Below are 223,755 nucleotides of genomic sequence, written 5' to 3'. Positions count from 1 at the left end.
CGGCGCGTGGCCCGCTCTGCGACTACGACGCGCTCTATGAAAACCTGCTGAGCGGCCATCTCTCGGCGGCGATGCTGGAGACCTTCGCCGTGGAGCCGGTACCGGAGGATTGGCCGCTGCTGCAACTCCCCAATGTGACGCTGACGCCGCATATCGCCGGCGCCTCGGTGCGCACCGTGACCTTTGCCGCCGAAATGGCGGCCGAGGAAGTCCGCCGCTACATCGCCGGCCTGCCGCCGGTTCATCCCTGCTGAGGTGACAGTTATGAGCGAACGCGAACTGCGCCAGTCGATCGTCGACCATTGCCGCCACATGAACGCCATCGGGCTCAACCAGGGCACGTCGGGCAATATCAGTCTGCGCCACGGCGAGACCATGCTGGTGACGCCCTCGGGCATTCCCTATGACGAGATGACGGCCGAGATGATCGTCGCCATGCCGATCGAGGGCGAATACGGAAGCTGGTCAGGGCCGAAGAAGCCGTCGGTCGAATGGCCGTTTCACCTGGATATCCTGCGCGCTCGGCCGGAGGTCGGTGCCGTCGTCCACACCCATGCGATGTATTCGACCATTCTGGCGATCGCCCGCAAGCCGATCCCGGCCTGCCACTACATGATCGCGGCCTTCGGCGGCAGTGATGTGCGCGTCGCGGACTACGAGCGCTATGGCACCAAGGCGCTCTCCGACAGCGTCTTGCGCGCCCTCGAAGGCCGCAGTGCCTGCCTGATGGCGAACCACGGCATGATCGCGACCGGCGCGAGCCTGGAGAAGGCGATGTGGGCGGCGGTCGAGCTCGAGACGATCGCCAAGCAGTACTACCACACGCTGCTGATCGGCGGCCCGGTGCTCCTGTCGGAGGCCGAGATATCAGGCGTGATCGAGGGCTTCTCCACCTATGGCCTGCAGGACAAGACGAAGGCGGCGTGAGGCATGGCGGCGATGGCGACAGGAGTAACGACGGTGGGTTCCGAGACCAGAGTGTATGATCTGTTTGTCATCGGCGGCGGCGTCAATGGCGCGGGCATTGCGCGCGACGCCGCCGGGCGAGGGCTTTCGGTTCTCTTGTGCGAGAAGGACGATCTGGCGCAGGGCACGAGCTCGCGTTCGGGCAAGCTGGTGCATGGCGGTCTGCGCTATCTCGAATATTACGAGTTTCGTCTGGTGCGCGAGGCGCTGATCGAACGCGAGGTGCTGCTTCAGTCCGCGCCGCACATCATCTGGCCGATGCGTTTCGTGCTGCCGCACAACCCGGAGGATCGGCCGGCCTGGCTCGTGCGGCTCGGGCTCTTCCTCTATGACCATCTCGGCGGACGCAAACGGCTGCCGGGGACGCGGAGCCTCAATCTTTCGACCGCGCCGGAGGGCGCGCCGATCAAGCGCGAATACCGCAAGGCGTTCGAGTATTCCGACTGTTGGGTGGATGACGCCCGCCTCGTCGTCCTGAACGCGCTCGATGCCCGCTCCCGTGGCGCCCGGGTCTTGACGCGCACCGCCTGCAGCGCGATCCGCCGGCGCGACGGGCTCTGGTTTATCGAGATGACCGATACGCGAACCGGCGCCAAGACCGAGGCGAGGGCACGGTGTGTGGTCAACACGGCCGGCCCCTGGGTCAACGACGTGATCGGCCGGATCGGCGGGCTGAACTCCAGCCGCAGCGTGCGCCTCGTCAAGGGTAGCCACATCGTCGTGCCGAAGTTCTGGGAGGGGCGGCAGGCCTATCTGGTCCAGAACCCGGACAAGCGGGTGATCTTCATCAACCCCTATCAGAACGATCTGGCGCTGATCGGCACGACGGACATCCCCTATGAAGGCCGGCCGGAGGACGTATCGGCCGACGGCAACGAGATTAGCTATCTGCTGAAGTCGGTAAACCGCTACTTCAAGCAACAACTGACCTCTGACGATATCGTCTATAGCTTCTCCGGCGTGCGCCCGCTCTATGACGACAACGCCGAGAACCCCTCCGCCGTCACCCGCGACTATATTTTCGAGGTCGATGCGGCCGATGGCCAGGCGCCTCTGCTCTCGGTCTTCGGCGGCAAGATCACCACGTTCCGCAAGCTTTCCGAACATGCATTGGAACGGCTGAAACCCTTCTTCCCCAAGATGGGACCGGCCTGGACGGCACGCGCCCATCTGCCGGGCGGCGACATGGCGGATGCCGATTTCGAGCAGTTCCTGGGAGATCTCAAGGCACGCTACCGCTTTCTGCCCGCCGATCTCGCCAAGCATTATGCGCGGCTCTATGGCACCAGGACGCATGCGCTGCTTGCCGGTGCCACCGCGGTCGAGGATCTCGGGCCGGCCTTCGGCTCGCTCCTTCGCGAGCGCGAGGCGCGCTTCCTCATCGACAACGAATGGGCGCTGACGGCGGACGACATTCTTGACCGTCGGACCAAACACGGCCTGCACATGACACTGGCCGAGCGGCAGGCCTTCACCCATTGGCTGGAACGTCAGCAGGCGGCGGCTTGAAGGAGACCGAGATGCGAAGTCTGGAATTCGAAGCGCTTCTCGATCTTTCGGCCCGTATCGGGTCGGATCCGCTGCTGGTGCAGGGGGCGGGCGGCAACACCTCGATCAAGGAGGGTGGGGCGCTCTGGATCAAGGCCTCGGGGCTCTGGCTGGCGCATGCCCGCCAGCGCGACGTCATGGTGCCAGTGGCGCTCGATCCGTTGCTCGATGCGCTGGAGCGCAATGATCCGGCGACGGAGAAGGCCCAGGACTTCGTGATTGCCGAGCGCAACCCCTCTGGCCTGCGCCCTTCGATCGAAACGACGGTGCATGCGCTGATGCCGCAGAGGGTGGTGGTGCATGTGCATTGCGTCGAGACGATCGCGACGGCGGTGCAGACGATCGGTGCCGCGATCGCCGCCGAGCGGCTCGCCGGTTTCCCGCATGTCTTTGTGCCCTATGCCCGGCCGGGGTTGCCACTTGCCAGAGCTATAGCCGAACGGGTGCAGGACAACACCTCGGCGCTGGTTCTCGGCAACCATGGCCTTGTCGTCGCTGCCGAGAGCGTGGTCGATGCGACCATCCTGCTGACCGACATCACGCGCTGCCTGACCGGGCAGAGGCGGGAGGCGCCGACGGCGGATGTGGCGGCCCTTTCGCGGCTTGCCGTCGACAGCGACTACCGGCTGCCGGAGGATCCGTACCTGCACGCGGTGGCGGCCGACCTCGACAGCTGCCGGCTTGCCGCCGGCGGCAGCCTCTATCCCGACCACGTGATTTTCCTCGGCAAGGGCGTCGTAGTAGCCGCTCCCGGCGAGACCGCGCTTGCGATCGAGGCGAAGCGGCGTGCTGCCGGCGAGAGCCTGCCGCCGTTGCTGCTTTTCCCCGGCAAGGGCGTGCTGGTGCAGAAGGAGATGTCCGCCGGCGCCTTCGCCATGGCGCGGTGCCTCGCTGACGTGACGGCACGCATTCCGGCGGATGCTCGCCTGCGCTACCTGACGGAAGCGGAAAACGCGGAACTTCTCGGATGGGATGCTGAGAAATACCGCCAGCAGCTCAACCGCGCCGGACAGGTGCTGCAATGAGCGGTGACAAGCTGGTCCTCGGCATCGATATTGGCACCTCGGGCGCGCGGGCAGTGGCCATGGCCGCGGATGGCGTCGTCGTCGCATCGGGTGCGGCGAGACTCGCGTCCTTCTCCGGGGATCATCGCGATCCCATCGGCTGGTGGAAGGCGGTGCAGGCGGCGCTCGGCGAAACGCTCGGAAGTATCGACAGGCGACAGGTTACAGCGCTCGCGATCGACGGCACGTCCGGAACGATGCTGCCGGTCGATCAAAGCGGTGCGCCGCTGGCGACGCCGATGATGTACAACGATCCGGTTGCCGACCGGGCTCTTCTCGATGCGGTTTCCGCCCATGCGCCGCGGGAGAGTGCTGCCCATGGCGCCACATCCGGCCTTGCCAAGCTTCTCGCCTTCCAGTCGGTGCCGGATGTTTTCCGGGTGATCCATCAAGCCGATTGGCTCGCCGGGCACTTCACCGGGCTCTATGATGTCTCCGACGAAAACAATGCCCTCAAGACTGGCTACGACCCGGTATCACGCTCGTGGCCGGAGTGGATCGGAAGGACGGGGGCGCGTGTCGAGCTTTTGCCAGACGTGCTGCCAGCCGGCGCGCCGATCGCGACCATCGCGCCGGCGGCGGCCGAAGCCTTTGATCTACCGGCCGGCGTGGTGATCGTTGCCGGCACCACGGACGGGTGCGCCTCGTTCCTGGCAACGGGCGCCGATCAGCCGGGGGACGGCGTCAGCGCGCTTGGCACGACTTTGACGGTGAAGATGCTCTCCGAACGGCCGCTGTTTGCGCCGGAATATGGGCTCTACAGCCACCGCATCGGCGAGATGTGGCTTGCGGGTGGGGCATCCAATACCGGCGGGGTGGTGCTCGCCGAGCATTTCTCGCCGGAAAGGATCGCCGTGCTTTCTGAGGAGATCAACCCGGTCGTCGATACCGGGCTCGACTACTATCCGCTCGTCAAACCCGGCGAGCGTTTTCCGGTCGCCGATTCGGATTTTCTGCCGCGGATGAGCCCACGGCCGGCCGACGATGCGACCTTTCTGAAGGCAATCTTCGAAGGCATTGCCGGGGTCGAGAGCCTCGCCTACCAGCGGTTGGCCGCGCTCGGCGGGCCGACGCTTCGTTCGCTCCGCAGCGTTGGCGGCGGCGCGAAGAATGCGGCCTGGACCGCAATCCGCGCGCGCAAGTTCGGCGTGCCATTCCTGCCGGTTCTCTCGGAGGAGGCCGCCGCCGGCACGGCGCGGCTTGCGCTGGCCGGCGCCAGGAAGGCAGGTGTGCTGTGACGGTCGTGCAAACCATCGAGAGGCTGAGTGCGATTGCCGATCGCTACGATGCGTTCTTGATCGACCAGTTCGGCGTGCTGCGCGACGGGCGCGGATCCTACCCGGGGGCGGCCGAAACGTTGGTGCGGCTGAAGCAGGCCGGCAAGCGCATCGTCATCCTCTCTAATTCGGGCAAACGCTCCGCGGAAAACGACCGCCGTCTGGTCGATCTTGGTTTCGTTGCCGGCAGCTGGGACTGGTTCCTGACCTCGGGCGAGGTCGCCTGGCAGATCCTGAAACGGGAACGTGAAGGCGTAAGCGGCGGGGCGCGCAAATGCCTGCTCATCAGCCGCGACGGCGACGTCTCGCCAATGACGGGCCTCGATCTCGAGCGCAGCGAAAACGGCGCGGATGCCGATATCGTGCTTCTTGCGGGGAGCGAAGGCGACGTCTATCCGCTCTCTCACTATGAGGCGTTGCTGGCGCCGGCGGCCGCGCGTGGCGTTCCGTGCCTCTGCACCAATCCCGACAAGGTGATGCTGACGAAGACCGGAAATGCCTTCGCCGCTGGGCGTATCGCCGAGCTTTACGAAGAGCTCGGCGGTAGCGTGCGCTGGATCGGCAAGCCCTTTGCCGACATCTACGCCTCTGCGCTCGATTTCCTTGGGCATCCCGACCCGACGCGGGTCGCAGCCATCGGCGACAGCATCGAGCACGACATTGCGGGGGCAGCGAGTGCGGGGCTTCATTCTGTCTTGGTCACAACGGGGGTTCTGGAGCAGGCCTCCGACGAGGAACGCCGCCGGCTCTTTGCCGAACATGGCGCGTCCCCCGATTTCATCCTTCCGAAATTTCTCTGGTAGCCGGGAGTAAGGTCGTGGCCTTCACGCTGTCGCTCAACACCAATCCGCTAGTCAACCGTTTCGCCGAAGCCGACGACCTGATCGACACGATCGCCGAGAAGATCGGCATCGGCTACGTGCAGCTGACGCATGAATTCGTCAATCCGGGCTGGCCGGCGGCGACGATCGCCAAGACCGTCAGGCAGTTTCGCAAAGCGCTGGACCGCACCGGGGTGAAGATCACCTCGGGCATGACCGGCCCCTATGGCCGGCTCAACCATTTCGGCCATCCGGATCCGGATGTGAGGCGCTACTATGTCGACTGGTTCAAGACCTTTGCCGATATCTCCGCCGAGCTCGGCGCCTCCGGCATGGGCACGCAGTTCGCGATCTTCACGCTGAGGGATTACGACGATCCGGCGCGGCGCGAGGAGATGATGCGGATCGCCATCGAATGCTGGCGCGAAGTGGCAGAGCACGGCAAGGCGGCGGGGCTCTCCTACGTCTTCTGGGAGCCGATGTCGGTCGGCCGCGAATTCGGCCACACGATCGAGGAATGCCGATCGCTCGACCGGCGGCTGGCCGAGGCCGATCTGCCGATTCCAATGAAGATGATGGTCGACATCGACCATGGCGACGTCACCTCGGACAATCCCGATGATATCGATCCCTATGCCTGGGCCGGGGCGTTTCCCGAGCGTTCGCCGATCATCCACATCAAGCAGTCATCAATGAACAAGGGCGGCCATTGGCCGTTTACCGCTGCCTACAACCGGGACGGCCGCATCACGCCGGAGAAGCTGATCGGCGCGGTCAAGGCTGGCGGCGGCACCGACAACGAGATCTGTCTCGAGCTTTCCTTCCGCGAGCGCGAGCCGACCGACCACACCGTCGTGGAGATGATCCGGGAGTCGGTGGAGTTCTGGGAACCCCACATCGATACCGGTTTCAATCGCCCACAGAAATCACATTGAAAGATCACAAAATCACACCATAGAAATTGAAATATCACAAATAGGTGTTATCTTCTCACGGTGAGCGCGGCCATGGCTGCGCGTGATCGGGACCGAGATGATGAAGCCGGAAGACAGGCGACAGGCGATCATGGATGTGCTGATGGAGGCCGGAGCGGCGTCCGTCGAAGACCTGTCCTTGCGCTTCGGCGTCAGCAAGATGACGGTGCATCGCGACCTCGACGACCTCGAACAGGCGGGCCTGCTGCGCAAGGTGCATGGTGGCGCCTCGATCCAGTCGAGCCCACAATTCGAAAGCGACTTCCGTTACCGTGAGAAGATCGCCACCGCCGAAAAGCGGCGGATCGCCGAATATGCGGCGGGGCTGATCGAGCCCGGGCAGAGCATCCTGATCGACGACAGCTCGACGACGGGCGCGATCGCTGAGTGCATCCGCGACATCCGCCCGCTGACGGTCATCACCAACAATCTTGGCGTGATCACCAGCCTTTCGGGTACTGCCGGCATCAACGTCATCGCGCTCGGCGGCCAGTACAGCAAGAAGTTCAACGGCTTCTTCGGCATCGTCACCGACGAGGCGCTTCGGTCGCTGCGCGTCGACATCGCCTTTCTGTCGAGCTCGGCAATCGAAGGGACGACGGCCTTCCACCAGGACCAGGAGGTGGTGCAGGCCAAGCGCCTGATGGTGAAGGCGGCCAAGCGCAAATACCTGCTGGTGGACCACGACAAATTCGGGCGCTCGGCGCTCCATTTCCTGACCGGCCTCGATGCCTTCGATGCGGTGCTGACCGGCGCCGAAGTGGCTGCCGAGCATGCAGCACCACTCGAAGAGGCAGGCATTCGGCTGGTCAGGGTCGGCAATAGCAAGGCATCGGAGAAAGCATGAACAAGTCCGGGCTCTGGGTCGGCACCAGCTGGAAGATGAACAAGACGCTGGCCGAGGCGATGGTCTTTGCCGATGGCCTGGCCGCTACCGATGCGACGCGCGACGATCGTGTCCAGCGCTTCGTCATCCCGCCGTTCACGGCGGTGCGCGAGGTCAAGGCGCGGCTTGCCGCAACCAGTGTCAAGGTCGGCGCGCAGAACATGCATTGGGACGATGCCGGCGCCTGGACCGGCGAGGTGTCGCCGCTGATGCTTGCGGATTGCAACGTCGACGTGGTCGAGCTTGGCCACAGCGAGCGGCGCGAGCATTTCGGCGAGACCGACCGCACCGTCGGCCTGAAGACGGCAGCCGCCGTGCGCCATGGTCTGGTGCCGCTGATCTGCATCGGCGAGACGCTTTCCGAGCGTGAAGCGGGCGAGGCGGATCAGGTGCTGAGGCGTCAGGTCGAAGGCGCACTGGCGCTTCTCGAAGGCGAGGCGAAGCAGGCGACCATCCTGCTTGCCTACGAGCCGGTCTGGGCGATCGGCGTCAACGGCATTCCCGCGACATCGGACTATGCGGACGAGCGCCACAAGCGCATCGCCGACGTCGCCGAAGCGGCGCTCGGCCGGCGCGTGCCGGTGCTCTATGGCGGCAGCGTCAATCCCGGCAACTGCGAAGAATTGATCGCGCAGGTGCATATCGACGGCCTCTTCATCGGCCGCTCCGCCTGGGACGTCGCCGGCTATCTCGACATTCTGCAGCGTGTCGTAAAGGCGATCTGAGCCTTCGGCCGCGGCAGTTCCTGAAGAATGGAAAGGAACAATCATGAAGATTGCAATCGGGGCAGACAGCGCCGGCAAGCCCCTGCTGGACGTCATTGCCGCCCATCTCGCGGGCCGGGCCGACGTCGAGGTCGTAGACCTCAGCCAGTCCGGCTTTTACGCGGATCTCGCGCAGAAGCTGGCGCAGCAGGTCGTCGAGGGCAAGCACGACCGCGGCATCCTGTTCTGCGGCACGGGCATCGGCGTCTGCATCTCCGCCAACAAGGTGCCGGGCATCCGTGCAGCACTGACGCACGACACCTATTCGGCCGAGCGTGCGGCGAAGTCGAACAACGCCCAGATCATCACCATGGGTGCGCGGGTCATCGGGCCGGAGTTGGCGAAATCGATCGTCGATACCTGGCTTGCGTCCGAATTCGATCCGCAGGGCGCTTCGGCCGGCAACGTGCAAGCGATCGACCGTCTCGATGCTGCCAAGGCATAAAGAACATCGCGACGCCCGTTGATCCTCCCTCAGGCATCGTGACGAGACGCCCGGCAGAGATGCCGGGCGTTTTCGTATCTGGCGCGCACCACGCCTTGACGACGCTTCCGCAAATATTTGAATATGCTTGCAGATCGTCAGCAGGGACCTTACCGCATGAGCGAAGCAACCTCGACTGAACCGCATCCGAGCGCTCACCACCACGTGGCGCGCATGAGTGGACGTGATACGCACGAACATCACAGGACTGCGACGACACTCGAACTCCTGTTCGACCTCACTTTCGTCATCGCCTTCAGCCTGGCCGCCTCGCAGCTCGCGCATCTCTTCGCCGAGGGCCACTTCACCGCAGGGCTGATCGGCTTCGGCTTTGCCACCTTCGCCATCTGCTGGGCCTGGATCAACTTCAGCTGGTTCGCTTCGGCCTACGACACCGACGACTGGATCTTTCGCAGCGTCACCATGGTGCAGATGGTCGGCGTGCTGATCCTGGCGATCGGCCTGCCGCCGATGTTCGAATCGATCGACAAGGGCGAGCACCTCAACAACGGCGTCATGGTGCTCGGCTATGTCGTCATGCGCGTCGCGATGGTCTTCCAGTGGCTGCGCGCCAGCCGGCAGGATCCGGCGCGGCGGGAAGCCTGCATGGCCTATGTGAAGGCGATCAGCGTCGCCCAGCTTGGCTGGATCGTTTTGATCTTCTTCGACTTCTCGCTGGCGGTGACCTTTGCCATGGTCGTCGCGCTGACGGCGATCGAGATGCTCGGCCCCTACATTGCCGAGATGCACTATGGCGGCACGCCCTGGCATGCGCATCACATCGCCGAGCGTTACGGGCTGCTGGCGATCATCGCGCTCGGGGAAGGGGTGGTCGGAACGGTCGCCTCGATCTCTGCCGTGGTCGAGGGCGAGGGCTGGAACCTCGACGTTGCGCTCGTCTGCCTCGCCGGCACCGGGCTCACTTTCGGCATGTGGTGGATCTATTTCCTTTTGCCGAGCGCCGAGGTGCTGCACCACCACCGCCTCAAGCGGTCCTTCGTCTGGGGTTATGGCCACATACCGATCTTCGCCGCGATAGTCGCCACCGGCGCCGGGCTGCACGTGGCGGCCTATTATATCGAGCACAAGGCCCATATCAGCTCGGTCGCAACTGTGCTGACAGTCGCGGTTCCAGTCGGACTATACATCGGCCTGCTCTACGCGATGTACGCGTATCTGCTGCGGCAGACGAACCGGCTGCATCTCTGGCTGCTTTGCGGCACGGCGCTGGTGCTGATCGCGTCCGTCGTCGTGGCGATGCTTGGGCTCGATATGGCGATGTGCCTGATCATCCTGACGCTCGCGCCCGTCGTCACCATCGTCGGCTACGAGGCCGGCGGCCACCGCCACCGGATGGCGGCGCTGGAGCGCAGCCTGCAGGACGGCGAGGCGGCGCGGTAGGCGCGAATTTGAGAGTCGAGACAGGGGCTTATCGGCTGGGGCTGCCGGCTTGAATCAGGTGGCTCACAAGTGGATTCAACGGGAGTGCTTGTGGCGTTCCGGGGGGCTGCGAGTTCGGCATGATCTGAGAGCAATTCTGCCCCTCACCCTAACCCTCTCCCCGCAGGCGGGGAGAGGGGACGAGAGCTCTCGCTGGCGGGATGGCTCTGATTGACCTCAGGGGGGCCGGCCGTTCTCGAGAGAGGATGAGTTTGGGTGACAAGGAGCCACGCGTGTCCTTCTCCCCGCAAGCGGGGAGAAGGTGGCCGGCAGGCCGGATGAGGGGCAGCGCGCTTACGGCGCACCCGCCAGGCAGGCTCACTTCGGAGCCGCAGACGATCAGGCGTTGACAAGCGCCAGCTTGGCGCGGGCATCCAAAATCTGCGAGCAGGCGTTGGCCGCTTCCGTGCCCTTGGTGACGAAGTGCTCGCGGAAGAAGGCGATGAGCGGCTCGCTTTCCTGGAAATTGTGCGGCGTCAGCACGGCCGAAAGCACCGGCACGCCGGTGTCGAGCTGGACGCGCATCATGCCGTCGAGCACGGTGCCGGCGACGAAGTCGTGGCGGTAGATGCCGCCATCCACGACGAAGGCGGTGCCGAGGATCGCCGCATAGCGGCCGGTCTTGGCCAGCGTCTGCGCATGCAGCGGGATTTCGAGTGCGCCCGGCACGTCGAAGATCTCGACGTCGGCCGCCGAGCCGCCGAGCTTCGTCCACTGCGCGACGAAGGCGTCGACGCAGCGGTCGACGATGTCGGCGTGCCAGCGGGCACGAACGATCGCGATCTTGGCGGTGGGGTGGGAAAGAATAGTCATGGTCTCAAGCCTTCCAGGGTTTGGCGTTTCCAATGATCCCGTCGGGCGAACATGCATGCGCGTGAGGTCCCGTCGCGGGGCCCACGTTCCTGCTTGCTCTCTTCCATCCGGACTGTGACCGTCGGCTCCGGAATTCGACCGGATCTGCTGACCCCTGGAGCGTAAGCTCCCAGAGCGCTCGCGGGCTTCGAGGTTTCTCTCGCTACCGCCGGTGGGGAATTTCGCCCCGCCCTGAGAACACCGCGACTATATAGGCCGGGATTGCCCGGTCAAACGCACGCCGCGACGAAAAGAGCGGAAATCACGACAGATTTTTGCTTGTGGGGTGCTGGTGAGGACAAATTCGTTCCCGCCAGGACATTAATCCGGATGGTCAGGTTGCCATGCAGTCATGGCGGCAACATTCCGACCGCGTGGCACTTATCCGCGCAGATCGTCGTCTTCCGCGGTAACCGCGCGTCCGGCCCAGTGGAGGAGGGCGTCGCGATCGTCGAGGCAGTCGACAGGCGCTTCGTAGAAGCGATGCACGACCACGGTCTTGCCGCCCTTCTCATAGGTGAACGGCTGGCAACCCTCTGTGATAAGCGCGTCTTTCAGCGCCTGATCAACCCTGAAATAGAGGCGGTCCTTGATGCTGACGGCAAAGCGCTTGTCTGCGACGACGTAGGCCCAGCCGCCGAAGAAGCGGTCAATCTGAACAGGCCCGAGATCGGAGAGTTCATCCTGGATATGCCTGACGAAGGCACTTGGTTCAGCCTTGGCCATGATTGCAACCTCGCGGGTCTCCGGCAATGGTGCAACGAACCGCTGCATACTCGCTGGCGCCCTGCGCGCCAGCGTTCATCGGTCTTCTGCAAGGCCTACTCGCGAATAACGAGCAGGTCCTTGGCGGCGAAGCGCAGGGTGACGTTGTCGCCCGAGACCGGCGGGGTTACGCCCGGATTGTTGAACATGTCGAAGGAGATGACATCGTCGCCGACGCGAAGCCGCGTGCGGATGACCGAGCCGAGGAAGCTCGTCGAGACGACCTCGCCGGCAAGCGCCGTATCGCCTTGCGCCCCTTCGGCAATCGAGCCCGCTTCAGGGCGCAACGCCAGCGAGATGCTGTCGCCACCCTTCATGCCGGCAATCGGGTCTTTCAGAGCCACCTGCTGGTTGCCGATCGTTACGGCGCCCGAGGCCGGATCCGCGACCTTGCCCTCGATGATGTTCAGCGTGCCGACGAAGGAAGCGACGAAGCGCGTTGACGGCGTGTTGTAGATCTCGAAGGGGGTGCCGATCTGGTCGGCACGTCCGGCATTCATGACGACGATACGATCGGAGATCGACAGCGCCTCTTCCTGGTCGTGGGTGACGAAGACCGTGGTGATGCCGAGCTGCTGCTGGATCTGCCGGATTTCTTCGCGCAGCGACACGCGGATCTTGGCGTCGAGCGCCGAAAGCGGCTCGTCGAGCAGCAGCACCTGCGGCTTGACCGCAATGGCGCGGGCAAGCGCCACGCGCTGCTGCTGGCCGCCGGAGAGCTGGTAGGGGAAGCGGTCCGCCAGGTGCTCGAGCTTGATCAGCCCGAGCATCTGCTTCACCCGTGCGTCGATCTCCGACTTGTCAGTGCCTGCGACCTTGAGGCCGAAGGCAACGTTGTCATGCACGTTCATGTTCGGAAACAGCGCATAGGCCTGAAACACCATGCCGATGTTGCGCTGGTTGGGTTTCAACGACCCTTGGTCCTTGCCGTTGATCACGATAGAGCCGGCGGAGGGTGTCTCGAAGCCGGCGATCATGCGCAGGACGGTCGTCTTGCCGCAGCCGGACGGACCCAGGAAGGAGACGAATTCGCCCTTCTCGATGTCCATGTCGAAATCGTGCACGACGTGAACAGGGCCGAAGGACTTCTTGATGCTGGTGAGTGACAGAAAACTCATGGGTGCGGTCCTCAGGCCTTGGGAGGCGCGCTTTTTTGGAAGCGCGAGACGAGCTGGATGAGGCCGAGGCAGCCCCAGGTGATGCCGAATGCGATAACGGCGAGTGCGGCAGGCTCATAGGCGCGGTTGGCGCCCAAGAGCTGCATGTACGGGCCGAAGGCCGGGCGGTTCAGAAGTGCCGCCATGGTGAACTCGCCGATGACGATGGCAAAGGTCAGGAAGGCGCCTGAAAGCACCGCGACGAGCACGTTCGGCAGAATGATCTTGGCGAGGATCGTGGCCCATCCGGCGCCGAGGCTCTGGGCGGCTTCGGTCAGGGTGGCGACGTCGATGGTGCGAAGGCCGGTGTCGACCGCGCGGTACATGTAGGGCAGAGCGAGCGTCGCGTAGCCGAACATCAGGAGGATGTTGGTCCCCGTCAGCGAGCCCGTCAGCGGCAGCCAGCTCGAGGTGTTGTAGAGCCGGATATAGCCGAAGACGATGACGATCGCCGGGATAACGAGCGGCAGAAGCGTGATGAACTCGATATAGGGGCGCAGCCGCGGCAGCTTCAGCCGGACCCAATAGGCGGTAGGTACGACGAGCAGCACGCCGAAGACGATGGTGAACAGCGCCTGCAGCACCGAATAGCTGAAGGTTTCCTGGAAGCGCGGATCGGCGAAAACCTTCTGATAGGCGTCGAAGGAATATTCGCCGCGGCGCATCTTCAAGGAGAAGTTGGTCATGCCGATGAGCGGCAGGGTGAAATAGAGGAGGCCGAAAACGAGGGCCCCCCAGGCCCAGATCTTCTTCATTTCAGCCACCTTTCGCTGCGGCCGCGCAGCCAGATGTAGATCGCGTTGGCAATGCCGGTGACGACGATCATGCCGAAGGCGAGCGCATAGCCGAGATGCGGATTGCCGAGCACGTCGCCGCGGATCTGGGCGAACAGCAGGATCGGCACGATCGACAGCGACGAGCCGGTGAGCGCGATCGCGGTCGCAACGGCGCCGAAGGCATTGGCGAAGAGCAGCGCCAGCGTGCCGAGCAGCGAGGGAAGCAGGATCGGGAAGGCGACCATGCGCCAGTACTGCAGGCCGGTGGCACCGAGGATTTCGGCGGCCTCGCGCCATTCGCGCTTCAGGCCGTCGAGCGCCGGCGTGATGATGAGGATCATCAGCGGGATCTGGAAAAAGAGGTAGGTGACTGTCAGCCCCCAGAAGGACAGGAGATTGAAGCCGAGCATTCTGAGGTCGAGACCGAAGTTCGAGCGCAGGAACACCGTAACGATGCCGACCGGGCCGAGGGTAGCGAGAAAGGCGAAGGCGAGCGGCACGCCGGCAAAGTTGGAGGCAACGCCGGAAAAGGTCAGAAGCGGCCCGCGGATGCCCTTCGGCAAGCCGCCGAAGACAATGGCCGAGGCCATGGCAAAGCCAATCAGGCAGCCGAGGAGCGCCGAGGCTATGCTGATCTTGATCGAGATCCAGTAGGCCGCAAGGATCGAGGGCGTGAACAGGCCACGGATGTTCTCGAACGTGAAGCTGCCATCCGGTGTCTGAAAGGCGCCGACCACGATCTTTGCCGTCGGCAATATCAGAAACAGCGTCACAAAGGCGGCAAAGGGCAGAATGCCCAGCCAGTGAAGCGGTAGGCGACGCGCCGGCGGGCTGGCGTCGGGTTTAGCAGATGACATTCCGTTCGCGCCCCTGAAACCGCGTTATCGACGCGGGCGTTATTGATACTTGCAAGTTAGAGCGGGGTGCGGGCTGAAACCCGCGCACATTTTTCCTCATTCCGCTCCAAAGACTTGAATTCCTTACGAATAACTTATGTCGCCCCGGCCGGAAAACCGGCCGAGGCGACATGTCTGTGGAAAGACTTACTGAACGTTCGCGCCGACGACGGAATCCCAGCCGCCGGTGACGGCAGCCTTGTTGGCATCGACTTCTTCGAGCGTCGGGAAGTAGGCCTTTTCATAAGACGCTGCCGGCGGCAGGGCGTCGATCAGTGCCTGCGGAACCTTGCCGGCCTTGACCATCGCGTTGAAGCGGGTCGGGTGGCAGAAGCCCTTGAGCCAGCCGAGCTGACCTTCGTCGGAATAGAGGTGCTCCATCCACAGCTTCGCTGCGTTCGGGTGCGGCGCGTAGGCCGAGATGCCCTGAACGTAGACGCCGGCGAGAACTCCGCTGGCCGGAACGACGACTTCGGTCGGCGGGTTGCCGTTGAGGGTCTTGGCCCAGCCGAGCGCGTTGTAGTCCCAGGCAACGATGATCGGGGTCGAGCCCTGGGCGAGCGTACCGGACTTGCCGATGACCGGAACGAAGTTGCCGGCCTTGTTGAGTTCGGCGAAGTAGCCGAGGCCAGCTTCACCGGCTTCCTTGCCCGACTTCGCACCCTTGGCGAGACCGGCGGCGAGAACGCCGAGGATCGCCTGGTTCGACGCGCGCGGATCGCCGGCGAGAGCGACCTGACCGGCATATTCCGGCTTCAGGAGATCAGCCCAGTCCTTCGGAGCGGTCTGGACAAGGTCCTTGTTCACGAGGAACGACATCACGCCGTAATAGTCGCCGTACCAGTAGCCTTCGGCGTCCTTGACGCTGTCCGGGATCTCGTCCCAGGTGGAAACCTTGTAGGGCTGCAGCAGGCCTTCGGCCTTCATCTGCGGGCCGAAGGCGAGACCGACGTCGACGACGTCAGGGGCCTGCGGACCCTTGTTGTCCTTGTTGGCCTTGACGGCTTCGACTTCGTCAGCCGAGCCCGCGTCCGGGTTCAGTTCGTTGACCTGGATTTCCGGATACTTGGCCTTGAAGGAGGCGATGACGTCGCCATAGCCGCACCAGTCGTGGGGCAGGGCGACGGTGGTCAGCATGCCTTCCTTCTTGGCGGCTTCGATGAGTTCGGCGCTCGGCTCGGCGGCGGCGATTGCGGTCGTCGCCAGGAAAACGGCGGTGGAAAGCGAAAGCAGGCGATGGGTTCTTGAAATCACTGGTGTTCTCCTTATGGGTTTAGTCAAATTCGTGGGGTATTCAGTCGATTTCGGCTAGGCTGTTAAAGAGATGCCATGAAAGTAATGTGACAGCGGTTTATCCGTTCGCGCCGCCTATGTCGTTGGAAGAACATTTCTTTTTCTGGCGGGGTGGCTCACTGTCGCACAACTGTATGAAATTCCGTGAACGGGTCGGCGAGCACTCCTAGACGGGTTTGCGAAAGATGCGGGTGGAATCGAAAAGGCCTTCGAGCGTTTTCATTCGATCCCGGGTTTCCTCCCAGTTCGAACTTTGCACCGCCTCGATCAGAGCCTCGATCAAGAACAGGATCACCACCGAGCTGTCCCAGGCCGACGGTACTTCGATCTGCGAGCGGAACACGCGGGAGGCGGATTTGGCGACCGGCGAAGTCCAGCGATCGGTGAAGAGGATGATCTCGACGCCACGCTCGCGGGCGGATGTGGCGAGCGTCGCCATCTCCTGCTCGTAGCGGCGAATGTCGAACAGAATCAAGACGTCGCCCTGGCGCATATCGAGCACGTAGTGCGGCCAGGCGCTGGCGTTGGAGGCGATCTCGGTGACACCCGGACGAATGACCTGAAGATGGGTGAAGAGATAGTCGGCAAGCGCATGGGTGATGCGGCCTCCGAGCAGATAGATGCTGCGCTTGCGGTCGGCGATGAGGGCGGCGGCCTCGTCGAATTCCCGTGGATCGATCTGGGTCAGCGTCTCGCGCAGATTGCTGGTGATCGCGTCGGCGAAGCGGTTGAGCGTGTGGGTTCCCGGCGCATTGGCGGCCCAGCGGTCGTGCTTGGTGATCGGATTGGAGATCGTCGCTTCCAGTTCCTGGTGCAGCCGCGCCTGGAAATCCGGAAAGCCGCGGAAGCCGAGCTTCTGCACCATGCGCGCGACGGTCGGAGTCGATACGCCGGCGTTCTCGGCGACCGTGGTGATCGAGCCGAGTCCCGATACGGGATAATTGTCGAGAAGTGTCTCCGCCAGTTGCTTCTCCGCGCGGGTCAGCGCGGTGAAGTGGGCATTGATCACATCCGACACCGTCGTCGATGTCGCCTTGCTGCTCAAAATGTCTCCCCTGAACCGATCTAGAGCCGGTTTGTGACAGATTAAACATCGCTGTCACAATTGGAGTCAATCGCAATTTTGAAGAGATCGTTTCAGATTTTGATTGACACTCGCCAATCTCTGAAGAATTCTTTTCATTAACGAACGTCTAACGGGCAAAAGGGGATGCCGGTGTTGACGCGACTTTTGACCGAAGCAGATGGCGATCCGGTTGCGATCGAAAACGCCACAGGGAAGGGCGATATCGTGCTCGTCTGCGAGCACGCCTCGCGTCGGGTTCCGGAGCGCCTCGGTACGCTCGGCCTTACGGAGCAAGCGCTCGAAAGTCATATCGCCTGGGACCCGGGCGCGCTCGCCGTCGCCAAGCTTCTCGCCGCCAAGCTCGATGCGGCGTTGATCTACCAGCGCTTCTCGCGGCTTGCCTATGATTGCAACCGCCCGCCCGAGGCAGAGGCGGCGATGCCGGTTCTGAGCGAAGTTTACGAGATCCCGGGAAACCGGACGATGACCGACGACGAGCGGCAGGCGCGGGTCGAGGAGATCTATCGCCCGTTTCACGATTCGGTCGCGCGCTTCGTTTCCGCCCGCAAGGCCGCCGGCAGGCCGCCGATCCTGGTGACGATGCATAGCTTCACGCCCGTCTATTTCGGCAAGCCGCGGGCCGTCGAGGTCGGTATCCTGCACGATGCGGACAGCCGCCTTGCCGACCACATGCTGGCGGTCGCGACGAAGGGGCAGGTCGCCTACGACATCCGCCGCAACGAGCCCTATGGCCCGGCCGACGGCGTTACTCACAGTCTGATTGAATACGGCGTCCTCAACGGACTGCCGAATGTGATGATCGAGATCCGCAACGATCTCATTCGCAATGACATCGGCCAAAGGGTCATGGCCGACTATCTGGAAGGATTGCTCCGCAAAGGCGCAGTGGCACTTTCAGCACAATAAAAGACCCTGGGGAGCGGCTTGCCGCGGTCCTGTTCCGGCCAGCCGGGGCAGGTGGTTGATGGGACCCTGCCGCAATGGGGCGGTGTGGTCTGAATAAATCAGGGGAAGAAAAATGTCAGACTACAGCGATTTGGACAAAAAGCAGGACATGAGTGTCTTGCACTCGATGGGCTATGCCCAGGAGCTCGAGCGGCGCATGAGCCAGTTCTCGAACTTCGCGGTGTCGTTCTCGATCATCTGCATTCTCTCCGGCGGCATCAATTCGCTCGCCCAGGCGACAGCCGGCGCAGGGGGCGCCGCGATCGGCATCGGCTGGCCGCTTGGCTGCTTCATTTCCTTGGTCTTTGCGGTCGCCATGGCGCAGATCAGCTCGGCCTATCCGACGGCCGGCGGCCTCTACCACTGGGGTTCGATCCTTGGTAACCGCTTTACCGGCTGGGTGACCGCCTGGTTCAACCTGCTCGGTCTCGTCACCGTTCTCGGCGCGATCAACGTCGGCACCTATTACTTCTTCATGGGTTCCTTCGGCACGCCCTATTTCGCGCTGGAGGACACAACCACTACCCGCATCGTCTTCCTGGCGATCATCACCGGCGCACAGGCGCTCGTGAACCACATGGGCATCGGGCTCACCGCCAAGCTCACCGATTTCTCCGGCTACCTGATCTTCGCAACTGCGATCCTGCTTGCCGTCGTTTGCCTCGCGGCCGCCGACAGCTACGACATCGCAAGGCTCTTCACCTTCTCCAACTATTCCGGTGAAGCCGGCGGCAACGTCTGGCCGCAGACGTCGGGCACCTGGGTGTTCCTGCTCGGCCTTCTGCTGCCGATCTACACGATCACCGGCTACGACGCTTCTGCCCACACCTCGGAAGAAACCGTCAAGGCGGCGGAATCCGTGCCGCGCGGTATGGTTTCTTCCGTGCTCTGGTCGGCGCTCTTCGGCTACATCATGCTGTGCGCCTTCGTGCTGATGATCCCGAACATGGACGAAGCTGCCAAGCAGGGCTGGAACGTGTTCTTCTGGGCGATGGACGCCCAAGTCAACCCGGTCATAAAGGACATCCTCTATCTCGCCATCCTCGTCAGCCAGTGGCTGTGCGGCCTGGCGACGGTGACCTCGGTATCACGCATGATCTTCGCCTTCTCGCGTGACGGCGGTCTGCCGGCCTCCAGGGCGCTCGCCAAGGTCAGCCCGACCCACCGGTCGCCGGTTGCGGCGATCTGGACCGGCTCGATCCTCTCGGTCCTGTTCGTCTGGGGCTCGTCGCTCGTGTCGATCGGCGAAACGCCGGTTTATACGATCGTCGTCTCGTGCACGGTCATCTTCCTGTTCTTCTCCTTCGCGATCCCGATCACGCTCGGCCTTTTCGCCTGGGGAACCTCGAAGTGGGATAAAATGGGCCCGTGGAACCTGGGCGAGGCGATGTTCAAGCTCTTCGCGGTTCTGTCGATCATCGCCATGGTGCTGATCTTCGTTCTCGGTATCCAACCGCCGAACGACTGGGCGCTCTACATCACCGTGGGCTTCCTGGTGCTGACGGCTCTGATCTGGTTCGGCTTCGAAACCCGCCGCTTCCGCGGCCCGCCGATCGGCGACGAAGTGGCGCGCCGCCAGGCCGAGATTGCCGCTGCCGAAAAGGCCGTCGGCGAAGTCTGAACACCAACAAAATGGGCGGGAGCGCGACCGCGACTTCCGCCTTTTCTTTTCCGGAGCTTGTCCGGTTACTTGAACGGATCACGTCCACGCGGCCCAAAAATATCGTGACCCAAGGGAACGGCCGCGTGACCAAACATGGGATGGAAGTTGATGAGCTATACGTTTGATGAGTTGAAGGAAGACGTCGCCGCCGGGCGCATCGATACGGTTCTCGCCTGCCAGGTCGACATGCAGGGCCGGCTGATGGGCAAGCGCTTCCACGCGCAGTTCTTCGTCGACGGCGCCTGGAAGGAAACGCATAGCTGCAACTATCTGCTTGCGACCGACATGGAGATGGAGACCGTTCCCGGCTACAAGGCGACGAGCTGGGAGAAGGGCTACGGCGACTATACGATGAAGCCGGACCTTTCGACACTTCGCCGCATTCCCTGGCTCGAAGGCACGGCGCTCGTGCTTTGCGACATGCTCGACCATCACACCCACGAGGAAGTGCCGCACTCGCCGCGCGCGATCCTGAAGAAGCAGGTGGCGCGGCTCGAGAAGATGGGGCTCAAGGCCTACATGGCGAGCGAGCTCGAATTCTTCCTGTTCGACCAGTCCTACGACGATGCCCGCCAATCCGGCTATCGCGACCTGCAACTCGTCAGCGGCTACAACGAGGACTACCACATCTTCCAGACCACCAAGGAAGAAGATGTGATGCGGGCGATCCGCAACGGCCTGCAGGGCGCCGACATCCCGGTCGAGAATTCGAAGGGGGAGGCATCGGCCGGGCAGGAAGAGATCAACGTGCGTTATGCCGACGCGCTGACGATGGCCGACCGGCACGCGATCATCAAGAACGGCTGCAAGGAAATCGCCTGGTCGCGCGGCAAGGCGATCACCTTCCTCGCCAAATGGAATTATTCGGCCGCCGGCTCCTCCTCGCATATTCATCAGTCGCTCTGGAGCGCTGACGGAAAATCGTCGAAATTCTACGACGAGAGCGGCAAATACGGCATGTCGGAGATGATGCGCCACTATGTGGCGGGTCTGCTGACCCACGCGAGCGAGATCACCTATTTCCTTGCGCCCTACATCAACTCCTACAAGCGCTTCATGGCCGGCACCTTCGCGCCGACCAAGGCGGTCTGGAGCAAGGACAACCGCACCGCCGGCTATCGCCTGTGCGGCGAGGACACCAAGGCGATCCGCATCGAATGCCGCGTCGGCGGCTCCGATCTCAATCCCTATCTCGCCTTCGCGGCTTTGATCGCCGCCGGCATTTCCGGTATTGAAAACAAGATGGAACTGGAAGCGCCCTTCGTCGGCGACGCCTATGGCGGCAAGGACGTGCGCGAGATCCCGCGCACGCTCAGAGACGCGACGGCAGCGCTTGAGGAATCCAAGATGCTGCGCGCCGCCTTTGGCGATGAGGTCATCGAGCATTACGCGCGGGCCGGGCACTGGGAACAGGAAGAATATGACCGCCGCGTCACCGATTGGGAGGTCGCACGCGGTTTCGAGCGGGCCTGATCCTGGTCCCTATCTCTCACACGGTGGCCGATCCTGGCAGGGTCGGCCACCGCATCATTCGCAATGAAAGCAGGAAAACGATCATGAGCATGATCAAGTGCATTTCGCCCGTGAACGGCGAAGTCTACGCGGAACGCCCGGCGATGCCGCTGGAGCTGGCAAAACAGGTGGTTTCCCGCGCCCGCCAGGCGCAGAAGGCCTGGGCGCGCCGTCCGCTCGACGAGCGCGTCAACCTGGTGCTATCAGGTGTCGCCCGCCTCAATGAAATGGTCGACGAGGTGGTGCCGGAGCTTGCCTGGCAGATGGGCCGGCCGGTGCGCTACGGCGGCGAGTTCAAAGGCTTCAACGAGCGCTCGAACTATGTCGCGACGATCGCCGCCGATGCGCTGAAGCCGCTGGTGATCGAGGAAAGCGACCGCTTCGAGCGCCGCATCGCCCGCGAGCCGCATGGCGTCGTCTTCGTCGTCGCGCCGTGGAACTATCCTTACATGACCGCGATCAACACGGTCGCCCCGGCGCTGATGGCCGGCAATACCGTCATCATCAAACATGCGAGCCAGACGATCCTCGTCGGCGAGCGCATGGTGCGCGCCTTCGTCGAGGCCGGCGTTCCCGCCGACGTCTTCCAGAACATCTTCCTCGACCATGAGACATCAGCGGCGCTGATTGCTGCCAAGAGCTTCGATTTCGTCAACTTCACCGGCTCGGTCGAGGGCGGACGGTCGATCGAGCGCGCGGCTGCCGGCACCTTCACCGGTCTCGGCCTCGAACTCGGCGGCAAGGATCCGGGCTACGTCATGGAAGACGCCGACCTCGATGCGGCCGTCGACACGCTGATGGATGGCGCCACTTACAATTCCGGCCAGTGCTGCTGCGGCATCGAGCGCATCTACGTGCATGAAAAGCTCTATGACGCCTTCGTCGAGAAGTCGGTCGCCTGGGTTTCCAATTACAAGCTCGGCAATCCGCTCGATCCGGAAACGACGCTCGGGCCGATGGCAAACAAGCGCTTTGCCGCGACCGTGCGCGAGCAGATCGCCGATGCGGTTGCCAAGGGCGCCAAGGCTCTCATCGACCCGAAGCTGTTCCCGCAGGATGACGGTGGCGCCTATCTCGCGCCGCAGATCCTTACCAATGTCGATCACTCCATGGCCTTCATGCGCGAAGAGACCTTCGGTCCGGCCGTCGGCATCATGAAGGTGAAGAGCGACAGCCAGGCGATCGAGCTGATGAACGACTCGCAATATGGCCTCACCGCATCGCTCTGGACCAAGGATGCCGAGCGCGCCGCGCGCATCGGCGCCGACATCGAGACCGGCACGGTGTTCATGAACCGCGCCGACTATCTCGACCCGGCGCTTTGCTGGACCGGCGTCAAGGAAACGGGCCGTGGCGGCTCGCTCTCGGTCATCGGCTTCCAGAACCTTACCCGTCCGAAATCCTACCATCTGAAGAAAGTCACCGCATGACCATCACCGCCAACTGGAGCTATCCGACCGCCATCAAGTTTGGTGCCGGCCGGATCAAGGAGCTTGCCGACCATTGCAAGGCGGCGGGCATGAAGAAACCGCTGCTGATCACCGACCGGGGCCTCGCGCCGATGGCGATCACCCAGAACGCGCTCGATATCCTGAGCGCCGCCGGTCTCGGCCGGGCGATCTTCGCCGATGTCGATCCGAACCCGAATGACGTCAACCTTGAAGCCGGCGTCAAGGCCTTCAAGGATGGCGGTCATGATGGCGTCGTCGCCTTCGGCGGCGGCTCGGGCCTCGATCTCGGCAAGTGCGTCGCCTTCATGGCCGGGCAGAGCCGCCCGGTCTGGGACTTTGAGGACATCGGCGACTGGTGGACACGCGCGAGCGTCGAAGGCATTGCGCCGATCGTCGCCGTGCCGACCACGGCCGGCACCGGGTCGGAAGTCGGCCGCGCCAGCGTCATCACCAATTCGGCAAGCCACGTAAAGAAGGTGATCTTCCACCCGAAGTTCCTGCCGGCAGTGACAATCTGCGACCCGGAACTGACGGTCGGCATGCCGAAGGTGATCACCGCCGGCACCGGCATGGACGCCTTCGCCCATTGCCTGGAAGCCTATTCCTCGCCCTTCTACCATCCGATGTCGGCCGGCATCGCGCTCGAAGGCATGCGGTTGGTGAAAGAGTATCTGCCGCGCGCCTACAAGGACGGCACGGACATTGAGGCCCGCGCCAACATGATGAGTGCGGCTGCCATGGGTGCCGTCGCCTTCCAGAAGGGCCTCGGCGCCATTCACTCGCTGTCGCATCCGGTCGGCGCGATCTACAACACCCACCACGGCATGACCAATGCGGTGGTGATGCCGCCGGTGCTGCGCTTCAACCGCCCGGCGATTGAGGACAAGATCGTGCGCGCCGCCGCCTATCTCGGCATTTCCGGCGGTTTCGACGGTTTCTACGACTACGTGCTGAAGCTGCGCGAGGAACTCGGCGTTCCGGATAAGCTGTCGGCACTCGGCGTCGGTACGGACCGCATCGACGAGATGTCGGAGATGGCGATCGTCGACCCGACGGCGGGCGGCAACCCGGTCGAGCTCACGCTGGATGCCGCGAAGAAACTCTTCCGCGAGTGCATCTGACATAGTGTTGCTGGCGCCTCGCCCGGGTGAGGCGCCAGATCTCCCTTAGTTTAGAGGGGTCGAAAATACCACTTGCCATTGCAGCCGATTTGTCACCTAATTGTCACGGAACTGTCACGATTTGGTTCCCAGGAAGCGCGCCCTTTACAGTTCGTTTACCGCGATCTGAAACGCTTCCATTAGGGTGTGCGTATGTTTCGGCCCGGAACCAGAGGGCCGTGGGTGAGTTAGGGTCGAGCAATGGCGATTGTGTCCCTCGCGAATGCGAAGGGGGGAGCTGGCAAGACGACGGCGGCGTTGCTGCTCGCCAGCGAGCTTGCCCGGCGCGGCGACCGGGTTGCGGTTCTCGATTGCGACCAGCTCGCCTGCATGACCGACTGGTTTAGGCACGGTCGAAGCGACAGCAATCTCTCCGTCATCTCCGGTGTCACCACGACGACCCTTAGCGACCACCTCAGACGGCTGCGAGGTTGCGTCGAGCATGTGGTCATCGACCTCTCGGGAGCGGCCGACGTGCTGGTTGCGCTTGCGATCGGTCTTTCGGACCTGACGCTGATCCCGGTTCAGGGCTGCGTCATGGATGCGCGCGGTGCCACGCAGGTGCTCGAGCTGATCCGCTATATCGAGAACAATGTGCACGCCAATATCAACCATGCGGTACTGTTGACGCGGGTCAATGCCATCGTGACGACGCGGGCGATGCGCAAGGTCAAGCTGATGCTGGCCGAATGCAAGATTCGCCTCGTCGATACGCCGCTCGTAGAACGCACGGCTTTCCGCGAACTCTTCGAGCAGGGCGATACGCTCTATTCGCTCGATGCTGCCAGGGTCAGCAACCTGGCAAAGGCCCAGGCCAATGCCCGCGCCTTTGCCGATGACGTGCTGAGGCTGGTCAACCCGGCCGGAGAAGCGATGCGGCACGGTCCGTTCTCATCGATGTGCTACCGCTCGGAGCGGGCGGCGGACCCGGTCGCACTGCCGGCCTGAGAGCCGGAACCTCTGCTCTTTTTCATCTTCATTGCGGCGTACCGCCGGTCTTCCGGCCGCGTGACTGTCAGGTTTCACGTAGCCGCGTTACCAATTCGTTAACCATGATCTGAAAGGTTTCGTTAAGAGGCGAACCACCGGCCATGGCCGGGTTCAGCGCGGAACACGCACAGAATGAGGAATATCATGGCGGTCATCACTTTCGCCAATGCAAAGGGCGGCGCGGGCAAGACGACGGCGGCGCTGATCCTGTCGACGGAGTTGGCAAGGCAAGGACATCGTGTCGTGGTTCTCGATGCCGATCCGCAGCGCTGGATCACGAGCTGGGCCGAAGTTTCCGGCCACATCGCCAACCTCACGGTCATCTCGCATATCACGCCCGGCTCGCTCGAATGTCATATTCGCGAGATGAAGGATGAGGCGGATTACATCGTCATCGATCTCGCGGGCGCGAAAGACCAGATTGTCGCACTGGCACTGGCCATTTCCGATCAGGTGCTGATCCCGGTGCAGGGCTGCGCCATGGATGCGCGCGGCGCTGCGCAGATCCTCGAACTCATCCGCCAGATCGAGGATCGGTCCAAGCAACGCATCAACCATTCGGTCGTGCTCACCCGCGTCAATTCGCTTGTCACCACGCGCGCGCTGCAGACGATCAAGGCCATGCTCGCCGAGCGCGGCGTCTCGGTGCTCGACACGCCGATCGTCGAGCGCGCCGCCTATCGCGAGATTTTCGACTGCGGCGGCACGCTGCAGACGATGGATCCGGCCCGTGTCAGCAACCTCGACAAGGCGCGCGAAAACGCCTTCGCATTGGCAAAAGAAGTGCAGGCGCTGTTGCCGGTCAAGGCGCGCCGTTCCTGGGCCGCACGCATGCCGTCCTGGGCGTCGCGCAACGCCGCCTGATCTTTTCCTCGACTTGTTCCCTTTCAACCGGAATTGACGTTCGTCAGTTCCGGTTGAATCCTGTTTCAGCACTCGCGAAATAGCTGTCGCCCGTAAGGCTTCCTTTACCCTAGGCTTCTAACAGTGGCCAAGGACACAGCTTGCCCCTCGCGATATCAGCAAGCGGGCAATCGGCCGCCATGACTGCGGCCATGATCTCAGACGCCTACAGCGCCGCGCGTCTTATCAGACGCGCAAAGGTCGCTGTAGCACTTTGAAGTGCTGCATGTTTTTGTCCTTTAATCGAATACGATTAAAGGAAACATGCAGTGCGCCGTCGATCCTGTCTCCATGATCCACAACAGCGCCGCGCCCAACCAAAGGTGCCAAGGTCGTTGTATCACTTCGAACTGCTGCGTGTTTTCGTCCCCAGATCGAAAAAACATGCGGCAGAGCATGCAGGGAAGTTCGCGCATGAAAACGGAACACACCGCTGCCGGCACGCAGGATGTTGCCGGTCGTCTGAATTTCATGGCGCTCGACGATGCCGCCAGAACGAGCCTCAAGGCGCTGAAGCCGATCCTCGAAAAGGAGCTGAAGCCGGCGCTCGACAAGTTCTATGGCAAGGTGAAGGCGACGCCTGAGACGAAGCGCTTCTTTTCGTCCGACAGCCATATTGATCGTGCCAAGGGCGCGCAGGTCGGCCACTGGGCAAACATCGCCGACGCCAACTTCAATGAAGACTACAGCGCCAAGGTCCGCACCATCGGCCAGGTCCACGCGCGCATCGGCCTCGAGCCCCGTTGGTACATCGGCGGCTATGCGCTGATCGCCGAACATCTGATTACCGAAATCGTTAGGGCGTACTGGCCGAAGGCCGGTCTGTTTTCGCGCCAGACCACCTCGGCCGAAGACATGGGCGCGATGCTGTCGAGCCTCGTCAAGGGCGTCTTCCTCGATATGGATCTGTCGATCTCCGTCTACATGGATGCGTCCGATGTCACCAAGCAGCGCGCCGTCCAGGAAGAAGTGCTGGCGGCCGAGCGCGCGCTGATCAGCAAGACATTCGGCGCCGCCTTGAAGAAGATCGCCGACGGCGATCTGACAGCGCGCATCGGCGCCGATCTGCCGGTCGCCTATCAGGAGCTTGGCGAAAACTTCAACCACGCGATCGGCGAACTCTCTCGTGCCATCGGCGGCATCGAGGCCGGCGCCAGCCAGATCCATACGAGTGCCAAGGAAATCGCCGCGGCCGCCGACGATCTGGCCAAGCGCACGGAGCGGCAGGCCGCCAATCTCGAGGAGACGGCGGCAGCCGTCGAGCAGGTGACGCGCACCGTCAAGCAGACGGCCGAAGGCGCCAACCAGGCGAACTCGACCGTCATTGCCGCGCGCGCCAATGCCGAACAGAGCGGCGAGATCGTCAGCCACGCGATCGAGGTGATGCAGGAGATCCAGACGTCGTCGGCCAGCATCGCCCGGATCGTCGACGTGATCGACGAGATCGCCTTCCAGACCAACCTCCTGGCGCTGAATGCCGGCATTGAGGCGGCGCGGGCCGGCGAGGCGGGCAGGGGCTTTGCCGTTGTCGCGTCCGAAGTCCGCGCGCTTGCTCAGCGTTGCGCTGACGCTGCGAAGGATATTCAGGGACTGATCGCCAAGTCGCGCGACCAAGTGGATGACGGGGTGAACTCGGTCAACCAGGTGGCCCAGTCACTGCAGCAGATCGTGGCGCAGGTGGTGGAAGTCAGCTCCGTCTTCGGCGCGATCCGCGCCAGCACCGCCGAACAGGCAACCGGCCTGCAGGAGGTCAACACTGCGATCACCCAGATGGACCAGATCACCCAGCAGAATGCCGCCATGGTCGAGCAGGCCAATGCCGCAAGCCAGGCGCTGACGGGCGAGGCCGAGCACATCGCCATGCGCCTGCGCGCCTTCCGGACCTCTGGGCAGGTACAGGTCAGTGCCGGTTCGGGCTACCGCGCGGCGGCGTGATCGTATTGAGAGACGACGCCTCGGGTCAGGGATGATCCGGGGCGTTTTGGTTTGTCGGACTGGCAGACTAGCAAATTAAGCAGGAACGTAGGTCAACCTCACCACGTCCTCGCCAATCCGATCATGAGACACCAGACGGAGCGGCGGTCGGGGGCCGGCGAAATAGGGGTTGCCGTGACCCAGCACGACCGGGTGCAGGTAGATCCGGTATTCGTCGATCAGGCCAAGTTCGGTGAGGCTGTGCGCCAAGACCGGGCCAGCCACTTCGATCTCGCCGTCGTGCTCAGCCTTCAACGTGCGGATTGCGCCTTCGAGATCACCCTCGACAAGCCGGGCATTGGAGCCGACAGCCTTCAGCGAACGCGAAACGACATATTTCGGCTGCTTCCGCCACGCCGCCGCGAAAGCACGCTCGTCCGCACCCCATTCCGAATGCTCGTCGTCCCAGTAACGCATGATCTCATAGATGCGGCGACCGTACAGGCTGCCCGCCTGCTGTTCGGCCTCCTCGATGAAGTGGCGGAAGAGCGTGGGGCTTGGCGCAAACGCCATGTGATCGACGTAGCCGTCCAGGGACTGGTTCATTCCGAACACGAGTTTTGCCATAGCCGCTTCCTTTCCCTAGATGGCATCCGCGCAGGTCTGATTGTGATATGCAATCGGTGTAGGATAGGTCGACTGCTTTTATAACGCAATCGGTTTTTGGGGGGCGCATGAAGGTGCGGTTAGCCGCAACCATTCTGGCCGGCCGGCTGGTGGCCCGGAGAAGGCCGGTCTGCCGGGACCGACCCAGAATGGTCGCGGAGCTTTCTTTCGGGATGACAGAGAAAGAAAGCTGTCATCGAGGTAACGGACCGGCACGACCGGTCCGGTGCATCCTCTGGGAGCTGCTCAGAAGCGCCGATCGATGAAGTGCTTGGCCTGGGCGCCGGCGTGGTAGAAGGCCGACTTTACGCCGCGCCAGGTGTCCGGGGTTACCGGTGTTTCAGCAAGCGGGATCGCCGAGGTCTCGCCGGTGACGTGGTTCGCCAGAGCCCGGCCGAAGACGGTGCCCGGCGCAATGCCGCGGCCGTTGTAGCCGCTGACGGAAACCACGTTGGGGGCGAGCGTGTGCATGGCCGGCAGGTTGTTGGTGGTCATGCCGATGCGGCCGTCCCACCAGTATTCAAAGCGGAAGTCGCCGATGAAGGGGAAGAGCTTGCGCAGCGAGCGGGCGGCAAAGGCGCGGTGCGTGCCTTCGGCGATCGCGTCGAGCCTGCCGATCGAGCCGAAGATCAGCCGGTCCTGCTGGTCCATGCGGAACGACGTCATGACGAGGCCGGTGTCCCAGGTGCCCTGGCGCTCCGGCAGGATACGGCTTGCAACCGCATCGGGCAGCGGATTGGTGGCGAATTGGAAATAGGGCAGGATCGTCAGTTCCTGCGTATGCGCCTGCCACGGGCTTTCGGCGAAGAGGCCGCCATAGGCGTTGGTAGCAAGGATCACCTGCTTGGCGCGGATGACGCTGTTGCCGGCTTTCAGCACCCAGGTCTCGCCCTGGCGTTCGGCGCCTGTCAGCGGCGTGTCGGTGTAGATCTCGGCACCGGCAGCAAGGGCTGCGCGTGCCAGGCCGCGGGCATAGGCGAGCGGCTGGATCGTGCCGGCGCGGCGATCGAGCAGGGCGCCGGAAAAGCCTTCGGCGCCGGTGAGCGCATGCGCCCGCTCGGCCGAAAGTGCCTCGACCGGGGCGCCGCGCTTCTGCCATTGCGCTTCGCGGTCTTTGATTTCCGTGACACCGTCGCTACCGACGGCCATGTGCAGCGTGCCGTTGCGCACCGCCTCGCAGGCGATGCCGTATTTTTCGACCAGAGCATAGACCATCGACGGGCCGTCACCGAGTTCGGTGAGCAGGCGGTTGCCGGCGGCCGGGCCGAGGGTCGAGATGAGATCGTCGGGCTTGACCCACATGCCGGCATTGACGAGGCCAACATTGCGGCCGGAGCCGCCGAAGCCGATCATCTTCGCCTCGATCACCGTTGCCTTGATCCCTTTTTCGGCGAGGTGCAGGGCTGCCGATAGGCCGGTGAAGCCGCCGCCGATGATCGCGACATCGGTCGTCAGGTCGCGGCTGAGCGGCCTGGTTTCGGGCGCGGCCGGTGCCGTCGCATGCCAGAGGTTGGGCAGGGTGCGCTCCGTCGCCATCGCGGCAATCCTTCAAGTGCTGCCGGACGTCCGGCTATAGGTCAGGGTTCTCTCGGTGATAGCCGATTGCGGGGAAAATTCTCATGACAATGTTTCATGAAGTCATGATGCAAGGCCGGCCGGAGGCATCGGGGCGCTGCGCGGTGGGGCAATGGAGAAAAACCGCAGCTGGGTCGTCGGCAGCTGCGGTCTTGTAAATGTATACGTCTGAAAAATCTTTGCCGAAACGTCGTCAAGCTTCGGCGATACATCTTTAAAAACGTGCCTGTCGTGGATGGTCAATCAGGCAATGCCATCTTCTATGCCGTTTGGCCGAAGTCACTCACCCAATTGGGGGAAATGGTGCAAAAAAGCTTTCGGCAACGCAATGGCGTCAATCGACGAACTCGACGGTCACGCCGGGGCTGACCATCTTGGCGAGCTCGGTCGCATCCCAATTGGTCAGGCGCACGCAGCCGTGGCTCTGGGTCTTGCCGATCTTGGAGGGTTCCGGCGTGCCGTGAATGCCGTAGGTCGGCTTCGAGAGCGCGATCCAGACGGTGCCGACCGGGCCGTTCGGGCCGGGCTGCAACGTGAGGATCTTGTCGTTGTTGCCCTGCCTGAAGTTGATCTTCGGGTTGTAGGTGTAGCCCGGATTGAGCGCGATGCGCTCGACATTGACGGTGCCCGAAGGCGATGGTGTGTCGGACGAGCCGATCGTTGCCGGATAGGCGGCGATCAGCTTGCCGGTGTCGTCATAGGCGAGCACCTGCTTGCGCGCCTTGTCGGCGAGAATGCGGGCAACCTTGCCGGCCTTGTTCGCACCCGGATTGATCACCTTGATGATGGTGCCCGGGATGGTGAAGTCGACGCCCGGGTTCAGCTCGCGCAGATAGGCTTCGTCCATGTGGAACTTTTCGCCGAGCATTTCCGTGGTGGAGGTGAAGGACATATGCGGCAGCATCGCCTTGTGCGCGTAGTCCTCCGGGATCGACGCGACATAGGGGCCGGCAGCGTCGGCAGCCGTGATCGTATAGCTGGTGATCGGCATGCCGCCGCTCATGCGCAGCCGCTCGAGGATGTCCTCGGTGTTGTTGGGGTCGAGCGTCTCGCCGGTCGACTGCTGCCAGGCCTCGATCGCCTTGGTCACGTTCGAGCCCATCTTGCCGTCGATCACGCCGGGCGAAAAACCTTCTCGGTCGAGGAAGACCTGCAGTGCGGTGATCTCGGCGCGCGACTTGCTCTTGACCGTCATTGCCGGCGGCATCGACTGGCGCATGGGCTGGCTGTCGTTCGGATCGATCGCGGCCTCTTCAGTGCCGTCGATCAGGCCCGGAAGGCTGTTCGGCAGCTCGTTGCCATCGGTGGATGGCGGCACCACGTCGCGGTAGTCGGGGATGGAACCGGTGACTTCGCCAGGCTCGGAATAGCCGTAGCCGCGCTCGGTGTCGCGGTTGCGGCGGTTCGAATAGATGTCGACGTCGCCCTCGCGGCGATAGCCGCCATAGCCATCCTGGCGGCCGCGATTGGGCACGACGGTCGCCACCACATTGCCCCAGCTATCGATCAGCAGCGTGCGCCCGCGGCTGTCGCGCATGGTCTGCACCTCATCGGCGCGCGGCACGTAGTCGAGTATTTCGCCATCGGGCGTGACCAGCATGACGTCGTCGCCATAGCGATTTCTGCCGCGATAGTCCTGCGCGAAAGCGGCCGTCAAATCCACGGCGAGAAAGCCGGCTGCGGCGAGAAGCGAGAGGCCGATGCGGGTCGCTGACGTCACGTGAGAACCTGTCTTCATTGTAGCGAATGTGGCGCGGTACATTTGGATTTCGACGTTAATGTGAAAAAAATGAATTCATCATGAACAAGCGGTTAAATTCTATCTAGGCGGAGCAGACTTCGGCTTCAACCAATGAAATGTGGCTCTCCTCAGATATCATCGCTTTGTGATTGCAGTGATTCTACGGCCGATTTGAGGAAGAGGACATGCTGAGAACGCTCGAAGAACCTGCGGACGGCCAAGAGAATCATGTGCTGTTCGATCGTCTTTCCGCGCTCGACATCGCCGCCTTCGTCGTCGATGGCGTCGACCTGTCGCCGGGTGCCGCGATCCCCTCTGACGGCGATATCAGGATCGACCGGGCGCTTGCCGGATTTCTCTTCACCTGCGGCCCCGAGCATATCCGCCATCCTGAGCCGATCGAGGGCGGCGCGGACGGCGCGCGCTACCCGCTGCATGGGTCGCTTGCCGGGACTGCGGTCAGCCACACGCAGATGGCGAGCGATGGAGCCGAGTGCACGGCGACGATCGAGGTGGCGCTAGCCGATGGCGGGCAGGCGCGGATCGAGCGGCGATGGCGGATCGATGCGGGGCGGCACGAAGTTGTGCTCGAGGATCGCGTCGTCAACGTGGGGACCTCGGCCTTTCCGCCGATGATGATGTATCACGTCAACATCGCTGGCAGGCTGCTCGGGCCGGTCACCCGTATCCTCAGCGCTTCGCTTGCAGGCGGGGAGAGCGCCTGGCGCTTCGGCAATGGCGAGAGCGCGCATTTTTGCCTGCCAGCGGCCATCGGTTCCGACGGCTGGTCGGACGTCACGCTTGTGGGCCTTGCCGGACTCGGTGGGCGCAATCTCCAGGTGCGGTTCCGCATCGACACGCTGCCCTTCCTGCAGATGTGGCGCTGTCAGCGCGGCGAGGCGGATGTGATCAGCATCGAGCCGGTATCGCACCGGATTGCCAAGCGGCCGGAGCTGGCGGCCGCCGGTGAACTGACGCCACTCCTGCCGGGCGAGGCGCGGAGCTATGCGATTGCCTTTGCCGTCGTCTGATCTGGCATCTGGAACACGCGGCTTTTGAATTGACGCGGGGAAGGGCTGCGCCTACATCAGAGGCCACCACATTTCCTGAGGAAGACGACCATGGACATCCGCCAGATCAACGACGAATACTCGGTCTCCGGCCAGATCACCGTCGAGGATCTCGACCAGATCAAGGCGCTCGGCTTCAAGTCCATCGTCTGCCACCGCCCGGATTTCGAGGCGCCGGATCAGCCGACCTTCGATTCGATCGCTGCCCGCGCCGAAGAGCTCGGCATCGAAACCAAGCACATCCCCGTCGGCCCGATGGGCGTGACGGCAGACGCGGTAACGAGCATGGTCGACGCGCTCGACGAGTTCCAGCGCCCGATGCTCGGCTATTGCCGCTCCGGCGCGCGCTCGACGGCCGTCTACCAGCAGACCCAGCATATCCGCGGCTGAGCCAGGCTCCAGTTTTGTAGATCGCGCTCGGCCGCGTTCGTGTGATCGAACGACGGAGGATCGGCATGGCCGAAGCGCATCTGATTTCGCGTGAGCAATGGGCGGATGAGCCCGAGGTCTGGAAGGGCGAGTTTGAAGGCGGGGCCTTTGGCGCTGGACTCTCGGTGATCTTCGTTTCCACGGACGAGATCGGCTACGGGCCGAAGCTGCACCGCCATCCCTATCCGGAAACCTTCATCGTGCGCGTCGGCCGCGCCCGCTTTACCGTCGGCAATCGCACGATCGACGCCGAAGCCGGCCAGATCGTCGTGGCGCCAGCCAACGTGCCGCACAAGTTCGAGAATCTCGGACCCGGCCGGCTGGAGACGACCGACCTGCATGCGGCCGGCGCGTTTTCGACGGAGTGGCTGGAAGAATAGGCGACAATCGCTTGCGACCGCCGCAGTTCGCAGCGGTCGCCATCACTTCCCAATCGATCAGCCGTTCCTGATATCCGTCAACGTGCGCGTCGGCGTGATCGCTTCGGGATCGAGCTTGATCTCGATGATCGACGGCTTGCCGCTGGCGCGCGCCCTGAGGAACGCGTCGGCAAATTCTTCCGTCTTCTCGACCGTTTCGCCGTGGCCGCCATAGGCGCGGGCGAGCGCCGCAAAATCCGGATTGGTGAGGTCGGTGGCGCTGACGCGGCCGGGATATTCACGCTCCTGGTGCATGCGGATCGTGCCGTAGATGCCGTTGTTGACGACGACGGTGATGATCGGCAGGCGGTAGCGAACGGCGGTCGCGAATTCCTGGCCGTGCATCAGGAAGCAGCCATCGCCGGCAAAGCAGATGACTTCGCGATCCGGATGCAGCTGCTTGGCGGCAACGGCGGCCGGCAGGCCGTAACCCATCGAGCCGGAGGCAGGTGCGGCCTGCGTCGCAAAGCGGCGGAAGCGGTGGAAGCGATGCACCCAGGTGGCATAGTTGCCGGCACCGTTGGTGAAGACCGTATCCTGAGGCACGTTCGCCTCGATCCAGTTCATGATCGGGCCCATCTGCACCGCACCTGGACCGGTCTCCGGCGGAGTCGACCATTTGAGATAGGCCGCGTGCATGATTTCCGTGCGCTCGGACCAGACGGGTTCGCCTGCGGGCGCAAGGCCCTCGAGGGCGGCGACGAAGTCGTTCGGGCTTGCGGCGATCGCCAGCTCCGGCCGGTAGACGCGGCCGAGCTCGGAACTATCGGGATACACATGCACCAGCGTCTGGCGCGGGTAGGGGCTATCCATGAGCGTGTAGCCGGAGGACGGCATTTCCGAGAAGCGGCCGCCGAGAAGCAGCACGAGATCGGCCTCCTTGATCTCCTTGGCGAGTGCCGGGTTGATGCCGATGCCGACATCGCCGGCATACATTGGATGCAGGTGATCGAAGAGCATCTGGCGGCGGAAGGAGCAACCGACGGGCAGCTTCCAGCGCTCGGCGAAGCGCTGGAAATCCGCGACGCTTTCCGCGGTCCAGCGGGTGCCGCCGATAATGGCGATCGGCCGCTTGGCGGCGGCAAGCATTTCGCCGAGCCGCTTTACCTGCGCCGGGCCCGGATGGCCTTCGACCGGCTGGTAGGCCTTGGCGGCCGGCGCCTCGGCGCTGCGGGTCAGCATGTCTTCGGGCAGCGTCAGCACGACCGGGCCGGGGCGGCCGGACGTGGCGACGGCGAAGGCGCGGGTGACGAATTCCGGAATGCGGGCAGGATCGTCGATCTCGCCGACCCACTTGGCCACTTCGGTGAAGGCGCGGCGGTATTCGATCTCCTGGAAGGCTTCGCGCTCGCGGGCCTCGCTCTGCACCTGGCCGATGAAGAGGATCATCGGGATCGAGTCCTGCCGTGCGACATGGAGACCCGCCGACGCGTTGGTCGCGCCGGGGCCGCGGGTCACCATGCAGATGCCGGGCTCACCCGTCAGCCGGCCCCAGGCATCCGCCATCATTGCGGCGCCGCCTTCCTGGCGGCAGACGAGCACGTCGATGTCGGTGTCGTAAAGCGCGTCCAGCACAGCCAGGTAGCTCTCCCCCGGCACGCAAGCGATGCGTTTCACGCCATTGGCGACGAGTGCGTCGACGACGAGCTGGCCTCCAGTTTTCATGATCTTCCTCCCGATGGTCTTTCTTTTGTAGTCTGATTGTTGTTGTCAGATGGCTGGCGACACCGGAGCGACGCTCGTGTCCTTGTGTATGCGGCGCTCGCGCCAGATGATGTAGAGGCCGGAGCCGATGATGATGGCGATGCCGAGCCACTTCAGTGCATCAGGCAGATCGCCGAAGACGAGCCAGCCGAAGATCGTCGCCGAGACGATTTCCAGATATTGCAGCGGTGCCAGCACCGACGCCGGGGCCGCACGATAGGCGTAGACGCCGAGCACGCCGGAGATGGTGGCGGTGACGCCGACGCCGAGCAGATAGTACCAGGTGTAGCCCTGCGGCCAGACCGGATCGAAGATGCCGGAACCGGTGCCTTCGCCGAAATAGAGAAGCACGAGGCAGAAGAGCCCGCCCCAGATGCCGGCATGAAATTGCATCGACCAGGGGTCCTCGTTCTGCGCGACCATGCGGGTGACGAGCAGGAACACGGCAAGGCCGAAGGCGGCGACAACAGGCAGAAGCGCGATCCAACCGACCTCCTGCATGCTCGGCTGGATGACGAGCAGCGCGCCGAAGAAGCCGACGCCGCAGGCGGTGTAACGCCGCCAGCCGATGGTCTCTTTCAGGAAGATGCTGCCGAGGATCGTCAGGATGATCGGCTCGACGAAGAAGATCGCAATTGCGTCGGCAACCTCCATCACCTTCAGCGTGGTGATGAAGGAGAGCATCGTCACGACCAGGAGGCCGCCGCGCAACGCATGGAGCCCGGTCTTGCGCCAGGTGAGATCAAAGAGGCTGCCGCGGAAGAGCACGATCGGCAGGATGAAGACGACCTGAAGCAGGAACCGGACGGCGGTGATTTCGGCCGAGGGGACGGTCGCGATCGCCAGCTTGGCGAAGATGTCGATCAGCGGCGACAGGAGCACCGAGATCACCATCAGCGTCAGCCCGAAGGAGATGCGGTTGTGGTCCGTGGCGATCTTTTGAAGAGACATGTCGGCCATGATATTTCCGGTCAGCGCCTGCCTGCGATGGCGCCCAAGCACCAGGCGGCGAAGTCCGCCGTCGCCTGTTCCCGGCCGAGTTCGTTGAGGGTCTCGTGGCGCATGCCGTCATAAACGGTGACGGTGACGTTGGTCAGACCGGCCGCTTTCATCTTGGCGCCGAGCCAGCGAATGGCATTGCCCATCTCGGTTGACGGGTCGGCGCTGCCGCCGACGAGATGAATGGGCAGGTCCTTGCGGAGCCGCGTCAGCCGGTCGGGCCGGGCGCCGCCGAAGGATAGCCGGAAAAGGTCGAGCCAGAGCGAGACGGTCGCATCGAAACCGCAGAGCGGGTCGGCCGCGTATTTCGCGACCTCGGCATCGTCGCGCGAGAGCCAGTCGAGATCGGTCTTGCGATCCTTGATCGCGCCGCCCCACATGCCGAAGGTAAGCTTGGTCAGGAGCGGGCTCGGCACATCCGAACCCTTCAGCGCCTTCTCGATTTTCAGGATCATCTGGCCGCCGCGGCCGGCGAGGCCGGGACGGAAATTGGAGTTCCAGACGGCGAGCGCATCATAGAGGCCGGGATCAGCCTCGGCTGCGTTCAGCGCAATCAGCCCGCCCATGGAATGGCCGAAGAGGATGACGGGAAGACCCGGATGGGCGGCGGTCGCGATTTCGCGCACAGCCCGGATATCGGCGAAGATCTTGTCGAGGCCGTCGCGGCTCGAAAACATGCCGAGCGGGGCGTCGGGCGCGCGCGTCTCGCCATGGCCGCGATGGTCGTGGGCATAGACCTGGAAGCCATGCGCGGCCATCGCTTCGGCAAAGCGGGCGTAGCGGCCGGAATGTTCGGCAAGGCCGTGGCTGATGAGGAGGATGCCGCGCGCATGAGCGGTCGCGGGGAAATGGCGCCAGCTCAAGGTGGCTCCGGTCGGGCTCTGATGTGTCTTCACCTGCCCGAACACGATTTCCCCCGGCAACAACGACAGACCAATTCGATATCAAATCGATTTGCAAGGCAAAGGCAATCGCCGCTTGTTGCTCGTTGCGCATGAGGTCACACGCGAATGTGCGCTCATCTTAATTAAGAGTCGCAATTTTCCCGTTTTGAGCGATATTCGTTCCTGTTTTGTTTCCGCAGGAGGATATCATGGTTAGTTTCTGTAAGGCGATATCGGGTCCGATGGCAGGACTGCTGGCGGCGTTGGCGCTGTTCCTTGCGCCGGCCGCCTTTGCTGCCGGCGAGGAAATGTCGGATCAAGGGGGTTCCGAAGGCGCGACCAGCCGCACGGAATATGTGCTGGCGGTGAGCTGGCAGCCGGGCTTCTGCGAAACGCGGCCGCAACGCAAGGAATGCGAAAGCCAGACCGCAGAGCGTTTCGACGCCACCAATCTCTCGCTGCATGGCCTCTGGCCCCTGCGCAAAAGCTATTGCGGGGTAACGGCCGAGGTGCGCGCGAAGGATCGCAAGGGCAGCTGGCTTGAACTGCCGAAACTCGCCATGGCAGACGACACGGCGGCGCGGCTGCTGATCGCCATGCCCGGCGTGCAATCCGGCCTCGACCGGCACCAGTGGCTGCGCAGCGGCACCTGCCAGAGCGACTCGGTCGACGACTATTTCTCGGCGCAGCTGCGCATGCTGGAGGAGCTCAACCGCTCGGCGGTCGGCGCGCTGTTCCGTCAGCGCATCGGCTCCGAACTCGACGAGGCGACGATCAAGCAAGCCTTCGACCAGAGTTTTGGCACTGGCGCCGGCGACCGGGTGCGCATGCGATGCCAGACGGTTCAGGGGCGCAGCATCATCACCGGGCTGACGATCGGGCTGACCGGCGACGTCATGAAGGCGTCCAGCCTCGCGCCGCTGATCCAGGCGGCCGGGCCGACCGAGTTCAAATGCGCCAAGGGTATTGCCGATACGGCCGGGCGAAGCTGAGCCGCTTCGCAGGCACTGTTCTTCGGCAGCGAATGTGCTGGAGGCGCAGGGTTGCCGCATGGGATAGGTGGGGGGACAAGCCGAGGCGAATGCCTTTGCTCATTGCCCCCTTCCTATAATTCGCCTACATAGCGGGCAAATTTCCTTTCCCTGCGGAGCATTCCCTTATGGCACGTCAGTTTATCTATCATATGGCCGGACTTAATAAGTCCTACGGCGCGAAGAAGGTTCTCGAGAACGTTCATCTGTCGTTCTACCCGGACGCCAAGATCGGTATCCTCGGCCCGAACGGCGCCGGTAAGTCGACGGTTCTGCGCATCATGGCCGGCCTCGACAAGGAATTCACCGGCGAAGCCTGGGTAGCCGAGGGTGCCACCGTCGGCTATCTGCCGCAGGAGCCGCAGCTTGATCCGACGAAGACGGTGCTTGAGAACGCAATGGAAGGCGTTGCCAAGAAGACCGCGATCGTCGAGCGCTACAACGAACTGATGATGAACTATTCCGACGAGACGGCGGAAGAGGGCGCCAAGCTCCAGGACATCATCGACAGCCAGAACCTCTGGGATCTCGAAAGCCAGGTCGAGATGGCCATGGAAGCGCTGCGCTGCCCGCCGGGTGATGCCGACGTCACCAGCCTTTCCGGCGGTGAAAAGCGCCGTGTGGCTCTCTGCAAGCTGCTGCTCTCGCAGCCGGACCTCTTGCTGCTCGACGAACCGACCAACCATCTCGACGCCGAGACCATCGCCTGGCTCGAAAAGCACCTGCGCGAATATCCCGGCGCCGTGCTGATGATCACCCACGACCGCTACTTCCTCGACAACGTCACCGGCTGGATCCTCGAGCTCGACCGTGGCCGCAGCATTCCCTACGAAGGCAACTACTCGGCCTACCTCGTCGCCAAGGCCAAGCGCATGCAGCAGGAAGGCCGTGAAGAGGCCTCCCGCCAGAAGGCGATCGCCCGCGAACAGGAGTGGATCGCATCGAGCCCCAAGGCCCGCCAGGCCAAGTCCAAGGCGCGTATCCGCTCCTATGACGAACTGGTCAACGCGGCGGAAAACCAGCGTCCGGGCGACGCGCAGATCATCATCCCGGTCGGCGAACGTCTCGGCCAGGTGGTCATCGAGATGGAGGGCGTCACCAAGGGCTACGGCGATCGCCTGCTGATCGACGGCCTGTCGCTCAAGCTGCCGCCGGGCGGCATCGTCGGCATCATCGGCGCGAACGGCGCCGGCAAGACGACGCTCTTCCGCATGATCACCGGCCAGGAGCAGGTCGACAGCGGCTCGATCCGCATCGGCGACACCGTGCATCTCGGTTATGTCGACCAGAGCCGCGATGCGCTCGACGGCAACAAGACCGTGTGGGAAGAAATCTCCGGCGGTGCCGAAGTCATCAAGCTCGGCAAGTACGAGATGAACTCGCGCGCCTATTGCTCGACCTTCAACTTCAAGGGCGGCGACCAGCAGCAGAAGGTCGGCAACCTCTCGGGTGGTCAGCGCAACCGCGTTCACCTCGCCAAGATGCTGAAGGCCGGCGGCAACGTGCTGCTGCTCGACGAACCGACCAACGACCTCGATACCGAGACGCTCGCAGCACTCGAAGTCGCGCTCGAAAACTTCGCCGGCTGCGCCGTTATCATCAGCCACGACCGCATGTTCCTCGACCGCCTGGCAACGCACATCCTCGCCTTTGAAGGCGACAGCCAGGTCGAATGGTTCGAAGGCAACTTCGAAGACTACGAGAAGGACAAGATCCGCCGCCTCGGCCCGGACTCGGTCAACCCGAAGCGCGTCACCTACAAGCGCCTGACGCGCTGATCAGAGCCAAGGCGCCGCATTTCCTTGCGGCGCCCAGTGCATCGCGGCAGCGCCGCGAACGCTGGAACTGAAAGTCTATTGTACGGGAACGGGCGAAGCGCAGGCTCCGCCCGTTTTCCTTTGCATGCCCTGTTCCGCAAGCGTCATTGTTTGGCCTCTCCGCGCAAATCCGCTTGCACCGACCTCGCAAATCACATAAACATATCTTTATGTGTTGATGGGGATCGCGATGGCTGTTCAGAAAGAACTGGGTCTGGATGCGCTGGTGGACGTGCTGAAGGCGGCAGGAGAGCCGACCCGCATGCGTCTCGTCGCCTTGCTTGCCGCCGGCGACCTCACCGTTACCGATCTTACCGAAATTCTCGGGCAATCGCAGCCGCGTATTTCGCGGCACCTGAAGCTGCTTGCCGAAGTCGAGCTCATCGACCGTTATCAGGAAGGCGCCTGGGCCTATTTCCGTCTCAGGCAGGAGGGTGCCCGTGTTGGGCTCGTGCGGGCCATGCTGGCGTCGGCGTCCGCTGACGACGCGGTGCTTTCGCGCGATGCGGCGCGGCTGACCACCCTGAAGAAGGCGAGGGCCGAGAAGGCGCAGGCCTATTTCAGCCGCAACGCCGCCGGCTGGGACGAGCTTCGCCGCCTGCATGTCAGCGAGCGCGATGTCGAGGCGAAGCTGCGCGAGATGGTCGGCGACGAACCGGTCGAGAGCCTGCTCGATCTCGGAACCGGCACCGGGCGCATCCTGCAGCTCTTCGAAGGGCTCTATCGTCGCGGCGTCGGCGTTGATGCCAGCCGCGACATGCTGGCCGTGGCGCGCTCCAATCTCGAACGCGCCGGCATTACCAAGGCGTCAATCCGCCACGGCGATATCTTCAACCTGCCGCTCGACGGGCACGCCTTCGATCTCGTCACCATTCACCAGGTGCTGCATTTCCTCGACGAGCCGGAGGCGGCGATTGCGGAAGCTGCACGCATGCTGATGCCGGGCGGTCGTCTTGTCATCATCGACTTTGCGCCGCACGGGCTCGAGCATCTGCGCGACGAACACGCCCATGCGCGCCTTGGCTTCTCGCATCAGGTAATCTCCGATTGGCTCGCCAAGGCCGGCCTGGTGCTCGAAAAGACCACGGACCTTTCGCCGGAAGGGGCCGAGGAAGAAAAGCTGACGGTGACGATCTGGCTGGCGCGCGACCGGCGCGCCGTGAATGAGAATGAAACGCCGCGGCCGCGCGTCCATGCAGGGGGAGTTTGAGAATGACGGCACAGACGCTTTATCCGGCCGAGCGTGGCAATCTGAGGCTCTCCTTCGAGTACTTCCCCCCCAAGACCGACGAAATGGAAGTGCAACTCTTCCAGACGGCGGGAGATCTTTCCATCTTCGGTCCTGCCTTCGTGACGGTTACCTACGGCGCAGGCGGCTCGACCAAGGCGCGCTCGCTGACGACCGTGCGGCGGATGGTCGAGGAGAAGGGCTTTGCCAATACGGCCGCGCACCTGACCTGCGTCGGCGCACCGAAGGCGGAAGTCGATGCGGTCATCGATGAGTACATCGATTATGGCGTCCGCCATTTCGTGGCGCTGCGCGGCGACCCGCAGGGCGGCATCGGCAGCGCCTATCAGCCGCATCCGGACGGCTATGCGAGCAGCACCGACCTGGTGCGGGCGATCCGCGCGCGGGGCGACGATATCGAGATTTCCGTCTCCTCCTATCCGGAGAAGCATCCGGAGAGCCCTGACGTGGCCGCCGATATCGACATGCTGAAGCGCAAGGTCGATGCCGGAGCCAACCGGGCACTGACCCAGTTCTTTTTCGACAACAACGATTTCGAGCGCTATCTCGAACGGGTGCGCCGCGCCGGTATCAACATTCCGATCGTGCCGGGCATCCTGCCGATCAACAATCTGGCGCAGGTGCAGAAGTTTGCCGGCCTCTGTGGCGCGAGCGTGCCGGAGGCGATCGTCACCCGGCTCGTGCATCTGGAAGACCAGCCGGTCGAGCGTTTCAAGGAGGCGACCCATATCGCTGCCGAGCAGATCGTCGATCTCGCCCGACGCGGTGTTCGCGACTTCCACCTCTACACAATGAACCGTTCGCCGCTGGTGACCGCGGTCCTGGATCTCGTCGGTTTCGAGCAGGTGGCGCTCGAGGCGAACAATGCTCTCGACGAAGCGCCACGGACGAGGGCGGCGGGCGCCGCCGCCTGAACCCAGGATCCAAACCCGATTTCCCGGGCGGAAATACCATCAAAAAGAAAGCGCCTGAAGATCGATCTTCAGGCGCTTTCTTGTTTGTCGCAGCGATTAGACCCTTTGCTCTCTTGGCGGTCTAGTTTGCTTGGTGCTGCAAAATGGATTTCCGGAAATTTAAGTCCCTATTCGGTTTGGACTCTCAGCAGCCGCTCATCAGATGAAGAGCATCGTGGCCACGAATACGAACGCTGCACTGATCATGAGGACATTCAGCGAATGTGTAAGGCCCATGGATGACCCTCCCTGCGTTAACGCGTTAAAACATAGGGCGAAATCACGATGTGTTAAAGCGAAACTTGTGCTGCAGTGCGAAATCCGTGAGGGGGAGCGGCCTTATTCACAGGGCTATAATATTGAGATATTTATCTTTTTCAGGCTGCCACATTTTTTTCACAATCGCTTCCGCAAGGTTAATATAAACGTTTGTAACCGTGCGTGAGCGTTTCAGAAGGGCACGAATTCGGCGGTTCGATTCCCCGTTCAGACGGCACGTTTGAGCCGCAGAATGCGGCCGTCGAGCACGGCGAGCCCAAGGGCGATCAGCGCCATTCCGCCGACATCGGCCGCCTGCAGGGTTTCGCCGAGGAAGAGATAGCCGAGCAGGATCGCGCTTGGCGGCACCAGCAGGGTGACGAGCGAAGCGTTGGTGGCGCCGGCCTCCGCCATGATCCGGAAAAAGAGAATGTATCCATAGGCGGTCGAGACGAACGCGAGGCCGAGGATGGCAAGCGTTGCTTCCATTGGCGGCATCGGCAAGGTCCAGGGCGCATCCGTGAAGGCCGCAACGGGCAGCATCATCAGCGTCGAAGCGGTGAGCTGGCCGGCGGCCGTCACCGGCGGTGCAAGATTTCGGAAGCGCTTGCCGTAGGTTGCCGCAAGGCCATAGCTGACGGCGGCCAGCACCGGAAGGACGAGCGCCCAGAGCGGAACGCCGCTCGTCGTACCGAACAGGCCGGCAACCGCACTCGGCCCGATCAGCACCACGGTACCGGCAAGGCCGAGCAGGCAGCCGGCGATCTTGGCAGAACTCAGCTTCTCGTCCTCGGTCGCCATGTTGGCGATAATGACGGTCCAGACCGGCGTCGTGGCGTTGAGGATCGCCGCCAGGCCGGCGCCGATCTGGGTCTGGCCGAGGAAAATGAAGGCGTGCGGAATGGCGTTGTTGATCAGTCCCATCAGCGCAAATTCACGCCAGCGTCCGGAAAGTGCCTGATACATGCCGAAGCGGCCGCGGATATAGAGATGCAGCGCAAGTGCCGCCAGGCCCAGACGCAGCACCACCAGCGTGAATGGCGGCACATGGGCAACGGCCACGCGGGCGAAGAAGAAGGACCCGCCCCAGATGAGACCGAGCAGGGCGAGCAGCGCCCAGGTTCTGACGCTCATCTGATGGCCGTCGACTGTGGCTCGCGCATTCATGGGTGTGCCTGTCCGTGCTGATTGCATCGTCCGTCAGCCTCGCCCAGGCGGAGAATCGTGATCGTGGCGCAAAAGCTGCGCCCGACATTCCCGGACCGGTTGCGATCTGACGATTATTTCATAGCCCGGCGCCTTCGCCGGGACCACCCGGTTCTTGTCGTATTCGTGAGCAAGGGGGCGTTCGGGCATGGGCGGTCCCATCTGCGGTCGTGGCGCCTGGACCGCAGATACAAGAAACCCCGGAGATCGGTTCCGATCCCCGGGGTGATGCATCCTGCGAACGAGCCACATCGGTGGCCCGAGGTTCACCTAAAGCGCGTCGCGATTTTTCAGATTTGCTCCGTGCGCTTTAAGTTCTTGATATTTCGCATGTCGTTGTCGCAAAACCGCTGCGCACTTTTGCGCGACAGGCTTTAGAGCATTTCACTGTTTCATTGAAACGGCGAATTGCTCCAACTGTTTGAAATTGCGCAATTCCGGACGGAAAACCGTTTCACACTTTTCCTGGAATTGCTCTAGAGCGCGTTCAAGAGTTCCAACGTGGCCCAGCCGTCGGCGGGACGTCCGAGGCGGAGCTGCTCCTTCTGGAGTGCGGCGCGGGTGCCGGAGCCGAGGATGCCGTCGACCTTGCCGACGTCGTGGCCGAGCGTCTGGAGCTTGGTTTGCAGCGCCTTCATGGCGACATCGTCGAGGCCCGGTTCCGGGTTGCCGCCTTCATAGGTCGGCGCGCCGGCGAGGCGGGTTGCGAAGTAGGCGGCCGAGGTCGTGTAGATGAACGACTGGTTCCACTCGAGATAGACGTTGAAGTTCGGGTAGGTCAGGAAGGCCACACCCTTGCGGCCCTGCGGCAGCACCAGCGAGGCTTCGAGATTGCCGTTGGCGGTGTTGCCGTCGCGTGGGCTGACGCCGAGCGCGAACCAGTCCGAAGCCTTCATGCCCGTCTGCAGGCCGGTCTTTTCCCAGGGGAGTTCTTCGGGAACGCTGACTTCCTGGATCCAGGGCTGGCCAGCCTTGAAGCCGAGGCTCTGGATGAACTTGGCCGCGGTCAGGATCGCGTCAGGCGAGCTCTTCTTCAGGTTGACGTGGCCATCGCCGTCGCCATCGACGCCATAGGCGATAATGTCTTCCGGCAGCATCTGCACCTGGCCGATCTCGCCGGCCCAGGCGCCGGTGGTCGTTGCCGGGTCAAGATCGCCGTGCTGGACCATCTCGATGGCCGCGATCAGCTGCGGTCGGAACATTTCCGGGCGGCGGCAGTCGTGCGAGAGCGTCACCAAAGCATTGCGGGTGTTGAAGTCGCCCTGCACGGCACCAAAGTCGGTTTCCATCGCCCAGAAGGCGGTGATGACGGGGGCCGGCACGCCGAATTCCTTCTCGGCGCGGGCGAAGACGTCGGCATATTCCTTCATCTTCTGCTGGCCGATATCGAGGCGCGACTTGCTGACCGTGCGCTTGGAGAACTCGGTGAAGGTCTGCTTGAAGACGCCCTGGGTGCGGTCGCGGCTCAGCACCTTCTGGTCGATCACGGCGCCTGCGAGCGCACGATCGGCGACATCGGCCGGAACACCCTTGGCGACAGCTTCGGCCTTCACGCCCTGAAGAAACGCGCCGAGGTCGCCGCCGCAGGCAGCAGCCGGAGCGGCGCTCTGCGTGCCCGTCTGGGGCGCGGTCTGGGCGAAGGCGGTGGAGGCGGTAAGCGCCAGGAGGGCGACGGAGGCCAGGGCGTGCCGGGTAGTCCGGATCATCATAATTCCTTTCTTTGGCCGCGGGGTGCGGGAGACACCACCACGGGCAGCCAAATTGCTGGATGACCTGCATAACGCCTTAAATCGTCACCGATTTAGGGACAAATCATGCAGCGGTTCAAAAATGTTACAGCGACCTTTGCGCGTCCTTGGAGATGTGCGGGCGCTGTAAATCTGCCTTTGCTCTTCCAGAGCATTATGACCGAAAGAAGAAAATGGGGTGCCTTGCCGCGGTTGCCGGCAAGAATGCCAGTCTTACTTCGGCTGTGAGACTGCTGCGACCCAGTTCTTCCAGTTTTTCGCCGAGCCGGCGAAGGCATTGATATCGGTACTGCCGTCGATGCCCGGGATAACGCCGGTGCTGGTGTACTGCCAGAAGGCCCAGCGGCGCTCGACATAGACGTCTTTCGGGTGCTTGGCGGTCGAGCGCACCCAGAAGTGATAGTCCTTGAACTGGTCGACGAGATTGTCCCGGTGGAAGTCGACCGAGGTGTAGATGATCGGGCGCTTGCCGTAATGGGCTTCGAGGCGATCCATGAAGTGCTTCATCTCGGCGCGGACCTCGCTTGGAGTCGGGCGGTGGCGGCAGGTCTTCGATTCGCCGTTCCATTCGACGTCGAGCACCGGAGGCAGATAGACCGCGCTTTTCGGCACATTGGCGATGAACCAGTCGGCCTGATCGTCGGCGGTCGAGCAGAAATAGTAGAAGTGATAGGGCGCGTAGGGGATGCCGGCGGCACGCGCCCGCTGCCAATATTCGTTGAAGCGCGTGTCGACCCTGTCCTTGCCTTCCGTCGCCTTGATGAAGGCGAAGGAGACGCCCGAATTCTTCACCTTCATCCAGTCGATATCACCATTCCATTTGGAGACGTCGATGCCGTGGATGTTGTGGTGCTGCGGGGTGCGGTCGCCGAAGTTCTGCGGGTCCGTATCCTGGAAGCGCGGCGGGATCGATGCCGTCTGCATCAGGTCGTAATCGGTCGACGAACAGGCGGAAAGGAGGGTGGCAATGGGCAGTAGAGCCAGAAGAAGCCGGCGCATGAGGTACCTGTCTAGAGACGAGCGACGATCCTGCCTCACACGATGGCTTTCATATCGGTGATTTCCCCCGCGAGGCGTGAACCTCATCTTCACCATATCATCGTAAAAATTGGGTTAGCTCAAGCGGGAATTGCAGGTGGGCGGGAGTTCGCCGATTTCTACTCCAACGCGAAATCCCTTTGGTGATTTCGGTGCTCTCTGGCGACGTGAGATAAGGGCGGTCGCCAGCCGACTGCGCGACCGGGTCCCGGTTCAGGCGGCGATTGCGACCGCCGGGCGGTGATAGACCGCAAGCCAGGCGTAGCCGCGACCGATCGCGCGGCGTTCGAGATCGGCGCCGTTTACTCTCGCCTTCTCGCGCAGAACCTCGAAGAGGTTTGCGCGTGGCGTGACATGGAAGCGATCGAGCCAGCCGTGCAGCGCGCGGCGGAAGCTCGCCGGCAGGCGCTCCTGCTGGCCGAAATCGGCGATGTGCAGCGAGCCGCCTGGATTGAGCGCGGCGATGGCCGCATCGATCGCCTTCTGCCAATCGGGGATCATCGACAGCGAATAGGAGATGACGATGCGATCGAAGCCGCGCTCGCCGAAGATGGCGGGGTCGAAATCCGTGGCGTCGGCGACCTGAAGTTCGGCACGACGCTTGCCGCTACGGTTGAGCTTTGCATCGGCGGAGGTCAGCATTTCCGAGGAAATGTCCAGGCCGAAGAGACGGGCCGAAGGGAAGCAGCGGCCGATCAGCGCCAGATTGCGCCCGGTGCCGCAGCCGACTTCGAGCACAGAGGCACCGGGGGCCGGGTTCATCTCCCGGATCAGCGTGTCGCGGCCGAAGAGATAGTACTTCCGCGTCAGATCGTAGAAATGCCGCTGGTAGCGGTACATGTGGTCCATGCGCCGCGCGTGCGAAATCCCGGCCTCACGCATCGGCTCAAGCCTTCTTCCGGTAGATGTGGAAACCACCATAGATGGCGGAGCGGTCTTCGGCGCCGAGCTTGACCGATGCTTCGGCATCGTAGTGCCACTGGTCGAGCAGGGCCGAGGAGACACGGCCGGGCAGGATGCTGTCTTCTGCCGCCGTGCGGAAGATGACGATCGCGCCGGTATCGGCCGTGCGGGTGATCTCGGTCCAGAGATCGTTGAGCTGCTGGTCGGTCATCCAGTCCTGGGCATCGAGCAGGATGTAGCGGTCGACGGAAGCCGCCGGCTTGCTCGCCAGGAGCTCGGTGTAGCTTGCGTGGTGGACCTCGACACGCTCGGCATTGTTGCGGATCGCCTCGTAGGCGCGGGCATTGAGGTAGGGCGGCAGCTCGCCTTCGTGCGGCAGCGGATAGCGGCGCCCAAAGGCCTGCCAGGCGAAGTAGTTTTCCCGCAGCGGAAAGTGACAGGTGAGCTTTTCAAGCCGATGGCGCAGCACGGCGGCGAGCGACTTCTCGCTGCTGAGGCTTGCCAGCTCGTCGAACTGCTGCGGCGGGATGCCAAGCCCGAATAGCGAGCTCTTGCGGCCGGTAATCCAGCGGATGACGGGGCGATCGAAAAGCGGTGCCAGGCGCTCGTCGAAGAATTGCCGCTGCTCGCGCATCGAGCCGGCCTGGACGAATTCTTCCGGGTTGACGCGGTGTAGACGGGCGAGCAGGTGGCTTGCGGCAATGAAGCGGCCGAGCAGGCCGGTGCGATAGATGTTGCGGCCGAAGACGCCGATGCGGCGGCGGCCGGTCAGGTCGCGGCCGTTCCAGTAGCTGCGCGTCGCGGTGTCGAGCTTCGGCGCAATGAAGAGGTCGAAGGCCTGGACGTTGGTGGCCGTGCCCTGGGTCGCCAGGAAACGCGTGACATCCTTGTGGCTCGGCAGGTGGCGAAAGGCCGCGAGCTTGAGGCGGTTCAGCGCGATGTGGTGCGGGTTGAGGTCGACGACGTCGATCTTGCGCGGGCCGGCCGACAGATAGGTCAGCATATTGCAGCCGCCGGAGCCGATGGTGACGATCCGGTGGTCCGGGCCGAGCTGCATCGCTTCCATGTCAACGATCGGATCTTCCCAGATCTGCGGGTAGACAAGACCGGAAAAAAGCAGGCCGAAGAGACGCTCCGAGAGGCCGGCAAGGGAGAAGGTCTTGTGCTGGAGCAGGGCGTTTTTCAGCTTCGGATTTTTTCTGCCAAAGCCGACGTCGGGGGCTAGTTCGGTCATCTCTGCCGCTCATCCAGTTGAAACTTAGCCGCTTCTAAAGTGACTCCGCTACACTTTGATGACGAGGTTTCCACAGCCCCAGAGCGCGCTCGAACGGCCGCCATACAATTTTTCACCCATAAGAAATCATTAAACCCTGGCGTGCTAGCACCGGCTTATATTCGGGGGCGTCGACATGATGTTAGGAACGTTTCTGCCGAAGCCCGAGCAGCGATTTGCGGCTGCCGGCGCGGCATTGGGGGCTCTGGTTTCCGCGGTGTGGCTGGCGACGGAAACCGTGCTCGCAAAACAATCGCATTGGGATGTTCCGGCAATGCTTGCGGCTGGCGCCATGCCGCTCCTCCTCGGCGGATCCTTCTATCGCTGGCGTTACTCGCGCCGCCTCGAACACGAGTTGCATGCAGCCCGCCGCGCCGAGCGGCGCTTGCGCCACGAAGTCCACCGCGACAAGCTCACAGGGCTCGCAAACCGCGCGGCGCTGGAAGCGGACATTCGTCAGGCGCTTTGTGCCGAAGGGCCGGCCTTCGAGCGCAATGCCCTGCTCCTACTTGATCTCGACCGGTTCAAGGCGATCAACGATACGATGGGTCACGATGCCGGCGACCGGCTGCTTGCACTCTTCGGCGCCCGGCTGAGGCGCGCCTTTTCCGGGGAGGCAACCGTCTACCGGCTCGGCGGAGATGAGTTCGTGCTTGCAGCGGCCGATGCCGCGTCACAGGTCGAAGCGGAAATACTCGCAATGCGGGTAAAGGCATTGTTCGAAGCGCCGTTCGATCTTGGCGATGCACGGGTCGCATCCGGCTGCAGCATCGGCATCGCCTTCGTCGAGCGAAGCGATACGGCGACGGGCGACGTGCTGAAGCGTGCGGACCTGGCGCTCTACGAGGCGAAGGCGATGAGCGGCAACAGCCACGCCTTCCACTCGGAAACGCTGACCCACGCCGCCCGGCAGCGGGCGGAGGCCGAGCGCGATGTGGCACGCGGGCTCGAGGACGACGAATTCTTCCTCGAATTCCTGCCGATTGCCGGGACGGCAAGCGGAGCCATCCGCGCTTTCGAGGCGCTGCTGCGCTGGCGGCACCCGCTTCGCGGCGTCATCGGCGCGGAAGCCTTCATAGAGCCGTCTGAGCAGAGCACGAGTGCGCTTTCGCTTGGCTATTGGACACTTCAGGCGGCCTGCACGGAGGCTGCCCGCTGGGCTTCGCCGACCGGACTGACGGTCGCCCCCTTCGCCCCGCAACTCAAGGATCGAGACTTTGTTGCGCAGGTCAGGCAATGCCTCGCCGAGGCGAGCTTGCCGCCGGGACGCCTGACGATCGAGATCACCGGGGACTTTTCGACCGAAGATCTCGCCCTGATTTCCGAAAATCTCCAGGGGTTGCGCGCGCTTGGTGTGCGGATTGTGCTTGGCGGCGGCGCCGGTTCATCCTTGCCCTTGAACCTGATTGCCGAACTGCAGCCCGACCAGGTGACCATCGATCTTACCGCCATCCGGGCGACCCACGGCAGCGAGCGCAGCGTTGCGCTGCTCGCCTGCCTCATCAAGACCGGCCAGGTACTGCGCCTGCCGATCGCCGTGCGCGGCATCGAAAAGCAAAGCGAGATGGATTGCGCGCAGGCAAGCGGCGCCGCGGAAGTCCGCGGTCCGTGGATATCGCCGGCGCTCACGGATGTGGCGGCATTGCCTGAGACAGGCGAAGCGGCGGATTTGCGACGCTCGGCCTAACGCCGCGGGACCAGCACTCCAGGGTCCCCATTCCCCAGAAATTGGAAACTTGCAGTCTGCGGGCTTTTCCTGTCGGCGAAATGCTGGTTCTCTCTGCAACTCGACAGCGACCGCGCGTCCCATCGGACCAGTACCACCGCTGTTTGAATTGCTGCATCTTTCTGTCCTTGGTCGGCAAGACTCCAAGGATATTTGAGACGGCCGGAGGGAACGCATGAGACGCATGTTGAGGATATCAGGTGCGGCGCTGGTGTTGGGTGTCGTCGCGCTGTTCGGTTGGCTCGCGCTCGCGCCGCCGGAATTGCTCAAGGTCGGCGATGGGTACGCCGCGAAGATCGTCTGCTCCAATGTCTTCATTGCGCGACGCGATGCCCAGTCGGTGCTGGCCGATGATGTCCAGGCGCCGGGACACCCCTTGCTGAAGCTGGTGAAGGTTGCCGTCGAACCGGAAAAACAGATGGTGACCGCACGGATCCTCGGCTTTGCAGCGGCGGGCTACGCCGCCTACCGGCCGGGCGCAGGATGCACGAGCCTGCCGGACGGCGGCGGCACGAGCCTGCCGCCGATCACGACCGCGGCGGCTGTGGCGGCGCCGGCTTCCGAAGCACCTTGGCCGGAAGGCGAGGGAGCCGCGATCGATCCCGCCCTGCAGAGACTTATCGAAGATGCCGATCTCGCCGGTCCGGGCGCGCGGGCGATTGCCGTCATTCGCGATGGCCGCCTGGTCGCCGAGAACTATGGTCGGGGCTTTGACCGCTCGACGCCGTTGCTCGGCTGGTCGATGACGAAATCGGTCACGGCGGCGCTGATCGGACTGCGTGTGGCCGAGGGCCGATTGGAAGTGGCGCGTGCCGGGCTCCTGCCGGAGTGGGCGAGCGACGAACGGGCCAGCATCACGCTTGCCGATCTGATGGGCATGCAGAGCGGTCTCGAATTCAACGAGAACTATGGCGACGTCACCGACGTGACGCGCATGCTCTATCTCGAGAAGGACATGGCGGGTTATGCGGCCACCAAACCGCTGACGTCCGATCCCGGCGCGACGTTCAGCTATTCCAGCGGCACGAGCACGTTGCTGTCGCGTATCTGGATGTGGACCTTCGATGATCCAGCGGCCGCACTTGCCTTCCCGCATGACGCGCTGTTTGCGCCCTTGGGCATGAGCAGCGCCGTGCTCGAAACCGATGCGAGCGGCACCTTCGTCGGCTCGTCCTATATGTATGCCACCGCGCAGGACTGGGCGCGCTTCGCGCAGTTCCTATTGCAGGATGGCGTCTGGAAGGGGAGGGCCATGCTGCCGAAGGACTACGTCGCCTTCATGCGCGCGCCGGCCAAGGCTTCAGGTGGCAAATACGGCCAGGGCCAGGTGTGGCTGGAGGAAAACGGCGTGCGCGCCGGTTCCGGCAGTTTCCCGGCGGACGCCTTCTGGATGCTCGGCCATGACGGCCAGGCGATCATGCTGGTGCCTTCGCTGAAGCTCGCGGTGGTCCGGCTGGGGCTCACGCCTTCGAGGCTCGGCTACGACGTACAGAAGCTCAACGCCAAAATAATAGAGGCGCTCGATTGAGCGCCTCATAAAACGGTTCGAATATCAGTAAGCGGGCTTCGCTTACTTCATGCCGAGTTCGTCGAGAAGTCCCTTGCGCTTGGCGTGGTAGTAGTAGCCGCTGGCATAGAGCTTGACCGCGCCGTCGTGCTGGTTGTCGGCCACCATCCAGGCGCCGTGCAGATACTTCGTCGCGTATTTGAGGTTGGTTTCGGCGTCGAACAGGCCCTCCGCCGGACCGTCATAGCCGAGGCCCTTGGCGGTATTGTAGCGGATCTGCATCAGGCCGTAATTGCCCTTGCTGTAGGCGCGCGGATTGTAGTTGCTCTCGCGCTTGACGACGCGGTGAACCAGCTCGACCGGAATATCGTTCAGATCGGCATAATACTTGATCAGCTTGTCGAGGTCGGGACGCGAGCTGGTCGGCGCCTTGGTGAGCTTCATCGAATCCGGAATGACGCTGGCAACGGCTGCGACCGTCGAGCCGATGACACCGGTCTTCGGACGCTCGGTCGGCACGATCATGCGGTTGGCGACCAGCGTTTCGAGACCGACGGGCTCGCCGGTGTCGAAGTCCGATTCCATCGCGGCGGCAACTGCGAGCGTCGAAACCGGAAGATCCTGGACGCGGGCCGTCTTGGTCGCGGCGGGCGAAGCGGCCGCTGCCGCCAGTTGCGTCGCGTCGCCCGACAGCGGGGTTTCGGCGGCGGCGATGGCAGCGGTCGCATTCGTTTGCGCTGTCGGAGCAACCATGGCAAGCGCCATGGAGTCGCCCGGCTTGGCAGCGGGGACCGCGACCATCGAGGGGGCGGCTTCGGCGCCTTGCGCCAGGTCAGCCGCGACCGGATAGGTGACCGCGATGCCCGATGCCTGGGCTGCCGTCTGTGCCATAAGCGCAGCGCTCGTTGCGGTGGCCACACCATCAGGCGTGGGCAGCGCGTAGGCCGTCATTTCAGTGCCGGGCTTTGCGAGCGGGGTGACCGTCTGCACGGCCGTCAGTTCTTCGAGCGACGTGTGCTCTACCGTTGAGCATCCCGAGACGATGGTCGCCGACAGTATAGCTGCCACGCCAAACGTCTGTTTGGTAAGGGAAATACGGTACTTCGCCATTCTGTCACTTTCGTGCTTCTGGGCCCCGTAGCCCCTGCAAATCAGCGGTTGCCAGCCGCCAAGAGTGAATCTCCATTAACCTATGAGGCTGGCGGCGGCAAGCGCGGGCGACATTTTCACGCCGAGGCGCGCTTCATCGTCGCCGTCAGAAGCCCTGCGCCGATGAGCATGGAGCCGCCGGCGCGGTTGACGATGCGGAGAATATTAGGCCGCGAGATCGTGCTGCGCGCCGCGGTCGCAAGGGCCGCGTAGAGGCTGGCATTGACGATCGCGAGCGTCAGGAAAGTGAGCTCGAAAATCGCCATCTGCGTGAAGAGCGGCTGGCTGAGATCCAGGAACTGCGGCAGGAAGGCCACGAAGAAGACGATGCTCTTCGGATTGAGCGCGGTGACCGCATAGGTGTGAAAGAAGATGCGCAGCGGGCGCTCGGTGGGGGTGGTTTCGACGTCGGCATCGCAGCCGGTTGCGACCGGCGTGCGCCAGAGTTTGATGCCGAGCCAGATGAGATAGGCCGCTCCCACCCATTTCAGCACGGTGAAGATCGCCGCCGAGGTCGCCAGCAGCGCACCGAGGCCGAGCATGGAGGCGGTCATCGCGGTGAAGTCGCCGAGCGCGACGCCGGCGACGGTGGCGCCTGCCGTCTTGCGGCCGTGGCCGAGCGCATAGGAAATGACGAGAAGAATGGTGGGGCCGGGAATGGCGAGCAGCACGGCAGAGGCTGCGGCAAAGGCAAACCAATGTTCAAAGGACATGAAAAAGCTCCGCGTTTAACTAGATCTCGGCAATGAATTGGCCGAGCCAGCCATGGAAACGCGGAGCCGTCAATCTTTTAAATCAGGCGTTGTCGGCGGGCGGCATACGCACCCGCCGGGGTTCGCATGGTCAGTGCTTCTGCGCCTGCCACTTTTGGCCTATGACGTCCATCACGTCGCCGAACCACTTGACCGAGGTGTCGAACTGCTTGCCGCCCTTGATGCGCGGGAACTCGATCGTGCGCAGCTTGCCGCCCTGGTCCTCGTCGTGACCGGTGACGCCGGAGACCTTGTTGAGCGCGCTTTCGACGGCGAGGTCGACCATGCTCTGGATCAGGCGCAGGTCGTCGCCGTTGGCCGGTGCGGAGCGGGCGTAGTAGCCGGACTTCTGCACCATTGCGCGCTCGGCGCCGAGCAGTGCTGCGAACTGCTTCGAGAACCAATTGCCGACATTGATCGTGTCGATCTTCACGTGGCCGAAGGCATCGCGCTTGATCGTTTCGCCGGCCGCTTCCCGCTCAGTGACGATCGCATCGAGGCAGGCGCCTTCGCTGACGAACAGCGTCACGAAGCCGGTGCGGTCCATGATCTTACGCAGACGATCGGCCTCGCCCTGCAGATCGAACTTCATCTCCGGCAGGTAGAGACCGTCGATGTTTTTCATCTGCCGGTTCATCATGAAGCCGTCGACGAACTCCTTGTCGTCGATCGTCTGGATATAGGAGCGGGCGGTGGCCGCGGTCAGCCAGCCGCAGTGGCGGCCCATGACCTCATGGACGACCAGCGTGCGCGGTGCGGCGCTCTGCTCGTTGCTGACATTGTCGAAGAAGCGGGCACCGTATTCGGCGGCCGTCCAGGCGCCGAGCGTCTGGCGGATCGGCACGACGTCGTTGTCGACGGTCTTCGGCAGGCCAACCACGGTCAGATTGTAGCCGTTGGCGCCGAGATAGGCGGCAAGGTCGGCCGCGGTCGTGTTGGTGTCGTCGCCACCGATCGTGTGGAGGATCGAGATGCCGTCATTGGCAAGCCGCTCTGCGGCGATGCGCAGCGGGTTCTCGCCATCCTTGACGAGGCCGCGCTTGACGCAGTCGGCCGCGTTGGTGAGCTTGACGCGGCTGTTGCCGATCGGCGAGCCGCCATGGCGGTGCAGGAGATGCGCCTTCTCGCGCATGTCGCGGGTGATCTCGATGCGGTCGCCTAAGAGCACGCCCTGGTAGCCGGAGCGATAGGCGACCAGCTCATATTCGGGCGCGACGTCCGTGTAGCGCTCGATCAGTCCCCCAACGGCAGATGACAGACAGGGCGCGAGCCCGCCGGCCGTCAGCATTGCGACTTTTTTCTTGGCCATGTTTCCTCCTCGGGACTTTGGCATGCGATGGGTGGGGCCTCCATAACGCAAATCGGATGGAAATTAAATGACGGGTCTGTGGATGTTGTGTCGAGCTGCTGCCGAAAGGAGCCATTGAGCGCCGGAATGGCGGGCAGGGCAGGTGCGCGCGGATTGTCGCAGGGCGCGCTGCCCGCGGGCGCGCAGGCTGGCTGTTGCGAACGGTGGAATTGCTGCCTTTTCGGGCCGCGATGACATCTCTTTTTTATTTAATGGCTGTTCCCGCGGGAACAGCTTTCCATCGGCTGACTGTCGCAAGTTCCAATCGATGGATTGACAATAGTGAGGGGCCATCACAAATTCGTCATCCTTGTGGTCCGGGCCGTCCACCGCTTGCGATTTGCCACCACATCGGTCCATGCTATAGAGTGGAGAGACAGGGAACCTCGCATGTCATTTTGGGACAGCCTCCTCAAGATCGTTATCGCCACCGGCAATGCGCTTGCCGGCGTGGTCGAGGCCGTGCGCACCCTGTTCGAGGGCGATCCGGAAACACGGCGCAAGGTGGCCTTCTCCGTCGCCATGATCGCGCTTTCGGCCAAGATGGCCAAGGCCGACGGCATCGTGACCGAGGCCGAGGTCGACGCCTTCCGCGACATCTTCCAGTTTCCGCCGGATCAGGCGCAGAACGTCGCGCGTCTCTATAACCTGGCGCGCCAGGACGTCGCCGGTTACGAGGCCTATGCGGAGAAGATGGCGTCGCTGTGTTCGTCCTGCGAAAAGAATTGCCCGATCCTCGAGGATATCGTCGACGGCCTGTTCCACATCGCCAAGTCGGATGGCGCCGTGCATGAGCGCGAGCTCGCCTTCCTGTTGCGCGTGGCAGACATCTTCGGCATGGACGAGGGACATTTCGAGCGCATCATGGCCCGTCATGTCCATGGTGACGGCCGCGACCCCTATCAGGTGCTCGGTGTTTCGCGTAAGGATGACTTCGCCGATATCCGCAGGCGCTACCGGGTACTCGTTTCGGAGAACCATCCGGACATGCTGGTTGCGCGCGGCGTACCGCACGAATTCCACGCGATCGCCAATGATCGCATGGCGGCATTGAATGCCGCCTATGAGGCGATCGAGAAAGAACGCCGAGCCGCATGACCTCCAAATACTGCGACTATCCGGGTGCACGCTTCATGCCGTCGCCCAATTTCGGCGACCGCGTCGACCAGCGCGCCCCGGATATGATCGTTCTGCATTATACCGGCATGCCGACGGGCGCTTCGGCGCTCGAATGGCTTTGCCGCGAGGAAAGCCAGGTCTCCAGCCATTACTTCGTCCACGAGGATGGGCGCGTCGATCAACTCGTGCCGGAGGCGCGCCGTGCCTGGCATGCCGGCAAGAGCTATTGGAAGGGCGAGACCGATATCAATTCCTGCTCGATCGGAATAGAGATCGCCAACCCGGGTCACCCGGGCGGTCTGCCGGACTTTCCGGAAAAACAGATCGCGGCAGTTGTGGAATTGTGTCGGGACTGCGGCGACCGCTGGTCGATCGCGCCCGAGAGAGTGCTCGCACACAGCGATATCGCCCCCATTCGCAAGGTCGATCCGGGAGAAAAATTTCCCTGGCACATTCTTCATCGCGAAGGGGTCGGGCACTGGGTGGAACCGGCCCCGATCGGCGGCGGACGCTTTTTCCAGCGCGGCGACCAGGGCCAGCCGGTGGAGGCCATCCAGTCGATGCTGTCGCTCTACGGTTATGGCATTGATGTAACTGGCGAATTCTGTGAAAAGACCGAGGGCTCGGTCGCGGCGTTCCAGCGGCACTTCCGACAACAAAGGGTCGATGGCATTGCCGACATCTCAACCCTCGATACGCTTCACCGATTGCTTTCCGGCCTGCCGGAATTTACCGCCTGACGCGGAAGATTTTTTCGTCAAAACGGCACTTCTGCAGATATTCTTGGCATGTTTTTTTAGCTTTGCCACATGTTTACCATGATGCGGCATTCATTTCCGGCCCCATTGGAACTGCAGGGGTATCAGGGCGCAACGCTCACTTCCTGTGAATGAAACGATCGGGAAGTGAGGTTCGAAGCGGGGTGCGCTTCGGTCCATTCCCCAGGCCGGAGAATTCAAACTAAATGAGAATATCGTCTGTTGCTGCGGTGGCGGCATGCCTTGGCATGTTCTTCGCCGGGATGGGTACGTCGTATGCGGGGAATGTCGATAAGACCATCAAGACCTCATCCATCCAGTCCGTCACCCGGACCACAGGCTATCCCAAGCCGGATCTCGTCTCGAACGTCCAGTACACGGGTCTGATCAAGTCCTACGCCAAGCAATACGGCGTTCCGGTCGATCTGGCGCATGCGATCGTCAAGGTCGAAAGCAATTTCAATCCCAAGGCACGCGGCAGCGCCGGCGAAATCGGCCTGATGCAGATCAAGCCTGCTACCGCTCGCATGATGGGCTATTCCGGTTCCTCCAAGGGTCTCTACGATCCGGAAACCAACATCAAGTTCGGCATGAAGTACCTCGCCATGGCGCATGAGCTGTCCGGCGGTACGACGTGCGGCACGGTTCTCAAGTACAATGCCGGCCACGGCGCCAAGCGCATGAACCCGGTTTCCAAGCGCTACTGCGGCAAGGTGCAGAACATCATCGACTGATCGATTGCATGACGAGCGCCGGCGCGTTCTTTCGCTTGGCGAAAGCGCCGCGCGTCTTATCAGACGCGCAAAGGTCGCTGTAGCACTTTGATTTTCTGCATGTTTTTGTCCGTTAACCGGCTACGATCAATGGAAACATGCAGTCAACGAAGAGCTTCATCCGCCAGCCATATCCGGCGATGGCGGATGCTCTAGCCGGACAGGTCTCGCGTTCCGGCGCACAGGGAAAAACCCTACAACCATCGTGTCATACAGGCGCCGGCATGCTATCTCCCTTGAGCAAAAGGGACGAGGACCGGCATGTCGGAAAGCTTTGATTTCATTGTCGTCGGCAAGGGCATGATGGGTGCTGCGGCCGCCCGCCACCTGGCGCTTTCGGGAGCCAAGGTCGCGCTGATCGGACCTGATGAGCCGACGGACTGGGCCAATCATACCGGCGTCTTTTCGAGCCACTACGACAATGCCCGCATCACCCGCACGATCGATGACGATCCAGTGTGGGCGCGGCTCGCCAGACGCTCGATCGAGCGTTACGGCGAAATCGAAGGCGAAAGCGGCATCGGCTTCTACCACGAAGTTGGCTGCCTGATCGCCGGCCCGGCGCCCGGATCTTCCTACGACTATATCGAGCAAGTCGAGAAGGCGCGCGACGCGCTTGGCGTCGGGGCGCCGCTCTACGATGGCGAGGCGCTGTCGCAGCGTTTTCCCTGGTTCCGTTTCCCCGATGGCACCGCCGGCGTTCACGAGAGGCGCGGGGCCGGCTACATCAACCCGCGGGCGCTGGTCGCGGCGCAGACGGTATGCGCCGAGAAGGCGGGAGCCCGGATCGTGCGCAGCGAGGTTGTGACCGTGGCGGAGGAGCGCGACCGTGTGGTTGTCGCGACCGTCGACGGAAAGCGTTTCGTGGCAGGCCGGGTGATCGTTGCCGCCGGCGGGTTCTCGATTTCCGTAGCACTCCTGCCGCGGCCGATCGATCTCACCGTTAAGGCGCGAACCGTATTCTTTGCCGAGGTGGCAAGCAGCGATCTGTCTGGTTTCGAGCGCATGCCGTCGCTGATCGGCGCGGCGCCGGAGCAGGAGAAAAGCTACTACCTGCTGCCACCGGTCGGCTATGCGGACGGCAAGCATCACATCAAGATCGGCGGCGATCCGACCGACAGGATCCTCGAGGGCGAAGCGGCGGTGCGGCAATGGTTCCGCGGGCCGGGCAGCGCGACAACGGCGGAGCATCTGCGCGGGCTGCTGGCCGAGGTGATGCCCGGCTTCCAGCCGGTCTCCACCCACTTTTCGCCCTGCGTCACCTCGTTCACCCGCCACGGACTGCCCTATATCGGCTTTGCCGAGGGGAGCCGTCTCGCCGTCGTCACCGGCGGCAATGGCCAGGCGGCGAAGAGCTCCGACGAGATCGGCCGGCTCGGCGCGGTCCTCGTGCTCAACGGCCGGATCGACGAGCCCGAATACGATGCGGATTTCTCGGTCGCGTTTCGCTAGATCGGGTGCGCCAGGACCGCCTTGCTCCGATCTGCCCTGTTGGCGGCTCAAAAACTCTGCCGTTTTTTCTGGCGCGCTGCGGCGGGCTGGTTTAAGGAGCGCGTGCCAGTTGGCCGGGCAGCCGCTCTCCGCAAGTGCCGAAAGGCCGCGGGGGGAGGAAAGTCCGGGCTCCACGGAAGTACGGTGCCGGATAACGTCCGGCGAGGGCGACCTCAGGGAAAGTGCCACAGAAAGCAAACCGCTCCGCTTGGCGGAGTAAGGGTGAAAGGGTGGGGTAAGAGCCCACCGCGGACATGGCGACATGGACGGCACGGCAAACCCCACCGGGAGCAAGACCGAATAGGGATGACGCGGGCGCGCAAGCGTCCAGCCTGTTTCCGGGCCAGTCATCCGGGTGGGTTGCAAGAGGCTGCGTGCAAGCGCAGTCCCAGATGAATGGCTGCCACGTTCCGTTGCCTTCGGGCTGCGGGGCCATACAGAACCCGGCTTACAGGCCAACTGGCGATTTCTCCTTTGTTTTGTCCGGCACAGAGCCGTCTCGAATTCTCTTTCGAAGCGGACCCGAGGGTCGGCGTCTGCCGGGGTAAGGCGTCGACGTTGCCGACGCCCGCAACATCAGGTCGGCCGACAGGCAAATCATGCGTTTCGGCTGCTTCGCGCCGGCTTGATCTGGCCCGCATTTTCCATGCGTGTCCGTTTGGAAATGAACCGGCCCGTCTCGGTGAGCTGTTTTTTCGCCCCGTGCCGGAGGCATAACTGCGCTCTTTCTCACATTCTGATTTTCCAACGATTTGAAGCCGTTCCGCTGTCGCATTCCCGGACGGTGGGGGTCTCTTCGTAACCCTTCGTTAAACTTAACAACCTATCAATATTTGATCAGCCCGACGGCTGTTTACGAGCCCATTCCCATTGACGCCCATATGGTCCCATGATATCCCATAATGGCACTGCGCAGGGGCTGCTTCGCGGCCCAACATCGCAAGAATCCAGTGCCTTCCGGCTTCGGAGGGTAGGCGGACATTCCGGTGTCCGGCAGGGGTGTCTTGTGTGTGCGGTTACGTGTTCTCGCGGGTCGATGATTGTGGCCCGTCAGTCTTGGGCGGCCGTTTCGCGTTATGAACCGCTTCTTGTCACATGCTGCCAATCGGATCGATGCGAAGGGGCGGGTTTCCGTTCCCTCGGCGTTTCGTTCCGTGCTGTCGGATGGGGGCGTCCGGGAGCTATACTGTTTTCAGGATTTCGTCTTCCCGGCGATCAGCGTCGGCGGGCCGGAGCTCCTGGATCGGTTCGAGAAGCAGATGGCGGCCGAGGATCCGTTTTCCTCGGAGGCCAACGAGATGTCGCTGCTCGTTCATGGGGGTGGCGTCTTCGTGAAGCTCGATCCGGAAGGCCGGTTGATGGTGACGGATTTCATCCGCGACTTCACCGGAATCTCGACCGACGTGATGTTCGTCGGGCGGGGCGATTATTTTCAGCTCTGGGAGCCGCAGGCCTTTGTCAAGGCGCAGGCGGTGGCCCGGGAAGGGCGCAAATCACGGGGGTTGCGTCCAGACTAGAATGGAGAGGCGGAATGGTGACGGAACAAGGCGGAGGTATTCCTGAAGCCGAAGGCGGACCGGTTCGTCACATTCCCGTCCTCCTGTCGGAGGTTCTCGCGGCGCTCGAGCCTGCGCCCGGCAAGGTCATCCTCGATGGCACCTTCGGTGCGGGCGGCTACAGCTCCGCAATCCTCAAGGCCGGCGCCGACGTCATCGCGCTCGACCGCGACCCGACGGCGATTGCCGCCGGCGAGAAGCAGGTCGCCGAGTGGGGCGGACGGCTGAAGCTTATTCATTCGCAGTTCTCCGAACTTGCCGCCTATGCGCCGGCCGAGGGGCTGGACGGCGTCGTGCTCGATATCGGCGTTTCCTCGATGCAGATCGATGAGGCAGAGCGCGGCTTCTCCTTCCAGAAGAAGGGGCCGCTCGACATGCGCATGTCGGCCTCGGGCGTTTCGGCCGCCGATGTCGTCAACCGTGCCAAGGTCTCCGATCTCATCCGCATCTTCGGTTTTCTCGGCGAAGAGAAGCAGGCGGGCCGCATTGCCCGCGCAATCGAGAAGCGCCGGGCCGAGCAGCCCTTCGAGACGACCCGCGACCTTGCTGGCCTGATCGAGGTGGTGACGCCGCGCAAGGCAAAAGACAAGATCCATCCGGCGACCCGCGTCTTCCAGGCGCTGCGCGTTTTCGTCAACGACGAACTCGGCGAGCTCGCTCAAGCGCTGTTTGCCGCCGAAAAGGCGCTGAAGCCAGGCGGCCGTCTTGTCGTTGTCACCTTCCATTCGCTCGAAGACCGCATCGTCAAGGCCTTCTTCCAGGATCGCTCCGGCAAGGCGAGCGGTTCGCGCCATCTGCCGATGGTTTCGTCGCGCGCGGCAACCTTCACGCCGGTTGGCAAGCCCATGGTGGCAGCCAGCGAGGAAGAAGCGTCCCTCAATCCGCGTGCCCGCTCTGCGAAGCTGCGCGCCGGCATCCGCACGCAAGCCGCGTCGCCGGGAAACGATCTATCCATTTTCAATCTGCCGGAACTGGCAAGCCTTGCACGGTTGGGGGGCTGACAAGACATGCTTCGAACGCTCGATATCGTTCTGATCGTCGTCATGACGGCCGCCGCGACGGTGACCTATACGATCAAGCATCGCGCCGAAAACAAGCTTGAGGAAGTCCGCAAGCTCGACGTGGCGATCAAGCTTGAAGAGGACACGATCGATCTGCTTCGCGCCGACTGGGCGCTCTTGACGCAGCCGAACCGGCTGGAGCGTCTGGTCGGTACCTTCGGTGCCGACCTGCAGCTTGCGCCGACGCCTTCCACACAGCTCGCCCAGCCGCAGGAACTGCCGATGCTGAAGGCGGATCTGCCGGTGCCGGAAGACAAGTCGGCGAAGGACGGTATCGCCTCGATCATCAACAAGACCGATAACATGGCAACTGGCTCGGTGGCGCGCTGATGTCGTTTCTCTCCCGCATCATGGTATTGAAGAGCAAGGCGCATTTCTCGGCAGGCGGCAACAACCGGCCGGCCGAAAGCGGCCTCAACGTCACCTTTCAGGGGACGCGCAAGAAGACCACCAATCAGGCGAAGAACCGCGTCGCCATCGTGATCGCGAGCTTCGGCATCGTCTATGCCGTCATCGGCGGGCGCCTGGTGCAATACGGCATGGCGCAGCCGGAAACGGTTTCCAGCATCGGCCGGGCCGACAACCTGATGGCCTCGCGCCCTGACATTCTCGACCGCAACGGCGAGATCCTCGCGACCGACATCCGCACCGTCTCGCTCTATGCCGAGCCGCACAAGATCGTCGATGCCGATGAGGCAGTCGAGCGCCTGTCGACGGTTCTGCCTGATATCAATGCGCGCGAAATCTACAACAAGCTGAAGTCGAAATCGCGCTTCCAGTGGCTGCGCCGCCAGCTGACCCCGAAGCAGCAGAGCGAGATCCTGGCGCTCGGCATTCCCGGCGTCGGCTTCCGTCCGGAAAAACGCCGCTTCTATCCCGGCGGCCACACCGCCGCGCATATTCTCGGCCACGTCAACATCGACAACCGCGGCGTTGCCGGCATGGAGCGCTACATCGACAGCCAGGGGCTCGCCGACCTTGCCGCGATCGGCATGACCAGCGACGCCAAGCTCGAGCCGGTGAAGCTCTCGATCGACGTGCGCGTGCAGAACATCGTGCGCGACGTCATCGACGCCGGCATGAAGAACTACCAGGCGCTGGCCGCCGGCGCCGTTGTGCTCGACGTCAACACCGGCGAAGTTCTGGCGATGGCGTCCGTTCCCGACTACGACCCGAACAAGCCGGCCGAAGGTGCGGAAGAGGGCTGGATGAACCGCATGTCGAACGGCACGTTCGAAATGGGCTCCACCTTCAAGACCTTCACCATCGCCATGGGGCTGGATTCCGGCAAGGTGACGCTCAACGACAGCTTCGACGCCTCGGCGCCGATCCGCATCGGCGGCTTCACCATCAAGGACTTCCACGGCAAGCGCCGCGTGCTGACCGTGCCTGAAATCTTCCAGTATTCGTCGAACATCGGCACGGCCAAGATCGCTGACCTCATCGGCATTCCCGGCCACAAGGAATTCCTGACCCGCATCGGTCTGCTTTCGAAGCTGCCGACCGAGCTGCCGGAGGTGAAAACCCCGACGCAGCCGCGCGAATGGAAGAAGATCAACTCGGTCACGATCTCCTTCGGCCACGGCGTCTCGACGACGCCGCTGCAGACGGCGGTTGCGGGTGCTGCACTCGTCAACGGCGGCAAGCTGATCGAGCCGACCTTCCTGCCGCGCACCGAGGAGCAGGCCAACGCAGTCGCCACGCCGGTGGTCAAGAAGAGCACTAGCGACGACATGCGCTTCCTCTTGCGCTGGAACGGCATTGCCGGCTCGGGCAAGCGTGCGCTGGTGCCGGGCTTCAACGTCGGTGGCAAGACCGGTACGGCCGACAAGGTGGTCAATGGCCGCTATGCCAGCGACCAGAACTTCAACGCCTTCCTCGCGGCCTTCCCGATCGACAACCCGAAATACATCGTGCTGACCTTCATCGACGCGCCGAAGACCGGCGAGGGCGGCGGGCGCACGGCAGGCTCGAACGCTGCTCCCATGGTTCGCGACATCATCAGCCGCTCCGCGCCGCTGCTCGGTGTCGAACCAAAGTTTGGAGAAGACGGTTCTGCCTTGCTTGTGTCTTATTAGACATGAAATGAGAAAGCGGACGATTCGCGATTCTTGCGGATCGAAATCGATGCGAGACGTGCGTTCATGAAGATCAAAGACCTGGCGGGATCGAACTTCCCGGAACTTTCGGCGCAACTGGGCGGCGCTACCGCCGATATCGACGTTGCCGGACTGACGGCCGATAGTCGGCAGGTTCAGCCAGGGGATCTCTTCGTCGCAGTTACCGGCAGCAAGGCCAATGGCAGCACCTATATTGCCGACGCGCTGAAGCGCGGCGCGGTCGCCGTCGTCACCGAAGCGGGCTCGGACGCCGATGCCTCGTCGGCGCCGGTCCTGAAGCTCTCTGAACCGCGCGCTTTCCTGGCGCGCGCCGCTGCCGCCTTCTATGGCCGCCAGCCGGAAACCATGGTCGCCGTGACCGGCACCGCCGGCAAGACCTCGGTCGCCTCCTTCACCCGCCAGATCTGGGCGCATTCGGGCTTCGCGGCCGCGATGATCGGCACGACAGGTGTCGTCGCTCCCGGCCGCAACGATTACGGTTCGCTGACGACGCCCGACCCGGTGTCGCTGCACAAGCTCTTGGCCGAGCTTGCCGAAGCCGGCGTCACCCATGCGGCGATGGAAGCCTCCAGCCATGGCCTCGACCAGAGCCGCCTCGACGGCGTTCGCCTTTCGGCTGCCGCCTTCACCAATCTCGGCCGCGACCACATGGACTATCATCCGACGGTCGAGCACTACATGGCCTCCAAGATGCGGCTGTTCAATGCCCTGCTGCCGAAGGGTGCGCCGGCGGTGATCTTTGCCGACGACCAATGGTCGGAGCAGGCGATCGCGGCTGCCCGCAAGGCGAAGCTCGAAGTACGCACGGTCGGCCGCAAGGGCGACTACATTTCACTGAAGCGCGTCGAGCACTTCCGCCACAAGCAATCGGCCGAAGTGCATGTCGGCGACGACATCTTCGAAATCCACATTCCGCTCGCCGGCGATTTCCAGGTGGCGAACGCGCTGGTCGCGGCGGGTCTCGCCATGTCGACCGGCATCAGCCCCAAGGCCGCCTTCTCCGCGCTTGAAAAGCTGCAGGGCGCCTCCGGCCGCCTCGAACTGGTCGGCCAGACCAAGGACGGCGCGCTCGCCTATGTCGACTATGCCCACAAGCCGGATGCGCTGGAAAATGTGCTGGCCTCGGTGCGTCCGTTCACGACCGGCCGCGTCGTCGTGGTCTTCGGCTGCGGCGGCGACCGCGACAAGGGCAAGCGCCCGATCATGGGCGAGATCGCGACAAGGCTTGCCGATGTGACGATCGTGACCGACGACAATCCGCGTTCGGAGATCCCCGAGGTGATCCGCGCCGAAATCATGACTGCTGCCAAGGGCGCGATCGAGATCGGCGACCGCGCCCAGGCGATCCGCACGGCGGTCGGCATGCTGAAGACCGGCGACACGCTGATCGTTGCCGGGAAGGGACACGAGGAGGGTCAGACGATCGGCTCCGTGACGCTGCCCTTCTCGGATCATGCGGAGGTCCGCAAGGCATTGGGAGGCTTGTGATTTGAACTGGCTCTGGACAAGCAGCGATCTCCTGGCCGCGATGAACGGCCGGCCGGTTGGCAACCTGCCCGAGGGCATCTCGGGTATTTCGATCGATAGCCGTTCGATCGGCAAGGGCGAAGCTTTCTTCGCGATCAAGGGCGATCGCGTCGATGGCCACGACTATGCCGGCATTGCGCTCGCCAATGGCGCGGCGGTGCTGGTCGTCAGCGAAGGCAAGTTGCCGGCGCTCGGACGCCTCAACGCGCCGATGATCGTCGTCGACGACGTGCTCGAAGCGATGATCCGGCTGGGTTGCGCGGCGCGCGACCGCAGCGCCGCCAAGATCATCGCCGTCACCGGTTCGGTGGGCAAGACGACGACCAAGGAGATGCTGCGCCATGTGCTTAAGCCCCAGGGCCGCGTGCATGCTTCGGTCGCATCCTTCAACAATCACTGGGGCGTGCCGTTGACGCTCGCACGCATGCCCGAGGCAACCGACTTCGGCATCTTCGAGATCGGCATGAACCATCCGGGCGAGATCCGGCCGTTGACTGCCATGGTACGGCCGCACGTGGCCATGGTGACGAGCATCGCCGCCGCCCACCTCGGCAACTTCAAGAGCCTCGATGAGATCGCCGAGGCCAAGGCCGAGATCTTCGAAGGTGTCGTCAATGGCGGCCATGCGCTGATCATTCACGACAGCCCTCAATACAAGCTTCTGGAAAATGCCGCGGCTACGGCCGGCGTCAGCCACATCCATTCCTTCGGCGCCAATCCCAAGGCCGAATTCCGCCTGGTCGAATTCAGTGGCGGTCCGGAAGGCTCCATTCTCTGGGCCGGCATCGGTGGTCGGACGCTGGAAGTGGCGATCGGCGCGCCCGGACGGCACATTGCCGAGAACGCGGTGGCCGTTCTGGCAGCGGTGAAGCTTGCCGGCGGCGATCTCGACTATGCGGCTTCGGCCCTTGCGACCATGCAGGCGGAAACGGGCAGGGGGCGACGCCATACGCTAGTGATCGGCACCGGCACGCTGAAGGTGATCGACGAGAGCTACAATGCCAATCCGAGCTCGATGCGGGCGGCGATCGCGCTCCTGCGCGACAGCGAACCGCCGGTCGGCGGCCGCCGCATCGCCGTGCTCGGCGACATGCTGGAAATGGGCGAACACGCCGTCGAGGTGCATGCCGCACTCGCCCGTCCGCTCGTCGAAGCCGGTATCACCGATGTCTGGCTTGCCGGACCTTTGATGGCGCATCTGCGTGATGCGCTGCCGCCCGAGGTCTCCGTGATCTATCGGGAGAGCGTCGAGGACCTGAAGACGTATGCGCTGGCCGCCGTCGCGCCCGGCGATGTCATCATGATCAAGTCGTCGAAGGGGACCGGCTGCGCCAAGATCGTGCAGGCGCTGATCGAGACCTATCCGGCAGCGGATACCGAGGGACCTGAAGCCGAGGAATAAGCCGGCGACACCACCCATGATGGGCGCGGTGGATACAGCCTGGGGTTAGGTGGGCGCGCCCGAACACTTCGCATGCTGCTGCATACCTCCTTAAATCGGAATCGATTTAGGGGAAAAATTATGCAGCGGATCAAATTGTTACAGCGACCTTTGCGCGTCTAGTTAGACGCGCGGCGCTGTAATGCGTATCGTTTTTCAGATGATTCTGTTGGACGACGTCTATTGCTAAACCTTTGGGGAAAGGTCCCTTATGCTCATTTGGCTCGTGGAACTGGCGGACCACTTTCAGTTTTTCAATCTTTTTCGCTACATCACCTTCCGCACCGGCGCGGCGCTCTTCACCTCGGCCATGATCGTCTTCCTGTTCGGCCCTGCGATGATCGCTTCGCTGCGCATCCGCCAGGGCAAGGGCCAGCCGATCCGTGCCGACGGGCCGCAGACGCATTTCAAGAAGGCCGGCACGCCAACCATGGGCGGCCTGATGATTCTGGCCGGCATCGTCGTCTCGTCGCTGCTCTGGGCCGATCTTTCCAGCGTCTATGTGGTCTCGACCCTGCTCGTCACCCTCGGTTTCGGCGCCATCGGCTTCTATGACGACTACCTCAAGGTCACCAAGCAGTCGGACAAGGGCTTTTCCGGCAAGGCGCGCCTCGGCTTCGAATTCATCATCGCAGCGATTGCGGTGTTCTTCATGATGCAGGCTTCGCTTTCGAGCGGTACCGCCGGCTCGACCTTCGGCTCCTCGGTCACGTTCCCCTTCTTCAAGGACCTGGTGATCAATCTCGGCTATTTCTTCGTGCTGTTCGGTGGCTTCGTTATCGTCGGCGCCGGCAATGCCGTGAACCTGACCGACGGTCTCGACGGCCTTGCGATCGTGCCGGTCATGATCGCCGCCGCTGCCTTTGGCCTGATCGCCTATCTCGCCGGCAACGCGGTCTTTGCCAACTACCTGCAGATCCATTTCGTGCCTGGCACCGGCGAGCTTGCCGTCATCCTCGGCGCCGTCATCGGCGCCGGCCTCGGCTTCCTCTGGTTCAACGCGCCGCCGGCGGCAATCTTCATGGGCGATACCGGGTCGCTCGCACTTGGCGGCCTGATTGGCACCGTTGCCGTTGCCGTTAAGCACGAGATCGTCATGGTCATCATCGGCGGCCTCTTCGTGATGGAAACCCTGTCGGTCATCATCCAGGTGTTCTGGTTTAAGCGCACCGGCCGTCGTGTCTTCCTGATGGCGCCGATCCACCACCACTTCGAAAAGAAGGGCTGGACCGAAAGCCAGGTTGTGATCCGCTTCTGGATCATCGCCGTCATCCTGGCGATGGTCGGCCTCTCCACCCTCAAGCTGCGGTGAGCGGACGATGATCCCGGTCTCCACATTCAGCGGTAGGAAGGTCGCTCTTTTCGGGCTCGGCGGCTCGGGGCTCGCAACGGCGCAGGCGCTGGTGGCCGGCGGCGCGGACGTCACCGCCTGGGACGATAACCCGGACAGCGTCGCCAAGGCTTCCGCCGCGGGCGTGCTGACGGCGGACCTGCGCTCCGTCGAATGGGCCGCTTTTGCCGCCTTCGTGCTTTCGCCGGGCGTGCCGCTCACCCATCCGAAGCCGCACTGGACGGTCGATCTCGCCCATGCTTCGGGCGTCGAGATCATCGGCGACGTCGAGCTCTTCGTGCGCGAACGCCGCGCGCATGCGCCCGATTGCCCGTTCATCGCGATTACCGGCACCAACGGCAAGTCGACGACGACGGCGCTGATCGCGCATATCCTGAAGGAAAGCGGTCGCGACACTCAGCTCGGCGGCAATATCGGCACGGCGGTTCTGACCCTCGATCCGCCCAAGGCCGGCCGCTTCTACGTGGTCGAGTGCTCGTCCTACCAGATCGATCTGGCGCCGACTCTCAACCCGACCGCCGGCATCCTCCTGAACCTCACACCCGACCATCTCGATCGCCATGGCACGATGCAGCATTACGCCGACATCAAGGAGCGGCTGGTCGCCGGCAGCGGCACAGCCATCGTCGGCGTCGACGACAGCTTCTCGGCCCTGATCGCCGACCGCGTCGAACGCGCCGGCACGAAGACGGTGCGGATCTCGCGCCGCCATGTGCTTGCCAATGGTCTTTATGCCGAAGGCTCGCGCATCCTGAAGGCAGAAGGCGGCACGTCCAGCCTGTTCGTCGATCTCGATGGCATTCAGACGCTGCGCGGCGGCCACAACGCCCAGAACGCGGCAGCGGCCATTGCCGCCTGCCTCGCAGTTGGCGTCAGCGCGGTGGAGATCCGCGACGGGCTGAAGAGCTTCCCCGGTCTCAAGCACCGCATGCAGCCGGTTGGGCGCAAGGGCGCGGTCGTGTTCGTCAACGATAGCAAGGCGACCAATGCCGACGCGGCAGCGCCGGCGCTTTCGAGCTATGAGCGCATCTACTGGATTGCCGGCGGTCTACCGAAGGAAGGGGGCATCACGACGCTTGCGCCCTTCTTCCCGAAGATCGTCAAGGCCTATCTGATCGGCGAGGCGGCGCCTGCCTTTGCGGCGACGCTCGGCGAGGCGGTTCCTTACGAAATTTCGGGCACGCTGGAGCAGGCGGTGGCGCATGCGGCCGCAGAGGCAGGCAAGGACGAAGCCGGCCCTTCGGCGGTGATGTTATCCCCGGCTTGCGCAAGCTTCGACCAGTATAAGAACTTCGAGGTGCGCGGCGATGCGTTTGTCGGCCATGTGCGCGCGATCGATGGCGTGACGATGCTGATTTAGTCCGTCACCGTCAGGCTGGTGCTGAAGGCACCGGTCGAAACGGAAGCGGGTGCAGGTATTCGGACGTGGGGCGCAAGAGGCGCCGGAGAAGGGGACTGACAAGATGGTAAGCCGAGCCGAACGTGGCCCCGTGGCCGACTGGTTCTGGACGATCGACAGGTTCTTTCTGGCGACCTTCATCCTGTTGATGGGCGTCGGCTTCATGCTGTCCTTCGCCGCAAGCCCCGCCGTCGCCGAGCGCATCGGCCTCGACAGCTTCCACTTCGTCAAGCGTCACGCGCTCTTCCTCTTGCCGTCACTGGTGGTGATGGTCGGTATCTCGTTCCTCTCGCCGCGCCAGGTCAGGCGCGCTGCGATCCTGCTTCTCGGCGGCTCGCTCGCGATGATGGTGCTGGTGCTCTTCATCGGCGAGGAGGTGAAGGGCTCGATGCGCTGGCTTTCCATCGCCGGCATCTCGATCCAGCCCTCGGAATTCATGAAGCCGGCCTTTGTCGTCGTCTGCGCCTGGCTCTTCTCCGAACATGCGCGCCAACCGGAAATCCCCGGCAATCTCTTTGCCATCCTGCTCTTCGGCATCGTCGCAGCGCTTCTCGTCGCCCAGCCCGACCTTGGCCAGACGATCCTGACGACCGCGGTCTGGGGCGGCATGTTCTTCATGGCCGGCATGCCCTGGCTGTGGATCATCCTGCTCGGCGGTGCTGCGCTCGGCGGTTTCTTCGTCGCCTATACGATGCTGCCGCACGTGGCGGCCCGTATCGACAAGTTCCTGACCGGCGAGGGCGACACCTTCCAGATGGATACCGCACGCGAGGCGATCATTCGCGGCGACTGGTTCGGCCGGGGTCCTGGCGAAGGCATCGTCAAGCGCATCATCCCGGACAGCCATACCGACTTCGTCTTTTCCGTTGCGGCCGAGGAATTCGGCATCGTCTTTTGCATGGTCATCGTGCTGATCTTCGCCTTCCTGGTGATGCGCGGCCTCAACCATGCCTTCCGCGAACGCAACGACTTCAACCGGTTCGCCGTTGCCGGCCTGGTTCTCCAGATCGGCATCCAGTCGATGATCAACATCGGCGTGAACCTCGAACTGCTCCCGGCCAAGGGCATGACCCTGCCGCTGATCTCCTATGGTGGCTCGTCCATGGTGGCGATCTGCGTCACTGCCGGCTTCATCCTGGCTTTGACTCGTCACCGTCCGGAGAAGCGCGCCGTGGAGCGCAGCCTGTTTCGGTCCGGCATTGGTGTGCCGGCGGAGTAAAACATGACTAAAGGCATCATCCTGCTCGCCGCCGGCGGTACCGGCGGCCACCTGTTTCCGGCGGAGGCGCTGGCCCACGAACTGAAGGCCAATGGCTATTCGGTCCATCTCGTCACCGACAGCCGCGCAGAGCGTTATGCCGGCAAGTTCCCGGCCGACGAGGTGCATGTCGTGCCCTCGGCGACGATCGGCTCGAAGAACCCGATCAGTGTTGCGAAGTCGCTGTGGACGCTGTGGACCGGCATGCGTGCGGCGCGCAAGCTGATCGCGCGGCTGAAGCCCAAGGCTGTCGTCGGCTTCGGCGGCTATCCGACCGTTCCGCCGCTGCTTGCCGCAACCGGCATGGGCGTGCCGTCGATCATCCATGAGCAGAATGCCGTCATGGGCCGGGCCAACAAGGCGCTGGCTTCGCGCGTCAAGGCGATCGCCGGCGGCTTCCTGCCGGAGGGTACGGGCGCCTTTGCTGCGAAGACCGTGACAACCGGCAATCCGGTGCGCCCGGCCGTGCTGGCCGCTGCCAATTCGCCCTATGCCGCCGCCAGCGGCGACGCGCCGTTCCATCTTGTCGTCTTCGGCGGCAGCCAGGGCGCGCAATATTTCTCCAAGGCAGTCCCGCAGGCGATCTGCCGGCTCGAGGACGACGTTCGTCAGCGGTTCCAGGTCACCCAGCAGGCGCGCCCGGAAGACAGGGACGGCGTGATCGCCACTTACGAGAAGCTTGGCGTACCGGCCGAGGTTTCGCCGTTCTTCACCGACATGGCCGAGCGCATCGCCGGTGCGCAACTCGTCATCTGCCGCTCCGGCGCCTCGACGGTTTCCGAGCTTGCGGTCATCGGCCGCCCGGCGATTCTGGTGCCCTATCCCTATGCGCTCGACCACGACCAGGCGGCCAATGCCGCAGCACTCGCCGCCAAGGGTGGCGCGCGGGTGATCGCGCAAGGTGAACTCACCGCAGACCGCCTTGCAGGCATCCTCAAGGATGCGATCGGCAACCCGCAATCGCTCGCCCAGATGGCGGCAAACGCCCGGGAAACCGGCAAGCCGGACGCAGCAAGCTTGCTTGCATCCCTCGTAGAGGCTATTGCCAGCGGTTTGACAGTCGAGAAATTCAGGGAAACACGCTCATGAAAATGCCGAAAACCATCGGGCTGGTCCATTTCATCGGTATCGGCGGCATCGGCATGAGCGGCATCGCCGAGGTCCTTCACAATCTCGGCCACCGCGTGCAGGGTTCCGACCAGGCCGACAGCGCCAATGTGCAGCGCTTGCGCGCCAAGGGCATCGAGGTCTTCGTCGGCCACAAGGCCGAAAATCTCGGCGACGCCGAAGTGATCGTCGTTTCGACCGCGATCAAGAAGGACAATCCGGAACTGATCGTCGCCCGCGAGAAATTCCTTCCCGTCGTGCGTCGCGCCGAAATGCTCGCCGAGCTCATGCGCTTCCGTAACGCGATCGCGATCGGCGGTACGCATGGCAAGACGACGACGACTTCCATGGTTGCGGCGCTGCTCGAAGCCGGCAATCTCGACCCGACGGTCATCAACGGCGGCATCATCAATGCCTATGGCACCAATGCCCGCATGGGCGAGGGCGAGTGGATGGTGGTGGAGGCCGACGAATCCGACGGCACTTTCCTGAAGCTGCCGGCCGATGTGGCCGTCGTCACCAATATCGACCCCGAACATCTCGACCACTACGGCAATTTCGACGCGGTGCGCGCCGCCTTCCGACAGTTCGTCGAGAACGTGCCGTTCTATGGCTTCGGCGTGCTCTGCCTCGACCATCCGGAAGTGCAGACCATGGTCGGCAATATCGAGGACCGCAAGGTCGTGACCTACGGCGAGAACCCGCAGGCCGACGTGCGTTTCCACAACATCCGCATGGAGAACGGCACCTCGATCTTCGACATCGAGATCCGCCGTCGCCGCACCGGTCAGGTGATCCCGATGAAGGATCTGCGCCTGCCGATGCCCGGGCGCCACAACGTATCGAACGCGACTGCGGCGATTGCGGTTGCGCAGCGCCTCGGCATCAGCCCGGAAGCGATCGCCAGGGGGCTTGCCTCTTTCAGCGGCGTCAAGCGCCGCTTCACGCTGACCGGCGAATGGAACGGCGTGCGCGTCTATGACGACTACGGCCACCATCCGGTCGAGATCAAGGCGGTCTTAAGGGCCGCGCGCGAGGCCTGCCAGGGCCGAATCATTGCCGTGCACCAGCCGCATCGCTACTCGCGCCTTTCGAGCCTGTTCCAGGAATTCTCCGCCTGCTTCAACGATGCCGACACGATCCTGATCGCGCCGGTCTATGCGGCCGGCGAAGAACCGATCCCGGGCGCGACGGCCGAGGAGCTGGTGGATCGCATCAAGGCCGGCGGCCATCGCGACGCCCGTTACGTTTCCGGTCCGGAAGCGATCGCGCCGGTTGTCAGCAAGATTGCGCAGCCCGGCGATTTTGTGGTTCTCTTGGGGGCTGGCAGCATCACCTACTGGGCTGCTGCCCTGCCGAAGGAACTCGCGGATATTTCAGGAATTTGAGCATGAAACAGGTCAACGGTCAGAAACTACTGGAATCGCTCGGAAGCGGTGTCAGCGCTGTGCGCGGCCGCATCACGCCCGACGCGCCGATGGATCGCGTCACCTGGTTCCGCGCCGGCGGCCTTGCCGAGCTGATGTTCCAGCCGCACGACACGGATGATCTCGTCACCTTCCTGAAGCTGGTTCCGGCCGAAGTGCCGGTCATGGTGGTCGGTGTCGGCTCGAACCTGCTCGTGCGCGACGGCGGCATTCCCGGCGTTGTCATCCGCCTCTCGGCCAAGGGCTTCGGCGATCTCGAGCTCGTCGGCGAAAATCGCATCAAGGCCGGCGCCATCTGCCCGGACAAGAACATCGCGGCCATGGCGCTCGATCACGGCATCGGGGGATTCTACTTCTTCTACGGCATCCCCGGCTCGCTCGGCGGCGCACTGCGCATGAACGCCGGCGCCAACGGCACGGAGACCCGTGAGCGTGTCGTCGAAGTCCATGCCGTCGACCGCCAGGGCAACCAGCATGTGCTGTCGAATGCCGATATGGGCTACGCCTATCGCCATTCGTCGGCACCAAAGGATCTGATCTTCACCCACGCGGTCTTCGAAGGTTACGCCGAGGACAAGAACAAGATCCGCACCGACATGGATGCGGTGCGTCAACATCGCGAAACGGTGCAGCCGATCCGCGAAAAGACCGGCGGTTCGACCTTCAAGAACCCGGAGGGCCACTCGGCCTGGAAATTGATCGACGAAGCCGGGTGCCGGGGGCTCATGGTCGGCAGCGCCCAGATGTCGCCGCTGCACTGCAATTTCATGATCAATACCGGCCAGGCGACCGGCTACGAGCTCGAATACCTTGGAGAAACGGTGCGCCAACAAGTTCTCGAACATTCGGGTGTCCGGCTCGAATGGGAAATCAAGCGCATCGGCAATTTCATGCCGGGCTACGAGATCAAGGAATTCCTCGGCCGCGGCATCGCCTGAGGCTGTTGCGAGGATGTTTTGGAGAGGCCGTGGCGGCGACGCTGCGGCCCTTTCGTTTTGTTTGATGAGAGCCAACGAGGATCCCACACCTTCCGTCATGCTCGGGCTTGACCCGAGCATCCATGCTCCGCCTGGGTCGCCTGGAAGTGGATCCTCGGGTCAAGCCCGAGGATGACGGCAGGTGGGTGGGGCAACGGGAGAGGACATTCCTCATCGGCCCCATCCCCAACAACAAAGAGCCGCAGCGTTGCCGCTGCGGCTCTCCTTGTTTGCGGTCGGCCGGGCACAGGGGCGCGGCCAGTCCGATATCAGGCCGAAACCTCGTCTTCCGTCGACAGCACGAGGCAAAGCAGCGTGATGGCGGCGGCTGCCAGCAGGTAGTAGCCGACGTAATCCAGGCTGTAGTTGGTGGCGAGCCAGGTGGCGATGTAGGGCGCCAGAGACGCGCCGAAGATGCCGGCGAGATTAAAGGTCATCGACGCGCCGGTGTAGCGCACCGAGGTCGGGAAGGGGGCGGCAAGGGCTGCGCCGATCGGGCCATAGGTCAGGCCCATGAGGCCGAGGCCGATGATCGAGAACAGGAAGGCGCCGCCAAGGCCGCCGGCAAGCAGCGGGGCCATGAACAGGCCGAAGACGCCGATGCCGATGGTGGTGACGATCAGGATCAGGCGGCGGCCGAACCGGTCCGAAAGGATGCCGGCGACCGGGATCATCAGGCCGAAGAAGACGACGCCGGTCATCTGTACGACGAGGAACTGCTCGCGCGAGTAGCCGAGCTTTGCCGTGCCCCAGGAGAGCGAGAACACCGTCATCAGATAGAACAGCACGAAGGTCGCGAGCGCCACGAAGGTGCCGAGAACGAGGCTGCGCTTGTGGAAGCGGAAGATCTCGGCGATCGGAACCTGCACGCGCTCGTGCTTGTCTACCGCCTTCTGGAACTCCGGCGTCTCGGTGATCTTCAGCCGGACATAGAGGCCGACGGCGACCAGCAGGATGCTGGCGATGAAGGGCACGCGCCAGCCCCAGGCGAGGAAGGCTTCGTTGCTCATGACTTCGCCGAGGATCAGGAAGGTGCCGGCCGACAGGATGAAACCGATCGGTGCGCCGAGCTGCGGGAACATGGCGTACCAGCTGCGCTTGCCCTCGGGCGCGTTTTCGGTGGCGAGCAGCACAGCGCCACCCCATTCGCCGCCGAGGCCGAGGCCCTGGCCGAAACGGCAAAGGGCCAAGAGCAGGGGCGCTGCGACGCCGATCGTCGCATAGGTCGGCAAAAGGCCGATCACGACGGTAGATATGCCCATGGTCATCAGTGCCGCCACGAGCGTCGCCTTGCGGCCGACCTTGTCGCCGAAATGGCCGAAGATGACGGCGCCGAAGGGGCGGGCGAAGAAGGCAATCGAGAAGGTCGCGAAGGACTGCAGCATTGCCGAGGTCGGGTCGGCGGTCGGGAAGAACAGGTGCGGAAAGACCAGCACTGCGGCGGTGGCGTAAACGTAGAAGTCGAAGAATTCGATGGTCGTGCCGACGAGGCTTGCGAACAGCACCCGGGCAGGGGAGTTCACTGCCGCGTGCTTCGACGCATTGTCCTTCGGCGACAGGGAGGTTGTCGCGTCTGTCATTATGATGGTTCCTGATATGGATTTCATACCGTCTTGGGAGGCGGTTGAGGGCTATTAACGCAAGTTTCGGCATGGCGAAACCCGGAAACCGTAAGAAATGCGAACGATATCGGCGTCATGCGCAGCATTATTCCGCTGGTGCATGGCTCTCTGCGGCAGAGGTTGGGTCTGCCTGTTCCTTGGGCAATATATTGAGCTGCGCTTGGTCGATTTCACCTTTTGCGCGCGTTTGACATCGCCTCACAACCCATCTTGACCGGAATCAAATTGTGGCAAACTCTGGGCACTTGAAGCGATCGGCTTCGTTTTTCAGGAGCGAATGCATGTTCAAAAGGCTTTCTGCGGAATTTCTGGGTACATTCTGGCTCGTTTTCGGCGGTTGCGGCAGCGCGGTGCTGGCGGCTGCCTTTCCTGAGGTCGGCATCGGCCTGCTCGGCGTTTCTTTTGCTTTTGGTCTCACCGTACTCACCATGGCCTATGCGGTCGGCGGCATCTCCGGTGGACACTTCAATCCGGCCGTTTCGGTTGGGCTGATGGTCGCCGGCAAGTTTCCGTCCCACAAGCTCGTCGGCTACGTTGTCTCCCAGGTGCTGGGCGCGATCGCCGCTGCCGGCGTGCTCTATCTGATCGCCAGCGGCAAGGCCGGTTTCCAGCTCGGCGGTTTTGCCGCCAATGGCTATGGCGAACATTCGCCGGGCGGCTATTCGCTGACATCAGCGCTCGTCGCCGAGGTGATGCTGACCTTCTTCTTCCTGTTCATCATTCTCGGCTCCACCCATGGCCGCGTGCCGGCCGGCTTCGCGCCGATCGCCATCGGCCTGGCGCTCACCCTTATTCACCTGGTCTCGATCCCGGTGACGAACACTTCGGTCAACCCGGCCCGCTCGACGGGGCAGGCGCTCTTCGTCGGCGATTGGGCGCTGGCACAGCTATGGCTGTTCTGGGTGGCGCCGATCGTCGGCGCGGCAATCGCCGGCATCGTCTGGAAGATCGTCGGCGACGACGACTAATCCCTCATCGCATCGTCAGATTGGAGCCCGCCGCCTCGTTTGCGGCGGGTTTTTCATTTTTTTCGCTTGTTACGCATTCGATTCAGGATTGCTCCGCAACCCTTTGATCTCCCGCCAAAATGCCCTGTCGACTACGCGCGTGCACGCACGGCGCGTGTTTCGTTTCCCGACTAAGGTTAACGAAAGTAAACGGTTCGTTAACCATAATGCCGTTCTAGTGACCCAATGGCACCGGTGACTCGCGGGGACCGGAATCAGCCAGACGCAAGGAAACCTTGCGATAGTGGCGTATTGTTTGGGGGTTTGAATGAGCGGCAAGCATGTGGCTGTCCTGATGGGCGGATTTTCTTCGGAGCGACCGGTTAGCCTGTCGTCCGGGGCTGCCTGCGCGGATGCCCTTGAGGCCGCCGGCTACCGCGTCACCCGAATCGACGTCGATCGCAACGTTGCCGAGGTGCTCGCGGCACTCCGGCCGGACGTCGCCTTCAATGCTCTTCATGGTCCGTTCGGCGAGGATGGCACGATCCAGGGCATTCTCGAATATCTGGAGATTCCCTACACCCATTCCGGTGTGCTCGCCTCGGCGCTCGCCATGGACAAGGCGCAGGCCAAGCACGTTGCTGCCGCCTCCGGCATTCCGGTTGCGGACGCGCAGGTGATGGATCGCCATGCCTTTGGCCCGAAGCACCCGATGAAGCCGCCCTATGTCGTCAAGCCGGTCCGTGAGGGCTCGAGCTTCGGCGTCGTCATCGTCAAGGAAGATCAGTCGCATCCGCCGCAGGTGGTGACCTCGAGCGAATGGCGCTATGGCGACCGAATCATGGTCGAGCGTTATGTCGCCGGCCGCGAACTGACCTGTGGCGTCATGGGCGACAAGGCCCTTGGCGTGACCGAAATCATCCCGCAGGGCCATGCCTTCTACGATTATGACTCCAAGTACGTAAAAGGTGGTTCTCGCCACGTCATTCCGGCACAGATTTCACCAAATATTTACCAAAAAATACAAACACTCGCTCTGAAGGCGCATCAGGCAATCGGTTGCCGGGGCGTCAGCCGATCCGACTTTCGTTTCGATGACAGTTCCTCCGGTGAGGGCGAGCTGATCTGGCTGGAAATCAACACCCAGCCCGGCATGACGCCAACCTCCCTGGTGCCCGAGATGGCCGCGCATGCCGGCTATAGTTTCGGTGAGTTTTTGAGTTGGATGGTGGAGGAAGCGTCGTGTTTGCGTTGAGGGGCAGAAGGGGCAAGAGGGTTCGTCACCTCGATGGCGCTGCAGCCGTCGATGTGGACGGCGGCCGTGTGCTGCCGCGTCCGCTCCGTCGTGTCGTGCGCTTCTTCGTCAGTCTTGGTGCCGGCCGCGTTCGCTTTCCGGCCCATACCGGCACGATCTCGGCGCTCGCCTTTTTTGCTGCGACGGGCTTCTACGGCATGTCGCTCGGCGGTCATACACAGAACTTCGCGCAAGCTTCGACCACCGCCGCGGGATTTGCGATCGAAGACGTCAAGGTTTCCGGCAACGACCAGACCTCGGAGATCGATATCCTCCAGCAGCTCGGCCTGGACGGCACGACGTCGCTGGTGGCGCTCGATATCGCCGAGGCCCGCAAGCTGATCGCGGAAATGCCCTGGGTTCAGGGCGTGACGGTGCGCAAGGTCTATCCCGGCACGATCGAGGTCAACCTTACCGAGCGCAAGGCCTTTGGCATCTGGCAGCACGGCTCCGATCTTTCGCTGATCGAAAGAAGCGGCAGCGTGATTGCGCCGCTGCGCGACAACAAGTTTGCGGCGCTGCCGCTGTTCGTTGGCCGCGATGCCGAAACGGCGGCCGCCGATTTCTACGACGAGTTTTCCCGCTGGCCGGAGATCCGCTCGCGGGTGAGGGCCTTCGTTCGCGTCGCCGGTCGCCGTTGGGACCTGCGCCTCGATAACGGCATCATCGTCAAGTTGCCGGAGCACGACGTCGCCCAGGCGATGCAAGTGCTCTCCGACATGGAAAGCCAGCACCAGCTCCTGGAGCGCGACATCGCGGCCGTGGATCTGAGGCTGCAGGATCGAACCACAGTTCAGTTGACTCCGGGTGCAGTCACCCGGCGCGAAGTTGCCTTGAAGGCGAGGGACAAAATGCTGAAGGCGCAGGAGACCGAAAAGAAGAAAGAGGGGCGGATATGAGTTTGTTCGGTTCCTCCAGCTTTGGCTTGCCGCGCCTGAAGCCGCTTTCTTCGAAGCGGTCTCACGTTGTCTCGGTGCTGGATATCGGTTCGACCAAGGTGGTCTGCATGATCGGCCGGCTGACGCCGCGCGCCGAGAGCCAGATCCTGCCGAACCGCACCCACAACGTCGAAATCATCGGCATCGGCCATCAGAAGTCGCGGGGCGTCAAGAACGGCGTCGTCGCCGATCTCGATGCGGTCGAAAGCGTCGTGCGGCTCGCGGTCGACGCGGCCGAGCGTATGGCCGGGCTTACCATCGACAGCATGATCGTCAACGTTTCGGCCGGCCGGCTGCAGAGCGACGTCTACACCGCGACGATCGATCTCGGCGGCCAGGAAGTCGACGCCAACGATCTGCGCAAGGTTCTGTCGGCCGCCGGCCAGCAGTCGCTGCGCTCCGACCGCGCCATCCTGCACTCGCTGCCCACGGGCTTCTCGCTCGATGGTGAGCGCGGCATCCGTGATCCGCTCGCCATGTTCGGCGACGTTCTCGGCGTCGACATGCATGTGCTGACGGCCGAGCGTGCAGCGCTCAAGAATCTGGAACTCTGCGTCAACCGCGCTCACCTCTCGGTCGAGGGCATGGTGGCGACCCCCTATGCTAGCGGTCTTGCAGCGCTCGTCGACGACGAAGTCGAGCTCGGCTGTGCCGCGATCGACATGGGCGGCGGCACGACGACGATCTCGGTCTTTGCCGAAGGCAAGCTCGTTCATGCGGACGCTGTCAGCCTCGGCGGCCACCACGTGACGACGGACCTGGCGCGCGGTCTTTCGACCCGCATCGAAGACGCCGAGCGGCTGAAGGTCGTGCACGGTTCGGCACTGCCCAACAGCGCCGACGAACGCGACATCGTCTCGGTTCCGCCGATCGGCGAGGACGACCGCGATCAGCCGACGCATGTGCCGCGCGCGCTCGTCTCGCGCATCGTGCGCGCCCGCATCGAAGAGACGCTCGAATTGATCCGCGACCGCATCCAGCGCTCGGGCTTCAGCCCGATCGTCGGCAAGCGCATCGTTCTGACGGGCGGCGCAAGCCAGCTCACGGGCCTGCCGGAAGCGGCGCGCCGCATCCTCGCCCGCAATGTTCGCATCGGCCGTCCGCTCGGAGTTTCCGGGCTGCCCGCGGCTGCCAAGGGGCCGGCCTTCTCCACGGCGGTCGGCCTGATGATCTATCCGCAGGTCGCCGACCTCGAGACCCATGCCGCCCACGGCGGCATGTTCTCGGCGCTCGGCGCCGGCAACGGTCGCATCGCCCGCATGGGGCAGTGGCTGAAAGAGAGCTTTTGAGTGACGTTCGGCGCCGACAGGGACGGCGTCGGATGAAGGAAATGTTGGACTTTGAGAGATTTGGCCGGCTCGGCAAGGCGGCCAGAAAACAGAAGGAACGGGTACAATGACTATCAACTTGCAGAAGCCGGATATCACGGAGCTGAAGCCGCGCATCACCGTCTTTGGCGTGGGTGGTGGCGGTGGCAACGCCGTCAACAACATGATCACTGCAGGCCTCCAGGGCGTCGATTTCGTCGTCGCCAACACCGATGCCCAGGCACTGACCATGACCAAGGCCGAGCGCATCATCCAGATGGGCGTCGCCGTCACCGAAGGTCTCGGCGCCGGTTCGCAGCCGGAAGTCGGCCGCGCGGCCGCCGAAGAGTGCATCGATGAGATCATCGACCACCTGAACGGCACCCACATGTGCTTCGTCACCGCCGGCATGGGCGGCGGCACCGGCACTGGTGCAGCCCCGATCGTTGCCCAGGCCGCCCGCAACAAGGGCATCCTGACGGTCGGCGTCGTCACCAAGCCGTTCCATTTCGAAGGCGCGCGCCGTATGCGCCTCGCCGACCAAGGCATTGCCGAACTGCAGAAGTCGGTCGACACCCTGATCGTCATCCCGAACCAGAACCTCTTCCGCATCGCCAACGACCGCACGACCTTTGCGGACGCCTTCGCGATGGCCGACCAGGTTCTCTATTCGGGCGTTGCCTGCATCACCGACCTCATGGTCAAGGAAGGCCTCATCAACCTCGACTTCGCCGACGTCCGCTCGGTGATGCGTGAAATGGGCCGCGCCATGATGGGTACCGGCGAAGCTTCGGGCGAAGGCCGTGCACTGGCCGCTGCCGAAGCCGCGATTGCCAACCCGCTGCTCGACGAGACCTCGATGAAGGGCGCCCAGGGCCTCCTGATCTCGATCACCGGTGGCCGCGACCTGACGCTGTTCGAACTCGACGAAGCCGCAACCCGTATTCGCGAAGAAGTCGACCCGGATGCCAACATCATCCTCGGCGCGACGTTCGACGAAGAACTCGAAGGCCTGATCCGCGTCTCGGTCGTCGCCACCGGCATCGACCGTACGGCCGCGGAGGTGGCGGGTCGTTCCGCTGACTTTCGTCCGGTAGCAGCCAAACCGGTCGTCCGTCCGTCGGCCGCCATTCCTGCCCAGCAGCCGCAGCCGGTTGCCCAGCACCAGCCGGCCCCGGTTCATCAGCCGGTAATGCAGCAGCCCGTCGCCCAGCCGGTGCAGCCGGTTCAGCAGCAGCCGTCTGTCGATCACATCGCGGCTGCGATCCGCGAAGCCGAAATGGAGCGCGAGCTCGATATCGCGACCCGCGCCGCCCAGGCACAGGTCCAGGCTCCGGCTCAGCAAGCGCATGAAGAGAACTTCCGTCCCCAGAGCAAGCTTTTCGCCGGTGCAGCACCGGTAGAGGCCGCTCCGGTCATGCGCCAGCCGCAGCCGCAGATGCAGCCGGTTCAGGCCCAGCCTCAGCCGCAGCCGGTGATGCGCCAGGAGCCCGTTGCTCCGGTCATGCGCCAGCAGCCGGAACAGGTTCGTATGCCGAAGGTCGAAGACTTTCCGCCAGTTGTGAAGGCCGAGATGGACCGCCGCGCCCAGCCGGCAGCCCCGATCGCGGAAGAGCGTGGCCCGATGGGTCTCCTCAACCGCATCACCAGCTCGCTTGGCCTGCGTGAGCGCGAACAGACCCCAGCGGCCGCCGACATGACGGCTTCCGCACCGACCGCTGCTTCCCAGCAGCGCCGGCCGCTCTCGCCGGAAGCGAGCCTCTATGCGCCGCGTCGCGGCCAGCTTGACGATCACGGTCGCGTTTCGCAGCAGACGCGCCCGCAAGAAGATGATCAGCTCGAAATCCCGGCGTTCCTGCGCCGTCAGTCGAACTGATTGGAAGGCCCGTTCCTTCACCTTGCCGAATGCCCGGGCAACTGCCCGGGCATTTTTGCATTTTCTTCATCATTTCAGATGTTTGATTCGATGTTGCGGACCGTCGCAAATACGTAACAAAGCGAAACGAACAGTGATTTGGAATGGTGCCTCCAAACTCCTATTTTCAGACTCGGAATTGGGGACGCATGCGATTCGATCAAGCGCTGTCTGTTCGAAACGCAGAGGATCGGATTTTGCTCCGAGACTCTCGGGCGCCTTGTTTGTGCCCTGAAGTTCGCTGCGTCCGCCAGCAGGTTTTGGCCATCGGCCACAGGTATTGAAAGTGACGAGAATGGGAATCGAATTGCTCGGGTTTCAGACGACGATTGCAAGCCCGGTAACGCTGAAGGGAAATGGCGTTCACTCGGGTGCAGAAGTGTCGATCACCTTCCATCCGGCGGAAGCCGATGCGGGCATCGTGTTCCAGCGCGTTCTCGCCAATGGCCGGATCAGCGAATACAAGGCGGTTTCCTCGCAGGTCGGCAACACCGATCTCTGCACCGTTCTCGGCATGTCGCCGGCGACGTCGATTGCCACGATCGAACATGTGATGGCCGCGATCTATGCGCTCGGCCTCGACAACCTGACGGTCGAAGTTCACGGCGCCGAAATGCCGATCATGGACGGCAGCTCCGAACCCTTCATCGACGCGATCGAGCAGGTGGGCGTTCGCGCCCTTGCAGTCAAGCGTCGCTACATCCGCATCGTCAAGCCGGTGCGCATCGAATCGGGCGCGTCCTGGTCGGAGTTCACGCCCTATGACGGCATGCGCTTCGAGGTCGAGATCGACTTCGATTGCCCGCTGATCGGTCGCCAGTCCTGGAAGGGCGACATGACGCCGTCCGTCTTCAAGCGCGAACTGTCGCGCGCCCGCACCTTCGGCTTCATGCGTGATGTCGAGCGGCTCTGGGCTGCCGGCTTTGCGCTCGGCTCCTCGCTCGAAAACTCGGTCGTCATCTCCGACGACAACACCGTCATCAACGTCGAGGGCCTGCGCTACACGGACGAGTTCGTTCGTCACAAGACGCTCGATGCGGTCGGCGATCTCTCGCTCGCCGGCGCGCCGTTCATCGGCTGCTACCGTTCCTACCGCGGCGGTCACAAGATGAACGCCAACGCACTGAAGGCGCTTCTCAGCGATCCGACGGCCTACGAAGTCGTCGAAACGGCGACCCCGCGTCAGCGCACCCGCGCCCGCGACATGGTTGCAGTTGCAGTTCCGGGCTTTGCGCCCTGGTCCGCATAAACAAAAAAAGTCATCATCTCCTCCAGTCGCCGGCCGAAAGGCCGGCATTTTCATGATAGGGCCGCCACAAATTTGCATGAATCACCGATCATGACGTTGCGGTCTCAAGGTAACTTGCTCTAAAAGCGCATGTCTGGCGGGGTCCAAGCCCGCAGCGTGGAACGGGAATATCCGATGGTTCTTGCAGTTTCTGTTGATCTGAGAAAGTCAGCGCGCGTCGCCGCCGTGATCGTCGCGGCCATTGCCGGCAGCGCCCTGATTACCGCCTGCCAGAACGATCCCGATATCGACATCACCAAGTTGACGGCGGAGACGGATCCGCCGGAAGTGCTCTACAATCAGGGCCTTGCCAACCTCAACGCCGGCAAGACGACGGAAGCGTCGCGCAAGTTCGAAGCGCTCGACCGCCAGCATCCGTTCTCGGAATATGCCCGTAAGGCACTGGTGATGAACGCCTTCGTTTCCTACCGAAACGGGCAGTACCAGGAGGCGATCAACGCCACCGGTCGTTACCTCAATCTCTATCCGCAGTCGGAAGACGCGGCCTATGCGCAGTACATCCAGGGGCTGGCCTATACCAAGCAGATCCCCGCGGTGACGCAGGACCAGAAGCCGGCGATGAGAGCGATCGAGGCCATGCAGGCCGTCGTCGATCGCTATCCGGACTCCGAATATGTCGACGACGCCAAGTCGAAGATCCGCTTTGCCCGCGACCAGCTCGCCGGCAAGGAAATGCAGGTCGGTCGCTACTATCTCGAGCGCAAGGAATATCTCGCGGCCGTATCGCGCTTCCGCGTCGTCATCGAGCAGTATCCGAACACCAACCAGGTGGAGGAAGCGCTGGCGCGCCTCACCGAGGCCTATTACGCGATGGGCGTGACCCAGGAGGCGCAGACCGCTGCTGCCGTTCTCGGCCACAACTATCCGGACAGCCAGTGGTACTCCGATTCCTTCAAGCTGCTGCAGTCTGGCGGCCTGGAGCCGCGTGAAAGCGGCAACTCCTGGATATCGCGCGCTGCCAAGAACCTCATCGGCGCTTGATCCTTATCAGCGCCCGTCAAGGAAGATACGAACCCGGATGCTCGCCCAGCTTTCGATCCGCGATATCGTCCTGATTGAACGGCTTGATCTGGCTTTCGATGCCGGGCTCTCGGTGCTGACCGGTGAAACCGGCGCCGGTAAGTCCATCCTGCTCGACAGCCTGTCGCTGGCCCTTGGCGGCCGTGGCGACGGCTCGCTGGTGCGCCATGGCTCCGACAAGGGGCAGGTGACAGCGGTCTTCGACGTGCCCGTCGGTCATTCGGCGCGGCTGATGCTGCACGAAAACGGCATCGACGATGATGGCGACCTGATCTTCCGCCGCGTGCAATCCGCTGACGGCCGCACCAAGGCCTATGTCAACGACCAGCCGATCAGCGTCCAGCTGATGCGCCAGCTCGGGCAGACGCTCGTCGAAATTCACGGGCAGCACGACGATCGCGCGCTTGTCGACATCGACGCGCACCGCACCTTGCTCGACGCCTTCGGCGGCACCTCCGACGAGGCGCAACATGTCGGCAATCTCTATCGCGCCTGGAAGGACGCCGAGCGCGGTCTGAAGAAACACCGCGAACGTGTCGAGGCTGCCGCGCGTGAGGCGGATTTCCTGCGTTCTTCGGTCGAGGAACTAGAAAAGCTCAGCCCGCGCGACGGCGAAGAGGACGAGCTTGCCGAGAAGCGGGCGCGAATGATGAAGTCCGAGCGCATCGCCGGCGACATCAACGAGGCCTCCGAATTCTTGAACGGCAATGGTTCGCCGGTTCCGCTGATCGCCTCGCTGGTACGCCGGCTCGAGCGCAAGAGCCATGAGGCGCCGGGTCTGCTGGAGGAAACCGTCGAGCTTCTCGACGGGGCGCTGAACCAGCTTTCCGACGCGCAGATGGCGGTCGAGCGGGCGCTGCGCAACACCGAGTTCGACCCGAAGGAGCTGGAGCGGGTGGAAGAACGCCTGTTTGCGCTTCGTGGTGCCAGCCGCAAATATTCCGTTCCGGTCACCGAGCTTCCGGCGCTCGCCGTGCGCATGATCTCCGATCTCGCCGATCTCGATGCCGGCGAGGAAAGACTGAAGCAGCTCGAAGGCCAGGTCGGCGTTGCCAAGGCAGCCTTCGACGCGTCGGCGCGCTCGCTCTCGGAAAAGCGCCAGCGCACGGCGTCGGCCCTTTCCGCCGCCGTCATGGCCGAGCTGCCGGCGCTGAAGCTCGAACGTGCACGCTTTATGGTGGAAGTTCAAAGCGATGCGACGCAGGCGACGGCCGACGGCATCGATCTCGTCGAGTTCCATGTCCAGACCAATCCCGGCACGCGGCCGGGGCCGATCATGAAGGTCGCCTCGGGCGGCGAGCTTTCGCGCTTCCTCTTGGCGCTGAAGGTGGCGCTTGCCGATCGCGGCTCGGCGCCGACGCTCGTCTTCGACGAAATCGACACCGGTGTCGGTGGTGCCGTGGCGGATGCCATCGGCCAGCGGCTGAAGCGGCTTTCCGGCACCGTCCAGGTGCTTTCCGTCACCCATGCGCCGCAGGTGGCGGCGCGGGCCGCAACGCATCTCCTGATCTCCAAGGGACCGTCCGCCGAGAAGGCCGAGACGATCGCGACCCGCGTTGCCCGCATGGACGACAAGGCGCGCACCGAGGAAATCGCCCGCATGCTCGCCGGCGCCTCGATCACCGAAGAGGCGAGGGCGGCAGCGGCACGGTTGCTGGCGGGTAACGGCTAGCCACAGGCTCTTTTCTTTCGCGATGGTTGCTCTACAAAACGACTCCGAATCCGGAGTCGTCGCGCATGTCCAATGAATTGAAACCCGTCGAGAATCTCAACGAAACGGAAGCGGCCGCGGAGCTGGCCTTTCTCGCCGCCGAGCTTGCCCGTCACGATTCGCTCTATCACGGCCAGGACGCGCCGGAGATTTCGGATGCGGACTATGACGCGCTGAAACGGCGCAACGACGCGATCGAGGCGCAGTTTCCGGCGCTCATCCGCGAGGACAGCCCATCGAGGAAGGTTGGGGCGGCACCCTCCGTCACCTTCCAGCCGGTCGTCCACGCCCGGCCGATGCTGTCGCTCGACAACACATTCTCAGACGAAGACGCCCGCGATTTCGTCGCATCGGTCTATCGCTTCCTCGGGCAGCTTCCGGACAATTCGATCGCGTTCACGGCGGAGCCGAAGATCGACGGTCTGTCGATGTCGCTGCGTTACGAGAACCGCCGGCTGGTAACGGCCGCCACGCGCGGCGACGGCACGACCGGCGAAAATGTCACCGCCAATATCCGCACCATCGGCATGATCCCGCAGACGTTGCCGGCGGGCGCGCCCGATGTGGTCGAGGTGCGCGGCGAAATCTACATGGCGAAATCCGATTTTGCCGCGCTCAACGCCGAAATGGCGGCGCAGGGCAAGCCGCTCTACGTCAACCCGCGCAACACCGCTTCCGGCTCTCTGCGGCAGCTCGACGCCAAGGTGACGGCCAGCCGCAAGCTGCGCTTCTTCGCCTATGCCTGGGGCGAGATCTCGGCGATGCCGGCCGACACGCAAATGGGCATGGTCGAGGTGTTCAAGTCCTGGGGCTTCCCGGTCAACCCGCTGATGCAGCGGCTGACGTCTGCCGACGCGCTCCTGGAGCACTACCACCACATCGAGCGCGAGCGGCCGGATCTCGACTACGATATCGACGGCGTCGTCTACAAGGTCGACCGGCTCGACCTGCAGGCCCGCCTCGGCTTCCGCTCGCGTTCGCCGCGCTGGGCAACGGCGCACAAGTTCCCGGCCGAGCAAGCCTTCACCCGGCTGACGGCGATCGACATCCAGGTGGGCCGCACCGGTGCGCTGACGCCGGTGGCGCGGCTCGAGCCGATCACCGTCGGCGGCGTCGTCGTCACCAATGCGACGCTGCACAACGAGGACTACATCAAGGGGCTCGGCAATTCCGGCGAGCCGATCCGCGAGGGCCGCGATATCCGCATCGGCGACATGGTGATCGTGCAGCGCGCCGGCGACGTCATTCCGCAGATCGTCGACGTCGTCATGGACGAACGCAAGGAAGGCGCCGAGCCCTATCGCTTCCCGACCACATGCCCGGTCTGCGGCAGCCATGCGGTGCGTGACATCAACGAGAAGACCGGCAAGGTGGATGCGGTGCGCCGCTGCACCGGCGGTTTCGTCTGCCGCGCCCAGGCCGTCGAGCACTTGAAGCATTTCGTCTCGCGCAACGCCTACGACATCGAAGGCCTCGGCTCCAAGCAGATCGAGTTCTTCTTCGAAAGCGAAGACCCGACGCTCATGATCCGCACGGCGCCCGATATCTTCACGCTGGAAAAGCGCCAGGAGACGTCGCTGACCAAGCTCGAAAATATCGACGGCTTCGGCAAGGTCAGCGTGCGCAAGCTCTATGAGGCGATCAACACACGCCGCTCGATTGCACTTCATCGCTTCATCTATGCGCTCGGCATCCGCCATGTGGGCGAGACGACGGCGAAGCTGCTCGCGCGCTCCTATGGCAGCTACGAGCACTTTGGCACGGCGATGGGCGAAGCGTCGGCCTTCTCGGGCGACGCCTGGAACGAACTCAACAGCATCGACGGCATCGGCGAGGTCGTCGCCCGCGCCATCGTCGAGTTCTACAAGGAGCCGCGTAACCTCGAAGTGGTCACGCGTCTGCTGTCCGAGGTGACGCCGGAGGCGGCGGAAGCACCGGTTGCAAGCGACAGCCCGGTCGCCGGCAAGACGGTGGTCTTCACCGGTTCGCTCGAAAAGATGACGCGCGACGAGGCCAAGGCCAAGGCGGAAAGCCTCGGCGCCAAGGTGGCAGGCTCCGTGTCGAAGAAGACCGATATCGTCGTTGCGGGTCCGGGTGCCGGCTCCAAGCTCGACAAGGCCCGCGAACTCGGCGTCGAGACCATGGACGAGGACGAGTGGCTGGCGCTGATCGGCGGGTAGGGGCTTTCTTGGTGTTCGGGGGGAAAGCAGAGAGATGTCTGACTTCCTAGAGTTCGTTCTGGCCAAGGGGCCGGAAGGCCGCATCACACATGATGATGTGGTTCGGTGGGCAGGCGCTTTGGACAACTGGGAGTTCTACAACGCCGCTGCTGTCGAAATCGCAAGGAAATACCATCACGGCGCGCTGACCTATAGCTTCTGCGACGGCGTCATGAACGATCTCTGGCGCGCGGTGCAGGCGGGCTTCACAGCCGGCCGCAATGCGCTGCCTGAGCCTTTTTACGTCGTTTATGAAGCGTTCGATGCCGGGGAGTACCACCGGGCAGAAGACGGGAGCGATGACCCGATTGCCGACCTTACCGATCCGCTCATCGCGGAGTTGGTGGCGCGCCTCGGCCCCTAGCAGCAGGGCATGGTTGGCTATCGACACAAAGCAATCGGCCCGGGCTTGGGAAGGCTCGGGCCGATTGTCTTAACGTTCTCTTGAATTGGGCCATCAGCCCTGCTGTTGGGCGGCTTCCTGGTCCATCCACATGAATTCCCAGACGTGGCCGTCGAGGTCCTGGAACGAGATGCCGTACATGAAGCCGTAGTCGATCGCCGGCTTCCACGGCTTGGCGCCAGCGGCAAGCGCCTTGGCGAGCATGTCGTCGACTTCGGCGCGGCTTCCGGCCGAAAGGGCGGTGATGACTTCGGTTCCCTTCCGGGCGTCGCTGATCTCGCCGGTGATGAAGTCACGGAACTTCGGCTCGGTCAAAAGCATGACGAAGATATTGTCCGAGATCACCGTGCAGGCGGCGGTGTCATCGGAGAACTGCTCGTTGAAGGTGAAGCCGAGGGCAGCGAAGAACGCGCGCGAGGCCTTCAGATCCTTGACCGGCAGGTTTACGAAAATCATGCGCATGAAATGCTCCTTGGGAATGGATTTTGTGTCTACGGACTAAGGACGAATGCCGATCGACGATTCCGACACCGGCTCAAACATTTTTTTAGCTGGAGAGATGTGGGGCGCAACCCCGGGTTTTCAACAGCAATTGCGGGTCGTGCGGAGGAGCCGGTCTTGCCGCCATTACCCCCGATACCGCAGCGCCTCCACCAGCACAGCAAAGGCCGGTGAGGACTGGCGGCGGCTGGGGTAATAGAGGTGGTAGCCGGGGAACGGGTCGCACCAGTCTTCGAGCACGCGGATGAGGCGACCTTCGGCGATGTGGGTGAGGGCCGATTCCTCCGGGACGAAGGCAAGGCCGAAGCCGGCGAGGCAGGCGGTAAGCCGGTGCGCCAGCCGGCTGAAGACGAGCTGACCGTCGACGCGGACTTTTAGCTCGCGGCCGTCCTTTTCGAACTCCCAGGCATAGATGCCGCCGTAGGTCGGAAGCCTCAGGTTGATGCAGCGGTGCTGGGTCAGGTCCTGAGGGACGACGGGCTTCGGATGCTTTTCGAAATAGCTGGGCGCGCCGACGACCGCCATGCGCATGTCCGGCCCGATGCGCACGGCGATCATGTCCTTGGCGACCTGCTCGCCAAGCCGGACACCGGCGTCGTAGCGTTCGGCGACGATATCGGTGAGGCCGTAGTCGATGACGATCTCGACCTTGATATCGGGATAATCGGGCAGAAGCTTTTCGAGCTTCGGCCAGAGCACGGTCTCTGCCGCGTGCTCGGCAGTGGTGATGCGCACCGTGCCTGCGGGTTTGTCCCTCACGTCGCTCAAGGCGGTGAGCTCGGTTTCCAACTGCTCGAAGTGCGGGACGAGGGTGGCAAGCAGCCGCTCGCCGGCCTCGGTCGGGGAGACGCTGCGCGTGGTGCGGGTGAGCAGGCGCACGCCAAGCCGTGCTTCGAGCGCCCGCATGGTGTGGCTGAGCGCCGATTGCGAAACGCCGAGCTGGGCGGCGGCCCTTGTGAAGCTGCGCTCGCGCGCCACCGCCGCGAAGGCGATCAGGTCATTGATGTTCTCGCGCAGCATTCATGAATCTCTCTCATAGGTCCATGCCGTTTATACCATCTAATTGTTGGCGGCGGCCATCGCTAGATTGTGCACAGCAACAGAACGGGCGGCGGGTCGTCCGGTTCGCCAAGGAGAAGACCTCATGGAGATCAAGAGAAGCGGTTCGCAGCCTTCGGCCCGGGGGACAGAGGACTGGTTCAGCGGCACCGTGCGCATCGACCCGTTGTTTCCCGTGCGCGAGCCGGCGCGCACTGCCGGCAATGCCGTCACCTTCGAGCCCGGCGCCCGCACGGCCTGGCATACGCATCCGCTCGGCCAGGTCCTGATCGTCGTTTCCGGCTGCGGCCGGGTGCAGCGGGAGGGCGGGCCAATCGAGGAGATCCGGCCGGGCGATGTCGTCTGGTTCGAGCCCGGCGAGAAGCACTGGCACGGGGCGGCACCGACGACCGCCCTGACCCATATCGCCATCCAGGAGACGCTCGACGGCAAGGCGGTCGACTGGATGGAAAAGGTGACGGACGCGCAATACGGCGCTGCGCAGGCGGAGTAGGCACGACGATGGACGTCACGTTGATGAAACACCTTTCAGCCCGCAAGACGGCGGTGCTGGCGATCGTCATCGTCAGCTACCTGATGATCGTGCTCGATATCTCGATCGTGATCACCGGCCTGCCGAAGATTCGCGACGAGCTGCAGTTCAGCGACGCCGGGCTTTCCTGGGTGCACAGCGCCTATACGCTCGCCTTTGGCGGCTTCCTGCTGCTGGGCGCGCGGGCGGGCGACATTCTCGGCCGGCGTCGGCTGTTCATTGCCGGGCTTGCCATCTTCACAGCGGCCTCCGTCGTGATCGGGCTGGCACCGTCGCCGGAATGGCTGCTTGGCGCGCGCGCCGTGCAAGGCTTCGGCTCGGCGATCCTCGCCCCCGCCACGCTGGCGCTGATCCAGACGTATTTTTCCGAGGGACCTGAACGCACGCGGGCGGTCGCCTATTACAGTTCGGTCGCCGGCATCGGCGCGAGCTTCGGCATGGTGCTCGGCGGTCTGCTTGCCGGCTGGCTCAGCTGGCGGGTCGGTTTCTTCATCAACCTGCCGATCGGCATCGCCCTGATGCTCGCGGCGCACAAGTACGTCGGCGAAACGGAACGGCGCACGGGTGAATTCGACCTTGCGGGCGCCGTAAGCTCGACGCTCGGCATGACGGCGCTGGTCTATGGCATCGTCCGTTCGGCGGAGGAGGGGGCGTACGATCCGCTGACGCTCGCAGCGCTTGCCATGGGTCTTCTGCTTCTTGCCGTCTTCGTGGTCAACGAGCGTCGCGCCCGGCAGCCGATCATGCCGCTCCGGCTCTTTGCCAACCGCGAGAGGGTCGGCGCCTATCTGGCGCGTGTCCTGTTCCTCGCCGCGATGATCGGGTTCTTTTTCTTCTTCACCCAGTATCTGCAAGGTGTTCGGCACTTCGACCCCCTTGCCTCCGGCCTTGCCTTCATTCCGGCAACATCAGTCAATTTCGTTGCGGCGATCTTGGTTCCAAGGCTTAGCCCACGTTTCGGCAACCGCCGCCTGCTTGCCTTTGGCCTGATCTCCGCGCTGATCGGCATGGTCTCTATCAGCCAGATCTCGGCCGACACGTCCTTTCTCTTCGGCATGGCGCCGCCCTTGATGCTGATCGGGCTTGGCCAGGGCTTCACTCTGAGCCCGCTGACGGTCGCCGGCATTGCCGGTATCGCTCCCGGTGACGCGGGGGCGGCGGGCGGTGTGGTCAATGTCGCCCACCAGCTCGGCAACTCGCTCGGTCTCAGCGTGCTGGTCGCTGTCGCAGCACTCGGTGCCGATGGGCTTGATGGCAGCGCTCTGCTTGCCCATCGGGTCGATAATGTTCTCATCGGTTGCACGGTCCTGCTGGCGCTGGCGCTTGCCGTCGTCGCGCTGATCGTGCGGCCGCACAATGCAAAGCGGGTGGAGCGTCCGGCGATCGGACGGTCGGTCGCCTGCCAGAATTGCCGCTCGGTTTCCCCAGACCTCGCGGCCTGATCAAGGAGCAAGACAATGCAGAAACGTAGGCTAGGAAAAAGCGATCTCGAAGTCTCGGCCATCGGCTTTGGCTGCATGGGCCTCAGCTACGGTTATGGCCCGGCAACGGAGCGCAGTGAGGCGATCAGGCTGATCCGCGCGGCGCATGAACGCGGCGTGACCTTCTTCGACAGCGCCGAAGCCTATACCGGTAACGAGGATCTGGTCGGCGAGGCGCTGGCCCCGTTCCGCGGTGAGGTGGTGATCGCCACCAAGTTCGGCTTCGTCAACGGCGATGTCAGCCGGGGCATGGACAGCCGGCCGCAGCGCATCCGCGAGGTCGCCGAGACGGCATTGAAGCGTTTACGGACCGACCGCATCGACCTCTTCTACCAGCACCGCGTCGATCCCAATGTGCCGATCGAGGACGTCGCAGGCACGGTGAAAAAGCTGATCGCGGAAGGCAAGGTCGGCCATTTCGGCCTGTCGGAGGCGGGCGCCGATTCGATCCGCCGGGCGCATGCGGTTCAGCCGGTGACGGCGCTGCAGAGCGAATATTCGCTCTGGTGGCGGGAGCCGGAAACCGAAATCCTGCCGCTCCTCGAAGAGCTCGGCATCGGCTTTGTGCCCTTCAGTCCGCTTGGCAAGGGATTTTTGACAGGCGCGATCAACCAGAACACGACCTTCGACCAAAGCGATTTTCGCACGATCGTGCCGCGATTTTCGCCGGAGGCGCGCAGAGCCAATCAGGCGCTGGTTGATCTCTTGGGCGTGATTGCCGAGGCCAAGGGTGTGACGAAAGCGCAGATCGCGCTTTCCTGGCTGCTAGCGCAAAAGCCATGGATCGCGCCCATTCCCGGCACGACAAAGCTGCATCGGCTCGAGGAAAACCTCGGCGCTGCCGATGTCATTCTGACGGCCGAAGAGCTTGGCGACATCCAGGCGGCGCTCTCCGCCGTCGAGGTGCAGGGCGCGCGCTATCCGCAGCATCTGCAGCAGCGCGTTGGGAAGTAGGCGAACTCGACAGATATCCTTCCATCAGGCGCGTACTCTAGAGCGCCGCGCGTCTTCTCAGACACGCAAAGGCCGCTGTAGCACTTTGATTTTCTGTATGTTTTTGTCCTTTCGTCGACCGCGGCTAAGGGAAACATGCAGTAGCCTGCGCGCCTGATAGGCTTTCCGTTGACTGCAGCTTCCGGCACGATCGGGGAATCGAATGGCGGGAGGAACGCATGCGCTTGAACCAGGTGACTGTCACCATGCCGGACCTCGATGCCGGCTGGGATTTCTATCGCCGCCTCGGGCTCACGCCTATCGTCGACGCCCGGCCGCATTATGTTCGGTTTCTCTGCCCGGTTGGGGAGGCAACCTTTTCCCTGCACGAGGGAAACGCGACCGGCGGTGGCACGACCGTCTATTTCGAATGCGACGATCTGGATGTGACCGTCAACCGGCTGACCGAGGCCGGCATCGTCTTTGCGCATGCGCCCGTGGGCAAGAGCTGGTTGTGGCGAGAAGCCGAGCTATTCGATCCCGGCGGCAACCGCATCGTGCTCTATTTCGCAGGCGCGAACCGGATCGATCCGCCCTGGCGGCTGCCGCAAGACGCAGCGGTCAGGTGACGGCGCCCTCAAGAACAGCGCTGCGAGCGTTGCCGCTCAGCTCAGCGTGCACACACCATTGGCGCCGCCTTTGCCGGTGTAGGAGACGCTGGGTGAGCTGTCGGGATTGATGCCCAAGGAGATGGTGACGCCGGCACCGTGCGCCTCGTAATAGTTCTCGTTGAACACCTTGAGCTTGGCTTCCTTGCCGTTGATATAGACCCGGCCACCCTCATCGGCGTGGACCTCGATCTTGCCGGGGCAGGTGGCGTTGACGAGGGATCTTCGCTTCCGCCCCACCGGCGAAGGCCAGCGTCGGGAGAGCAATACCAAGAATGCGCAAGCCGGCTTTCATGTCGCTCTCCAGCGTGGGTTGCAGTGGCGTCGATGGCCAACCGGACGGGCTGCCGATGGAAGTCAAGCGCGGCCGAGCGTCATCAACCTGTCATCAATCCGATTGTTTTTTTGCGCTGCACAAGATAGAGGATTGCAGCCGAATTTTGTGCAAATGCCTTTTCGCGGAGCAGGGTCGTCGCCAGTCCCGAAGGCAGCGCACCAGCACCCTTAAGGGCAGGGCGCCGGCGCGGATTGGAGGGTCCGGACATGAAGACTTTCACCACGATTGCCGAACTGCGTGCAGCAATTGCCGAACATCGCCGGGCAGGCAAATCGGTCGGTTTCGTGCCGACCATGGGCTACCTGCATGTCGGCCACATGGAGCTGATGCGGCGTGCCCGCGAAGAAAACGACATCGTCGTCGCCAGCATCTTCGTCAATCCGCTGCAGTTTGGCGCCAACGAAGATCTCTCGAAATATCCGCGCGATCTCGCACGCGACCAAGCGATGCTGGAAGAGGGTAAGGTCGACTATCTCTTTGCGCCCGGTGTCTCCGATATGTATCCGCGGCCGATGGAAACGGTCGTCGACGTGCCGACGCTTGGCAGCGAGCTTGAAGGATCGGTCCGCCCCGGCCACTTCGCCGGCGTCGCCACCGTCGTCACCAAGCTCTTCAACATCGTCCAGCCGGACCGCGCCTATTTCGGCGAGAAGGATTTCCAGCAGTTGCAGATCATCCGCCGCATGGTCGATGACCTCGCCCAGCCGGTGACGGTCATCGGCGTGCCGACCGTGCGCGAGGCCGACGGGCTCGCCTGTTCGTCGCGCAATGTCTATCTGACGGCAGAGGAGCGCCGGGCTGCGGCGATCGTACCGAAGGCGCTGGACGAGGCGCAGCGCCTGGTGGCGTCGGGCGTCAGCGACGCGGCGGCGCTCGAAAATGCCGTCACCGAATTTCTGTCGAGCGAATCGCTGGCCAGGCCAGAGGTCGTGGCCGTGCGCGATCCCGAGACGCTCGAAACCATCGAGACGATCGGCGACCGGCCGGTGCTGCTCCTGCTCTTCGTTCGCTTCGGCACGACGAAGCTGCTCGACAACCGCGTGATCGCCCCGAAATCCGCGTCATTTGCAAAGGTTGCCTGACATGAGCGTCCAGACCGCCAAGCGTCGCCTGAGCCCCGCCAATATCGAAGCGCTGAAGGGCGAGCGCCCGATCGTCAGCCTCACGGCCTATACGACGCCGATCGCAAGGCTGCTTGATCCGCATGTCGATTTCCTGCTTGTCGGCGATTCCGTCGGCATGGTGCTTTACGGCCTCGACACGACGGTCGGCGTGACGCTCGAGATGATGATCGCCCATGGCCAGGCGGTGATGCGCGGCTCGGAGCGCGCCTGCGTCGTCATCGACATGCCCTTTGGCTCCTATCAGGAATCGAAGGAACAGGCGTTCCGCAGTGCTGCCCGCATCCTGAAGGAAACCGGCTGCAGCGCGGTGAAGCTCGAAGGCGGCGCGGAAATGGCCGAGACGGTCGAGTTCCTCGTCAGCCGCGGTATTCCGGTGCTCGGCCATGTCGGGCTGATGCCGCAGTTGGTCAACACGACCGGCGGCTATCGCTCCGTCGGCCGCAACGACAAGGAAGTGGCGAAGATCCGCCGCGACGCCAAGGCGATCGACGATGCCGGCGCCTTTGGCATCGTGATCGAGGGCACGGTCGAGCCGGTGGCGCGCGACATCACCGCGGAACTGCGCTCGCCGACGATCGGCATCGGCGCATCGCCCGCCTGCGACGGCCAGATCCTCGTCTCCGACGACATGCTCGGCCTTTTCAACGATTTCAAGCCGCGCTTCGTCAAACACTTCGCCGAGCTCGCGCCGGCGATCTCTAGGGCTGCCGAGGATTACGCGGCCGAGGTGAAGGCGCGCACCTTCCCGGGCATCGAGCACACGTTCCAGGTCAAGAAGTAGGACGCCCGTCCGGCACGGGCCCGTGAAACTGATAGACAAGATGCACCGGTTTTCCCGATCGGTGCGCCTTTTGTTCAAGCCTCGTTCGCCAAGGCATCATAAAATTCAATCAATGTATCAGCGCATTTGAGTTGTTGCCGGGGGCGCAAGCGCCTATCAGTCCGGCACCGGCCGCATGGCGCTTTCATCGCCTTGGCCGGCGGAGGTTTCCATGACAAAAGACGAATTCTGGGAAGGCGTGCGTGGCGGCTTTCCCATCATGCTGGCGGCGTCGCCCTTCGGCGCACTGTTCGGGGCGCTTGCGGTCGACAACGGCTTTACCATTGCCGATGCGGTGTTCATGAGCGCGACCGTTTATGCCGGCGCCAGCCAGATGGTCGGCATCGAGCTTTTCGGCAATCACGTCCAGCCCTGGTTGGTCGTGCTCTCGGTCTTTGCGGTCAACTTCCGCCACGTGCTCTATTCGGCCTCGATCGCCAAATATGTCCGGCACTTCACCTTCGAGCAGAAATTCCTGGCCTTCTTCCTGCTGGTCGATCCGCAATATGCCGAGACGGAGAAGCGCGGCGAGCGCGGCCTGCCGATCAGCTTTTCCTGGTATCTCGGCTTCGGCCTGGTGATCTACATTCCCTGGATCATCAACACGCTGGTCGGGGCGATCTTCGGGCAGATGATCGGTGATCCCAAGGCGATCGGCCTCGATGTGCTGCTGCCGGTCTACTTCATGGGGCTGGTCATGGGCTTCCGTAAGCGCGACCGGTTCCTGCCGATCGTCACCGTCTCGGCGCTTGCCTCGGTTGCGGGCATGCATTTCGTCGGCTCGCCCTGGCATGTGAGCATCGGGGCGCTCGCCGGCATCGTGCTTGCCGCCTGCCTGCCGCCGAGCGGGACGGCTGCCGCACCGACCGGCGTCGAGAAGGAGGCATGATCATGGACCCGCAACACCTCAACCTCATCTACCTGATCATTGCGGCTGCGGTCGCGACCTTCCTGACACGTGTCGGCGGCTACATCCTCATCACCCAGATGAAGCAGATCCCACCGCGGCTGGAAGCGGCGCTCAACGCCGTGCCGGCCGCCGTCCTGACGACGCTGGTGGCGCCAGCCTTCGTCTATGGCGGGCTCGACGTGACGATCGCCATGTTCATCGCCTTCGCCATCGCGCTCGGCCTCAACCTGTCGACCCTGCGCATGCTGGTAATCGGCTGGGTGGTGGTGATGCTGATCCGGCATGTGGTGATGTAGGGCGCCCGTCCGCGGCGCCCGTTTGGCTGCGCATGCATCCTGGATTATGATCCTTCCACTGCCGGAGAGGCACGACAAAGCCGCACGCGCCATCTGCGCTGCCTCTGCAAGGCGCGGCCTCCCGGCGGTGGAGGAGCGACCATGTTAACCAGGATCTCGATTGCCCTTTTGCTGGCGCTCGCGCCGGCAACCGCCTTTGCCAATCAATGCCCGACCATGATGGCTGCGATCGATGCGGCGATGCCGACGGCCTCTCTTTCCGAGGCCGACATGGCCAAGGTGAAGGAGCTGCGCGCGAAGGGTGAGGAACAGCACAAGGCCGGCGATCACGCCGCCTCCGAGGCGACGCTCGGCGAAGCGAAGAAGCTGTTGGGAATCTAAGCGCAGAGGCCTGGTTCTCCGGCCCATTGCCGCCCCTTGAGCCTCGTAGCAAAGAGGCGGCTGCGGGCGCGCAATGCCTGTTGCCTGGGCTCCCATTCAGGAGCCCAGGCGGAACGCCTGACTCAGCGTGAAAGCGCTTCCGTTGCGGCTTTCAGCCAGTCGCGGGTCTCGTCGCTGGTCAGCAGCGGCATCAGCTTTTCGCGCGTCTCGGCGTGATAGGCGTTCAGCCAATCGAGTTCCTCGTCCGTCAACAGCGCCGGCAATACCAGACGGCGGTCGATCGGGCAGTAGGTGATGGTGTCGAAGCCGAGCATCGGCAGGTCGCCGCCGTCCACCATCGTTGCCGGCTGCACCACCACGAGGTTTTCGATGCGGATGCCGAAGGCGCCAGGGCGGTAGTAGCCGGGCTCGTTGGAGAGGATCATGCCAGGAAGCAGCTCCTGGGTGGAAAGCCGGGCGATGCGCTGCGGGCCTTCATGCACCGAGAGATAGGAGCCGACGCCGTGGCCGGTGCCGTGGGCATAGTCGGCGCCCGCCTTCCAGAGCGCGATGCGGGCCAAGGGGTCGAGATCGACGCCGCGCGACCCCTTGGGGAAACGGGCTATGCTGATCGCGATCATGCCCTTCAGCACCAGGGTGAAGAAGCGCTTCTGCTCTTCGGGAACCGCGCCGATCGCGACCGTGCGGGTGATGTCGGTGGTGCCGTTGATGTATTGCGCGCCGGAATCGATCAGGAACATGGTGCCCGCTTCGATCGGCTGGTCGGTGGCGGTGGTGACGCGGTAGTGCATGATCGCCGCATGCGCGCCGGCGCCGGAGATCGTGTCGAAGGAGATGTCCTTGAGCGGGTTCTGCATGCGCTCGCCGACGGTGGCGCGGGCCGCTTCCAGCTGGTTGGTGGCGGCGATCTCGGTGACGGTTCCCGGCTGCTGGCTGTCGAGCCATGCCAGGAACTCGACCATGGCGGCGCCGTCCTGCAGGTGGGCGCGGGTCGAGCCGTCGATCTCGGCCTGGTTCTTCTGGGCACGTGGCAGGCGGGCGGGATCGACCGCTTCGACCACCTTGCCGCCCTTGGAGCGGATCAGCTCGGAGATGGCGAAGGAAGCGAGATCCGGATCGAGGATGACCGACGCGCCAGCGGCACCCAGCGCCCTCAGGCTATCGTCGAAGGTGGCGGGGGCGACGATGTCGGCGATCTGGGTGAGGTAGGCTTCCTGCTCGATGCCGGTCTTGCGCTTGTCGAGGAAGAGCTCGGCGCGGCCGTCGGCGTGGATAATGGCGCGTGCCAGCGGATGCGGCGTATGCGGCACGTCGCTGCCGCGGATGTTGAAGGCCCAGGCGACGGAGGAAGGATCCGTCAGCACCACCGCACTGGCGTCGGCCTTGGAAAGACCCGCCGCGATTCTTGCGATCTTGTCCTTGGCGAGTTCGCCGGCATGCTCGATCGGCTGGATGCTGACCTTGCCGAGCGGTGCCGCTGGACGGTTTGTCCAGATCCTGTCGAGCGGGTTGTGATCGAGGAAGACGAGCGCGCCGCCGATGATGGCCAGCGCCTTTTCCAGCCGGCGGACTTCGGCGCCGGTGTGCAGCCAGGGATCGATGCCAAGCTTGAAGCCCTTGGCTCCGTGGTTTTCCAGCCAGAGATGCGGCGGCTCGCCGATGAGGTCGCCGCCGGTGAAAACGCTGCCGTCGACCTGTTCTTTCAGCTGCGTGACGTAACGTCCGTCGACGAAGACAACCGCTTCACGCCGCGTGACGAGGGCAACGCCGGCGGAGCCGGTGAAGCCGGTCAGCCAGGACAGGCGCTCGGAGGAGGCGGGTACGTATTCGCCCTGGAACTCGTCGGCGCGGGGCACGAGAAAGCCGTCGATGCCGAGGGCCGCGAAGGACGCGCGCAGGGCCTCGGTGCGCTCCTTGCCGAATTGCGGCGTGGAGGTGACTTCAAAAGACTGAAACATGGGGGAATTCCGGTAGATTGAGCGGTAAACCGCGGGAAAGATGTGCAGCCATGTTAGCGGAAATCGCCCGTGCCGGGAAAGAGGCGATATCCTGCGATCCAGTACACAGTGACGCTTCTGGTTGCAGCTTGGCAGGAGAGCAATTGCCCATTTACCATACATATGCGCTCAGCGCATGGCACCCATGCTAAGAAGCCCCTTTCTCTATCGGAATGATAGTTTATAAGCCGCCTCAACGAACACGGACGAACATCCGGTGGTTCAAAAGACTGCGGTTCCGAGAATAGTTGGTCATTCTGTTCTCCTCCTCCCTCAAGGGTGGCCAGCTTCGGAACGGTAGACGCCCGCTCGAGCACTCCTCCTCCTCAGGCTCGCGGGCATGGTTGGCCACAAGCCAACCAGCAGGCGATGCCCCTGGCATCGCCTTTGTTTCGAAAGGCCGCCCGTCATGATAGACGAGGCGGCCTTTTCGTTTTTTCCTGGCTTGCTTCTGTCGCTGTCACGCCGATGCTCGCGGCATTTCTCGTGAAGCTTCTTGCATAGGCGCTGCGGCCAACAGCCGGCGCGGCAATCCGCATTTGCCCCTCACCCTAACCCTCTCCCCGCAGGCGGGGCGAGGGGACGTGCCCGATAGCGGCCGTCATGCGCTGGGGCTTTCGCTGCCGGTCGGGGCGCGGCTGAAAGCAGCCGCAACGAGTCGGAAGTTAACCGGTGGATGAAGCGGTGCGGCAGGTCCCTTCGCCCCGCATGCGGGGAGAAGGTTCCGGCAGGCGGATGAGGGGCAGCTTCAAGCGTCCGCGCCTACGCCTCACTTCTCCAAATGAATCGTCACCCAGCCGTTCCGCCAGATGGTGCGCACGTGGCGCAGGTGCTGGCCGTTGTAATGGGCAAGCACCTTCCAGCGCTGTTCGGCGAGAATGCCGGACAGGATCACCGAGCCGCCGGGGGCGAGATTGGCGACGAGCTGCGGCGCCATCTTCATCAGCGGGCGCGCGAGGATGTTGGCGATGATCAGATCGAACGGGCCGTTGGTGCTGAAGGCGGTCGAGTGGAAGCCGGGGGCGGTGGCAAAGGTCATGCCGGTGACGACGCCGTTGACCCGGGCGTTTTCTTCCGCGACGCGGGTGGCGATCGGGTCGATGTCGGTGGCAAGCACCGGCACGTGCATGAGCTTCCAGGCGGCGATCGCAAGCACGCCGCTGCCGGTGCCGAGATCGAGCACGTTGCGCACGGTGCGGGTGCGGGCAACCGTGGCGAGCACTTCGAGGCAGCCGGCTGTGGTGCCGTGATGGCCGGTGCCGAAGGCCTGGCCTGCGTCGATCTCGATGGCGATCTCGCCGGTCTTCACCTTGTCGCGGTCGTGCGAGCCGTGCACGACGAAGCGGCCGGCGCGCACCGGCGCCAGCCCCTCGAGCGACTTGGCGATCCAGTCGATATCCGGCAGCACTTCGCGCTCGATCGGGAGATGGGCGAAGTCTTCGGCCAGTGCGTCAGTGAGGCGTTCGTTCACGCTCTCCTCGTCGACTGCCATCATGTAGATCGAGGCTTCCCAGACGTCGCGCTTCTCGTCGACTTCCGTCGTGCCGATGGCAAAGTCCTCTTCGCCGAAGACTTCGCTCAGGCGGTCGAGCACGGCTTCCGCCTGCTTCTCGGTGGTGGTGACGAAAAGTCTGATCTCGCTCAAGGCCCTGTCCTTCGGCTGGGAAATCCGCCGCCCGCATCAAACCGTGGAGGGGTGCGCTAAGCGTCGGCAATCGTGCGCTGTGCGCTATCACGATTGCCCCGCAAACGCAAAGCGCCGGGCAGGGCCGGCGCTTGCAATCGATCGGTCAAGGGCGACGGTTAGCCCTTGGTCAGATTTTCCAGCTTCTTGACCGCCGTTTCCGGGTTTTCCTCATAGGCGATGGTGCCGGAGAAATGGCCGTTGGCGTCGAGCAGGAACACGGAGGCCGTGTGGTCCATCGTGTAGTCGCCGTTGGGCTGGGCAGCGTCGACCGGCACCTTCTTGGCGTAGACGCGGAAACCCTTGACCATCTCCATCACCTTGTCGGCCGGGCCGGAAATGCCGGTGATGCGCTTGGAAACGTTGGAGACGTACTGGCCGAGGATTTCGGGCGTGTCGCGCTCGGGATCGACGGTGATGAAATAGGCCTGCAGCTTGTTGCCTTCCGGGTCGACCTTTTCCAGCCAGCCGTTCAGTTCGAACAGCGTCGTCGGGCAGACTTCCGGGCAATGGGTGAAGCCGAAGAAAAGCGCGGTCGGCTTGCCGGTAAACGCCTTCTCGGTAATCTCCTTGCCGTCCTGCGAGACCAGCGTGAAGGGAACGCCGAAGGGGCCGGTGGCGGCCTCCTGCTTCGACTGGGTCATTTCATAGGTCAGCCACCCCAAGATGCCCGCCATGACGACGACGGCGGCCCAGAGGACGATGCGGATGGTTTTCATGCGTGCTACCGATTTTGTTGGGGCCGAAGACGGCCATGTCCGGTTGATCGGCCCTTGATACCGCCTTCACCGGGACCGCGCAAATGGGACAATTGCCGCAGGTTGTGGCCGGGTTGGGGCCGCGGAGGTGCTTTCAGCCCCTCATCCGGCCTGCCGGCCACCTTCTCCCCGCAGGCGGGGCGAAGGAACCGCGTGGCGCACCCTTGCTCCACAGTGATCCTTGGCGCTCTGACGCAGCGATCGTTCTCGTCCCCTCTCCCTGCATGCGGGGAGAGGGTTAGGGTGAGGGGTGGAGGCGGGCCTCGAAGCTGTCGGGCCGTCCTAGAAGCACCAGGAAAGGCCGGATTGGGCGAGCGCCAGGAAGATATCGGCGCCATTTTCGATCCAGCCGCGGAAGGCGAGCAGGAGCACAACCGCAATCGCAGCCGCAAGGCTTGCGGCAAGGGGAAGGCGGATCGAGCGCTGGGTCTTCGTGTTCATGGCGTCATCATAACAGCTGGCGCGGCAAGGGGAAGCCGGGCGATTTGCCGGGTGCGGCCGGAGGCGCGTTCCGGTCGGTGCAGGAAACGGTGGAAAACCGCGCCTGAGGTTCCATTCGATTGTGCCCGCAAATGCCGGGAAACCAGAGCTTGCAGCGCATATGCGCAAACATTGAAATAGCCGATTTCGCTGGGGATTGGGCGACCGCCTTAGCGAATGCTTAAGGTCTGTTTGACACTGTTTTTCCACGCGGTCGGAGTGTTCGTGCTCCGATATGACATGAGGTCAGCCAGCTTTATCGGCCCCGGTTTTCCGTATCGATCGTAGGAGGACTCCGCTTCACGCGGATCCGTGACCATGGACTCCCTATGACTGCCACATCTCCTTCCCTGAAACGCAATCTTTCCGTGAGCCAGCGGCTGGCGACGCTTGCCGGCGCCGCTTTTGTCGGTTTTGGCTCCGTGCTCGGGGTGGGCTGGTACCAGGGCAGCCAAGCCAATAACGCCTTGCAGGGCGCTGTCGCGGCGCAGAACGGCCTGACGACCGTCGATGAGGTCCATCTGGCGACGACCAATCTCGTGCTCAACGCGATGGATAGCATCATCGACAGAGAAGAGGGCGCGATCCAGCCGGCGCGGGCCGCCAGCATTGCCGAGATCCTGAAGCTGCTCGAAACGAAGTCCGTCGAGATCCAGGCGCTTGCCAAGCTCTTGGACCGCAGCGAGGTGCTTTCGACCTTCGACGCCGATGTCGCGGAACTGCGCAAGGCGATCGGCACCGACCTGAAGACGTTGATCGAAGGCAAGGCTTCGGCCGACGACTTCGGCAAGATCGATGATGCGATCGATGGCGCCGGCGAACGGGTCGCCACGGCTTTGGCCGGACTTTCCGAAGCGGCGACCGAGTTGGTGCAGACGCGCGTTGCCGAGGCGCGCACTGTGTCCGACCAGGCATTCCAGCTTCAGGTGGCGGCTGGGCTGCTGGCGATGGCCACACTGCTTTATCTGCTCTGGTTCCACGGCAGCACGCTCCGCGCCGGCATCCTCGGCCTACGCAACGGCATGCAGCGGATCCAGAACGGCGATCTTTCAACCAAGGTCGAGGCGCTCGACCGCGGCGACGAAATCGGCGCGATGGCGCGCTCGGTCGATCTCTTCCGTCTTTCGGCCATCGAGAAGCAATCGCTCGAACAGAGCGCCGCACTCAGCCGGCGGGAAATCGAGAAGGAACGCGAAGAGCAGCAGAGCGAGCGTGAGGAAGCGGTGCGCCGTATCCAGGCGGCGATCGACAATCTCGGCCGTGCGCTGACGCAGCTCGCCGATGGCGATCTTGCCGTGGCGATCGAGCGGCCCTTCGACGGCAATCTCGATCAGCTCCGCCAGAACTTCAACCAGACGGTCGAGCGGCTGCGCGTGGTGCTTTCGAGCGTCAAGGAGAATGCGCTCTCGATCGAATCGAACGGTCGCCAGATGCGCACGGCCGCCGACGATCTCGCGCGTCGCACCGAGCGGCAGGCCGCCTCGCTGGAGCAGACGTCGGCAGCCCTCGACGAAATCACCGTCACGGTCCGCACCGCGACCCAGCGCGCCGAAGAGGCAAGCCGCATGGTCGGCGAGACGCGCACCAATGCGGAGGAATCCGGCCGGATTGTCGGTGAGGCGATCGCCGCCATGGCGCGGATCGAAAGCGCCTCGAACGAGATCGGCAAGATCATCAACGTCATCGACGAGATTGCCTTCCAGACCAACCTTCTGGCGCTGAATGCCGGCGTTGAGGCGGCCCGCGCCGGTGAGGCCGGCAAGGGCTTTGCGGTCGTGGCGCAGGAAGTGCGCGAATTGGCGCAGCGCGCCGCCGGTGCCGCCAAGGATATCAAGGCGCTGGTCAGCCGCTCCGGCAACGAGGTCGGCAGCGGCGTCAAGCTCGTCCAGGCGACGGGCGAGGCGCTCGGCCGGATCGGCGCCGATGTCGCACGCATCAACGAACACATGACCTCGATCGTCATGGCTGCGCGCGAACAGTCGACCGGCCTCAACGAGATCAGCACCGCCGTCGGCCAGCTCGACCAGATGACGCAGCAGAATGCCGCCATGGTCGAGCAGACCAACGCGTCGAGCCACACGCTGGCGCAGGACGCCGAGCGCCTGACCGGCCTCGTCGGCCAGTTCCGCGAAGGCCACACGATGCAGCGCGCCATGCCCACCTTGGCGCCGGCCCCGGTGGCGCCGCCGGCAAGGGCGGCAATTGCTTCGGTGCAGACGAAAGCCCCTTCGGCTTCTGCCGTTCAACGGCCGGCCGCCAAGGGCACCGGCGAACCGGTGCCGCTGCGCAAGATCGGCACCGCCAAAATGGCCTCGTTTCCAACTCCATCTCCCGCAAAGGCCCTGATGGGCAAGCTGGCGGGCGCATTCGGCAACAAACCGGGCTCTGTGCCGTCGACGACGGCTTCCGGTGAAAACTGGGAAGAATTCTGATCATGACCAACGCACTCAAGCAGTCCGGTGCCTATCTCGAAATCGTGTCGTTCCATCTCGGCGACCAGGAATTCTGCATCGATATCATGGCGATCCGCGAAATCCGCGGCTGGGCGCCGGTGACGCCGATGCCGCACACGCCGCCTTACGTGCTCGGCCTCATCAACCTGCGCGGCGCGGTGATCCCGGTCATCGACATGGCCGCCCGCCTCGGCATGAAAATGACGGAGCCGTCGGAACGCTCGGCGATCATCGTCACCGACATTGCCGGCAAGCTCGTCGGCCTGCTGGTCGAGCAGGTCTCCGACATGATGACGATCAAGAGCGAAGCCCTGCAGCCGGCGCCTGAGATCATTCCGGAAGCGCAGCGCGCCTTCTGCCGCGGCATCGTCGCTTTGGAAAAGACGATGGTCTGCTTCCTCAACCTCGACACGGTCATTGCCGACGAGCTGGCCCAGGCCGCCTGAGTTCGACACCTGGCAGAATTGACGGGCACCCCGGCGGGATCTCCGCTGGGGTGTTTTTCGTTTCGGCAGGTAGTGGATCGCGCCGGTCAAATTAAACTTCGGCAATGATCTTCACGCTTGGGCGATACCATTGTGACAAATCGTCATGTGGCGAGCTGGAATACTTGTACTAACTTACCGTTGTTGCTGAGTGCCCGAACGGAGGCCGGGTGCTCGGTCCCGACAACAGGAGTTGGACTCATGACAATCTCTGTAAGGAAACTTGTAGCCGCGCTCTCCGTAACGATGTTGATGGCTGGCCCGGCTCTGGCTGATAGCTACTATCAGGGCATCGACGCCAACAATCCTCCCGGAACGCGGAACACGCAAAAGGCCATGCCGCTGATGAAGCGGCCCTCTGCCACGGTTGACACGATGTCGACGGGCAGCATCAACAGAACCTCCACACCGACCCCCGTCTATCGCGATCGTCAGCCTTTCGGCGGCTATCAGGGCGGTGACGGCGAATATTATCAGGGCATCGTCCCGCCGAACTCCTACTAGGGCAGCGGAAGTGGAATGGGGTGCTCCCAGACACTTCGCCCTGTTCCGCCCTGATGAGGTTTCGCGAGCGCCCGTGAAGGGGCGGGCGCTTCGCACTCTTGAGACGGATATCCTTGCAGGCTGACGCAGGCGGCAGGGGACCCTTACTGCGGCTTTCCGTTTTGCCAGGTCACCGTCTGGCCGTAGAGCGGAATGGTGCTGATCGACATCTTGGCCGAGCCGTCGGTCAATTCACGCGAATGCGCGAGATAGATCAGCGTATCGTTCTTCCGGTCGTAAATCCTTGTGACCAGCAGGTTCTTCCAGACAAGCGAAAGCCCTGAGCGAAACACTTCCTCGCCTTCCTTCGATAGCTCGATGTCGCCGATTTCGATCGGGCCGGTCTGCCGGCAGGCGATCGAGTTGTTCGATGGGTCCTCGAACCAGTTGCCGTTCTTCAGCCTGTCGATGACGCTGCGGTCGAAATAGGTGACGTGGCAGGTGACGCCCTTGATCTTCGGGTCGGTGACGGCATCGATCATGATATCGTTTCCGAGCCAGTCGACGCCGACCTCGCCGACCGTTTCGGCGCGGGCGGGCAGGGCGGTCACCGTAACGGCGGCGAGACCGGCAACGAAGAGAGCGCGAACAGCACGCAACATGGATGTCCTCCTGCAGCGACGCGCGTCACTGAGACGCGTGAGAGGCCGCCGTAGCGTTTCGAATGGCTGCATGTTTCGTCCGCGAACCGGTTGCGGTCCAAGGAGACATGCATTGGCCAAGCTCACATAGGTTCGGGAAGCGGCATTACAAGCCGCGGGGGTCAGTCAGCCGGTATCGCGCAGCAGCCGCGGCTCGAAGCTTCGGCTATCGGCGGCACGCATCTGTGCGGCTGCGGCCGCCAGCGCCCGCGCGCTCGCGTCCGGCTGGAAGCGGCCGGCAATCGTGCAGCGGTCGCGCCCGTCGGCCTTGGCATCGTAGAGCGCCATGTCGGCGCGGATCATGATGTCGCTGATCGTGTCGCCCGGGACAGCCTCGGCAAGACCGATGCTCACCGTCAGCCGGATCGGCCGATCGAAACGGCCGATCGGCGTGTCGCGCACCACGCGGCCGATCTCCTCGGCAAGCGTAAAAGCGGCATCTTCCGTACAATTGGGCAGGACAATGCCGAACTCTTCGCCGCCGATGCGCCCCAGCGTGCCGCGGCCGGTGAGACAGGTGGCGACGGTTCCGGCAAAATGGCCGAGGGCGGCATCGCCAACCGCATGGCCATAGCGATCGTTGATCTGCTTGAAGTAATCGAGATCGAGCAGCAGGAAGGATACCGGCTGTTGCCGCGCGAGACTGGTGGTGAGGGCGCGCTGGCCGAGATCGAGCAGGGCACGCCGTGACAGGACGCCCGTCAGCTCGTCGCGCGCGATCGTGGTCTTGAGCTCGGTGATCACCCGGTTCTGGATCATCAGGATCACGCCCAGGAACAGCGCAGGCAGGTGGAAGTAACGCATGACGGCGCAGGCGAAATCCCAGCTGACGGGTGCAGGCGAAACCGATGCGGTCGCGTGGACGGCGGGCGAAAACACGGTGACCGCGAGCAGCGTCGAGCAGCCGGTTGCCACGCAGGCGATGACGCAGAGCCGCTCTATCGGCCCGGGCGGCTGGCGCCGGTGCTGCGAACAGACGGCGATGATCAGCACGAAGGCGGCGGCAATGCCGATGACGGAGAGCGCATGCAAGGTGGTGCTCATGGCACCGAATGCGGCGATCAACAGCGCGACGAACGCCAGGGACGCGGCCGCGACGAGGGACGTCGAGGTGCGTCTTTGAACGCCGAGCGCGTGGTGAAAACCGCAAAGCACGAGCAGGCAGGCGCCGGCCAGGAACACGAGACCGATCAGGGACAGAGGCTGCAGCGTCGGAAACGCGGAGAGCATCATGAACAGGGTCGCGGCACTGGCCACCGCACAAGCCGCGGCGAAGTCCGTGCCGCCCTCGATCATCGAGGCCCGCAGCGTAATCAGGACCGGGAGCATCGCCAGGAGTGCGATGATCGATATGGCAGGGAGAAAGCTCATTTCGAAACGGCCTGTCGTGCTAAAGTCAACAAAGGCGGCTTGCGTCTCAGCCAGATATGCAAGGCCAATTGGTAGCGAGGGCGCCTTAACGAAACCCGGTGAAATCCGTTGCAATTTTACCGATTGGTCGGGATTGGCACGGTTGTTCACATGCGCACCCCGGCAACCGATAGATGGTGGATTGTCCCGGCCTTCAGGCGCGCCAGGATAAGAGACCCATGGATGTCCTTTGGCCGATGCCAGGGCCGCGCGAGACGACCTGGAAACCGGGCCTGACAGCAAACGCCGGACGGGGGGAACCCGAGCGGGTTTTCCTCATTCCGCGCCTGCGGGCCAAATTCCTCCTCGTCAACTGGATGGGGATCCGACCCGCGGTGACGGTGGAAACCTGGGAGAGATGAGGTGTTTACGGGAACATGGCTCTTCGAAGACAGGGCGGATGCCGGACGGCAGCTCGCCGAGACGATCGCGGGCGAGACGCTGATCGATCCGCTGCTGGTGGCGCTGCCGCGCGGCGGCGTGCCGGTTGCCTATGAGATCGCGGTTCGCATCGGCGCGCCGCTCGACATCCTGATCGTGCGCAAGATCGGCGCACCGGGGCACGCGGAATTCGGGCTCGGCGCGCTGGTCGACGGCGAGGAGCCTGAATTGGTTCTCAATCGCCAGGCGATCCGGCTTGTGCGTCCGGCAAAGGGCTATCTGGAGGCGGAAACCCAACGCCAGCATGCCGAAATCCTGCGGCGCCGTATCCTTTACTTCGGCGATCGCACGCCAATCTCACCCAGGGATCGCGACGTGATCCTCGTCGACGACGGAATTGCCACCGGCGGGACCGTGCGCGCGGCGATCAGGGCGTTGCGGCGGGCAAGCCCACGCCGCCTGATCCTTGCGGTTCCGGTGGCGCCGAAAAGCGAAATCGCCGAGCTGCGCAGCTCCGTCGACCTCGTCATCTGCCTCGCCACCCCCTTTGCCTTCCGCGCCGTCGGCCTGCACTACCGCGACTTCGAGCAGACGAGCGATGAGGAAGTGATCGCGTTGATGAAGAAGGCACGGCGGGAAGACGAGAGTTGAATGCGTCGACGCTGGCGCCTCGGTTGCCGTGAACGCCGAAACCCGTCCGAATAGTTGCATGAAGCGCGCTCACCCGTATTGCAACGGCAGGCCTCACGCGCCACATTCCCGGCGCGTGATGTTGGCGGAGTGGGCGCCGGAGGAGGCGACCCCGAGGAGAGATTATGGCCGCGAAGCTGGAAATTGGAAAGACGCTCGAGGATTTCTGTCGTCCGGAGCGCATGGCGCTGGTCGTCTACGACATGCAGGTGGGTATCACCAGGCAGATGAAGAATGGCGCCGAGATTACCGGCCAGGTGCTGAAGGTGCTGGATGCAGCGCGGGCAGGCGGCTTTCCGGTGATCTTCCTTCGGCACCTCTCAATGCCGAAGCCGCTGATGGGCGCCTTCCAGATGCGCCAGGCGATGGCGTGGCAGCGGACGGACGATCCGGATGCGGTGCATCCCTGGTTCCTGCGCGGCACGCCGGGCTTCGAGCTCGTGCCGGAGCTTGCGCCCCGCGAGGACGAGGCGATCCTCGACAAGATCACGTTCTCCGCCTTCGAGGGCACGCCGCTTGCCATGATCCTGCGTGATCTCGGGCTCACCTCCTTTGCGATTTGCGGCATCGCCACCGAAATCGGCATCGACCCGACCGTGCGCCACGCCACCGACCTTGGTCTCGTGCCGGTGGTGGTGCGCGACGCTTGCGGTGCAGGGCATCATGAGGCCGGCGAACGCTCGATGGAAAACATCGTCTTCATGGGCGATGCGATCATGACCGACGTTCAGGCGATCACGGCGGCGATGACCAAGGGGCGATGACCAGAGGGTAGGGCGGCAGTGCCGCTGCCGCCGCCTGTTCTATTCAACCCACTACGGAACCGGCAATGACCGAAAACCTCCGCATCCGCCCGATAACCAGAGCTGACTATGAGCAATGGCTGCCGCTCTGGGATGGCTACAACGCCTTTTACGGCCGATCCGGCGAAACCGCGCTCGACCCCGCGATCACTGCGATGACCTGGTCGCGCTTCTTCGATGCCTATGCGCCTGTTCATGCGCTGGTGGCCGAGAGCGAGGGGCGGCTGATTGGGCTCACCCATTACCTCTTTCACCGCAGCACGACGGCGATCCAGCCGAATTGTTATCTGCAGGACCTCTTCACCAACACGCAGGCACGCGGAAAGGGCGTCGGGCGGGCACTGATCGAGGGCGTCTACGAGGCGGCGCGGGCGGCCGGCTCGCCACGGGTCTATTGGCAGACGCACGAGACCAACGAGACGGCGATGGCGCTCTACGACAAGGTGGCGGAGAAGTCGGGATTTATCGTCTATCGCAAGATGGTTTGAGGCGCTTACGGCGCGTCGCGATCTTTTCGCACGACGTTATCGCAAAACTGCTGCGCACGGCGCGGCAAAGCGGTGTGCGGCACCTCACATATCCGCCTTTGCGAGGTTGCCGACTTCGTTTGTACCGGCGCTCGGCAACTGCATGGTCCAGATTTCGGTCAAGCCGAAGCCCTTGATGTCTTCATGGCCCGAGCATTCGAATTGGAAGTGCTCGTTCAGGCGCCGCCTGATCTCCGCGGTCGTCGTGATGCAGCCGGGCTTGCCGATCGCTTCCAGGCGCGCGGCGAGGTTCACCGGCGCCCCCCAGACGTCGTAGGCGTATTTCGTTCGCCCAAGCACGCCGGCCGTCACCGATCCCGACGCCATGCCGGCGCGAAGCCTCAGCACGACATCGTAGCGTTCGCCGATCTCGCGGGCAGCGGCGATGGCGCGGAAGCCGAACGCGGCGGCCGCCTTCTCGGGGGCGGGGTGTCGGGCGGGCACGCCGGCCACCGCAAGATAGGCATCGCCAATGGTCTTGATCTTCTCAACACCGACCGCCGCCGCCAGCCGATCGAATTCGCTGAAGAGTTCGTTGAGCAGGCTCACGGTCCTTTCCGGTCCCAGGCTGTTTGACAGGCTCACGAACTGGACGATGTCGGTCAGGACCACGGTCGCGTGCTCGAATTCGTTGATGATCGTTTCCCGCTCATTCCTCAGCAGGCGCGCCACGATCTCGTCCGGCATGATCGACGCCATGAGGCGGGCCAGCCGCCCTTGTGCTTCTCTCGCCAAGTGGAAGGCATAGTAGATCGTGGCGAAGCACATGAGGGTGAGGGTGACGATCGATGAGGAATAGATGAGCTGCAGGAAGCCGCTGGCGTCATAGACGCCTGACCGCGCCTCCGGGAACGCGATGGATGCCGCGATGACCGTGATCGTGGCCGTGGCGCTCAAGACCGCCACCAGGGCGACGTTCTGGAACCCAAGGATCGCGAAGGCGACCGGCGTTGCGCCGAGCAGCGTCAAAAGCACGCCGGAGTCTCTGCCGACATAGGAGGCGATCCACACGAGGATCACGACGCAGATCCCGAATTCCCAAAGCCCTGATGCCACGCGCCCGAACCGATGAAAGAGGGGCGTCAGCGCGGCGGCCGCCGCCAGAGCGAGATTGGCATAGACGAGCGGGACCAGACTTGGTTCGCCGTGGAGTGCGTAGATGAGAGCAAAGCCCGTGGTGGTGACGACGATCACGCACGCCGCGACATTCGCAACGAGAATGCCTTCGCGGTCATCCTCGGCAGCATTTGAAGCGCCTACCTCCAGCAGGCCGCGAACAGCGCTCGTCCAGGACATGTCTCCATCCACTTCGCGTCGAGGGAGATCGGTGCAAGGTTTCGTTCAAACGCGAGAATTGTGCCTGCAATTATTAGTACACTTCGCCGGTCGACGCCATGAGATCGCCGGTTGCGCGGTCACCGGGGAATGCACGTGAGGAGGGCTCTGACCTCCTCACACCTTCTCGACAAACCCATCCAGCACGCGCTTCTGGCCGGCGCGGTCGAAATCGATGGTGAGCTTGTTGCCTTCGATCGCAGCGATGTTGCCGTTGCCGAACTTCATGTGGAAGACGCGGTCGCCGACCGAGAAGCGTGAAGGTTCCGTGGCCGTGGATTTCGCCACCAGCTCGCCGTCGATCGTGCGGCCGCGCGGGCCGCTTTCGCCGTAGCCGATGCGCTCGACCGCGTGGCCGGAGCGGGTGCCCCAGTTGTCGCGGGTGGCGTCCGAGCGGTGCTGCTGGGCGCGCTTCCAGCCGGGGGTGGAGTAGGTGTTCTGGAAGGGATCGGCCTTGTCGAAGCGTGACTGGCCGTAACCGCCGCGGCCATAGCCGCCATAGGATTGCTCGCTCTCGGCCACGTCGACATGGGCGAGCGGCAGCTCTTCGAGGAAGCGCGAGGGCAGCGTCGATTGCCAAAGGCCGTGGATGCGACGGTTGGAGACGAACCAAATGTGGCAGCGGTGCTTGGCACGGGTGATGCCGACATAGGCAAGGCGCCGTTCTTCTTCCAGGCCGGAGCGGCCGCCTTCGTCGAGCGCTCGCTGGTGCGGGAAGAGGCCTTCCTCCCAGCCGGGCAGGAACACCGTGTCGAACTCCAGCCCCTTGGCCGAGTGCAGCGTCATGATCGACACGGCGTCGAGGTTTTCGTTCTGCTCGGCATCCATGACGAGGGCGACGTGTTCGAGGAAGCCACGCAGGCTCTCGAAGGCTTCCATCGAGCGGATGAGTTCCTTGAGGTTTTCCAGCCGTCCGGGGGCCTCGGCCGACTTGTCGTTCTGCCACATGGCGGTATAGCCGCTCTCGTCGAGGATCTGCTCGGCAAGCTCGGTGTGCACGGTGGTTTCCAGCAGGCTCTGCCAGCGGCGGAAATCGGTGACGACGTCGAAGAGGGCTTTCCGCGCCCTCGGCTTCAACTCGTCGGTCTCGATGATGTCACTGGCGGCAGCCAGCATCGGGATATCGCGAGCGCGGGCATAGTCGTGCAGGGTGCGCACGGTGGTGTCACCGAGGCCACGCTTCGGCGTGTTGACGATGCGCTCGAAGGCGAGGTCGTCGGCCGGCTGGCAGACGAGGCGGAAATAGGCCATCGCATCGCGGATTTCGAGGCGCTCGTAGAAGCGCGGGCCGCCGATGACGCGGTAGTTGAGGCCAAGCGTGACGAAGCGGTCTTCGAACTCGCGCATCTGGAACGATGCGCGCACCAGGATCGCCATGTCGTTGAGCTTGTGGCTCTTGCGCTGCAGCTGTTCGATTTCCTCGCCGACGGCGCGGGCCTCCTCTTCGGAATCCCAGGCGGCGTGCACCTGCACCTTCTCATCATCCGGATCGGTGCGGTCGGTAAAGAGCGTCTTGCCGAGACGGCCCTCATTGTGGGCGATCAGGTGGCCGGCGGCACCGAGGATGTGCTCGGTCGAGCGATAGTTGCGCTCGAGCTTGATGACCTTGGCGCCCGGGAAATCCTTCTCGAAGCGCAGGATGTTGTCCACTTCCGCGCCGCGCCAACCATAGATCGACTGGTCGTCGTCGCCGACGCAGCAGACATTCTGCGGAACGCCCTTCGGCCGCTGGGCCAAGAGCCGCAGCCACATGTACTGCGCCGTGTTGGTATCCTGGTACTCGTCGACGAGGATGTAGCGGAACTTGTCGTGATAATCCTTCAGCACGTCCGCATGGTTACGGAAAATGCGGATCGGGTGCAGGAGCAGATCGCCGAAGTCGCAGGCGTTCAGTGTCAGCAGCCGGTTCTGGTAGGCGGCGTAGAGTTCGCGGCCCTTGCCGTTGGCAAAGGCGCGGGCGTCACCCTCAGGGATCTGCGCGGGATCGAGGCCCTTGTTCTTCCAGCCGTCGATCATGCCGGCGAACTGCTTGGCCGGCCAGCGCTTGTCGTCGATGCCTTCGGCCTGGATGAGCTGCTTGATCAGCCGCACCACGTCATCGGTGTCGAGAATTGTGAAATCGGAGCGCAGGCCGACAAGCTCGGCGTGGCGGCGGAGCAGCTTGACGCCGATCGAGTGGAAGGTGCCGAGCCAGGGCATGCCTTCGACCGCATGGCCGACGAGCACGCCGATGCGCTCCTTCATCTCGCGCGCCGCCTTGTTGGTGAAGGTCACCGCAAGGATTTGCGAAGGGAAGGCGCGGTTGGTCGAAAGGATGTGGGCGATGCGGGTCGTCAGCACGCGGGTCTTGCCGGTGCCGGCACCGGCAAGCACGAGCACGGGACCGTCAAGCGTTTCGACCGCCTCGGCCTGTTCCGGGTTGAGGCCGGAGAGATAATCCGGGCGCGGCTGGGCGCGATCGCGCGCAGCCATGGCGCGCGCGGCAATACCGCCGGCGGCGGGGATACCTCCGGGGGCTGGCGGCTGCTTGCGCGGCGCCGGCTCCTCGTCGAAGAAAGGAATGTCGTCGAAACCACTCATCATGCGGCTCAATGTAGTGATTCGGTGGGGAAAGGCCAGAAAGGATGTTCTTCTTTTATTCCGTTTTCTGCGCCAGCCGCACCAAGCCTGTGGAAAGACAGGCGATTTCGAGACCGCTTATTCTTGGTCGCACGTTTTGATTTGTCGCATGTCGTATCGCAAAACCGCTGCGCACTTTTGCTCGGTATGCTTTATCCCGCCGTCTTATCAAAGACGGTATCGACCGGGACCTGCAGCGCCGTCGCAAGCTGGTTGGTGCGGGCGGCGAGCGAGATCACCCGCAAGAGGTCCGCGTGCTCGGCATCGCTCAGGCCCTTCGCCCTTGCCGCGGCCGTATGGGAATGGGCGCAGTAGCCGCAGCCATTGCTGACGGAAACGGCGATATAGAGCATCTCCTTCACCAGCGGATCGAGCGCAGAAGGCGTTGCCATCACCGCCTTGACGTCGCGCCAGGTCTGCTCCAGCAGATCCGGGTCGAAGGCGAGCCACAGCCACATATTGTTGATGAAATCGGATTTGCGCGTGGCGCGGATATCGTCGAACACGGCTTTGACGCGCGGATCGGTTTCCGGGTTCTTCGGCGGAGTAACGGTGCTCATGGTCTTCCCTGCATGGCGTTGCCGGCGGCGGCCTTGCGCCGCCGGATTGAAGAATATGGATCAAACAAGGGCGAAGACGCGCGCCGGGCCGCCGGTGCCGCCGCGATGCTTCGGCGCGCCGAGAATGAGCGTCGCACCCTTGGCCGGCAGCTTGTCGAGATTGGCGGCAGCCTCCAGCCCCCAGCGGCCCGCGGGCAGCCAGGCATAATGCGTGGCGAAATCCGGTGAGGGGCCATGGTCGAGCGACAGCGTGTCGACGGCAATGCCGGCGGCCTTGCTCTCCTCGATGAGATACTTCGCCGCCTCGGCGTGAAAGCCGGGGAAGTGCAACTTGCCGCCGCCATCGGCATTGCGGAATTTCTCCGTGCCCATATGCGCGCCCCAGCCCGAAAGCATGGCGACGCAGGCGTTTTCCGGGATCTCGCCATTGGCGGCGACCCAGGCCTTGAGGTCGTCGGGCGTCACCTGCGCATCGGCGTCGGCCGTTGCCTTCTCGCGGATATCGACGATGCAGAGCGGCACGACGAGCTTTTCCACCGGCAGCTCGGCGACCGACAGGCCATCGGCGGAGAAGTGCAGGGGCGCATCGACATGGGTGCCGGTGTGTTCGTTTATGCGCAGTTCGAACAGATTGAACTTTTCTTTGGCGTAGCTGAACTTTTGCTCGCGGAAGAACTGCTGCTGGCCGAAGAAGGTCGGGAAATCCTCGTGCAGTTCGTGGGTCAAGTCCGTGACGCTACTATGTCCCTGAGCCAATGCCGGGGGTGCTGCACCGACGCTCGCGGCGGCGAGGCTGGCGGTTCCAACTGCAGCGGCTTTGAAGAAGCTGCGGCGCGACAGCATGCGCGCCTTCACCGTTTCCATCACACAGGCATCGCACATCGTTCTTGCTCTCCTTCAAGAAACTTGAAAACCAGACGGCGAAACCGCTCGAAAAAGCGGCCGGCGGTTGCAGGATAGCGCGGCCGACGCCGCTGTAAATGCCGGCCTATGCAGCAAGGTGCGGTTCACGCTGAAAGCTGCGCTGGAATTGCTCTGCACGTCATCATGCCGCCACCAAATTCGCTTTTATTACAATTGCGTAATGATGGCATTCCGTCATTGCCCCGACGCGCGCGAACGGGGATACTCCGCCCAATCGGAACGAACCGCCGGCCGCGCCGCGCTGGGGTGTGTTTTATGCTTAATCTGGAGACTTGAATGCGGGTTTGGAAACAGCTTGCGGTGAGCGCCGCTGTGCTTCTCGTGGGCGCAACCGTCTGGCTGCGGTTCGTACCCGGCGCAGGTGAGACGCTCGCCGCCATCGGCGTTTCGCACCCGCTGATCGATGCCCTGTCCAAGCCCGGCGCCGGTGGCGGTGAGGGTGGCGAGCGCGGCAATGGCCGCGGCCAGGGTGGCAACAATGCCATCCTCGTCATGGTCCGGCCTTCGGCGACCGCTGTCGTCAACGACCGGCTGAACGCGATCGGCAACGGCGAAGCGATCCACTCGGTCACCGTGACGCCGACGGCAACCGGCAACCTCACCGAAATTCTCGTCCGCTCCGGCGAAAAGGTGGCCCAGGGCCAGGTGATCGCCAAGCTCGACAGCGACGACCAGAAGATCGCCGCCGACCAGGCGCGGCTGAACCGCGACAGCGCCCGCGAAAAGGTCGAGCGCTACCGCAATCTCAGCAACGCACGCGCTATGACCGCCGTCGAAGTGCGCGACGCCGAAATCGCCATGCAGACAGCGGAGCTGGCGCTGAAGACTGCCGAACTCGACCTCAAGCGCCGCGATATCGTCGCACCGTCCAAGGGTGTGGTCGGCATCATCACCGTCAATGTCGGCGACTATGTCACGACCACGACGCCGATCGCCGTTGTCGACGACCGCTCGGAAATCCTCGTCGATTTCTGGGTACCGGAGCGCTTCGCCAACAAGATCACCGTCGGCCAGCCGGTCACCGCCTTTGCGATCGCCCAGCCGGGCAGCCAGCTCGATGGCGCAATCCACGCGATCGACAACCGCCTCGATCAGGCAAGCCGCACGCTGCGTGTGCGCGCACGGCTCGAAAACCCTGACGACATGCTGAGGGCGGGCATGTCCTTTTCCGTTACCGTCGCGTTTGACGGCGACACCTATCCGACGGTCGATCCGCTGGCGATCCAGTGGAGCTCGGAAGGCTCCTACATCTGGCGCGTTGCCGGCGATAAGAGCGAAAAGGTGCCGGTGAAGATCATCCAGCGCAATCCGGACAAGGTGCTTGTCGACGCGGCCCTTAACGAAGGCGACGAGATCGTGACCGAAGGCGTGCAGCGCCTGCGCGACGGCGGCGAAGTGCGCATCGCCGGTCGCGAGCGCAAGCAAGAACCTGCGCAGAAGGTCGCGGAGGAAACCAAGTGAGCGGCGGCGAAGCGCACAGCAAGACGTCCGCTCGCGAGCGCGGCAAGACCGGCTTTACCGCACTCTTCATCCGCCGGCCGATTTTCGCGCTGGTGGTCAACACGCTGATCGTCGTTGCCGGTCTTGCCGCCTGGAACGGCATCGAGATCCGCGAGCTGCCGCAGGTCGACCAGCCTGTCATCTCGGTGACCACCACGCTCGATGGCGCCGCCCCCGAGACGATGGACCGCGAGGTGACCTCGGTCGTCGAAGGTGCGGTCTCACGCGTGCAGGGCATCCGCGACATCTCGTCGACCTCGTCCTTCGGCCGCAGCCGCGTGACGCTGCAGTTCTCCGACACCACCGATATCGGCCAGGCCTCCAACGACATCCGCGACGCGCTCGGCCGGGTGCGCAACCAGCTGCCCGACAATGTCGACGAGCCGAGCATCGTGAAAGCCGATGCCGATAGCCAGCCGATCATGCGGCTGGCGCTCACCTCCGACACCATGTCGATGGAAGACATGACGCTGCTCGTCGAAAACGAGATCAGCGACCGGCTGGCTGCCGTCGAAGGCGTGGCCGACGTCGCCGTCTATGGCGACCAGGAGAAGATCTTCCGCATCGACCTCGACCAGGCAAAGCTCGCCGGGCGCGGGGTGACGGTCGCAAACCTCAGGACCGCGCTCGCCAACGCCTCCTATGACGTGCCGGCCGGCAAGCTGACCAGCGCCAGCCAGGACATCTCGGTGCGCGCCACGGCCGACCTGCAGACGCCGGAGCAGTTTGAAAACCTGATCCTCGTCAACAATGTGCGCCTGCGTGACGTGGCCACCGTGACGCTCGGTCCCGATACCGGCACGACGGCGCTGCGCTCCAACGGCCGCCAGGGCATTGGCCTCGGGATCGTGCGCCAGGCGCAGTCCAACACCGTCGATATTTCCGAGGGCGTGCGCAAGGTCGTCGATACGATCCAGACGCAGATCCTGCCCGAGGGCACGCAGCTCAGGATCACCAGCGACGATGCCGTCTTCATCAACGGCGCCATCCATGAGGTCGAGATCGCGCTGATCGTCGCCGTCTTCATCGTAACGCTGGTCATCTACATGTTCCTGCTCGACTGGCGGGCGACGCTGATCCCGACGATCAGCATGCCGATCGCGCTGATCGGCACGGTGGCGGCGATCTATCTCGCCGGCTTTTCCATCAACATCCTGACGCTGCTGGCGATCGTGCTTGCGACCGGGCTCGTCGTCGACGATGCCATCGTGGTGCTCGAAAACATCGTGCGGCGGCGCGCCGAGGGGCTTGGGCCACGGGCGGCCGCCGTGCACGGCACGCTCGAAGTGTTCTTCGCGGTGCTGGCAACGACGGCGACACTTGCTGCCGTCTTCGTGCCGCTGTCGTTCCTGCCGGGGCAGACCGGCGGTCTGTTCCGCGAGTTCGGCTTCGTGCTCGCCTTCTCGATCCTGCTTTCCTCCTTCGTGTCGCTGACGCTCTGCCCGATGCTGGCCTCGCGCATGCTGACGAAGGAGCAGCATACGGTGCCGGGGCCGATGGCGCGGTTCGGCGCGCGGGCGGCCGGTTTTTATCGGGTGACACTTCGCGCCTGCCTCAACTCGCCGCTGATCGTCTTCGCCGTTGCCGCTTTCTTCACGGTGATGGGGGCCGCCGGCTTCCTGACGCTGAAATCGGAGCTGACACCGACAGAAGACCGCTCGCAGGTGATGATGCGCATCAACGCGCCGCAGGGTGTCTCGCTCGATTATGCCCAGGCGCAGATGCGCCGCATCGAGGACGGGCTGCAGCCGCTCGTCAAATCCGGCGAGATCGACAACATCTTCTCGATCTCGGGGCAGGGCGGCTCGGTCAACAGCGGCTTCATGGTGTTGACGCTCGCTTCCTGGGAGAAGCGCGACCGCAGCCAGCAGGAGATCGTCGCCGAGATCAACAGGGTGACGGCGCGCATTCCATCGGTCCGCGTCTTTGCGATGCAGCCCAACAGTCTCGGCATTCGCGGCGCCGGCAGCGGCCTGCAGGTGGCGCTTGTCGGCAACGACTACAACAAGCTCGGCGATGCGGCGGCGAAGCTGGTGCGCCAGATGGAAGACACCGGCCGCTTCGAGAACGTCCGGCTCAACTACGAGGCCAACCAGGCGCAGCTTTCGATCACCATCGACCGCGAGCGCGCCTCCGACATGGGTGTCGATATTGGCGGCCTTGCCTGGGCGCTGCAGGCGATGCTCGACGGCAACAGCGTCGTCGATGTCTATGTCGACGGCGAATCCTACCCGGTGAAGCTGCTCTCCTCCACCAATCCGGTCAACGACCCGACCGATCTGCAGAACATCTTCCTGAAGGCCGGCGACGGCAAGATCGTGCCGATGTCGACCATCGCCAGCGTCGAGGAGATGGCGGTGGCGCCGCAGCTCTCGCGGGAATCGCAGCTTCGCGCCGTCTCGCTCTCCGCGGGCCTCAAGTCGGACCTTGCGCTTGGCGAAGCGCTGACCATGGTCGAGCAGATGGCCGAGCCGCTGCTGCCGCCGGGTTCGCGCATCATGCCGCTCGCCGAAGCCGCGACGCTCAACGAAAACGCCAATGGCCTCTTCGTCACCTTCGGCTTTGCGCTCGTCATCATCTTCCTGGTGCTGGCCGCCCAGTTCGAAAGCTTCGTCAGCGGGCTCATCATCATGTCGACGGTGCCGCTCGGCCTTGCCTGCGCGGTCTTCGCGATGATCATGACCGGCAATACGCTCAACATCTACAGCCAGATCGGTCTGGTCATGCTCGTCGGCATCATGGCGAAGAACGGCATCCTGATCGTCGAATTCGCCAACCAGTTGCGCGATCGCGGCCAGGACGTGCGCTCGGCGATCGAGAACGCGGCCAATATCCGCCTGCGCCCTGTGATGATGACGATGATCGCCACCATCGTCGGCGCGGTGCCGCTGGTGCTGGCAAGCGGCGCGGGTGCGGAAGCACGCATCGCGCTCGGCTGGGTGCTGGTCGGCGGTCTCGGGCTGGCGGTGATCGTCACGCTCTACCTGACGCCGGTCGCCTACCTCGTCATTGCCCGCTTCACCAAGCCGCATGCGGACGAGGAGCGCAAGCTGCACGAAGAGATGGATGCAGCGGCGGCGCTGGAGGCGCATTGAGCCGGTAACTGGCGGACATTCCTACGCTACATTTCGAGCCAGGCGGCAATGAGAAAGATCGTTGCCGCCAGCCCGCCGAGTGCGGTTCGCCCGGCATGGAGCCTGCCCCAGCGCTTGAGCAGGCTGCGGCTTTCTTCGCCAGTTTCCTCCGGCCGCGTTGCCTCCAGCTTGCGATTGACCGGCATGACGAAGAGCAGCGTATAGGGCCAGTTCAGGATGATGATGGCGGCACCCATGCCCCAGAGCACATGGCCAGTCCTTCCCCAGGCGGCAGCGCCGAGCAGGCCCGAGATGAGGGCGAGCGTCGCCTGCATTTCGAAAGCGCGGCGGTAGGAAGGAACCCACTGCGCCAGTGCGGCGCGATCGTCGAGATGGAGCCTTGCCGGCTGTTCGGCCAGATTGATGTAGATGGCGGCGCCGAAAAAGATCGACGCGGTGAGCAAAGCGGTGAGACCCAGCATTGCCTCTCTCCCTTCACGCCAACATGATAATCCAATGCCCGCAATTGAGTAGGTGTTTTCTGCGGCTTTTGCCCTCATACGTGGCATTGCCGAAAGGATCTTCAGTGGTTCGCCCGCCGTCAGATGACGCATCGAGATGGCGCGACGCAGCCTCTTGTGACAGTCCGGTCTCACGTCAGGCGTTTTCCTGCGCTACGTTCCCCAAGAAGTGCGCGAGCGTCTGGACAAAGTGATTCCGATTTGCACAGTAGCGCCTTGAAATGACTGCGCTTCCCGGGCATCTGCAAAGGGGATGCCGCAGATGCAAGAGGAAGGACGTTTTCCGTGGCATTGAAGGCGATCAGAGCTGGCGTGAGAAACGAGGCCGGCATCACGGCGGCGAAGGAAGAACTGGGCATCCGCTTCGGCGACCGGTTCCAGACGGGCGAGGCGATCCGCGCCCAGCACGCCCACACCACCACCTACATTCCGGCGCAGCTTGCCGATGCGGTGGTGTTTGCCGAAAGCGCCGAAGACGTTCGTGAGATCGTTCAGATCGCGGCCCGGCACAAGGTGCCGCTGATCCCCTTCGGTACCGGCTCCTCGCTCGAAGGCCATGTCAATGCGCCGCACGGGGGCATCTCGGTCGATCTTCAGCGTATGAACCGGGTGCTGGAGGTCAATGCCGAGGATCTCGACTGCCGGGTGGAGCCGGGCATTACCCGCGAAGAGCTCAACACCTATCTGCGCGACACCGGTCTCTTCTTCCCGATCGATCCCGGTGCCAATGCCTCGATCGGCGGAATGGCCTCGACGCGGGCTTCGGGCACCAATGCGGTGCGCTACGGCACGATGAAGGACAATGTGCTGGCGCTGACGGTGGTGACGGCTGAGGGGCGCGAGATCCGCACCGCGCACCGGGCCCGCAAGTCTTCGGCCGGTTACGATCTGACGCGGCTTTTCGTCGGCGCGGAAGGCACGCTCGGCATCCTCACCTCGATCACGCTGAGGCTGCAGGGCATCCCGGAGGTCATTTCCGGCGGCGTCTGCCCGTTCCCGACGATCGAAGACGCCTGCAACGCGGTGATCCTCACCATCCAGTCGGGCATTCCGGTGGCGCGCATCGAGCTTCTCGATGCGCTGCAGATGAAGGCCTGCAATGGCTATTCCGGCCTTTCCTATGCCGAAACGCCGACGCTCTTCGTCGAATTTCACGGCAGCGCCGAGAGTGTCGAGCTGCAATCGCGCCAGTTTGGCGAAATCGCTTCGGAGTTCGGTTCGTCAGGCTTCCAGTGGACGACCAATCCGGAAGAGCGAGCGCGGCTCTGGAAAGCGCGGCACAATGCCTATTGGGCGCAGAAAAGCCTGATCCCGGGTGCGGCAATCCTGTCGACAGACGTCTGCGTGCCGATCTCGCGGCTGGCCGATTGCGTCGTCGCTACCCAGGAGGACAGCGCCGCCCACGGGCTGACGGCGCCGATCGTCGGGCATGCAGGTGACGGGAACTTCCATGTCGGCCTGCTGTTCGACGACAAGGACGCAGCCGACGTGGCGCGGGCCGAGGCTTTTGTAGAGCGGCTGAACGCCCGGGCGCTTGCAATGGATGGAACCTGTACCGGCGAACACGGCATCGGCCAGGGAAAGATGCCGTTTCTCGAAGCCGAGCTTGGTGACGCGCTGGACCTGATGCGGCAGGTCAAGCGTTCGCTCGATCCGGACAATATCTTCAACCCAGGCAAGATCTTCGCCTGAGGCGGAACCCCGCGCGGGGGCGTCTGGTTTTGGCCCAATTTTTCGGGCAATGCGCCGGCGCCAAAGTGTGGTACTGCATAGTTCCGAAGTCGGAATCGACCTTGACCGAATTATGCGGCAAATCAGAGCGTCAGGGCGCGAGCCTCTGGCGGTCAAGTGATGCGCGGCGCGCAACGCGCCGATGAATTGAATGGGAATGTAGGCACGGTGCTTTCGCGAATTCTGCTTGCCGTCGGTGGACTTGTGGTCGTTGCGCTCTTCGCGGCGCTGATCGCTCCGTGGTTCATTGACTGGACGGATTTTCGCAAGGAGTTCGAGCGCGAGGCGAGCCGCATCATGGGCAAGCCGGTCGTCGTACATGGCAGCGTCGATGCGCGGCTGATCCCGTTCCCGACCGTGACGCTGAACGACGTGCGCGTCGGCGCCAGCGAAGACGGTGAGCCACTGATCCGGGTGGCGCAGTTTTCCATGAGCGCGGAACTGGCGCCTTTCTTAAGCGGCGAGGCGCTGATCTTCGACATGCGGCTCGACCGGCCGAAGGCCAAGGTAAGGCTGTTGCCGGATGGTACGCTCGACTGGGCGCGCGGTCGCCGCACCTCGATCCCGGCTAAGACCGTCGTGCTCGAAAACGTCGAGATCACCAATGGCCAGATCGAATTTGTCGACGAGCAGACCGGCCGAACCCGTCGCGTGAGCGGGCTTGCTGCCGATGTTTCCGCCCGCTCGCTTACCGGTCCCTGGAAAGTGGAGGGGCGTGCGGCGCTCGACGGCGAAGTGGGCAGCTTCTCCTTTACCAGCAACGAGGTGGACGCAGCGGGGGCGCTCAGCCTCAAGGCAAGGGTGACGCCCGACAAGCGCCCCTTCGGCGTCGAGACCGATGGCGCGCTGAAGATCGTCGATTTCAAGCCCGTTTACAGCGGCCGCTTCACCCTGACGGAAAACCGGCAGGGCGAGGAGAAGGATGACGCGCGGGCGCCGTTGCGCATCAACGGTGATTTCCAGCTTACCAACGAGAGCATCCGCGTTCCGGATTATCGCTTCGAGGTCGGTTCGACGGATGATCCCTATGTGGTCACCGGCGAGGCGACGCTCGATACCGGCAAGGACCAAAAGTTCCTGCTGATCGCCGACGGCCAGCAGATCGACGTCAGCCGCATCGGTCCCAGCCGCAATGCCAAGACCGGCCGCGACCCGGCGATCTCCATGCGCCAGCGACTGGAGGCGATGCTCGCTATTGCTGCCGAGATTCCCATTCCGCAGGTGCCAGGCCGGGCCAGCCTGAAGCTGCCGGCGATCGTCGTCGGCGACACGACGGTGCGCGACGTGCGCATCGACGTCCAGCCCGATGGCGCCGGCTGGGTGATCGACAATGTCGTGGCCCTCTTGCCGGGGCGCACGCAACTCGAAGCGAAGGGGCGGCTGAACCTTAAGGGACAGCGCAGCTTCCGCGGCGACCTGCTGCTCGCCTCCAACCAGCCCTCTGGTCTTGCGAACTGGCTGGCGGGCTCGGTCGACCCGGCGATCCGCAAGCTGAAGACCGCCGGCTTTTCGGCCAAGGTGAACCTGACCGATACGCTGCAGCAGTTCGAAAACCTCGAATTGGCCGCAGGTGAGGCGAGCCTGAAGGGCCGGCTCGAACGGCAGTCCTTTGCCGAGCAGCAGCCGAACCTCTCGCTGCAGCTCAAGGGCAACCGCATCGATTTCGAGGCGCTTCAGGCGCTGACTGGACTGGTGGCGGGCGATGCCTCCACGCAGACGCTGCTTCAGCATGCGATCGCCGCCGACCTCTCGGCCGACGAGTTCTCCGCCTTCGGTGAAGAAGCCAAGGACGTGCAGGCGGTGTTGACGCTGAAGAACGGCCAGCTTCAGGCCGAACGCTTGGCGATCGGCGCGCTCGCCGGCGCTCAGCTGGCTTTCTCCGGTCGGGCTAGCGGCGATCTGGACAAGCCCGTCGTCTCGGCCAAGATGAAACTTGCCGCCAAGAACCTGACGCCATTCCTGGAAATGATCGGCCGGCACGCGGTCAACCATCCGGCGCTGCGGCAGCTGATCAAGGCCGGACCCTATTATAGCGACGCGGCTTTCGACGTGACGCTGACGGCCGGCAACAAGGAAGGCAATGCGCCGGCGACCTTCGGCATCTTCGGCACGGCGAACGGCACCAAGATTGCGGCCAGCTACCAGGCGCCGGATATGGTGCAGGCGCTGACCGGCAAGGCGATGCTGCTCGAAGCGACGCTTGAAAACCCTGAAACCCGCCTGCTTCTCGGGCAGACCGGTTTTGATCCCTTGCCCTTCGATGCGGACGCCAACGGCATCCTCTCGGTCAAGCTGCAAAGCACCGAAGGGTCGAAGGCCAACGGCACGGTGACCTTCACCACCGAGAAGTCGTCGCTGGCAGCCAAGGGCAATGTCGATCTTTCCCGCGACCACTTCCTCGAAGGCCAGGCAAAAGTCACGCTCCAGACCCGGGACGTCGAGCCCTATCTGCTGCTGCAGGGGGTCGCGCTGCCGCAGATGGGGAGCGGCCTGCCACTGACGATCTCGGCCGATGTCGCCGCAAGCCCGGAGGCGATCGCGCTGACGGCGGTCGAGGGCAAGGCAGACAACAACGCCTTTACCGGCACCTTGACCGTGGACCGCAAATCGCCGGGCGCCGCCACCGGCCAGCTCACCGTCGATACGCTCGATCTTGCCTGGCTGGGCGAGGGCATCCTGGGCGCGGTCGAGGATGCGAACGGCGCGTTCTCGAAGAGCGCCCTGGCGCAGCCGGCCTGGACCGGCCTCAACGTCGCGCTCGACGTGCAGGCAGGAAAATTCTGGCCGGGCGTCTATGGCGCGATCACGAGCTTTGCCGGCAAGATGGAGTGGAAGGGCGACGAGCTTTCCCTGACCGATGCCACCGGCGACTGGCTGGGTGGCAAGCTTGCCGGGCGGGTGCAGGTCGGGAACGCCAACGGCTCCGGGTTCCTGCGCTCGCGCCTGGACGTCAAGGGCGGTGACCTGACCCAGGCGGGCTGGACCCATGCCGGCGCACCGGTGGCGACCGGGACATTCGATCTTTCCGTCGCGCTGGAAGCATCCGGCGCAACACCGGAGGCGATGGCCCATGCGGCAAGCGGTTCCGGCACCGCGACCTTCAACGGCATGACGCTGAACGGCATCAACAGTGCGGCTTTGCCGCAGTTGATTGCTGCCGCGGATGGCCAAAAGAGGCAGATTTCGGCGGACAGCATCCGCAGCGCGGCGGAAGCGGCCGTGTTCTCCGGCCAATCGGTGGTCGGCGTCGTCAAGGCTCCCTTCAGCGTCGCCGGCGGCGTGCTGAGGGTGCAGAACGTTACGGCTGGCGATGGCAGTGCCGCCTTCATGGGCGCAGCGGCGCTTGACCTTGCGGCCGGCCGGATCGATGGCGGCATCGACCTGACCTTCCGGCCCGGCGAGGAAGCGCTTGCCGGTACCGAACCACGCGTGCGGATCGGCTATGCCGGCCTGCTGGAGGCGCCGGGCGTCAGCCTCGACGTGGCCGATCTGGCCAATTTCCTGTCGCTGCGCGCCTTCGAACGCGAGCGCCGCCGGGTCGAGATCCTGCAGGCGAACGTGCTGGAGAAGCAGCGGCTGCGCCGCGAAGTGGCGCTTTACAAGGCGAAGGTGGAAGGACGCGAACTCGAACGGCGACGTGCCATTGCCGACGAGCGCCGGCGTGCTGCCGGGGCTGCGGAAGCGGCCCGCGTCAAGGCTGAAGTGGAAGCGCGCGCCGAGGCCGAGCGCAAGGCCGAAGCGGAGCGCAGGGCCGAAGCCGAACGGCAGGCCGAAGCTGTGCGCCGGGCACAACAGGGGCCATCGCGCGTGCGCGGTGCCGGCCAGGAACAGCAGCCGATCCCGCCGCAGAGCGGCTCCGACGATGTCCAGGGCGGCAGTACCGGGCGGGCACCCGGCCAGAAGCTGGACTTCGACGTGCTGCCCGACGTCACGGTGCAATAACCAGCGCTCGAATCTGAAACGATAGGCCCGCCTCCTGAGGTGGTTTTCCGTGCGTTGCGCCCGTGCAGGTCCGGCGGGCCTTGCAGGCCTATCGAGAGCCACAAGAGGCTCCAGATGAACTAAAGCGCGTCGCGATCTTTCAAATTCGCTCCTTGCGCTTTAAGTTCTTGATATTTCGCATGTCGTTATCGCAAAACCGCTCCGCACTTTTGCGCGACAGGCTTTAGACCGCGACGTCGTGTTCCTCGCGCGCAGCTTCCCAGACTTCCCGCGCGGCATCCAGGTTCATCAGTGCAATCCCCAGGCCAACGATCAAATCCGGCCAAGCTGATTGCCACAGGTAAGCTGTCGCCAGACCCGCGCCGATGATCGCGACATTGGCGAAAGCATCGTTGCGGGCAGACAGGAACGCAGCCCGTGTGAGGCTGCCGCTCGTATGACGGTAAGCGACAAGAAGGTACGCGCAGAACAGGTTGGTCAGGAGAGCGCCAAAGCCAGCCAGGGACAGGGCAAAGGGCTCAGGCGGGATTGGATCCATGAACTTCGCCCACGCCGTCCATAAAAAAGCCAGCGCAGGGACAAGCAGAATGAATGCCATTGCCATGCCGACCCGAGCGCGGCTCCGCGCCGTCCATGCCAGCGCAAAGAAAATCAGAAGGCTCACGGACGCATCTTCGAGAAAGTCAACGCTGTCGGCCAGGAGGGACACCGAGCCGATGGCCAACGCAACGACGAATTCAACCGCAAAGTAGCCCAGGTTCAACAAGGCGACGAAGAACACGACGCGACGGAGATTGTTATCCACTGAAGGGTTCCTTCGCTGACGAGATAGACCATCGGCAATTTGACACACTTGCTGGCATCAGATTGCTATCCATAGCGTTGCGTTTCGACATATCTATCGTTCATGGAAAATTCTGCACATACGTCCCCGGCTGCCCGCAATACGCCGGCTGCATTTTTTGGAGGCGCAACTATCGGCGCACTCGGTGGCTTGATCGGCCTTGGGGGCGCCGAGTTCCGATTGCCGCTGCTCATTGGGATGTTCAACTTTGCCGCTCTGGAAGCCGTCATCCTCAACAAGGCGATGAGCCTGGTCGTCGTTGCGACGGCGCTTCCGTTTCGAACGGCAACTGTCCCGTTTGGCGCGATCACGGAAAATTGGGGCATTGTGGCCAACCTGCTCGCTGGCAGCCTAATGGGCGCATGGTACGGGGCGGGATGGGCCACACGTCTCAAATCCGAAACCCTCTACAAGGTCATCGCCGCTTTGCTCGTTGCGATCGCGGTCGTTCTGGTCATGGGGCATGACGCGACGACGACGGGGCAGCCATTGGCTGGATCCGCACAGCTCATCGCAGGTGTGGTGGCCGGCTTCGCCATTGGAATTGTCGCGTCGCTCCTTGGTGTGGCGGGTGGCGAGTTGCTTATTCCTACGCTGGTGCTCCTATTTGGTGCGGACATTAAACTTGCCGGTAGTCTCTCACTCGCCGTGAGCCTGCCGACGATGCTTGTCGGGTTTACCCGCTACAGTCGCGATCAAAGCTTCGCCGTTCTTGGAAAGAACAAGCGCTTTCTGCTGGTCATGGCGTCGGGCTCAGTTCTGGGTACATTCATTGGCGGATTGCTCTTAGGCGTCGTGCCCAATGCGGTCCTGCTGCCTGTGCTCGCCGTGATTATGGTGATCTCTGCCGTGAAGGTCTGGCGACATACCTAGGCAGACTTGCCACGTTTCTGCAGATGCGCTCGTCGCCGGATAGTGGCAATGCTCCATTTTCCGCTGGGGATTACCTCCGCGCAGTACCGATTTCGACAAAGTTTAACAATTTCTGAAGTCATTTCTCCACGATTGATAACTAAATTAGCAATCTGTTTTGGAGCGCAGGGAGGGGCGCGGCCAGCTGGCCGCATCTAGCTCCAACTCATTGGAATCGATGACGCCTTTTTGCTTTGGGGCCACCTGGCTCTGAAGTCGTCGTGATCTGCCGAGGGGGCAACAAACAGATGCCAAGCGATCTGAAGAACAAGCTCGTCCGCTTCCTTAAGGACGAAAACGGCAACTTTGCCGTCATGACTGCTCTGGTGATGCTACCGTTGTTCACGGGTGCTTCCATCGCCATCAATCTCGCCCGCATCAATCTCGAATCCGCCAAGATGCAGGACGGACTCGATGCGGCCGCCATTTCCGCGCTGAAGGTCCATGGCGACGACGGTGATGAAGCCACGGCGAAGGACCTGGCGAACAAGACCTTCTTCGCCAATTTCGGCACGCCTGAAATCGTCGACGAGCTCGGTTCGGAGAGTTCGGCGCCTGTGGCGTCCAACGCAGTCAAGGTTGCGTTCGGCTCCCTCGGTGTAGAGACGACGGCGACAGCGACCTATCAGCACAAATACCCGCCGCTTTTCTTCGGTCTTCGACCCTATACGATTGATCGCGTCAGCGTCGCCGCCCGCATGCCGGGGCGCGAAGCCTGCATGCTGGCACTGAGTTCGACCGCAACCCGAGCTTTCGAGGTTAGCGGCAGCGCCACGGTCGATACGTCCGGCTGTACCATCACCTCGAATTCGAGCGATGCGCAGTCGATCTATCTCAGCGGTTCGGCCACGCTGAAGGCCGAATGTCTTTATGCAACGGGCAAGGTCTCGGCGACGCTTGCCCATCTCGAACTCGCCTGCGGCAAGGCAGTGGAAGATGTAGCCCCGATCCGAGACCCGTTCCTGTCGAAGAAAATGCCGACGACGGGAAGCTGGGTGAACCTATCCGGATGTGGACAGAACTTCGTGGCCGGCGGTGGCGGCAATGGCGACTGCAACGGCACGAGCAAGACGCCGAACAACCCGCCCGCCGGCTATACCGTCGAACTGAAGCCCGGTACCTATGGCGGCTTGGAGATCAAGGGCAAGGTTCTTTTGCGGCCGGGCTCCTACATCATCGATGGAGGCACCTTGAAACTCGCCAGCCAGTCGGTGCTCACGGGTGAGGGCATCACCTTCTTCCTGCTGAACGGTGCCCAACTCGATATTCACGGCGGTTCGACCTTCAAGGTGACACCTTCGCTTACGGGCGACTGGGCGGGTTTCTCGATCGTGGCCGCCAGGAACAATACGGCGACGGCGACGATCAACGGCAACAGCGCCTCGTCGCTTGCGGGCATCATCTACATGCCGGCCTCGCGTGAGATCCAGTATGCTGGCAATGGCTCCACTGGCGGCGAATGCGTGCGCATCGTCGCGCAGGAGATCACCATGATCGGCAACAGCAGCTTCAAGCTGGATTGCAAGGCGGCGCTTGCGAACAACACCATCAACAATCCGGGTGCAATTCGCCTGGTCAGATAGTCTGCGTGCGACGTCTGCTACGGCGGTCGGGAGACGCGCGGACAAACGTGACGGTTGGGTCACCACCTCTTAAACCCGGTTGCATGGCAACCGGGTTCTTTCCCATGCGAATGCTCAGAAGCGTATGGAAACGCCGAGGATCGGGCCCTGCTGCACCGTATCGAAGATGAAGCCGTCGTTGTCGTAATCGACGCCGACCGCACGATAGCCGGCGACAGCCGAGATGGTGTCGCTGAAGCGGTAGCCGAGGCCGAGCCCTACATCCCAATCGATATCGGCGCCGCCAGCACCGACGATCCCCCAGCCGGTCAGGTAGATTTCCGGCGTCATGTAGTAGGCTCCCCGCAAGCCCACCATGCCGTCGACCCAGGTTTCGCCGTCTTCACGGCTGACGCCGTCGAGCGGCCCGCCCTGGAAGGAGATGGTGGTATCGACCGACCAGACCTTGGCGCCGCCGACAACGTCAAGGTGCGATTGCTGATCCTCGAACACCGTATAGCCGACGGCGAAGAGGCCGGCGAAGGTTTCGGACTTCACGTCCACCGTGTCGGTGAAGATGCCACGCGCCTTACCGTCGCCGGAAAGCTTGGAATAGATCAAGTCGGAGAAGATGCTGAAGCGGTCCTTGCGGGCTTCAATTATGCCCATGGCCGCAAAATCCAGATTGTCCCAGATGTCGCCGAAGTCAGAGTCGATATGGACGGTGGGAAGACCGAATTGCGCCGTGTCGCCGGAAATGCCTGCGATCCAGAAATAGGGGGCGACGGTAAACTGCCAGCCGCTCTCGGTTTCTTCCACCGGCGCCGTCGGCGCCATCAGCGGCGTGATATCGGCCGCATTGGCCGAAAGGCAGGACACCAAGCTCAAGCAGGCCGTAAGGCCGATACGCGTAGAGATTCTCATGATACGCCTCCCGCAGTGGTGGCGACTCAGACTTGCCACCCTCGATACGCACATCTTTATATAAGTTGCTGCGAAAACAACCGAATTCGGCGGCGAACGGGAGCGGATGCGGGCAAAACCGGTGCTGCTGTTGCAAGCGCCACACAGTGGCGAACTGCATGTCTCCTTGAATCGACCTCGATTTAAGGACAAAGACATGCAGCAAATCAAAGTGCTACAGCGCCGCGCGTCTGATAAGACGCGCGGCGCTGTAGGTGATTTCTTGTTGTTGGCGCAATGGGTTGCGCGTCAGTTCGCGTCAGGCGACGGCAGCGCAAGTTTCGATTTCAGCCATTCCAGCACGTAGACCCGTAGCGCCGAGGAAAGGTTGCTATCGGGCGTGCGCTGGTCGTCGATTTCGGCGATGAGTTGCGCGAGCGGCATCGCCCTTGTCTCGGCGATCGCCTTCAGTTCCTGCCAGAACGCGTCTTCGAGCGAGAAGCTGGTGCGGTGGCCGTGCAGGGTCGCGGAGTGCTTACGGATCATTGTCCGGTCTCTGGATCAAAATGACTTTGGGGCGGATCGCCCCGTAAACGGGATCGATTGTAATAAGTTGGAGCGTGCTGCGGCGGAAAGTTGCCGCACGCGGGCTGCGGGATCGATTCAACTGCTTGGCAATTCGATTCGAAAAGCGGTCGCAAGTCCTTGCTCCGGAAGCCTTTTCTTCGGGAAGGGCGGCTCAGTCCTTGCTGTCGCCGCCTTCGTCCTTGGCCGGCCGCTCGATGCGGCCCTGGTCAAGGCGGGTCTCCGCCTTGTCGTTCAGCGCCTTTGTCAGGGATTTTTCAGCCTTGGTGCGGCCGAAGGAGATGCGGTTCTGTTCGGCCTGTTTTTCCTTTTCCGTGCGCTGCTGGCGCTTGCGGAACTGGCGCAGATTGACGACGTCGCCGGTCATGATCCGATGCTCCTTCAGCGCTGCGCGTCCTCAACGCGCAAAGGCCGCTGTAGCACTTCGCGTGGCTGCATGATCCTGGCCGCCCAATCGGCTGCGACTGGAGGCGGCTTGCAGCCGGTGGTGATCAGTTCTTCTTGCGGAAGGAATCGAGCGAAACGACGGAGCCGCCGCCGTTCTTCGGTTCGGTAGGCTTGTCTTCCTTGGCCGTGGCTTCGCCGTTTTCTTCCGGGACCGGATAGGCGGTGATTTCGGCCGATTCCACTTCCTCTTCCTCGCCGGCGGCGACATCGAACTCCAGCTCGAAATTGACCGAGGGGTCGTAGAAGCCGCGGATGGCGTTGAACGGGATCACCAGGCGTTCCGGCGTGTCGGAGAAGGAAAGCCCGATCTCGAAGCCGACGTCAGTGACCTTCAGTTCCCAGAACTGGTGCTGGACGACGATGGTCATCTGCTCGGGATACTTCGCCTTGAGGTGCTGCGAGATGCGCACGCCCGGCGCGCCGGTCAGGAAGGTGATGAAGAAGTGGTGTTCGCCGGGCAGATGGCCTGTCGTGGCGACTTCGGTCAGGACCTTGCGGATGACGCTGCGGAGCGCGTCCTGTGCCAGAATGTCGTAGCGGATGTGGTCCTGGCCCATGAGTGTCCCGTCTTTCCTCGAACTCAATCTTACTGCTTGCTGCCGGCTAGCCGCCGTCACGCTTCATTGCCCATCCACAAGGGACGAGTCAATTATTTGAGCATCTATAGACCATTTCGAGGCGGGGGAGAAGGTGAAGGCTTCTGTTGCCAGGTGCCTTCGGACCCCGCCTTACGGTGCTACCCGGAAGGACTTGATTTGAAGTGTCGCACCGCGATTAAGCAGCGAGACGTGCTTCAGCATAGTTGTCGTTTGCAACTATAAGTTTAGCCCGATAACGGTGGTACAATGCCGAGCAAAAAGTCGATCTTTACGCCCTTGTCGATCCTATTTCGCCCCCATCAAAAGCCGATCCTCAGGAGATCGGTTTTTGGTGGAGGCGCCGGGTACCGCCCCCGGGTCCAATGGGTTTATTTCATCGCCCGTTTATTGCCATAGCCGCCCGAAGACGGCACCGTTCATATAGGTCTTTCCTGTCTCCAAGAAAAGGGGGATGTGTCGGATATATGACTTTGTCCCGGACTGTGCCGGCCCCGAACCGCCTTGACTTGACCGGCATCCATGAAAAACTCCCGCTGCTGCATGCGGCAGGCATTGTCCGGCCGCAGTTTCGAGAAACAAAGCAACCTGGAGGCCTCATGACGGACTACCTCGCAGATGTGCAGAAATACGACAGCGGCGCCGACGAGGCGATCGTGAACAAGATCGTGCGTCACCTTGGGATTGCGCTTCGCAACAAGGATTCTTCGCTCGTGTCGGCGACCGATCCGAAGGAGCTCGAGCGGGTCAAGGAGAAATGGTGCGAGAAGAAGCTCGGCATCAGCGGCGGCGATGCGGATACGGCGATCGCCGCCACGGTCAAGGAGATGTCTGCCGATCGCTCCAAGTCGCGCGTTACCTTCTATTACCTGGTGGCGAAGAACCTCGGGAAGCTGCAAGCGCTGTAGATCACGATGGTTTTGGGTCGATTGACCCAAAACCATAAACGTGATCGCCTCTCATAGTTAGAGCGGGATGAGGAAAAGCGCGTGCACTTTTCCTCATCCCGCTCTAAGGCAGCCGAATTATCCGGGATAATCGCCCGGAGGTCATTGGTTCGCCGCCGGCTTCGTCCTAAATTCAGGGCAATACGAATCGGCGGCGCCAGACCATGCAGCAATATCTCGACCTTCTCGACCATGTGATGACCAACGGAACCGACCGGGGCGACCGGACGGGTACGGGCACGCGCTCGGTCTTCGGCCACCAGATGCGCTTCGACCTCGCCGAAGGTTTCCCGGTGCTGACGACAAAGAAGCTGCATCTGCGCTCGATCATCCATGAACTGCTCTGGTTCCTGAAGGGCGATACCAACGTTCGCTACCTCAAGGAAAACGGCGTCACCATCTGGGACGAATGGGCCGACGAAAACGGCGATCTCGGCCCGGTCTACGGTTATCAGTGGCGCTCCTGGCCCGCGCCGGATGGGCGTCACATCGACCAGATCGAAGGCCTCGTCGAGAGCCTCAAGACCAACCCGAACTCGCGCCGCCACATCGTTTCGGCCTGGAACCCGGCACTGGTAGACGAGATGGCGCTGCCGCCATGCCACTGCCTGTTCCAGTTCTACGTGGCGGACGGCAAGCTCTCCTGCCAGCTCTATCAGCGCTCCGCCGACATCTTCCTCGGCGTGCCGTTCAACATCGCGTCCTACGCGCTTTTGACGATGATGGTGGCGCAGGTGACCGGCCTGAAGCTCGGCGATTTCGTGCACACGCTCGGCGATGCGCATATCTACCACAACCATTTCGAACAGGCCCGGCTGCAGCTGACCCGCACGCCGAAGGCGTTGCCGCGGATGGAAATCAATCCTGACGTGAAGGACCTGTTTTCTTTCTGCTTCGAAGACTTTACGCTCGTCGGCTACGAAGCTGATTCAACGATCAAGGCGCCGATCGCGGTCTAAGGCACCTGGGCGGGGCGGACCCGCCTGCGCGCCAGCGACGACCCGGCGTGTGCGGGTGGGCCTCGCTGCCATGCATGACAATACGGGCGTGGCCATGGAGCCGATTGGCGAGGGCTGCAGCGGAGAGTGGCCGGGGAGGGCTGGCCCTCAAGGGAGGTATGATGCTCACACTGATCCATGCGCCCCTGTCGCGGTCGTCGCGCATCGTCTGGCTGCTTGAGGAACTGGGTGCCGAATACGAGATCCGCTACGTCTCGATCCGCCGCTGGGATGGCTCCGGCGCGCCGGACGATAACAATCCGCATCCGCACAAGCAGGTGCCGGCGCTCATTCACAACGGCGCAGTGATCTGGGAATCGGCGGCGGTCGTGCAATATCTGACCGACCTCCATCCCGATTGCAGCCTCGGTCGGCCGCCCGGTCACAAGGAGCGCGGCGCCTATCTCTCCTGGCTCGCCTATTATGCCGGGGTGATCGAGCCGACGGCGCTCGCCCATATCTCCGGTGCGACCATCAACAATCCGGCGCAGGCGCGGCTCTACAACGAAATGTGCGCTCATGTGATCGACGTGCTCACCCGCCGGACCTATCTGCTCGGCGAAACGATGAGTGCGGCCGACCTGCTGCTCGCAAGCGCGCTGCAATGGATGCGCAAGATCCTGCCGGAAAGCACGGTGGTCGACCGCTACATCCGCGTGGTGACGGACCGGGCGGCCTACGACCGGGCAAGGGAAATCGACAGCAAACCGAACGGGTTCCATGACTGAAACGAAGAGCATCCATCCGAAGATATCGATCGTCGTCGCCGTTGCCGCCAACGGCGTCATCGGGCGAGACGGCGATCTGCCCTGGCGGCTTTCGACTGACCTCAAGCGCTTCAAGGCGCTGACGATCGGCAAGCCGGTGATCATGGGGCGCAAGACCTGGGCTTCGCTGAACCGTCCGCTACCTGGCCGAGCCAATATCGTCATCACCCGCAACACGGATTTTGTCGCCGAAGGCGCTGATGTCGTGCCATCGCTCGATGCCGCGATCGCGGTCGCGAACCGCGAGGCTCAGGCGGCGGGCGTCGATGAGATCTGCGTTATCGGCGGCGGCGAGATCTATCGCCAGTCGATCGGCATGGCGGATATCCTGCACGTGACCGAGGTCCAGGCCGAGGTCGATGGTGACACGCGCTTTCCTGATATCGACGCGCAAGTGTTCGAGAAGGTGTTCGAAGAAGACCTGCCGCAGGGCGAAAAGGACAGTCACGCCATGCATTTCGTTACCTGGAAGCGGCGTGCGACAGCCTGACGCGCCGGATCGTCAACTATTTTGAACCATTTACGGTGAACTCGGGCCTATCGCGTTGAAAGCGGTGCGGGTGATACCTATAACGGTTTCACATCGTAAACGACCGCGCGGTGGCGCGGCCGTTTGGCGTGGGAAGTGTCAATAGAGAGGTTTTGATGCCCTGGAGCAATCAGAATGGCGGCGGCGGCCCATGGGGCGGCGGCGGCGGCGGCAATCAGGGCCCATGGGGCCAGGGGCCCAATCGGCCGCGTGGCGGCAAGGGTGGCCCGCCGGATCTGGAAGAGATCATTCGCCGTGGTCAGGACCAGCTTAAGAATGTCGTTCCCGGCGGTTTCAACGGCGGTGTCTTCGCCATCGTCGGCCTGCTGATCGTCGGCTTCATCCTGATCAATTCGATCTACACGGTGCAGCCAGACGAGCGCGGCGTCGAAATGCGCTTCGGCAAGCCGAAGGAAGAAATTTCGATGCCGGGCCTGCACTATCACTTCTGGCCGCTCGAAACGGTCGAGATCGTCAAGGTGACGGAGCAGCAGCAAAACATTGGCGGGCGCACTGGTGGTCAGTCCAATTCGGGTCTGATGCTCTCCGGCGACCAGAACATCGTCAACGTGCAGTTCTCGGTGCTCTACTCGGTCACCGACCCGAAGGCCTATCTGTTCAACGTCGAGAACCCGTCCGACACGCTGCAGCGGGTCGCAGAAAGCGCCATGCGCGAAGTCGTCGGCCGCCGTCCGGCCCAGGACATCTTCCGCGACAACCGTCAGGCAATCGCCGCCGACGTGAAGAGCACGATCCAGGCGACGATGGACACCTATGGTGCCGGCGTCTCCGTCAACACCGTCGCGATCGAGGATGCGGCGCCGCCGCGCGAAGTGGCCGACGCCTTCGACGAAGTGCAGCGTGCCGAACAGGACGAAGACCGCTTCGTCGAAGAAGCCAACCAGTACGCCAACCAGGTGCTCGGCAAGGCCCGCGGTCAGGGCGCGCAGATCCGTGAAGAGGCGGCCGCCTACAAGGACCGCGTCGTCAAGGAATCACAGGGTGAGGCGCAACGCTTTATCTCGGTCTATGACGAATATTCCAAGGCGCCCGAAGTCACCCGCAAACGTCTCTATCTCGAAACGATGCAGGGCGTTCTCGGCAAGTCGAAGAAGGTCATCATCGACGAGAAGAACGGGCAGGGCGTTCTGCCCTATCTGCCGCTGAATGAAATTGGCCGGCCTGCCCAGTCGGGTGCAGCAGCAGCAGCAGCGGGAGCAGCACAGTGATCAACAATCGTACCTCAGTCATCCTGATCCTGCTCGCCGTCGTCTTCGTCGGTCTCTATTCGTCGATCTTCGTGGTCAACGAACGCCAGCAGGCGATCGTCGTGCGCTTCGGTCAGATCCAGGACGTCAAGGCCGAGCCGGGCCTCTACTTCAAGCTGCCCTTCGCCTTCATGGATGCCGACCGCGTGCAATATGTCGAAGACCAGGCGCTGCGCTTCGACCTCGACAACATCCGCGTCCAGGTCTCGGGCGGCAAGTTCTATGAAGTCGATGCCTTCGTCGTCTACAAGATCGCCGATCCCCGCCGCTTCCGCGAAACCGTTTCGGGCGACCGCGATTCGGCCGAGGCACGCCTGCGCACCCGTCTCGACGCATCGCTGCGCCGCGTCTACGGTCTGCGTGGCTTCGAAGCGGCACTGTCGGACGAGCGTGCATCGATGATGCGCGAAGTTCGCGCCGACCTCAAAACCGATGCCGAATCGCTCGGCCTCAACATCGAGGACGTTCGCATCCGTCGCACCGACCTGACGCAGGAAGTCTCGCAGCAGACCTTCGACCGCATGAAGGCCGAGCGCCTGGCCGAAGCCGAACTGATCCGCGCCCGCGGTAACGAAGCCGGCCAGCGTCGTCGCGCCATCGCCGACCGTCAGGTCGTCGAGATCGTCGCCGAGGCGCAGCGCGATTCGGAAATTCTGCGCGGTGAGGGCGAAGCCGAACGGACGAGGACCTTTGCCGACGCCTTTGCGCGCGATCCGAAGTTCTTCGAATTCTACCGCTCGATGGCGGCCTATACCCAGTCGATCGGTAGCCCGGACACGACGCTTGTGCTTTCGCCGCATTCGGAATTCTTCCGTTACTTCAACGACTCCGAAGGCACTGCACCGGCTGCCGCGGCGCCGCCAGCAACCACCGGGAACTAAGCGGACGATGTCAGATTTCCTGACGGGAATCGCTTTCTTCCTGATCATCGAGGGGCTGGTGTACGCACTGGCCCCTTTGGTTTTGGTGGAAATGGCGAAGCGTTTGCCGTATGTCCCCGAACATCAGCTTCGACTGGCGGGGCTCTTTTCCGTGGCTGCCGGGGTCGGACTTGTATGGTTGCTTCGAGGATAATGCGAAATGCCACATAAACTGCTGATCCGGCTGGTCGATGCCGAATACGCGATCACCCGCCTCACTATCGGCTCCAGCATACCGGAATGGTTGCCGGGGCCGGGCTTCTGGACGGTGTCGAGCTCCCGCGAGGAGATGACGCTGGTCTGCCGAGCCGCCCGCGTGCCTTCCAGCGTCCAGAGCTCGCTCGGCTGGCGCTGCTTCCGCGTCGAACAGCACTTTGCCTTTGACGTTCCCGGCGTGCTCTCGTCCGTGCTCAGGCCGCTTTCGGCCGCCGGCGTCGGCGTCTTCGCCAATTCGACCTTCAGCACCGACTATGTCTTCGTCGCCGGTTCCGATCTCGACAAGGCCGTGCAGGCCCTGAAAGACCACGGGCACGACCTGACGACCTGACACGTCGCGCCTCCTTCCAAGAAGACGCAGCCGGTACCCTCCAGCCTTTCGCAGTCCTCTGCGCGGGGATCAGGAAATCGTGTGTGGACGCTTCCGAATTCCGCCTTATCTTCAGGTGAAAATCGAAAGTCGCGCGGTTTGCGGATTGCGTCGACGGTTCCTACCGCATAGGCGCTCTTGCCGGTTCCGGTCGACGCAAAATTGTGCGAAGAATCAAAGTGCTATGGCGCTCGGCGCCGTAGGCAGGAGAGGTGGCGGCCAAGAGAAGCGGTCGACCATCGAACAGCCAGAGGAGCTTAAGCGACTTGTCCACGCGAACGAAATTCCGAGCTCACTCGCTTGGCGCCACCTTGGGCGTTCTGGCGCTGACAAGCGCGCTTGCCTTCAGCAGCACGGCGCTCGCCCAGAACACGGCCATTCGCCCGCCGACCAACGGTCCCGCTTCCGTTGCCGATCTCGCCGCCGGGCTGCTGGACGCGGTCGTCAACATCGCGACCTCGCAAAAGGTCAAGAACGATGACGATGCGCCGGCACCGCAGGTGCCGGAGGGCTCGCCCTACCAGCCCTATTTCGACGAGTTCTTCAAAGGGCAGGGTGGCCAGGGCGGCAACCGTCAGCGCACCGTTGATTCGCTCGGCTCCGGCTTCGTCATCGACCCCACCGGCTTCATCGTTACCAACAACCACGTGATCGAAGGCGCCGACGATATCGAGATCAACTTTGCCAATGGCAGCAAGCTCAAGGCCAAGCTCGTCGGCAAGGACACCAAGACCGATCTCGCGGTCTTGAAGGTGGAGCCGAAGACGCCGCTGAAGGCGGTGCCTTTCGGCGATTCCCGCAAGATGCGCATCGGTGACTGGGTGATGGCGATCGGCAATCCGTTCGGCCTCGGCGGCTCGGTTTCCGTCGGCATCATCTCGGCGCGCGGCCGCAACATCAATGCCGGTCCCTACGACAACTTCATCCAGACGGACGCGGCGATCAACCGCGGCAACTCCGGCGGGCCGCTCTTCAACATGGCCGGCGAAGTGATCGGCATCAACACCGCGATCATCTCGCCGTCGGGTGGCTCGATCGGCATCGGCTTCTCGGTACCGACGGAGCTTGCCGCCAACGTCGTGCTGCAGCTCAAGGATTTCGGTGAGACCCGGCGCGGCTGGCTCGGCGTCCGTATCCAGCCGGTGACCGACGATATCGCCGAGAGCCTGAAGATGGCGACGCCGCATGGCGCGCTCGTCTCCGGCATCATCGAGGGCGGGCCGATTGCCCATGGCGAGATCAAGGCCGGCGACGTCATCGTCAAGTTCGACGGCCGTGACGTCACGGAGATGCGCGATCTGCCGCGTGCCGTTGCCGAAAGCCCTGTCGGCAAGGCGGTCGACGTGGTGGTCGTCCGTGACGGCAAGGAGCAGACGGTCAAGGTGACGCTCGGTCGCCTCGAAGATGGCGATGAGGTCGCTGCCGCGCCGGCGGCGACAACCAACGACGAGACGCAAAAGCCGGACAAGCCCGAAGCAGCCCCGCTGCCCGCGACCGATGTCGTGCTCGGCATGAAGCTTGCGACGCTGAACGAGGAGACGCGGAAGAAATACGGCATTGCCGAAGACGTGGACGGCGTTGTCATCACCGAGGTCTCGCCGAATTCGGCGGCGGCGGAACGCCGTGTCGAGCCAGGCGACGTGATCGTCGAGGTCGGCCAGGAGGCGATGGATACGCCCGGCGACGTTGCCGATCGCGTCGAGGAGCTGAAGTCGAACGGCCGCCGCAACGCGCTCCTGATGCTCTCCAGCAAGACCGGCGAACTGCGCTTCGTCACGGTGCGGGTGGAGTAGGCGAGCCCGCCACGATGGCCAGCCGCCGCCGCGTGTTTTGCTGCGGTCATGCCGCCGATTGTCGAGTCTTTTCAGTGCGATCGGCGGACAGGCTTGAAGATAGAATCCACCTGTTCAGTTTTTGATTCAGATCTCTTCAGTGGTTTGCTGCCGCCCCTCATCCTGCGTCCGCGACCAGAAAAGGGCGTGCGGTTGTCCGCGTTTCTTTCGGAGTTGGATGCGATTGTGGCGACGAGCGGCTGGCGCGGGTAGGGCAGGTATTGATTTCCCCGCAAGGTTGTCTTTACACCTAGCGAACTGGGGTCGAACAGATCCCATTTCGCCGGGGGAATCTGATGACGTACAGCGTTGAGAATGTCGTATCGCGCGCAGGCTTCTGGCGACGAGCCATAGCATTCCTCATAGACTTTATGCTTGTCGCCCTGCCGATGCAGGCTGTGGTCGTCGTTCTGTTCATGCTAACCGGCGGAGCCGTGCAGGCCAGTTTTGGTTTCCATAGTACGGTTTGCGAAGATATCGGTGATCTTCCGATAGCGCCTACGCCACCGCCACCAGCCGATTACAATAGCGTCGTTGAATGCCGGGTTACGTTGGCTGGGTTCGACCTGAAAAGAACTTTGACGGTCAGCAAGATTACCGTTGAAGCTGGGACCACGACCCGGATTTCGCAAACCTATTATCTGGGAGCAGACGGGAAACAACGCGACGTCTGGCCCGTCGATTTCTTCGGCATTATCGTATTCCTGGCGTATCTCGTGGTGCTGGAAAGCCGCCGCGGCGCGACCCTCGGTAAGCAGTTGCTTTCTATCAGAACGGCGAGCCATCGGGATGCCTTCGCCGTTGGCGTACCTGTCCGTTCGGCTTTGCTGCGTTACGCCGTGATGTTTGCTGCGGTCGTTCCCGGCATGCTGGTGACGTTGGGATTTGAACTCGCTGTGGCACGTGGGGCCTGGGACCCGTTTGTTCTGCTCACCCACCCTTTCTTCGTCGGCGCCAACATTCTCGCAGGGCTCATATTCGTCGGATGGTTTGCTTGGATTACCGTGAGTGTCATCCGAAAGCGGGACCCCGTTTACGATCGTGCTGCCGGAACCTCGGTCTGGGTGCGGAGTTGAAGCGCCGCAGACTAACAGTCGCCACGCTCTGCCGCTCGAGGGTGCATGCAGGACTTCCTGCGGGCCGGCTGGAAGGTCATCCGCCGCAGGGCTTCGAACAGGATGTCGATGATCGCGAGCATGGCCGCACCTCCTTTCTGACCTTTATTTCACCGCACTTGCCCCTGTCCCTCAAACGAGTTTACTGTCGGCTTCGGATAACTTGAGGTTATGCATGAAGCGCGGACGATTGCCCCTGACGGCGCTGCGGAGTTTCGAGGCGGCGGGACGGCTGGAGAGCTTCACGCTGGCCGCCGCCGAGCTTTTCGTTTCGCAGGCGGCGATCAGCCGTCAGGTGCGCGAGCTCGAGGATCTGATCGGCCGACCGCTGTTTGAGCGTCATCATCGCAGCGTCCGGCTGACGGCCGATGGCCGCGTGCTGCTTGGCGTGCTGACGTCGGCATTCGACATGGTCGGAGAGAGCCTCGATATGCTTTCGGGGCGGCGGCTCTCGCACACGCTGAAGGTCAGCGCCGAGCCTTCCTTTGCCGGGTGCTGGCTGGTGCCGCATCTGCAGGAGTTTCAGGAGGCGCACCCGGAGATCGACCTGGTGATCGATGCGGAATCCCGGCTCGCCGAGTTTCGCAGTGGCGACGCCGACATCGCCATCCGCCACAGCTTGACCGCCGTTTCATGGCCGCGGGTGGAGGCGCGACCGCTCGCGAAAGTCGAGATGATCCCGGTGATCGCGCCGGCGCTCGCCGGCGCCGGGCAGCCGCTCGATCGCCCCGACGACCTGCTGCAGCACGCGCTTCTGCATGAGGACAACCGGCTTCTCTGGGAACAATGGTTCACGACCGCCGGTGCCGCGCCGGTGAAGCTCGAGCGCGGCGCCATCTTTGCCGATGGTTCGATGGTGCTGCAGGCGACGCTCCGTGGCAGCGGCGCAGGGCTGATCGACCGCGACCATGCGCGCGATGATGTGATCGCCGGGCGGTTGATCCAGCCTTTCGAGGTATCTGTGCCCTATGGCGCGTTCTTTCTCGTGGCGCGGCGCTTCGATGCACTGTCGGATGCGGCGAAGGCGTTTGTTGAATGGATCGAGCGGAGCTACCCGGGCGCCGGGCGGGAGAGGTGAGGCGCGCCAAGAGTCAAGAGTGTTGTGATCGGCCCCTCTCTGTCCGGCAGGATAGTGAGGGGCAATCCTGTCGAAAGAAGGCCTGGCTACTTCGCGTTCCGCTTCCGCCACTCGGCGGCGCTGATGGCGTAGAGCACGTGGCGCACGAGTGCCGGCTGGTCGGCGGGGACGCGGGGGTGGTCGAAGTCGCGGGAGGCGTCGCGGTGCATGCCGAGCCGTTGCATGACCGCCGTCGAGCGGCTGTTGGCGGCGATCGCGAAGGAGACGACCTCGTCGAGCCCCTTTTCCTCGAAGGCGTAGCGCAGGAGCTCGCAGGCGGCTTCCGTGACAAAGCCCTTGCCCCAATAGGACGGCGCCAGTCGCCAGCCGATCTCGACCGTTCCCTTGGGCAGGTGCGGCTCCAGGTCGGTCAAGGCGAGGCCGCAGAAGCCGAGCGGCCGGTCGTCGGCCTTCAGCGCTATCGCGAAGAAGCCCAGACCGGTCTCGGCGATGCCGCGACCGACACGATCGAAGAGCGCGTCGGCTTCCGCTCGGTTGCGGCGGAAGGGGAAGAATTCCATGACCTTGGGGTCGCTGTTGATGGCGAAGAAGAGATCGCGGTCGCTTTCCTTCCAGGCCCGAATGCGCAGCCGCTCGGTCTCGGTGATGATCATCCGACGAAATCCGTCTTGCGATAGCCCTGGAGATAGAGAAGGGCGGTCAGGTCGCCGTGGTCGATGCGCACCTTGGCCTGTTCGGCGACCACGGGCTTGGCATGCAGCGCCACGCCGGTGCCGGCAAGCTGGATCATGCCGAGATCGTTGGCACCATCGCCGACGGCAAGCGCTTCGTCCGTCGAGATGCCGAGGCGGCCGGCGATGTCGATGAGGGCATCGACCTTGGCCTGCTTGCCGAGGATGGGGGAGGCGACCTCGCCGGTCAGCACGCCATCTTCGGCGATCAGCGTGTTGGCGCGGTTCTCGTCGAAGCCGAGCATCTCGGCGATCGGTCCGGTGAAGACGGTGAAGCCGCCGGAGACGAGCGCGGTGTAATGCCCCTTGCTCTTCATCGTCGCGATCAGGGTGCGTCCACCCGGCGTCAGAGTGATGCGTTTGGCGATCACCTCGTCGACGACGCTGAGTGGCAGGCCCTTCAAAAGCGCGACGCGCTCGATCAGCGCCGGCTCGAAGGCGATCTCGCCGTTCATGGCGCGGGCGGTGATGGCCGCCACCTTGTCCTTGAGGCCGACTTCGGCGGCCAGTTCGTCGATACATTCCTGGCCGATCATTGTCGAATCCATGTCGGCGATCAAAAGCCGCTTGCGGCGGCTCTCGGCGTCCTGCACGGCGACATCGATCGGCGCGCCGCCGATTGCATCGCGCAGCAGGGTTTCGGCCGCATCCGGGTCGGTGCCGTCGGCGAGCGCGATATCGCAGGCGACGCCATCGGCCAGCCAATAGAGGCCGGACGCCTTGACGGCATCGGCGGCGGTTTCCGCGAGTGCTGGCGTCAGAACAGGATTTGACGGATTGGCGATAAGCGTGGCAACGAGAGCCATGGACAATAACCTTGAAACCGAGAGCGACGCGATCCTGATAACCGGGCCGACCGCCAGCGGCAAGTCTGCGCTTGCGGTCGAACTGGCGCGCCGGCACGGCGGCGTGGTCGTCAATGCCGACAGCATGCAGGTCTATGACACGCTGCGATTGCTGACGGCGCGGCCCGACGAAGCGGATATGGGCGGCGTGGAGCACTGTCTCTATGGCCATGTGCCGGCCGCCGCAGCCTATTCCACCGGCGCCTGGGTGCGTGAGGCGCAGGCGCTGGTCGCGCGGCTCAAGCAGGAGGTGCGGATGCCGGTCTTCGTCGGCGGCACCGGGCTCTATTTCAAGGCGCTGACCGGCGGTCTCTCAGACATGCCCGAAATCCCGGCCGCGATCCGCGAGCGGCTGCGCGAACGGCTGAAGGCGGAAGGGCCCGAAGCCCTGCATCGCGTGCTCGAGGCCAAGGACCCGGAGACGGCGGCGACCTTGAACGTCGGCGACGGCCAGCGGATCGTCCGGGCGCTCGAAGTGGTGGAGGCGACCGGCAAGCCGATCCGCTTCTTCCAAAAGCAGAACGGCCCCATGATCGTCGATCCGGACCGGGCGGAGAAATACGTGGTGCTGCCGGAGCGAAAGCTCCTGCACGACCGCATCAATCGCCGTTTCGAGTTGATGCTTTCGGGCGGCGCGATCGACGAAGTGCGGACGCTGCTTTCGCTCGACCTGCCGCCGGAAATGCCCCTCATGAAGGCGATCGGCGTCAGCCAGATTGCGGCACTCTTGAGGGGCGAACTCGACGAGGCCGAGGTGATCGAGATGGGTGCTGCGGCAACGCGGCAATATGCCAAGCGCCAGATGACCTGGTTCCGCAATCAGCTCGACGAGAGCTGGCGGCGGATCGAGCGCGCCGAGGCCGTGTTGTCGAGCGGAGGGGCCAACTCCCGACCATGAAAAACGAGCAGAAATCACTTCCCGACAGCGCGGAAATCCGCCTTTCTCCCGATGAAGCCCTCGTATTTTTCGACCTTCTTTCCCGTTGGTGCGAGGAGAATGATGCTCCCACGCCGGCCGCGGAGTGCTTCGAAAGCACCGCTGAATGCGCTGTGCTGCACGGGTTGCTTGCGGATCTGGAAAAGCAACTGGTCGCACCTTTTCGGGCAGACTACGCCGACGTCGTCAAAGAGGCCCGTCTCCGGCTTGAGGCATCGTGGGACTATGCCGATTTGAGGGGCTGACACGTCAGTCTCGCTCGGCAGAGTTGCGCTCAGGCCGCCAAATTCAGCTGCCAGGAAACGCCGAAGCGGTCGTTGACCCAACTGAAGCGCTGGCTGAAACCGTAGTTGTCGAGTGGCATCAGCACGGCACCGTCCTCGGCCAGCATGGTCGCGAGCGTGATGATCTCGTCCTCGCTCTGGCATTCGACGAAGAAGGAGAAGGAGGGGGTAAAATCGAAGGCGTGTTTGACCGGGCTGTCGATGCACTTGACCCTCTGTGCGCCGAGCCGGAACAGCGCGACCTTGATGCTGCCTTCAGGACCCTGCTCGCCCGGGCCATAGTGCTCGATCTCCAGCACCTCGGCATTCGGGAACAGCGAGATGTAGAAGGCCATGGCTGCCTCCGCGACGCCATCCTGGAACATCAAGAAAGGGGTTACGCTTGCGACCATGGCGGCCTCCTGACTTCGTTTTCGTTGAGTGCTTGAAGATCCGCTGTCTGTTCGCGCTACAGGATTGCGCAGACCAACGACGGGGCGCTGCAAAGGTTCCTTGGCATTCCAGAAGCCTTGCGACCGCACCTTTGGATGAGCGCCCGGATCACGAGACAATCATGATCCGTATTCTATCGGAGGCCCAATTTCCCTGGCAAGGCCAGGGGTCGCGCAAGGAGCGACGGGAATTTGCGCTAGGTCTTGCGGATGATGCTGCCGAGCGGCCGCTTTAGCAGGCTTTCCCGGAGCGACCCTTCGCGCGGTCGATCGCCCGCGGTCGGCGGCGAATCGTGTGCCGTCGGCGGCGGTGCCCCGAAGCGAGGCGCGGGCTGCTCGGCCGCGGGCTTTTCGTTCAGAAGCTGTTGGCGGATCTGGTTGAAACGCTCCAGCTCGGGATTGGGGGAAATGGTGCTGCGTGGAAGCATGTCCGGGCGGTAGGGCTCGGCAGAGAGGGCCTCGTCGGCGAAGCCATGCTCCGCCTCGCTTGCGGATGTGGCTCCGAGTTCGCTGTCCCAGCGCTGCTCTTCGCTGCCGGTCGTCGCCGCGATGTAGCTCTGCTGGAAGCCGGAAATATCCGGCCCGTTGATCGCCCGCATGCGGCTGACGATCGAGCGCAGGTCGACGGTTGGCGGTGCGTCTTCGTCGATCCGGTCGACGATGCCGTGGGCGCGCGGCAGGCGCTCTTCGGCTATCCGGTTGAAACGCATGCGCATCGGCACCGCGACGGCCTCGCCGAAGGCGATCGCTTCGCCGTTGCCGATCGAGGAGATGAAGCTGGTGGTCGAGGTCGAGGAGTTCGGGATGGCCGAACGGATGATCTCCTGGTCGCGGTCGTTGGCAAGCCGCATGGCAAAGACCGTCGAGCACTGGGAAAGGATCGTCGGGTCGAGCTCGCCGGGGCGCTGGGTGATGACGCCGAGCGAGACGCCGTATTTGCGGCCCTCCTTGGCGATGCGGGCAATCGCCTGGCGGGTCGGCAGGAACCCGAGCGAGGGATCGGCCGGCACGTAGCGGTGCGCCTCTTCGCAGACGACAAGCATGTGAATGCCGCCATTGCTCCACAGGCCGATTTCGAAAGCCATGCGGCAGAGCACCGAAGCGACGGAATTGACGACTTCCGAGGGAATGCCGGCAAGTTCGAAGGTGGCGATCGGCTTTCCATCGCCGGGAATGCGGAAGATCTTGGCGATCGTGTCCTGGATCGTGTCGGTGATGGTGTTCGAGGAGAACATGAAATGGTAGCGCGGATCGTTGATCGCCGAGACGATCTTGACCTTCAGCGAGCGCAGATGCGGCTTGTCGTTGCGCCCCTCAAGCCGGCCGATGCGTTCGTCGATCAGCGCCAAGAGGTCTGCGATACGGTAGGGCACCGGCGTATCCGCGGTGATCGAGCTTTTCTCCGTCTGGCGCCGCATGAGGCCGGATTCGCCACCCCGGAAAGCCTTCTTCGCTTCGGGAATGATGTCGCGCAGCATGTCGAGCTCGTCCGGCGGCGCCGGGCGGCCGCGGAAGATCACCTCGGCGAATTCCTCGAGGCGGAAGAACCAGAAGGGCAGGTCGAGCGTGTCGGTGTCGATGACGACCGCAAGCTCCGGGAAGGCGGCGGCGAACTCGTTGTGCGGGTCGAGGATCAGCACGCGCAGCTTCGGATCCGAGGCGATCGCCTTGTTGAGCAGCAGCGTGACTGCGGTCGATTTGCCGACACCGGTCGTGCCGACGATGGCGAAGTGCTTGGCGAGCATCGAGGGAACGTGGATCGTCGCGTCGAGGCTCTCATCCTGAGTGAGCTTGCCGATGATGCAGCTGTCGTTGCGGCCGGAATCGTAGATGCGGGCAAGGTCGGCCGCGCGAATGCGGTGCACGATGGCGCCGAGATAGGGATATTGGCTGATGCCGGCGGAAAACGCCTCGCGCCCATCGGCCCCCTTGTGGACCTCGCCCATCAGTTCGACTTCGATGCGGAAGGTGTTGTTGGCTTCCTCGCCCCATTCGGCCGAGGCGGTCTGCATGGAATAGACCAGCGCCACGACGCGGTTTCTGCCGACGGAGATCGAGATCAGTCGCCCGACCGACCAGAGTTCGGTCAGCGACGTTTCGCCGTTTTCGGCGACGGCAGCGATCGTGGCGCGCGCGCCGCTGCACGCGACGACACGCCCCAGGAACCGGTTGCCGGGCTTCAGGCCGTCACGGCGATCCTGCTCTCCCGCGCGGATTGAGGAATGAAGATCATTGTTCAGCAACGCAAAAACCCCGGCATCACGGTCGCTCATGTTAGCCGGGGGGATTTAACAAGTGGTTTCGCGGATTTGCCCGACGCTCAGCCCAGGAGGTGGCGCAGGATGCCGGCCGAGGTGGCGCCGATCAGCACGGTCGGCAGCGCCTGCTCGGCGATCTCGTGGCGCGGCGGGTCGACGGTAGGGCCGTGGCGCGTGCGACTTGATAAAAGTCAATGCGCCTTTGCCTGAAGCGGAATAATCCTATGCCCTGACCAACAGCATCCAGCCGGACATGGCATCCGGTTAGGCTTGCCGGTTGGCGTGGGGAGGCGGCCATGGGCAGTGCATTTGATTACGTGCGCCGGACACCCATTCTCTGGCTTCTCGTTTTCGTCCCCCTGGCGATCGCGGGCGAGCACATCTGGCCGGGGGCACACACTTTGCTGTTCCTCCTTTCGGTGGCTGCCATCGTGCCGCTTGCGGCCCTGCTCAGCCAGGCGACGGAGTCCGTCGCGGCACGAACCGGCGATACGATCGGCGCGTTGCTCAACGCGACGCTCGGCAACCTGACGGAACTCGTCATCGCGCTGATGGCGCTCGCCGCCGGTCAATACCTGCTGGTCAAGGCCTCGATCGCCGGCGCCATCGTCACCAATACGCTCTTCATGCTCGGAGGCTCGTTCCTCTTCGGCGGACTGCGCTATCACCTGCAGGAGTTCAACCGGGTGAATGCGCGCTTCCTGGCGAGCCTTCTGTTCATGGCGACGGTCGCGGTTCTCGTGCCGTCGCTCATCGGCGCAGCCGACGGACAGCCGCAGACGCCCTTCACCCAGCAATTGAGCGCCGGCCTGTCTGTTGTCCTGATCGTCGTCTACGGGCTCTGGATGCTGTTTTCGCTCAGGACCCATCGCGAACTTTTCATCTCCGCCGGCTCCGGGCATGGCGGAGAGGAGGCGCATTGGCCGCTGGCGACCGGTATCGGCGTGCTTCTGGCGGTGACCGTGCTGGTGGCGCTCGTCAGCGAGGTTTTCGTCGGCTCGGTGCAGGTGGCGGCGGAAGAGCTTGGCATGACGCCGGCCTTCGTCGGCTTCGTCGTCGTGGCGCTGGTCGGGGCCGCCGCCGAGATGGCGACCGCCTTTTCCGCAGCGCGCAAGGACCGGCTCGACCTGAGCGTCGGCATCGCGCTCGGCAGCGCGGTGCAGATCGCTCTCTTTGTCGCGCCGCTGCTGGTGCTCTTGAGCTATGTGCTCGGGCCGCAGCCGATGGACCTGCAGTTCTGGCCGGGGGCCATCGTGATGATGCTGGTCGCGACGATGGCGGCGACGCTGCTGTCGAATGCCGGCCGTTCTGCCTGGTACATGGGCGTGCTGGCGCTGACGGTCTACGTGATCTTCGGCATGACCCTGTTCCTGCTGCCACCACAACAGCCGTGAGACGCGGCTTCCGTCTGGTCGACGATATCAAGGGATCTTCGGGCGGGATGGCGGGGATCGAGGTGGCGCGCGGCTGCCGGCTATTTGGGGGAGTTCATGTCGAATACGACCCAGCGGAAGAACAGGTAGATCGCAGCAAAGCTGATGACGAGCGGCATCAACACAGGGAGGTCAAGCATATCATTGCCCTTGGTTTGAAGCTGCATCATGCAGCAATGCGAATCTTCCACGGCAAGTGTTAATGCGGGGTGCACGAACAGCGTTCGCCCCTAAAACTTTGTCGTTTTATCAGGCTTGACCTCAACTATAGTTGAGCTTCTACAAACCCTTCCATGACAACGCGTCGGAGCGTCATTCCCGGTTCCAGCCCGGCCCGGGGAGCCAAACGACAAGCGACATGGAGGACGGGCATGACCGAGCAATTGCTTTTTCGAAACCTGATGAGGATCGCCCCCGGCCATCTCGATCCGTTCCGCGAGGCGGTGCTGGGCGCAATCGCATTCGTCGAAAGGCACGCGCCGCAGCTGATGGTGCAGACCTTCATCGACGAGAAGGCGATGCAGGCGGTGAGCATACAGCTCTATCGTAATTCGCAGGACGTGCTCCGGCACTGGCAGATGTCGGACGCGCATATCCAGGATGTGTCTGCCCATTGCACGGTGGAGCGGCTCGAAGTTTACGGCAATCCGAGCGAGGCGGTGGCCAAGGGGCTTGCGCCGTTCATCGGTGATGGGCGCGGTTTCATCATGCCGCCGCTCACGGGCTTTTCGCGGTTCTGAAACCAATTCCGGTGTGAAACGGATCCATGATCGGGCCAGCCGATTGCGTCACGCCGGCAGTCCTGCCTTCAGCAGGCCCTGGCGGAACAGGTCGCGGTGTTCGTCCAGCTCAAGCAGGAGGCCGCGCCGGATGAAGTCTTCCGTGGAGAAGTCCGGGCGCACCTGCAGAAGGCGGGCCTTCGTCTCCTCGGCGGCGGCGCTGCTGCCGGCCTGCGCATGGCAGGCGACAAGGCGCGCGAGCGTGAAGGGGCCGGGATTGGGCAACTCCTTGAGCGCCGCGGCCGCCTCTTCATAGCGGCCGAGGATATAAAGGGCGTTGCCGAGTGCAGCGCTATACCAGGGCGGCGGAAATGGGTTCAGCCGGAAGCCTTCGTTGATCCACTCCATTGCTTCATCAAGCTTGCCGCGTCGCGCAAAGAGGCCTCCCATCTGCACCAGCGTACTGGCATCATTGGGGTTCAGCAGATAGGCGCGCCGATAGTGCCGCTCGGCCAACTCGAATTCGCGGCGATTGACGTGAATGAGCGCCAGCAGCCGCTGGCAACCGCCTTCGGTCTCGTCGAGCGAGACCGCCTTGCGCGCCATGGCCAGGGCACAGTCGAGAACGTCCTGCGGGGCATTGGCGTAGCCTTGCGCGGCGGTGGTCGCGAGTGCCAGATGGGCGTAAGCCAAGGCAAAATGCGGGTCGCGGTCGACCGCCGCCTGGAACATGGCGCATGCCTGCCGGTTGTCTTCCGGCTCGTAGCCGCGAATATGCGCGAGCCCACGCAGGTAGAATTCATAGGCCGCAAGGCTCGTCGGCGGCTTGCGGAGCGCCTGCCGCATGCCGGCGCTCTCGATCTGCCCGACGAGGGTGGAGACGATCGTCCGGGTCACCTCATCCTGCACCGCGAAAATATCCGTCAGGCTTCGGTCGTAATGCTCCGACCAGAGGTGCGCGCCGCTCGCTGCCTCGACCAGCTGCGCGGTGACGCGGATCCGCTCGCCGGCGCGGCGGACGCTGCCCTCGACGAGGTAGGTGACGCCGAGCCGGCGGCCGATCTCCCTTCTATCGACACTTCGATCGCGGAAACTGAAGGATGAACTGGCTGATGTGACGGAAAGCGAGCGGAACCGCGCGAGCCCGCCGATGACGTCCTCGCTGACGCCGTCGCTGAAGAAGGTCTGCTCCGTCGCGCCGCCGAGGTTCTCGAATGGCAGGACCGCGATCGACGTGTGCGCGCAGGCTTGCGAGGCCGCCGGTCCCATTGTCGGTGCGTCCGTCCAGTGCCAGACGCGGATGGGGCGCGTGATGTTCTTCAGCGCGATCTCGCCGCCGTCGAGGAAGGCCGATCGGTTCTTGGCGCTGAGTTGCCGATGGACGACATCGGCGATGCATATGCCACCGGGGACGCCGAGGCCTGCAGGCGCGCGGCGACGTTGACGCCGTCGCCAAGGAGATCGTCTCCTTCAATGACGACGTCGGCGAGATTGATGCCGATCCTGACGAGGATGCGGTCGTCGGGAGGCTGCTCCAGCTGATCGGAAGCGAGCGCCTCCTGCAGCGATAGGGCGCAATCCACCGCGTTGACGGCGGAGTCGAAGACGACCAGCGTGCCGTCACCCATCAGCTTGACGATCCGCCCGCCGCAGGCGGCGATGCTGGGAGCAAGGATGGACGTCTGCAGCCGCTTCATAGTGCCGAGCGTGCGAATTTCGTCGGCCTCCGTTAGACGGGAGTAGCCGACAATGTCGGTGGCCATGATGACCGCAAGTCGCCGCTCGACGCGCCCGTTTGCCATCCTGCTCTCCGCATGCTGTCTATATTTTAGCGTGTTCTCACTAGGGCCGGAAGATGAAGGCGTTCGCGGTCAAAGCGCGTTGCGATCTTTCAGATTCGCTCCTTGCGTTTTTTCGATTTTTTTCGAATGTCGTTTCGCAAAACCGCTCCGTACTTCTGCGCGACTTACTCTACCTGCGTCCCATCTGTTCCTGCAGAAACTCGATGAAGCGTTGGGTCTTGGCCGGCAGCAGCCGTGTTTCGGTGATGGCGTGGATTGCGACGGAGGTGCCTTCCCAGGCGGGCAGCACACGCTTCAACCGGCCCTCGGCGAAATCGTCGCCGGCAATGCGCTCGGCCAGCAAGGCGATGCCCTGGCCGTTGACGGCAAGCGCGCTCATCATGCCGACATTGTTGACCGTGAAGCGGCCGCCGACCGATACCTCGATCTTGTTGTTGCGGCCATCATGCAGCGTCCAGTCCGTTGCCCTCGGCATAGAGATGCAGTCGTGACGGGCCAGATCCGCCGGATCCTGCGGCTCCCCAGACGCCGCCAGATAGGCAGGGGAAGCGTAGAGATAGCGTGCGTGGCGGCCGAGCAGCCGTGCAATCAGGCGCGAATCCTGCAGTTCGCCGGCACGGATCACCACGTCGAAGGGCTCCGCCACCAGATCGACGCGCCGTGGTGTCAGGTCGAAATCGAAGGTGATGCCGGGATAGCGCCGGGCGAATTCCGCGATCAGCGGCGTCATGTAGATGGTTGCGAAATCGACCGGCATCGACACGCGCAGGAGGCCGCTCGGCTGCTCCAGCATCGCGCCGAGCTGCTCGTGGGCGAGGCGCGCTTCGTCGACGATGCGTTTGCTGCGCTCGAAATAGAGCTGGCCCGCTTCGGTGAGTTCGATCTTTCGCGTCGTGCGGTGAAGCAGCCGCAGCCCGATCGCCTTCTCCAATTCGCTGATCCGCCGCGACAGGGTGGAGTTGGGCATGCCGACGATTTCGGCGGCTTTGCGAAAGCTTCTGGCTTTCGCGACTTCGACGAACAGTGCCATGTCGTTCAAATGGGTCATCTTTGCTCCATCAGTGGAATAGTAAATTCAGTATGGCTATATTTATCCCGGAAACGGAATAGTGGACAAGGACTCCAACTTAAGGACAAGCCTCGAAGGAGATCCTGATGAGCCTGCTATTCAACCGTGTCCGCATCGGTCGCTACACGCTTGCCAACCGGTTGGCCATGGCGCCGATGACCCGCAGCCGCGCCGAATATGACGGTACGCCCGGCGCACTCGCCGCGGAATATTACGCCCAGCGCGCCAGCGTCGGCCTGATCGTGACCGAAGGCACCCAGCCTTCTGACGACGGCCAGGGCTATCTCACGACACCCGGCATCTACACCGATGCGCATGTCGCCGGCTGGAAGAAGATCACTGCTGCCGTGCACGAGAGGGGCGGTCATATTTTCGTCCAGCTCATGCATGCCGGGCGCATGTCGCATCCGGACAACACGCCGCATCACCGCCAGGGCGTAGCGCCCTCGGCGATTGCGCCGGGGAGTGGCATGTTCACGGCAACGGGCATGCAGGACATCCCGACGCCGCGGGCGCTGACGTCAGAGGAAGTGCGCCGGACCGTCGCCGACTTCCGCCATGCGGCCCGTCGCGCGATCGAGGCCGGTGCCGATGGCGTCGAAATCCATGGCGCGAACGCCTATCTGGTCCATCAGTTCCTGGCGCCGAGCGCCAACATCCGCACCGACGAATATGGCGGATCAATCGAGAACCGGGCGCGGTTTGCGATCGAGGTAGCCGCGGCCATCGCCGAGGAGATCGGCGCGGACCGCACCGCCATCCGGCTTTCTCCCGGCCTTGCGATGTGGGGCATCGACGAGGGCGCCGAAGGGCCTGATCTTTATCGTTATCTGGTTGCCGAACTCGACAGGCTGGGCCTTGCCTATCTGCACATCATGCATGCGGGCGACGAGCCATTGCTCGCCTCGATCCGCAAGCTCTGGACGCAGCCCTTGATCCTGAACAGGCCCGGCCGCGGACGCGACGCGATCGGTTCCGATCTCGCATCCGGGCTCGCCGATCTGGAGGCTTATGGCCAGATGGTGCTGGCCAATCCGGATTTCGTTCACCGGCTGAAAGCCGAGGCGCCGATGAACGACGCCGACCGCATGACCTATTTCGGCGGCACCGGGAAGGGCTACGTCGACTACCCGGCGCTCGCCGCTACCGCCTGAAGTGGGAGCCTACTGCATGTTTTTGTCCTTTAACCGGCTACGATTAAAGGAAACATGCAGTAGCTGCACGTCTTGATCACCCGACCATAGGAGCGCATTGAGCTTCTCGGCTGCGATTTAGCAGTAGTAGACGCCAACTGCGCAGCGGCGCACGGTGCGCCGCGCCACTCCGGCCACGCTGACCGGCGTAAGCGGACGCCCGACCCTGGCCTCGGCTGTCGAGACGAAACTGTACGAACTCAATGCTGGAATGCGCTCTGCAGCTTGCAGTCCTGGAAAGCCGACGATGCCGGCGAGCAGCAAAATTCTCAATTTCTTTGACACGGTCATTGGCCGCCTCCTATGGCCAGATGGCCGGGCAGTTCATCAATATCGGTGAGTTCCTTCGGATCGACCTTCTTTGCGTTGGTCTCGTTCTTGAAGCCGAAATCGTCCGCAGCAACCTCACTGCCGGTCTTCCAGTCCCTGGTCTGGACGCTGTATTGCGGTGCCTGGTCAAGCTGATTGCTGGTGATGACATACCGGCAGGGATAGGGGCGCTCGCCCTGAGCGATCCAGATCTGCCAATCGATCTCCTTGGTGCGAAATGCCAGATGATCGCATTCGGTGCCGCCGATTACGCCGCTGCCGAGGTCCTTTACGTCAACAACGTCGGTCATCAGCACATCGTAGACATTCGACAGAAGCAAATCGGCGCCAGGCATGGGCTTCTGGAGCTTTTCCCGCAACTCGTCGACGAGCTGGTCCAGCGTGCCGGTCTTCTCGACCTCGGTATAGAGATTGGCGTCCTTGCCGACAACCGTGAGAGTCTTGCCGTCGAAGATCATCTCGACATTGGCGAAGCCGCCAGTGCGCGTCGCACGAATCTTGTCGGGCCGGGTGAGATCGATCGTTCCAGAACTCGCCAGTTGGAGCTTCTGGTGATCCTTGGTAACAACCTCGAGATTAGTATCATAACCAAAAGATATGGTCTTCTGCGCCGCCAAATAGTCGGACATGGCCTTGAGCAGGCTCTTGGCCTCAGCATCCCCGGCCTTCGCGCCTGAAGGTGTTCCCATGCCAACGATTAATGCCAATACCGCAGCCGACACCGTCGCGGTGGAACGCACCACCGCTTTCTGCACAAGCTTCACCATCTGATTGTTCTCCCTCTATGCCGCACTTGGCTTACATGAGGTCGCCTCCCGGCAGCGAGCGCTCCGAGGGTGGCGATCAATGGCAGACAAATGATCGCACGGAGATCCACCTCGCGCGCTTGAGATGGATACCTCGCGCCGAAACGTACGCTTGCAATCGGAAGTCACGGATACTAGCAGGTTAATCAAATAGTGTCGACGCGATTGCAGGGCCGCTGCGCCGGCGTTCTGATCGGCACGCGACAGGCTGACATGATCTGGTGCCGGAATGAGCCGCTTCGGCACCTTGCCGCCCGGTTTTCTCAACCGGCCACGGGTCGGGCGCCCCTGCTTGCGCAACAATGTTCCGCGCGGAAGCCCGATCGTGTAACTAAAAGCCGTTGACGCCTTGGGCTTTTGTGGTTATCAACTCGGCCCATGAAAAATTTCGCGGTTATTCTTGTGGTGGGACGGCGCATGGGCAGGATGGTGTAACCATCCGGCGGTAGCCACCCATGCGCTGAACGAGGCTCCTGACGGGGCCTTTTTTTATGCCTTCAAACAAGCTAAGCACCCAACTGGGAAAAGGGACGGAAGCAAGTCAATGAGCGGTACAGAAAACCAGATGACAGGCGCGGAGATCGTTCTCCAGGCACTGAGAGACAACGGCGTCGAGCATATCTTCGGCTATCCGGGCGGCGCCGTGCTTCCGATCTACGACGAGATCCACCAGCAGGACGATATCCAGCACATCCTCGTTCGCCACGAGCAGGGCGCCGGCCACATGGCCGAAGGCTATGCCCGCTCGACCGGCAAGGTCGGTGTCATGCTGGTCACCTCCGGTCCCGGCGCCACCAATGCGGTGACGCCGCTGCAGGACGCGCTGATGGATTCCATCCCGCTCGTCTGCATCTCCGGCCAGGTTCCGACCTCGCTGATCGGTTCCGACGCCTTTCAGGAATGCGACACCGTCGGCATCACCCGGCCGTGCACCAAGCACAACTGGCTGGTCAAGGACGTCAACGATCTCGCCCGCATCATCCATGAGGCTTTCCGCGTTGCCCAGTCCGGCCGCCCGGGTCCCGTCGTCGTCGATATCCCGAAGGACATCCAGTTTGCGACCGGCACCTACACGCCTCCATCAGCCGTTCCGACCCAGAAAAGCTACCAGCCGAAGAAGCAGGGCGATCTGAAGAAGATCGAGGAAGCGGTCGAACTGATGCGCAATGCGCGCCAGCCGATCATCTATTCCGGCGGCGGCGTCATCAATTCCGGTCCGGAAGCCTCGCATCTCCTGCGCGAGCTGGTCGAATTGACGGGCTTCCCGATCACCTCGACGCTGATGGGCCTCGGCGCCTATCCGGCCTCCGGCAAGGCCTGGCTCGGCATGCTCGGCATGCATGGCACCTACGAAGCCAACATGGCGATGCATGACTGCGACGTCATGATCTGCATCGGCGCCCGCTTCGACGACCGCATCACCGGCCGCCTCAACGCGTTCTCGCCGAACTCCAAGAAGATCCACATCGACATCGACCCGTCGTCGATCAACAAGAACGTGCGCGTCGACGTGCCGATCCTCGGCGATGTCGGCACGGTTCTGGAAGACATGGTTCGCCTGTGGCGCGCCGCGTCCAAGAGCGCCGACAAGGCGCGGCTTTCCGACTGGTGGGAGATGATCACCAAGTGGCGCGCCCGCAACTCGCTCGCCTATGCGCCGAACGACGACGTCATCATGCCGCAATATGCGATCCAGCGACTCTATGAGCTGAGCAAGGGCCGCGACACCTACATCACCACGGAAGTCGGCCAGCACCAGATGTGGGCAGCGCAGTTCTTCGGCTTCGAGCAGCCGAACCGCTGGATGACCTCGGGCGGTCTCGGCACCATGGGCTACGGCTTCCCGGCCGCCATCGGCGTCCAGGTCGCGCATCCGAACAGCCTCGTCGTCGATATCGCCGGCGACGCCTCGATCCAGATGTGCATCCAGGAAATGTCCTGCGCGGTCCAGTACGGCCTGCCGGTCAAGATCTTCATCCTCAACAACCAGTACATGGGCATGGTTCGCCAGTGGCAGCAGCTCTTGCACGGCAACCGCCTGTCGCACTCCTACACCGAGGCGATGCCTGATTTCGTCAAGCTGGCGGAAGCCTATGGCGGCGTCGGCATCCGTTGCGACAAGCCCGGCGAACTCGACGATGCGATCCGCCGCATGATCGACACGCCGGCGCCCGTCATCTTCGATTGCCGCGTTGCCAATCTCGCCAACTGCTTCCCGATGATCCCCTCGGGTAAGGCTCATAACGAGATGCTGTTGCCCGACGAAGCCACGGACGAAGCGGTCGCCAACGCGATCGACGCCAAGGGCCGTCAGCTCGTCTGAGATAGGTAGAGGAACCAACTGACATGAACGCACACCTTCAACCGACCGGCTCCGCCTACTTCATCGCCAAGGAGACCGAGGTCGCCGAAACCCACACGCTTTCGGTTCTCGTCGACAACGAGCCGGGCGTCCTTGCCCGCGTCATCGGCCTGTTCTCCGGCCGCGGCTACAACATCGAAAGCCTCACGGTTTCGGAAACGGAACACGAGGCGCACCTGTCGCGCATCACCATCGTGACGCGCGGCACGCCGCATGTGCTCGACCAGATCAAGAACCAGCTCGAGCGGCTGGTGCCGGTCCACCGCGTCGTCGACCTGACGGTCCGCGCCGCAAGCCTCGGCCACGACCGGCCGATCGAGCGGGAACTGGCGCTCGTCAAGGTGCATGGCTCGGGCGACCACCGCGTCGAGGCGCTGCGGCTGGCCGACGCCTTCCGCGCCTCGGTCATCGACGCCAACATCGATCACTTCGTCTTCGAGATCACCGGCAAGCCGTCGAAGATCGAGCAATTCATCGCCATCATGAAGCCACTCGGCCTCATCGAAGTCTGCCGCACGGGTATTGCGGCGATGAACCGCGGCCCGCAGGGCATGTGATTTTTGCGCGGGCGAGGGGCCGCTCATGCGATCTTGGCGCCCGTCGCTGCCCTCAAGCTGGATTTGCGCTCACGCTCTTGGGCTGGGAATGCCCCTCACCCTAGCCCTCTCCCCGCAGGCGGGGAGAGGGGACTGGCGCCGTTCGTGCCTCTCCCTTCCAGACTTTCCAAAAAACCAGCGTCTCTACAATCGACGTGGTGCGCTTGTGCCCGACGGTCGCCACGCGTGTCCTTCTCCCCGCAGGCGGGGAGAAGGTGGCCGGCAGGCCGGATGAGGGGCAGGCTGAACCTCGATGGAACCTGCCGGACGCCACTCTGTTGACTTCGCCGGCATTTCTCGCCGACTAATCCCGGACAGGAAATCCGAAGATATCAGGTGCCGGATGAGCTCCACGATGCAGGCATTGGTACTCACACGATACGGCGGCCCTGATGCTGCCGAGCTGCGTGACGTGCCGCGTCCGCGAGCCGCGCGCGGCGAGGTGCTCGTGCGGGTGCACGCCGCAGGTCTCAATCCCGTCGACTACAAGACGCGGGAAGGCATGCTCAAGGTCGTCCAGCGCTACTCGCTGCCAACCGTCATGGGCAACGAACTTGCCGGCGTCGTCGAGGCGCTGGGAGAAGACGTCACGTCCTTCACGCCGGGAGATCGTGTCTTTGCGCGTATGCCCAAGGAGGCCATGGGCGGCTTGGCCGAGTATGCGGTCGTGCCTGAACAGTTTCTGGCAAAGATGCCCGCATCGATCGATTTCAACACGGCAGCCGGCGTGCCGCTTGCCGGCCTCACGGCCTTACAGGCGCTGCGCGACGAGCTTCATGTGAGCCAAGGCAGCCGGATCTTCATACCCGGCGGCGCCGGCGGCGTCGGCACCTTCGCGATCCAGCTGGCGAAATGGCTGGGGGCGGAGGTGACGACCACGGCGTCGACGCGTGGCCGTGCGCTTGTCGAAGAGCTCGGCGCGCACGTGGTGATCGACTACACGACAGAACGGTTCGAGGAGCAGTTGCGCGACATGGACGGCGCCTTCGATCTGGTTGGCGGCGAAACGCTCATGAAGTCGTTCGGCGTGGTCAAGCGCGGCGGCAAAGTGGTTTCCATCGCCGGCATGCCCGAGCCTGAAACCGCGCGAAAGGACCTCGGCCGTGGCCTGTTCCTGAGGGCGCTTTTCTGGCTTGCATCCTACCGGATCCGCGCCGTCGCCAGGAAACATGGCGTCGCCTACCGCTACCTTTTCATGCATCCTGATGGTGCCGAGCTTGCCGAACTTGCCGATCTCATCGAGACCAAGGCGATCAGGCCCGTCATCGACCGCGTGTTTCCGCTCAAGGATGTAGCGCAAGCCTTTGCCTATCTGGAATCCGGCCACGCCAAGGGCAAGGTGGTGGTGGAGATCGGGAGTCGCTCCGGCTGACCCAAGTCTGCCGCAACGGCATCGCCGCCATGAACCGCGGCCCGTAGGGACTATGATTTCCAGCGTGGGTTACGCGGGCTGCCGCCCCCTGACAGCCCCTCACCCTAGCCCTCTCCCCGCAGGCGGGGAGAGGGGACGCGGTTGTGCGCTGACCGCCCGGAGTTCTTTCAGGGACGAGCAGGACGCCAACGGTTTTGTTGGGGCGAGCGGGCGCGGCGATTTCCTTCTCCCCGCAGGCGGGGAGAAGGTGGCCGTCAGGCCGGATGAGGGCTGTCCTACTTTGACTTCGCCTTGGCTTCGCTCTCCCGCTTGAGAGGACGGCTGACCGGGCAGACCTCCTGGGCAAAGCCGTTCAGCGTGTTGATCAGATTGTTGGTCACAATGGTGTAGTGAACGAACTGGCCGCGCTTTTCCTTGGCAATCAAGCCGGCGTTCTCCAGCACGGTCAGATGTTGCGACACCGAGGGCTTGCTCATGTTGAAGCGCTCGGCGATCTCGCCCGCCGTCAGGCTGGAGGCTGAGAGATAGGCCAGAATCTTGCGCCGATGCAGCGACGATAGTGCGTTGAACACCCGTTGCGCCGATCCGCCTGCATCAGGGTTGAGCGTGTCGTCGTTCACAAAATCTCCTTTGTCGCCGGCAGGTCGATCAATAGGTAATTAGGATATTGCCTAAATACCTATTCGCGGGTAAATATGTAATTAGTTTATTTCCTAAATAACTTCTGCGCCGGTTGTTTTCAATCGGGTCCTTCAGTGTTGCCTGAAAAACTGGTCAGGGTTTTGTCGTGGAGGGTGCCATGGATGTCGTGTCGACTGGCAGAATGATAGCGCTGCGCGATAGCGAACCGGTGAACGGCCGGGTCGTCTGGGTTCCGGGCAAGTCGCTCTGGATCTCCGGAATGACGCTCGTGGCCGTTATCGGTGCGCCAATGACGTTTTCGGTGGACGCCCTTGTGATCTTCATCGTTCTGACGGCCCTTACGATCTGCCTCGGCCATTCGGTTGGCATGCACCGGCTACTGATCCATCGCTCTTTTGAGGCGCCGCTCTGGCTCGAGCGCATCCTCGTCACCTTCGGTGTGCTTGTCGGCATGGCCGGGCCGTTCGGCATGATCTACGCCCATGACATTCGCGATTGGGCGCAGCGCCAGCAGGCCTGCCACGATCTCTTCGCGCACCGCCGACCTTTCCTTCAGGACGCCTTCTGGCAGATGCATTGCGTGGTCGCGCTCGATCATCCGCCGCGATTTATCATTGAAGACCGTGTCGCGCAGGATCGGTTCTATCGCTTCCTTGAAGTGACATGGATGCTGCAGCAGGCGCCGCTGGCGCTGGTGCTTTTCGTCTTCGGTGGCATTTCCTGGGTGATCTGGGGCGTGGCGGTCCGTGTTTCCGTCTCGCTCACCGGTCATTGGCTGGTCGGTCACTTCGCCCATCGCGGCGGCGAGCAGGGGTGGCGCGTCGATGGCGTCGCGGTGCAGGGCTACAACCTGCCGCGTTTCGGTCTGGTGACCTTCGGTGAAGCCTATCACGGCAACCACCACGCCTTTCCGGAATCCGCCAGGCTCGGGATCGAGGACGGGCAGATCGATCTGGGCTGGTGGTTCATCCGCCTGCTTTCGCGCCTGGGGCTGGCTTCGGCGATCAAGCTGCCGTCCAATACGCGACGACGCGCCGGTCTCAGACGCATCGTTGCAAGTCCGGAAGGACTGACCGGCCAGAGAAAGGCCTGTCCGGTCCTGCGCGCGTTGCTGCGGTAATGCTTAAGCTGGCGGCTGGTTTAGATCATCTCCAATGATCGCTTGCGCTTCGGCGGCGGGAAGGCGCGGTCGAGGTCGCCGAGGTCTTCCGCCGTCAGGTGAATGTCCATCGCGTCGAGGTTTTCTCGGGCGCGGTCCGCCGAACCGGTCTTGGGGATCGAGATCACGCCGGGACGGGTTTTGAGGAAGGCAAGCGCGATCTGCGATGGCGTCGCCTGATGCGCCTTGGCGATGTGGATGAGATCCGGATGGCGGAGCAGCCGGCCTTCGTCGAGCGGCGAATAGGCCATGATCGCGATGCCACGCTTTTGACACCAGGGCAAAAGGTCGAATTCGATGCCGCGGCGTGAGAGGTTGTAGAGCACCTGGTTGACTGCGACGTTCTTTCCGTCCGGCACCGCAAGCAATTCCTCCATGTCGTCGACGTCGAAATTCGACACACCCCAGGCGCCGATCTTGCCGGCCTTTTTCAGCGCCTCGAAGGCGGCGACGGTTTCGGCGAGCGGATAGCCGCCGCGCCAGTGCAGGAGATAGAGGTCGATATGGTCGATACCGAGATGCTTCAGGCTGCGTTCGCATGCGGCTTCGGTGCCGATCCGACTGGCATTCGATGGCAGCACCTTACTGACGATGAAGGCTTCGTCGCGCCGGCCGCTGACCGCTTCGCCAACGACCCGCTCCGAGGCGCCATTGCCGTACATCTCCGCGGTGTCGATCAGCGTCATGCCGAGATCGAGGCCAAGCTGCAGGCTCTTCACTTCATCGTTCTTGCGCGACGGCGCGTCGCCCATGCGCCAGGTGCCTTGCCCGAGCACGGGCACGCGGCGGCCATCGGGTAGCGTGGTTGTCGGGATCGGATCATGCATCGGGCTCTCCTCGCAGGCGTATGTGTTGGACGGGCGGTTGTTCTGTCCGATCGGCAATCTAGCGCAAAGCATCGCGCTTTCGAGCCCACGCCGTCGGGCAAAGCAGTATCGCGCTGCGGCCGGCTAATTTCGCGTAAAGGTCGATGAGATGGCCGTCGTCAATTTGTCATGGTGACAAGTTCGCGACTGGTGCCGGTCAATAGGTCAATTATGTTGACCCAATTGAGCCGGAGGAAACCATGCAGGCCGATACGCTTCTGGCGTTGTTTTTGTTTGCGTTCACCACATCGATCACGCCGGGACCGAACAACATGATGCTGTTCGCATCGGGCGTGAACTTCGGCTTCGTGCGTACCGTTCCGCATATGCTGGGCATCGGTGCCGGCTTCTTCCTGCTCTTGATCGCCGTCGGCTTCGGTCTCGGCGCGCTGCTCCACTCCGTGCCGCTGCTCTACACGGCGTTGAAATTCGCAGGCGGCGCCTATCTCGTCTGGATCGCCTGGAAGATCGGCACCTCGCGTTCGCTCGGCGAAGGCAAGGCCGGCGCCAAGCCGATGACCTTCCTTTCTGCTGCCGCCTTCCAATGGGTCAACCCCAAGGCCTGGGTCATGGCGGTCTCGGCGATGGCGACCTATACCAGCAGCGACAGCTACCTCTTCAGCGTGCTGGTCGTCGGTCTGGTCTTCGCGCTGGTCAATGTGCCGAGCGTTTCCACCTGGGCAGGCTTCGGCTCGGCGCTCCGCCAATGGCTGTCGGAGCCGTCGCGGCTCAAGTGGTTCAACATCACCATGGCGGTACTGCTCGTCGTCAGCCTCTGGCCGATGCTAAAATAGTGCGAATTGCGGCTTGGTGAGCATCAGCCAGAAGATGCCGGTCACGGCCAGGAAGGCCGGGAAACCGCAGGCAAACCAGATGGCGTAGAGCCGGTCGAATTCCTGTGGCAGCGACGCACCGTTTGCCGTTGCAAGACGGGCAAGATCGCGCAGCCGCAACTGGATCCAGACGACCGGGAGCCAGAAGAGACCGGTGACCACATAGAGGATCAGCGACAACACGATCCAGCCTTCCGTCAGCGACCAGCCGATGCTCGTCGCCAGCAGATAGCCGGTGATTGGCTGTGTCAGCACGGCCGTGGCGGTGAAGACCGTATCGGCGATGACCACCGTTCCGGCGACATGGGCGATCAATCTTGCATCGCGGGTGCGCCGGGCCATCAGCATGAAGAAGGCGATGCCTGCGCCGGTGCCGAAGAGCACGGCGGCGCCGATCACATGGGCAAGGCGCAGTACATCTTCGAGCAGCATCAGCGTTCATCCAGAATGGCAAGCGTCGCAAGTGTGGCGAGGATCGAAGGCAGGACCTTGACGAGCGGTCCGAGCGGTTCGGCCCAGAGTGCGGGTTCGACGAGGCTTGCTGTGGCGAGATAACCGAAAGTCAGCGCGAGCATGCCCAGCAGCGCACGCTTCGCCAAGGGGCGGACGAGGACGGAAATGCCAAGGGCGATATCGGCAAGGCAGGTTGCAAGCGTCATCGCCGTGGCCGGGCCATCGGTGAGAAACCGCAGGAAATGCTGCCGAGCAGCGTCGAAGGCAAAAAGCGGTATCAGTCCGGACAGCAGCCAGAAGAGCGAAAGCCCGACGACCATCAGCGGCTTCAGCAGGTAGAGCCGGGCGAACCAGAGATCCTGAACGCCCGATGGATTGGCTGAAAGACTCTGGCGGGCGGACAGGAACGGGCCAGGGGCTCGGGGCCAACCCGCGGCAGAAACGCCGCCGGCCATCACCGAAAGCGCGGTCGAGCGCAGCGGCGAACGCCAGCCAAGCCTGCCGGCGATATCGGCAAGGAAACCGACGGGTGCTGCAAGTGCTGCGGGCAACGAGACGGTTCTGGCGGCGGGCAGGCCAAGCCACTCACGGTGCAGTGCCACGAGTTCGCCAAGCGTCGGCGGTGTCTCGTCGCCAAGCACGAGATCGCTTCCCTCGGGCATCAGCCCGGCAACAGCCGCGCTGACGGCCTCCGCAACATCGCTCATGGCGACCGTTTCGACGCGTGACCCCACATGCACGAGCGGGATGGCGAAGGGCAGGGCGGCAAGGGCACGCAGCAGGGCCGAACCGCCATGGGCGTTGCGGCCAAGCACCAGCGCCGGGCGAAGGATGACATGCGCGATGCCGCTTGCCGCGAGCGCCGTGTCGGCACGGAACTTGGTGGCGAGGAAGGCGCTGTCGCTGCCGGCGGCGCCCAATGACGCTGAGATCTGGGGTGCGGAGATCTGGACGATCCGCACCGGCGATGCCTTCGCAGCCGCATAAAGCGCCAGCATCGCCGTCTCCTGGGTCGCACCGACATCATCGGCCAAACCATCCTGCAACGCGCCGGCGCAGTTGACGATGACGTCATGGGCCTCGACCAACCCTCGCCAGTTGCTGGCAGCGCGCATGTCGGCGAGGTCGGCCGTGAACCATTGCGCCTGCGGCCGTTTCAGCCGCGCGCTCGCGACATGGCGGCCGAGGCCGGTTACCATGTGTCCGTCGCTGACAAGACGATCGAGTAGGGTCGAGCCGATGAAGCCGGTGGCGCCGAGAATCAGAACCTTCATGCGGCTAGAATAGCGGAGGCGGTTGCGCGCGAAAGCATCATGTATCGTCAAAGTTTAGTCGCGGCCGGACTTGTTACAGTGACAATTCTGGTTGCCGGTCGCTGATGAAATCGATTTCGAATGCGGATTTCATCAGCTACCACTATCGCCCGAGTGAGGAGGCAGCGCCGTCTGCGCCCGAGGGGTGCGCCGGTGCCGAAAAGCACGGCGGCGCCGATCACATGGGCAAGGCGCAGCGGTGGTGTGAATTCTCGCGATCACGTCGCACCTCGCGGGAGGCTACTTCCCCCGCGATTTGTCAGCATTGCTCCCACATTCCCACCATCAGGGCACGAGTTCGATCTCGCTCGGCCGCCATTCCTTCGTGAAGAACGATTCCAGCGGACTGTAGAGACGCAGGAGCGTAAACCAGCCTTTGCCGGGCATGGTCTGGATCCAGTTGCCGCGTTTCACCCCCTCGGGTTGGGTTGGGCCGAAATAGATCGTCGTCGAGCCATCCGGTTCCGCTTCCGCGGCAGGCGATGGATAGCTCTGGCTGCCGGCGCGCGGGTAGCCTTGCGGCGTCTGTAGCATCGAGCGCGACTGGTTGTCGTAGAGCGTGAAGGACCAGAACGCGGCCGCCGGAATGTCCTTCGGCAGCGTCACCTTGTAGGTCTTGCCGCCGTCGAGGTCGTTCTTGTTGGCGTCCAGGAAACCCATGAGATATTGCGACCCGACCTTGGGGAGCCGCATGATCATGCCGGGCGAGTCGAGCGTGTAGCCGAAGTAGAAGGCCGTCTTGGAATCGAGGGTACGCGCGCCAGTCGGCGGTAGCGGGTCGAACAGGCCATCCTTTGTGATCATCGGCGGCGGCGTTTCGAAATTTGCGCCACCCTGCCACAGCATGTTTCCCCACATTGAGTCTGGATAGTACGACCAATCAGGATGGGGCCCGCTGAAACGCCAGTTCAACACACGGCTGGCTGCGTTTCCCACCGCTGCTGCATCGGTCAGAATCTTCTTCATCCGGTCGTCCGGGTTGAATTCCTTGCCCTTGACGATACCGATGGCTGCCAACTGGCCTGCAAGTTCCGGATCGTAGGAATCGGCCGGCTCGGCCTGAACATTGGCGTTGATCATCTCGAAGAACGAATAGTCGCTTGGGGGGATCGTATTGAACGCCTTGCCGCTCGCCTCGAGGAACTTGGTTTCAGGAACCGGCGGATTCACTTCAAGCCTGACTTTGCCTTCGAGCGCCGTTGCGATGCTCGTGCCGACACCGCCCGGCGTGTAGGGATAGATCTTCATATTTTTCTTGATGTTCTCGACGGTCGGCTTCGGATCGTTGTCTACAAGGTAACCGCGAGATGCATAGATGACCCGGTTCGTCTTCGACCGCGCAACATAGAAACCACCTTCCGGAACCGGACCGTCATAACCTGGTGGCAGCAGCAGGTATCTTCCGCCTTCGCCGCGGTCGGGACCGGGGAACCCGACATCGATGATCCAGCCAAACCACATGTCGTTGATCGTGCCTACCCCCATAGGAGGCTGCTCGACCACGGTTGGCCCCTTCGTCAGATCCACGATGCTGAAATAGTAGACGGTATCGGCATTGGCCGTGAGGAACAGCGACTTCGAATCCATCAGTTCAGGGTAAAGGGTGACCGTGTTGTCCTCTGCGCCGATGCTGAGAAGACCCTTGCGGATCGCATAGGCCGATGCGCCGCCATAGCTGTTGAGGAACGCGTCAAGGGCGCGAGTGAAATCAAGCGTGTCATAAACCTTGTCGACGGTGTCTGCACTCGGCGCGCCATCCTTGAAATTGAGCGTACCGATGCGAGACTCTACTTTATCCGGGGTAACCAGAATCGGTGGGATTTCGGTCGCCGTCTGGCCAAAAGCTGGATTTCCGCCGTTGACGATGGTTGCGGCGACAAGAGCTGCAAATAGTGGAAGCTTGCTTCTAATAGGTTTCATGCTGCCCTCCATTTGTTGAGTAAGACTCTGGATTGGCGCGGACAACACCACGTTGCCGGATGTCTATGGCGCGATGCACGTTTCCCGACTCCCGAGCATGCTCCGCGAGTACCTTTTGGACAAGTTTGTCTTCATGAGAGTTTGAGTCAGCGGGTCTGCAAATCGGACAGCGTGAACCCTTTCACGAGGCCGTGAAATAGCAATTACGTTACTGCAACATACGTGGAAAACGGCGCTCTTGCTGGCTTTAGCCTCGCGCGTTGGTGGATCCTACATAATAGCGCATTTTTCAATGCTGCCGGTTCGCATGGAACCGGACTTGTTACGGTGACAATTCTGGTCGCCGGTCGCTGATGAATTCGATTTCGAATCCGGATCTCATCAGCTACCACTATCGCGCGAGTGAGGAGGCAGCGCCGTCTGCGCCCGAGGGGTGCGCCGTTGCGAGGAGCCAGGCAATGTCCGAACACCATCATGGTCACGATCACGACCATCATCACCATGACAACCATTTCACCGACATGGAAGCGCGGGTGAAGGCGCTGGAAACGGTGCTGACCGAGAAGGGGCTGATCGATCCGGCGGCGATCGACGCGATCGTCGAGACCTATGAGACGAAGATCGGCCCGCGCAACGGTGCCCGCGTGGTGGCCAAGGCCTGGGTCGATCCCGATTTTGCCGAGTGGCTGAAGCGCGATGCGACCGAAGCGATCGCCAGCCTCGGCTATACCGGCCGGCAGGGCGAGCATATGCGCGCCGTGTTCAATACGGCCGAGACCCATAACCTCGTCGTCTGCACGCTCTGCTCCTGTTATCCCTGGTCCGTGCTCGGCCTGCCGCCGGTCTGGTACAAGGCGCCGCCCTATCGCTCGCGCGCGGTCATCGATCCGCGCGGGGTGCTCCAGGAGTTCGGTCTGATCTTGCCGGAGACAACGCGCATCCGCGTCTGGGACTCGACGGCGGAGCTGCGCTATCTGGTGATCCCAGAGCGTCCGGCCGATACCGACGGTTTCAGCGAGGAGGAACTCGCGGGGCTGGTGACGCGCGATGCCATGATCGGCACGGGGCTCGCGCTTTCCGGGGAGACGCTTCGATGAACGGTCCGCACGATCTCGGCGGCGCGCACGGCCTCGGCCCCGTGGCGCCGGAAAAGGACGAGCCCTATTTCCACGGCGAATGGGAGAAGCGGGCGCTCGGCGTCACGCTCTCCTGCGGCGCCTTCGGCGCCTGGACGATCGACGAAAGCCGGCATGCGCGCGAAAGCCTGCCGCCGGCGACCTATCTTTCGGCGAGCTATTACGAGATCTGGACCCGCGCGCTGGAGACCCTGCTCAAACGCCATGGTTTTGTAAGTCAGGCCGAGCTCGATGGCGGCCACAGGCTGGAGCCGTGTGCGAGCCCGAAGCGGGTGCTGAAGGCCGACATGGTGGCCGGCGTGCTGGCGAAGGGCGCGCCTTGCGACCGCCCGGCGGAAGGATTGCCGCGCTTTGCTGCCGGCGACCCGGTGAAGACGAAGAATTTCAATCCGGAGACCCACACGCGGCTGCCGCGCTACGCTCGCGCCAAGCTCGGCCGGGTAGAGGCGGTGCAGGGCTTCTTCGTCTTTCCTGACGATAACGCCCATGGCCGCGGCGAAAATCCGCAATGGGTGTATACGGTCGTCTTCGATGGGCCCGAGATTTGGGGCGAGGGCGCCGATCCGACGCTGACGGTCTCGATCGATGCCTGGGAGAGCTACCTTGAACACGTGTAAGGTGACATCGCCGCTCATTGCCTCGGCCGAACTGCCGAAATCGCCGGAGGGCGATCCTGTCTTTGCCGAGCCCTGGCAGGCGAACGCCTTCGCCATGACCGTACGCCTGCATGAAAAGGGCGTGTTCTCCTGGCCGGAATGGGCCGAGGCGCTTTCGGCCGAGCTCTACAAGCCTGGTCGCAAGGCGGATGCCAGCGACTACTACGATTGCTGGGTAGCCGCGCTCTCGCGCCTCGTCACCGAGCTCTCGATCGCGTCTGGCCGTGAGTTGGAGCACCTGACGCAGAGCTGGCAGCGGGCGGCGGAAGCGACGCCGCACGGGCACCCGATCGTGCTCGCCAACGACCCTGAGCGGCCCTGATTTCGAAGGCTCCGATCGGCAGGATTTTCGCAAGTTGATCGCAGACGGTTTTTCACGTAGAGGCTGCTAATCTAAACGATCTGGAGCTTGCCGTGGGCGAAACGCGATATCCTTTTTCCTCCATGGAGGCGGCGGCGGAGATGTTCAAAAGAACGCCGCTCGAACGCCTCAGCACATGGTTGGAAACCAAAAGGATGGCCCGGCGGGAGAGAAAAAAGAGACGCCGGCACGCGTTGACGTGCCTGAACGCGCGCGGGCCGGCGACCTTGTCGCCCGACGATATCCCGTTGATGTTCATCACCCACAACGACCTCAAGCTGATGCCGTCGTTCCTGGCGCATTACCGCAAGCTCGGGGTGACACGCTTCATCTGCATCGACGACGTCTCATCCGACGGCACGCGCGAATATCTGGTGGCACAACCGGACGTCGACGTCTGGTCGTCCATCGTCCGCTTCAAGGAGGCGCGGCGCGGGCGCGAATGGCGAGAAACGCTGTTCGAGCGCTATGGCACCGGCCGATGGTACGTCAATGTCGATTCCGACGAGTATCTCGTCTACGATGGCTATGAGGAACGCGGACTGAAGTGGCTCATTCCGGCGCTGGAGCGCATGGGCGCCCGCCGCATGCTCGCCCCCATGCTCGACATGTATCCGGTCGATCTCGAGCGCGCCGACGTTGAAAAGCTGGAGCAACAGGCCCCCTGGGAGATTGCCGATCATTTCGATGCCACCGGCTACGCCATGCATGCGATGAAGCGGGCCTTCAGCGTCAAGGGCGGACCGCGCTATCGCAAGTTCGGAACCGACCTGGAGATGGTCAAGTATCCGGTGCTGTTCTGGGACGGCGAGTGCTGTTTCGGGCCCAGCATCCATCAGCCCTTGCCCTATGACCGGAATTTTCCGGCCGCCATGGGCGTGCTGCTGCATTTCAAGTTCTTTGCCGATTACGCCGAGGTCGTCGATGCGGCCGCGGCAGGCGGGCAGTATTTCGATGCCTCCGCCGTCTATGTGAAGATCAAGGAGAACATCGCAAACGCCGGCGGTCTGCAATTGACGTCGGATGTTTCGGTGCGCTTCACCGGATCGAGGCAATTACTGGATCTCGGATTTATAACGCGGCTTGAGCGCGCCTGAAGCGCGGCTCGGCGAATGTCTGGAGTGAGAATGGAGAAGGCGAAACTCGTCGTTCTGTTTCCGGTCTTCAATGGTGCGAAGACCCTGGAAAAGTGCCTGCAGTGCATCGCGGATCAGGGTTTCAGGGATTTTCGCGCCATCATCGTCGAGAACAGGTCGACCGATGGTTCGCTGGAGATCGCCAAAGCCTTCGCGGCGAAGGATCCTCGCTTCGAAGTACTCGAGAACGAAGTGCACCTCAAGGCTGACGAGAACTTCCTCAAGTGCTTCCACCTCGGCACCGAACTCGGCGAGTATTTCTGCCTCAGGGCCTGCGACGACTTTTCGACGCTCGACTACCTGTCGCGCCTCGTCGCCGCCCTGGACGCGGATAAGACCAAGCTGCTCGGGGTTTCGGACGTCAGGCGCATCAACAACGGCAAGGGACGCCTTGCCAGCCCCAACCGCGACGTCTTCAATTTTGCCCAGCGCGTGCGCGACGGTAACATCCCGCGCAATCTGAGCTATCCGTCCGAATGGGTCTACGGCATCTATCGGTCGCAAGGCAGCCTGGAGATCCTGCTCCGGCGCTATGCGGAGTTCAGCTATCCCTGGACCGGCGCCTCCTACATCGTCACGGAGTTCGTGGTGCGCGATCTCGTCGCCTATGTTGAGGGGCCCGAGTTCCATTTCATCGAGGGTTCGGGATCGGTTCAGCGCTATGGCGCAAAGACCTTCCGGGAAAAGTTCTCGCAGCGCTGGGACTATACGGTCGGCTGCTATCGGCTGAAGGACAAGCTGCCGCCGATGTCGCCGTGGACAAAGTTCCTGCTGTTCCGGATGTTCTGGAACGACGCGCGTCGCAAGACCCGCTACAAGCTCCTCGGCTTTTTCTGATTGGGCGGACACGCGCCGGAGAGGGCGCGCCGCGATCTCAACTTCCCTTCGCCTCGCTCTTGTCGAACTGGCGGTAGCACTCGTCGGCCACCTGCTGCAGCAGGCTGCGCGGCACCTCGCCGGTGACGGCGTAGCCGATCGGGCCGTCGATCCAGTAGAAGGTCTCGACGCCGTCGACGCTGTCGATACGGAAACTGGTCTCGCGGTTGTCGTCGTTCCGGCCGAGAAGCACGGTGAGCCTGCGTCCGGTGCCGTCCTCATACATGAACATCGCACCCGCCTTGCCATTGACCGGCAGCAACCGGCCGCCGACCAGCGAGAAGCCGAGCGAGGAGAGATCGGGGATCGACAGCGGATGTTCGAGGCGTTTTCCGAGCCAGGTGGCGAGATGGCTCTGCTCGTCGGCGCCCACTTCGACGGCGTGGCGCACTTCGCTGGCATAGACCAGGAAGGCTGATTGCGCCTGCCGCGGCAAGCTGTCGGCGGTCTCGATCGATTGGTTGCCGCCATCGGCAGAAATCAGAGATGGCGCGTAGAGGCCGGTCAGCGCGCCCGCGGCAAACAGGGCGAGACCGGCGGCGATGGCGCGCAGACGGCCGGTGGCGGATCGCTTGCCCTTGTCCGGGTCCGATTGCGGAAGATCGTTGCGGCTTTTCGATAGCAGGGCGCGGTCGTTTGTGTCGCTGTGGGCGTAGCCGGCGAAGAGCGCACGAAGGTCCACCGCCTGCGCCTGCCATTGCCGGACTTCTTCGGCGCGGGCGGGGTTGCTCTCCAGCCATTGCTCGATCCGTTCGCGTTCCCGTGGGGTCACGAAACCGTCGACATAGGCGTGCAGGTCGTCTTCGGAGACGGTGTTGAGATCTTCCGTCATTTCGGTCTCCGCATGCTGATCACATTGTCGTCCTTCATGGCTTCGGCAAGCTGGCGCCGGGCGCGTGAGAGCCGCGACATCACGGTGCCGATTGGAATGGCCATCATCTCGGCCACGTCCTGGTAGCGGTATCCCTCGATCACCACGAGCATCAGCACCGAGCGGTTTTCCGAGGAAAGGCCGTTCAGCGCCCGTTCGAGCTTGGAGCGTTCGAGCGGGTCGCTTTCGCGGTTCTCCGCCTCGAGCCCCAGATCCTCCTCCAGCGCCACCTGCGGGTGCATGGAGAGGTAGCGGTGCCGGTTGCGGCCGAGATTGGTCATGATGGTGAAGGCCCAGGCGCGCAGGTTGACGCCGCGCCATTGCGCGCGGCGCGAAAGCACCTTCTCCACGCAATCCTGCAACAGGTCCTCGCCATCCGGATCCGAGCGCACGAGGCTGCGGGCATAGCGCCTCAGCGCCGGCACCAGCGCCAGCACGTCCTCTTCGAACCGGTCGGATGCGGGGTTTTCGGCCCCCGCATCCGCATTGCCGCCATTACGGCTTTGCGACATCCCATTCGCCCTTCACGCCATCACCGGTAATGTCACCCATCTTCTTGTCCTTGACGAAGAAATAGAGCGGCATGCCGTCCTTGGCCCACTGTTTCTTGCCGTCCTTGCGCTCGACCAGCGTATAGGCGCCTTCGGCCTTGGCGCTGGCTTCCGCCAGGAAGGGCGGCCAGTTCTTGGCGCAATTGTCGTAGCAGCTGGACACGCCGCCATGGTCGTCCTTGTAGGTATAGAGCGTCATACCGTTTTCCCCGGCCAGTACCTTGCCTTTGGCCGATTCGACTTCCTTGACCGGCGGCGCGGCGAAGGCCGTGACGCTGGCGGCAAGGAGCATGGCGATCGTCAATGGAAACGTTCTCATGGCAATTGTCCTTCCTCAAGATGATTTTCCTATCCGGAAACGGGCGGATGCCTCCTCGTCCCGTTCCGCAAGAGCCGCATGCTTGCAGATCCAACCGTGAGACACGGTGCGCGGGGGATTTATTCCCGGAAAACTGGTGGCTGTTTCGGTTCCGCCATTTCGCTGCCGGAACCGAAGCAAACGGAGCGACCGGCCGCGCGATCGGCAATCGCGCGGCCGGCAAAAGGACGGTGATTTGCTGGAAGCAGCCCGCTGTTCAGGGCAGCAGAACCACGGACCCGGTCGTGCGACGGGCCTCCAGGTCCTCATGCGCCTTGCGCGCTTCAGACAGCGGATAGGTGGTGATGGCGGAGGCGCGAACGATCCCTGCCTCAATCGCGCCAAACAGGTCTCGCGCCGCCGTCTCGTATTCCCTTCGGTCCGCGGTGTAGTGCGCGATCGAGGGGCGGGTAACATGGAGCGAGCCCTTGGCCGCAAGTAAGGAGACGTCAAGCGGCGGCACCGGGCCGGAGGAGGCGCCGAACGAAACCAGCGTGCCGCGCGGGCGCAGGCAATCGAGCGATTTGGCGAAGGTTTCGGCGCCGACGGAATCATAGACGACATCGACGCCCATGCCGCCGGTGATCTCGGCGACACGCGCCTCAAAATCCTCCTCGGTATAGAGGATCACATGATCGCAGCCGTTGGCGCGGGCGATCTCGGCCTTTTCGGCGGAGCTGACCGTGCCGATGGTGGTCGCGCCCAGGTGCTTCAGCCATTGACAGGCGATCGAGCCGACGCCGCCAGCCGCCGCATGGAACAGCACCGTGTCGCCGCGTTTGACCGGAAAACAGCGGCGGATGAGATACTCGACGGTCAGCCCCTTGAAGACGAGTGCTGCGACCTCAAGGCTGTCGAACTCGTCGGGCAGCGCCAGCGCCCGTGCTGCGGGCAAGTCGCGGTGGGTAGCATAGGCACCGGGCGGGCCGCCGACATAGGCGATGCGTTGGCCGACAGCAAAGCCCGCCACCCCTTCGCCAAGTGCCGTGACGACGCCGACGCCTTCGACGCCGAGGCCGCTAGGCAGCGGGAGGGGGGCGGTGCCGCGGCGATGATAGATGTCGATGTAATTGACGCCGATCGCGAGGTGGCGAATCTGGATCTCGCCGGGCGCGGGGTCGGCCAGTGGCTCGGCTTTGAAAGCGAGCACCTCTGGCGCGCCAAATTCGGAAAATCGGAAGACTTCATTCTCGATCGCCATGCTGCTCTCTCCAAGGGATTTCGCGGAATCTGCTTGATTTTTCAGCGTCGGTCGAGAAACCTTTGTGCAATCCGATTTTCCAAAAATGGAAAGCAAATGGACTGGAATGATCTGAAGTTCTTTCTGGCCGTCGCCAATGCGCGGTCGTTGAGTGCCGCGTCGGCCAGGCTCGGTGTGAGCGCGTCGACCGTGTCGCGCCGGATCGAGGCACTGGAAGCGGCGTTGCAGGTCAAGCTTTTCCGGCCCCATCGCGACGGTTATGACCTGACGCCCGCCGGCGAAGACTTGGTGGCGCCGGCTGAGCGCGCCGAGGCGCAGATGCGCGTCTTCGAGCGCACGGCGCGCGAGAAGGACAGCGATCTCGCCGGGCCGGTCCGTATCGACGTGCCGGAACTGCTCGGGCAGGAGGTGCTGTTGCCCGGGCTGGCGGGGCTCCTGCAAAGCCATCCGGAGATCCGCCTTGAGATGCATTCGAGCGTCCGGCCGGTGCGGCTGATCGGTGAGGAGGCGGATATCGTGCTGCGCCTCGTCCGGCCGCAGCAGGGCAATTATCGTCAGCGCAAGATCGGCTCTCTCGCCTTCGGCCTCTATGCAGCACCCAGCTACCTTGAACGCCACGGTACGCCAGGTACGCCGGCTGACCTCTACCGCCACCGGGTGATCGGCTGGAGCGAGGAGTTGAGTTACCTGATCATGGTGGCCTGGGTCGAAACGCTCTGCCCCGGTCTCCAGCCGTCGATGCGTCTCACCTCCCTCGGTGCGCAGATGGCGGCGGTGAAAAACGGGCTCGGGCTCGCCGTGTTGCCTGCCTTTGCGGTCCAGTCGGCAGGGTTCGTGCCTCTGCTGCCGGAGGTGCCGCCCTTGGCCCCGGATCTCTGGATGCTGGTCCATGAACAGGCGGCGGAACTGCCGCGGGTGCAACTGGTCAAGGAGGCGGTCATCACGGCGCTGGCGCGCTTCAAGGTGCGGTCGGGCGTGTAGATGCCAAGCGGCTCAAGCCCGGTCGGCGACGAAGCGGGCGAGGGCTGGACCGATCATGGTGATGATCAGAAGGCGGGCGGTCTGCAGCGCCATGACGAAGGAAAGATCGACATTGCTCGATGCGGCAATGACCGCGATCGAATCGAGCCCGCCGGGGCTGGTGGCGAGATAGGCGGTCAGCGGATCGATGCCGACGACCTTGATCAGGAGCACCGCGAGCAGACCCGAGAAGGAGATCAGCACGATAATCGAGATGACCGTCGGCACCAGCGCGCGGCGCGCGTGGATGAGGATCTGGCGGGTGAAGCCAAGGCCGATGTTCCAGCCGAGAGCCGCAAAACAGAGCGCCAGCAGCCATTGCGGCAGCACGGTGGTCATGACGCCGCTGACGTTGAGCACGGCGCCGACGAGGAAGGGCAGCAGGAAGGCGCCGGCCGGCACGCGCAGGAAGCGGCCGGCAAGGGCGGCGCCGAGCCCGACGGCCATGGTCTCGAGGAAGAGCAAGCCGTCGATCGGCGCGAACCAGTGCGTGGTCTGCTCGGCTTCAGCCCCGGTGACCCACATATGCGCCACGACCGTTGCGGTGCTGGCGACGAAGATCACGCGCAGATATTGCATGAAGGCGACGAGGCGGGCGTCGGCGCCGTAGGCATCGGCCATCAAGAGCATGGTCGAGGCGGCACCGGCCGACGAGCCCCAGATCGCCGTCGTGCCCGGCAGGATGCGCATGCGGGTGATCACCCAGCCGCAGAGCGTGCTGACGGCGATGACCGAGAGGATGACGGCGAGGAACAGCGGCCAGTTGCCGGAGAAGGTCACGAGCATGCCCGGCGTCATAGCGCCGGCGATCATCATCGCCAGGATGAACTGCACGCAGAAGAAGAGCTGCCGCGGCAGCCGGATCGTGCCGCCGTTCATGCCGACGAGAACGGCGCCGAGCATCGGGCCCATCAACAGCCCGGCCGGAAGGCCGATGAATTCGAAGAACGAGGCGAGCACAATGGAGATTGCCGAGAGCAGGCACCATTGCAGCCACGGGGCCAGCCGTCCGATGCCGACCTTTTCCGGAGAGGACGCGGCTTTGGGCTTGTCGGTCGTCACGGGCATTCTCCGGCATGACCCCGTAAAGGCGGAGCGGCCATTCGTGGCCGGCCTCGACGGGCTTCGAGCGATGGTCGTCACCAGCAGGATCGCGGCGCCATCAATGTCCCGCTCGTTAGCAACAATGCGGCGTTGCATTCAAGGGGCACGGCAAGAAAGTGCCACAGCTGCCGTCGGCCGGAAACAAGGGGAGCGGTGTCGCCACACTTGCCGGGAAGGCTCGCAGCTGTGTGACGAACGCGCGTTGTGAGAAAAAAACGTGAACAAAAGATCTCTGGCTCGGGTAGCGCGACAGATGCGGTCAGGCAAAAAGATATTGATTTTGCGTGGCAATTTCGTGAATTGCCGCGGAGTGCTCGCCAACCTGCCGTCACAGGGGCCGTGCAGCCCATAAATCCGGGCTTGCGTGTGCCGCCCGAATCCTGACACTCAAGCCCATGCAGTTCGCACCGCAACAGGACGAGGCCCTCAAGGCCGTTTCGCAGTGGCTGAAAGAGGGCCGCTCGCCGCTCTTCCGGCTGTTCGGCTATGCCGGCACCGGCAAGACGACGCTGGCCCGGCACTTTGCCGAACATGTCGATGGCGACGTGCTGTTTGCCGCCTTCACCGGCAAGGCCGCGCAGGTGCTGCGCTCCAAGGGTGCCAGCAACGCCAAGACCATCCACTCGCTGATCTATCGTCCGCGCGGCGAGGAGGAGGTTTCCGATGAGGAAACCGGCAAGACCTCGATCGCGCCGATGTTTGCGATCAACCGCCAGAGCCCGGTCGCCAAGGCCGCGCTGATCATCGTCGACGAATGCTCGATGGTGGACGAGGCGCTCGGCAAGGACCTGATGAGCTTCGGCACGCCGATCCTCGTGCTCGGCGATCCCGGGCAGCTGCCGCCGGTATCCGGCGGCGGCTACTTCACCAACCAGGAGCCGGACTATCTGCTGACGGACATCCATCGTCAGGCGCGCGACAATCCGATCATCCAACTCGCGATGCAGGTGCGCGAAGGCAACGAGATCATGCATGGCGACTACGGCACCACGCAGGTGATCGGTCGCGGGCAGGTGAACCAGGAGCTGGTGCTGGAAGCGGATCAGGTGCTTGTCGGCACCAACAAGACCCGCCGGCGCTACAATCAGCGCCTGCGCGAACTCAAGGGCTTCACCAGCGACTATCCGCAGTCCGGCGACAAGCTCGTCTGCCTCAGGAACGATCCGGCCAAAGGCCTGCTCAACGGTTCGCTGTGGCAGGTGATGAGCTCGTCGAAGGAAACGGTGAAGCCGGGCATCAACCTGATGATCCGGCCCGAAGACGACGACATGGATCGCGGTGCCGCCAAGATCAAGCTGTTGAAGGCGGCCTTCGAGGATGTCGAGGGCGAGATCCCCTGGACGACGCGCAAGCGCTACGACGAGTTCGACTACGGCTATGCGCTGACGGTGCATAAGGCGCAGGGCTCGCAGTGGAACAACGTCGTTTTGTTCGACGAGAGCTGGGCCTTCCGCGATACGCGGGAACGCTGGCTCTACACCGCGATTACCCGCGCGGCGGAGCGACTGACGATCGTTCGCTAAGGGCGGCTACGGAAGGGGTGCGACGTTGCCGATCAACAGGATCATCGCGTCGAGGCCTTTTGTCAGCATAGTGGACGCGATTTCGGCTGGCGGATACAACCCGTTTCTCTGCCAAGCGACACGTGGATTCCGCACCGCCCTGTTTGCTGCTAATATCATAGCTTCACCACCGGTTGTGGAGGGCAAAATGTCTCGGGCTCGCTTCCTTTCCGTCGCCGCATTCTCAATAGGCTTTGCAACGACGATCCACGCAGCGCCTATCAACATGACAAACAGTCCGTCCTGGACCAGCCCCACCGCTGCAAATCCATCGGACCTGGTTCTGGTGGCAGAGACCAAGAAGCCGCTGGTGAAATCGCCGTCGGTCAAGGCTGGAGCAACCGGCCCACAGACCACGGTCGGCTCTGCTGAACTGACTGCCCAGGAATGTGAGCGCGTTGGCGGTGTCGTGACGGGCAACGGTGACCCTAACTGCAAATCGAACCAGCGGTGCAAGACGACGCTGAGCAACGGCGACATCCGCTCGGTATGTATCGACGAAGCAAATTAGGCTCACCAGTCCGGGCTTTTGACCTACTGCATGTCTTTGTCCTTAAATCGAACTCGATTTAAGGACAAAGACATGCAGAAAATCAAAGTGCTACAGCGACCTTTGCGCGTCTGATAAGACGCGCGGCGCTGTAGGCGGCAAGCTGGATAAGGCCGGCCGCATAACGGACGATTATCGCTTGGTCGCCATCCACAGCACGTGGCGCGCACCGCCACGCTTGCCATTGGCGCGCACATTGACCTCGTCGGTGGCAAAGCCGACCTCACGCAATCGCCGCGTAAAAGCGCTGTCCGGCGCCGAGGACCAGACGGCAAGCACGCCGCTGGGCCGCAGCGCCGCCTGGGCGGCGCGAAGCCCGGTATGGCTGTAAAGGCTGTCGTTGGAGGGGCGCGTCAATCCGTCCGGGCCATTGTCGACATCGAGCAGGATGGCATCGTAAGCGGCCTTCTTCGAGCGGATCAGCGCGCCGACATCGCCGACATGGATATCGACGCGGGGATCGTCGAGCGTGCCCTTGTGGAGGTCCGCCATCGGCCCGCGCGCCCAGTCGACGACGGCCGGCACGAGCTCTGCGACGACGACGCTGGCATCGTCCGGCAGCACGGCGAGGGCCGCCCGCAATGTGAACCCCATGCCGAGACCGCCGATCAGCATGCTGATGTTCTTGCCGCCGGCGATGCGCTCGTAGGCGAGCGTCGCCAGCGCCTCTTCCGAGCCGCTCAGCCGGCTGTTCATTAGTTCGGTCGAGCCGAGCATGATGGAAAATTCTTGGCCGCGCTGCTTCAGGCGCAACTCGTCGCCGTCTCCGGGAATGGTGGCGCGGTCTAGCTGGATCCAGGGAAGCATCGGGATATCTCACTCATGTCGTTTCAGCGCCTCGTAACATGAGCGCGGCGTCGAAGACATCCCATTGTCGACGATCCCGGGAGAATCGCCGGCAAACCGGCGGTATGGCCGGCTACCGGACAGGCTTTGGCCGTGCCGCCTCCAGACGCGCTGACACGTCTCCAGCCGAAGACGAAAACCGCCGTAAGGTGCTTCGGTTACTCCGCCGAGATCATTCCGGCGAGTACGGCCTTGGCGATTGCCTGGAAGCGGTTGTTGGCGCCGAACTTGCGGATGATGCCGGCTTCGAGCGTGAGCGCCGCGGCGACGTCCATCTCCATCAGGCCGGCGATGCGCGGGGCCGGATAACCGTCGGCCATGAAGGTCAGACACTCGCTCTCGATCGGGGAAAGGTGGACATGGTCATCTTCATCGGTCGCGGTACCGCTGCCATCGCTGCTTTCGAGCAGTTCGGTGATGCGCTGCATCTGGCGGCGCAGGTTCGCCTGCTGGGCGGCAAGTTCCCGGCGCCGCGCCAGTAGCGCCTCGCGAAACAACTGGTCGGCGTCTGCCTGTTCTTCGGTGCCGGCAAGGCCGGTCAAAAGCTCCAGGATGGCGGCGATCGGCATGTCGATCTCGCGGCAGGCGTTGATGACAGCCATGCGGCGGATGTGTTCTTCGTTGTAAACCCGCATCGGCCCCATGCGCGCGGCGGTCAGAAGGCCTTTCTCCTCGTAGAAATGCAGGGTGCGGTGGGTGACGCCGAAGGCATCGGCCATGTCGGCGATCGCCAGCGGGGCCGTCGGATCATGATGGGGAAGGGGAAGGATGGGCAGGAAGCCGACGCGTTCGGGCGCGGCGAGCATGCCTTCGTATTTCCAGTGGTCTCGCGGCATATCGATTGTCCCCGGTCTACAGGCCGCGCCTATCCGGCGCGTTGTCTCTGTAACGTTTGATTTTCCGCATATTTGACCTGAATCGAGGCCGACCCAGGGTGTAACAGTCCGCGTCCGGAAGCGGCGGCGATCACCGGGTCTCATAGGTGCGGACCGCGTCCGCGTGCTGAGGCACTCGTTGATCGACAACGACAATGCCTGCTGCTCGGCTGGGGCATCCCGCGTGGACCACGCGGTTCTACTCAGGACTTCGATGCTTGCCTGACGAGCAACCAGGCATCCATTCCCAACGCATGCGTGCACCGTATACGCGAATCAAATATATGACCAGTCCTTAATATTGGTAGGCTGACGCCCGTTTTCCCCGACTGGAGGGGCCGCTGCCACTGCATGGTTTCCTACTGCCTGTCTCCTTGAATCGACCTCGATTTAAGGACCAAGACATGCAGAAAATCAAAGGGCTACAGCGACCTTTGCGCGTCTGATAAGACGCGCGGCGCTGTGGGCCGATCCAGGAAAACATGCAGTGATTCAAAGCGTTACGGTGAGCTTGCCGCGTCCTCGAAGATGCGGCGCACGCGGTCAGTGGCCGATGACCTTGAGCGGGCTGTTGGAGCTCAGGATGAACAGTGGTTCGTCCCCGCGCAACGGCGACAGCTTCTGCTGGCAGGACCAGGCTTCCTCGAAGGCACCCCGGGTCAGGTGCTTGCGATAGCGCTGGGTAGCGGCCATGCAGCCCATGAGGGGGCTTTCGATCTGCTCCTGGCGGGCGTGCTCGTAGATCTCGCCGTCGAGCGAAAACAGTTCCGACGCCAGCGACATGCTCTCGTAAAGCAGGTCCGGCTCGGACGCGAGCCGCTTCCAGGTAATGAAGTCCTGGCGCAGCGGCACGTTCTCGCCATCATGCGAGAGGGTGACGCGGATGCCCTGCGCCGGCGCATCGTACCAGGTCACCTGCACGGTGAACGACAGGGCGGAATTGCGCGAAACGGGTCGACCGGTGTCGCCGTCGGTGGCGCGGGCCAGCGTCTTGTGGCGCTGGGCCGCAAGGCGAAGCGCCGTGGCAAACGCTTTTGCATCTTCGTTTTCGGCGCCGGCCATCTTCACCTGAACCGAGGGCAGTACCCGCTCGGTCGCGTGGCGCGCGTTGAAGAGTTTTGCCTGCGCGTCGATGTCCAGCGTCATTTCCTGCGAGGGCATCGGCGCGAAAAGGAGCAGCGGCAGCACGGTCAGCACCGAGAGCGGCGACGAGAAGGGCGCCGGCGGCCAGGCGGGCCGGTGCCCGGCAAAACGCCGCTTCGTCAGTTTCGGCTGGCGGGGCGAGCTTGCGGCCTGATGCTCTTCCTCGTTGCGGGCGCGCTGGTACTCCGGAACATAGGTTCCCTTGGGAATGGCGATCCGCCATTCGTCGTCGGCACCGTCGGCCTCGTAGAAAGCCTTGAGCAGCTTGCGCAATTTGCCGGCGTGCACCCGCACGAGCGGGTCACTGTCGGCGTTGAAAGCCTGGGGCCGGTCGAAGACGTCGATCGCGATCGAGTAGCCCTTGAGCTGATAGCCTTCGCCGGCCATCTCCTTCTCGACCACATAGGTGAGGAAGGCCCTGAGGCGCTCTGAACGTGCGAAAGCCTTGCTTTCGAGGATACGGCGGAGGGCCCGTCGAATCGTCTCGTCGCAGGGTCTTTCGACCGTCGTCATCCGTTCTTGCTCCAGTGTCATGTGAATTAAAATCTATGAAATGCGATCGCGGCGCGGGCTGGGCCATTCGATCTGATTCGGAAAGTTAAGCCCTAAAAAGGTGGTTGTCAGGGGTGTAGACGCCAAATTTGAGTTTTTTCTGAAATAAACGTAAAAATTGCGCCGGTTCTCCCTGTGGCAGATGGTAGCGGAAGTCCAGTCGGCCATTTTCGCCGTCCGTGATTGAGCCTTCCCGCATATTAGAGACGTCGATTGTCAAGACTTGGTCAAGACAAGGCGGGCAAACGAACCGCGCGCAAACGTCGCATCGCTCCCCTGCGACCTCCTTGGAATTGCTGCATAATCGGACCTCAAACTGTTTTCGGTTTCAGCAATTATGCAGTAGAACATTGCAACCACATTGCCTGCGTCTGGGCCCGCCTTGGGCCCGCTTTCTGGAAAGTTCAGACATGCCTGCAAAACTGTCCGTGAATCTGAATGCCGTCGCAATGCTCCGCAACCGGCGCGATCTGCCGTGGCCTTCCGTCACCGCGCTTGGCCGCATCGCGCTCGAAGCGGGGGCTGCCGGTCTCACTGTGCATCCGCGACCTGACCAGCGCCACGTCCGCTTCAGCGATCTGCAGCCGATCCGCGACCTGATCGACCAGGCGTTTCCGGAGACGGAATTCAACATGGAAGGCTATCCGAACGAGGAATTCCTCGGCCTCGTGGAGATGCATCGGCCGGAGCAGGTGACACTGGTGCCCGACGATCCGGCGCAGGCGACCTCGGACCACGGCTGGGATTTCCGCAAGAACCACAACCTGCTCGGCAATGTCGTCGGCCGGCTGAAGAAGAAGGGTTTTCGCGTTTCGCTGTTTGCCGATGGCGACGAGGATACGGAGGCCTTGCGGATTGCCAAGGAAACCGGCGCCGATCGCATCGAACTCTACACCGGCCCCTATGGCGGTTGCTATGACGACCCGGACAAGGCCGAGAAGATCGCCGCCGAACTTGGCCGCACGGCTGCGATTGCCGCAAGCCTCGGGCTCGACGTCAATGCGGGCCACGACCTGACGGTGGCCAACCTGCCGTTGCTCGCCCGGCACATCCCCGATCTTGCCGAAGTCTCGATCGGTCACGGCCTGACGGCCGATGCGCTGGAATACGGTATGGCCGAGACGGTGCGCCGCTTCCGTCGCGCCTGCGGGCAGGAGGTCTGAGGCGACATTTGCGCCCTAGTTCTTGCGCGGCAGCAGCGCCTTGCGGAAACCCGAGCGATGCCATGAAGGATCTCTTCGTCGTCACCCACACGGAATCCGTCCATCACCTGGAAGGCAAGGTGGGTGGCTGGTACGACACGGATCTGACCGCCCGCGGCAGAGAGGATGCGGAGTTAACGGCCGAACGGCTGGTGGCTTTGGTTGGCGGAAGGGACGTGGAAATCCATAGCTCCGATCTGCGCCGCGCCACCCAGACGGCCGATGCGATAGCAAGGCGCTTTCAACGGCCGGTGATGGAAACCGCCGATCTCCGGGAAATCAGCTATGGCGTTGCCGGTGGCAGGCCTCAGGCCTGGCTCGATGCGCGCTACACCCCGGCGCCGGATGACAATCGGCTCGATGATCCCTGCGGGATCGATGGCGCAGAAACCCGGCGCGAGGTGGCGCTGCGCGTCTTCCCTTGCGTCGACGCCATCGTCGCGCGGCCCTGCCAAACGCAGATCATCGTCACCCACGGCTTCACGCTGACGCTGGTGCTTGCCGCCTGGATGAAGATCCCGATCGGCGCCACGGGATTCCTGAGTTTTCCGGCAAAATCGGGAAGCATCACGCATCTGCGCCAGGACGATTTCTTCCGAAACCGGGCGGTCGTCAATCTTGCGGATGCTTCGCACCTGCGCTTTGCGCCATCGTAAGATCTCGCCGATCAGAACAGTGCATGGTGATCGGCAACGCTTCTGTAGCCTACAACTTTGCCGTGGGTCTGCTATAGGTAGAGTCCATTCCTTCCCTCGTAAGCGGCCAATGACATTCCCCACCAGTTTCCGTGAGCGCATCGTTCTCTATGCGCTTTTGACCTCGCTGACCTCGATCAGCATCGATGCGCTCTTGCCCGGCCTGCGCCAGATCGGGGCCGATCTCGGCGTTCGGCCGCCACTTTCCACCCAGCACATCATCTCGCTTTTCATCCTCGGCATGGCGTTTGGCGAGCTGCTGCTGGGGCCGCTCTCCGATGCGATGGGGCGGAAGAGGGCGCTTGTTCTCGGGCTTGGCGTCTATGCGCTCGGAACGATCATCGCCATGGCGGCCGGCTCGCTCGAGATGGTGATTCTCGGCCGCTTCCTTCAGGGCGTCGGGGTCTCGGGGCCGAAGATTGCGACGCGGGCGATGATCCGCGACCAGTTCGAAGGTGACGCCATGGCGCGTGTGATGTCGTTCATGTTCACGCTGTTCATTCTCGTGCCGATGCTGGCCCCGACGCTCGCGCAAGGGATCATCACCGTCGGTGGCTGGCGTAGCGTCTTTGCGGTCTATCTAGCGGCGGCGGGACTTCTCGGCATGTGGCTGGTGGTGCGCCAGCCGGAAACGTTGCCGCTAGAGAAGCGCATTCCCTTTCGCCCGCGGCTTCTCGTGTCGAACGGGCGGCGTATCCTCTCAAATCGCCGCGTGACGCTGCTGATCCTGGCGACCGGGCTCGTCTTCGGCGCGCAGCTTCTTTATCTGAGCACCGCGGCGGATCTGTTCTTCGACGCCTACGGGATCGGGCAGACCTTCCCCTTGTATTTCGCCATGCTGGCGACCGGCATCGGGCTTGCCTCGTTCCTCAATGCCAAGCTCGTGCAGCGCTTTGGTTCGGAGGCGATGGCGCGTTATGGCTTCATTGGCCTGGCGGTGGCGGGGCTCGCCATGCTGGCGGCATCCACCCTTTGGGCCGGCCGGCCGCCTCTTGCCGTGCTGCTGGTGCTCGGCTTTGCGGCCTTCTTTGCGATCGGGGTGCTCTTCGGCAACCTGAACGCCATGGCCATGCGCTCGCTGGGGCAGGTGGCGGGCCTCGGGGCGTCGTTGATAGCCTCCGGCTCGAGCCTGATCGCGACCCTGTTCGCGATCGCATTCGGCGCCTTCTACGACGGCACGACGCTCAATCTTTCCGCCGGGTTCTTTGTCGCCGGAACCAGCGCGCTCGTGCTTGCGGAGATCGCGCTGCGGGCAGATGCCTCGCCGGTGGAGGCCGTACGCTAAGCCAGGCAAGATCCGAGCGGACCGTGCGGCAGGCGCGGCCCTGCGCACGGCCCGTCCAGCCCCCAGGGAAACAAGCCCAGGGGAACCCGCAAAGCATGGTCGCGATCCGTCCGTGCACGTCGTTTTCGCAAAGCTTGTCCGCTACGGCAACCCTAGCCGTTGTAGACGACTGAAATCTTGTTTCCGGATGGATCGCGCATGTAGGCGGAGTACCAGTCGGGCCCATAGTGTGGACGCGGCCCGGGTGCGCCTTCGTCCGCCCCGCCATTGATCATGGCGGCCTGGTAGAAAGCATCCACCTCCGCGGGCGACTTGGCCATGAACCCGACCATGGAGCCGTTTCCGGCGGTCGCCGGCTCACCGTCAAAAGGTTTGCAGACCCACAGGACAAAGCCTTTGCCGGCTCCGCCTTCGGAATAGGCGCGCCAGTCCGGAAACTCTATGTGCTTGCTCCATCCGATGGTCGCGAGAATTGCGTCATAGAAGGCATTCGAGCGGGCGCAGTCCAAGGCACCCACGGTCAAATAAGCGCTCATAATGTCCCCCTTTCTCCGGTGGTGAAGGTGGGGGGAATGCATAGCGCATCATACTGAACATAACAAGAACAAAATGTGGCGACGGCGACTGACAAGATCCTGCTGCCGGGGCGGAAGACGCAATTGGGCATCTCCCTCGTCGCAATCTGGGAGCCCGGCACGGATGGCCGGGCTCGCGTCGTTTCGGACCGGATTCCTTCCTCAGCCGGCAAGTCTCGCCTTGCTCGCTTCCAGGAAAGCGCCGAGCTTTACCGGCGTTGCACCCGTCAGAGACGTCACGTCGTTCGTGACCATGTTGATATGGCCTTCGCGGGTGTTGGCGTCGAAGGAGACGACGATCGGGATGAGGAAGTCCGGCAGGCCGGCGCCCTTCAGGCCGCCTGCGAGCGCCTCGTCCGAGATGTGCACGACATCGAGCCGCTTGCCGGTCGCCTTGGCGACGAGGGCCGCGATCTCGTCGGTCGAGCGCAGCTCGCCGCCGGTCAACGTATAGGTGCGGCTCTCGTTCACAGCTGAGGCAAGCGCAGCGGCGGCTGCCCTGGCGGCATCGGCGCGGGCGATGTGGGCGAGGCGGCCTTCGCCGGACGAGGAATACCATTGCCCGGTCTCAAGCGCGTGCGGCAGGGCCATGAACAGGTTCTCCATGTACCAGCCGTTTCGCAGGATGGTGTAGGGGATGCCGGTCGCCTTGATGGCGTTTTCGGTGCCGAGATGATCGGGCGCGAAGGGGATCACCGATGTCGGGGGGCTGGGCATGGAGGTGTAGAGGATATGCTTGGCGCCGGCCTTCTTCGCAGCTGCCACGGCGGCGAGGTGCTGCTTCAGGCGCTTGCCCGGCTGATCCAGCGCGTCGGTCGAGATGATCAGGATCCGGTCGGCGCCGGCAAAGGCCTTGTCGAGCGAGGCCGGGTCGTCGAAATCGGCGACGCGGGCCTGAACGCCCTTGGCCGTGTAGTCGGCAAGCTTCGCCGTGTCACGGCTGGTGGCGATGATCCTCGCCGGCTCGACGCCGGAGCCAAGAAGCTGGTCGAGCACGAGCTTGCCGAGCTGGCCGGTCGCGCCGGTGACGAGCAATGTATCGGACATGGTCTTTCCTTTTCCTCTAAACCTGAGACGGGATGGCCGCGGGAGATCGCCCGCACTTTCCTCGCTCGTCGTTGATGCCGGCGGCCTGGGAGGTCGCCGGCACATGGTCTCTTTTTGAGACTTGCTCTTATCTCGTAATCTCGGTACAGCTGTAAAGGAGGCAGTTTTTTCTGCTGTGGTTACAGGAAGGGTACCGCCTATGAACAAGCTGACCGGGGAAGTGAAGGGCAAGCGCGTGGCGATCGTCTGCGGCGTTCCGATGGACATGGAGAACTGCCCCGTGCGCGACGTCATGGACAATATCGGCGGCAAGTGGAACTCGCTGATGATCCTGTCGCTGGCCGACGGTCCCTTGCGTTTCTCGCAGCTTCGCCGGCTGATCCCCGACATTTCCCAGCGCATGCTGACCCAGACGCTGCGCGACCTGCAGCGCGACGGCTACATTCACCGCACCGTCTTTCCGACCCAGCCGCCGAGCGTGGAATATGCGCTGACCGATCTCGGCCGCTCGCTGCTTGGCCTGCTCAAGCATTTCGTCGACTGGTCACTGGAAAACCACGGAGCGATCCGCGCGGCACGCGAGGTGTACGACGCGGAGGCGTAGTGCGTTTCCCTGCCGGTGCGAAATTCGCCGTGGGGGCCAATTCATTGGTGCATGCGGCGCTTTCTCTCTCGTTCCGGGCTTTCGCTAGCGAAGTTTGCCCCTCACCCTAACCCTCTCCCCGCGGGCGGGGAGAGGGGACGTGGACGATGGCCGCCTTCCAACCAGGACTGCTGTCAGAGCATGCCGCAGTGGTGTGAAGCGAGCGGGTGCCGCGAGTCTCCTTCGCCCCGCTTGCGGGGAGAAGGTGGCCGGCAGGCCGGATGAGGGGCGGTTGCGAGGCGCGACCTCGTGTCCCGTCGTGCAGACTTGCCCTAGCGCCTTGATTTTCCCTATAGTTTCGTCGACTTCCACGTCACCTCGGGGACCCATGAAGACACTTGATATCGGCATTGCGGGCGCTGGCCCGGCGGGGCTCGCGGCGGCGCTGATGTTGTCGCGGCAGGGGCATCGGGTGGAAATCCTCGAACGCTTCGACGTGGCCTCGCCGGTCGGTTCCGGCCTGATGCTGCAGCCGACGGGACTGACGGTGCTGAACGCGCTCGATCTGCTGCCGTCCATGCTTGCCCTCGGCAGCCGGATCGACCGACTCTATGGCGCCGACGCAAAATCCGGCCGCACTGTTCTCGACGTGCGCTACGACGCAATTGCCGGTGGCCGCTTCGGGCTGGCGGTGCAGCGGGCGGCGCTTTTCAACACGCTGCATGATGCCGTGATCGCCGCCGGTTTGCCGGTTCGCACCGGCGTCACGCTCGCTGATGTTCGAATGGCCGGTGGCAAGGCCGTGCTTCTGGATGCAGAGCGGCGGGAGACGGGCGCCTATGATCTGGTGATCGACGCGAGCGGTGCGGGCTCGACGCTATCGGCCGGCTCCGCTGTCGCGCCCAAAGTGCGCGAGCTCACCTATGGTGCCTTCTGGGCTACGCTCGACAGCGACGGGCTCGTCCATGATCCCCACGCCCTGGTGCAGCGCTACGACCGGGCGCGGGTGATGATCGGTATCCTGCCGGCGGGCAGGGCGCAGGTCGGCGAGAAGGAGCGTGTCGCCTTCTTCTGGAGCCTGAGGGTCGCGGATGCGGACAGGGTACGGGAGGCTGGGCTCGACCGATGGAAGGCGCGTATCCTCGACTACTGGCCGGATTGTGCGCCCTTGCTCGATCAGGTCGCCGACTGGGAGCAACTGACGCTGGCGCGCTATGCGCATCGCACCATGCGCCCGCTCGCCTCCGGCCGTATCGCCTTCCTCGGCGACAGTGCACATTCGACGAGCCCGCAGCTCGGGCAGGGGGCGAACATGGCGCTTCTCGACGTGGCGGCGCTGGCGCATGCGCTGGAGACCACGCCGGATCTTAATTGCGCCCTTGCCACCTATGCTGCCGCGCGGCGCAATCATGTCGCGCTGTTCCAGCTTCTGTCGCTGGCCTTTACGCCGTTCTACCAGTCGGACTCGGCACTTCTCGCCTGGCTGCGCGACCGGCTGGTCGCGACGATCGCCCGCACGCCGCCGATGCAGGCGCTGCTCGCCTCGATCGTCTCGGGCACGCTGATCGATCCCTTCGCGCCGGCCGGGCTTGCCGAATGCGATTGGCAGGCGTTCGGCGCGCGCCCGGACGGCCTGCTGCGATCCGCCTCGGACGCGATTTCCGCCTGAGCAGTCGACGAATCCTGTATCGAGGGCAACGGGATGGCGGATGGAGGGATGGAGAAATTGCGATGACCGAAAGCGTGGCGGCCATACTGGTGCATGTTCCCGACACGGAAGCGGGGCTCGCCTGGTATCAGCGTGCTTTCCCAACGGCACAACGCCGGTGGCTTCAGGCGTTCGACTTCGCCTATCTCAAGGTCGGCACGGTGGATCTCGAAATCGTTCAGGCGGACGAGAAGGTGGCGAGTGGTGCCGCAGGTTCCGTCGTCTACTGGGCGGTCGAGGACTTCGACCGGGCGCTTGCCCATTTCGAAGCGCTCGGCGCACCTCTCTATCGTGGACCGATGGCGATCCAGGAGGGGCTCTGGATGTGCCAGGTGCGCGATCCCTGGGGCAATTGCATCGGCCTTCGCGGTCCGAGAACCGGATATAAGAGAGAGGAAGCCTGATGCCGGATAGTCCCGTCACCTGTGAAATCCGCTACCGGCTCGCGCAGGGCCGGATGACGGAGTTCGATGCCTATGCCCAAACCTGGATGACGCTCATCGAGCGGCACGGCGGAACGCACCACGGCTATTTTGTCCCGCGCGAAAAGCCCGAGGGCATCGGCACGAGCTTTCCCGGCCTTGGTGAAGAGGGCGCTGGCGATGTCGCCATCGCGCTCTTTACCTTTCCGGACGAGGCGGCTTACCGCCGCTATCGCCGTGACGTTGCCAGCGATCCGGACGGCATCGCGGCCAATGCGCGTTACGCGGACGATCCGCCGTTCATCAGCTACGAGCGCATCTTCCTGCAGCCGCTTCCAAGAAAATGACTGGACGCACAGCGGAGGGCGGATTTCCCGCCCTGCGTTTGCACCCGTTTCTCGGTCCCGTTCAGGCAGCCCGTGCCAGCAACGCGCCCTCGAGCGCAAACTCGACGGCAGCGTCCGCGTGGATCGCGGTGGAATCGAAGCCCGGCAGCGGCAGGGCCCTGGGGTCGAGGGTCAGGCAGATCTCGGTGCAGCCGAGGATGACGGCGTCCGCGCCTTCCGCCTCGGCCTTGTCGATCAGGTCGATCAACGCCCTGCGGGAAGAGCGCAGCACCTTGCCGGCGCAGAGTTCGTCAAAGATGACGTTGTGGACGAGCGTCCGGCCATCCGCGTCCGGCACCATGATGTCGATGCCGTGGCTCCGCATGCGCTCTGCGTAGAAGCCGTGCTCCATGGTATAGCGGGTGGCGAGCAGCAGCGGCTTGCGGCTGCCGGCGGCCTTGAGGCGGAGCGCCGTCTCGTCGATGATGTTGATCAGCGGGATGTTCACCGCCGCCTGCACCGCGTCTGCGATCAGGTGCATGGTGTTGGTGCAGATCAGCACGCAATCGGCGCCGGCCGCTTCCAGGCCACGGGCGACATCGGCAAGCCGCTTGGCGGCATCATCCCAGCGGCCAGCCTTCTGCAGGTCGACGATCGACTGGAAGTCGACGGAATGCAGCAGCACCTCGGCCGAGTGCAGCGCGCCCAGGCGCTCGCGAACCGCCTCGTTGACCATGCGATAATAGACCACCGAGCTTTCGAAGCTCATACCGCCGATCAGACCAATCTTGCGCATCGCCATTCCTCTTTCCCTTTATGGCGCGCCGGGCACGCCGTTGTTCGATGGCCAGAACTATGCGGCCGAAGCCGCCGGAATGGTTCGCTTTGTTCGCGAGAGGAATGCCGTTCGGCGCGAAAAATTTGCGCATAGAGGTAAATTTGTGCAAATATATACGGCATTGAATCGCAATGGGTGGAGGGATCGGCGTGCTTGACGAGAGAGACAGGAAGCTGCTTGGGCTGTTGCAGCAGGATGCCAGCGTCGCGGTCGGCGAATTGGCAGAGCGGGTCAATCTTTCGCTTTCCGCCTGTTCGCGCCGCATCCAGCGGCTGGAGGAGGCGGGTTACATCGCCAGGCGGATCGTCGTGCTCGACCGCGAGCGCATGGGCGTGCCGACCACCGTCTTCGCGCTGATCAAGACGGCGCATCATTCGGACGAGTGGATCGAGACGTTCCGCCGCGCGATCAGCGATATCCCTGAAATCGTCGAGGCACATCGATTGACGGGAAACCATGACTATATCGTCAAGGTCGTGCTGCCGCGCGTCGAGCACTACGACGTGGTCTACAAGCAGATCGTGCGAAAGGTGGAGCTCTTCGACGTTTCCGCCTCGATCTCGATGGAAATCCTGAAGAGCGGCACGGCGGTGCCGGTCGATTATGCGGAGTAAGAATCAATGACGGATGAGGCAAACGAGGCGAGCACCGCGAACGAAGGCGACGTTGCCGATGCGCTTGTGGTCGTCGATGTCCAGCGCGCTTTCATCTCCGGGCCGGAGGCGGTGCCCGGCCATGTCGGCCTTCAGCGCGCCGTCGGGGTTCTGTTGCGGCAGGCTCGTGCGGCAGGCGTGCCGGTGATCTTCCTGCAGAATGACGGACCCGAGGGTGCCTCCGACGAGCCGGAGACCGACGGCTGGCAGCTCTTCTTTTCGGCGGAGGCGGAAGAGGCGGTGGTGCGCAAACTGAAGGACGACGGTTTCGATGGCACCGACCTTGAGGATCTGTTGCGGGAGCGAGAGATCGAAACGATCGCAATTTGCGGCATGCTCTCGGAGATGTGCCTGGCGGCGACGGCCCGCACGGCGATCGCCAAGGGCTTCACCGTGATCCTCGCCAACGACGCCCATGCCACCTATGACGTGCCGCCCGGTCCCGGCCGCTCGCCGATGGTGCCGGCGCGTCTGGCCGCGCGCGCGGCCGAATGGTCGCTCGGTGACGAGATCGTGCTGGTGGACGCGGCCGACGAGATCACCTTCGCGACAAGGCCTTGATCGCCGGCCGTTCTTGACTTTTTGCAAGGGTGACATGAGGTGGCTGCGCTTGTCCTTGCTGACCACAACCCCAATCTTGTGGCATGTCCAATAGAAGGCCGGCTGGGAGCCAGCTGGAAGCAAACATGCAGGACAGGCATCATGTGGTCGTCGTTGGCGGCGGGTTCGGCGGATTGCAGCTCGTCAAAGGGCTCGCCGGCGCGCCGGTTCGCATCACCCTCATCGACCGGCGTAACCACCATCTTTTCCAGCCCTTGCTCTATCAGGTGGCAACGACGCTGATCGCCACCTCGGAAATCGCCTGGCCGATCCGCAGCCTTTGGCGCGACCGGCCGGAGGTGACGACGCTGCTCGGCGAGGTGACGGATGTGGACGCGGCCGAAAAGGCGGTCGTTCTCAGGGACGGCAAGCGCATCGGCTACGATACGCTGGTGTTGGCGACCGGGGCGACGCATGCCTATTTCGGCCATGACGAATGGGAGCCCTTCGCCCCCGGCCTGAAGACGCTGGAGGACGCGACGACGATCCGCCGCCGCGTGCTGCTCGCCTTCGAGCGCGCCGAGCTGGAAGAGGATCCGGATGCCCGCGCAGCGCTCCTGACCTTCACCGTCATCGGTGCCGGCCCGACGGGCGTCGAGCTTGCCGGCATCATCGCCGAGATGGCGCATCGCACGCTTCCAGACGAATTTCGCCGCATCGATACGCGGCAAACGCGCGTGCTCCTGGTCGAGGCGGGTCCGCGCATTCTCGCTGCGTTCAGCGAGGATCTCTCGGCCTATGCGGTCAAGGAACTGGAGCGCCTCGGCGTCGAGGTTCGCACCGGCACGCCGGTGACATCCTGCACCGAAGAGGGCGTGATGATCGGCGCGGAATTCGTCGCCAGCCGCACGCTCGTCTGGGCTGCGGGCGTCCAGGCGTCACCCGCCGCCCGCTGGCTTGATATCGCCGCCGACCGCGCCGGTCGGGCGATCGTCGGCGCCGATCTGACTGCACCCGATCATCCCGATGTCTTCGTCATCGGCGACACGGCTTCGGTTACCTATGACGGCGGCAAGCCGGTGCCGGGCATTGCGCCCGCCGCCAAGCAGCAGGGCGCCTATGTGGCCGATGTCATCCGCGCGCGGCTTGCAGGCGACAATCCGCCCGCCGATTTCCGCTACCGCCACCAGGGCAGCCTCGCCACCATCGGCCGCCGCGCCGCGATCATCGATTTCGGCCGGTTCAAGCTGAAGGGCGCGCTTGCATGGTGGATCTGGGGCATCGCCCACATCTACTTCCTGATCGGCACGCGCAGCCGCTTCGCGGTCGCCTGGAGCTGGTTCTGGACCTATCTCAGCGGCCAGCACAGCGCCCGGCTGATCACCCAGAAGGAGACGTTGAAGGAGAAGGGCTGAGGGGTTCTTTGCCGCATGATTCCAGCCGACCGGAGGGCAAACATGCGGCAACTCCGAAAGGGCGACAGCGCTGCGCGTCGGCAAAGGCGTGCAGTGCTGCAGAATTGCACTTTCTGGATGGTGCTCTGATCTCTATGTTCCCGTCTCATTTCAGGGAGTCGGGGATCCAGATGACGAGACATCAGCGCTTGGGCTGCCTTTATGCCATGGCCTTCACGCTTGCCGGTTTCAGTGCTCCGGCTGCCGAAGCCGCGCCGTCCTGCCCCAAGATCAGCTACTCGGCGGAACGGGCCCGGCTGCAAAAGGTGCTCTCGGCGAATGCGTTCCCACGGGACGAAACCGCCTTCCTGCTGAGGGGTGTGGATCAACAGCTGAAGGAAATGCCCCAAATCCGCCTGAACGCACACGGCGCTGAATGCGGCATTCAGGCGGTACGTGCGCTCGTCCTGGGGTGCGTGAACAAAACACTCCCTGAGATGTTGGAGACGACGTCCAGGCCGAGCGCCAAATCCGGACAGGCCTATTGGGACAAAGCGAATGTTTCTCGTCGCGAAGCGGCCCTGATCGGGGTCACCCATGCGTGCCGCAGCGCGGCGATGGAAACATTCCTCTCAGGCTCGTGACGCGAGGGTGGGCCAAAGTGGCTACCTACTTCTCAACCTTCACGATCAGGATCATCGGGCGATCGACTTCTTCGGCAAGGGCAGGGATCTCCGCGATCTGCTCTTCCGTCGGGCGCCACTCCTCTACGTGGCGGATGGCAAAGCCCGTTGATATCAGCGTGTTGAGCGTCGTGCCTGTCGTGCGGTGGTGCTTGATCACGCCCTTTGCCAGCCAGTCGGTGGTGCGTGGTCCCTCGGCCGAATAGTGATCGACCGGCCAGGTGCGCTCGCCGTTCTCAAGCCGCCAGCCGGGATTGAGCGACGCCATATAGATCGGGTGCTCGACGGTGAAGACGAAGTGGGCGCCGGGCACGAGCGCCCGGTGGATGGTGGTGACGAGCCGGCCGAAATCCTCGACATAGTGGAAGGCGAGCGAGCTATAGGCGAAGTCGAAGCTCTCTTCGGGGAGGTCGAGCTGGTCGAGGTCGGCGATCCGGTAGTCGATCGCCGGATCGGACGTGTCGGCCCTGGCGCGGGCGATCATTTTTTCCGAGAGATCAAGTCCGAGCACCTGGGCCGCACCAGCCTCGCGGGCAAAACGCGAGAACCAGCCGAAGCCGCAACCGAGATCGACGACGCGTTTTCCCGACAAATCCGGCAATTGGGCGCGAATCGCCGGCCATTCGGCAGCACCTGCAAGGCCATGCACCGAGCGTCCGAGCTGGCTGTAGCCTTCGAAGAATTCCGGCTTGTCGTAAATGTTCTGGGCCATATCGGTCTCCTTCGGGGCAATGGGCAAGAGCGCGGTCGTCTGCCGCGCGCGATAGGGCGAGCGGGCATCGTTTGCCGTTACCTTGGGAACAGCATGCCGGCAAGGATCCTGCTCGAAACCTCCGGCATTTCAAAGTGCTAGCGCGTTGATCTGATAGGGCGCCGAGCGCCGCAAGGTCAAGTTGCGGCTGAGGTGCAAGGTTTTACTTGTGTTTTTTGGGGGTGTGTTAATGTACGATTCTCTTGGTCCAGTCCGTTTTGTGGAGGCGTAATGTCCGAGGCCATCCATCCCACTGCAATCCATCATTTGCCGGCATTCATCACGGCGCCGGGACAAAGCGACGTCCTGTTCAACGTCGTCGTCGTCTTCATGATCCTGGCGATCTTCGCCCTCGGCACCTTCTATCTCAGGCTGCATTCGCTGCCCGAAACCATGGCGCACAAGAGCCACAAGGTGCAATACGAGCTGGTGGCGGTGCTGGGGCTGATCTCGCTGCTCACGCACAACAACATCTTCTGGATCGCGGCGCTGATCCTGGCGCTGATCGACCTGCCGGATTTTTCGTCGCCGCTCTCGTCGATCTCCCGCTCTCTGGAGAGGATCGCCGGCAAGGTGGATGCATCAACTGAACCGGTGCCGCCCGAGCTCGAGCCGGTGGCGAGCCATCCGGCCGCACCTGCAGATCAGCCGTCGATGGAAGGGAAGGCCTGAGCCATGTTCGAATTCATGCTTTGCTCGATGCTGACGATCCTTCCTGACTATCTCTTCCGCCGCTATGTCCAGGGCAAAAGGTTCGGGCGGGAGATCACCATCTATTCGGTGTGGTTCGAACTGCGCTGGGGCATCACCGCCTGCATCATCCTGACGATCTCGCTGATCACGCTGATCTTCTACTTCCACCCGTCGACGTCGCATGTGAACGCGGCGTTCCGCACCGTCGCGGTGCTTCCCGAGACCAGCGGACGGGTCTCCGAAATCTATGCGACGCGCTTCGAGAAGGTGAAGGCCGGCCAGCCGTTGTTCAAGCTCGACAGCTCCGAACAGGAAGCCGCCGCCGAGGTTGCCCGCCGCCAGATCGCCGAAGTGGAAGCGGAGCTCGCCGTCGCTCGCACCGAGCTGGTCGCCGCCGATGGCGCGATTGTGCAGGCACAGGCGGCGGTGCAGCAGGCTCAGGACGAGTACGACACCCAGGTCGAACTCAACAAGCTGAACCCCAACGTCGTCGCACGGCGCGAGATCGAGCGTCGGCAGGTCAACCTCGAAGGGCGCAAGGGCGCACTCACCGCTGTCCTTTCCAACAAGCAGACACTGGAGACCAAGCTCGTTTCACTGCTGCCTTCGCAAAAGGCGAGCGCCGAAGCGGCCCTGAAGGAGGCGGAGGTCGATATTAGCAAGACCACCGTGCGCGCCGGCGTGTCCGGCCGGGTGCAGCAGTTCGCACTCCGGGTCGGCGAGGTCGTCAATCCGCTTCTGCGGCCAGCGGGCGTTCTCGTCCCTGAAGATACCGGTGGCAAGCCATGGCTGGTTGCCGGCTTCGGTCAGATCGAGACGCAGGTGATCAGGGTGGGCATGATCGGCGAGGCGACCTGCGTCGGCAAGCCTTTCACCATCATCCCGCTCGTCGTCACCGAGGTGCAGGATGTGATTGCCTCTGGCCAGGTTCGCGCCAGCGATCAGCTGATCGATATTGCGAATATTTCGCGGCCCGGCACGCTCACCGTGGTCATGGAGCCGCTCTATCCCGGCGTGCTCGAGGACATTCCGCCCGGCAGCAGCTGCATCGCCAATGCCTATACCAACAGCCATGACGAGCTCGAGTCGCCCGATATCAGCACCGCCCGCTGGGCCTATCTGCACGTGGTCGACGCCGTGGGCCTCGTCCATGCGATGATCCTGCGCATGCAGGCCCTGATGCTGCCGGTGCAGACGCTGGTGCTCGGCGGGCATTGAGGGGGCGGTGTAGCCTCTGCAGTGCCCCTGCGGCAGTCAATATAAGGGCCCCGACCGGAACTGGTCGGGGCCCTTTCTCTTTGCCTGTTCCTCAAATGAACTGAGCCTCCGCGGGGAACGGAGGCTCAGGCGCGCAATAAAAACAAATAAAGCAACTGCACGGCAATAAAAACGCAACCATACTACTCTTCCGGGGATTGTATGTTTGCGGTGTGCAATTACAGGTGCAGTGTGACAAAAGCGGGGTCTGAAATCAATCAAATTTATGTGGCATTTGAGTAGTCAATTCGAGCTAGGCAGGGCCGCGCGGCGGCCTGCCCAAGCGGATTAGAAAGGCTTTGCCGGGGTTAGACGTCATTTTTGCGGCCCATGGCCAGGCTGATCGCTAGCTTTCGCCGCCATCCGCGGTGATCTCCACCGGCATCGTCCAGGGTTCCCAGATCGCATCGTGGCTGCCGCCTTCGCGTCGGTAAAAACGCTTGGCGGCGTCGTTGGTCGCAAGCACGGTCCAGTTGATGCGCGGCGCGCCGATCCTGGCGGCGTGGCGCTTCAAAGCTGCGATCAATGCGGCGCCTGCGCCCGAGGAACGTGCTGTTTCATCAACGAAAAGTTCCTTCAGCACCAGCGTCGGCTTCAGATCGTAGGTCCACGGGATGACATAGTGTACGGCGATGCCGACTGCACGACCGCCGAGATCCGCGACGAGCACGCCGAAGCGCGGGTTATCGCCAAGCCCGTGTTCGATGAGATCCGCTTCGGTCACGAAAAATTTGTCGATGTAACCTTCGAAGATTGCAAGGCCGCGCATCAGCTCCAGCACATCAGTCACGTCGTGGCGTTCGAAGGGGCGGACGGTGAGGGGTGATGCGTTCATCTCGACATCTCGTGCAAGGGGGGTACCCGTTAGGTGTGGGTTACTGAAGGCCGGCGGGGACGCCGGCCTTGCTGCAGATTCCTTGGATAGCAACCCATTTAGGGACAATTATCCAGCGGTTCGAAGTGCCGTAGCGATCTTGAACAAGGCGCACGCCGCAGTGGTGCGCGCTGACCGGCGCTCAGGCGGCGAGCAGGGCCTGCGCTTCACCCGGTGCTGCGCCGGTGGCGAAGGCGAAGCCTTCGTCTTCCCAGCCGGTGATGCCGCCGATCATGATCTTCACGGGGCGGCCGAGGCGGGCGAGCTTGAGGGCCGCCTGATCGGCGCCGTTGCGATGCGGGCCGGCGCAGTAGGCGACGAAGATGGTATCTTCAGGCCACTCGGCCATGCGCTCGGCACTGATCTCGCGGTGGGGCAGGTGGATCGCGCCCGGCACGTGGCGGCGGGCATAGGCAGCGTCCGAGCCGACCACATGCAAGAGCACGAAATCCTGCTCGCCGCTCTTCAGCGCATGGGCGACGTCGGCGCAATCGGTTTCGACGCTGAGGCGCCCGGCGAAATGGGCAATGGCAATCTCGGGGGAAGCAGCGGGGGTTTCGGTGACGTAGCTCATCGGGGCTCTCCTTGGCTCGGTGCGTGTTGACGAAGAGATATGTAGCAGCACCCGATGAGGGCTGGCAGTTGGCAACATTGCCATATATGCTCAAGATCATGCCAAAGTCGTTTTCCGCTACCCGATCGCTCCAAAATCCGCTCGTCGTGGCGCTCGCCTATGACGGGCTGTGCACCTTCGAGTTCGGCGTCGCCGTCGAGATGTTCGGCCTGCCACGGCCGGAAATGGGCGAGGACTGGTATCGCTTCGCCGTCGCCTCGGTCGATCCCGGCGAGCTGAGGGCAACCGGCGGCGTGCGCTTTGTGGCCGATGGCGGCATCGAGCTTCTGGCCGAGGCGGGCACGATCATCGTGCCCGGTTGGCGCGGCGCGGACCAGCCGGTGCCGGAGGCAGTCTGCCAGGCACTGCGGGATGCGCATCAGCGCGGCGCGCGCGTCCTTTCCATCTGTTCCGGCGTCTTCGTGCTGGCGGCGGCAGGCCTGCTTTCGGGCCGGAGGGCGACGACCCACTGGCGCTATACCGACAAGCTTGGGGCGTTTTATCCTGACATCGAGGTGGTGCCCGATGTGCTCTATGTCGATAGCGGGCAGGTGCTGACGTCTGCCGGCAGTGCCGCCGGCATCGACCTCTGCCTGCATCTGATCCGCCGCGATTTCGGCAGCGAGGCGGCCAACCGCGTGACCCGCCGCCTGGTCGTGCCGCCGCACCGCGACGGCGGGCAGGCGCAGTTCATCGAGCGGGCGGTGCCTGATGTGCACGAGAGCGCCCGGCTCGGGCCCTTGCTCGACCGTATGCGCGAACGGCTGGGTGAAGACTTCTCGATCGCCGTGCTGGCAAAGGCGGCGGGCATGAGCGAGCGCACATTCCTTCGCCGCTTCGAGGCCGCGACCGGCACGACGCCGGCGCGCTGGCTCTTGACCGAGCGGCTTTCCCGCGCCCGGCAATTGCTGGAGGAAACCGCACTTGGCATGGAGCAGGTGGCCGAAGCCTCCGGCTTCGGCTCGACCCAGACGCTGCGACACCACTTCCGCCAGCAGCTTTCGACGACACCTGCCGCCTACCGCGCGGCGTTTGGGCGAATCTTAGCGGCTACGAACCTGGCTGCGGAATGACCTTGGCGGTATACGTTGCGTCGGCGTGCGCGCTCCTTGCGATCTCCGAAGTTGACAAAATAGGGACAAATGGTGTGACGAGCTCAAAGCCAAAGAGGGTCAGGCGCAAGGTCGGCGATATCCTGCGCATCGACCTGGGGTCTGGCCAGCACGCCTATGCGCAGGTTGCGAGCGAGCCGTTGATTGTCTTTTTCGACGGCGTGTTCACAAAAGACGTCGCAATCGAGGAAATTCCTACGCTGCCCGTCGTGTTTACGCTTGGTGTGTTCAGGTATGCAGTGACCAAGGGTGTATGGCCTGTAATCGCTTCGCAGCCGTTGACGCCAGAAAATGCGCAGGAGCCCTTCTTCTTCAGACAGGACATCATCAACGGCCGCCTCTTTCTCTATCATTCCACCTTCGCCGATCAGAATTTTGAGCGTCCTGCCTCCCTTGCTGAATGTACAGGCCTCGAATGCGTCGCGGTATGGGAACCGGAGCACGTCGTTGACCGGCTACGCGATCATGCAGCGGGGCGGCCGAACCGATGGGCCGAGGCGCTGAAAATCGACACGGCCCGCCTGACATCACCAAGCCGAGCTTAGCCGCTGGCCGCTACGCCTCCGACAGCGCAGGTTCGGTACCGTCCTTGCGAAAGAAGGACCGGAAGAACACGGCGTCCGGCGCCGAGGCGATGACCCGGGCGACGATGGCTGTTGCCGCAATGGCAAAGACGAGACGCCCGAAGAACACGCTGGTGAAATCCGCGCCCAGCGCGACGACCACCAATGTGTCTTCTATCAGGCTGTGGCCAAAGCCCATGAAGACGCAGGCGAGGAAGACCTGGCGCGGCTCGACCTTGGCTTCGCGGGCCTCGCGGATCAGCAGTGCACCACCGTAGGAGATACCGAGGAGCACGCCGACGGCGGCGAAGGGCACCGTTTGCGACTGGATGCCCGCAAGGCGGAAGAGTGGCGCCATGCCCCGGTTCAGCCAGCCGAGGATGCCGACGAGCTTCAGAATCTCGATCGTCCAACTCAAGGCGAGCAGCACCACGAGCATGGTGGCGAGCGTCTTCAGCGTGCTCAAGCCGAAGGCGAGCCAGCCGGAGCCCTCGTTGACCGGTATCCATGTGGGATTCAGCGGCGTGGTGAGCCATCCGGTTACCGCGAAGACTTGGTGTAGCAATGCCGCGAAGACGAGGCCGCCGCCAATCCTGAATGCTCCGGTGACGAGGAAGCTCGGCCCGGCCTTTTGGATGATGCGCTGCTCGATCGGGATGGCATGCGCCACCAGCATCAATGCCGAAAAGACGGTCATGTCGGCAGTCGTCAGCTCCGAGACCGGGACCAGCGCGAAGACGACGACGACCGCCCCCCAGATGCCGACAAGCAGGCCGGTCAGCCAGGCGAAGGCAAGCTCTGGCGGCAGGCCGACGAGTGTCATCAGCGGCTCGAAGGCGGGTGCGACCGCGCGGATGACGCCGAGTTCCTGCAGCACATGGGTAACGATCGTAACCGGCACGATGATGCGGACCAGGTCAAGGTAGACTTCGAGTGTGGCGAGCGTCTTGCGGTAGAAAATCATGTGAACGGCCATGACGGTGTCTCCTTGAATGTGTTGTCCAAGGACTAGCGCGAGGCCCTTCGCAGTTGTGGTCAAAATATGCACTTTCATGCAATAAAATTGCAAATGGCTACAACAGGGGGACGGAGATGGACAAGATCGACAGCAAGCTTCTGAGGCTGCTGCAGGAGGATGCGTCGCGCACCAATGCCGATCTCGCGGCTGAAGTCGGCCTGTCGCCGTCAAGCTGCCTGCGCCGCATAAGGCGCCTTCACCAGACCGGCGTCATCGACCGGATTGTCGCTGTCCTCAATCCGGCAAAGGCCGGGCGAACGATGAAGGCGATCATTACCGTGGAGCTCGAGCGTCACGGCGAACAATTCGTCCGCCGCTTCCTCGACATTGCCGCCAAGGAGCCGGCGGTGATCCAGGCCTATAGCGTCAGCGGCGAGACCGATGCGCTCTTGATGCTGCGACTGAAAGACATGGACGAGCTCGACGCGCTGACCGAGCGGCTTTTCAAGGAAGAGAGCAACGTTGCGCGCTATTACACGTCGTTCGTGATCCGCACCGGCAAGGAGACGACGGAGATTCCGCTGGGGTAGGGTCGCATCGGGACACTCGGTATCGCCGCGCGCTTGGTTCGCGCCGGGGCAACGTGCCCCGGCGCACAAGACTGTCGCGACCGTCACTTCACCGCAGCATTGCCGCCATCGGCAAAGAGCGCCGCACCGGAGACGAAGCTTGCCATCGGGCCGGAGAGGAAGAGGGCGGCCTGGGCAATTTCTTCCGGCTGGGCGATGCGCTTCATCGCGTGCAGGCCGGCGGCCCATTCCTTCTGCTCCTTGCTGCCGCCCGCCGGCGTATCGACTCCACCCGGGAGCAGGGCGTTGGCGCGGATGCCCTTTGCGCCATAGTCGGCGGTGATGCCCTTTACGAGGCCCATCAGTCCGGCCTTCGCTGCGCCATAGGCGGCCATGCCGGGAATGCCGACGCTGGTGCCGACGAAGGTGGAGGTGAAGACCAGCGATCCGCCATCACGCGCAAGCATCGCCGGGATCTGGTGGCGGGCGCCGAGAAAGGCGGAGGTGAGGTTGGTGGCAAGCGATTGCTGCCATTCCGAAGCGGTGATCTCGGCGACCGGCTTCATGACGTTGACGACGCCAGCATTGTTGACGGCGATGTCGAGACCGCCGAACTGTTTCAGCGCCGCCTCCACCAGCCGGATATGGGTGGCTTCGTCGGTAACGTCGCCGCTGACGGCGATCGCTTCGCCGCCATCCTCGCGGATCGCCTCGACAACGGCCGTAAGCTGCGCCTTGCCGCGGGCATTGGCGACGATCTTCGCACCCTCGGCGGCGAAGAGCTTGGCGACTGCGCGGCCGATGCCCGAGGAGGCACCGGTGACGATAACGATCTTGTCTTGCAGCATGGTCATGGACTTTCTCCTCTTTGGTTGAGGCGCCTTGACTAATGCTGGGAGGGGGGAGCGCCCACCCGATTTCCGCCCACTCAATTCGGAAGACGGTTGAGGGACGACGATTTTCAATCGGCGGGGCCGGTGGCATAGTCCGAGCCGACAAGAGGGGCAGGGAGGAACGGGATGCTGAGGACCTATCGGGGGAGCTGCCATTGCGGCGCGGTGCGCATCGAGGCGGACATGGACATCAGCGCCGGCACCGGGAAATGCAATTGCACGATCTGCGTGAAGATGCGGCTCTGGTCGGTGGTGGTGAAGCCCGAGGCTTTCCGCCTGATCGCCGGCGAAGAGGCGTTGACGGACTATCGCGGGCGCAACCCGGTCGCCCATCATTTCTTCTGCAGCCAGTGCGGCGTCAGGCCATTCGAGCGGATCGACGCGCCGAACATGACCGACGAGACCTACTACAACATCAACGTCGCCTGCCTCGATGGCGTCGATATCGACGAGTTAGTCTCAGCCCCCGTGACCTATTGCGATGGGCTCAACAACAACTGGGGTTCGATGCCGGCCGAGGTGCGGCATTTGTAGGGCTGGAATTGATTGATGGTGGAAAAGACGTTTCCTGAGGCTTTCCCGATCGCACTTCGCTGTCAGTCCGTGAATGCTGTTTCGGCACTCAGGTTGAATTCCGACTATGTATCCGGCCAGTTTTCGGTCAACATTCTCGGCGAGACCTTGCGCATACCCAACCGAGTTCATCTATCGGCAAGGCCGGAGTTCCCGGGACTGAGCCTGTTCGAGCGGCAGATGGCCCTTTGCTTGCTCACGCGCAGCACGGACGGCTTCCAACGCCAGGCCGCTCTGCAAGAAGTCCTTCGCATCAATCAGCCCTGGTCCATTCCCTTCGTAATCGCGCTGATCGGCGAATACGTCGTCGAAATCATCCGGGATATCCACGCGGCTCTACTCGACCTGGAGCGGGACGTCGTCTCGGCATTTATCAGGGCGAACCCGGTGTTTTATATGCTCACGTGTGATCGGGTGATGAGCTATTGGGACTGCTACTACCGTTGGCAGTTTTCGCGCAGTGATTACGTGGGCTTCAAACTCTTGCGGGAACTGGGTGCAATGCGTGATCTCGAACAGTGCCGTCCCCGAGAGGCGGCGTCGATAGGGACTGGCGGTCTCCGTGACCTGTCCAACTCCCACTAGTCCTCGTCCAGGTTCTCCAGCGTCCTCAGGGCATTGAGCGTTTCGCGCAGCGCCCGGTCGAGCCGCTTGTCGCGGCGAAGCACGAGGGCGGAGCGGCGTGAGAAGGGCGGCGTAACCTGCCGCACCTCCAGCCGTTCGCGATCCCCGGCGCGCAGCGCGATCTCCGGAACGAGGGCAGCACCCAGGCCGGCGGCGACCATTTCCTTGATCGCATCGACGCTGCCGAACGACATCAGCGGTTTGACGTCGGTGCCGCCCGACGCCAGCCATTCATCGGTAATCCGGCGGGTGTTGGCGCCCGGTTCGTAGAGGATCATCGGGTACTTCGCCAGGGTTTTTGCGGTCACGCTCTCGGGGAGATCGGTTGCCAGAGGGGCGATTGCGACGAAGCGTTCGTCGAAGAGCGGCGCGACATCGAAGATGCGGCCGGTGACGGGCAGGGTGACCAGTCCGATATCGAGCAGGTTTTCATCGACCGCCCGGACGATGTCGGCGCTGTTGCCGGTCGTTACCGTGATATCGAGGTCGGGGAAGCGGCGCTTCAGATCGGCGAGCAGCGGCGGCAGCAGGAAGGCGCAAGGGGTAGCACCGGTGCCGAGCCGCACCCGGCCAAGCACGCCCTTGGCATGGCGCGCCACCGCTTCGATGGCCTGGCTGGTTGCAGCCTCGATGCGGCCGGCATGGGCAAGCAGTTCCTCGCCTGCCGCACTCGGCCTTGCCGTGCGGCCGACGCGCTCGACCAGGCGCACGCCAAGCTGTTTTTCCAGCGCACGCACCTGCAGGCTGATTGCCGGCTGCGTCAGCCCCAGTCGCTCGGCGGCCGCCGAGAAGCTGCCGAGTTCGGCCACCAGCGCGAAGGTTTTGAGATAATCGAGATCGAGGGTGCTCATATCAAAGTTTCTCTTATGCGTTAGATATGAAAGCTAAGCTTCTTTTATGGAATGTCGAGGCGCAGACTGTGCCCATGGTGAGAAACAAAACATGGGTGTTCGACATGTTCCGGGAAATCGGCCTTTATCTCGTCGCCTCGCCGCAGTCGCGGTACTGGCAGTTGCAGCAGTTGCGCGAACTGGACGCGGAGCGCCTTGCCGACATCGGGATCACAGCGGGAGAAGCGCAGCTTGGAAGGCGCAAGGCAGCCCCGATGCGGGCGCGAGAGAGCGCAATGCCCCCACGGCATGCCGAAGCTGTGCGGGCAGGGGCGATGTAGGCGCTGCAGGTATGGGCGACGATTTCGCCTCTTGAGGCGGTGGGGCGAGGGGCGCCGGCCAAACGCGTGAAAGCCTTGGCTCAATCCGACGCTAATCCCAGCTTTCGATCGTGAGGCCCGGCCAAAGGGCGCGCCAGCGATTGACCTTCCACTCGTATATCTCGCGCGTGATCTGGCTCTTGTTGGCCCGCACGATGGGGGCCAGCAGATCGCCAAGGCCGAAGGGTGCGCAAATGTCGAGCCCGTCGTCGGCCGGGCGAATGCCGACAGCGGTGGCTGTGGTCGGGAATGTCGCGATGGCCTCTTCCATCGAACTATAGGGCTTGATCGGGCTGCCGAATTTCTCCCGGTACCAGAGATGGACACGCGCCTCGTTCTTGACATCGATCCGGACGGACCAGTCAGTGAACAGGTTTCCGATCCGGGTGGCGTGCGCGGCCTCCGCCTCTTCGGAAAGGTCGTCAGCGTCGAAATAGACGACGTCGATGTCGCTGATCCCATGTGCGGGAGGCAAATCGAAGGCATGGTTCCAGACGGTTTGTGCGATTGCCCCGGCCACCAGCCAGCCAGCCGGCAGGGCAATCTTCTCCCAGTTTCCGAGGATCGGAGAAAGTAGCGGGCTCTTGAGGACGATGGCCCGCAGCTCCTCGTGCCCGCGCATCGGAATTTGCCTTCGGTCTGAGAGGATCTCAGCATCTGCCATGTCACGCCCTGGATATCGAGAATCCGTCGAGCCTGATATCGCCCGCTGTCTGCACGGTTCCAGCGGCGATCCACACGGGATCTCCAAAACATTCGACCCGCCTGCCTGTGACGACGATGCCGTCGCCGTCGTTGCAGGCGACGATCGGCTGTGCCGTATGCGTGCTGTAGCGCAAGAGCGCGGGCAGGTAAGTGTCGTCGTCGCTGAGATGCGGAAAGAACGCGAACGGCACGAGATCGAGCGCGTCGCCGTCCGCCATGTCCTCGGGTATCAGGCCAATGAAGAGCGCGTCCGTCGTGATCGTCGGGGCCATGAGGATGGCGCCGGCGCTGACGCCGATCAGGATGCCGCCGGCGAGGGCCCAGTCTCGGATCGGACCGAGCATGCGGCTTTGCTTCAGCCGTTCGAGAAATCCGCCGGTATGTCCGCCCGAAAGGTGAATGGCATCTGAGGCGAAGAGTGCTGCGATGTCTTCTGCCGAATGGGGCTCGTCGAGATCGTAGAACAGCGCGAGATCGAGGCCGTATCGGCCGTAATAGGACCGGGCAGCAAGGAAGAAGCTGCGGTCCGGCTCCGGGCCGGATGCGACATAGGCGATGCGGCGTCCCGGCCCAAGCGCCTCAAGCATTTCCACGAGCCTTCGATCGATCGCCGAACATTTCGGGAAAAGCTGATCGCTGTAGAGGACGAGGTTGACCATCTTGACCTCCTGCTTTCCCGCGCCTGCGACCGCACGGGATTGTCCAGTCTTCACACCGTTCCCGAACGTTCCGTTTTCTAGCTTGCCCGTGCAGGCTGCTGCGATACACGCCGCCCATAGCGCCAGACGCCGAGCCAGCTGAAATAGTTGAGCAGAAGCAAGAGCAGCAAACCCAAGAAACCTGATATCAAGCCTTCGTCTCCGGGTTGGGGTGAGGTGATGAGTGAGACGAGGTCCCAAACCTTGGCCAGCGAGGTGTAGAGGCACCAGCCAGCGAGAAACCAACTGAACGGCCGCCACAGCGGAAAGGGCGGGATCTTCAGGTCGAAGGCGTAGGCAAACAGCCCTATCGTGACCGCAAATTCCACGACCAGACCTACATAGAACAGCGCTCGGTCGGCGGACGACAGCTGGCGTGCTATTTCAGGTGGCAACGTGACAAAAGCCAATGACAGGAGAAAAATGAAAATCAGCCCGTAAAGTACTGCAAACGCTTTCTACATCGCGAATCATCCCGGTTGCCCGGTTGCTATCTTCGGTGGTGGCACTCGATTTGTCCACGGCCCCGCCGAGGGCCGCGCGCCGCTTAATCCGCACTCAGCGCCACCGCCGGCTGCAGGCGTGAGGCGTTGCGGGCGGGCAGGAAGCCGAAGGCGAGGCCGGTGAGGAAGGCGCAGGTAAACGCGAGCGCCACGGGTCCGAGCGTGAAGGAAACGGGCATGCCGAACTGGCCGGCAAGCGCGCCGGTGCCGAGCCCGAGCAGCACGCCGAGCGCGCCGCCGATCGCCGAGACGACCAGGGCCTCGATGATGAACTGCAGCAGGATGTCGCGCTGGCGGGCGCCGGTCGCCATGCGCACGCCGATCTCGCGGGTGCGCTCGCTGACCGAGACGAGCATGATGTTCATGACGCCGATGCCTCCGACCAAGAGCGAGATCGCGGCGACGGAACCCAGGAACAGCTTCAGCGTGTTGGAGGTCTCGGTGAAGGCCTCGCGCACCGAGGACATGTTGGTGATCTGCGTGTCCTGGCGCTTGTGGCGCTGGTCGAGCAGCGCCTGGATCGTCTGCTGGGTTATGTCGATCGCCGAGCCGTCCTTCACCTGCACGGTGATGGTTCTGATGTTGCGCTGGCCGAAGAGGCGGATGCTGCCCGTCGTCAGCGGCACCAGCACCACGTCGTCCTGGTCGTTGCCGAAAGACGTCGCGCCCATTTCCGCCATCACGCCGATCACCTGGAAGGGGATCTTGTTGACGAGCACATATTGGCCGATCGGATTGTCGCCATCGGGGAAGAGGGTTTTCACCACCGTCTGGCCGAGGACGGCGACAGGTGCGTAAGTGTCCATGTCGTTCTGGTTGATGAACTCGCCGCTCGCCATTTTCCAGGATTTTGCCGTCGTGAACTGGGGCACGGTGCCGTTGGCGGTCGTCTGGTAGTCGATGTTACCGTGGCGAAGCGTGACGGAGCTCGTCATCTCGGGCACGGCGAAGGCGACGTTCGGCACTTCGAGGATCGCATCGGCATCGGCCGGGACCAGCGTCACGTTGCTGCCGCCGGCGCTGCCGCGAAAATTCGCCATGCTGGGGCGTACCACCAGCAGGTCCGAGCCCATGGAAGAGATGCGGCTCAGCACCGAATCCTGCGCGCCGGTGCCGATCGCCAGCATTGCGACGACAGAACCGACGCCGATGACGATGCCGAGCAGCGTCAGGATGGTGCGGAAGAGATTGGCCTTCAGCGCCCGGAACGCCATCTTCACCGCTTCGGTGACATCGGCGATCGCCGCCGAACCCTCGCTGACATGGTGGGCAAGGGCTGCTGCGCCTTCGGCATTGCTGCGGCTCTTCTTGGCGCGGTCGGCGACGATGCGGCCGTCATGGATCTCGATCAGCCGGTCGGCCTGTTCAGCGACCTCGCGCGAGTGGGTGATGACGATGATCGTGTGGCCCTGGTTGTTCATGTCGCGCAAGAGCGCCATCACGTCCGAGCCGCTCTGGCTGTCGAGCGCGCCGGTCGGCTCGTCGGCGAGGATCACCCGGCCGCCGTTCATCAGGGCGCGGGCAATGGAGACGCGCTGCTGCTGGCCGCCGGAGAGCTGGTTCGGCCGATGGTCGAGCCGCTCGCCGAGCTTCAGCGCTTCGAGCAGCGCCTCGGCGCGGTCGTGCCGGTCGCGCGCCGACATGCCGGCATAGACGGCCGGCACCTGGACATTCTCCTTCGCGCTTGCCGTCGGGATGAGGTTGTAGCTCTGGAAGACGAAGCCGAAGGTGCGGCGGCGCAGGGCGGCCAACTCATCGGTATCGAGGTCGGCGACGCTCTCGCCGTCGATCAGATAGTCGCCGCCGGTCGGCTGATCGAGGCAGCCGAGAATGTTCATCAGCGTCGACTTGCCGGAGCCGGACTGGCCGACGATCGCCACGAACTCGCCCGCCTCGATATCGAGGGAGAGGCCGTGCAGGACCTCGACGGCGAGATCGCCGTTGAAATAGGTCTTGCTGACGTGCCTGAGCGAGATGAGCGGGGACATGGCCAACCTCAGAACATCGGCGGCATGCGCATGCCGCGCTGGCTGCGGCCGTCCCGGGCGTTGCCGCTACTGCCGGAGCCGGTGGTGACCACGATCTTCTCGCCCTCTTTAAGGCCGCTCCTGATCTCGGCGCTGACGCGGTTGCGGATACCCACTTCGACGTCTCGCGTTTCGAGCGCGCCGGAGGCGGCGACGACGGTGACCTGATCCTTGCGGCCTTCACCCCGTGCGCCGCCCGCCTGGCCATTGCCCTGGCCGTCGCGTCGGCCGTTGCCCTGGCCGGCCGCTTCGCCGGTACCCTTGGCGGGGTGGCTCAGCGCGGCACTCGGCACGATCAGCACGTCCTTGGCGGCGGCCTGCACGAAGAACACCTGCGCGCTCATCGACATCATCAACTCGCCGTCGGGATTGGGGACGTCGAAGAGGGCGTAATAGAGCACGACGTTGTTGGTGGTGTCGGGCATCGGCTGGATCTGCCGGAGCTTGCCGACGAAGCGTTTGCCCGGCTGGCCGAGCAGCGTGAAATAGGCATCCATGCCGACCTTCAGCCTGGTAACGTCGGCTTCCGAAACCTGTGCCTTCACCGTCATGGTCGAGAGGTCGGCAATGGTGACGATGGTCGGCGTCGTCTGGTTGGCGTTCAGCGTCTGGCCTTCTTTCGCCGGGTTGGCGACGATGGTGCCGGTCATCGGCGCATAGATCTTGGTGTAGCCGAGATCGACCTTGTCGCCGGCAAGCGTCGCCTGCTGCTTGCGGATCTGCGCCTCGATGGCGTTGACGTCGGCTTCAGCGGCAGCGAGATCGGCGATCGCCTGGTCGAGCGTCGATTGCGCCACGCTTTTGGTTTCGACGAGATTGCGCTGACGGTCGATATTGGCCTGTTTCAGCACCAGCTGCGCCTTCTTGGAAATCAGCTGCGCCTGGAGATTGGCGAGCTCCGCCTGGTCGATCTCGATGCGATTCTCGATCGTTGCCGGGTCGATTTCGGCGACCAGTTGATCTTGAGTGACCTTGTCGCCGATCTCGACATGCAGCGCCTTCAACTGGCCGGAGACCTGCGCGCCGGCATCGACGGATTTGACCGCATCGAGCGTGCCGACGGCTGTGACGCTGTTTTCGATGTCGCCGCGCGTCACCAAATCGGTCACCATGGCAGCCGTTGCCGGTTCCTCGCCGTAGCGCACCCAGCCGTAATAGCCGGCACCGGCAACGGCGAGCACGACCGGCAGCCACAGCCAGCGGCGCGTGCGGCGCTTGCGCTTCACCTTCTGCACCGCACCGGGAATGAAGGTGACGTTGGGGGTCGCGTCGTCGCGGGGCGTGGCGTCGGCTCGCGCCGTCTTGGCTGTCTTGTTCATCGCATGCGCCTAACCGGCATCGTCGATGCCAAAATGGATAGGTCAAAAATAGAAGCGAATGGACGCGGCGAAAAGCATTGAGATCATTATATTTTCGTAATCTTCGTCATCGGCCGTGCGGCAAAGGCGCCCATGACAGGTGGACGCCCTCGGGTTTCGATTGCGAAGGGCGGGTTTGTCAGCCGCACGGGCCAATCAATGCGGCGACATCCACGACGGCGCCGTGGTGATCGGCAAGGCCGGCGAGCTCGGCATCATGCAAGGCGCGCGCCGGGACGGTTCCGTTCGGCGAGGGCAGGTCGCGGGTGGTGCAGGCGTCGGCTGCAATGGTGATGCCGTAGCCCAGGTCCTTGGCGGCGCGGGCTGTCGAGGACACGCAATTGTGCGTCATGAAACCGGCGATGATAACAGGCGTGCCGGCCGGACCGACGATCTCGGCAAGGTCGGTACCCGAAAAGGCGTTGGGCCGCGGCTTCTCGACGACGGTTTCACCTGCAAGCGGCGCCAGCGCATCGACGATCGCGCCGCGATGCTGCGCCCGGTCGAACACGCCGCCGGCCGAACCCCGATGGGCGACATGGATGATCTTGGCGCCCGCGGCACGGGCTGCGAGCAAGAGCTCGCGCGCCTTCTCGACGGCGGCTTCCGGTTCGAAAAGCCGCAAGGGGCCGGCCAGGTATTCGTTCTGATAGTCGATCAGGATCAGCGTCGCATCACCCAGCGGCGGCGGGGTGAGCGTGACGCCGGCGAGCGTGAAGAGGGTTGCCGGGGCGGCGGGCGAAGGGGTGGCGGAATCGGACATGGGAAGGCTCCTTGGTTTGGTCGAAGTGGCCGTTGTGAACCGGGTCGTCAAAGCGGTCTGTCGATGGGCTTGATCTTAGCGACTGCATTGATGCAGAGTGACCCGAAGTTTTCGGAGGATGATCTGCATGAATGCAGGGACGTGGGCAGATCTCGAGCTGCTGGATCATCTGGTGCGCGGCGCGACGCTCAGCCAGGCCGCCCGTTCGCTCGGCGTCGACCAGACGACGGTTTCGCGCAGGCTCGCAGCGCTGGAGCGGCGGGTGGGGGCAGCACTCTTCGACCGCATCGACGGCCGGCTGACGCCGACGCCGGTGCTTGCCCCTGTTGTCGAGCGGTTGCGGACGATCTCCGAAGAAGCGTCGCTGGCGCTCGCGACGCTTTTGCGGCGGACGGCGGAATTGAAGGGCCAGGTACGGGTGACAAGCATCGGCTTCGTGCTGAGCGCCATCCTGGCGCCGTCGCTTGCGCGCCTTGAGCAGCGGCATCCGGGCCTCACCCTTGATCTCGTTGCCGACAACCAGATGCTGAGCATTGAGCGGCGCGAGGCCGATATCGCCATCCGCATGGCGCGCACGGGCGAGGATTCGGTGCGGGTGAAAAGCCTCGGCACGCTTCGCTTCCGGCTTTTCCGGCCAAAGGGGCTGGGGACGGGGCCTTGCCCGGTCGTGCGCTACGGTCCGGGGCTCGCCCACGTGCCGGAGATGCAGGCGCTTAACCGGCTGCGGCCGGATGCGCGCGTGGCGCTGACCGCCGACAAGCTGGAAATCCTGATGGAGGCGGCGCTTTCGCTCGGCGCCGAACTGATGCTGCCGGAGGTTTCGGCCATGCGCGACCCGCGCTTCGAGGCGGTGGACGAACCGGAGACGACAGCCGAGCGTCCGGTCTTCCTGATGATGCATCCGGAGAGGGCGCGCGTGCCGAGCGTGGCGGCGGTGGCGGCTTTCATCGAGGAGGCGGTGCGCGGGTGGAGGTAGTCGGGTTCGTTCACACGGATCCAAGCTGCGTTCGGTTCTGCCCCTCACCCTAGCCCTCTCCCCGCAGGCGGGGAGAGGGGACGCGGGCGACGGCTGCCCACCACTGAGGAGCAGCTGTCGGAGAAACGTCGACGTAGAACGGAGCCTTAGCGGGGAATCGGGGGCGCTTATTGTTGGGGCGAGCGGGCGCCGCACGCTTCCTTCGCCCCGCTTGCGGGGAGAAGGTGCCGGCAGGCGGATGAGGGGCAATTCCCTCACCGCGCGGATGAGGGGCGCCGTCGTTGAACCAGGAGAGCACCAAAACCACGCATGACAGGCGATCGTCGGCGGTGATCGATCAATCCGCCGAAAACTCCCGTACCAGAGCGTCGAGCGCCCCCGGAGCCGCGACGTCGACACAGCGGATGTTGGCGGCCCGGGCGGCCTCCAGCATGTCTCTGTTCTCGCGGATCGAGCGCTCGATGAATTTATCGATTATTGCGGCCTCCGGCTTGTCCGCATTACCGCGGCGGGGTTCTTCCAACATGCGCCGACGCAGGAAATCGTTATCCGCGTAGAGGAAAAGAGGGAGGACTTCACCGTGTTCGAGTTGAGCCACATATTCCGGTCTAAGCGCGGCGCCCTCCAGCACGAACGGCTTTGCCAGTTGCCGATGGCTTTCGATGATCTGGCGGATGCGCGGCCACATATTCTCATGGTGAACCTTCAGGAACCAATGAATGGTCTCGTCGGACAGGCTGGCATAATATTCGGCGACTTGCGGGCGGACCGATGGCCACGGCCTGCCGGGATGGCGGCCCAGATTGTCCGTCGAGATCAGCTCGCGACCGAGAGAGCTTGCCAGAGCGCTAGCCAATGTCGACTTGCCGACGTGCGAACTTCCTCCAATCAGAAGACCCAGGGGCGGTTGCTGCATGCGTTGAACTCCATCGATATCGAGTGATCGATCTTGCCGTGATCAGCCCATTTGGGCGGTGGCAGGTCGATCTCGTTCAGTCGGCTCGAAACCTATGGGCTCCGCCTTTCGCCGTCACCGCCGAAATTTCGCCCCGTTGTGAGAATCGTCTTGACGCCTCCGGGGCGCTTCACTAGAAGAGTGCGAACCGTACCGTACGGTACTGATCGGGAGCGAGGCGACGTGCAGATGACTGCGGCGATAAGGGAGGCGAATGCCGGGGAGGGGCTGACGGAACGTCAGGGCGCCGTTCTCGAACAGGCATTGCGTCTTCTGGTCGATGGCGGCGAAAAGGCGCTGACGACGGCCGGCATCGCGCGCGCTGCCAATTGCTCCAAGGAAAGCCTCTACAAGTGGTTCGGCGATCGCGACGGGCTGATCTCGGCGATGATCGGTTTCCAGGCGAGTAAGGTGCGCACCCAGGACGTCGCCGCCAGGGCGCTCGATGCCGAGAGCCTTGAGCGTCATCTGATCGTGTTTGCCAAGGACCTGCTCGAGGTGCTCGCGGGCGACGTGTCGCTGGCGCTGAACCGGCTGGCGATCGGCCAGGCGAGCCGCGACGGCTCCAAGCTCGGCCATATGCTGCAGGAGCGCGGGCGCCGGCAGATCGGCCGCCGTGCGGCCGCACTGCTCGAAGCCGGGCGCAAGGCGGGGCTGCTGACCTTCGACGACGCCGACGAGGCCTATGGTGCGCTCTACGGGCTTGTTGTCTCCGACTGGCATCTGAAGATGCTGCTCGGCGAAGAGGCCGGCGAGATGAAGAAGAGTTTCAGCCGCAAGGCGGAGCAGGCGGTTTCAGCCTTCCTCGCGCTTTACGGCACGAAAAGGTAACTGCAGCGCCGCGCTTCGTGAGAAGCGCAAAGGTCGCTGCAGCACAAGGAATGGCAGCGCCGCGCTTCGCAAGAAGCGCAAAGGTCGCTGCAGCACAAGGAATTGCTGCATGGTTCCTGAGCCATGTAGCGGAGACAACTGACAACAACGGGAAGGACCACTAAAATGCGCGTCTATTACGATCGTGATGCCGATATCAACCTGATCAAGTCGAAGAAGGTCGCCATCGTCGGCTACGGCAGCCAGGGCCGCGCCCATGCGCTGAACCTGAAAGATTCCGGCGCCAAGGAAATCCGCATCGCGCTGAAGCCGGGTTCGGCAACGGCTGCCAAGGTCGAGGCCGACGGTCTCTCGGTTCTGTCGGTTGCGGAAGCCGCCAAGTGGGCCGACCTCATCATGATGGCAACCCCGGACGAACTGCAGGCCGAAATCTACAAGGCCGACATCGCCGGCAACATCCGTGACGGCGCTGCGATCGCGTTCGCCCACGGCCTTAACGTTCACTTCGGCCTGATCGAGCCGAAGGCTTCGCTCGATGTCGTCATGATCGCGCCGAAGGGCCCGGGCCACACGGTTCGCGGCGAATACCAGAAGGGCGGCGGCGTTCCCTGCCTCGTTGCCGTTCACCAGGACGCTTCGGGCAACGCTCTCGACCTCGCGCTCTCCTACGCCTGCGGCGTCGGCGGCGGCCGTTCGGGCATCATCGAAACCAACTTCAAGGAAGAGTGCGAAACCGACCTCTTCGGCGAACAGGTCGTTCTCTGCGGCGGTCTCGTCGAACTCATCCGCGCCGGTTTCGAAACGCTGGTTGAAGCCGGTTACGCTCCGGAAATGGCCTATTTCGAGTGCCTGCACGAAGTGAAGCTGATCGTCGACCTGATCTATGAAGGCGGCATCGCCAACATGAACTACTCGATCTCGAACACGGCCGAGTGGGGCGAATACGTCACCGGCCCGCGCATCATCACGGCAGAAACCAAGGCCGAAATGAAGCGCGTCCTCACCGACATCCAGACCGGCAAGTTCACCTCGGAGTGGATGCAGGAATACAAGTCGGGTGCGGCCCGCTTCAAGGGCATCCGCCGCGTCAACGACAGCCACCAGATCGAGGAAGTCGGCGCCAAGCTGCGCGGCATGATGCCCTGGATCGGCAAGAACAAGCTGGTCGACAAGGCGAAGAACTAAGCCTTATCGAACGATTGAATGAAGGAAGCCGGGGCAGTGCCCCGGCTTTTTTCGTGACGTGGGCAGGCCATTTGCAAAACCGCGTCATTGCTGCCGGATCGGCGCGAGATTGGTCGAGGCAGACGGGTGGCAGCCTGACGGCGTGCGGCGGCAAGATGCAAGCAGTCGGCCTGGAGCATCCTGCCTGAAGTGAAACCAGTTGAGACAGAAAGATGGGCTACTGCATGTTTCCTTTAATCGTGGCCGGTTAAAGGACAAAAACATGCAGCACTTCAAAGTGCTACAGCGACCTTTGCGCGTCTGATAAGACGCGCGGCGCTGTAGAACCAAAGCACTCGAGCGTGATTGGTGCGATCATCTGAACGCACGGCGCCCTAGACGACTTCCCAGAGAAACCGAAGTAGATCCAAACAGAGACTCCCAAGCAGGTCCAGCCAAAAGCCAGGGAAGGCGACAAAGGCCGAACCGGCGCCGAAGCCGACCACGCCGAAACCGAGCGCTCCGTCCCAGCCGTGACCTTGCCAGCCGAGCAGGGCGCCGAAGGCGGTCGCCGCACAGACGACTGTGACCCGAACGATAAACAGGAACGTCTCGCGCATGCTTGCCTTCCTGGCTGAGAGCAGAACAATCTATGGTTCACTTCAGCATATAAGTTCGCGTATGCGTAATCGCCAGGGGCCAGGAGCGAGGAGGTCCGAAGAGAGGGCCGTTCCGTTTCGGCTACCGCATGTCTCCTTTAATCGGCTTCGATTAAGGGACAAAGACATGCAGCAAATCAAAGTGCTGCAGCGACCTTTGCGCGTCTGATAAGACGCGCGGCGCTGTACCTCGGGTGTCAGTCCCGCTGCGCCGCCAGGATGAGATCGCAGGCGGCCGTAATGTCGTCGACAACCGCCGAAGGCGCCGGCTGGAAACGCTGCTCATCGCCATCGCGATATTTGCCGCTGCGCACGAGGATCGCGGTGCCGATCCCGGCGGCAAGCGCACCGGCGGTATCGCTTTCGGCATCGTCGCCGATCATGGCCAAATCGGCCGGGTCAAGGCCCATGCTCGCTGCTGCTGCCAGGAAGAAATCGGCAGAGGGTTTGCCGAAGAGCTTCGCCTTGATACCGCTCGCATGTTCCAGCGCCTCGACAAAGGGGCCGGCATCGAGGCTCAGCTCGCCGTCGCGATCACGGAAGAACCGGTTGCGGGCGAGCGCCAGCAGCGGCGAGCCAGCCATCAGGGCGCGAAACGCGGCGTTGAGGCCCTCATAGCTGAAGCGCTCCGCGGCATCGCCAAGCACGACGGCGACGGGGCCGTCCATGCGGCAATCGGCGAAGTCTTCCTCAAGCGCGGGATGAATGAGCAGGTGCGGCTGGTGGCTGTTCGCCTTGAGCCAGGCGCGCGCGGCGGCAACCGGCGTGAACACCTCGTCGGCAGCGCAATCGAAGCCAAGGCGCTGCAGGTGAGCGACGATCTGGCGTTTCGACTGGCGGGTGGTGTTGGTCAGGAAGCGGACGGGGAGGCGAGCTGCGCGCAGCCGCAGCACCGCCGCGATGGCACCCGGCAACACCGTGTCGCCGTCATAGAGCACGCCGGAGAGATCGAGCAGCACGCCTCTTGCCATGGCAAGAGACTGCCTGAGCGCCAGACCATGGTCAACGTTGGGCGGCGGACGCCTCCCAATCGGTCCGCGCCTATCGCGCCGGCACCTTGGGGACTGGCTGCTGTCTTCCCACTGCACGCGGGAAGGGGCGGCGGTGCCGCCCAAAGGTCAGACTGCCTGCCAGGCCTGCAGCCGTTCCACCGTCGTCGTCGCCCCGCCGCAGACGATCATCAGCACGCGCTCGAAGCGCAGGAGTTGATCGGCGTGCTCGTAGGCGATGGCCAGGGCGGCGCCGCAGGCGGGTTCCACCAGCACGCGGTGGTCGTCGAGGAAGCGGGTGCAGGCGTCGACCGCCGACTGGTCGCTGACGACGACGCATTCGACCGGCCGGATCTGGCTGATCTCGAAGGCACGCTTGCAGACCTTTCGGGCGCCGAGCGAAGTGGCGACGCCGCTGATCGAGGGAAGCTCCACCAGCTCTCCCGCCTTGACGGAGGCGAGGTAGGACGCGGTGCCTTCGGTCTCCGCGGTGACAATAGGAATTTCCCGGAGCCCGTTGCGCTCCAGTCCCTCGGCGACGCCCGACAGCAGCCCGCCGCCGCCGACAGAGAGCACGACAGCATCGAAGGCGAGGCCGGCCTTGACGACCTCGTCGATCATCGTCGCGTGCCCGGCCCACAGCAGCGGATCGTCGAAGGGATGGATGAAAGCGGTCTCGGCATCGGCGGATGCGAGCGCGCGGGCATTCGCTTCATCCCAAGCGGCGCCGTGGACGATCACCTCGGCGCCTTCCTGGCGGATAAGCGCCTTTGCCCGTTCGGTGGTCGTTTCGGGAACGAAGACGGAGACGGGGATTGAGAGCTGGCGGCCGGCATAGGCAACCGCCATGCCGGCATTGCCGCCGGAGGAGGAGACGAAACGCCGCTTGCCGTTTCGCGCATGGTGCTCGCAGGCAGCACCAACGCCGCGGATCTTGAACGAACCGGGCGGCTGCAGCGCCTCCATCTTCAGCCAGATGGAGCAATCGGACGCGAGGCTTAGCGGGCGGGATTCAAGGAGGGGAGTTTCGAGGTGAAGTGCCATGGGATGTTCCGTTGAGCGCGCGGTGCTGGAGGCCGGTTTGTTGCAATGGCTCCTGCGGGAGAATCTTGAAGCAATTCTCCCCTGATCGCTAGTTCAACGCAACACGGGGAGGTGTGCAGTCGCGGATGGCCGTGTCCTGTCGTGGGATACGATGGGTCTACCGCGCCCGTCACCAGAGAAGGCCGCTCAATGTCATGAGCGTGATGAAGAGCAGGGACAGGACGAGCGATGCCTTGATGGCTGCCAGAGTATAGTCGTATCGGCGAAGTCTGTGTGTGAGCGTCTGGAACATGTGTTCGTCCAATCGTAAGGGATCTGCGGCTCCTCGCCGTTCGTTCAAGCGCAATGCGGCGCCCGTAAAATGTAGCGCCCGTAAATTGGCTGTGGCGAGAATGTCTGCTCAGCCCCCGAACACACCCGGTACACACCCGTTCGGCTCACGGTTGCCTCTCGCCTCCGCGCAACGTCGCGGACGTACTGCTGTCGATAAAGGAGGAAATTGGCGGTCGGGAGCCCCCCACCGCGATATGCCAAGTCGGCCAGTGTCGATCGTCGAACCATGCGCCTCAAATGTGTCCAGTACAAGGGAGATCCCCTTCGAAGGGCATCCCTTCGACGTTCCGGCACTCATGGCCTGTCCGGGTTACGGGCCTGTCCGGATTTCGGGCCTATCAGGATTTCGGGACCTTGCCGGATTTCGGGCGCTTGCCGGGACGGGTGTCGGGTTCAGGGGCGATATCGCGCCCGGCCAGGGGAGGCGTCGGGCACCGGTGTAGCGGGTAATCGCGCTGGGTCTTTGCGGCGCGCCGCCGTCGTTTTCCCACTGTTCGAGATTTGCGGTTTCAATCTGCCGCGGGGTGCGCAGCCCATCCCGGTTCTGCAGTTCAGCAAGCAGGATATCCGCGGTGGTAACGCCCGCCTGGAACCTTCTGACAAGGAAGACGGCGGCAAGGCGAAGGCTGTCTTGATCGTCAAGGTCGACGCGCTGATGAAAGCCCGCGCGCCGCAACACGCCATCGAGCATTGCCAGGTCGGAGGGAGCCAATGGATGCCGCTGAGCGGGTGACATGAAGCCACCTCCTGTTGACGGGAAACGTCGTTTTCGGCGCGTCCAGGGCGCCGTACGTTCATCTGAACGCACAAAGGACTCTCCGACAATTCTCTCCTACTGCATGTCTCCTTCAATCGATCTCGATTTAAGGACGAAGACTTGCAGCAAGTCAAAGTCTACGGCGACCTTTGCGCGTCTGATAAGACGCGCGGCGCTGTCGGTGCTTGCGCAAGTCCTTATTCCCATGTCCGGGCTTGCGCGTTCGGTTTCAGTCGATATTACGGCCGGCGCGATTTTCGGGATGGTTTGCTTGCGGGCACCTCCGCAGGCGGTTCGGCGGCGGCGCGCTCAAGGCGCTGGGCCTTGAGCTTCTCGGTCTTCTTGTCGCGGGCGATCTTTTCGGCAGCAACGATTGCTCTCGCCGTGTGATCGGTGGCGGAGGCCTTCTCGCTCGCGGAGGTCTTGGCCGGTTTAAATGCCGTGTTGGGGTGTGGCGTCATGACCTGTCTCCTGAAACGGGCGGATTTTTGCCGACCCCAAGCCTCAGCGCGAAGGTCGCGCTGCCTTCTTGGGTCCCGGCAGCAGGCCTTCGCGCTGGAGCTTCTTGCGCTGCAGCTTGCGCTGGCGCCGTACCGCTTCTGCCTTTTCGCGGACGCGCTTTTCCGAAGGTTTCTCGTAGCTGCTGCGCGCCTTGAATTCACGGAACAGACCCTCGCGCTGCATCTTCTTCTTCAAGATGCGCAAGGCCTGGTCGATGTTATTGTCCCTAACGAGTACCTGCAAAAGATGTTCTCCTGTTGTCGGTCGCGGCTTTCCCTGTAGCCGCGGTTATCTGCCGGGTTTGGTGCTCAATTTTTTGAGCCAGGGCCCGGTGATGGCCGCCTGGGGGGCGTCCTCTTTCGAAGTCTCGGCATGCTCGATGTCAGTCTCCAGCACGCAGCGTTCGAACGTCTCGCCTTCGACCCTTACGCGAAAGCGCGCCTCGCCACGATCATTGGGCAAAAGGCCGACGATCAGACCAAGACGACTGTTCAAGGTCGACTGAGCGGCACTCGCCCTCAGCGTGACCTTGTCGCCAATCTCATAGGTTTTGCGGCTCATGGTGGTCTCCTGAAAAGGGCCCTGAGACGCAAAAAGGCCGGGTTGTTCCCCGACCTCTTCCCGTCATTCAAGCGCCTCCCTGCCAGTACATCCGTGGTCAGAGGAGGGCGAATGACAAATTATTCGGCCCTGAGATTGTCGGCCGAGCTCTTGCCCGTTCTGCGGTCGGCAACAACGTCAAAGGTCACTTTCTGACCTTCGTTGAGCGAGCGCATGCCAGCCCGTTCGACCGCGGAGATGTGTACAAACACGTCCGTGCTGCCGTCGTCGGGCTGAATGAAGCCGAAGCCCTTGGTGCCGTTGAACCATTTTACCGTGCCTGAAGCCATGACGATTTCCTTTCAATCGCTGAATTTACCAGAAATATTTCTCTGGCGGTGATCGATATTTGAGAGGAGATCTGGCCGCGCGGAAGCGCCGTGTCAAAGGTCACAAGCAATATTCGATGAGGTGATATATAGACGATACTTTTTGAAACTCAATGAAAATATTAAATTATTTGATTTTGAGCGATCGCGAAAACATCTGCAAAGGCCTGAAATGGCGGGTTTTTCGTCCATTTATTTTTCTTGTTATTCAAGCTGATACGGCTTCTCGAGAGCCAGACGCTGTGCGCGTGAGCCACGCCGCGACCCGGCGTTGCGCGGTGCTCCGGACGCATAGCTGCTGAATGAAAAGGCAGGCGCTGCTTTGAGGGCGGGCAAGCGGATTCTTGGATCGGCAAGCGGGCTGTCGCTGGCCATTTCGACCAAAGCGGCCGGTCGCGACAGGAGGCGCGAAGGTAGAAGGCGGCGGCGCGCTGTCTTCGGCGCACCGCCCCCGCTTGTCAGGCGCTTGTAAAGGTCTGCGGCGAGACCTGCAATGCGGCGGCGATGCGCTGCAGCTTGGCGGGATCGGTATCGGCGCCAAGCTCGATCTTTGAGATTTCAACTTCCGTCAGGCCAGTCGTGACCGAGAGATCGTCGACCGTATAGCCGGCGGTTTCACGCGAATGCTTGATGGCGGCTCCGATATTGACGCGGGACAGAGATGCGCCGGGGGCCTTGGTTAGGTCTTTCTTAAAGGACATGAAGTGTCTCCTTCGTTGGTCCACCGACAAAGAACATTGTCGGTTGAAGGGGGCCCAAAACTGAAATGCGACTCGGACAGATGAGCGCGAACCTAGGGCGCCGCTAATATAAGCGAGAAGTTTCCGGGCGCAAGTTTGCGGTCGAATTTTTGTGAAATGCCTATTTAAATCAATTGTTTATCCTGTGATTTCCGCGCCCGGAGGCCGGTAAATCCCATCGGTCAGGAGCATCATCTCTACGACGCGCCGGTGCTCGACGCAGTGCAAAAACGGCAGGGAATTTCACACAAGGCGAGCCTCGATCAGAAAGGGTCCACGCCGCGACAGCGCGGCATCGAAGAGCGCGGCGAAGGCTTCGCAGGAGGTCGCGACGGCCGCCTCGACGCCGAAGCCGCGGGCGAGCGAAACCCAGTCGAGCGCGGGGTTGTCGAGGTTCAGCATGCGGCGCGCGTTCGTCCCGATCTCTTCGACGCCGACATTGCGCATTTCGGCATGCAAGATGGCGTAGGTACGGTTGGAAAAGATGACGGTGACGATGTCGAGGTTTTCGCGCGCCTGCGTCCACAGGCCCTGAATATTGTACATGGCGCAGCCATCGGCCTGCAGGCAGATCACCTTGCGGTCGGGACAGGCGATCGCGGCACCGGTGGAAAGCGGGATGCCTTCGCCGATCGCGCCGCCGGTCTGCATGAGGAAGTCGTGCGGCGCAGAGAAGGCCGAAAGTGCGAAGTAACGCCGGGCCGAAGTGGCCGCCTCGTCGCAGACGATCGCATTTTCGGGCACCTTATGGGCGACGATGACGGCGATTGCGTCTTCCGTCAGCGCGCCCGAAGGTTCGCCTTCGTCTGTGGGGACGCTCGGTGTCGGCAGAGGGTGGGACGGGCTGATGCCGAGTTCGTCGCGCAGCGCTTCGAGCGTTCCCTTCAGGTCTTCACCATGGCGGGCAAGCGTGACCACCGCGCAGCCTTCCGGCACCAGTCGGCCGGGCTTTCCGGGATAGGCGAAGAAAGCCACCGGCTCCGGTCCGCCGACGAGGATCAGAACCTTGACGTCGCGGAGCGTTTCGAGCGCCATGTCGATCGGGTAGGGGATGCGCCGCGGCGCCACCCGCCCGCGGCCGCGCTGGGTGTGGGCGACAAGCACTTCGTTGAAAAGCTGGACGTTGCAGGCTGCCGCGATCCGCCCGGCGATGGCGAGGCTCTCGGCCCTTGCGGCGGCGCCGCTTAAGACCATGGCGACCCCTTCCGGGTTTGCTCGGACGAGGCGGGCCACCTCGCGGACCGTCTCCGCACTTGCCGGCCGCGGGGCTTCGACAAGCACCTTTTGCGCAGGCGCGTCGGTGGAAAGCGCGCCCCAGGACGCGTCTGCCGGCAGGATCATGGTGGCAACGCCCGGTGGCGTCAACGACGCGCGATAGGCGGCCGCCGCCGTCGGCCTCACGTCGGAGGGATCTTGCACCCGCCGCACCCAGTTCGACATCGGGCGGGCCAGGCCCTCGATATCGCTGGTCAGCGGGGCATCGAGCGCAAGATGGTAGGAGGCATGGTCGCCGACGACGTTGATGACAGGCGTGCGGGCGCGCCGCGCATTGTGCAGGTTGGCAAGGCTGTTGGCGAGGCCGGGACCGGTGTGGAGCAGGGTCGACGCCGGGCGACCCGTCATGCGCGCATAGCCATCGGCCGCACCGGTGACGACGCCTTCGGAGAGGCCGAGAATACAGCGCATCTCCGGCTTGCGATCAAGGGCGGCGACGAAGTGCATTTCCGACGTGCCGGGATTGGCAAAACAGACATTCACATCGTTTGCCAGAAGTGTATCGACGAGGATGTCCGCACCTGTGGTGCGAATAGGTTGGCCGCGTTCTCCCATGCGCGTGTCCCCCGATGGCGTTCACGCATGATAGCTGCAAGTGATGCGGGTGCAAGGTAGGCTTGCGGCGGCGCTCGATGCGCCGCCCAAGTGGGGTTACGTCCGCTGCCAGGCGAGATGGGCGCCGAGCCCGATCAGCACCGTGCCGCCGGCGCGCTGCAGCAGGCGCTGTGCCCGGGTGGAGCGGCGCATCTTGACGACGACGGCATCGGCGAGAAACACGCAGACGAGATCGGCGGAGGAGAACATCAGGTTGACGACGGTGCCGAGCAGCAGAAACTGCACCCACACCGGGAAGGCGGCGGAGGCATCGGTGAACTGCGGCAGGAAGGCGACGAAGAAGATCGCGGTCTTCGGGTTCAGAACCTCGACGGTGATGCTTTCGAAGAAGGCGCGGCGGGCCGATTTCGCCTCGACCGCGGGCAGGTGGCCATCGCCGCTCGCCTTGGCACGCATCAGCGTGAAGCCCAGCCAGACGAGATAGGCGGCACCGGCTAGCTTCACCGCGAGATAGAGCGTCGGCACCGCATGGAACAGGATCGAGAGACCGGCGGCGGCCGCAAGGACATGCACGTAACCACCGAGATGGATGCCGAGCGAGGCCATCAGCCCGGCAAAGCGGCCGCGCGCCATCGTCTGCGCAGCGGCGTAGAGCATCGCCGGTCCCGGAATATAGGCGAAGATCGCCGTGGTGACGAAGAAGGTGAGGAGAATGTCGAGCGACGGCATGGGATACCTCGTCTGCTGATGCGCGGAGTCGTTCTAAGGTCTTGCGCGGGAAAGTTGACGGAAAATCGGAACGTCTCATCCATCGGGTGAGATGCTAGACGAGGCGCCCGTTGAGCGTCAGACCGGTATCTCCCCGGAGACGAGGCGATCCTCGGGCCGCGCGCTGGCTGCGAGCCCTGCGGCCACGCCCTGACGATCTTCAATGCTGCGGTTCTGACTGAACTTGCGCTTGCCGTCGAGGCGGTCGATCGGCAGCCGCAGACCGATGATGCCGCGAAGCTGGGCCTTGACGAAGGCGGGTGGCGCGTCGCTCACCTGCCAGGGTTCGGCACGCGCCGCCTCGTGACGATTGGTCAGGCGGGTGACGACATCGAGAAGCCGGTCCTCGTCGGTAAAGAA

The 223,755-nt window shown here is 63.2% G+C and carries 218 protein-coding genes, 2 other RNA genes and 1 riboswitch (2 of these 221 only partly in view); of the genes, 128 read left to right on the top strand and 92 right to left on the bottom strand.

The window, feature by feature from the left end:
* The 11 genes from ACN9MO_RS11565 to ACN9MO_RS11515 form a co-directional block, all read left to right on the top strand.
* Positions 1-254, top strand: the final stretch of a protein-coding gene (locus ACN9MO_RS11565; RefSeq protein ID WP_112994763.1) for a 2-hydroxyacid dehydrogenase. The gene continues 784 nt to the left of window position 1, outside the view; 254 of the gene's 1,038 nt are visible here — the last part of the coding sequence; the start codon falls outside the window, past its left edge; the stop codon is at positions 252-254.
* A 10-nt stretch (positions 255-264) separates the two neighbouring features.
* Positions 265-927 carry a class II aldolase/adducin family protein gene (locus ACN9MO_RS11560; RefSeq protein ID WP_093234432.1) on the top strand — a complete coding sequence of 221 codons (663 nt, stop codon included), beginning with the start codon at positions 265-267 and terminating at the stop codon, positions 925-927.
* A gap of 12 nt (positions 928-939) precedes the next feature.
* Positions 940-2,475 carry a glycerol-3-phosphate dehydrogenase gene (locus ACN9MO_RS11555; protein ID WP_112994825.1) on the top strand — a complete coding sequence of 512 codons (1,536 nt, stop codon included), beginning with the start codon at positions 940-942 and terminating at the stop codon, positions 2,473-2,475.
* 11 nt (positions 2,476-2,486) lie between these two features.
* Positions 2,487-3,539: a class II aldolase/adducin family protein gene (locus ACN9MO_RS11550; RefSeq protein ID WP_113132996.1), complete on the top strand. Its 1,053-nt coding sequence runs from the start codon at positions 2,487-2,489 to the stop codon at positions 3,537-3,539.
* On the top strand, positions 3,536-4,816 hold the full coding sequence (locus ACN9MO_RS11545; protein ID WP_113132995.1) for an FGGY-family carbohydrate kinase: 1,281 nt from the start codon (positions 3,536-3,538) through the stop codon (positions 4,814-4,816). The genes ACN9MO_RS11550 and ACN9MO_RS11545 overlap by 4 nt, the downstream gene beginning before the upstream one ends.
* Positions 4,813-5,658 (top strand): TIGR01459 family HAD-type hydrolase, encoded by an 846-nt coding sequence (locus ACN9MO_RS11540; RefSeq protein WP_113132994.1) that lies wholly within the window; start codon positions 4,813-4,815, stop codon positions 5,656-5,658. Before ACN9MO_RS11545 ends, ACN9MO_RS11540 begins: the two co-directional genes overlap by 4 nt.
* Positions 5,659-5,672: 14 nt before the next feature.
* The gene (locus tag ACN9MO_RS11535) at positions 5,673-6,611 is read left to right on the top strand and encodes a sugar phosphate isomerase/epimerase family protein (RefSeq protein ID WP_057253369.1); all 939 of its coding nucleotides are present in this window, start codon (positions 5,673-5,675) and stop codon (positions 6,609-6,611) included.
* A 100-nt stretch (positions 6,612-6,711) separates the two neighbouring features.
* Positions 6,712-7,497, top strand: coding sequence for a DeoR/GlpR family DNA-binding transcription regulator (locus tag ACN9MO_RS11530; protein ID WP_112994826.1), 786 nt, complete (start codon positions 6,712-6,714; stop codon positions 7,495-7,497).
* Entirely contained in the window at positions 7,494-8,261 is a 768-nt protein-coding gene (locus ACN9MO_RS11525) for a triose-phosphate isomerase (protein WP_112994766.1), read from the top strand. Before ACN9MO_RS11530 ends, ACN9MO_RS11525 begins: the two co-directional genes overlap by 4 nt.
* A gap of 43 nt (positions 8,262-8,304) precedes the next feature.
* Positions 8,305-8,745 (top strand): RpiB/LacA/LacB family sugar-phosphate isomerase, encoded by a 441-nt coding sequence (locus ACN9MO_RS11520; protein ID WP_057253372.1) that lies wholly within the window; start codon positions 8,305-8,307, stop codon positions 8,743-8,745.
* Between the two features lie 156 nt (positions 8,746-8,901).
* Entirely contained in the window at positions 8,902-10,185 is a 1,284-nt protein-coding gene (locus tag ACN9MO_RS11515; RefSeq protein ID WP_058326838.1) for a low temperature requirement protein A, read from the top strand.
* Positions 10,186-10,563: 378 nt separating this feature from the next.
* On the opposite strand, the gene ACN9MO_RS11510 is transcribed toward ACN9MO_RS11515, so the two are convergent.
* From ACN9MO_RS11510 to ACN9MO_RS11480, 7 genes are all read right to left on the bottom strand, one after another.
* Entirely contained in the window at positions 10,564-11,037 is a 474-nt protein-coding gene (locus ACN9MO_RS11510) for a 6,7-dimethyl-8-ribityllumazine synthase (protein WP_057253375.1), read from the bottom strand.
* 91 nt (positions 11,038-11,128) lie between these two features.
* A riboswitch (FMN riboswitch) is annotated at positions 11,129-11,280 on the bottom strand.
* Between the two features lie 177 nt (positions 11,281-11,457).
* A complete protein-coding gene (locus tag ACN9MO_RS11505) occupies positions 11,458-11,802 on the bottom strand; it encodes a TfoX/Sxy family protein (RefSeq protein WP_162727995.1) in 345 nt (114 codons plus the stop codon).
* A 95-nt stretch (positions 11,803-11,897) separates the two neighbouring features.
* Positions 11,898-12,959, bottom strand: coding sequence for an ABC transporter ATP-binding protein (locus tag ACN9MO_RS11500; protein WP_112994769.1), 1,062 nt, complete (start codon positions 12,957-12,959; stop codon positions 11,898-11,900).
* 11 nt (positions 12,960-12,970) lie between these two features.
* Positions 12,971-13,753: an ABC transporter permease gene (locus tag ACN9MO_RS11495; RefSeq protein WP_057253380.1), complete on the bottom strand. Its 783-nt coding sequence runs from the start codon at positions 13,751-13,753 to the stop codon at positions 12,971-12,973.
* Positions 13,750-14,631, bottom strand: a complete 882-nt coding sequence (locus ACN9MO_RS11490) for an ABC transporter permease (protein WP_057253381.1) — start codon at positions 14,629-14,631, stop codon at positions 13,750-13,752. The genes ACN9MO_RS11495 and ACN9MO_RS11490 overlap by 4 nt, the downstream gene beginning before the upstream one ends.
* Positions 14,632-14,817: 186 nt before the next feature.
* Positions 14,818-15,924 carry an ABC transporter substrate-binding protein gene (locus ACN9MO_RS11485; RefSeq protein ID WP_057253383.1) on the bottom strand — a complete coding sequence of 369 codons (1,107 nt, stop codon included), beginning with the start codon at positions 15,922-15,924 and terminating at the stop codon, positions 14,818-14,820.
* Between the two features lie 205 nt (positions 15,925-16,129).
* Positions 16,130-17,008: a MurR/RpiR family transcriptional regulator gene (locus ACN9MO_RS11480; protein WP_057253386.1), complete on the bottom strand. Its 879-nt coding sequence runs from the start codon at positions 17,006-17,008 to the stop codon at positions 16,130-16,132.
* A gap of 174 nt (positions 17,009-17,182) precedes the next feature.
* On the opposite strand from ACN9MO_RS11480, the gene ACN9MO_RS11475 reads away from it, so the two are divergent.
* The 8 genes from ACN9MO_RS11475 (at position 17,183) to ACN9MO_RS11440 (ending at position 27,609) form a co-directional block, all read left to right on the top strand.
* Positions 17,183-17,956: an N-formylglutamate amidohydrolase gene (locus ACN9MO_RS11475; RefSeq protein ID WP_082616106.1), complete on the top strand. Its 774-nt coding sequence runs from the start codon at positions 17,183-17,185 to the stop codon at positions 17,954-17,956.
* 112 nt (positions 17,957-18,068) lie between these two features.
* Entirely contained in the window at positions 18,069-19,616 is a 1,548-nt protein-coding gene (locus ACN9MO_RS11470) for an amino acid permease (RefSeq protein ID WP_057253390.1), read from the top strand.
* A 150-nt stretch (positions 19,617-19,766) separates the two neighbouring features.
* Positions 19,767-21,131: a glutamine synthetase family protein gene (locus ACN9MO_RS11465; RefSeq protein ID WP_112994770.1), complete on the top strand. Its 1,365-nt coding sequence runs from the start codon at positions 19,767-19,769 to the stop codon at positions 21,129-21,131.
* Positions 21,132-21,214: 83 nt separating this feature from the next.
* The gene (locus ACN9MO_RS11460; protein WP_112994771.1) at positions 21,215-22,600 is read left to right on the top strand and encodes an aldehyde dehydrogenase family protein; all 1,386 of its coding nucleotides are present in this window, start codon (positions 21,215-21,217) and stop codon (positions 22,598-22,600) included.
* Entirely contained in the window at positions 22,597-23,742 is a 1,146-nt protein-coding gene (locus ACN9MO_RS11455; RefSeq protein WP_057253396.1) for an iron-containing alcohol dehydrogenase, read from the top strand. The genes ACN9MO_RS11460 and ACN9MO_RS11455 overlap by 4 nt, the downstream gene beginning before the upstream one ends.
* 240 nt (positions 23,743-23,982) lie before the next feature.
* Positions 23,983-24,729 carry a ParA family protein gene (locus ACN9MO_RS11450; protein ID WP_112994772.1) on the top strand — a complete coding sequence of 249 codons (747 nt, stop codon included), beginning with the start codon at positions 23,983-23,985 and terminating at the stop codon, positions 24,727-24,729.
* A 186-nt stretch (positions 24,730-24,915) separates the two neighbouring features.
* Entirely contained in the window at positions 24,916-25,635 is a 720-nt protein-coding gene (locus ACN9MO_RS11445) for a ParA family protein (RefSeq protein WP_112994773.1), read from the top strand.
* Between the two features lie 453 nt (positions 25,636-26,088).
* On the top strand, positions 26,089-27,609 hold the full coding sequence (locus tag ACN9MO_RS11440) for a globin-coupled sensor protein (RefSeq protein WP_162727996.1): 1,521 nt from the start codon (positions 26,089-26,091) through the stop codon (positions 27,607-27,609).
* 75 nt (positions 27,610-27,684) lie between these two features.
* Here the strand turns inward: ACN9MO_RS11440 and ACN9MO_RS11435 are convergent, their stop codons facing one another.
* The 3 genes from ACN9MO_RS11435 to ACN9MO_RS11425 all read right to left on the bottom strand — a co-directional run bounded on the left by ACN9MO_RS11435 (position 27,685) and on the right by ACN9MO_RS11425 (position 31,591).
* Positions 27,685-28,215, bottom strand: a complete 531-nt coding sequence (locus tag ACN9MO_RS11435; protein WP_112994775.1) for a dihydrofolate reductase family protein — start codon at positions 28,213-28,215, stop codon at positions 27,685-27,687.
* A 285-nt stretch (positions 28,216-28,500) separates the two neighbouring features.
* Positions 28,501-29,790: an NAD(P)/FAD-dependent oxidoreductase gene (locus ACN9MO_RS11430; protein WP_112994776.1), complete on the bottom strand. Its 1,290-nt coding sequence runs from the start codon at positions 29,788-29,790 to the stop codon at positions 28,501-28,503.
* Positions 29,791-30,163: 373 nt separating this feature from the next.
* Positions 30,164-31,591 carry a L,D-transpeptidase family protein gene (locus ACN9MO_RS11425; protein ID WP_112994777.1) on the bottom strand — a complete coding sequence of 476 codons (1,428 nt, stop codon included), beginning with the start codon at positions 31,589-31,591 and terminating at the stop codon, positions 30,164-30,166.
* A 164-nt stretch (positions 31,592-31,755) separates the two neighbouring features.
* On the opposite strand from ACN9MO_RS11425, the gene ACN9MO_RS11420 reads away from it, so the two are divergent.
* The 3 genes from ACN9MO_RS11420 to ACN9MO_RS11410 all read left to right on the top strand — a co-directional run bounded on the left by ACN9MO_RS11420 (position 31,756) and on the right by ACN9MO_RS11410 (position 33,449).
* Positions 31,756-32,601, top strand: a complete 846-nt coding sequence (locus tag ACN9MO_RS11420; RefSeq protein ID WP_058321859.1) for a DUF4432 family protein — start codon at positions 31,756-31,758, stop codon at positions 32,599-32,601.
* Positions 32,602-32,691: 90 nt separating this feature from the next.
* Positions 32,692-33,030 carry a TIGR01244 family sulfur transferase gene (locus ACN9MO_RS11415; RefSeq protein ID WP_057253408.1) on the top strand — a complete coding sequence of 113 codons (339 nt, stop codon included), beginning with the start codon at positions 32,692-32,694 and terminating at the stop codon, positions 33,028-33,030.
* A gap of 65 nt (positions 33,031-33,095) precedes the next feature.
* Entirely contained in the window at positions 33,096-33,449 is a 354-nt protein-coding gene (locus ACN9MO_RS11410; RefSeq protein WP_058326766.1) for a cupin domain-containing protein, read from the top strand.
* 57 nt (positions 33,450-33,506) lie between these two features.
* Here ACN9MO_RS11410 and ACN9MO_RS11405 read toward each other — a convergent pair whose 3' ends face one another.
* Genes ACN9MO_RS11405 through ACN9MO_RS11395 form a run of 3 tightly spaced genes read right to left on the bottom strand, consistent with a single transcriptional unit; the run spans position 33,507 to position 37,099 of the window.
* Complete coding sequence (locus ACN9MO_RS11405) at positions 33,507-35,153, bottom strand: thiamine pyrophosphate-binding protein (protein WP_112994778.1); 1,647 nt, start codon at positions 35,151-35,153, stop codon at positions 33,507-33,509.
* 45 nt (positions 35,154-35,198) lie between these two features.
* Positions 35,199-36,152, bottom strand: a complete 954-nt coding sequence (locus ACN9MO_RS11400) for a DMT family transporter (protein ID WP_057253414.1) — start codon at positions 36,150-36,152, stop codon at positions 35,199-35,201.
* Positions 36,153-36,163: 11 nt separating this feature from the next.
* Positions 36,164-37,099 (bottom strand): alpha/beta fold hydrolase, encoded by a 936-nt coding sequence (locus ACN9MO_RS11395; RefSeq protein WP_058326764.1) that lies wholly within the window; start codon positions 37,097-37,099, stop codon positions 36,164-36,166.
* Between the two features lie 185 nt (positions 37,100-37,284).
* On the opposite strand from ACN9MO_RS11395, the gene ACN9MO_RS11390 reads away from it, so the two are divergent.
* The 4 genes from ACN9MO_RS11390 (at position 37,285) to metF (ending at position 42,086) form a co-directional block, all read left to right on the top strand.
* Complete coding sequence (locus ACN9MO_RS11390) at positions 37,285-38,067, top strand: ribonuclease T2 (protein ID WP_244495687.1); 783 nt, start codon at positions 37,285-37,287, stop codon at positions 38,065-38,067.
* Positions 38,068-38,234: 167 nt separating this feature from the next.
* The gene (gene ettA / locus ACN9MO_RS11385) at positions 38,235-39,884 is read left to right on the top strand and encodes an energy-dependent translational throttle protein EttA (RefSeq protein ID WP_057253423.1); all 1,650 of its coding nucleotides are present in this window, start codon (positions 38,235-38,237) and stop codon (positions 39,882-39,884) included.
* Between the two features lie 229 nt (positions 39,885-40,113).
* Positions 40,114-41,133 (top strand): metalloregulator ArsR/SmtB family transcription factor, encoded by a 1,020-nt coding sequence (locus tag ACN9MO_RS11380; protein WP_113133027.1) that lies wholly within the window; start codon positions 40,114-40,116, stop codon positions 41,131-41,133.
* Between the two features lie 2 nt (positions 41,134-41,135).
* The gene (metF, locus tag ACN9MO_RS11375) at positions 41,136-42,086 is read left to right on the top strand and encodes a methylenetetrahydrofolate reductase [NAD(P)H] (protein ID WP_057253425.1); all 951 of its coding nucleotides are present in this window, start codon (positions 41,136-41,138) and stop codon (positions 42,084-42,086) included.
* Positions 42,087-42,611: 525 nt separating this feature from the next.
* Here metF and ACN9MO_RS11370 read toward each other — a convergent pair.
* The 5 genes from ACN9MO_RS11370 to ACN9MO_RS11350 all read right to left on the bottom strand — a co-directional run bounded on the left by ACN9MO_RS11370 (position 42,612) and on the right by ACN9MO_RS11350 (position 48,512).
* Positions 42,612-43,550, bottom strand: a complete 939-nt coding sequence (locus ACN9MO_RS11370) for a DMT family transporter (protein ID WP_057253427.1) — start codon at positions 43,548-43,550, stop codon at positions 42,612-42,614.
* Between the two features lie 515 nt (positions 43,551-44,065).
* Positions 44,066-45,295, bottom strand: a complete 1,230-nt coding sequence (locus ACN9MO_RS11365) for a lytic murein transglycosylase (RefSeq protein ID WP_057254376.1) — start codon at positions 45,293-45,295, stop codon at positions 44,066-44,068.
* A gap of 255 nt (positions 45,296-45,550) precedes the next feature.
* The gene (locus ACN9MO_RS11360; protein ID WP_057253431.1) at positions 45,551-46,336 is read right to left on the bottom strand and encodes a glycoside hydrolase family 25 protein; all 786 of its coding nucleotides are present in this window, start codon (positions 46,334-46,336) and stop codon (positions 45,551-45,553) included.
* Between the two features lie 252 nt (positions 46,337-46,588).
* Positions 46,589-47,257, bottom strand: coding sequence for a class I SAM-dependent methyltransferase (locus tag ACN9MO_RS11355; protein ID WP_057253433.1), 669 nt, complete (start codon positions 47,255-47,257; stop codon positions 46,589-46,591).
* A 4-nt stretch (positions 47,258-47,261) separates the two neighbouring features.
* Positions 47,262-48,512 carry a DUF3419 family protein gene (locus ACN9MO_RS11350; protein WP_112994782.1) on the bottom strand — a complete coding sequence of 417 codons (1,251 nt, stop codon included), beginning with the start codon at positions 48,510-48,512 and terminating at the stop codon, positions 47,262-47,264.
* A gap of 175 nt (positions 48,513-48,687) precedes the next feature.
* On the opposite strand from ACN9MO_RS11350, the gene ACN9MO_RS11345 reads away from it, so the two are divergent.
* Together ACN9MO_RS11345 and ACN9MO_RS11340 are read left to right on the top strand one after the other, a co-directional pair.
* On the top strand, positions 48,688-50,238 hold the full coding sequence (locus tag ACN9MO_RS11345) for a putative bifunctional diguanylate cyclase/phosphodiesterase (protein WP_082616020.1): 1,551 nt from the start codon (positions 48,688-48,690) through the stop codon (positions 50,236-50,238).
* 214 nt (positions 50,239-50,452) lie between these two features.
* The gene (locus ACN9MO_RS11340; RefSeq protein ID WP_057253440.1) at positions 50,453-51,805 is read left to right on the top strand and encodes a serine hydrolase domain-containing protein; all 1,353 of its coding nucleotides are present in this window, start codon (positions 50,453-50,455) and stop codon (positions 51,803-51,805) included.
* A gap of 42 nt (positions 51,806-51,847) precedes the next feature.
* Here the strand turns inward: ACN9MO_RS11340 and ACN9MO_RS11335 are convergent, their stop codons facing one another.
* The 3 genes from ACN9MO_RS11335 to ACN9MO_RS11325 form a co-directional block, all read right to left on the bottom strand.
* Complete coding sequence (locus ACN9MO_RS11335) at positions 51,848-52,894, bottom strand: lytic transglycosylase domain-containing protein (RefSeq protein ID WP_057253442.1); 1,047 nt, start codon at positions 52,892-52,894, stop codon at positions 51,848-51,850.
* Positions 52,895-53,010: 116 nt separating this feature from the next.
* A complete protein-coding gene (locus ACN9MO_RS11330; protein ID WP_112994785.1) occupies positions 53,011-53,646 on the bottom strand; it encodes a LysE family translocator in 636 nt (211 codons plus the stop codon).
* Positions 53,647-53,776: 130 nt separating this feature from the next.
* A complete protein-coding gene (locus ACN9MO_RS11325; protein ID WP_057253446.1) occupies positions 53,777-54,994 on the bottom strand; it encodes a pyrophosphate--fructose-6-phosphate 1-phosphotransferase in 1,218 nt (405 codons plus the stop codon).
* Positions 54,995-55,423: 429 nt separating this feature from the next.
* Between ACN9MO_RS11325 and ACN9MO_RS11320 the strand changes: the two genes are divergently transcribed.
* From ACN9MO_RS11320 to murB, 17 genes are all read left to right on the top strand, one after another.
* Positions 55,424-56,131: a J domain-containing protein gene (locus tag ACN9MO_RS11320; protein ID WP_058321238.1), complete on the top strand. Its 708-nt coding sequence runs from the start codon at positions 55,424-55,426 to the stop codon at positions 56,129-56,131.
* Positions 56,128-56,892: an N-acetylmuramoyl-L-alanine amidase gene (locus ACN9MO_RS11315; protein ID WP_113132991.1), complete on the top strand. Its 765-nt coding sequence runs from the start codon at positions 56,128-56,130 to the stop codon at positions 56,890-56,892. Before ACN9MO_RS11320 ends, ACN9MO_RS11315 begins: the two co-directional genes overlap by 4 nt.
* Before the next feature lie 224 nt (positions 56,893-57,116).
* Positions 57,117-57,644 (top strand): lytic transglycosylase domain-containing protein, encoded by a 528-nt coding sequence (locus ACN9MO_RS11310; protein WP_057253452.1) that lies wholly within the window; start codon positions 57,117-57,119, stop codon positions 57,642-57,644.
* 300 nt (positions 57,645-57,944) lie between these two features.
* The gene (locus ACN9MO_RS11305; RefSeq protein ID WP_113132990.1) at positions 57,945-59,135 is read left to right on the top strand and encodes an NAD(P)/FAD-dependent oxidoreductase; all 1,191 of its coding nucleotides are present in this window, start codon (positions 57,945-57,947) and stop codon (positions 59,133-59,135) included.
* A 105-nt stretch (positions 59,136-59,240) separates the two neighbouring features.
* An RNA gene (gene rnpB / locus ACN9MO_RS11300) (RNase P RNA component class A) lies at positions 59,241-59,641 on the top strand.
* A 609-nt stretch (positions 59,642-60,250) separates the two neighbouring features.
* Positions 60,251-60,691, top strand: a complete 441-nt coding sequence (gene mraZ, locus ACN9MO_RS11295) for a division/cell wall cluster transcriptional repressor MraZ (protein ID WP_057253455.1) — start codon at positions 60,251-60,253, stop codon at positions 60,689-60,691.
* A gap of 14 nt (positions 60,692-60,705) precedes the next feature.
* Positions 60,706-61,731 (top strand): 16S rRNA (cytosine(1402)-N(4))-methyltransferase RsmH, encoded by a 1,026-nt coding sequence (gene rsmH, locus ACN9MO_RS11290; protein WP_113132989.1) that lies wholly within the window; start codon positions 60,706-60,708, stop codon positions 61,729-61,731.
* A 6-nt stretch (positions 61,732-61,737) separates the two neighbouring features.
* The gene (gene ftsL / locus ACN9MO_RS11285; protein WP_057253459.1) at positions 61,738-62,121 is read left to right on the top strand and encodes a cell division protein FtsL; all 384 of its coding nucleotides are present in this window, start codon (positions 61,738-61,740) and stop codon (positions 62,119-62,121) included.
* Positions 62,121-63,869 (top strand): peptidoglycan D,D-transpeptidase FtsI family protein, encoded by a 1,749-nt coding sequence (locus ACN9MO_RS11280; protein ID WP_057253461.1) that lies wholly within the window; start codon positions 62,121-62,123, stop codon positions 63,867-63,869. Before ftsL ends, ACN9MO_RS11280 begins: the two co-directional genes overlap by 1 nt.
* 66 nt (positions 63,870-63,935) lie before the next feature.
* A complete protein-coding gene (locus tag ACN9MO_RS11275; protein WP_113133026.1) occupies positions 63,936-65,399 on the top strand; it encodes a UDP-N-acetylmuramoyl-L-alanyl-D-glutamate--2,6-diaminopimelate ligase in 1,464 nt (487 codons plus the stop codon).
* 1 nt (position 65,400) lies between these two features.
* Positions 65,401-66,840 (top strand): UDP-N-acetylmuramoylalanyl-D-glutamyl-2,6-diaminopimelate--D-alanyl-D-alanine ligase, encoded by a 1,440-nt coding sequence (locus ACN9MO_RS11270; RefSeq protein WP_057253464.1) that lies wholly within the window; start codon positions 65,401-65,403, stop codon positions 66,838-66,840.
* 250 nt (positions 66,841-67,090) lie between these two features.
* Positions 67,091-68,191, top strand: a complete 1,101-nt coding sequence (gene mraY, locus ACN9MO_RS11265) for a phospho-N-acetylmuramoyl-pentapeptide-transferase (RefSeq protein WP_057253465.1) — start codon at positions 67,091-67,093, stop codon at positions 68,189-68,191.
* A 7-nt stretch (positions 68,192-68,198) separates the two neighbouring features.
* A complete protein-coding gene (gene murD, locus ACN9MO_RS11260) occupies positions 68,199-69,590 on the top strand; it encodes a UDP-N-acetylmuramoyl-L-alanine--D-glutamate ligase (RefSeq protein WP_058321241.1) in 1,392 nt (463 codons plus the stop codon).
* A gap of 103 nt (positions 69,591-69,693) precedes the next feature.
* The gene (gene ftsW, locus ACN9MO_RS11255) at positions 69,694-70,848 is read left to right on the top strand and encodes a putative lipid II flippase FtsW (protein WP_057253468.1); all 1,155 of its coding nucleotides are present in this window, start codon (positions 69,694-69,696) and stop codon (positions 70,846-70,848) included.
* 3 nt (positions 70,849-70,851) lie between these two features.
* The gene (gene murG / locus ACN9MO_RS11250; RefSeq protein ID WP_058326755.1) at positions 70,852-71,976 is read left to right on the top strand and encodes an undecaprenyldiphospho-muramoylpentapeptide beta-N-acetylglucosaminyltransferase; all 1,125 of its coding nucleotides are present in this window, start codon (positions 70,852-70,854) and stop codon (positions 71,974-71,976) included.
* The gene (gene murC, locus ACN9MO_RS11245) at positions 71,973-73,382 is read left to right on the top strand and encodes a UDP-N-acetylmuramate--L-alanine ligase (protein ID WP_112946589.1); all 1,410 of its coding nucleotides are present in this window, start codon (positions 71,973-71,975) and stop codon (positions 73,380-73,382) included. Before murG ends, murC begins: the two co-directional genes overlap by 4 nt.
* 2 nt (positions 73,383-73,384) lie before the next feature.
* Positions 73,385-74,359 (top strand): UDP-N-acetylmuramate dehydrogenase, encoded by a 975-nt coding sequence (gene murB, locus ACN9MO_RS11240; RefSeq protein ID WP_112994792.1) that lies wholly within the window; start codon positions 73,385-73,387, stop codon positions 74,357-74,359.
* A gap of 308 nt (positions 74,360-74,667) precedes the next feature.
* Here the strand turns inward: murB and ACN9MO_RS11235 are convergent, their stop codons facing one another.
* On the bottom strand, positions 74,668-75,978 hold the full coding sequence (locus ACN9MO_RS11235) for an MFS transporter (RefSeq protein ID WP_112946587.1): 1,311 nt from the start codon (positions 75,976-75,978) through the stop codon (positions 74,668-74,670).
* Between the two features lie 323 nt (positions 75,979-76,301).
* Between ACN9MO_RS11235 and aqpZ the strand changes: the two genes are divergently transcribed.
* The 10 genes from aqpZ (at position 76,302) to ACN9MO_RS11185 (ending at position 89,044) form a co-directional block, all read left to right on the top strand.
* A complete protein-coding gene (aqpZ, locus tag ACN9MO_RS11230) occupies positions 76,302-76,988 on the top strand; it encodes an aquaporin Z (RefSeq protein ID WP_057253478.1) in 687 nt (228 codons plus the stop codon).
* Positions 76,989-77,295: 307 nt separating this feature from the next.
* Positions 77,296-78,222, top strand: a complete 927-nt coding sequence (locus ACN9MO_RS11225) for a D-alanine--D-alanine ligase (protein WP_057253480.1) — start codon at positions 77,296-77,298, stop codon at positions 78,220-78,222.
* A complete protein-coding gene (ftsQ, locus tag ACN9MO_RS11220) occupies positions 78,210-79,160 on the top strand; it encodes a cell division protein FtsQ (protein WP_057253483.1) in 951 nt (316 codons plus the stop codon). The genes ACN9MO_RS11225 and ftsQ overlap by 13 nt, the downstream gene beginning before the upstream one ends.
* Positions 79,157-80,488, top strand: coding sequence for a cell division protein FtsA (gene ftsA / locus ACN9MO_RS11215; protein WP_057253485.1), 1,332 nt, complete (start codon positions 79,157-79,159; stop codon positions 80,486-80,488). Before ftsQ ends, ftsA begins: the two co-directional genes overlap by 4 nt.
* A gap of 106 nt (positions 80,489-80,594) precedes the next feature.
* A complete protein-coding gene (gene ftsZ, locus ACN9MO_RS11210) occupies positions 80,595-82,382 on the top strand; it encodes a cell division protein FtsZ (RefSeq protein WP_093233707.1) in 1,788 nt (595 codons plus the stop codon).
* 334 nt (positions 82,383-82,716) lie between these two features.
* Positions 82,717-83,670: a UDP-3-O-acyl-N-acetylglucosamine deacetylase gene (gene lpxC / locus ACN9MO_RS11205; RefSeq protein ID WP_058321246.1), complete on the top strand. Its 954-nt coding sequence runs from the start codon at positions 82,717-82,719 to the stop codon at positions 83,668-83,670.
* A gap of 174 nt (positions 83,671-83,844) precedes the next feature.
* Positions 83,845-84,711, top strand: coding sequence for an outer membrane protein assembly factor BamD (locus tag ACN9MO_RS11200; RefSeq protein ID WP_057253491.1), 867 nt, complete (start codon positions 83,845-83,847; stop codon positions 84,709-84,711).
* Between the two features lie 37 nt (positions 84,712-84,748).
* Positions 84,749-86,422 carry a DNA repair protein RecN gene (gene recN, locus ACN9MO_RS11195; protein ID WP_112994795.1) on the top strand — a complete coding sequence of 558 codons (1,674 nt, stop codon included), beginning with the start codon at positions 84,749-84,751 and terminating at the stop codon, positions 86,420-86,422.
* Between the two features lie 65 nt (positions 86,423-86,487).
* Positions 86,488-88,641 carry an NAD-dependent DNA ligase LigA gene (gene ligA, locus ACN9MO_RS11190; RefSeq protein ID WP_112994796.1) on the top strand — a complete coding sequence of 718 codons (2,154 nt, stop codon included), beginning with the start codon at positions 86,488-86,490 and terminating at the stop codon, positions 88,639-88,641.
* A 34-nt stretch (positions 88,642-88,675) separates the two neighbouring features.
* Entirely contained in the window at positions 88,676-89,044 is a 369-nt protein-coding gene (locus tag ACN9MO_RS11185; RefSeq protein ID WP_057253497.1) for a hypothetical protein, read from the top strand.
* A 93-nt stretch (positions 89,045-89,137) separates the two neighbouring features.
* Here ACN9MO_RS11185 and ACN9MO_RS11180 read toward each other — a convergent pair whose 3' ends face one another.
* Both ACN9MO_RS11180 and ACN9MO_RS11175 read right to left on the bottom strand, forming a co-directional pair.
* Positions 89,138-89,545, bottom strand: coding sequence for a VOC family protein (locus ACN9MO_RS11180; RefSeq protein ID WP_057253499.1), 408 nt, complete (start codon positions 89,543-89,545; stop codon positions 89,138-89,140).
* A gap of 165 nt (positions 89,546-89,710) precedes the next feature.
* Positions 89,711-90,604 carry a LysR family transcriptional regulator gene (locus ACN9MO_RS11175; RefSeq protein ID WP_058321248.1) on the bottom strand — a complete coding sequence of 298 codons (894 nt, stop codon included), beginning with the start codon at positions 90,602-90,604 and terminating at the stop codon, positions 89,711-89,713.
* A gap of 124 nt (positions 90,605-90,728) precedes the next feature.
* On the opposite strand from ACN9MO_RS11175, the gene ACN9MO_RS11170 reads away from it, so the two are divergent.
* The 4 genes from ACN9MO_RS11170 to ACN9MO_RS11155 all read left to right on the top strand — a co-directional run bounded on the left by ACN9MO_RS11170 (position 90,729) and on the right by ACN9MO_RS11155 (position 94,218).
* Positions 90,729-91,136, top strand: a complete 408-nt coding sequence (locus ACN9MO_RS11170; protein ID WP_058321249.1) for a (R)-mandelonitrile lyase — start codon at positions 90,729-90,731, stop codon at positions 91,134-91,136.
* A gap of 23 nt (positions 91,137-91,159) precedes the next feature.
* Positions 91,160-92,617, top strand: coding sequence for an MFS transporter (locus ACN9MO_RS11165; RefSeq protein WP_113133025.1), 1,458 nt, complete (start codon positions 91,160-91,162; stop codon positions 92,615-92,617).
* 15 nt (positions 92,618-92,632) lie between these two features.
* On the top strand, positions 92,633-93,610 hold the full coding sequence (locus ACN9MO_RS11160; protein WP_112994798.1) for an aldo/keto reductase: 978 nt from the start codon (positions 92,633-92,635) through the stop codon (positions 93,608-93,610).
* A gap of 218 nt (positions 93,611-93,828) precedes the next feature.
* The gene (locus ACN9MO_RS11155; protein ID WP_058321252.1) at positions 93,829-94,218 is read left to right on the top strand and encodes a VOC family protein; all 390 of its coding nucleotides are present in this window, start codon (positions 93,829-93,831) and stop codon (positions 94,216-94,218) included.
* Positions 94,219-94,254: 36 nt separating this feature from the next.
* On the opposite strand, the gene ACN9MO_RS11150 is transcribed toward ACN9MO_RS11155, so the two are convergent.
* Positions 94,255-94,530 (bottom strand): hypothetical protein, encoded by a 276-nt coding sequence (locus ACN9MO_RS11150; RefSeq protein WP_058321253.1) that lies wholly within the window; start codon positions 94,528-94,530, stop codon positions 94,255-94,257.
* Positions 94,531-94,800: 270 nt separating this feature from the next.
* On the opposite strand from ACN9MO_RS11150, the gene panC reads away from it, so the two are divergent.
* The 5 genes from panC (at position 94,801) to ACN9MO_RS11125 (ending at position 98,125) form a co-directional block, all read left to right on the top strand.
* A complete protein-coding gene (gene panC / locus ACN9MO_RS11145; RefSeq protein WP_093233702.1) occupies positions 94,801-95,676 on the top strand; it encodes a pantoate--beta-alanine ligase in 876 nt (291 codons plus the stop codon).
* Between the two features lies 1 nt (position 95,677).
* Positions 95,678-96,499 carry a 3-methyl-2-oxobutanoate hydroxymethyltransferase gene (panB, locus tag ACN9MO_RS11140; RefSeq protein WP_057253510.1) on the top strand — a complete coding sequence of 274 codons (822 nt, stop codon included), beginning with the start codon at positions 95,678-95,680 and terminating at the stop codon, positions 96,497-96,499.
* A gap of 211 nt (positions 96,500-96,710) precedes the next feature.
* Positions 96,711-97,427: an AzlC family ABC transporter permease gene (locus ACN9MO_RS11135; RefSeq protein ID WP_113132988.1), complete on the top strand. Its 717-nt coding sequence runs from the start codon at positions 96,711-96,713 to the stop codon at positions 97,425-97,427.
* Positions 97,428-97,429: 2 nt separating this feature from the next.
* Entirely contained in the window at positions 97,430-97,744 is a 315-nt protein-coding gene (locus ACN9MO_RS11130) for an AzlD family protein (protein ID WP_058321312.1), read from the top strand.
* A 141-nt stretch (positions 97,745-97,885) separates the two neighbouring features.
* On the top strand, positions 97,886-98,125 hold the full coding sequence (locus tag ACN9MO_RS11125; protein ID WP_112994800.1) for a hypothetical protein: 240 nt from the start codon (positions 97,886-97,888) through the stop codon (positions 98,123-98,125).
* 122 nt (positions 98,126-98,247) lie between these two features.
* On the opposite strand, the gene ACN9MO_RS11120 is transcribed toward ACN9MO_RS11125, so the two are convergent.
* From ACN9MO_RS11120 to ACN9MO_RS11105, 4 genes are all read right to left on the bottom strand, one after another.
* On the bottom strand, positions 98,248-100,083 hold the full coding sequence (locus tag ACN9MO_RS11120; protein WP_113132987.1) for an aminopeptidase P family protein: 1,836 nt from the start codon (positions 100,081-100,083) through the stop codon (positions 98,248-98,250).
* Positions 100,084-100,891: 808 nt separating this feature from the next.
* Positions 100,892-101,767, bottom strand: a complete 876-nt coding sequence (locus tag ACN9MO_RS11115) for a 50S ribosomal protein L11 methyltransferase (RefSeq protein WP_058326743.1) — start codon at positions 101,765-101,767, stop codon at positions 100,892-100,894.
* Positions 101,768-101,925: 158 nt separating this feature from the next.
* Entirely contained in the window at positions 101,926-102,525 is a 600-nt protein-coding gene (locus ACN9MO_RS11110) for an SCO family protein (RefSeq protein WP_057253523.1), read from the bottom strand.
* 321 nt (positions 102,526-102,846) lie between these two features.
* Positions 102,847-103,005, bottom strand: a complete 159-nt coding sequence (locus ACN9MO_RS11105) for a hypothetical protein (RefSeq protein WP_197417268.1) — start codon at positions 103,003-103,005, stop codon at positions 102,847-102,849.
* Positions 103,006-103,373: 368 nt separating this feature from the next.
* Between ACN9MO_RS11105 and ACN9MO_RS11100 the strand changes: the two genes are divergently transcribed.
* From ACN9MO_RS11100 to ACN9MO_RS11090, 3 genes are all read left to right on the top strand, one after another.
* Positions 103,374-105,476: a methyl-accepting chemotaxis protein gene (locus tag ACN9MO_RS11100; RefSeq protein ID WP_113134003.1), complete on the top strand. Its 2,103-nt coding sequence runs from the start codon at positions 103,374-103,376 to the stop codon at positions 105,474-105,476.
* Between the two features lie 2 nt (positions 105,477-105,478).
* Positions 105,479-105,943, top strand: a complete 465-nt coding sequence (locus tag ACN9MO_RS11095) for a chemotaxis protein CheW (protein ID WP_057253527.1) — start codon at positions 105,479-105,481, stop codon at positions 105,941-105,943.
* Between the two features lie 240 nt (positions 105,944-106,183).
* A complete protein-coding gene (locus tag ACN9MO_RS11090; protein ID WP_082616023.1) occupies positions 106,184-106,486 on the top strand; it encodes a hypothetical protein in 303 nt (100 codons plus the stop codon).
* A gap of 143 nt (positions 106,487-106,629) precedes the next feature.
* Here ACN9MO_RS11090 and ACN9MO_RS11085 read toward each other — a convergent pair whose 3' ends face one another.
* Positions 106,630-107,127, bottom strand: coding sequence for a CreA family protein (locus ACN9MO_RS11085; RefSeq protein ID WP_112946575.1), 498 nt, complete (start codon positions 107,125-107,127; stop codon positions 106,630-106,632).
* Between the two features lie 165 nt (positions 107,128-107,292).
* A complete protein-coding gene (locus tag ACN9MO_RS11080; protein ID WP_425984859.1) occupies positions 107,293-108,537 on the bottom strand; it encodes a diguanylate cyclase domain-containing protein in 1,245 nt (414 codons plus the stop codon).
* A 402-nt stretch (positions 108,538-108,939) separates the two neighbouring features.
* Here ACN9MO_RS11080 and ACN9MO_RS11075 point away from each other — a divergent pair, with 402 nt between their 5' ends.
* The 3 genes from ACN9MO_RS11075 (at position 108,940) to ACN9MO_RS11065 (ending at position 110,938) form a co-directional block, all read left to right on the top strand.
* Positions 108,940-109,608, top strand: a complete 669-nt coding sequence (locus ACN9MO_RS11075; protein ID WP_112994804.1) for a phosphoribosyltransferase — start codon at positions 108,940-108,942, stop codon at positions 109,606-109,608.
* Positions 109,609-109,772: 164 nt separating this feature from the next.
* A complete protein-coding gene (locus ACN9MO_RS11070) occupies positions 109,773-110,411 on the top strand; it encodes a cysteine hydrolase family protein (protein WP_113134002.1) in 639 nt (212 codons plus the stop codon).
* A gap of 65 nt (positions 110,412-110,476) precedes the next feature.
* Complete coding sequence (locus tag ACN9MO_RS11065; RefSeq protein WP_112994805.1) at positions 110,477-110,938, top strand: GNAT family N-acetyltransferase; 462 nt, start codon at positions 110,477-110,479, stop codon at positions 110,936-110,938.
* Positions 110,939-111,022: 84 nt separating this feature from the next.
* On the opposite strand, the gene ACN9MO_RS11060 is transcribed toward ACN9MO_RS11065, so the two are convergent.
* From ACN9MO_RS11060 to ACN9MO_RS11045, 4 genes are all read right to left on the bottom strand, one after another.
* Complete coding sequence (locus tag ACN9MO_RS11060) at positions 111,023-112,273, bottom strand: adenylate/guanylate cyclase domain-containing protein (RefSeq protein WP_425984853.1); 1,251 nt, start codon at positions 112,271-112,273, stop codon at positions 111,023-111,025.
* Positions 112,274-112,429: 156 nt separating this feature from the next.
* A complete protein-coding gene (locus ACN9MO_RS11055) occupies positions 112,430-114,895 on the bottom strand; it encodes a UvrD-helicase domain-containing protein (protein WP_113132883.1) in 2,466 nt (821 codons plus the stop codon).
* A gap of 188 nt (positions 114,896-115,083) precedes the next feature.
* A complete protein-coding gene (locus ACN9MO_RS11050) occupies positions 115,084-115,491 on the bottom strand; it encodes a carboxymuconolactone decarboxylase family protein (protein ID WP_112994808.1) in 408 nt (135 codons plus the stop codon).
* A gap of 60 nt (positions 115,492-115,551) precedes the next feature.
* A complete protein-coding gene (locus ACN9MO_RS11045) occupies positions 115,552-116,373 on the bottom strand; it encodes a cyclase family protein (RefSeq protein ID WP_113132884.1) in 822 nt (273 codons plus the stop codon).
* Positions 116,374-116,691: 318 nt separating this feature from the next.
* Between ACN9MO_RS11045 and ACN9MO_RS11040 the strand changes: the two genes are divergently transcribed.
* Both ACN9MO_RS11040 and ACN9MO_RS11035 read left to right on the top strand, forming a co-directional pair.
* Complete coding sequence (locus tag ACN9MO_RS11040; protein WP_112994809.1) at positions 116,692-117,876, top strand: efflux RND transporter periplasmic adaptor subunit; 1,185 nt, start codon at positions 116,692-116,694, stop codon at positions 117,874-117,876.
* Positions 117,873-121,010, top strand: a complete 3,138-nt coding sequence (locus ACN9MO_RS11035; protein ID WP_057253545.1) for an efflux RND transporter permease subunit — start codon at positions 117,873-117,875, stop codon at positions 121,008-121,010. Before ACN9MO_RS11040 ends, ACN9MO_RS11035 begins: the two co-directional genes overlap by 4 nt.
* Positions 121,011-121,036: 26 nt before the next feature.
* On the opposite strand, the gene ACN9MO_RS11030 is transcribed toward ACN9MO_RS11035, so the two are convergent.
* Positions 121,037-121,471, bottom strand: coding sequence for a DUF1772 domain-containing protein (locus ACN9MO_RS11030; RefSeq protein ID WP_057253547.1), 435 nt, complete (start codon positions 121,469-121,471; stop codon positions 121,037-121,039).
* Positions 121,472-121,795: 324 nt separating this feature from the next.
* Here ACN9MO_RS11030 and ACN9MO_RS11025 point away from each other — a divergent pair, with 324 nt between their 5' ends.
* Positions 121,796-123,202: an FAD-linked oxidase C-terminal domain-containing protein gene (locus tag ACN9MO_RS11025; protein WP_113132885.1), complete on the top strand. Its 1,407-nt coding sequence runs from the start codon at positions 121,796-121,798 to the stop codon at positions 123,200-123,202.
* 243 nt (positions 123,203-123,445) lie between these two features.
* A complete protein-coding gene (locus ACN9MO_RS11020; RefSeq protein WP_244495709.1) occupies positions 123,446-127,183 on the top strand; it encodes an AsmA-like C-terminal region-containing protein in 3,738 nt (1,245 codons plus the stop codon).
* A gap of 223 nt (positions 127,184-127,406) precedes the next feature.
* Here ACN9MO_RS11020 and ACN9MO_RS11015 read toward each other — a convergent pair whose 3' ends face one another.
* Positions 127,407-127,988: a cation transporter gene (locus ACN9MO_RS11015; RefSeq protein WP_057253552.1), complete on the bottom strand. Its 582-nt coding sequence runs from the start codon at positions 127,986-127,988 to the stop codon at positions 127,407-127,409.
* Between the two features lie 102 nt (positions 127,989-128,090).
* Between ACN9MO_RS11015 and ACN9MO_RS11010 the strand changes: the two genes are divergently transcribed.
* Positions 128,091-128,900 carry a sulfite exporter TauE/SafE family protein gene (locus ACN9MO_RS11010; protein WP_113132886.1) on the top strand — a complete coding sequence of 270 codons (810 nt, stop codon included), beginning with the start codon at positions 128,091-128,093 and terminating at the stop codon, positions 128,898-128,900.
* A 287-nt stretch (positions 128,901-129,187) separates the two neighbouring features.
* Entirely contained in the window at positions 129,188-130,522 is a 1,335-nt protein-coding gene (locus ACN9MO_RS11005; RefSeq protein ID WP_425984845.1) for a TadE/TadG family type IV pilus assembly protein, read from the top strand.
* A 114-nt stretch (positions 130,523-130,636) separates the two neighbouring features.
* On the opposite strand, the gene ACN9MO_RS11000 is transcribed toward ACN9MO_RS11005, so the two are convergent.
* The 5 genes from ACN9MO_RS11000 to ssrA form a co-directional block, all read right to left on the bottom strand.
* Positions 130,637-131,425 (bottom strand): hypothetical protein, encoded by a 789-nt coding sequence (locus tag ACN9MO_RS11000; protein WP_057253556.1) that lies wholly within the window; start codon positions 131,423-131,425, stop codon positions 130,637-130,639.
* Positions 131,426-131,713: 288 nt separating this feature from the next.
* A complete protein-coding gene (locus ACN9MO_RS10995) occupies positions 131,714-131,950 on the bottom strand; it encodes a ribbon-helix-helix domain-containing protein (RefSeq protein WP_057253558.1) in 237 nt (78 codons plus the stop codon).
* A 193-nt stretch (positions 131,951-132,143) separates the two neighbouring features.
* Positions 132,144-132,356, bottom strand: a complete 213-nt coding sequence (locus ACN9MO_RS10990; RefSeq protein ID WP_057253560.1) for a DUF4169 family protein — start codon at positions 132,354-132,356, stop codon at positions 132,144-132,146.
* A gap of 124 nt (positions 132,357-132,480) precedes the next feature.
* Positions 132,481-132,993 carry an SspB family protein gene (locus ACN9MO_RS10985; RefSeq protein ID WP_057253562.1) on the bottom strand — a complete coding sequence of 171 codons (513 nt, stop codon included), beginning with the start codon at positions 132,991-132,993 and terminating at the stop codon, positions 132,481-132,483.
* 132 nt (positions 132,994-133,125) lie between these two features.
* Positions 133,126-133,485: a transfer-messenger RNA gene (gene ssrA, locus ACN9MO_RS10980) on the bottom strand.
* 146 nt (positions 133,486-133,631) lie between these two features.
* On the opposite strand from ssrA, the gene ACN9MO_RS10975 reads away from it, so the two are divergent.
* From ACN9MO_RS10975 to ACN9MO_RS10925, 11 genes are all read left to right on the top strand, one after another.
* Positions 133,632-133,940 (top strand): DUF2853 family protein, encoded by a 309-nt coding sequence (locus ACN9MO_RS10975; protein WP_057253564.1) that lies wholly within the window; start codon positions 133,632-133,634, stop codon positions 133,938-133,940.
* Positions 133,941-134,143: 203 nt separating this feature from the next.
* Positions 134,144-134,938, top strand: coding sequence for a thymidylate synthase (locus ACN9MO_RS10970; protein WP_057253566.1), 795 nt, complete (start codon positions 134,144-134,146; stop codon positions 134,936-134,938).
* A 161-nt stretch (positions 134,939-135,099) separates the two neighbouring features.
* On the top strand, positions 135,100-135,705 hold the full coding sequence (locus tag ACN9MO_RS10965; protein WP_057254388.1) for a glutathione S-transferase: 606 nt from the start codon (positions 135,100-135,102) through the stop codon (positions 135,703-135,705).
* Entirely contained in the window at positions 135,698-136,234 is a 537-nt protein-coding gene (locus tag ACN9MO_RS10960) for a dihydrofolate reductase (RefSeq protein WP_057253568.1), read from the top strand. The genes ACN9MO_RS10965 and ACN9MO_RS10960 overlap by 8 nt, the downstream gene beginning before the upstream one ends.
* Positions 136,235-136,389: 155 nt before the next feature.
* Positions 136,390-137,502, top strand: a complete 1,113-nt coding sequence (gene hflK, locus ACN9MO_RS10955; RefSeq protein ID WP_057253570.1) for an FtsH protease activity modulator HflK — start codon at positions 136,390-136,392, stop codon at positions 137,500-137,502.
* Positions 137,499-138,422: a protease modulator HflC gene (gene hflC / locus ACN9MO_RS10950; protein WP_057253572.1), complete on the top strand. Its 924-nt coding sequence runs from the start codon at positions 137,499-137,501 to the stop codon at positions 138,420-138,422. Before hflK ends, hflC begins: the two co-directional genes overlap by 4 nt.
* 7 nt (positions 138,423-138,429) lie before the next feature.
* Positions 138,430-138,615 (top strand): DUF2065 domain-containing protein, encoded by a 186-nt coding sequence (locus tag ACN9MO_RS10945; protein ID WP_057253574.1) that lies wholly within the window; start codon positions 138,430-138,432, stop codon positions 138,613-138,615.
* Between the two features lie 6 nt (positions 138,616-138,621).
* Complete coding sequence (locus ACN9MO_RS10940; protein ID WP_057253576.1) at positions 138,622-139,008, top strand: ACT domain-containing protein; 387 nt, start codon at positions 138,622-138,624, stop codon at positions 139,006-139,008.
* Positions 139,009-139,358: 350 nt separating this feature from the next.
* Entirely contained in the window at positions 139,359-140,840 is a 1,482-nt protein-coding gene (locus ACN9MO_RS10935) for a DegQ family serine endoprotease (RefSeq protein ID WP_057253578.1), read from the top strand.
* Between the two features lie 335 nt (positions 140,841-141,175).
* Positions 141,176-141,955 (top strand): RDD family protein, encoded by a 780-nt coding sequence (locus ACN9MO_RS10930; protein WP_057253580.1) that lies wholly within the window; start codon positions 141,176-141,178, stop codon positions 141,953-141,955.
* Between the two features lie 214 nt (positions 141,956-142,169).
* Positions 142,170-143,072 (top strand): LysR substrate-binding domain-containing protein, encoded by a 903-nt coding sequence (locus tag ACN9MO_RS10925; protein ID WP_057253582.1) that lies wholly within the window; start codon positions 142,170-142,172, stop codon positions 143,070-143,072.
* Positions 143,073-143,158: 86 nt separating this feature from the next.
* On the opposite strand, the gene ACN9MO_RS10920 is transcribed toward ACN9MO_RS10925, so the two are convergent.
* Both ACN9MO_RS10920 and serB read right to left on the bottom strand, forming a co-directional pair.
* Positions 143,159-143,725, bottom strand: coding sequence for a GNAT family N-acetyltransferase (locus ACN9MO_RS10920; RefSeq protein ID WP_057253584.1), 567 nt, complete (start codon positions 143,723-143,725; stop codon positions 143,159-143,161).
* Positions 143,722-144,609 carry a phosphoserine phosphatase SerB gene (serB, locus tag ACN9MO_RS10915; RefSeq protein ID WP_057253586.1) on the bottom strand — a complete coding sequence of 296 codons (888 nt, stop codon included), beginning with the start codon at positions 144,607-144,609 and terminating at the stop codon, positions 143,722-143,724. The genes ACN9MO_RS10920 and serB overlap by 4 nt, the downstream gene beginning before the upstream one ends.
* Here serB and miaA point away from each other — a divergent pair.
* Both miaA and ACN9MO_RS10905 read left to right on the top strand, forming a co-directional pair.
* The gene (gene miaA / locus ACN9MO_RS10910; RefSeq protein WP_057253588.1) at positions 144,608-145,546 is read left to right on the top strand and encodes a tRNA (adenosine(37)-N6)-dimethylallyltransferase MiaA; all 939 of its coding nucleotides are present in this window, start codon (positions 144,608-144,610) and stop codon (positions 145,544-145,546) included. The genes serB and miaA overlap by 2 nt on opposite strands.
* Positions 145,543-145,830, top strand: a complete 288-nt coding sequence (locus tag ACN9MO_RS10905; protein WP_057253590.1) for a hypothetical protein — start codon at positions 145,543-145,545, stop codon at positions 145,828-145,830. Before miaA ends, ACN9MO_RS10905 begins: the two co-directional genes overlap by 4 nt.
* Before the next feature lie 29 nt (positions 145,831-145,859).
* On the opposite strand, the gene ACN9MO_RS10900 is transcribed toward ACN9MO_RS10905, so the two are convergent.
* Complete coding sequence (locus ACN9MO_RS10900) at positions 145,860-146,261, bottom strand: VOC family protein (RefSeq protein ID WP_057253593.1); 402 nt, start codon at positions 146,259-146,261, stop codon at positions 145,860-145,862.
* A gap of 236 nt (positions 146,262-146,497) precedes the next feature.
* Complete coding sequence (locus tag ACN9MO_RS10895) at positions 146,498-148,573, bottom strand: ATP-binding protein (protein ID WP_110878473.1); 2,076 nt, start codon at positions 148,571-148,573, stop codon at positions 146,498-146,500.
* A gap of 281 nt (positions 148,574-148,854) precedes the next feature.
* Between ACN9MO_RS10895 and cax the strand changes: the two genes are divergently transcribed.
* On the top strand, positions 148,855-149,952 hold the full coding sequence (gene cax / locus ACN9MO_RS10890) for a calcium/proton exchanger (RefSeq protein WP_057253595.1): 1,098 nt from the start codon (positions 148,855-148,857) through the stop codon (positions 149,950-149,952).
* Between the two features lie 410 nt (positions 149,953-150,362).
* A complete protein-coding gene (locus ACN9MO_RS10885) occupies positions 150,363-150,731 on the top strand; it encodes a hypothetical protein (protein ID WP_057253597.1) in 369 nt (122 codons plus the stop codon).
* 48 nt (positions 150,732-150,779) lie between these two features.
* Here the strand turns inward: ACN9MO_RS10885 and ACN9MO_RS10880 are convergent, their stop codons facing one another.
* The 3 genes from ACN9MO_RS10880 to ACN9MO_RS10870 all read right to left on the bottom strand — a co-directional run bounded on the left by ACN9MO_RS10880 (position 150,780) and on the right by ACN9MO_RS10870 (position 153,560).
* A complete protein-coding gene (locus ACN9MO_RS10880; protein ID WP_425984836.1) occupies positions 150,780-151,979 on the bottom strand; it encodes a tetratricopeptide repeat protein in 1,200 nt (399 codons plus the stop codon).
* Between the two features lie 50 nt (positions 151,980-152,029).
* Entirely contained in the window at positions 152,030-152,512 is a 483-nt protein-coding gene (locus ACN9MO_RS10875) for an adenylate/guanylate cyclase domain-containing protein (protein ID WP_425984833.1), read from the bottom strand.
* A gap of 169 nt (positions 152,513-152,681) precedes the next feature.
* Positions 152,682-153,560, bottom strand: coding sequence for a LysR family transcriptional regulator (locus tag ACN9MO_RS10870; RefSeq protein WP_057253601.1), 879 nt, complete (start codon positions 153,558-153,560; stop codon positions 152,682-152,684).
* A 107-nt stretch (positions 153,561-153,667) separates the two neighbouring features.
* On the opposite strand from ACN9MO_RS10870, the gene ACN9MO_RS10865 reads away from it, so the two are divergent.
* A complete protein-coding gene (locus tag ACN9MO_RS10865; RefSeq protein WP_057253603.1) occupies positions 153,668-154,735 on the top strand; it encodes an alkene reductase in 1,068 nt (355 codons plus the stop codon).
* 117 nt (positions 154,736-154,852) lie between these two features.
* Here ACN9MO_RS10865 and ACN9MO_RS10860 read toward each other — a convergent pair whose 3' ends face one another.
* Positions 154,853-155,065, bottom strand: coding sequence for a hypothetical protein (locus tag ACN9MO_RS10860; protein WP_082616034.1), 213 nt, complete (start codon positions 155,063-155,065; stop codon positions 154,853-154,855).
* Positions 155,062-155,871, bottom strand: coding sequence for a DUF2092 domain-containing protein (locus ACN9MO_RS10855; protein WP_057253605.1), 810 nt, complete (start codon positions 155,869-155,871; stop codon positions 155,062-155,064). Before ACN9MO_RS10855 ends, ACN9MO_RS10860 begins: the two co-directional genes overlap by 4 nt.
* A 583-nt stretch (positions 155,872-156,454) precedes the next feature.
* Here ACN9MO_RS10855 and ACN9MO_RS10850 point away from each other — a divergent pair.
* The 3 genes from ACN9MO_RS10850 to ACN9MO_RS10840 all read left to right on the top strand — a co-directional run bounded on the left by ACN9MO_RS10850 (position 156,455) and on the right by ACN9MO_RS10840 (position 160,240).
* The gene (locus ACN9MO_RS10850; protein WP_110878477.1) at positions 156,455-158,233 is read left to right on the top strand and encodes an acetolactate synthase 3 large subunit; all 1,779 of its coding nucleotides are present in this window, start codon (positions 156,455-156,457) and stop codon (positions 158,231-158,233) included.
* Positions 158,234-158,256: 23 nt separating this feature from the next.
* Positions 158,257-158,829: an acetolactate synthase small subunit gene (gene ilvN, locus ACN9MO_RS10845; RefSeq protein WP_034792687.1), complete on the top strand. Its 573-nt coding sequence runs from the start codon at positions 158,257-158,259 to the stop codon at positions 158,827-158,829.
* Positions 158,830-159,223: 394 nt separating this feature from the next.
* Complete coding sequence (locus tag ACN9MO_RS10840; RefSeq protein WP_057254393.1) at positions 159,224-160,240, top strand: NADP-dependent oxidoreductase; 1,017 nt, start codon at positions 159,224-159,226, stop codon at positions 160,238-160,240.
* A gap of 275 nt (positions 160,241-160,515) precedes the next feature.
* On the opposite strand, the gene ACN9MO_RS10835 is transcribed toward ACN9MO_RS10840, so the two are convergent.
* Entirely contained in the window at positions 160,516-160,860 is a 345-nt protein-coding gene (locus ACN9MO_RS10835; protein WP_057253609.1) for a metalloregulator ArsR/SmtB family transcription factor, read from the bottom strand.
* Positions 160,861-161,039: 179 nt separating this feature from the next.
* Here ACN9MO_RS10835 and ACN9MO_RS10830 point away from each other — a divergent pair, with 179 nt between their 5' ends.
* The gene (locus ACN9MO_RS10830; RefSeq protein ID WP_057253611.1) at positions 161,040-162,002 is read left to right on the top strand and encodes an acyl-CoA desaturase; all 963 of its coding nucleotides are present in this window, start codon (positions 161,040-161,042) and stop codon (positions 162,000-162,002) included.
* 20 nt (positions 162,003-162,022) lie between these two features.
* On the opposite strand, the gene ACN9MO_RS10825 is transcribed toward ACN9MO_RS10830, so the two are convergent.
* Positions 162,023-162,868: an aldo/keto reductase gene (locus ACN9MO_RS10825; protein ID WP_057253614.1), complete on the bottom strand. Its 846-nt coding sequence runs from the start codon at positions 162,866-162,868 to the stop codon at positions 162,023-162,025.
* 239 nt (positions 162,869-163,107) lie between these two features.
* Here ACN9MO_RS10825 and ACN9MO_RS10820 point away from each other — a divergent pair, with 239 nt between their 5' ends.
* Positions 163,108-163,701: a LysE family translocator gene (locus ACN9MO_RS10820; protein WP_057253616.1), complete on the top strand. Its 594-nt coding sequence runs from the start codon at positions 163,108-163,110 to the stop codon at positions 163,699-163,701.
* Here the strand turns inward: ACN9MO_RS10820 and ACN9MO_RS10815 are convergent.
* The 3 genes from ACN9MO_RS10815 to ACN9MO_RS10805 all read right to left on the bottom strand — a co-directional run bounded on the left by ACN9MO_RS10815 (position 163,693) and on the right by ACN9MO_RS10805 (position 167,426).
* Positions 163,693-164,169, bottom strand: a complete 477-nt coding sequence (locus ACN9MO_RS10815) for a DUF2269 family protein (RefSeq protein ID WP_057254395.1) — start codon at positions 164,167-164,169, stop codon at positions 163,693-163,695. The genes ACN9MO_RS10820 and ACN9MO_RS10815 overlap by 9 nt on opposite strands.
* Before the next feature lie 2 nt (positions 164,170-164,171).
* Entirely contained in the window at positions 164,172-165,467 is a 1,296-nt protein-coding gene (locus tag ACN9MO_RS10810; RefSeq protein WP_057254397.1) for an SDR family oxidoreductase, read from the bottom strand.
* Positions 165,468-165,791: 324 nt separating this feature from the next.
* Complete coding sequence (locus tag ACN9MO_RS10805; protein ID WP_197423424.1) at positions 165,792-167,426, bottom strand: DUF1254 domain-containing protein; 1,635 nt, start codon at positions 167,424-167,426, stop codon at positions 165,792-165,794.
* Between the two features lie 458 nt (positions 167,427-167,884).
* Between ACN9MO_RS10805 and nthA the strand changes: the two genes are divergently transcribed.
* The 5 genes from nthA (at position 167,885) to ACN9MO_RS10780 (ending at position 171,552) form a co-directional block, all read left to right on the top strand.
* Positions 167,885-168,523: a nitrile hydratase subunit alpha gene (gene nthA, locus ACN9MO_RS10800; protein WP_057253620.1), complete on the top strand. Its 639-nt coding sequence runs from the start codon at positions 167,885-167,887 to the stop codon at positions 168,521-168,523.
* The gene (gene nthB / locus ACN9MO_RS10795) at positions 168,520-169,179 is read left to right on the top strand and encodes a nitrile hydratase subunit beta (protein ID WP_057253623.1); all 660 of its coding nucleotides are present in this window, start codon (positions 168,520-168,522) and stop codon (positions 169,177-169,179) included. Before nthA ends, nthB begins: the two co-directional genes overlap by 4 nt.
* On the top strand, positions 169,166-169,540 hold the full coding sequence (locus ACN9MO_RS10790) for a nitrile hydratase accessory protein (protein ID WP_057253624.1): 375 nt from the start codon (positions 169,166-169,168) through the stop codon (positions 169,538-169,540). The genes nthB and ACN9MO_RS10790 overlap by 14 nt, the downstream gene beginning before the upstream one ends.
* A 233-nt stretch (positions 169,541-169,773) precedes the next feature.
* On the top strand, positions 169,774-170,676 hold the full coding sequence (locus tag ACN9MO_RS10785; protein WP_375293057.1) for a glycosyltransferase family 2 protein: 903 nt from the start codon (positions 169,774-169,776) through the stop codon (positions 170,674-170,676).
* Positions 170,677-170,706: 30 nt separating this feature from the next.
* The gene (locus tag ACN9MO_RS10780; protein ID WP_057253626.1) at positions 170,707-171,552 is read left to right on the top strand and encodes a glycosyltransferase family 2 protein; all 846 of its coding nucleotides are present in this window, start codon (positions 170,707-170,709) and stop codon (positions 171,550-171,552) included.
* Positions 171,553-171,589: 37 nt separating this feature from the next.
* On the opposite strand, the gene ACN9MO_RS10775 is transcribed toward ACN9MO_RS10780, so the two are convergent.
* The 4 genes from ACN9MO_RS10775 to ACN9MO_RS10760 all read right to left on the bottom strand — a co-directional run bounded on the left by ACN9MO_RS10775 (position 171,590) and on the right by ACN9MO_RS10760 (position 174,572).
* Positions 171,590-172,423 carry an anti-sigma factor family protein gene (locus ACN9MO_RS10775; protein WP_057253628.1) on the bottom strand — a complete coding sequence of 278 codons (834 nt, stop codon included), beginning with the start codon at positions 172,421-172,423 and terminating at the stop codon, positions 171,590-171,592.
* Positions 172,420-172,974, bottom strand: a complete 555-nt coding sequence (locus ACN9MO_RS10770) for an RNA polymerase sigma factor (RefSeq protein ID WP_057253630.1) — start codon at positions 172,972-172,974, stop codon at positions 172,420-172,422. Before ACN9MO_RS10770 ends, ACN9MO_RS10775 begins: the two co-directional genes overlap by 4 nt.
* On the bottom strand, positions 172,958-173,332 hold the full coding sequence (locus ACN9MO_RS10765) for a COG4315 family predicted lipoprotein (RefSeq protein ID WP_057253632.1): 375 nt from the start codon (positions 173,330-173,332) through the stop codon (positions 172,958-172,960). Before ACN9MO_RS10765 ends, ACN9MO_RS10770 begins: the two co-directional genes overlap by 17 nt.
* A gap of 256 nt (positions 173,333-173,588) precedes the next feature.
* Entirely contained in the window at positions 173,589-174,572 is a 984-nt protein-coding gene (locus ACN9MO_RS10760; protein ID WP_057253634.1) for a quinone oxidoreductase family protein, read from the bottom strand.
* 96 nt (positions 174,573-174,668) lie between these two features.
* Here ACN9MO_RS10760 and ACN9MO_RS10755 point away from each other — a divergent pair, with 96 nt between their 5' ends.
* Positions 174,669-175,553: a LysR family transcriptional regulator gene (locus ACN9MO_RS10755; RefSeq protein WP_113133717.1), complete on the top strand. Its 885-nt coding sequence runs from the start codon at positions 174,669-174,671 to the stop codon at positions 175,551-175,553.
* 12 nt (positions 175,554-175,565) lie between these two features.
* Here ACN9MO_RS10755 and ACN9MO_RS10750 read toward each other — a convergent pair whose 3' ends face one another.
* Entirely contained in the window at positions 175,566-176,654 is a 1,089-nt protein-coding gene (locus ACN9MO_RS10750) for an AbrB family transcriptional regulator (protein ID WP_244495689.1), read from the bottom strand.
* A gap of 437 nt (positions 176,655-177,091) precedes the next feature.
* Between ACN9MO_RS10750 and ACN9MO_RS10745 the strand changes: the two genes are divergently transcribed.
* Both ACN9MO_RS10745 and ACN9MO_RS10740 read left to right on the top strand, forming a co-directional pair.
* Positions 177,092-178,219: an ATP-dependent DNA helicase gene (locus tag ACN9MO_RS10745; protein ID WP_057253637.1), complete on the top strand. Its 1,128-nt coding sequence runs from the start codon at positions 177,092-177,094 to the stop codon at positions 178,217-178,219.
* 25 nt (positions 178,220-178,244) lie between these two features.
* The gene (locus ACN9MO_RS10740; RefSeq protein ID WP_156414709.1) at positions 178,245-178,769 is read left to right on the top strand and encodes a hypothetical protein; all 525 of its coding nucleotides are present in this window, start codon (positions 178,245-178,247) and stop codon (positions 178,767-178,769) included.
* A 171-nt stretch (positions 178,770-178,940) separates the two neighbouring features.
* On the opposite strand, the gene ACN9MO_RS10735 is transcribed toward ACN9MO_RS10740, so the two are convergent.
* The 3 genes from ACN9MO_RS10735 to ACN9MO_RS10725 form a co-directional block, all read right to left on the bottom strand.
* Entirely contained in the window at positions 178,941-179,615 is a 675-nt protein-coding gene (locus ACN9MO_RS10735; RefSeq protein WP_057253641.1) for an MnmC family methyltransferase, read from the bottom strand.
* A 197-nt stretch (positions 179,616-179,812) separates the two neighbouring features.
* Positions 179,813-180,490, bottom strand: a complete 678-nt coding sequence (locus ACN9MO_RS10730; protein ID WP_057253643.1) for a MerR family transcriptional regulator — start codon at positions 180,488-180,490, stop codon at positions 179,813-179,815.
* A 582-nt stretch (positions 180,491-181,072) separates the two neighbouring features.
* Positions 181,073-182,185, bottom strand: coding sequence for a hypothetical protein (locus tag ACN9MO_RS10725; RefSeq protein ID WP_057253645.1), 1,113 nt, complete (start codon positions 182,183-182,185; stop codon positions 181,073-181,075).
* Between the two features lie 449 nt (positions 182,186-182,634).
* Here ACN9MO_RS10725 and ACN9MO_RS10720 point away from each other — a divergent pair, with 449 nt between their 5' ends.
* The 3 genes from ACN9MO_RS10720 (at position 182,635) to ACN9MO_RS10710 (ending at position 185,406) form a co-directional block, all read left to right on the top strand.
* Positions 182,635-183,387: a pyridoxine 5'-phosphate synthase gene (locus ACN9MO_RS10720; protein ID WP_057253646.1), complete on the top strand. Its 753-nt coding sequence runs from the start codon at positions 182,635-182,637 to the stop codon at positions 183,385-183,387.
* A 62-nt stretch (positions 183,388-183,449) separates the two neighbouring features.
* A complete protein-coding gene (locus ACN9MO_RS10715) occupies positions 183,450-184,082 on the top strand; it encodes a histidine phosphatase family protein (RefSeq protein WP_057253648.1) in 633 nt (210 codons plus the stop codon).
* Positions 184,083-184,191: 109 nt separating this feature from the next.
* On the top strand, positions 184,192-185,406 hold the full coding sequence (locus ACN9MO_RS10710; RefSeq protein ID WP_057253650.1) for a multidrug effflux MFS transporter: 1,215 nt from the start codon (positions 184,192-184,194) through the stop codon (positions 185,404-185,406).
* Between the two features lie 152 nt (positions 185,407-185,558).
* On the opposite strand, the gene ACN9MO_RS10705 is transcribed toward ACN9MO_RS10710, so the two are convergent.
* Together ACN9MO_RS10705 and ACN9MO_RS10700 are read right to left on the bottom strand one after the other, a co-directional pair.
* Positions 185,559-185,942 carry a VOC family protein gene (locus tag ACN9MO_RS10705; RefSeq protein WP_057253652.1) on the bottom strand — a complete coding sequence of 128 codons (384 nt, stop codon included), beginning with the start codon at positions 185,940-185,942 and terminating at the stop codon, positions 185,559-185,561.
* A gap of 201 nt (positions 185,943-186,143) precedes the next feature.
* The gene (locus ACN9MO_RS10700; RefSeq protein ID WP_113133718.1) at positions 186,144-187,028 is read right to left on the bottom strand and encodes an NmrA family NAD(P)-binding protein; all 885 of its coding nucleotides are present in this window, start codon (positions 187,026-187,028) and stop codon (positions 186,144-186,146) included.
* 199 nt (positions 187,029-187,227) lie between these two features.
* Here ACN9MO_RS10700 and ACN9MO_RS10695 point away from each other — a divergent pair, with 199 nt between their 5' ends.
* The 4 genes from ACN9MO_RS10695 to ACN9MO_RS10680 all read left to right on the top strand — a co-directional run bounded on the left by ACN9MO_RS10695 (position 187,228) and on the right by ACN9MO_RS10680 (position 190,088).
* Entirely contained in the window at positions 187,228-187,632 is a 405-nt protein-coding gene (locus ACN9MO_RS10695) for a winged helix-turn-helix transcriptional regulator (RefSeq protein ID WP_057253658.1), read from the top strand.
* Between the two features lie 367 nt (positions 187,633-187,999).
* On the top strand, positions 188,000-189,280 hold the full coding sequence (locus ACN9MO_RS10690) for an FAD-dependent oxidoreductase (RefSeq protein ID WP_057253660.1): 1,281 nt from the start codon (positions 188,000-188,002) through the stop codon (positions 189,278-189,280).
* A 62-nt stretch (positions 189,281-189,342) separates the two neighbouring features.
* Positions 189,343-189,723 (top strand): VOC family protein, encoded by a 381-nt coding sequence (locus ACN9MO_RS10685; protein ID WP_057253662.1) that lies wholly within the window; start codon positions 189,343-189,345, stop codon positions 189,721-189,723.
* The gene (locus ACN9MO_RS10680; RefSeq protein WP_057253664.1) at positions 189,723-190,088 is read left to right on the top strand and encodes an NIPSNAP family protein; all 366 of its coding nucleotides are present in this window, start codon (positions 189,723-189,725) and stop codon (positions 190,086-190,088) included. Before ACN9MO_RS10685 ends, ACN9MO_RS10680 begins: the two co-directional genes overlap by 1 nt.
* 61 nt (positions 190,089-190,149) lie before the next feature.
* Here ACN9MO_RS10680 and ACN9MO_RS10675 read toward each other — a convergent pair whose 3' ends face one another.
* Positions 190,150-190,869, bottom strand: a complete 720-nt coding sequence (locus ACN9MO_RS10675; RefSeq protein ID WP_082616040.1) for an aspartate/glutamate racemase family protein — start codon at positions 190,867-190,869, stop codon at positions 190,150-190,152.
* A gap of 185 nt (positions 190,870-191,054) precedes the next feature.
* Here ACN9MO_RS10675 and ACN9MO_RS10670 point away from each other — a divergent pair, with 185 nt between their 5' ends.
* The 4 genes from ACN9MO_RS10670 (at position 191,055) to ACN9MO_RS10655 (ending at position 194,136) form a co-directional block, all read left to right on the top strand.
* Positions 191,055-191,519: an Lrp/AsnC family transcriptional regulator gene (locus ACN9MO_RS10670; protein ID WP_057253667.1), complete on the top strand. Its 465-nt coding sequence runs from the start codon at positions 191,055-191,057 to the stop codon at positions 191,517-191,519.
* Between the two features lie 6 nt (positions 191,520-191,525).
* Positions 191,526-192,119, top strand: a complete 594-nt coding sequence (locus ACN9MO_RS10665; RefSeq protein ID WP_057253669.1) for an isochorismatase family protein — start codon at positions 191,526-191,528, stop codon at positions 192,117-192,119.
* Positions 192,120-192,244: 125 nt separating this feature from the next.
* Positions 192,245-193,513: an NAD(P)/FAD-dependent oxidoreductase gene (locus tag ACN9MO_RS10660; RefSeq protein WP_057253670.1), complete on the top strand. Its 1,269-nt coding sequence runs from the start codon at positions 192,245-192,247 to the stop codon at positions 193,511-193,513.
* 170 nt (positions 193,514-193,683) lie between these two features.
* The gene (locus ACN9MO_RS10655; RefSeq protein WP_156414710.1) at positions 193,684-194,136 is read left to right on the top strand and encodes a hypothetical protein; all 453 of its coding nucleotides are present in this window, start codon (positions 193,684-193,686) and stop codon (positions 194,134-194,136) included.
* Positions 194,137-194,161: 25 nt separating this feature from the next.
* Here the strand turns inward: ACN9MO_RS10655 and ACN9MO_RS10650 are convergent, their stop codons facing one another.
* Positions 194,162-194,887 carry a class I SAM-dependent methyltransferase gene (locus tag ACN9MO_RS10650; RefSeq protein WP_057253674.1) on the bottom strand — a complete coding sequence of 242 codons (726 nt, stop codon included), beginning with the start codon at positions 194,885-194,887 and terminating at the stop codon, positions 194,162-194,164.
* Positions 194,888-195,157: 270 nt separating this feature from the next.
* On the opposite strand from ACN9MO_RS10650, the gene ACN9MO_RS10645 reads away from it, so the two are divergent.
* Together ACN9MO_RS10645 and ACN9MO_RS10640 are read left to right on the top strand one after the other, a co-directional pair.
* Positions 195,158-195,598 (top strand): hypothetical protein, encoded by a 441-nt coding sequence (locus ACN9MO_RS10645; protein ID WP_199536405.1) that lies wholly within the window; start codon positions 195,158-195,160, stop codon positions 195,596-195,598.
* 3 nt (positions 195,599-195,601) lie between these two features.
* Positions 195,602-196,837, top strand: a complete 1,236-nt coding sequence (locus tag ACN9MO_RS10640) for an HlyD family secretion protein (RefSeq protein ID WP_425984800.1) — start codon at positions 195,602-195,604, stop codon at positions 196,835-196,837.
* A gap of 385 nt (positions 196,838-197,222) precedes the next feature.
* Here the strand turns inward: ACN9MO_RS10640 and ACN9MO_RS10635 are convergent, their stop codons facing one another.
* Both ACN9MO_RS10635 and ACN9MO_RS10630 read right to left on the bottom strand, forming a co-directional pair.
* The gene (locus ACN9MO_RS10635; protein WP_057253679.1) at positions 197,223-197,711 is read right to left on the bottom strand and encodes a GNAT family N-acetyltransferase; all 489 of its coding nucleotides are present in this window, start codon (positions 197,709-197,711) and stop codon (positions 197,223-197,225) included.
* Between the two features lie 181 nt (positions 197,712-197,892).
* Positions 197,893-198,324 carry a rhodanese-like domain-containing protein gene (locus ACN9MO_RS10630; RefSeq protein WP_425984797.1) on the bottom strand — a complete coding sequence of 144 codons (432 nt, stop codon included), beginning with the start codon at positions 198,322-198,324 and terminating at the stop codon, positions 197,893-197,895.
* Positions 198,325-198,410: 86 nt separating this feature from the next.
* Between ACN9MO_RS10630 and ftrA the strand changes: the two genes are divergently transcribed.
* Both ftrA and ACN9MO_RS10620 read left to right on the top strand, forming a co-directional pair.
* On the top strand, positions 198,411-199,436 hold the full coding sequence (ftrA, locus tag ACN9MO_RS10625) for a transcriptional regulator FtrA (protein ID WP_425987121.1): 1,026 nt from the start codon (positions 198,411-198,413) through the stop codon (positions 199,434-199,436).
* Entirely contained in the window at positions 199,433-200,020 is a 588-nt protein-coding gene (locus ACN9MO_RS10620) for an immunity 26/phosphotriesterase HocA family protein (RefSeq protein WP_113133719.1), read from the top strand. Before ftrA ends, ACN9MO_RS10620 begins: the two co-directional genes overlap by 4 nt.
* Before the next feature lie 10 nt (positions 200,021-200,030).
* Here the strand turns inward: ACN9MO_RS10620 and ACN9MO_RS10615 are convergent, their stop codons facing one another.
* Entirely contained in the window at positions 200,031-201,014 is a 984-nt protein-coding gene (locus ACN9MO_RS10615) for a nucleoside recognition domain-containing protein (RefSeq protein WP_057253685.1), read from the bottom strand.
* 116 nt (positions 201,015-201,130) lie between these two features.
* Between ACN9MO_RS10615 and ACN9MO_RS10610 the strand changes: the two genes are divergently transcribed.
* Complete coding sequence (locus ACN9MO_RS10610) at positions 201,131-201,586, top strand: Lrp/AsnC family transcriptional regulator (protein ID WP_113133720.1); 456 nt, start codon at positions 201,131-201,133, stop codon at positions 201,584-201,586.
* 83 nt (positions 201,587-201,669) lie between these two features.
* Here ACN9MO_RS10610 and ACN9MO_RS10605 read toward each other — a convergent pair whose 3' ends face one another.
* Positions 201,670-202,419 (bottom strand): SDR family oxidoreductase, encoded by a 750-nt coding sequence (locus tag ACN9MO_RS10605; protein ID WP_057253689.1) that lies wholly within the window; start codon positions 202,417-202,419, stop codon positions 201,670-201,672.
* 165 nt (positions 202,420-202,584) lie between these two features.
* Between ACN9MO_RS10605 and ACN9MO_RS10600 the strand changes: the two genes are divergently transcribed.
* Together ACN9MO_RS10600 and ACN9MO_RS10595 are read left to right on the top strand one after the other, a co-directional pair.
* Complete coding sequence (locus ACN9MO_RS10600) at positions 202,585-202,992, top strand: GFA family protein (RefSeq protein WP_057253691.1); 408 nt, start codon at positions 202,585-202,587, stop codon at positions 202,990-202,992.
* Positions 202,993-203,007: 15 nt separating this feature from the next.
* A complete protein-coding gene (locus tag ACN9MO_RS10595) occupies positions 203,008-203,616 on the top strand; it encodes a hypothetical protein (protein WP_057253693.1) in 609 nt (202 codons plus the stop codon).
* Here ACN9MO_RS10595 and ACN9MO_RS10590 read toward each other — a convergent pair.
* A complete protein-coding gene (locus ACN9MO_RS10590) occupies positions 203,613-204,506 on the bottom strand; it encodes a LysR family transcriptional regulator (protein WP_113133721.1) in 894 nt (297 codons plus the stop codon). The two genes, ACN9MO_RS10595 and ACN9MO_RS10590, sit on opposite strands and share 4 nt — an antisense overlap.
* Positions 204,507-204,580: 74 nt before the next feature.
* Between ACN9MO_RS10590 and ACN9MO_RS10585 the strand changes: the two genes are divergently transcribed.
* The gene (locus tag ACN9MO_RS10585; protein WP_162261323.1) at positions 204,581-204,826 is read left to right on the top strand and encodes a hypothetical protein; all 246 of its coding nucleotides are present in this window, start codon (positions 204,581-204,583) and stop codon (positions 204,824-204,826) included.
* A 91-nt stretch (positions 204,827-204,917) separates the two neighbouring features.
* Here ACN9MO_RS10585 and ACN9MO_RS10580 read toward each other — a convergent pair whose 3' ends face one another.
* The 6 genes from ACN9MO_RS10580 to ACN9MO_RS10555 form a co-directional block, all read right to left on the bottom strand.
* A complete protein-coding gene (locus tag ACN9MO_RS10580) occupies positions 204,918-205,487 on the bottom strand; it encodes a nucleotidyltransferase family protein (protein WP_057253699.1) in 570 nt (189 codons plus the stop codon).
* Positions 205,488-205,530: 43 nt separating this feature from the next.
* Complete coding sequence (locus tag ACN9MO_RS10575) at positions 205,531-206,229, bottom strand: Type 1 glutamine amidotransferase-like domain-containing protein (protein WP_057253701.1); 699 nt, start codon at positions 206,227-206,229, stop codon at positions 205,531-205,533.
* A 77-nt stretch (positions 206,230-206,306) separates the two neighbouring features.
* Positions 206,307-206,597, bottom strand: a complete 291-nt coding sequence (locus ACN9MO_RS10570; RefSeq protein ID WP_057253703.1) for a hypothetical protein — start codon at positions 206,595-206,597, stop codon at positions 206,307-206,309.
* A gap of 218 nt (positions 206,598-206,815) precedes the next feature.
* Positions 206,816-208,759: a MacB family efflux pump subunit gene (locus tag ACN9MO_RS10565; RefSeq protein WP_057253705.1), complete on the bottom strand. Its 1,944-nt coding sequence runs from the start codon at positions 208,757-208,759 to the stop codon at positions 206,816-206,818.
* Between the two features lie 8 nt (positions 208,760-208,767).
* Positions 208,768-210,117: an efflux RND transporter periplasmic adaptor subunit gene (locus ACN9MO_RS10560; protein WP_057253707.1), complete on the bottom strand. Its 1,350-nt coding sequence runs from the start codon at positions 210,115-210,117 to the stop codon at positions 208,768-208,770.
* A 178-nt stretch (positions 210,118-210,295) separates the two neighbouring features.
* Positions 210,296-210,919: a cysteine hydrolase family protein gene (locus tag ACN9MO_RS10555; RefSeq protein WP_113133722.1), complete on the bottom strand. Its 624-nt coding sequence runs from the start codon at positions 210,917-210,919 to the stop codon at positions 210,296-210,298.
* Positions 210,920-211,046: 127 nt separating this feature from the next.
* Between ACN9MO_RS10555 and ACN9MO_RS10550 the strand changes: the two genes are divergently transcribed.
* Entirely contained in the window at positions 211,047-211,895 is an 849-nt protein-coding gene (locus tag ACN9MO_RS10550; protein WP_057253710.1) for a LysR family transcriptional regulator, read from the top strand.
* Positions 211,896-212,232: 337 nt separating this feature from the next.
* Here ACN9MO_RS10550 and ACN9MO_RS10545 read toward each other — a convergent pair whose 3' ends face one another.
* On the bottom strand, positions 212,233-212,811 hold the full coding sequence (locus ACN9MO_RS10545; RefSeq protein WP_057253712.1) for a hypothetical protein: 579 nt from the start codon (positions 212,809-212,811) through the stop codon (positions 212,233-212,235).
* A gap of 228 nt (positions 212,812-213,039) precedes the next feature.
* On the opposite strand from ACN9MO_RS10545, the gene ACN9MO_RS10540 reads away from it, so the two are divergent.
* Both ACN9MO_RS10540 and ilvC read left to right on the top strand, forming a co-directional pair.
* A complete protein-coding gene (locus tag ACN9MO_RS10540; RefSeq protein WP_210334446.1) occupies positions 213,040-213,681 on the top strand; it encodes a TetR/AcrR family transcriptional regulator C-terminal domain-containing protein in 642 nt (213 codons plus the stop codon).
* Positions 213,682-213,846: 165 nt separating this feature from the next.
* The gene (gene ilvC / locus ACN9MO_RS10535; protein ID WP_057253717.1) at positions 213,847-214,866 is read left to right on the top strand and encodes a ketol-acid reductoisomerase; all 1,020 of its coding nucleotides are present in this window, start codon (positions 213,847-213,849) and stop codon (positions 214,864-214,866) included.
* Between the two features lie 374 nt (positions 214,867-215,240).
* On the opposite strand, the gene ACN9MO_RS10530 is transcribed toward ilvC, so the two are convergent.
* The 4 genes from ACN9MO_RS10530 to ACN9MO_RS10515 form a co-directional block, all read right to left on the bottom strand.
* Positions 215,241-215,465, bottom strand: coding sequence for a hypothetical protein (locus ACN9MO_RS10530; protein WP_057253719.1), 225 nt, complete (start codon positions 215,463-215,465; stop codon positions 215,241-215,243).
* A 236-nt stretch (positions 215,466-215,701) separates the two neighbouring features.
* Positions 215,702-216,475: a TIGR01458 family HAD-type hydrolase gene (locus tag ACN9MO_RS10525; protein ID WP_057253721.1), complete on the bottom strand. Its 774-nt coding sequence runs from the start codon at positions 216,473-216,475 to the stop codon at positions 215,702-215,704.
* 147 nt (positions 216,476-216,622) lie between these two features.
* Positions 216,623-217,537: a pyridoxal-phosphate dependent enzyme gene (locus ACN9MO_RS10520; protein ID WP_057253723.1), complete on the bottom strand. Its 915-nt coding sequence runs from the start codon at positions 217,535-217,537 to the stop codon at positions 216,623-216,625.
* A 169-nt stretch (positions 217,538-217,706) separates the two neighbouring features.
* Positions 217,707-217,829 carry a hypothetical protein gene (locus tag ACN9MO_RS10515; RefSeq protein ID WP_255571031.1) on the bottom strand — a complete coding sequence of 41 codons (123 nt, stop codon included), beginning with the start codon at positions 217,827-217,829 and terminating at the stop codon, positions 217,707-217,709.
* Positions 217,830-218,333: 504 nt separating this feature from the next.
* On the opposite strand from ACN9MO_RS10515, the gene ACN9MO_RS10510 reads away from it, so the two are divergent.
* Entirely contained in the window at positions 218,334-218,603 is a 270-nt protein-coding gene (locus ACN9MO_RS10510; RefSeq protein WP_057253725.1) for a hypothetical protein, read from the top strand.
* 263 nt (positions 218,604-218,866) lie between these two features.
* Here the strand turns inward: ACN9MO_RS10510 and ACN9MO_RS10505 are convergent, their stop codons facing one another.
* The 8 genes from ACN9MO_RS10505 to ACN9MO_RS10470 form a co-directional block, all read right to left on the bottom strand.
* Positions 218,867-219,088, bottom strand: a complete 222-nt coding sequence (locus ACN9MO_RS10505; protein WP_057253726.1) for a hypothetical protein — start codon at positions 219,086-219,088, stop codon at positions 218,867-218,869.
* 43 nt (positions 219,089-219,131) lie between these two features.
* Positions 219,132-219,371, bottom strand: a complete 240-nt coding sequence (gene rpsU, locus ACN9MO_RS10500) for a 30S ribosomal protein S21 (protein ID WP_057253728.1) — start codon at positions 219,369-219,371, stop codon at positions 219,132-219,134.
* A gap of 45 nt (positions 219,372-219,416) precedes the next feature.
* Complete coding sequence (locus ACN9MO_RS10495) at positions 219,417-219,689, bottom strand: hypothetical protein (RefSeq protein WP_057253730.1); 273 nt, start codon at positions 219,687-219,689, stop codon at positions 219,417-219,419.
* A gap of 119 nt (positions 219,690-219,808) precedes the next feature.
* Positions 219,809-220,018 (bottom strand): cold-shock protein, encoded by a 210-nt coding sequence (locus ACN9MO_RS10490; protein ID WP_057253733.1) that lies wholly within the window; start codon positions 220,016-220,018, stop codon positions 219,809-219,811.
* A 497-nt stretch (positions 220,019-220,515) separates the two neighbouring features.
* Positions 220,516-220,758 (bottom strand): helix-turn-helix domain-containing protein, encoded by a 243-nt coding sequence (locus ACN9MO_RS10485; protein WP_057253735.1) that lies wholly within the window; start codon positions 220,756-220,758, stop codon positions 220,516-220,518.
* 282 nt (positions 220,759-221,040) lie between these two features.
* On the bottom strand, positions 221,041-222,627 hold the full coding sequence (locus ACN9MO_RS10480) for an acetolactate synthase large subunit (protein ID WP_113133727.1): 1,587 nt from the start codon (positions 222,625-222,627) through the stop codon (positions 221,041-221,043).
* 96 nt (positions 222,628-222,723) lie between these two features.
* On the bottom strand, positions 222,724-223,356 hold the full coding sequence (locus tag ACN9MO_RS10475) for a LysE family translocator (protein WP_057253739.1): 633 nt from the start codon (positions 223,354-223,356) through the stop codon (positions 222,724-222,726).
* A gap of 117 nt (positions 223,357-223,473) precedes the next feature.
* Positions 223,474-223,755: the end of an FMN-binding negative transcriptional regulator gene (locus ACN9MO_RS10470; RefSeq protein ID WP_057253740.1), read on the bottom strand. The gene runs 342 nt beyond the window's last position; the window shows 282 of its 624 coding nt (coding positions 343-624); its start codon lies beyond the right edge, outside the window — the gene reads right to left on this strand; the stop codon is at positions 223,474-223,476.

The sequence above is a fragment of the Ensifer sp. R-19 genome, assembly GCF_049905105.1.
GTDB lineage: Bacteria > Pseudomonadota > Alphaproteobacteria > Rhizobiales > Rhizobiaceae > Ensifer.
Note: the sequence above shows the minus strand (reverse complement) of the source record. Positions and strands in the feature narration are given on the sequence as shown.

Excerpts from the sequence above, each read along its gene's own strand:
- ACN9MO_RS10895 (WP_110878473.1), bottom strand. The coding sequence starts at position 148,573 with ATGAGCGACCGTGATGCCGGGGTTTTTGCGTTGCTGAACAATGATCTT.
- nthA (WP_057253620.1), top strand. The coding sequence starts at position 167,885 with ATGTCCGAACACCATCATGGTCACGATCACGACCATCATCACCATGAC.
- ACN9MO_RS11420 (WP_058321859.1), top strand. The coding sequence starts at position 31,756 with ATGCTGAGAACGCTCGAAGAACCTGCGGACGGCCAAGAGAATCATGTG.
- ACN9MO_RS11235 (WP_112946587.1), bottom strand. The coding sequence starts at position 75,978 with ATGACAGACGCGACAACCTCCCTGTCGCCGAAGGACAATGCGTCGAAG.
- ACN9MO_RS11440 (WP_162727996.1), top strand. The coding sequence starts at position 26,089 with ATGAAAACGGAACACACCGCTGCCGGCACGCAGGATGTTGCCGGTCGT.
- ACN9MO_RS10830 (WP_057253611.1), top strand. The coding sequence starts at position 161,040 with ATGGATGTCGTGTCGACTGGCAGAATGATAGCGCTGCGCGATAGCGAA.
- ACN9MO_RS10995 (WP_057253558.1), bottom strand. The coding sequence starts at position 131,950 with ATGATCCGTAAGCACTCCGCGACCCTGCACGGCCACCGCACCAGCTTC.
- cax (WP_057253595.1), top strand. The coding sequence starts at position 148,855 with ATGGGCAGTGCATTTGATTACGTGCGCCGGACACCCATTCTCTGGCTT.
- ACN9MO_RS10675 (WP_082616040.1), bottom strand. The coding sequence starts at position 190,869 with ATGGCGATGCGCAAGATTGGTCTGATCGGCGGTATGAGCTTCGAAAGC.
- ACN9MO_RS11450 (WP_112994772.1), top strand. The coding sequence starts at position 23,983 with ATGGCGATTGTGTCCCTCGCGAATGCGAAGGGGGGAGCTGGCAAGACG.
- ACN9MO_RS10880 (WP_425984836.1), bottom strand. The coding sequence starts at position 151,979 with ATGGGACCGGCGGCCTCGCAAGCCTGCGCGCACACGTCGATCGCGGTC.
- ACN9MO_RS10495 (WP_057253730.1), bottom strand. The coding sequence starts at position 219,689 with ATGAGCCGCAAAACCTATGAGATTGGCGACAAGGTCACGCTGAGGGCG.
- serB (WP_057253586.1), bottom strand. The coding sequence starts at position 144,609 with ATGGCTCTCGTTGCCACGCTTATCGCCAATCCGTCAAATCCTGTTCTG.
- ACN9MO_RS10575 (WP_057253701.1), bottom strand. The coding sequence starts at position 206,229 with ATGGTCAACCTCGTCCTCTACAGCGATCAGCTTTTCCCGAAATGTTCG.
- ACN9MO_RS11005 (WP_425984845.1), top strand. The coding sequence starts at position 129,188 with ATGCCAAGCGATCTGAAGAACAAGCTCGTCCGCTTCCTTAAGGACGAA.
- ACN9MO_RS10600 (WP_057253691.1), top strand. The coding sequence starts at position 202,585 with ATGCTGAGGACCTATCGGGGGAGCTGCCATTGCGGCGCGGTGCGCATC.
- ACN9MO_RS10885 (WP_057253597.1), top strand. The coding sequence starts at position 150,363 with ATGACCGAGCAATTGCTTTTTCGAAACCTGATGAGGATCGCCCCCGGC.
- ACN9MO_RS11080 (WP_425984859.1), bottom strand. The coding sequence starts at position 108,537 with ATGAGCTTTCTCCCTGCCATATCGATCATCGCACTCCTGGCGATGCTC.
- ACN9MO_RS11095 (WP_057253527.1), top strand. The coding sequence starts at position 105,479 with ATGACCAACGCACTCAAGCAGTCCGGTGCCTATCTCGAAATCGTGTCG.
- ACN9MO_RS10810 (WP_057254397.1), bottom strand. The coding sequence starts at position 165,467 with ATGAAGGTTCTGATTCTCGGCGCCACCGGCTTCATCGGCTCGACCCTA.
- ACN9MO_RS11200 (WP_057253491.1), top strand. The coding sequence starts at position 83,845 with ATGGTTCTTGCAGTTTCTGTTGATCTGAGAAAGTCAGCGCGCGTCGCC.
- ACN9MO_RS10760 (WP_057253634.1), bottom strand. The coding sequence starts at position 174,572 with ATGGCGATCGAGAATGAAGTCTTCCGATTTTCCGAATTTGGCGCGCCA.
- ACN9MO_RS11525 (WP_112994766.1), top strand. The coding sequence starts at position 7,494 with ATGAACAAGTCCGGGCTCTGGGTCGGCACCAGCTGGAAGATGAACAAG.
- ACN9MO_RS11180 (WP_057253499.1), bottom strand. The coding sequence starts at position 89,545 with ATGCGCATGATTTTCGTAAACCTGCCGGTCAAGGATCTGAAGGCCTCG.
- ACN9MO_RS11505 (WP_162727995.1), bottom strand. The coding sequence starts at position 11,802 with ATGGCCAAGGCTGAACCAAGTGCCTTCGTCAGGCATATCCAGGATGAA.
- ACN9MO_RS10640 (WP_425984800.1), top strand. The coding sequence starts at position 195,602 with ATGTTCGAATTCATGCTTTGCTCGATGCTGACGATCCTTCCTGACTAT.
- ACN9MO_RS11010 (WP_113132886.1), top strand. The coding sequence starts at position 128,091 with ATGGAAAATTCTGCACATACGTCCCCGGCTGCCCGCAATACGCCGGCT.
- ACN9MO_RS11500 (WP_112994769.1), bottom strand. The coding sequence starts at position 12,959 with ATGAGTTTTCTGTCACTCACCAGCATCAAGAAGTCCTTCGGCCCTGTT.
- ACN9MO_RS10475 (WP_057253739.1), bottom strand. The coding sequence starts at position 223,356 with ATGCCGTCGCTCGACATTCTCCTCACCTTCTTCGTCACCACGGCGATC.
- ACN9MO_RS10540 (WP_210334446.1), top strand. The coding sequence starts at position 213,040 with ATGACTGCGGCGATAAGGGAGGCGAATGCCGGGGAGGGGCTGACGGAA.
- ACN9MO_RS11560 (WP_093234432.1), top strand. The coding sequence starts at position 265 with ATGAGCGAACGCGAACTGCGCCAGTCGATCGTCGACCATTGCCGCCAC.
- ACN9MO_RS10840 (WP_057254393.1), top strand. The coding sequence starts at position 159,224 with ATGCAGGCATTGGTACTCACACGATACGGCGGCCCTGATGCTGCCGAG.
- ACN9MO_RS11320 (WP_058321238.1), top strand. The coding sequence starts at position 55,424 with ATGTCATTTTGGGACAGCCTCCTCAAGATCGTTATCGCCACCGGCAAT.
- ACN9MO_RS11400 (WP_057253414.1), bottom strand. The coding sequence starts at position 36,152 with ATGGCCGACATGTCTCTTCAAAAGATCGCCACGGACCACAACCGCATC.
- ACN9MO_RS10755 (WP_113133717.1), top strand. The coding sequence starts at position 174,669 with ATGGACTGGAATGATCTGAAGTTCTTTCTGGCCGTCGCCAATGCGCGG.
- ftrA (WP_425987121.1), top strand. The coding sequence starts at position 198,411 with ATGCTCAAGATCATGCCAAAGTCGTTTTCCGCTACCCGATCGCTCCAA.
- ACN9MO_RS11060 (WP_425984853.1), bottom strand. The coding sequence starts at position 112,273 with ATGTCCTGGACGAGCGCTGTTCGCGGCCTGCTGGAGGTAGGCGCTTCA.
- ACN9MO_RS10485 (WP_057253735.1), bottom strand. The coding sequence starts at position 220,758 with ATGTCCTTTAAGAAAGACCTAACCAAGGCCCCCGGCGCATCTCTGTCC.
- ACN9MO_RS10620 (WP_113133719.1), top strand. The coding sequence starts at position 199,433 with ATGACCTTGGCGGTATACGTTGCGTCGGCGTGCGCGCTCCTTGCGATC.
- ACN9MO_RS10770 (WP_057253630.1), bottom strand. The coding sequence starts at position 172,974 with ATGTCGCAAAGCCGTAATGGCGGCAATGCGGATGCGGGGGCCGAAAAC.
- miaA (WP_057253588.1), top strand. The coding sequence starts at position 144,608 with ATGGACAATAACCTTGAAACCGAGAGCGACGCGATCCTGATAACCGGG.
- ACN9MO_RS10930 (WP_057253580.1), top strand. The coding sequence starts at position 141,176 with ATGACGTACAGCGTTGAGAATGTCGTATCGCGCGCAGGCTTCTGGCGA.
- ACN9MO_RS11105 (WP_197417268.1), bottom strand. The coding sequence starts at position 103,005 with ATGAACACGAAGACCCAGCGCTCGATCCGCCTTCCCCTTGCCGCAAGC.
- nthB (WP_057253623.1), top strand. The coding sequence starts at position 168,520 with ATGAACGGTCCGCACGATCTCGGCGGCGCGCACGGCCTCGGCCCCGTG.
- ilvN (WP_034792687.1), top strand. The coding sequence starts at position 158,257 with ATGAACGCACACCTTCAACCGACCGGCTCCGCCTACTTCATCGCCAAG.
- metF (WP_057253425.1), top strand. The coding sequence starts at position 41,136 with ATGACGGCACAGACGCTTTATCCGGCCGAGCGTGGCAATCTGAGGCTC.
- ACN9MO_RS11515 (WP_058326838.1), top strand. The coding sequence starts at position 8,902 with ATGAGCGAAGCAACCTCGACTGAACCGCATCCGAGCGCTCACCACCAC.
- ACN9MO_RS10480 (WP_113133727.1), bottom strand. The coding sequence starts at position 222,627 with ATGGGAGAACGCGGCCAACCTATTCGCACCACAGGTGCGGACATCCTC.
- ACN9MO_RS11360 (WP_057253431.1), bottom strand. The coding sequence starts at position 46,336 with ATGCGCCGGCTTCTTCTGGCTCTACTGCCCATTGCCACCCTCCTTTCC.
- ACN9MO_RS11390 (WP_244495687.1), top strand. The coding sequence starts at position 37,285 with ATGGTTAGTTTCTGTAAGGCGATATCGGGTCCGATGGCAGGACTGCTG.
- ACN9MO_RS10725 (WP_057253645.1), bottom strand. The coding sequence starts at position 182,185 with ATGACGACGGTCGAAAGACCCTGCGACGAGACGATTCGACGGGCCCTC.
- ACN9MO_RS11305 (WP_113132990.1), top strand. The coding sequence starts at position 57,945 with ATGTCGGAAAGCTTTGATTTCATTGTCGTCGGCAAGGGCATGATGGGT.
- ilvC (WP_057253717.1), top strand. The coding sequence starts at position 213,847 with ATGCGCGTCTATTACGATCGTGATGCCGATATCAACCTGATCAAGTCG.
- ACN9MO_RS11170 (WP_058321249.1), top strand. The coding sequence starts at position 90,729 with ATGGAGATCAAGAGAAGCGGTTCGCAGCCTTCGGCCCGGGGGACAGAG.
- ACN9MO_RS11225 (WP_057253480.1), top strand. The coding sequence starts at position 77,296 with ATGAGCGGCAAGCATGTGGCTGTCCTGATGGGCGGATTTTCTTCGGAG.
- ACN9MO_RS11545 (WP_113132995.1), top strand. The coding sequence starts at position 3,536 with ATGAGCGGTGACAAGCTGGTCCTCGGCATCGATATTGGCACCTCGGGC.
- ACN9MO_RS10555 (WP_113133722.1), bottom strand. The coding sequence starts at position 210,919 with ATGTCCGATTCCGCCACCCCTTCGCCCGCCGCCCCGGCAACCCTCTTC.
- ettA (WP_057253423.1), top strand. The coding sequence starts at position 38,235 with ATGGCACGTCAGTTTATCTATCATATGGCCGGACTTAATAAGTCCTAC.
- ACN9MO_RS10860 (WP_082616034.1), bottom strand. The coding sequence starts at position 155,065 with ATGACCGTGTCAAAGAAATTGAGAATTTTGCTGCTCGCCGGCATCGTC.
- ACN9MO_RS11425 (WP_112994777.1), bottom strand. The coding sequence starts at position 31,591 with ATGTACCGCGCCACATTCGCTACAATGAAGACAGGTTCTCACGTGACG.
- ACN9MO_RS11275 (WP_113133026.1), top strand. The coding sequence starts at position 63,936 with ATGAAGATCAAAGACCTGGCGGGATCGAACTTCCCGGAACTTTCGGCG.
- ACN9MO_RS11530 (WP_112994826.1), top strand. The coding sequence starts at position 6,712 with ATGAAGCCGGAAGACAGGCGACAGGCGATCATGGATGTGCTGATGGAG.
- ACN9MO_RS10565 (WP_057253705.1), bottom strand. The coding sequence starts at position 208,759 with ATGTCCCCGCTCATCTCGCTCAGGCACGTCAGCAAGACCTATTTCAAC.
- ACN9MO_RS10745 (WP_057253637.1), top strand. The coding sequence starts at position 177,092 with ATGCAGTTCGCACCGCAACAGGACGAGGCCCTCAAGGCCGTTTCGCAG.
- ACN9MO_RS11370 (WP_057253427.1), bottom strand. The coding sequence starts at position 43,550 with ATGAATGCGCGAGCCACAGTCGACGGCCATCAGATGAGCGTCAGAACC.
- ACN9MO_RS11330 (WP_112994785.1), bottom strand. The coding sequence starts at position 53,646 with ATGTCCTTTGAACATTGGTTTGCCTTTGCCGCAGCCTCTGCCGTGCTG.
- ACN9MO_RS10900 (WP_057253593.1), bottom strand. The coding sequence starts at position 146,261 with ATGGTCGCAAGCGTAACCCCTTTCTTGATGTTCCAGGATGGCGTCGCG.
- ACN9MO_RS10765 (WP_057253632.1), bottom strand. The coding sequence starts at position 173,332 with ATGAGAACGTTTCCATTGACGATCGCCATGCTCCTTGCCGCCAGCGTC.
- ACN9MO_RS10865 (WP_057253603.1), top strand. The coding sequence starts at position 153,668 with ATGAGCCTGCTATTCAACCGTGTCCGCATCGGTCGCTACACGCTTGCC.
- ftsZ (WP_093233707.1), top strand. The coding sequence starts at position 80,595 with ATGACTATCAACTTGCAGAAGCCGGATATCACGGAGCTGAAGCCGCGC.
- ACN9MO_RS11120 (WP_113132987.1), bottom strand. The coding sequence starts at position 100,083 with ATGTTTCAGTCTTTTGAAGTCACCTCCACGCCGCAATTCGGCAAGGAG.
- ACN9MO_RS10825 (WP_057253614.1), bottom strand. The coding sequence starts at position 162,868 with ATGCATGATCCGATCCCGACAACCACGCTACCCGATGGCCGCCGCGTG.
- ACN9MO_RS11435 (WP_112994775.1), bottom strand. The coding sequence starts at position 28,215 with ATGGCAAAACTCGTGTTCGGAATGAACCAGTCCCTGGACGGCTACGTC.
- ACN9MO_RS10990 (WP_057253560.1), bottom strand. The coding sequence starts at position 132,356 with ATGACCGGCGACGTCGTCAATCTGCGCCAGTTCCGCAAGCGCCAGCAG.
- ACN9MO_RS11415 (WP_057253408.1), top strand. The coding sequence starts at position 32,692 with ATGGACATCCGCCAGATCAACGACGAATACTCGGTCTCCGGCCAGATC.
- ACN9MO_RS11110 (WP_057253523.1), bottom strand. The coding sequence starts at position 102,525 with ATGAAAACCATCCGCATCGTCCTCTGGGCCGCCGTCGTCGTCATGGCG.
- ACN9MO_RS10700 (WP_113133718.1), bottom strand. The coding sequence starts at position 187,028 with ATGTCCGATACATTGCTCGTCACCGGCGCGACCGGCCAGCTCGGCAAG.
- ACN9MO_RS11350 (WP_112994782.1), bottom strand. The coding sequence starts at position 48,512 with ATGACCGAACTAGCCCCCGACGTCGGCTTTGGCAGAAAAAATCCGAAG.
- ACN9MO_RS10560 (WP_057253707.1), bottom strand. The coding sequence starts at position 210,117 with ATGAACAAGACAGCCAAGACGGCGCGAGCCGACGCCACGCCCCGCGAC.
- ACN9MO_RS11335 (WP_057253442.1), bottom strand. The coding sequence starts at position 52,894 with ATGGCGAAGTACCGTATTTCCCTTACCAAACAGACGTTTGGCGTGGCA.
- ACN9MO_RS11520 (WP_057253372.1), top strand. The coding sequence starts at position 8,305 with ATGAAGATTGCAATCGGGGCAGACAGCGCCGGCAAGCCCCTGCTGGAC.
- ACN9MO_RS10710 (WP_057253650.1), top strand. The coding sequence starts at position 184,192 with ATGACATTCCCCACCAGTTTCCGTGAGCGCATCGTTCTCTATGCGCTT.
- ACN9MO_RS10590 (WP_113133721.1), bottom strand. The coding sequence starts at position 204,506 with ATGAGCACCCTCGATCTCGATTATCTCAAAACCTTCGCGCTGGTGGCC.
- aqpZ (WP_057253478.1), top strand. The coding sequence starts at position 76,302 with ATGTTCAAAAGGCTTTCTGCGGAATTTCTGGGTACATTCTGGCTCGTT.
- ACN9MO_RS10730 (WP_057253643.1), bottom strand. The coding sequence starts at position 180,490 with ATGCCGCGAGACCACTGGAAATACGAAGGCATGCTCGCCGCGCCCGAA.
- ACN9MO_RS11455 (WP_057253396.1), top strand. The coding sequence starts at position 22,597 with ATGACCATCACCGCCAACTGGAGCTATCCGACCGCCATCAAGTTTGGT.
- ACN9MO_RS10595 (WP_057253693.1), top strand. The coding sequence starts at position 203,008 with ATGGTGGAAAAGACGTTTCCTGAGGCTTTCCCGATCGCACTTCGCTGT.
- murB (WP_112994792.1), top strand. The coding sequence starts at position 73,385 with ATGAAACAGGTCAACGGTCAGAAACTACTGGAATCGCTCGGAAGCGGT.
- ACN9MO_RS10940 (WP_057253576.1), top strand. The coding sequence starts at position 138,622 with ATGCCACATAAACTGCTGATCCGGCTGGTCGATGCCGAATACGCGATC.
- murG (WP_058326755.1), top strand. The coding sequence starts at position 70,852 with ATGACTAAAGGCATCATCCTGCTCGCCGCCGGCGGTACCGGCGGCCAC.
- panB (WP_057253510.1), top strand. The coding sequence starts at position 95,678 with ATGAGCGTCCAGACCGCCAAGCGTCGCCTGAGCCCCGCCAATATCGAA.
- ACN9MO_RS10690 (WP_057253660.1), top strand. The coding sequence starts at position 188,000 with ATGAAGACACTTGATATCGGCATTGCGGGCGCTGGCCCGGCGGGGCTC.
- ACN9MO_RS11315 (WP_113132991.1), top strand. The coding sequence starts at position 56,128 with ATGACCTCCAAATACTGCGACTATCCGGGTGCACGCTTCATGCCGTCG.
- ACN9MO_RS11325 (WP_057253446.1), bottom strand. The coding sequence starts at position 54,994 with ATGGCCAAGAAAAAAGTCGCAATGCTGACGGCCGGCGGGCTCGCGCCC.
- ACN9MO_RS10805 (WP_197423424.1), bottom strand. The coding sequence starts at position 167,426 with ATGAAACCTATTAGAAGCAAGCTTCCACTATTTGCAGCTCTTGTCGCC.
- ACN9MO_RS10685 (WP_057253662.1), top strand. The coding sequence starts at position 189,343 with ATGACCGAAAGCGTGGCGGCCATACTGGTGCATGTTCCCGACACGGAA.
- ACN9MO_RS10490 (WP_057253733.1), bottom strand. The coding sequence starts at position 220,018 with ATGGCTTCAGGCACGGTAAAATGGTTCAACGGCACCAAGGGCTTCGGC.
- ACN9MO_RS11410 (WP_058326766.1), top strand. The coding sequence starts at position 33,096 with ATGGCCGAAGCGCATCTGATTTCGCGTGAGCAATGGGCGGATGAGCCC.
- ACN9MO_RS11070 (WP_113134002.1), top strand. The coding sequence starts at position 109,773 with ATGGCCGCGAAGCTGGAAATTGGAAAGACGCTCGAGGATTTCTGTCGT.
- lpxC (WP_058321246.1), top strand. The coding sequence starts at position 82,717 with ATGGGAATCGAATTGCTCGGGTTTCAGACGACGATTGCAAGCCCGGTA.
- ACN9MO_RS11355 (WP_057253433.1), bottom strand. The coding sequence starts at position 47,257 with ATGCGTGAGGCCGGGATTTCGCACGCGCGGCGCATGGACCACATGTAC.
- ACN9MO_RS10605 (WP_057253689.1), bottom strand. The coding sequence starts at position 202,419 with ATGACCATGCTGCAAGACAAGATCGTTATCGTCACCGGTGCCTCCTCG.
- ACN9MO_RS10965 (WP_057254388.1), top strand. The coding sequence starts at position 135,100 with ATGCTCACACTGATCCATGCGCCCCTGTCGCGGTCGTCGCGCATCGTC.
- ftsW (WP_057253468.1), top strand. The coding sequence starts at position 69,694 with ATGGTAAGCCGAGCCGAACGTGGCCCCGTGGCCGACTGGTTCTGGACG.
- ACN9MO_RS10720 (WP_057253646.1), top strand. The coding sequence starts at position 182,635 with ATGCCTGCAAAACTGTCCGTGAATCTGAATGCCGTCGCAATGCTCCGC.
- ACN9MO_RS11000 (WP_057253556.1), bottom strand. The coding sequence starts at position 131,425 with ATGAGAATCTCTACGCGTATCGGCCTTACGGCCTGCTTGAGCTTGGTG.
- ACN9MO_RS11155 (WP_058321252.1), top strand. The coding sequence starts at position 93,829 with ATGCGCTTGAACCAGGTGACTGTCACCATGCCGGACCTCGATGCCGGC.
- ACN9MO_RS10920 (WP_057253584.1), bottom strand. The coding sequence starts at position 143,725 with ATGATCATCACCGAGACCGAGCGGCTGCGCATTCGGGCCTGGAAGGAA.
- ACN9MO_RS11185 (WP_057253497.1), top strand. The coding sequence starts at position 88,676 with ATGTCTGACTTCCTAGAGTTCGTTCTGGCCAAGGGGCCGGAAGGCCGC.
- ACN9MO_RS10680 (WP_057253664.1), top strand. The coding sequence starts at position 189,723 with ATGCCGGATAGTCCCGTCACCTGTGAAATCCGCTACCGGCTCGCGCAG.
- ACN9MO_RS10545 (WP_057253712.1), bottom strand. The coding sequence starts at position 212,811 with ATGCAGCAACCGCCCCTGGGTCTTCTGATTGGAGGAAGTTCGCACGTC.
- ACN9MO_RS11030 (WP_057253547.1), bottom strand. The coding sequence starts at position 121,471 with ATGCTGGGTCTCACCGCTTTGCTCACCGCGTCGATCTTTTTCGGCGCC.
- ACN9MO_RS11050 (WP_112994808.1), bottom strand. The coding sequence starts at position 115,491 with ATGAGCACCGTTACTCCGCCGAAGAACCCGGAAACCGATCCGCGCGTC.
- ACN9MO_RS10550 (WP_057253710.1), top strand. The coding sequence starts at position 211,047 with ATGAATGCAGGGACGTGGGCAGATCTCGAGCTGCTGGATCATCTGGTG.
- ACN9MO_RS10850 (WP_110878477.1), top strand. The coding sequence starts at position 156,455 with ATGAGCGGTACAGAAAACCAGATGACAGGCGCGGAGATCGTTCTCCAG.
- ACN9MO_RS10580 (WP_057253699.1), bottom strand. The coding sequence starts at position 205,487 with ATGCGCGGGCACGAGGAGCTGCGGGCCATCGTCCTCAAGAGCCCGCTA.
- ACN9MO_RS10650 (WP_057253674.1), bottom strand. The coding sequence starts at position 194,887 with ATGGCCCAGAACATTTACGACAAGCCGGAATTCTTCGAAGGCTACAGC.
- ACN9MO_RS11460 (WP_112994771.1), top strand. The coding sequence starts at position 21,215 with ATGAGCATGATCAAGTGCATTTCGCCCGTGAACGGCGAAGTCTACGCG.
- ACN9MO_RS10855 (WP_057253605.1), bottom strand. The coding sequence starts at position 155,871 with ATGGTGAAGCTTGTGCAGAAAGCGGTGGTGCGTTCCACCGCGACGGTG.
- ACN9MO_RS10985 (WP_057253562.1), bottom strand. The coding sequence starts at position 132,993 with ATGGGCCAGGACCACATCCGCTACGACATTCTGGCACAGGACGCGCTC.
- ACN9MO_RS10905 (WP_057253590.1), top strand. The coding sequence starts at position 145,543 with ATGAAAAACGAGCAGAAATCACTTCCCGACAGCGCGGAAATCCGCCTT.
- ACN9MO_RS11430 (WP_112994776.1), bottom strand. The coding sequence starts at position 29,790 with ATGGCGACGGAGCGCACCCTGCCCAACCTCTGGCATGCGACGGCACCG.
- ACN9MO_RS11495 (WP_057253380.1), bottom strand. The coding sequence starts at position 13,753 with ATGAAGAAGATCTGGGCCTGGGGGGCCCTCGTTTTCGGCCTCCTCTAT.
- ACN9MO_RS11085 (WP_112946575.1), bottom strand. The coding sequence starts at position 107,127 with ATGTTGCGTGCTGTTCGCGCTCTCTTCGTTGCCGGTCTCGCCGCCGTT.
- ACN9MO_RS10780 (WP_057253626.1), top strand. The coding sequence starts at position 170,707 with ATGGAGAAGGCGAAACTCGTCGTTCTGTTTCCGGTCTTCAATGGTGCG.
- ACN9MO_RS11470 (WP_057253390.1), top strand. The coding sequence starts at position 18,069 with ATGTCAGACTACAGCGATTTGGACAAAAAGCAGGACATGAGTGTCTTG.
- mraZ (WP_057253455.1), top strand. The coding sequence starts at position 60,251 with ATGAACCGCTTCTTGTCACATGCTGCCAATCGGATCGATGCGAAGGGG.
- rsmH (WP_113132989.1), top strand. The coding sequence starts at position 60,706 with ATGGTGACGGAACAAGGCGGAGGTATTCCTGAAGCCGAAGGCGGACCG.
- ACN9MO_RS10515 (WP_255571031.1), bottom strand. The coding sequence starts at position 217,829 with ATGTTCCAGACGCTCACACACAGACTTCGCCGATACGACTATACTCTG.
- ACN9MO_RS10870 (WP_057253601.1), bottom strand. The coding sequence starts at position 153,560 with ATGACCCATTTGAACGACATGGCACTGTTCGTCGAAGTCGCGAAAGCC.
- ACN9MO_RS11340 (WP_057253440.1), top strand. The coding sequence starts at position 50,453 with ATGAGACGCATGTTGAGGATATCAGGTGCGGCGCTGGTGTTGGGTGTC.
- ACN9MO_RS11345 (WP_082616020.1), top strand. The coding sequence starts at position 48,688 with ATGATGTTAGGAACGTTTCTGCCGAAGCCCGAGCAGCGATTTGCGGCT.
- ftsL (WP_057253459.1), top strand. The coding sequence starts at position 61,738 with ATGCTTCGAACGCTCGATATCGTTCTGATCGTCGTCATGACGGCCGCC.
- ACN9MO_RS11405 (WP_112994778.1), bottom strand. The coding sequence starts at position 35,153 with ATGAAAACTGGAGGCCAGCTCGTCGTCGACGCACTCGTCGCCAATGGC.
- ACN9MO_RS11550 (WP_113132996.1), top strand. The coding sequence starts at position 2,487 with ATGCGAAGTCTGGAATTCGAAGCGCTTCTCGATCTTTCGGCCCGTATC.
- ACN9MO_RS10875 (WP_425984833.1), bottom strand. The coding sequence starts at position 152,512 with ATGGCAAACGGGCGCGTCGAGCGGCGACTTGCGGTCATCATGGCCACC.
- ACN9MO_RS11045 (WP_113132884.1), bottom strand. The coding sequence starts at position 116,373 with ATGTGCGATGCCTGTGTGATGGAAACGGTGAAGGCGCGCATGCTGTCG.
- ACN9MO_RS10660 (WP_057253670.1), top strand. The coding sequence starts at position 192,245 with ATGCAGGACAGGCATCATGTGGTCGTCGTTGGCGGCGGGTTCGGCGGA.
- ACN9MO_RS10635 (WP_057253679.1), bottom strand. The coding sequence starts at position 197,711 with ATGAACGCATCACCCCTCACCGTCCGCCCCTTCGAACGCCACGACGTG.
- ACN9MO_RS11065 (WP_112994805.1), top strand. The coding sequence starts at position 110,477 with ATGACCGAAAACCTCCGCATCCGCCCGATAACCAGAGCTGACTATGAG.
- ACN9MO_RS10505 (WP_057253726.1), bottom strand. The coding sequence starts at position 219,088 with ATGACGCCACACCCCAACACGGCATTTAAACCGGCCAAGACCTCCGCG.
- mraY (WP_057253465.1), top strand. The coding sequence starts at position 67,091 with ATGCTCATTTGGCTCGTGGAACTGGCGGACCACTTTCAGTTTTTCAAT.
- ACN9MO_RS10945 (WP_057253574.1), top strand. The coding sequence starts at position 138,430 with ATGTCAGATTTCCTGACGGGAATCGCTTTCTTCCTGATCATCGAGGGG.
- ACN9MO_RS10655 (WP_156414710.1), top strand. The coding sequence starts at position 193,684 with ATGACGAGACATCAGCGCTTGGGCTGCCTTTATGCCATGGCCTTCACG.
- ACN9MO_RS11365 (WP_057254376.1), bottom strand. The coding sequence starts at position 45,295 with ATGATCCGGACTACCCGGCACGCCCTGGCCTCCGTCGCCCTCCTGGCG.
- ACN9MO_RS11040 (WP_112994809.1), top strand. The coding sequence starts at position 116,692 with ATGCGGGTTTGGAAACAGCTTGCGGTGAGCGCCGCTGTGCTTCTCGTG.
- ACN9MO_RS11510 (WP_057253375.1), bottom strand. The coding sequence starts at position 11,037 with ATGACTATTCTTTCCCACCCCACCGCCAAGATCGCGATCGTTCGTGCC.
- ACN9MO_RS10960 (WP_057253568.1), top strand. The coding sequence starts at position 135,698 with ATGACTGAAACGAAGAGCATCCATCCGAAGATATCGATCGTCGTCGCC.
- murC (WP_112946589.1), top strand. The coding sequence starts at position 71,973 with ATGAAAATGCCGAAAACCATCGGGCTGGTCCATTTCATCGGTATCGGC.
- ligA (WP_112994796.1), top strand. The coding sequence starts at position 86,488 with ATGTCCAATGAATTGAAACCCGTCGAGAATCTCAACGAAACGGAAGCG.
- ACN9MO_RS11555 (WP_112994825.1), top strand. The coding sequence starts at position 940 with ATGGCGACAGGAGTAACGACGGTGGGTTCCGAGACCAGAGTGTATGAT.
- recN (WP_112994795.1), top strand. The coding sequence starts at position 84,749 with ATGCTCGCCCAGCTTTCGATCCGCGATATCGTCCTGATTGAACGGCTT.
- hflK (WP_057253570.1), top strand. The coding sequence starts at position 136,390 with ATGCCCTGGAGCAATCAGAATGGCGGCGGCGGCCCATGGGGCGGCGGC.
- ACN9MO_RS10525 (WP_057253721.1), bottom strand. The coding sequence starts at position 216,475 with ATGGCAAGAGGCGTGCTGCTCGATCTCTCCGGCGTGCTCTATGACGGC.
- ACN9MO_RS11175 (WP_058321248.1), bottom strand. The coding sequence starts at position 90,604 with ATGCTGCGCGAGAACATCAATGACCTGATCGCCTTCGCGGCGGTGGCG.
- ACN9MO_RS10615 (WP_057253685.1), bottom strand. The coding sequence starts at position 201,014 with ATGGCCGTTCACATGATTTTCTACCGCAAGACGCTCGCCACACTCGAA.
- ACN9MO_RS10715 (WP_057253648.1), top strand. The coding sequence starts at position 183,450 with ATGAAGGATCTCTTCGTCGTCACCCACACGGAATCCGTCCATCACCTG.
- ACN9MO_RS10970 (WP_057253566.1), top strand. The coding sequence starts at position 134,144 with ATGCAGCAATATCTCGACCTTCTCGACCATGTGATGACCAACGGAACC.
- ACN9MO_RS10665 (WP_057253669.1), top strand. The coding sequence starts at position 191,526 with ATGACGGATGAGGCAAACGAGGCGAGCACCGCGAACGAAGGCGACGTT.
- ACN9MO_RS10610 (WP_113133720.1), top strand. The coding sequence starts at position 201,131 with ATGGACAAGATCGACAGCAAGCTTCTGAGGCTGCTGCAGGAGGATGCG.
- ACN9MO_RS10705 (WP_057253652.1), bottom strand. The coding sequence starts at position 185,942 with ATGAGCGCTTATTTGACCGTGGGTGCCTTGGACTGCGCCCGCTCGAAT.
- ACN9MO_RS10735 (WP_057253641.1), bottom strand. The coding sequence starts at position 179,615 with ATGCTTCCCTGGATCCAGCTAGACCGCGCCACCATTCCCGGAGACGGC.
- ACN9MO_RS11165 (WP_113133025.1), top strand. The coding sequence starts at position 91,160 with ATGAAACACCTTTCAGCCCGCAAGACGGCGGTGCTGGCGATCGTCATC.
- ACN9MO_RS11490 (WP_057253381.1), bottom strand. The coding sequence starts at position 14,631 with ATGTCATCTGCTAAACCCGACGCCAGCCCGCCGGCGCGTCGCCTACCG.
- ACN9MO_RS10925 (WP_057253582.1), top strand. The coding sequence starts at position 142,170 with ATGAAGCGCGGACGATTGCCCCTGACGGCGCTGCGGAGTTTCGAGGCG.
- ACN9MO_RS10975 (WP_057253564.1), top strand. The coding sequence starts at position 133,632 with ATGACGGACTACCTCGCAGATGTGCAGAAATACGACAGCGGCGCCGAC.
- ACN9MO_RS11130 (WP_058321312.1), top strand. The coding sequence starts at position 97,430 with ATGGACCCGCAACACCTCAACCTCATCTACCTGATCATTGCGGCTGCG.
- ACN9MO_RS10820 (WP_057253616.1), top strand. The coding sequence starts at position 163,108 with ATGCAGGCCGATACGCTTCTGGCGTTGTTTTTGTTTGCGTTCACCACA.
- ACN9MO_RS11160 (WP_112994798.1), top strand. The coding sequence starts at position 92,633 with ATGCAGAAACGTAGGCTAGGAAAAAGCGATCTCGAAGTCTCGGCCATC.
- panC (WP_093233702.1), top strand. The coding sequence starts at position 94,801 with ATGAAGACTTTCACCACGATTGCCGAACTGCGTGCAGCAATTGCCGAA.
- ACN9MO_RS11280 (WP_057253461.1), top strand. The coding sequence starts at position 62,121 with ATGTCGTTTCTCTCCCGCATCATGGTATTGAAGAGCAAGGCGCATTTC.
- ACN9MO_RS10645 (WP_199536405.1), top strand. The coding sequence starts at position 195,158 with ATGTCCGAGGCCATCCATCCCACTGCAATCCATCATTTGCCGGCATTC.
- ACN9MO_RS11100 (WP_113134003.1), top strand. The coding sequence starts at position 103,374 with ATGACTGCCACATCTCCTTCCCTGAAACGCAATCTTTCCGTGAGCCAG.
- ACN9MO_RS10695 (WP_057253658.1), top strand. The coding sequence starts at position 187,228 with ATGAACAAGCTGACCGGGGAAGTGAAGGGCAAGCGCGTGGCGATCGTC.
- ACN9MO_RS11380 (WP_113133027.1), top strand. The coding sequence starts at position 40,114 with ATGGCTGTTCAGAAAGAACTGGGTCTGGATGCGCTGGTGGACGTGCTG.
- ACN9MO_RS11090 (WP_082616023.1), top strand. The coding sequence starts at position 106,184 with ATGACAATCTCTGTAAGGAAACTTGTAGCCGCGCTCTCCGTAACGATG.
- ACN9MO_RS11445 (WP_112994773.1), top strand. The coding sequence starts at position 24,916 with ATGGCGGTCATCACTTTCGCCAATGCAAAGGGCGGCGCGGGCAAGACG.
- ACN9MO_RS10630 (WP_425984797.1), bottom strand. The coding sequence starts at position 198,324 with ATGAGCTACGTCACCGAAACCCCCGCTGCTTCCCCCGAGATTGCCATT.
- ACN9MO_RS10585 (WP_162261323.1), top strand. The coding sequence starts at position 204,581 with ATGGTGAGAAACAAAACATGGGTGTTCGACATGTTCCGGGAAATCGGC.
- murD (WP_058321241.1), top strand. The coding sequence starts at position 68,199 with ATGATCCCGGTCTCCACATTCAGCGGTAGGAAGGTCGCTCTTTTCGGG.
- ACN9MO_RS10520 (WP_057253723.1), bottom strand. The coding sequence starts at position 217,537 with ATGGCACTTCACCTCGAAACTCCCCTCCTTGAATCCCGCCCGCTAAGC.
- ACN9MO_RS11465 (WP_112994770.1), top strand. The coding sequence starts at position 19,767 with ATGAGCTATACGTTTGATGAGTTGAAGGAAGACGTCGCCGCCGGGCGC.
- ACN9MO_RS11125 (WP_112994800.1), top strand. The coding sequence starts at position 97,886 with ATGTTAACCAGGATCTCGATTGCCCTTTTGCTGGCGCTCGCGCCGGCA.
- ACN9MO_RS11310 (WP_057253452.1), top strand. The coding sequence starts at position 57,117 with ATGAGAATATCGTCTGTTGCTGCGGTGGCGGCATGCCTTGGCATGTTC.
- ftsA (WP_057253485.1), top strand. The coding sequence starts at position 79,157 with ATGAGTTTGTTCGGTTCCTCCAGCTTTGGCTTGCCGCGCCTGAAGCCG.
- ACN9MO_RS10530 (WP_057253719.1), bottom strand. The coding sequence starts at position 215,465 with ATGCGCGAGACGTTCCTGTTTATCGTTCGGGTCACAGTCGTCTGTGCG.
- ACN9MO_RS10775 (WP_057253628.1), bottom strand. The coding sequence starts at position 172,423 with ATGACGGAAGATCTCAACACCGTCTCCGAAGACGACCTGCACGCCTAT.
- ACN9MO_RS11055 (WP_113132883.1), bottom strand. The coding sequence starts at position 114,895 with ATGATGAGTGGTTTCGACGACATTCCTTTCTTCGACGAGGAGCCGGCG.
- ACN9MO_RS11135 (WP_113132988.1), top strand. The coding sequence starts at position 96,711 with ATGACAAAAGACGAATTCTGGGAAGGCGTGCGTGGCGGCTTTCCCATC.